Origin of the sequence: Sphingomonas sp. PvP018, assembly GCF_017876865.1 — a bacterium.
Lineage (GTDB): Bacteria > Pseudomonadota > Alphaproteobacteria > Sphingomonadales > Sphingomonadaceae > Sphingomonas > Sphingomonas aerolata.
Genome location: NZ_JAGIOU010000001.1, coordinates 633417 through 864102 on the forward strand (window position 1 = coordinate 633417; position 230686 = coordinate 864102).

Below are 230686 nucleotides of genomic sequence, written 5' to 3' on the forward strand. Positions count from 1 at the left end.
CACGACGTCGACGCCGCCGAACCGCGACACGGTCTCGTCGAACAGCCGGAGGACCGCATCCTCGTCCGCAGTATCCGCCTGGCAGGCGAACGCCTCGCCCCCGCCCGCGACGATCCGCGCGACCACGTCGTCCGCCGCCTCGCGATTGCTGTTGTAATTGACGGCGACGCGCGCGCCGGCCTGCGCGAACAGCAGCGCGGCGGCGCGTCCGAGGCCGGAGCTTGCACCGGTGACGATGGCGGCCTGTCCGGAGAGATCGATGTGCATGGGGCTCGCTTTCGCTAGACTGTCAGGAGTTGCGTCCCCAACGCCCGCCTTGCCAAAGCTATCCGTCTGCCCCCACGGGGCGGCTAGTCGTCCAGCGTGTCCGCAGTCCGCAGCGCGCGGACATAGGCCTGCGCCGCCTGTTGCTCGGCCGCGCTCTTGAACGCGTCACGCGGGTCCGGCGCATCGCCGAGCGTCGCCAGCACGGCCCACAGCGCAAACCGCCGGCCGGTCTCGCGCTCGGTACCGAACGCGATCCGGACGCGCTCTAGACCGTCATCGATCGCGATCGTATCCAGCGTATCGAGATCGGTCGTACCGAAATAATGGGTGAGCATCGCATCGAGATCCATGACGCAGCGCTGCCCGAGCCGGGCGATCGTGGCAAGTCATGTCGAACGGCCGCCCCCTTCGTGCGAAAGAGTTGCGCAACGGTCCACCCCGACCTAGATGCCGGTCGCACACGCCCCTCCGCCATTGCGGCGGCGCGGATGCGGTGCGGAAGAGTGTCCGAGTGGTTTAAGGAACTGGTCTTGAAAACCAGCGTAGGGGTAACTCTACCGTGGGTTCGAATCCCACCTCTTCCGCCAATGCTTCGTTTCAGCTTGCCTCACACGGGTTCCTAACGACGCCCAAGTCCCGTTTCCGGCGTGTTCGCATCCCCGGAGCACCGAACCGGTTCATAAACAGCGCAAGTAAATCGAGTGACTGTCGGGGCACCGGCGAACCCGAAGGTCCAGAATGGCAGCAAACATTCTTACAGACGGTGCTTGAAGATCGTCTGTACCGGCACCCTGGTCTTGGAATGACTTGATTTAGGGTTCGGTCAGGCGCTTAGTGCACATCCGAATGCTTGAGGTGATGCGGGGCTTCAAACAAATGAAGCGGTGGTTGCTCTTGATCCTGGGTGTGGCCTTCAGCCTTCCGGCGCAGGCGCAGCTTGCGGCACCGGTGAAGAATGGCGACTCGACCATCGTCGTCACGGGCAACCGAAGCCGCGAATCCAAGGTGGAGATGAGCGACTGGCGAATGGCGGAAACGCCGCACGTCATCGTGTTCAGCCAGGGCGACGAAACTGCGTTGCGGCGCACCGCGCACAATCTCGAAAAGCTGCACTTCCTGCTCTCGGTCCTGCATGGCCGGGTAGATCAGCCTGACGAGACGATCAAGATCGCCGTGACGATGATCGGCGATGCCGCGGCGTTCGAACAGCTTCGACTGACCGACCTGCGCTGGCAATATGGTCCCTTCCCGCCGGCGTTCGAAAAGACGATCTACTATGATCCGCGCGAGGAAGGGTCGGTGCTCGCAACGACCGAAGAGGGCGTAAACCTGGTTCTTCAACCATCGGTTGGCCGCAAGACGAGCCGCAATTGCACGCGCGGGCGGGACCGAAACCCTCCAATCGTTGATTACTACATAAGCCCCAGGGTGACGGCGACCGGACAGCCGACGTACGATGTGAACCAGATTCTCGAACAGCTTGCGGTGAACGAGATCGCCTTTTGCCAATGGGCCGAATCCCGCGTCTATGCCGCCTTTGCCCAGAACTACCTGATGACCTATTTTCCGGCAGCGTATCCGCGCTGGTATCTTCAGGGGTTCGGAGAATTGTTCGCGACGATGGAAGCCGGCGCCGACTACGTCGAATATGGCCACCTTCCGCCTGGCTACGCGAAGGTCATGCATCACTACGGTCTGTATCCGGTCACGCACATCCTCGATGGGCGCTATCTCTCGGGCAAGGGTAGGGCCTGGACGCCCTATCACGCATGGCGGCTGGTCCACCTCCTGTATTTCTCCGAGGAGTGGAAGCCGCGGCTTCACGATTATCTGAACGCCCTGGCACGGGGTGACGACTTGCAGACCGCCGCGAGCGCTCTTGGCGATCCGAGCCAGTTCCAAAGCGCCGTGACCGCCTACCGAGGCCGCAAATTACAGGCTGAGAAGATGGCCTTTCCGGCCAATCGCGCGCCGGAACCTAGCATCCGACGTCTGACCCGCGCGGAGGCCGGGCTGATCCGTGGCCGGCTTGAACTTGGCGCGCGGATCGAGGTGCCCGACGCCGGCCCCGACCGTGAGAAGGCGCTCGCGCGACGTTCCGCGTGGATCGACCGGCTTCGCGATAATGCGACCCGCTTCCCCGCCCTGACCGAAAACCACTTGCTCCTGGCCGAGGCCGAATGCCGCACCGGCAATCCCGAAGCCTGTCTTGAAGCCACCGAACGGGCGATCGCCCAGTCGCCGACCGAAACACGCGCGCTGGTGTGGAAAGGCACGGCGCTGACGCAACTGGCTATGCGCGCTCCGACGGCCGAACGTCGGCAGCGGCTTGGGGACGCGAGACGTTTCATCGTCAGGGCCAACCGCCTGGACCCGGAGAGCAGCCTTGCGCTGATCGCGTATCACGACAGTTTTGCGACGGCGGGCCAGCAGGCCCCGGATGTCGCGGTGGAGGGGCTGTACAAGATCGTTCAGTCTGCGCCCGCCGCGCCCGGTCCGAGACTGAAGCTCGGTGAGGAGCTGATCGCCCGCGACCTTCGAGAAGAAGCGCGCAGAATGCTGCTGCCGGTCGCCAAAGGGGCGTTCGCAACGCCCGAACAACCCGTCGCCGCCGCTTTGCTGTCGCCAGCGGGGGCGACGGAGCCGGGGCGTTAGCGGCTGCTAAAATCCGGCGTTCGCAGACCGTAGCACGTTGAAACATCGCCGGGGTCCTTATCCGGACCCCGGCGATCACGTCAGTCGGTAACGTTACAGCCGCAGCGAGACCCCTGCGACGAGCTGCCGGCCGAGCAGGTCATACCCCATCACGGTATTGCCGCGCAGCAGACCAATCCGCGAACGGCTATCCGGGATGAGCGGCGGATCGCGGTCGAAGATGTTGTTGGCAGCCAGCCGGAACGTCATCTGCTTGTTGATGTCGAAGCTGAGCGCCACGTCGATCCAGTTGTACGAACCGACACCCGGATATTGATCGCGCCGGGCGCTCGCGTCCTGGGCGGGGATGCCGGTGTCCTCGGGCGCGTAGATATCGAGCGGCATCGCGCCGCGGTGGCGCCAGTTGACCGACAGGCTGGTCGTGCTGTCGGGCGCGGTCCAGGTGGTGCGGAGCTGGTGCTTCCAGCGCGGCATGCTCTCGCCGCAGAGATTGCCGAAATATCCCACGCAGTTGCGCGGTTCGATCGTGGGCGACGATTGCGAGCCGACGCGGGTCATCAGCGTCCCGTTGAAGCTCATGTCGAGCCGGCCGACGCCGCCCAGGCCGACATTATACTGCCCCTGGAAATCCCAGCCATGCGACTGCGACTTGTAGCCATTGGCCGAGCCGCGGGCCACCCAACCTGTCGACGGACTGGTCGCAGGCGAGCTCGAGAGCGTGCCGGTGCCAGGATTGCGGACGATGCCGCGGCAGAAATATTCGTTCCCGGTCGCGAGACACTCGCCGATGATGTTCTGCGGCTGGAGGAAGTCGAGCTGGTCCTTCAGATCGATCAGCCAGCGGTCGATCGACACCGTCAGGCCGGGTATGAAGCGTGGGCGCAGCACGACGCCGAACGTCTTGGTAAAAGCGCTTTCGGGCGTCAGATTGAACCCGCCCTCGCGCACGGTGCACCGATCGTCAGGGCAGATCAGCGAGGCACTGCCATAGAGATTGTCGGCAAGGCCGGTGTTGCGGCATTGCTGCAGCGTCGCCGACGGCGCCAGTCGCGCGCCGTTGGGGTTCGACGGATCGATCCGCGGTGCGCAGGGATCGGCATAGAAGCCCTGGTTCCAAAAGATGTTGGCGGCCCCCTGCGCGGTGCTGACACCCGGTGCGGCCTGGGACTTGTTGTAGGAGGCGCGGAGCGTGATGTCCGCCACCGGCGACCAGAGCCCCTCGACCTTCCAGGTATCGAACTTGCCGGCGAGCCGGTTGTACTGCGACACGCGGTAGCCGGCGTTGACCTGCAGCAGCTCGGCGAAGCGGCGATGTTCGATCAGCGGTGCCTGCACCTCGGCATTGGCTTCGAGGATGCTTTGCGTGAAGCGCTGGTTCTCGCCGCCATTGTTCTGCTGGAAGATCTCGTTGACGATGGTGCGTTCCATTTCCTCGCGATATTCCGCGCCCAGCGCGATCGCGATGCCCTGGTCCGCAAGCGGCGAGGTAATGCCGTATCGGCCCAAATCGCCGCTGACGGTGCCGACGAACTGCAACAGGCGCGGAATGCGCGTGCTGATCCCGCCGGTCGCGCCACCGTAGAGATACTGGTTGAGCGCCGTATCCTGGTTGAACGGCGCGAACGCGTTGAACGGCACGCAGGACGGATCGGTCCCGTTGACGACCGCACGACAGGTCGGCGTGCCGTTGACCCGGACGACGTCGAGCGAACGATTGATGTTCTCGAACCGCGCGAACGGCACGTCGATGGTGTCGAGGCGCGCGCGCGAGATCATGCCCGCGACATCGTAGGACCATACGTCGTCGAAACCGCGCCCGCGCAGCCCCGCGACGATACGATAGCCCTCGTTGGTGAAGCGCTGCCGCACCAGTGGCAGCCCGTCGAAGCGGTAGCGGACGTCGATCGGCGCATATTGTCCGGCGACGCCGGCGTTGGCGCCGCACAGATCCTGTGCCTGCGAGGCCGACAGGAACGCGTTGTCGCAATTCACGCGGAACGGGTCCGAGCCGTACGCACCGAAGTTGAAGGTGCGGTTGAGCTGGGTGTTGTAGGACTTGTCGCGGTAGAACAGCCCGTTGCCGTACAGCTCGATGTCATCGGTGATCTTGGCGGTCAGGAAACCGCCAAGGTTGACGCGGTTGAACGCGCGCTGGACCGCCCAATTGTCATAGGGGTTGGCAGACGAGCCCTGCGGCCCGCTGTTGATCGGAATGAAGGTCCCGTTCCCGTTGGGATTGTTGACCAGGATCTGCCCGGCGCGCGGCCCCGACTGCGGAATGATCGTACCGGCGGGCGTGAAGCTCGCACGCGAACAACCGAGCGGCGAGGTGTTGGTCGGCTGGACCGCCTCGCAGACCGAATAGGAGCGATCGACCAGCTCGATCGGATTGGACTGGCGGTAGTTGATGAACCCGGTGAGGTTCACCCGGTCGTTGAACAAATTGGTGCCCGCCGCCAGGCTGACATCCGAACGACCACCGTCATTGGTCAATCCGCGCTTGGCGGCGAAACCCGCGCGACCTGCCGCCTCGGTGACCGCGTTGCTGCCATTGTCGTGATTGTAGAAGCTGTAGTTCGCGTCGAGCCGGATGCCTTCGAAATTCTTCTTCAGCACGAAGTTGACGACGCCCGACACCGCGTCGGATCCATAGACGGACGAGGCACCACCGGTCAGCACGTCGATCCGCTCGACCAGTGCGTTGGGGATGATGCCGACATCGACCGTGTTGGCGAGGCCCATGCGAAGACCGTCGATCAGCGTCAGCGTGCGCTCATAGCCCAGGCTGCGCAGCTTGATGCGCTGGCGACCTTCGGAATCGCTGAAATTCTGTTCCGAGTTCACCTGCACCTGCGGCAGGCGGTTCAGCACCTCCTCGATCGTCGTCGCGCCCTGTGCCGCGATTTCCGCGGCGGTCGTCGTCACGATCGGCGCGGCGGACCGGTTGTTCGGCCGCGCGATGCGCGTGCCGGTCACGACGATGTCCGACGCTTCCTGCCGTTGGCCGGTGCGTTCGGTATCTGCGGCGAGCTTGGCGGAGGCGACGGGATCGCCGATCGCGGTCTGGCTTTCCTGCGCACCATCGCCCGCGCCTGTATCCGACGCCTGGGCCTGCGCCTGAGCCGGCATCGCAAACAACGCCGCGACGCAACATGTCGTAGTCAGAAACCCTTTGAACAGCACCATTCCATTACCCCCCATGTTGCCGATCGGGTCACAGGGATGGTGATGCATCGTATCGATTGCCGCCGACCCTGTTCGGAAGCGTTCGATGAACAACAGGACGCGCTTTCATCGGGATCTGTCGCCCCGTGACCTTGCTGACCTTGTTCGGCATTACCATCCGAACCCTCGGACAGGCACATGCTGTCACGTCCCAAATATCAAAACAATACCAATAATTTCGGAAATGACACGCGGTATGGATTTTGTGTCGTAACGGTATCAATCGGTATCAATGACAGGACTTTGCGTTCTTCAGGCCGCACCATTCCGCATCGGTTGCGAGTCCGTCCGCCAAGGAACTGTATCCGCTGGGGTCATTGCTATCGGTCGTCGGTCAACGCATCCAAAGCGCAAGCAAGGCGGAGAAACTTGCTTGCGACGCGACGCTCTAGACCCGGCGTGACGTGCTCTTGCCTTCCATCCACTCGCGACCGGCGAAGATCACGTCCAAGACCGGTACAAAGCGGAGCGGCGGCAACAGGACGAGAAGCGACCCGATAAAAGAAATTTGCGAGTGACGATCGCGGTCAATCGGTTAGACCCTGCCGCACAAGGGGGGATCTCTACACCATGAAGCACCGCGCACTGACCGCTATCGCACTCTGCCTCGTCGCCACCGAACTGTCCGCACAGACCACGCCGCCACCGGCCGCCAGGCCCGTCGAACGGACCCAGGCGCCCGAGAATCAGGCGACGGCGCCCACCCCCGCGACGACCCGCGCCGACGCCAACCCGTCGCCCCAGCCCGTCGCCGCAGCCCCGGTCACTGCCGCCGCGCCCGCCAATGCCTCGGCTGCCACATCCAAATCGTCCGCCAAGCCGCCGGTCTGGGACGTCATGCAGCCGCGCGGACTGAAGACGCGCGAGGTCGCCCTGCATGTCGACGAGGGCAGCTGGATGAACGTCGACGTCTCGCCCGACGGCCGGATGATCGCCTTCGACCTGCTCGGCGACCTCTATACGATGCCGATCACGGGCGGCACGCCGCGACGCATCGCCGAGGGGCTGGCGTTCGAGCATCAGCCGCGCTTCTCGCCCGACGGCCGCCGCATCGCCTTCACGTCGGACCGCGGCGGCGGCGACAATATCTGGGTGATGAACGTCGACGGCAGCGACAAGCGCCAGGTGACGAACGAGGATTTCCGCCTGCTCAACCAGCCGAGCTGGAGCCCGGACGGCCGGTTCATCGCCGCCAAGAAGCATTTCACGACCGGCCGCTCGCTCGGCACGGGCGAGATCTGGCTCTATCACGTCTCGGGTGGCGGCGGCGTCCAGCTGGTCAAACGCGCGAGCGAGGTGCTGCAGAAGGAGCTGGGCGAGCCGATCTACGCACCCGATGGCAAGAGCATCTTCTACACGCGCAACATCTCGCCCGGCCCGATCTTCGAATATGCGCAGAATTCGCGCACCGACCTGTTCGATATCGAACGCTATGACGTCGACAGCGGTGAGGTCAGCACCGCGGTATCGGGCGTCGGCGGCTCGGTCCGGCCGACCCCGTCGCGCGACGGCAAGCGGATCGCCTTTGTCCGGCGCGAGAACAATATCACCAAATTATGGGTGAAGGACTTCGCGACCGGGGTCGAACGGATGATCTATGGTCCGCTCGACCGCGACGTGCAGGAGACATGGGCGGTTACGGGCGTCTATCCCGACATGGCCTGGACGCCGGGCGACACGGCGATCGTCTTCTGGGCGGGGGGCAAGCTGCGCCGGGTGGCGCCCGACGGCTCGGGTGCGGCGGTGATCCCGTTCCGCATCGACGATACGCGCGTCATCGTCGACGCGGTCCATCCGCAGGTCGCAGTCGCACCCGACCGGTTCGCGACGAAGATGCCGCGCTGGGCAAGCGTCTCGCCCGATGGCCGCACCGTCGTGTTCGAGACACTCGGCAAGCTGTGGACCAAGCCCGTTGCGGGCGGCACCGCGACGCGGCTGACGCGCGGCGCGGACGAATTCGAGCTGTTCCCGAGCTGGTCGCGCGACGGCCGCCAGATCGTGTTCGTCGGCTGGACGGATGCGGGGCTCGGCCAGATCCGGACGATCGCGGCAGGCGGCGGCTCGCCCCGCACCGTCACGACCGTCGCCGGCCATTATCGCCGCCCGCGCTTCTCGCCCGACGCACGCACGATCGTGTTCGAACAGGGCCCGGGCGGCGGGTTGACCGCAGCGCGGGGCAATCCCGATGCCGGGGCCTACCGCGTCGCCGCCAGCGGCGGTGCGCCGGTGCGGATCGCCAAGGAGGCGAGCGGCCCGCAATTCGGCGCGGCGAACGACCGCGTCTTCCTGATGGCGACCGAGAAGGACAGGCGCCAGCTGATCAGCACCGATCTCAACGGACAGGACCGCCGCGTCCATGCCTCGGGCGAGCTGGTCAACGATTACCAGATCGCACCGCGGGGCGATTACGTCGCCTTCCGTCAGAATTACGAGGCGTTCGTGATGCCGCTGATGCCGGGACGCCAAGCGGTCGAGACCGATGCCAAGGGCGGCCCCCTGCCCGTCACCCGCGTCAGCGGCGACGGCGCGGACTTTATCAACTGGTCGAACGACGGCCGGCAGATCCACTGGAGCGCAGGCCCGACGCTCTACACGGCCGAGACCGCGGCGCTCTTCCGCGCAGTGCCGACGCCGAAGGGCGAGGACGCGCCGAAGTTCGTCGCGCCGCGCACCGGCACCTCGCTGTCGATGGACATCGCCGCCGCCAAGCCTGACGCGACGGTGGCGCTGACCGGCGCACGCGTCGTGACGATGGCGAAGGCCGATGGCGGGATCATCGACGACGCCACCATCCTGATCCGCGGCGACCGCATCGTCGCGGTCGGGCCACGCGGCACGGTCGCCATTCCCGCAGGCGCGAAGACCGTCGACCTAGCGGGCAAGACGGTCATCCCCGGGCTGGTCGACGCGCATGCGCATGGTCCGCAGGGCGAGGACGAGATCGTGCCGCAGCAGAACTGGTCGGCGATGGCGAACCTCGCGCTCGGCACCACGACGATCCACGATCCGTCGTCGCGCTCCGCCGAAATCTTCCCGGCGGCCGAGATGCAGCAGGCCGGCATGCTGCTCGCACCGCGCACCTTCTCGACCGGTGAGATCGTCTATGGCGCCAAGGCACCCGACGTCTATGCGCAGATCGACACCTATGAGGACGCGCTCGCCGTCGTCCGTCGCCTCAAGGCGCAGGGCGCTCGCAGCGTGAAGAACTACAACCAGCCGCGCCGCGAGCAGCGCCAGATGGTCGTCGCGGCAGCGCAGGCCGAAGGCATGGAAGTCGTGCCCGAGGGCGGCTCGCTCTTCACGCTCGACATGAGCCTGGTGCAGGACGGCAATTCCACGGTCGAGCACAACGTCCCGCTTGAGCATTTCTATGCGGATGTGGTCGATCTCTGGTCGCAGACGACGGTCGGCTACACGCCGACGCTCGTGGTCGCCTATGGTGGACCGGCGGGCGATCCCTATTGGCGTGCGCATAGCGACGTTTGGCGGCATCCGCTGCTCGCCCGCCATGCACCGCCGGCATTGCTCGCGGCGCAGAATGCGCGGCGCGAGATCGCGCCCGAGGAGGATTATGTCGATGGCGCAACCGCGCGCGAAGCGCGCAAGCTCGCGGTCAAGGGCGTGCCCGTGGCGATCGGCGCGCATGGCCAGCAGCCGGGGCTTGGCGCGCATTGGGAGCTGTGGAGCTTCGTCCGGGGTGGGTTCAGCCCAATCGAGGCGCTGCGTGCGGGCACGATCGAATCGGCACGATCGCTCGGATACGCCAAGGACGTCGGCTCGCTCGAACCCGGCAAGCTCGCCGATCTGGTCGTGCTGAGCGCCGACCCGACAAGAGACATCCGCAACAGCGACAAGGTCGCGCAGGTGATGCTCGGCGGCCGCCTCTATGATGCGGCAACGCTGAACGAGACGATCACCGGCACGCGCAGGCGCCAGGCCTATTGGTGGGAGGGCGGCAGCGCGGGCGCCGATACGGGCGCACGCATCACCGTCGGCCACGGACACGGGGATGTCGACTGACATCCCCGATCGGAACCGGCGCTGAGGGCGACGGCGATCAGTAGATGTCGCGGCGGTACAGCCCGGCCTCGCTCATCGCCTCGACCCGGTCGTCGCCGAGGATGATCCGGAGTTCGGCATCGACTGCGCCTGCCATCCCGACGAGACTGCCGCAGACATAGATCGCCGCCCCCCGGTCCGCCCAGTCGAGCATCCGGTCGGCTTGTTCCGCGACCAGCGCCTGGACATAGCGCCCGCAGCCCGCATCGCGCGAGAAGGCGCGGTCGATCCGCTCGAGCGTACCCGCGGCCTGCAGCGCATCGAGTTCGGCGGCGAGCGGGCGATCAAACGCGCTGCTGCGTTCGCCATAGAGCAGCCAGGCGGGCGCGCCGCCGGTCCGTGCCCGCTCGCGAAGATGCGCCATCAACCCGGCGAGGCCGGTGCCGTTGCCGATCAGCACGAGCGGGGTCGCCGGATCCATCGGTGTCGCAAACCCCGGATTGGCGCGAAGCCGTATGGCGATAGGATCACCGATCGACGCCACTTCCGTCAGCCACCCCGAGCCGATTCCGAGCCCGCCATCGGCTGCGGGACATTGCCGCACGAGCAGCTCGACGCGGCCCGACTCCGGCAGCGACGCGACCGAATATTCGCGGTGCGCAAGCGGCGGCAGCACCAGCGGATCCCGCCCCCCTGCCTCGAAGGTCGCCGGATCGGGCAGCGTCGCCTTGGTGAGGGCGACCGCGACCCGGCCGTCATCGACGATCCCGCAATCGGCCAGGAACCGCGCGACGCGGGCCGGATCGTGACGCGGCTCGATCTCGGCGATCGCGCCCGGTGCCCAGCGCGTGCCCGCGGGGATGCCGAGCTCGACCCGGTACATCGGCGTGCCCGGGCTGTCGGGATTGAGCCATGTCCGTGCGACCAGCGGCCAGGCGGCATAGTCCGCCGGCTGCCAGTCGGGCTGCGCCGGATCCGCGCCGATCGCGTGAAGCTGTTGCTGCCACTGGCGTTCGCCGTCCGCATCGGCCGCATCGAGCTCGATCCGGTCGAACAGGCGCTGCGCCCCGCTGGCATGCAGCCACGCATCGACGCGCTGACCAAAGGCGCAATAGTCGGGATATTCGTGGTCGCCCAGCGCCAGCACCGCGTAGCGGACGCCGTCGAGATCGGCCGGCGCGGCCATGACGCGGCGCTCGAACGCCCGGGCGGTGTCCGGCGCATCGCCCTCGCCATAGGTCGCCACGACGAACAGGACGGTGCCGGCATCGCGGAGATCCGCCGGCGACACCGTCGCCAGCGGCTGGATCGCAGCATTCGGGAACGCCGCAGCGCTGAGGCGTGCGAGACGCTCGGCAGTGCCGGTCTGCGACGCGTGGACGACCAGCACGCCGGGTCGGTCCGCCCCCCCGTTGTCGGCCGAGGCAGGAACCGCGACCGCCGCCAGCGCCCGCTTGGTCCGCCGGCGGCCGAGATACAGCAGCAGGCCGGTGACCGTGAACAGCGGCATCGTCAAGCTCGTCAGGAACAGCGCGATTCGTCCGGGCAGACCGAAGAATGCCCCCGTGTGGAGCGGATAGATGCTGGTCGCGATCGTCTCGCCAACGCCGCGATCGGCATAGCGCTTCGTCTTGGTCAGCGCGCCGCTCCGCGCATCGAAGCGGAGTTCGTCGGTCATCCGGTCGGACCGCGCGCCGATCGGCACCATCCGCATCGTCACCGGTGCCGCGCCCTGCGGGACCGTGATTGTCACCCGGTCGAAACGCGCGCCCTCACTTCGCTGGAACCCCGCCCAGGCCGGAGCGATCGGTCGCGACTCTTCCGCCACCTCACCCCGGTCGCCGCGACGGCCACCCGGCGCGCGCCCCTCGCGCCCGCCACGTTCCGGCCGCTCGGTCGTACCGGTCAGCATGTACCGCGCGCCCCGCTGATACCAGTCATAGGACCACCAGAGGCCGGTCGCTGCACTCAGCAGATAGAAGACGAGCACCCAGCCGCCGATCACCGCATGAAGCGCACGGTACAGGTTGCGCCCGGTCTTGCGCAGATCGAGCACGAACCAGGCGCGCCAGTCGAGCGGGTGGCGCGGCCAGCGCAGATACAGCCCCGATACCGCGAAGAAGACGAGCGCCAGCGCGGACAGACCGGTCAGCTGGCTGCCGATGCCGTTGCGTCCGCCCGGCAGCGCGAGCCAGCGATGCAGATTCTCGATCGTGCGAAACACCCCCGCGCCCGTGGCGGTGCCGAGCAACCGGCCGGTCCGCGGATCGATATAGCTGCGCTCGCCACCGCGCTGGCCCTTCTTCGCGGCGAAGCGCACCTGCGCTGCGAGTGTGGGATCGCGCGCGATCGTCAAATCCTGCACCCGCTTGCCCCCGCGCTGCGCGGATGCGGCCCGGACCAGAGCATCGGGCGACAGCCTTGCCGCATCGCCCGCCCCACTTGGCAGCGGTGCGAGGGTCACCACCCCCGGGCTGAGCGCCGCCATGATCTCGTCCTCGAACGCCATCGCGGCGCCGGTCACGCCCATCAGTGCGAGCACGAAACCCGCGGTAATCCCCAGGAACCAGTGCATCTGGAACAGCACGCGGCGCAGCGTCATTGCGTGCAGTCTCGAACGATCATCATCTGCCTTCAGCCCCCCAGATCATGGATGCCGCACTATCACGTATTGCTATTAGTTCTCAAGTGCAGCTTTGAGCGGGTGTTGGCGGACGGTCGTCGTCACGCATCGACGCTTGCCCGGAGGTCGCGGATCGGCAAGCATGCACAAAAGGGGAGAGACACATGAAAACCGCGATACTGGTCGCGCTGGCCGCTGCGACCGCGATTCCGGCCGACGCGCAAACGGCGCCACCGGTTGTGACCTATATCCAGGCCGGCACGCTGCTCGATCGGCCAGGCCAGGCGCCGCGCGGCGCGACCACGATCATCGTCCGCGACGGCAAGATCGTCGCGCTGCGTGACGGGTTCGTGGCGCCGGAGGCGGGCGCGACACTCGTCGACCTGCGCACCGCGTTCGTGATGCCGGGCATGGTCGACATGCATGTCCATCTCTGGGGCATCGGCGGCGACCCGATGCGCGCACGGCTCGAGGCGATGACCCGCGACCGGTTCGATGACGAGATGACAGCGGTCGCCAATGCACGGCAGACGCTCGCGGCCGGGTTCACCTCGGTTCGCGACCTTGGCGGCGATCCGCGCGGCATCCGTGCTTTGCGTGACGCGATCGATGCGGGCGCGATCGAAGGGCCGAGCATCACCAATGCCGGCGAGATGATCTCCGTCACCGGCGGGCACGGCGATGGCGGCAACGGCCTCGCCGAGGAATTCGCCGATATGGTCCATGGTCGCGAGGTCAATGTCTGCAACGGGCCCGATGACTGCCGCCGCGCGGTCCGGGCACAGGTCGCGCTCGGTGCCCGCGTCATCAAGTTCGCGGCGACCGGCGGCGTGCTGTCGAACGTCAGCGGCGGCCTTGGCCGGGCGATGACCCCGGACGAGATGCGCGCGATCATCGACACCGCGCACATGCTCGGCCGCAAGGTCGCGGCGCACAGCCACGCGACCGAGGGAACCCGCGCCGCGCTCGAGGCGGGGGTCGATTCGATCGAACACGGCACGTTTCTCGACGACGAGACCATCCGCCTCTTCAGGGCTAAGGGCGCCTATCTGGTGCCGACCGAGATCGCCCCCGTCGCGGCACTCGCTCAGGCACGCGGCGGCGCCCTGCCCGCGGCCACCATCGTCAAGGCCGAGTCCGCCGCCGCAGCCATGGCCGCCAGCCATCGCCGTGCCTATGCGGCCGGCGTCAAGGTCGCCTTCGGTACGGATACCGGCGTGTCGAAGCACGGCGACAATGCGACCGAATTCGCGCTGCTCGTGCAAAATGGCCTTACCCCGGCACAAGCCATCGCCGCGGCGACGAGCGGCGCGGCGGATCTGCTTGGGCGGGACGATATCGGCACGCTCGCGCCCGGCAAGACCGCGGACATCATTGCGGTGCGGGGGTCCCCGCTCGACGACGTGAACCGGCTCACGCAGGTCGATTTCGTCATGCACCGCGGGGTCGTGGCGAAGGCGGTCGCGGCGAAGTGACCGTCACGCCGCGGCGGCCCCTGCAAGTCGAGCGCGCCGCCGCCGTAGCGGGTCAGGCGGTCAGTTGACGCCGCCGGATCTCGCCGAGCAGCGCTTCGGCGGCGGGGTCGCCGACCTCGCCCTCCGTCGCGCGATAAGCCGCGATCACATCCGCATCCGACGCCGCGGCCAGGAGCCCCCGGACCTCCGCGTCGAACGCATCGACCTCACCCGCCGCAGCATCGGCGGCGTCGTCGCTGCTGATCGCCAGTGCGTCGGCAGGCGACGGTTCATGCGCCATGATCGCGTCCTGCTTGAACACGTCAAAGGCGTCTGCGGCCTCGTCACGCTCGACAAAGGCGATCTTGAGCGAGGTGAGCAGATCGAGCGGCGATGCGATATTTTCCATATGTTCACGGTAGGCACGGGCCCGCGAATGGCAAGCGCGATCGCGTCTCAACGGGACAAGTCCGTCGCTCGCTGGCCACGGCGCGACGCGCGTCCCGAAGCGGGGCAGCCTATTGTACGATCAATCTCGTCCGCGTCTCTTGACGATCGGGCAATGGCCTATACGATAGCGGTAACATGAGTGGAGAGGGAAATTGATGTCGCATATCGCCGCGCCGGTCCTGTCGGCGTTGCCTGCGGACTGGCGCAACGCGCTGCTGCTTGGCCGGGTTGATCTCGGCGACGGCCCCACGCCGATATTGGTAAGCCGCGGTGAAGTCTTCGACATGTCCCGTGTCGCACCGACCGTGTCCGCGCTCGTCGCGGGCGGCACGTTCGACACGGCAGCCGGGCAGTCGCTCGGCACCCTCGAATCGCTCGACCTGTCCGCGGCGGTCGATGCGCCTGCGCGCCTGCTGAGCCCGATCGACCTGCAATGCGTCAAGGCCGCCGGCGTGACGTTCGCGGTGTCCGCGATCGAGCGCGTCATCGAGGAGCGCGCCCGGGGAGATGCCTCCAAGGCGGTCGAAGTCCGCGGCCGGCTGGAGGCCCGGATCGGCGGCAGCGTCCGTTCGGTCGTGCCGGGCTCGGCCGAGGCGGCGGCGCTGAAAGAGGCGCTGATCGAGGACGGGATGTGGTCGCAATATCTCGAGGTCGCGATCGGCCCCGATGCGGAGATCTTCACCAAGAGCCCGACGCTCTCGACCGTCGGCTGGGGTGGCCCGATCGGGATCCGGTCCGATTCGACGTGGAACAACCCCGAACCCGAAGTCGTGCTGCTGGTCGATGCAGATGGCGCGATCGTCGGCGCGACGCTCGGTAACGACGTCAATCTGCGCGATTTCGAGGGCCGTTCCGCGCTGCTGCTGAGCAAGGCCAAGGACAATAACGCCTCCTGCTCGATCGGGCCGTTCATCCGCCTGTTCGACGACGGCTTCTCGCTCGACGACGTCCGCGCGAGCGACGTGACGCTCAAGATCGAGGGCGAGGACGGCTATGTGCTCGACGGGCATAGCTCGATGCGCGAGATCAGCCGCGACCCGACCGATCTCGTCACGCAGGCGATGAGCGAACATCATTACCCGGACGGCTTCGTCCTGTTCCTCGGCACACTCTTCGCCCCCACCAAGGACCGCGACGAACCCGGCCGCGGCTTCACGCACAAGATGGGCGACGTCGTCACCATCTCAAACCCGAAGCTCGGCGCGCTGGTCAACCGTGTCACCACCTCGCGCGATGCGCCCGCATGGACGCTGGGCATTGGCGGCCTGATGGCCAATCTCGCGCGTCGCAAACTTCTCGACGCATGACCTACGATCAGACGGAGACTCCCGTGTTGCAGCAGACCAGCGCCGGTGAAGGCCGCGCCATCTATCCCAGTCTCGCCGGCAAGCGGGTCCTCGTGACCGGTGGAGGCTCGGGCATCGGCGCGGGTCTGGTCGAGGCGTTCGTCGCCCAGGGTGCGCGCGTCGCGTTCGTCGACGTCGCCGACGAACCCAGCCAGGCGCTGCTCGAACGCCTCGCGGTCGATGCGGCCCATGTGCCGATCTATCATCGCTGCGACCTGACCGACATCGATCAGCTTAAGGACGTTTTCGGCACGCTTGAGCAGGCGCTCGGCGGGATCGACATCCTGATCAACAATGCGGGCAATGACGACCGGCACGGCGTCGACGAGGTCACGCCCGCTTATTGGGACGAGCGGCTGAACGTCAATCTTCGGCACCAGTTCTTTGCAGCCCAGGCCGTCGTCCCTGCGATGAAGCGCGCCGGCGGCGGTACGATCCTCAACTTCGGGTCGATCAGCTGGCATCTCGCGCTGCCCGATCTGGTCCTGTACCAGACGTGCAAGGCAGCGATCGAGGGCCTGACCCGCGGCCTCGCACGCGACCTCGGCCGCGACGGCATCCGCGTCAACACGATCGTCCCGGGCAACGTCCAGACGCCGCGCCAGGAGAAATGGTACACGCCCGAGGGGGAGGCGGAGATCGTCGCCGCCCAGTGCCTCGACGGCAGGATCCAGCCGATCGACGTCGCAGCACTCGTGCTGTTCCTCGCATCGGACGATGCGCGGATGTGCACCGGGCACGATTATTTCATCGATGCGGGCTGGCGCTGAACCATGGATAGCGAAGCCCGTCTGCTCGCCTCGGTCGGCGCCGAACTGGGCGAAGGCCCGGTCTGGTCGGCGCGCGACAAGGCGCTGTGGTTCGTCGATATCAAGGCGCCCTGCGTCTATCGATATGATCCCGTGTCGCATGCGCTCGATCGCTTCGACGCACCATCGCATGTCGGCTGGATCCTGCCTGCGCAGGACGGCCTGTGGGTCGCCGGGCTTGCCAAGGGCCTCCACCGCTTCGATCCGCGCGACGGCAGCTTCACGCTGATGAACGGCATCGAGCCGGACCTGCCCGACAATCGCCTCAACGACGCAGCGGTCGATCCCGCCGGCAGGATCTGGTTCGGGTCGATGGACAACAGGGAAGTCCACCCGACCGGCCATATCTACCAGTGGCACCGCGGCGCCGTCAGCAGGACTGCCGTACCGCCCGTCGTCATCACCAACGGCCCCGCCATCTCGCCCGACGGGCGCACCGCCTATCTGGTCGATACGCTGGGCCTGTCGATCGCCGCGCATCCGATCGGTCTCGACGGCACGATCGGCGCGGGTCGCCCCTTCCTTAAGTTCGACGCGAGCAAGGGCTATCCCGACGGCGCGATCTGCGATGCCGGCGGTGGCGTGTGGGTCGGCTTTTACGGTGGCTGGGCGGCACGACGGTTCGCGCCCGATGGCACGATGACCGACGAAGTGCGCTTTCCCGTCTCGAACGTCACCAAGATCGCGCTGGGCGGGGACGATGGTCGCACCGCCTTTGCGACGACCGCGCGACAGGGACTGTCAGCCGAGCGCCTCGCCTCGCAACCGCTCGCGGGCGACATCTTCACGTTCCGGACCGACATTGGCGGCATTCCCGTCATGCCGGTCAGCTTGGACCTTTAATCTCTAGACCTTGAACACGCCAACAGAGCGTGCATCATCAGGAAGGACGTCACTAATGAACGGCACGGCTACAGCCAGGGCCACGGGCTCACCCACCGATATGGGGGGCGTCAACAGCGCGCTGATCGCCCTCATCGTCGCGGTGGCGACGATCGGGGGCTTTATGTTCGGATATGATTCGGGCGTGATCAACGGCACGCAAAAGGGGATCGAGGCGGCGTTCGACCTCGGCAGACTGGGCATCGGCATCAATGTCGGCGCGATCCTGGTCGGATCGTCGGTCGGCGCATTCGCGGCGGGCCGGCTGTCCGACGTGATCGGCCGTCGCAACACGATGATGCTGGCCGCGATCCTGTTCATCGTCAGTGCGCTCGCAGCGGGGGCGGCGAACTCGTCGCTGCTGTTCATCATCGCGCGGATCATCGGCGGGTTCGGCGTCGGCGCCGCCAGCGTCACCTCGCCGGTCTATATCTCGGAAGTCGCACCGGCCAATATCCGCGGACGACTGACCAGCATCCAGCAGGTGATGATCATCTCGGGCCTGACCGGCGCGTTCGTCGCGAATTTCGCGCTCGCCCGGTTCGCCGGCGGCTCGACCGCCGAGTTCTGGCTCGGGTATCAGGCCTGGCGCTGGATGTTCTGGCTTCAGGTGATCCCCGCGACGATCTATTTCGTCGCGCTGTTCTTCATCCCGGAAAGCCCGCGCTATCTCGTCGTGAAGGGTCATGACGCCCGCGCCGAGGTGGTGCTGACCCGCCTGTTCGGCGCGGCCGAGGCCCGCCGCAAGGTGGCCGAGATCCGCTCTTCGCTCGCGGTCGATCATCACAAGCCGCGGCTGTCCGATCTGGTCGACAAGACCACCGGCAAGATCCGTCCGATCCTCTGGGCGGGGATCGGTCTGGCGGTGTTCCAGCAGCTCGTCGGCATCAACGTCGTGTTCTATTACGGCGCGACGCTTTGGGAAGCGGTCGGCTTCACCGAGGACAATGCGCTCCAGATCAACATCCTGTCGGGCGTCCTGTCGATCGGTGCCTGCCTCCTGACGATCGCGCTGATCGACCGGATCGGGCGCAAGCCGCTGTTGCTGGTCGGCTCGGCCGGCATGACCGTCACGCTCGGCATCGTCGCCTGGGCCTTCTCGAATGCCGTGCCCGCCGCCTCGGGCGTCGGCGTCACGCTGCCCGGCAATACCGGGCTGATCGCCCTCGTCGCCGCCAATCTCTACGTGATCTTCTTCAACGTCAGTTGGGGGCCGGTGATGTGGGTGATGCTGGGCGAGATGTTCCCGACGCAGATCCGCGGTTCCGCGCTCGCCGTCGCGGGGTTCGCGCAGTGGATCGCCAACGCGCTGATCTCGGTCAGCTTCCCGTCGCTCGTCCTCTCCCCGGGGCTGGCCTTCACCTATCTCGGCTACGCGATCGCCGCGCTCGTCTCGTTCTTCTTCGTCCGCGCCGCGGTCACCGAGACCCGGGGTCGCGAACTCGAAGACATGACCGGCTGAGCCGGACCATGAAAAAGGGCGGGCGGGAGGTGTTCCTCTCGCCCGCCCCATTTCGGCCTATCGGTGGCGCGCTCGGCGCCTAGTGATTGTGCCGCGGCGTCTTCGCGGCAATCCCGCGATACTTGACCGCAAAGTCCAGCACCCCGCCCTGCGCCAGCTGCCCCGTCTTTTCACGGTACAGTTCCTCCCAGGGCGAGTTGCTCGGCGGGATCGGCGGCGCTGGCTCGGTCTTGCGACGGGCGATCTCCTCCGCATCGACCAGCGCGTCGCAGGTCCCCGCGACCAGATCGATCCGGATCATATCCCCGTCACGCAGCCAGGCGAGCCCGCCACCGACCGCACTTTCGGGTGACACGTTGAGGATCGACGGGCTGTCCGACGTGCCCGACTGGCGACCGTCGCCCAGCGTCGGCAACGTCAGGATCCCCTGCTGGATCAGGGCGTCTGGCGGCTGCATGTTGACCACCTCGGCAGATCCGGGCCAGCCGATCGGACCCGACCCGCGGATCACCAGGATGCACCGCTCGTCGATCCCCAGCGCGGGGTCGTTGATGCGGTGGTGATAATCGTCCGATCCGTCGAAGACGACCGCGCGGGCCTCGAACCGGTTCTCGGCTCCCGGCGTCGACAGATAACGCGCGCGGAACGAGTCGGAGATCACCGACGTCTTCATGATCGCATGATCGAACAGATTGCCCTTGAGCACCAGGAACCCGGCATGCTCCATCAGCGGCGCGTCAAGCGTGCGGATCATCTCGCGGTCCCGCGTCACCCGACCGGTCAGATTGTCGCCCAGGCTCTGCCCCGTGATCGTCAGGCAGCTCGTGTCGAGCAGGCCCGACTCGGCCAGTTCATGCATCACCGCAGGCACCCCGCCCGCGCGGTGGAAGCGCTCGCCGAGATACTTGCCCGCCGGCTGCATGTTGACGATCAGCGGCACATCATAGCCGTGCGTCGACCAGTCGCTCATGTCGAGCGCGACCCCGGCATGCTGCGCCATCGCCATGATGTGCGGCTGCGCGTTGCTCGACCCACCGATCGCGCTGACGACGCGGATCGCGTTCAGAAAGGCTTCGCGCGTCAGGATTTTCGACGGGCGCAGATCCTCATAGGCCATGTCGACGATCCGGCGTCCGGTCTCGAACGCCATCTGGCCGCGTTCGCGGTACGGCGCGGGGATCGCGGCGCACCCGGTCAGCGACATGCCGAGCGCCTCGGCGACGGCATTCATCGTCGACGCCGTCCCCATCGTGTTGCAATGTCCGGCCGATGGCGCGCTGTCGGTGGCGCGGGCCAGGAACTCCTCCTCGTCGATCTCGCCCGCGGCCAGCTTGCGCCGACTGCGCCAGATCACCGTGCCCGAGCCGACCAGCTCGCCGTCATGCCATCCGTCGAGCATCGGCCCGCCCGACAGGACGATCGCGGGAATGTCGACGGTCGAGACCGCCATGATCCCCGCGGGGGTCGTCTTGTCGCATCCCGTGGTCAGCACGACCGCGTCGATCGGATAGCCGTACAGCGTCTCGACCAGCGTCATATAGGCAAGATTGCGATCGAGCGCCGCGGTCGGGCGACGGCAATTCTCGAAGATCGGGATCGTCGGGAATTCCATCGGGATCCCGCCCGCCGCGATGATCCCGTCGCGCGTCCGCTTGGCGAGCTCGACATGGATACGGTTGCAGGGCGACAGGTCGCTGCCGGTCTGCGCAATCCCGATAATCGGCTTGCCACAGCGCAGCTCGGCAGGCGTGAGCCCGTAGTTCATGAAGCGTTCGAGATAGAGCGCCGTCATGTCCGAGCGGGCGGGGTCGGCGAACCAGTCGCGCGAACGAAACGGCCGAGCCGGTACGCGATCCAAAGCTTCTCTCCTCCAAGTCAATCCGATAGCGCTACCTTTACCTGCCGAACAGTCAAGCTCGGCGCGACACTTCGCGGCGCAACAGCCGCCGCAACGGGATCACCGTACGACGATTCGAGGTTCGCGCCGATTGTAACACGCGTGCAACATGGCGGATTGACGCTCGATCGTGAAGCTGTTGAAACCGGTACATAATCGTGCGGGTCGGGAGAGCCGGAATGCGACAGGTCACAGGCATGTATGCCATATCGCCACGATCGCCGTCGGGCGAGCCGCGTGTCAGACGCTCCATCCCCGGGCCACGCCGGTCGTCTGGGATCCTGGTGAACCTCGTCCGGTGACACCGCGGCAGATCGATCTGGTCCGCGACAGCTTCGTCCATATCCTGTTCGCGGCGGACGAGGCCTCGACGATCTTTTACGACCGGCTCTTCGCGCTCGCCCCGGAATCCCGCGCGCTGTTCACGAACGACCGCATTGTCCAGGGCAGGCTTTTCATGCAGACGCTAGCCAAGATCGTCACCGGGCTGACCGCGTTCGACGCGATGCGTCCCGAACTGGCCGCGCTCGGACGCCGCCATGTCGCGTATGGCGCCGAGGATCATCACTATGCCCTCGTCGGCGACGCGTTGCGCCATGTCGTCGCGCATTTCGCCGGCGCGGATTTCGATCCCGATACCGACCGGGCCTGGCAGGACGCCTATGATCTGGTCGCGCGGGTGATGATCGAAGCAAGCCACGAGCACCACGTCTAGCCGCTCCAAACGGGCCGCGAAGCACGCGCTGCCGGCATCACCCCAGGCGGTCCGGAGCCACCGGCTCATAGCGCGGCACGACGAGGTGGATGACGGCGAGCGCGACGAGATAGGCGCAGGCCGCGACGATGAAGATCGGCTGATAGCTGCCGACGGTCTCGAGGATGCGACCCGCGAACTTCGCCATCAGCATGCCTCCAATTGCACCCGAAAGCCCCCCCAGCCCTACCACCGACCCCGTCGCCCAGCGCGGCAGCAGGTCGCCCGGCAGCGCATAGAGATTGGCCGAGAACCCCTGGTGCCCGGCACAGGCCACGCCGATCATCAGCACCGCCCACCACATGCTCGGCACCTGGGTCGCGAACGCGATCGGCACCGCACACAGGGCGCAGGCGAACATCGCGGTCTTGCGCGCGCGATTGACGCTGTAGCCGCGTCCGATCAACCGCGACGAGAACCAGCCGCCCGCCACCGACCCGACATCGGCGAGCAGATAGACCGCGATCAACGGCGGGCCGAAGGCGAGCATCGTCACGCCATATTGCCGGTTGAAGAAGTCCGGCAGCCAGAACAGGAACGTCCACCACACCGGGTCGATGAGGAATCGCCCGAGGATATAGGCCCAGGTCTGGCGTTGCCGCAGCAGTGTCCGCCACGCGACGGGCCGACCGGGTTCGACCGGCTCGCTCTCGATATAGGCGAGCTCTTCGGCCGTGACCCTGAGATGCTCGCGGGGGCGGCGATAGAAGCCAAGCCAGACGATCAGCCAGACGAGCGTTAGCAGCCCGGTCAGGATGAATGCCCAGCGCCAGCCCATCGTCACCGCGATGATCGGGACCAGCAACGGCGTGAGGATCGCGCCGACATTCGACCCTGCGTTGAAGATGCCGATCGCGAGCGCCCGCTCGCGCCGCGGAAACCATTCGTTGGTCGCGGCGATCGCGGCGGGGAAGGTCCCGGCCTCGCCGAGCGCGAGCGGAATCCGCGCAAGGATCATCCCGCTGGTCGAGGTGAAGAAGACGTGGCCGACATGGCCGAGCGTCCACAGCGCCACCGCCAGCGCGTAACCGATTCGCGCGCCGAGCCGGTCGATGAGCCGGCCGAAGACCAGATAGCTCAGCCCGTAGGCCGCCTGAAACCAGATGGCGAGGTCAGCATAGCCCGTCTCGCTCCAGCCATAGCGTTGCTGAAGGTCCGGCTTCAGCGTCGGCAGGACCAGCCGGTCGACATAGCTCAGCACCACCGCCGCGAACAGCAGCGCGCAGACGATCCACCGGACCCGGCCCCGCGGTTTCTCGACGTCGGCGGAGGTCGATCCGTCGGCGTTCACCAGTTGCACAGCGTGCCGTCTTCCAGCCGCGCGACCGGAAGATAGGCGCGCCGATAGTCATGGGTTTCGGCCAGCGCCTCGTCGATATCGACGCCAAGGCCCGGCGCCTCCCCCGGATGCATCATGCCCGCGTCGAAGCGATAGGCATGCGGAAAGACCGCGTCGGTCTCGTCCGTGTGCGGCATATGCTCCTGGATCCCGAAATTGGGGACGGAGAGCCCGAAGTGCAGCGCGGCCGCCATCGCCACGGGGGACAGGTCGGTCGCGCCGTGGCACCCGGTCCGGATATGATAGAGGTCGGCAAGCGCGGCGATCCGGCGCAGGTGCGTGATGCCGCCGGCATGCACGACGGTGGCGCGGATATAGTCGATCAGCTGGTGCTCGATCAGGTCCTTCGCGTCCCAGATCGAATTGAACACCTCCCCCACCGCGATCGGCGTCGTCGTGTGGTGCCGGATCAGCTTGAACGCCTCCTGATTCTCCGCGGGCGTCGGATCCTCCATCCAGAACAGGTTATAGGGTTCGAGCGCCTTGCCGAGGCGCGCCGCCTCGATCGGGGTGAGCCGGTGATGGATATCGTGGAGCAGGTGGACGTCCCAGCCCATCGCCTCGCGCGCCGCCTTGAACAGCTCGGGGACGACGCGGAGGTATTTCTCGGTCGACCACACGCTCTCGCTCGGCAGATCCGCATCGGCGGGCTCGTAGCGCGCGCCATGCTTGGCGACGCCATAGGTCGAGGCGAGCCCGGGCACGCCGCATTGCAGCCGGATCGCCTTGTAGCCCTTGGCCTGCTCGGCCTTCGCGACCGCGATCGTGTCGTCGATCGTCGTGCCATTGGCGTGGGCATAGACCATGCACGCGTCGCGCGCGGCGCCGCCGAGCAGTTGATAGACCGGCATTCCCGCCAGCTTGCCCTTGATGTCCCACAGGGCCGTGTCGACCGCGGCGATCGCCGCCATCGTCACCGGGCCGCGCCGCCAATAGGCGCCCTTGTAGAGAAACTGCCAGACGTCCTCGATCCGATGCGCGTCGCGACCGATCAGGCAGGGAACGACATGATCGCTGAGATAGCTCGCGACGCTGAGTTCGCGACCGTTGAGCGTCGCGTCGCCGAGCCCGGTGGTGCCGTCGTCGCACTCGATCTTGAAGGTCACGAAGTTGCGCCCGGGGCATGTCACGATGACGCGGGCATTGACGATCCTGGGCATGACGATCCTTCAGGCGATTTCGAGAATAACGGTCTTGAGGCGCGTCGAGTCGGCACCAACGGAAATGTCGAACAGACCCGGCTCGACCACCTCGCGCATCGTGATGTCGAAGAACCTGAACGCGTCCGGGCCGAGCGTGAACTGGACCGTGCGCCGTTCACCGGGGGCCAGCGTCACGCGTTCGAAGCCCTTCAGCTCGAGGATCGGCCGCGCGACGGACGACACCTGATCACGCACATAGAGCTGGACCACCTCGTCGCCCGCGCGCGCGCCGACATTGGCGATGTCGACCGAGACGGTGACCGTGCCCGCGATCCCGATCTTCGCCGACGACAGGCGCGGCGCACCGATCTCGAACTTGGTGTAGCTGAGCCCGAAGCCGAACGGGAACAGCGGCGCGGTCGTGTCGAACAGATAGCCGCGACGCGCCGAAGGCTTGGCGTCGTAGAAGACCGGCAGCTGCCCCGTCGACCGCGCGACCGTCACCGGAAGCTTCGCACCGGGGTTGATGTCCCCGAACAGCGCCTCCGCGATCGCGGTGCCCCCCTCCTGCCCGACATACCAGCATTCGAGCACAGCATTGGCCTGCGCCGTCACGCTCGGCCAGGATGGCGGGCGGCCGTTGATCGCGACCACGATGACGGGCTTCCCCGTCGCCTTCATCGCCGCGAACAGCGCATTCTGCTCGCCGAGCAGGTCGAGACTGGTGCGATCGCCGAGATGCGTCTTGGCATAGCCCTCCCGGCTCGTCTGCTCGGTGTCGCCGACCGCGAGCAGGATGACGTCCGCGGTGTTGGCGACGGTTACCGCCTCGGCGATCAGGTCCCGGTTGCGCGCGGGATCGGCCAGCAACACTTCGTTGGCGGACCGGTCCTCGCTCTGCGTGATGAAGACGCCCTGCGCGTGCACGACGTCGGCCTTGCCCTTCAACCGCGCACGAACCCCCTCGAGCAGCGACACGGTCGCCTTGGGGATCGACGAATAGCCGCCGAGCCGCGCGACGGCCGCGTTCGGACCAATGACTGCGACGCGCTTCTGCGCCCCCGGGCTGAGCGGCAGGACGCCGTCGTTGACGAGCAGCGCGATCGATCGCCGCGCCGCCTCGAGCGCCAGCGCGCGCGCCTCCGCATTGCCGGTCATCCGCGCCGCCGCCTGCGGATCGACGATCGCCTGTTCGAACATCCCCGACCGCATCTTCAGCGTCAGCATCCGCCGGCACGCGGCATCGACCGCCTCGATCGCCACCCGGCCGGCGCGGACCTGATCGGCGAGCGAGCGATAGGCCTCGCCGTCCGGCAGGTCCGAATCGACCCCCGCCGCCAGCGCGAGGCGTGCCGCTTCAGCCTTGTCCGCGGCGATGTGATGGAGCGATGCGAGTTCGCCGATCGCCGCATAATCACTGACGATCGCGCCGTCGAAGCCCCATTCGCCGCGCAGAACGTCGTTCAACAGCCAGCGATTGGCGTGGCTCGGGACGCCGTCGATCTCGTTATACGACGGCATCACCGCGCCGATCCCGGTCCGCGCGACGACCGCGCGAAATGGCGGGAAGAAATTCTCGCGCAGTTCGCGTTCGGCGATTGGCGCGGGGGCTACATTCTCGCCGCTTTCGGGCTGGCCGTGCCCGGTCATGTGCTTGAGCGTCGCGAACACCTTGCCGGGTGCCAGCGTCTTGCCCTCGCCCTGCAGGCCGATCACCGCCGCGACCCCCATTTCCCCGCACAGATAAGGGTCCTCGCCGAACGTCTCCTCGATCCGGCCCCAGCGCGGGTCGCGGGCGATGTCGACGACCGGTGACAGCGCCAGCACCGTGCCGTGCGCCCGCACCTCGCGCGCGATCACCGCGTTGACCCGGCGGACGAGGTCGCGATCGAACGATCCCGCCAGCGCGATCGCCTGCGGGAAGCTGGTCGCCTCCGGCGCCATGAAGCCGTGCAGCGCCTCCTCGTGGAACAGGATCGGAATGCCCAGCCGCGTGCGTGTCGTCGCCCAGCGCTGCGCCGCGTTGACGAACGCGATCGTATCGGCCGGCGCGCGCCATCGGCCGGTAACGGCGGCGGCCGTGTTGGCCGCTGTGGCGGCCCCGCCCCGGTCGGACGGGCGCGCGATCTGGCCGATGCCGTTGGGATAGGCCGTATCGGCACGCGCCGGGTCGAAGCGCAGCGCGTCGTCCATCACCTGTCGCTTCGTCGTCGACAGCGTGATCAGCTGCGCCACCTTCTCGTCGAGTGTCATCCGCCCCATGAGATCGCGAACCCGCAGGTCGACGGGCGCGCGGGGATCCCGGTAGACGGGCAACTCCTTCGCGGCGCCGGCCAGCCCGGGGGCCAGACCGGACGTCAAAGTTGCGAGCGACGCCGAACCCAGCCAGCGGAGCATGCCGCGGCGACTGGTCGCGATTGTCCTGAAACTCGTGCCGGTCACCCATCGTCTCCTGTCGTCAAACGCGGCATTGCTGTCGATGCCGTCATCGTGATAGCGATAACATGTTCGACAAGCAGACCCGTTGTCAATGCGGGAGGCTGTGCCGGGAGAGGAAAGAATGATGCGAGTGCGTTGGCTTTGCGTGGCGGTCGCGGTTGCGATGGCGAGTACGACCGGGGCGCAGGCAGAGGACGGCTACGACCTCTGGATGCGTTACCGCCCCTTGGCGAAAGACGCGGCGACGGCGCTCGACCGGGATGCCGAATCTGTCGAAGTGCGCGGCCAGTCGGCGACGTTGCGCGTCGCCGCGGACGAGCTTCGCCGCGGTCTCGCGGGGCTGACCGGGCACGCTTTTGTCATGGGTCCGAGCCCGCATCCGATCCTGCTGGCGACCTCGGCGGACGCTGATGTCGGCCGGCTCGACCTGCCGCTGAAAGATCTTGGCGACGACGGCTATATCGTGCGGGAGGTGCGTCTGGGTGGCCGCGACGTCACGCTGGTGACCGCGCGTACCGACCGCGGCGTGCTCTACGGCAGCTTCGCGCTGCTGCGCCACATCCAGACCGGCGGGCGGCTCGACCGGATCGCGCTCGCCTCGACACCGCGGGTCAAGCTGCGCGTACTGAACCACTGGGACAATCTCGATGGCGTGGTCGAGCGCGGCTATGCGGGCCAGTCGATCTGGGACTGGTGGACGCTGCCCGACTTCAAGGATCCCCGCTACACCGACTATGCGCGCGCCAATGCGTCGATCGGCATCAACGGCTCCGTCCTCAACAACGTCAACGCCAAACCCGACAGCCTGTCCGCCAGTTATATCGCCAAGGCGGCCGCACTCGCCGATGTCTTCCGCCCCTATGGCATCAAGGTCTATCTGTCGGCCCGGTTCTCGGCGCCGATCGAGCTTGGCAAGCTGAAGACGGCAGACCCGCTCGACCCCCAGGTTGCGGCCTGGTGGAAGGCGAAGAGCGACGAGATCTACCGCGCGATTCCCGATTTCGGCGGCTTTCTCGTCAAGGCCAATAGCGAGGGGCAGCCGGGGCCGCGCGACTATCACCGCAGCCACGCCGACGGCGCGAACATGCTCGCAGCGGCGGTCGCACCGCATGGCGGCATCGTGATGTGGCGGGCGTTCGTCTATGCCGACACCGATCCTGACGACCGCGCGAAACAGGCCTTTACCGAGTTCAAGCCGCTCGACGGCAAGTTCGCCGCCAACGTCATCGTCCAGGTCAAGAACGGCGCGATCGACTTTCAGCCGCGCGAGCCGTTCCATCCGCTGTTCGGGGCAATGCCCAGGACACCGCTGATGCTGGAATTCCAGATCACCAAGGAATATCTCGGCTTTGCGACGCACCTCGCCTATCTCGGGCCGCTCTTCGCCGAGACGCTGGGCAGCGAGACCTTCGCCGGCGGCAAGCGCGCGACGGTCGCACGGATCGTCGAGGGCGGGACCCAACGCCACGCGCTGACCGGCATGGCGGGGGTCGCCAATATCGGCCGCGACCGCGACTGGGCCGGATCGACCTTCAACCAGGCGAACTGGTTCGCGTTCGGGCGGATGGCCTGGGATCCGACGATCGGTGCACAGCCGGTTGCGCGCGAATGGGCTGCGATGACCTTCGGGACGAACCCCGCGATCATCGCGCCGGTGACGGACATGATGATGGGCTCGCGGGAAGCCGTGGTCGATTATATGACGCCGCTCGGGCTCGCGCACGTCATGGCTACGGGCCATCATTATGGCCCCGGCCCGTGGGTCGCCGACCTGAAGCGTCCGGAATGGAATCCGGTCTATTATCACCGCGCGGACAAGGCCGGGATCGGCTTCGACCGGACGCGCACCGGCAGCAACGCCGTCGCGCAATATGCGCCGGAACTCGCCCGCCGTCTGGCCGATCCAGCGACGACGCCGGAGCGTGACCTGCTGTGGTTCCATCACGTGTCATGGGACCGGCCGATGGCATCGGGACGCAGCCTCTGGGCCGAGATGGTCCATGATTATGACCGCGGCGTCGGCTATGTCGCGGACATGCGCGAGCGCTGGGACGGACTGCGCGGCCAGGTCGATGCCGAACGCTGGGCCAAGACCGCGACCTATCTGGACATCCAGGAGCGCGAGGCGCGGTGGTGGCGCGATGCCAGCCTCGCCTATTGGATGTCGGTGAACGGCCGGTCGCTGCCGGCCGGCGCCGCTGCGCCCGCGCATGATCTCGACTGGTACAAGGCGCAGCACCCCGCCTTTGCCCCGGGCAACCCGCAATGAGCGGCCTTATGGAGAGCGCGATGACGGTAGGATCTTCGGTCGCCAGGCCGACGGCGTGGCTGTTGGCAGCATTGCTCGCGACCGGCGCGGATGCCCAGCGCGCCGCGCCGACTGACCGGTGGACCGGGAGTTGGGGCTCTGCGCAGATGGTCGCGACCGGCGACAATGCGCTGCCGGCCGACCGCGCCGGCGCGATCACGCTCCGACAGGTCGTCCGTCTGTCGGCTGGCGGCACACAGGTCCGCGTGCGGCTGTCCAACGCGTTCGGCACGCAGCCGCTCAGGATCGGCGCGGCGCATATTGCCCGGCCGACCGCTCTCGGCACCGCGCGTATCGCGGGCGGCACGACGCTTCGCTTTGCCGGACAGATGACCGCGGTCGTCCCGGCGGGTGGGGAGATCTACTCGGATCCGGTCGCGCTCGCGCTCGCGCCCGGAGCCGACCTCGCCGTCAGCCTCTATCTGCCCGATCCCGCCACGCCACAGACCGGGCATCCCGGTGCGCGGGCCACCAGCTTCACGATCGCGGGCAATCACGTCGCCGACCCGCTTCTCGCAGGCGCGACCGCGACGCCACACTGGTATGCGCTCGCCGATGTCGAGGTGGCGGGGCCCCGCGTAGCCCAGGTCACCGGCGCGGCACGCCCGACGACGATCGTCACGATCGGCGATTCGATCACCGATGGCTATGGCGTCGCCCCGGAACGCAACACCCGCTGGCCCGACATTCTTGCCGAGCGGCTGCGCGAGGCGCCGGCGACACGCGCGCTCGGCGTCGTCAATGCCGGCATCGGCGGCAACCGGATATTGCTCGACGGGCTCGGTCCCAACCTTGTCGCCCGGTTCGACCGCGACGTGATCGCGCGCAGCGGCGTCGGCTGGGCGATCCTGCTCGAAGGGGTAAACGATCTCGGCGTCTTGACGCGCGACGCGCCGGCAACGCCCGAAGACCATGCGGCGCTCGTTGCGCAGCTGACCGCCGGCTTCCGCCAGCTGGCCGACCGCGCGCATGCGCACGGTATCAGGATCATCGGCGGCACGGTGATGCCGTTCGGCGGCAATGACTATTATCACCCGGACGCCGCGCTCGAGGCCGATCGCCAGGCGGTCAACAGCTTCATCCGCAGCTCGGGCGTGTTCGATGCGGTGATCGACTTCGACCGGGTGATGCGCGATCCGCGCCGTCCCGACCGTCTCGCGCCGGCATTCGACTCAGGCGATCATCTTCATCCGTCCGAAGCGGGCTATCGGGCTATGGGTGCCGCGGTGCCGCTCGCGCTGTTCACCACGCCGCAGCGCTGAGCACGCGCCCGGCCTGACAGTCGCGCCGGTCCCCCGCCTTTGCCGCCGGACCGTGCGACCAGTTCGCCCGTTCCTGCGGTTGGTCCGAACCTGCCCGAACAGGCCCTGCCCCCCATTCCAATGACGGGGCAGGTCTCTCCCTGTCTCAAGTATTAAATAATTATATTTAAGTTATTTTATCGGCTATGGCTTTACTGCCACTGTGTCTAAAATACGCGACACAGAATACAGATTACCGTTGACAGTATTCGTACCCATGGTAGCCCTATCACACACCGCCAATAAGAGCGGTTTCGAAAGGGCTGCGGTCATGCCGCAAAGGGGGAGAGAATGATGAGGGGTTCGTCCATACTCAATGCACTCGTGCGTTCGAGTTCGATTGCCACAGTTGCCGTTTGCCTGCTGAATCCGGCACAGGCCTTCGCGCAAATGGCGCCAGGCACCGAGACAGGGTCGCCTGCGACTGCCGCGCAGCCAGCGCTTCCAGCGACATCCACCGTGCAAGACGCAGGGCAGACCGCGAGCCAGGATCCGCAATCGGCCACCGGGGACGAGATCGTCATCACCGGCATTCGCGCCAGCCTTGGTCGCGCTATCGACATCAAGCGCAACTCGGCAGGCGTCGTCGACGCCATCTCGGCCGAGGATATCGGCAAGTTCCCCGACACCAACCTCGCGGAATCGCTGCAGCGCGTCACCGGCGTCTCGATCAGCCGCGCCAATGGCGAAGGCTCGCAGGTTGCCGTCCGCGGCTTCAGCGGCGGCTTCAACCTCGTCACCCTGAACGGCCGCCAGCTTCCGGCGACCAGCATCGACACGAGCACCGGCAACGCGTTTGCGACCGGTACGGGTCGTTCGTTCGATTTCCAGAACCTCGCATCCGAGGGTGTCGCCACGCTCGAGGTCTACAAGACCGGCCGCGCCAACATCCCGTCGGGCGGCATCGGTGCGGCGATCAACGTCGTCACCCGCCGACCGCTGTCGTCGAACGAGAGCGGCCTTTCGGGGTCGATTGGTGCCAAGGGGCTGTATGACAGCTCGGTCGAGAAGGCTGAGGGCGATCTGAGCAAGATCACGCCAGAGCTGTCCGGCCTCATCAACTACAAGAACCCGAACGAAACCTTCGGCGTCAATGTGTTCGGCAGCTATCAGCTGCGCGAATCCGCTTCGGTTCAGTCCAACCCCAATTACTGGAACATCGTGCCGCTGGCCGATTTCCTCAACACGGCGGGCGCCTATATCCGGCCGACGACGGTGATCACCAATCGCCCGACGACCGAATATGTCCAGATACCGAACGACAGCCGGTACCAGTTCTCCGAGAACCGTCGCGAGCGTCTGAACGGCCAGGCCAACATCCAGTTCAAGCCGTCCGACCGCTTCGAAATCTCGATCGACGGCATGTATGCCCGCAACAAGCTGAGCGAAGAGCGTAGCGAGCAGACCAACTGGTTCCAGCGCCCGTTCACCGAAGTCACCTTCGATGACAACAAGCAGATGCAGAGCGCGGTGATCCTCGCCGAGTCGATCCAGGCGGACAAGGGCTACGAGCAGCAGCGGTTCGCGACCAAGACCGAGCTCTATTCGGTCGGTGGCAATGTGAAGTGGGACTTCACCGACAATCTGCGACTGACGCTCGACGCCAACCATGCCAAGTCGAAGACCAATCCGGATAACGCGAACGGAACCTCGGCGACGACGATCTCGATCGGTGCGCCGGTACGCTCCTCGCACAAGGTTGATTTCACCACCGGCTTCCCGCAGCAGTCCGAGACGATCAACGACTGCACCGCAACCAACGGTGGTCGCGGCGGCAACTGCAACAACACGCTCGACATCGCGGATCTGGGCAGCCAGGTCGCGCGGAAGATCACGTCGACCCAGGAAGCCCGGATCAACCAGTTCGGCGGCGACGTCGCCTGGGACCTGGGCGGGGGCAGCAAGTTCAACGTCGGCGGCAATTATATCGACGCGAACATGCGCTCGACCACGGTCAACACGATCCAGACGCTCGGCGACTGGGGCATCACGGATACCGGCCGCGTCGCAGAACTCGCCGGCGATCTTGTCGACACCTTCTGCCTGACCTGCAAGTTCGACAAATATGATCCGAAGTCGACAGGCTCGTCACTGGTCGCCTTCCGCGCCAACGCGGTCGATCTGCTCAACGTCTTCGAGCCTTATTATGCCGGCCGCGGCAACGCGGTCTCGCCGAGCCCGTCCTCGGACGATACCGTCGGTGAGAAGACCTGGGCGGCCTATGGCCAGATCACCTGGGCCGGCGAACTCGGCGGACGCCGCGCCAATGCGCTGATCGGCGCCCGCTATGAAAAGACACGGGTCAAGTCGATCGGCATCCAGTCGGTGCCGAGCGGCATTCGCTGGTCGCAGGACAATGACTTCGCGGTCGATGGCGGGCCGCCCAGCGGCGCCGTCACGGTCAAGGCGAGCTACGACAATCTGTTGCCATCGCTCGATTTCAACATCGAACCGATCGACAACGTCATGGCGCGCGCCTCGTTCAGCCGCACGCTCGCCCGTCCCGACTATGGCAACCTCTTTGCCTCCGTCAGCGCCGGGGCGCCGAACCGCCCGACCGCGCTCGGTGCGGCCCCTGCGGGCGCAACGCGTCAGGATCCGGCGCTGTTGCCGCTGGTCTCGGACAATTTCGACGTGTCGCTCGAATGGTATTACAAGCCGACGAGCTTCGTGTCGGTCGGCTTCTTCAACAAGGACGTCCGCAACTTCATCGGCAACCAGGTCACCAGCGGCAATCTGTTCGGGCTGCGTGACCCGGGTTCGGGCGCGGCCGGTTCGCGCTCGGGTACCGCGCTGGCCTATCTCCAAGCCAACGGCCTCCCGCTCAGCGACATCAACCTGTTCTCCTACACCGCGTTGCTGACGCAGAATAACGGCAACCAGGCGGCCGCATCCGCCGCCTTCCAGAACAATATCGATCCCGCAACGGGTGGCCTGAGGACGCAGTTCGTCGTCGATCTGGCCAATGCGGTCGATATCGTTGCCGATCCCAACGATCCCCTGTTCGAGTTCGCGATCAGCGGCCCGGTCAACAACCGCGAGGGTAACATCCACGGGTTCGAAGTCGCCTGGACCAACTTCTTCGGCCAGACCGGCTTCGGCTTTGCGGTGTCGTACACCAAGGTCAATGGCGACGTGAACGTCGATCCCTATGCCGATCCCAACGTCAACATCTTCGCCCTGACCGGCCTCGGCGACAGCGCGAACCTGACCGGGATTTATGACAAGAACGGGCTTTCGGCGCGTGTCTCGTACAACTGGCGCGACAAATATCTGTCGGGCACCAACCAGGGCGGCAACCGCAACCCGCTCTTCACCGCAGCCTTCGGGACGCTCGACGCGAGCATCAGCTACGACATCGCGCAGAGCTTCTCGATCTCGCTCGAGGCGGTCAATCTGACGAGCGAGCCGTTCCGCCAATATGCCCGCACCGAGACCAATCTGGTCTATGTGCAGGAACTGAAGCCGCGCTTCTATCTCGGCGCACGCTACCGCTTCTGAGCACAGGCCGGCGTGCGCCTCGGCGCGCGCCGGACACCGCATCGGGCAATGGAGGGGCCGCAGCACCGTGCCGCGGCCTTTTCCTGTTGTCCCTTGCCGCCTGGCTGATAGACCCGGACAAAAAGGGACCGGAGCGGATGAACCCCGTACAGATCAACAATATCGATCATGCCGACCTGCGCGTCAGCCCGCGCGCCGGCGCCGCATTCAATGACGCGGCCAATCAGGCGCTGGTCTTCCCCGCCGAATTTGAGGAACTGCAACGCGAATTCGCAATCGTGTTCCGCCGCCGCGACGAGGGTCTTCAGGCCTATGCGCTGCTGGGGCTCGACCGCGACGAGAATCTCTTTCTCACCGACGACCGCTGGACGAGCCGCTACGTTCCCGCCAGCCACCGGCGCGGTCCCTTCTCCATCGGCATGACCCGGTCCGCACAGGACGATGTCGGCGAGGCGATGTTGCAGGTCGATCTCGACGATCCGCGCGTCGGTGACCCGGCCGGCCTGCCGCTGTTCCTCGAGCATGGCGGCAACACCCCCTATCTCGATCACGTCACCGGCGTGTTGCGGCTGCTGTACGAGGGGATGGAATCCGCGCCCGCCGCCTATGCCGCGCTTGACGAAACCGGCCTGCTCGCGCCGGTCACGCTCACCATCGATGTCAGCGATGAGCGCCGCTACACCGTACCCGACGTGCTCGTCGTCGACCTCGAGCAGCTTGCGGCGCTGAACGGCCCGCCGCTCGAACAATTGCACCGCTCGGGTATCCTGCGGCTCGCGATCCTTGCCGCGTCATCGCTCGGCAATATCCAGCAGCTGATTGCACACAAGCAACAGCGGCTCGCGGCAGTCGGTTGACCCCGGTGCCCGCCATCACCCGCCGGACACGCGTGATCGAAGGGGCGGACGCGCGGACCCTGCCCGTCGCCGATCTGATCGCGGAGGGCCGCCCGACGATCCTGCGCGGTCTTGCCCGCGACGTCCCGCTCGTCGCCGCGGCCCGTCAGGGTCCCGCGGCCGCGGTCGCCTGGCTCAAGCAGTTCGATGGCGGCCAGCCGGTGACGGCCTATATCGGCGACCCCGCCATCGGCGGCCGCTTCGGATACACGGCCGACTGCACCGCGCTCAACTTCACCCGCGAGCGCGGGTCGCTGTCCGCCTATCTCGACCGGCTTCTCGCCAGCATCGACGATGCCGCCGCGCCGAGCATCTATATCGGCTCGACCGACATCGATCAGTATCTCCCCGGCCTCCGGGACCAGGCTGTGCTCCCCTTCGGCGACCCCGAACTCATCGAACATCCGCCGCTGGTCAGCATCTGGATCGGCAACCGGACGACCGCGTCGGCGCACCACGACATGTCGAACAACATCGCGGTCACGTTGGTCGGGCGGCGGCGCTTCACGCTCTTCCCGCCCGATCAGGTCGCCAACCTCTATCCCGGGCCGCTCGAACCGACGCCCGCGGGCCAGGTCGTCTCGATGGTCGATTTCGACGCGCCCGACTTCGCCCGCCATCCCGGCTTTGCCGATGCGCTGGCGGTGGCCGAAGTGGCGGAGATGGAGCCCGGCGACGCGCTGATCTACCCGGCCTTGTGGTGGCACCAGGTCGAGGCGCTCGATCCGTTCAACGCGATGATCAACTATTGGTGGAACCCGACGCCGCGCTTCATGGACACGCCGCAGAACACGTTGCTGCACGGCCTGCTCAGCCTGCGCGACCGGCCCGAGCATGAGAAGCGCGGCTGGCAGGCGCTGTTCGATTATTATGTCTTCGGCGATGCGGCGCGCGCGGGCGCGCATCTGCCGGCAGACGCGCGGGGCGCACTCGCTCCGCTGGATGCGATGGCCGCGCGACGGCTGCGCGCCACGCTGTTGCAACGGCTCAATCGATGAAGGGATATGCGATGGATACCCCGCCGAAAACCCGTGTGATCATCGCCGGCGGCGGCACCGCCGGCTGGCTCGCCGCGGCGCTGCTGACGCGACAGCTCGGAGCGCTGGTCGACGTCACGCTGGTCGAATCGGACGAGATCGGCACCGTCGGCGTCGGCGAAGCGACCATCCCCACGGTCCAGGCCTTTCACGCGCTGCTCGGCCTCGACGAGCGCGCGTTCATGGCCGCCACCGGCGCGACGTTCAAACTCGGCATCGCGTTCGAGGGCTGGGCACGCCCCGACGATCGCTATGTCCATTCGTTCGGCGATGTCGGGCGTTCCACCTGGATGGGCGACTTCCAGCATTTCTGGCTCGAAGCCCGCGCCAACGGTCTTGCCGGCGACTTTGGCGACTATTGCCTCGAGCTCCAGGCCGCGGAGGCGCGCCGCTTCACCATCGGCCAGCAGGGTCCGCAGCTCAACTATGCCTATCATTTCGACGCGGGCCGCTATGCCCGCTTCCTGCGCGAGCGCTGCGAGACCGCGGGGCTGACCCGGATCGAGGGACGGATCGCCGGGATCGATCGCTCGGCCGAGACCGGCCATATCGATGCGGTCGTCCTCGCCGACGGATCGCGCGTCGCAGGCGATCTGTTTCTCGACTGCAGCGGGTTTCGCGGACTGCTGATCGGCGATGCGCTCGGTGTCGGCTATGAAGACTGGAGTCACTGGCTGCCCGCCAACCGGGCACTCGCGGTGCAGACGTCATCGGTCGAGCCCGCCCGGCCCTACACCCGCGCGATCGCGCATGACGCCGGCTGGCAATGGCGGATCCCGCTGCAGCACCGCGTCGGCAACGGCATCGTCTATTCGAGCGAGTATCTCTCCGATGATGCGGCCCAGGATCGTCTGCTGGCGTCCGTCCAGGGTCGCCCGCTGACCGACCCGCGCCTGCTGCGCTTCACGACCGGCCGCCGCCTGCGCGCGTGGGAGGGCAATTGCATCGCGCTGAGCCTCGCCGGCGGGTTCGTCGAACCGCTAGAATCGACCAGCATCCATCTCGTCATGACCGCGCTGACGCGGCTGCTCCGCGCCTTCCCCTTCGACGGGATCAGCCCCGCTGTCGTCGCGCAGTTCAATGCGCAGACGCGGCGCGAGATCGAAGGGGTGCGCGATTTCGTCATCCTCCACTATCATTTGAACCAGCGCAACGAACCGTTCTGGAAGGCCTGTGCCGCAATGCCGATCCCCGACACGCTGGCGGAGCGCATCGCGCTGTTTTCCGACGCAGCGCAGGCCTATCAGTCGCCGGACGACCTGTTCCGCGTCAGTTCCTGGACCCAGGTCATGCTGGGGCAGCGGCTGGAGCCGCGCGACTGGCATCGCCTCGCGCGGATGATGCCGCCCGAACGGCTCGGATCGTCGCTCACGGAGCTGAAGGCGGGGATCGCACAACAGGTCGACCGGCTGCCTGCGCACCAGGCGTTCGTCGATCGCTATTGTGCCCAGGACTCGCCCGGAGTGGCGGCATGAGCCTGAGCAAATCCTGACCCAACGCGTCGCCTTAGGTCAGAGATTGGCCTGTTCGTCGGTCGGCAGCTCCGCGTCCGGGCCATAATAAAGCACGGCGCATTCTGCCTTCAGACACCCGCCCTCGATGACGATGTCCTCGCGATAGGCGTCGTGGATGAAGGCGAGCGTATCGACGTGCTTCGCCTCGAAATACATCGGATGCACGTCGTCGCGGCCCGCGCCATAGACGACGCGCCCGACCTTCGACCAGATCGACGCCATCGTGCACATCCCGCAGGGTTGCAGTGTCGAGTAGAGCGTCGCCCCGCGCAGTTCGAGTTCGCCCGTATCCTCGCAGGCGCGTCGGATCGCCATCATTTCGGCGTGCGCGGTCGCGTCGGGAAGCTCGTGCGTCTGGTTGCGTTCGCCCGCGATGATCTTGCCGTCGAGCACGATCACGCAGCCCAGTGGTGAGGTCGACGGATCCGATCCCTTCGACCGGGCGATCGCGATCGCCTCGCGCATCCAGCGTTCATCATCCTGCATCATGGCGTCACCTCCCGGAATCACCGTGTAACGCACGGAAGCAGGTCTTGTTCGCCCGGTCCGGCAGAGCGAGCCCTAAATCGGCGATCGGCCTTTGCCGCCGGGTCAAATTCTTCGAAACGGCTGGGCGAAATCCGCCGATGCGCGTTGTCATCTCGCGTTGCAGGACGGCCGATAGCCCGTCGTGCAGGACCTTTCGCATCCCGAGGAGCCATTGATGCCGACCACTCTCAAAGCCAAGTTCGACACGCGCCGCGAAGCCGAGATGACGGTGGAACGTCTCGTCCAGGAAATGAACGTCGAGCGGACCGATATCTTCATCACGACTGACGGCGCGGACAACAGCGCTGGCGACGAACGCGCAGGTGCCGACACCGCAGGCGATAATCCCACGCCCGCCTCGCGCGCCGATGCCGCACTCGAAGGCAAGATCATCGTCTCGGTCGATATCGCGGACGCCGGGCGCGCCAGCGACATCAAGGCCGCATTCGCCGAGTTCGACGCCTCCGAGGTGGCAGAGCGCTAAACGCCGTGAGGGCGGGGCGGACGACACGGTGTCCGCCCCGCCCCTGCTACCGTCTTTACTCCCTCCCCGACACCATGGAATCCGACATGACCGACACCACCGCCATCATGGCCCGCCAGCGCGAGATCGCGTCCGAACATCTGCTGTTCAAACTGATGGAATATGTCGAGGCGCAGCACCCGGGGCTGCTCGACTTCATGGAAGCCAGCCTCGACCATCTCGGCGACCCGGCGACCGACGAGACCAAGGATGATGCCGGCGTGCGTCAGATCGCCGCGCGCATGATCACCGGCGCGCGCAAACAGGGCGTCGACGCGGGCTGACACGTCCGACGACAGGCCGACGGCGGGGCTGCAAAACGCCTCGCCGCCCCGCCGCTAGCAGGCGTCCTGTCCGCCCAGCACGTCGAGCGCCATGACATGCGCCAGGTGCGACAGACCCTGCGGCAGGTTGCCGAGAAACATGCCCGTCTTCGGATCGGCCATTTCCGTCATGATCCCGACGCCGCGATCGAGCGCCTCGGAAATGCCCGCAAGCGCCGCCTCCGCCCGATCACGCTGGCCGAGTAGTGCGCGTGCCTCGATCATCCAGAAGGTGCACGCTAGGAAACACCCCTCTTCGGCCCACACGTCGCTGTAACGATAGTGATAGGGCCCCGCCCCCAGTTCGCAGTCGATCGCGTCGAGCGTCTTTTCCAGCCGCTCGCGCCCGTCGAAGCCGAACCGCACCGCCAGCGCGAGCGACGCGTCGAGCTTGTCGCTGCCGGGGTAGAAGACAAACGCCTGTTTGGTCTCGGACCAGCATTCATCCTCGATCCACTGCGCGATCCGGTCGCGTTCGCGCGACCAGCGATCGCGGCACGTGGTCGGCAACTGCCCTTGGTCCGCCAGTTCGACCGCGCGCGCCAGCGCCTGCCAGCAGCTGATCTTCGACATGGTGTAATGCTGCGACTTCTCGAGCTCCCAGATGCCCGCATCCTTCTGCCGCCAAGCGTCCGCACACCGGTCCGCGAGATGCGACAACAGCTCGGCGCTCGACGCGTCGAGGATGTTGCCGCAACTGACGAAGCGGGCCGCGGTCTCGAATATGTCGCCATAGACGCCGTGCTGGTTTTGGTCGGTCGCGGTGTTGCCGACCTGCACGGGTTTCGACCGCCGATATCCCGGCACGTCGATTTCGCTCAGATCGGGGACCAGCGCGCCGTCGAGCGTATAGCAGACGCGCGGCCCGTGTTCGGCCAGCCGCTTCAACAGCCAGGTGAATGCCGCCTTGGCCTCCATCTGCGCCCCCGCGGCGAGAAACGCCTTGATCGTATAGCCGGCGTCGCGGATCCAGGCGTAGCGATAGTCGTAATTCTTCTTGCCGCCGATCCCTTCGGGAACCGAGGTGGTCGCGGCGGCTGCGATCGCACCGGTCGGTGAATAGAGCAGCAACTTCAGCGCGAGGACGCTGCGGATGAACGCGGGGCGCCGTTCGCCGTCATAGTCGATCCGGTGCGACCATTGCCGCCACTCCGCGTCTGAAATATCGATACGCTCGTCGATGTCGGCGATCGTCGGCACGACCAGCGGCTCGTCCTCGCCCGCGACGATCGCGACGACCTCGCGCTGCCCCTGCGCGACCGTCATCACGCCCGTCACCGCCTCGTCGGTGCGTTCCACGACGACGCCATCGCTGTGCAGGAACAGCCCCAGCACGCGGTCGACATGGAAGACCGGATATTCGCCAATCTTCGATTGATAGGGGCTCGCCCCGCTGGCCCTGCGTCCCGGGCGCATCTCGATTCTGAACCGGACCGCACCGTCGAGCCCGTCGATCCGCCGTGCGAGTTCGGTCCAGGGCAACCGGCCCGCCGTACCACTGTTCATCGACTCGGTCAGTCGCGCGCGGCCACCGTCCGTGATGAAAAGCGTCTCGAGCACGTTGCTGCCGGGCAGATAGCAGCGTTCGACGGTGAACGGCTCGGTCGGGGTGATGCTGAACCGTCCCCCCTCCTCCGGATCGAGCAGCCGGTCGAACAGCGGCTGAGAATCGAGATTGGGGACGCACCACCAGTCGATCGACCCGTCCGCCCCCGACAGCGCGACCGACCGCCCGTCGCCGAGCGCGCCATAATCCTCCAGCCGCAGATAGCCGTCCTCGCGCACCCCCTCGCGTACATCGTTGCGCGCGGGTCGGGTGGTGGCGCGCAGCACGTCGCTGGCCAATGCGGCAAGGGTCTTGGCCATGGAGGTATCTGTCCGATCGCGTCTTTGCCCCCCACCAAGCCGGTATTCGACGCTGGGGAAGCCGTGGTCGGACATGAACGTCGCGGCGTGCGCCAATATCCCGCCCCGACGCTAATTTCTTGGCAGCAGCCCGCAACGCGCCGACCGGGTCCGCCCGCCGCTCAGAGCGGGGACACGTCCGGCATGAAGATATAGCCGTTGCCGCGCACCGTCCGGATCAGTTCGGTGCGGTCGTGACGCTGCACTTTGCGCCGCAGCCGGCTAATATTGACGTCGATCGTGCGGCCCTTCGCCGGGCCGTCGCTGCGCCCCAGCGTCGCGATCATGTCGTCGCGCGAATGGATCGTCTGCGGTTGCGCCACGAACAGATGCAGCATCTGGAACTCGCCATCGGTCAGCCGGACATTGGTGCCGTCGGGGGCGGTCAGCGTCCGCATCCGGCAGTTCAGCGCCCAGCCCGCAAAGCCGACCAGATCGTGGCTCTGCACAGGACTTGCGGCGCCAACGGGTCGCTCGGTCGCCGCGGGGTCGGCAGGATCGGATGACGCGCCGACGCCCAGTTGCGCGCGTTGCCGCCGCAGGACCGACCGGATCCGCGCGAGGATCTCGCGCGGGCTCGACGGCTTGGTGACATAATCGTCCGCGCCCAGCTCGAGCGCGACGACCCGGTCGATCTCGCTCGACAGCGCGGATAACATGATCACGCGCGGCGGATCCTGGGTCTGGGTCAGCGCGCGCAGCACCGACAGCCCGTCCTCGCCGGGCATCATCATGTCGAGCACGACGAGATCGCAGGGGCGATGCGCGAGCCGGGTCCGCAGCGCGGCGCCGCTCGCCACGGCTTCGGCGCGCAGGCCGTGATCGACCAGAAACCCCGTCAGCAACTCGCGCAGCCCGGGATCGTCGTCGACGATGACGATCCGCGCGCTGTCATCCGCCCCTCGCGTGCCGGCATTGAGATCAGTGCCGGGCACGGCGACGGAAACGCTGTTGGTCAAAATCATGCGCCTCGCCTGCAGGTCAGTTCTTTCCGGCATATGTCTGGATGTTGCGCAATCCGTCGCGCCGGCAACGACCGGCGGTGGCGTGGCATGATGCGAAATCGCTGAAACATCGCGAACACATACGTGGCATAGTGGCCGGCGATGCACTGCGCCGCTCCCGAACCCGCCGATACGATGCTGCTCGTGGTCGATGACGACCATGCGATCCGGACGCTGCTCGCGCAGAGTCTAGGGATGCACGGGTACCGCGTCGAAACCGCGACCAATGCGCAGGAAATGGACGTCGCGCTCGCACGGCATCCGATCGCGCTGATCCTGCTCGACGTAATGATGCCGGGCGAGGACGGTCTTGCAGCCTGTCGCCGCTTGACCCGCAAGGGCGCACCGCCCGTCGTCATGCTCAGCGCGCTGGGCGACGAACCCGACCGGATTCTTGGGCTCGAGATCGGCGCGAGCCATTATCTGACCAAGCCGTGCAGCCCGCGCGAGATCCTCGCCACGGTCCGCGCGGCGCTGCGCGAACGCAATGGCGCGGCTGCCGAGACCGGACGCAGCTATGGCTTTCTCGGCTGGCGGGTCGATTTCGCCGCGCACGAGCTGCTCGACGGCGACGGCATGCTCGTCGACCTGACCGACGGCGAATTCGCGGTGCTGCGCGCCTTTGTCGAGCGTCCGCGCCGCGTGCTCGCGCGCGACGCGTTGCTGGAGGCGGCGCGGGGCCCGGATACCGACGCGTTCGACCGGGCAATCGACGTCCAGGTCAGCCGGCTGCGGCGCAAGCTGCGTTCGCGTGGGGACGAGATCATCCGGACGATCCGCAACGAGGGCTATTTCTTCGTTCCCCGCGTGATCCGGCTGTGACAACGCCGCCACGCACGGCCGGCGCGACACCCGTCGGCGCCAGGGTCGGGCATCCGCGGCGCTGGCCGCTGTTCCTGCGGATCTTCGCGTTCATCCTGTTCACCGTCCTGCTCGTCCAGCTGCTCAATTTTGCCGCCGTCCTTCTGGTCCCGCCGCCGACGCCGGTGGTCTATTCGACCAGCCGGATCGCCTCGGTCGTGCGCGCCGGACGCGACCCGAGCGGGCTGCTGACGATCGCGGTCGCGACCGCCCCGCCGACCGAGCAGGGCGATGCGCGCGACCGCCATCTCGGCCGGGTGATCGCCGCCGATCTTGGGGTGCCGGCACGCGCGGTGATCGTCGAGGCGCGGCGCTATGGTCCGCCCTTGATGGCGGGCGCGTTTCGGCCGCCCATGCCGATGGGCATGCCCAAGATGCCGCCACAGTCGGTCGTCGACAACACGCTGTTCGGCGCGTTCGTCGTCTGGGTCCATGCCCCCGACGGCCAGTGGCGGACGATCCGCCCGGCACGGCCGGCGTTCGGCTTGTGGCAGGCGCGGCTGATCCTGTGGTTCCTCGTCGCGATGGCGGTCGCGGCACCGGTCGCACTGGTGCTGGCACGACGCATCGCCAGGCCGGTCGCGCTGTTCGCCGCCGCCGCCGACCGGCTCGGTCGCGATCCCCGCGCCGATCCGATCCCGCTGACCGGACCGCCCGAGATCATGGAGGCCGCGACCGCCTTCAACGTCATGCAGGAACGGCTCAATCGCTATGTCGAGGATCGCACGACGCTGATCGCCGCGGTCGCGCACGATCTGCGCACGCCGCTGATGCGTCTCGCGCTCAGGCTCGAAAAGGCGCCGGACGAGATCCGCGAGGCCAGCGAGGAGGATATCCAGGAGATGAGCCAGCGGATTGGCGCGGCGATGGCGTTTGTCCGGGACATGACCCGGCATGTCCGCCGCCAGCGGCTCGACCTGCGCTCGCTCGCGGAAAGCATCACCGACGATTATGCCGACCGCGGCGAGCGGGTGGTGCTGTCGCCCGGTCCGTCGCTCGCGATCGACGGCGATGCCCCCGCGCTCAAGGCGTTGCTTGTCAATCTGGTCGACAATGCCGTCAAATATGCCGGGCATGCCGAGGTCCAACTCTACCGCGACCGCGACACGGTGGTGATCGAGGTCGGCGATCGCGGTCCGGGCCTGTCCGCCGCCGATGCGTCGCATGCCTTCGAGCCGTTCTTCCGGGCGGAGCGGTCGCGCAACCGCGACACGGGTGGCACCGGCCTCGGGCTCGCCAGCGTCCGCGCGGTGGCGCATGCGCATGGCGGCGCCGCGTCGCTGGAAAATCGCCCCGAAGGCGGTCTGATCGTGCGCGTCATTCTGCCGGCATGATCCGGCGCCGAAACAGGAGAAGACCGATGTCGATGCGCGCATGGACGGTGATCGCCGGCGGGATGCTGGCCGCGCTGGCGCCCGCCCCGAATGTCGCTGCGGCGGCGCAGTCGGGCGCCGAGCCTGCGCGATCCCCCCGGCCGCGTCCGCAACAGGGCCGCGGCCAGCTGTTCATCAGCCCGATGGGCGAGCCGTTCCGGTCGACGCAGAAGGCCGGCGCCGCGCAGGCATTATGGTTCCAGGGTGCCGACCGCGACGGCGATGGCAGGATCACGCGCGCGGAGTTTCAGGCGGATGCGACCCGGGTCTTCGCGCATCTCGACCGCGGCCGCGATGGCGAGATCGATCCTGAAGATATCGCCTGGTACGAAAATATCCTCGTTCCCGAAATCCGCGTCCGCGGTGGAGGACGCGGCGGATCGGGGGGACGTCCCGACACCGGGCCCGGCAAGCGTGGCAACGCCGCCAGCCGCCGGACCAGCACCGCCGACGCGACCTTGCGGATCGGCGCCGGCCGCTTCGGTCTGTTCGACCTGCCCGAGCCGGTGACGTCGGCGGATCTGAATTTCAACCGCGGCGTCGACCGGGCGGAGTTCGCCAAGGCCGCCGCCGACCGGTTCGCCGCGCTCGACCGCAATGGCGACGGCGCGATCCGCCGTCGCGAAGTGCCGCGCGCGGGCGGCGACACCTGGCGTAACGGCGACGACCAACTCGGGACTTCACCGCTGACGCCCGCGCGCTGACAGGCCGCATCAGCCGGGTGGCGGCCCGGCCCCCAACGGACCGCCCGGCCCCGGAGGCGCATGGCGAAGCCGCATCAGCGCCTCGAACCCCGCGCGCTGCGGCGTGTCGAGACTGTCGTAGAAGCTGCGTGCTGCGATCAAGCGCGACCGGTCATGCGCTGCGTGCGCGGTCGCCTGCGCTTCGAACCGTTCGAGATGGCGGGCGAAATCCTCGCCACCCGGCATCGGCGAGCCCGGGCGCATGTTCGGCCCATCCCCGCCATCGCGCGGCGGCGGAGGCGGCCCCCAGGCGGACAGGAACGTAACGAGTGCGCCACGCTGATCGGGCCGCAGATGCAGCAGCAGCGCGATATCGTCAGCCTCCCGGGCCTGCATCGCGTCGACATTTGCGGGCCCACGCTCCGGCCCACGCGGGCGCTCGGCACTGGCAGTGCAAGTCGCGCCGAGCAGCAGCATCGCCGCCAGCCAGCGTGCCGACCGCGGTTTCGTCATAATCATCGTCATCGTACTTTCCCCGTTCCGGCGCCGGTATCAGCCGAGCATTCCGGATATGATCCAGCGCCGGCTCAGCGCGGATTTGGTGATCGTCGCCCCGCATCCACGGCAGGCGGCGCGCTGGATCGACGCGCCGGCTACATCGCGGTGCCGCGACCGGGGCAGATGACGCCCGACGCTGCAATCGGTAGTGCGCGGTGATGGCATCGACATGGCTGGCTCTCCGATTCATTCCGTCGGACCGGATATCGCAACACCGTTTGTCCCGAATATTTCCGCGAGCTGCCCCCCGGACGACAGACGCGAAAAAGCCCCGCCATCACGATGGATGGCGGGGGCGTTTCGCGGTCGTACCAGTCCTCGTTCCTAGAACTTCACGTTCGTGCTGACGAAGAAGGCACGGCCATAGGGGTCGTAGGTCGACGGATAGGTGTTCGCCTGTTGCTGATTGTCGCCCAGGATCGGCGGCTGCTTGTCGAACAGGTTGTTCACCCCCACCGACCAGGTGAAGCCGTCCTTGATCCGGAACGCCGCGGTCAGGTCGAAATAATCATAGGCCTTGATCCGCTCGACCGCATAGGTCGTCGCGCTGTCGTCATCCTTCACCGCCGACAGGTGGCGATACAGCACCGATACCGTCATCGGCCCGGTCGAATAGGTCGCCCGCGTCGACAGCCGCCATTTCGCATAGGGATTGCCGCAGGTCTGGCCGAACTTGCCCGCACAGTCGATCGTCAGGTCGGGGATCGCCGCCAGCGGGTTATAGTCGAACGCGATCAGCCGCGTACCGCTGAAGCGCAGGTCGAGCCGGCTGGTGTCGCTGCCGAACGCCCCGAAGCCGAGCGGCAGGCCGTAGCGCGCCTCGAAATCGACCCCGCGCGTCGTCACGCCCCCCGTATTGGCCAGCGTGTTGGCCGCATCGGTGATCGCAAAGCTGTTCGCGTCGCGCGGCAACGACCCGCAATAGCTCGCGTCATACGGCGTGTAGCCATTGTCCGCGTCGCCGTAACAGGCGCGGATCAGGTTGGTGGTGCCGACCGTCGAGATATAGTTCGCGATCTTGATCTTGTAGTAATCCGCGGTGAACGAGAAGCCGGGCAGGAAACGCGGCTGGAGCACGATGCCCGCGGTATAGGTGTCGGACGTTTCCTCGCGCAGCGCGGGGTTGCCGCCGTTCACCGTCTGGATCTGCGTGCTGCCGCCGTCATAGGCGGTGCCGATCACCGACGCCGCGACGCCGTTCGACAGGCAGCTCGCATTCAGATTGGTGTTCGTCAGCGCCACCGCGGTCGTGCACGGATCGGTCGCGGCGGGAAAGTCCTGCGACGCGCCGCTGAACAGGTCCGACACGGTCGGCGCGCGCACTGCCCTCGAATATTGGCCGCGCAGTGCGATGTCGTCGATGAGCGACCAGACCGCGCCACCCGAATAGGTGTTCACCGATTTCGCCGCGGTCGAATAATAGGAATAGCGATAGGCGCCGTTGACCTCGAGCTTCTTCACGAAGGGAAGGTCCGCGAGCAACGGCACCGCAACCTCGGTATAGACTTCCTTGACGTTATACCCGCCGCCCAGGCCTTCGCCCGCGTTGAAGCCGACCACGTCGCCCGACGACAGCGAGAAATCGGGATTGTAGCTGCCCTGCTCGCGGCGATATTCGGTCCCGAACACGATCCCGACCGGGCCCGCCCCCAGATCAAACAACTCGCGGTTCGAGATCGACGCGCTGGCGACCTGCTCGCTGATCGTGCTCGAATTCTGCACCGGAATGGTGATGAACGCGGCGGCCGCGTCGCTGATGTTGCCCGCCCCGAAGATGTTCAGCGGGACGCAGCCATTGCTCGTATCCGAACACACCAGATTGCCGCCGGTGTCATAGGTCGTCCGCAGCGCCTGGAGCACGCGGCTGCGCGAGACGTTGCCGGTCTGGCTCTCGATCGATTTGGTCCGCGAATAGCTGTAATAGGCGTCGTAGTTCCAGCCACCGCCGATATCGCCCTTCGCGCCCAGCACGGTGCGATAGGCGGTGTTGTCGAGGCTCGACACGCGATTGCCGACCTCGCTCAGCCGTCGGTAGATGGTCGAGGTGACAAAGCCGTCGCCATCCGTATCGAGCCCCTGGAGCAGCGTGCGCGATCCTGCGGAGAGAAACGAGGAATCGGCGTCGAGCGAGACCGACCCGGTGAACGGCGTCGGCGCGAGCTGGTTCTTCACGCGGTTGTTGATGAACTGGCCCTCGGCATAGACGGTCAGCGCATCGCTGACGTCGTAATGCGTTTGCGCGCTCATCAGGAACCGCTCCTGCGGGACCTGCAGATAGTTGGACGGCGCGTAATTATAGGCGTCGGTCGCGGCGCTATAGGCCGAAAAGCTCCCATCGGGTTCGAACTTGCGGTTCACCCCGCCGATCGCGAACCGCGTGCCCTCGATCGAGCCCGACCCGCCTGCGATCAGGCCACCCTCGCCGTCATCGACCTGCGCCTGTCGCGAATAGTCGCGCGCCGACTGAAGGATGCCGTTGCGCTTGGTATAATCGAAATAGACCGTCGCATTGCCGCGCCCGTCCTCGAAATTCCCCCCGAGCAGCAAATTGCCGTTGAACGTGCCGCCATCACCCGCTTCGTTGATGCGGTAATTCGCATAAATTTCCGCGCCGCTGAAATCCTTCTTCATGACGAAGTTGATCACGCCCGAGATCGCGTCGGAGCCATAGACCGCGGACCGGCCACCGCTGACGATGTCGACGCGTTCGATCAGCCCGGCGGGGATGGTGTTCAGATCGACGACCTGGTTCGAGTCATAGGCGACGTAGCGACGGTTATCGACGAGGACGAGCGTTCGCGTCGAACCCAGCCCGCGCAGATCCGCGGTCGCCACCCCGCCCCCGGGATTGTTCGACGCCCCCGTCGTGCTCGGCACCAGCTGCGGCAGGTCCTTCAGGACATTCTCGACATTGGGCTGGCCCGACAGTGCGAAGTCCTGCGCGCTGACCACCGCGATCGGTGACGCCTGCTGCAACTGGAGACCGCCCAGCCGCGATCCGGTGACGACGATCGTCTCGCCATCGGCCGGCGCGGCGTCGTCCGGCACGGCCTGCGTTGCGGCCGGGTCGACGGTCTGCGCGACGGCCGGTGCGCTCAAGCCAAGCAGAAGCGTGGACGCCAGAAGGCGTTTGCGAAAGTCCAGACGCATGGTGATACTCCCTGAGCCGCAACACTTTGGGTTGCGCGGCATTTTTTGCGATGACGGATATGGTCGGTCCGGCAAAGCTGCAGGGATTTGACGGGGTCGACAACGGCTAAGTCGTCATCGAACCGTCATGCGTTCGACCTGTTGTTACGCAGCCACGGTTTGTTACAAACCATGTCGCAAGCAAGACTGTATCGTGTCTTTGATCGCAGCGCGGACATCAGCCACGCATCATGCCGCCGGTTGGCGGAACACGACGGTCACGCTTCGCACGCGCTGATCCACAGCTCGGCTCTGTACTCGAACGCCAAACCGCAACGCTTCGATCGCCACGGTAAAGCCGGTGGCCGACGACCCGCGGATACCGGCTGGGGGCGGCACGGTCGCGCGGCTCATTGGAACGTCGACCCGGCGGCCATCGCCTTGCTCGGGCTCAGCCCCTGCTGCTCGAGGAACTGGTTCAGCGCCGCGACCAGATCCTGCGCGGCGCCGTTGGTCAGCGCGACCCGCCCGACGACGACCCGCTCGACCGATGGCGCGTCGCGCGTGTGATCGCACCGCGCGCTCTCCAGCGTCAGCACGATTACCCCCGACAGATTGGCGAGGCCGGCGAGCCCCGTGGCAAAGACTTCGGGGGCAAACGGATTGTCGACGAGCGGCGGCAGCGTCGGCGCGCTGATCGGCGCGGATGACGGGACGGATTTGATGGCGACACGCATGGCGATGGTCCTCGCAGGATGAACGGGCGAGCCGATTGGCCCGCACGGCGCTCTAGCCAGCGACCATGTCCCGAACATTTCCCGCCACTTGCTCCATGTGTCAGCCGGGCCCGGCGACCGCGCGGTCACGGTCGTTGATGACCCAGTGTTGCAATCCGGCCGGCGCGCGCCATCCGCCGGAAACATCGCCCGCCCAGGCGCCCGGTCTCACCCGGAGACCTCCCCATGATGTTCGAATTTGGCGCCAGTACGATGGCCCTGGCCTTGGCCGGCACGCTCGGCGGCACGGCGGTCGCAGCGCCCGTCCAGCATGCGAAGCCCCCCGCCCCGACGCCACCGGCCGATCCCGCAGTCCGGACGATCCGCACCTTGCGCGTCGAGGGCGCGCAGCGGATCGAGCCCGAAACCGTGCTGAGCTACACCAAGCTGCGCGCCGGCATCCCCTACACGGCGGAGACGCTCGATCAGGCGCTAAAGGATCTCCAGGCCAGCGACCTGTTCGCCGATTATTCGATCGCCGGGGTCGAGGACGGCAATATCGTCGTCCGCATCCGCGAGAACCCGATCATCAACCGCATCGTCGTCGAGGGCAACAAGGCGCTCAAGAGCGACAAGATCACCAAGGAGATCAGGCTCGCACCGCGGCAGATCTTCACGCGCAGCGCGGTGCGGCAGGATGTCGCGCGGATCGTCGAGCTCTATCGCCGGCAGGGCCGCTTCGCCGCGATGGTCGATCCCAAGATGGTCAGCCTCGACCAGAACCGCGTCGACATCGTCTTCGAAATCAGCGAGGGCCCGAAATCAAAGGTCCGCCAGATCAACATCCTCGGCAACAGCGTGTTTTCGGACGCGCAGCTGCGCGGGCAGATGGCGACCAAACAGGCACGGCTCAGCCGCATGCTGTCGTCCGCAACCAGCTACGACCAGGATCGCCTGAGCTACGACCAGCAGAAGCTGCGGCAATTCTACCTGACGCAGGGCTATGCCGATTTCCGCGTGACGTCCGCAGTCGCCGAACTCACCCCGGACAAGAAGGACTTCATCATCACCTATGTGGTGGAGGAGGGCAAACGCTACATATTCGGTGACGTCACCGTCGACAGCCAGATCCGCGACTTCGACAGCAGCAAGCTCGCCGCCACGCTGCCGCTCAAGAAAGGCGCCTGGTACAACGCCAAGCAGGTCGAGGACGCGGTCGACAGCCTGAGCCAGACCGCAGGCCTGTTCGGCTACGCTTTCACCGAGGTGAATCCCGAGTTCCAGAAGGACGCCGAAACGCTGACGATGGGGATCAACCTCAACATCGCCGAAGCCAAGCGCACCTATGTCGAACGCGTCGAGATCAAAGGCAACTCACAGACCAAGGACAAGGTCGTGCGGCGCGAGATCCGCCTGGCGGAGGGCGACGCGTTCAACAGCTTCCAGGTCAAACGCTCGGAGGACCGGATCAATTCGCTCGGCTATTTTCAGGACAAGACGGAGATCAAGCAGAAGCCCGGCTCCGCGCCCGATCGCGTCATCCTCGAAACCAACCTCGAGGAAAAATCGAGCGGCGAGCTTCAGCTCTCGGCCGGCTATTCCAGCCTGGAGAATTTCATCGCGTCCGCCACGATCACCCAGCGCAACTTCCGCGGCATGGGACAGGAGCTACGGGCCGGAGTCAGCTATTCGAGCTATTCGAAATCGGTCAATCTCGGCTTCACCGAACCCTATCTCTTCGACACCAACATCGCACTGGGCGGCGACATATTCCGGCGGGATTACAGCTCGTACAGCACCACCGGCGACACCGACAGCACGACCTATGAACAGATCTCGACCGGGTTCCAGATCCGCGCGGCGGTGCCGCTGACCGAATATTGGTCGGCCACCGCCCGCTACGGCCTGTCCTATGATCAGGTCACGCTCGACGCGGACACCTATTACACCAACGGCGCGTGCGATCCCGCGGTCGCCGGCCAGTATCTGTGCGACGCGGTCGGCAATCGCTGGACCTCGTCGATCGGCTATTCGCTGGTGTTCGACAGCACGAACAGCCGCACCCGCCCGTCCAAGGGCAGCAAATTCAGCGTCAGCCAGGATTTCGCCGGCCTCGGCGGCGACACACGGTATCTCCGCAGCACCGCCAACTACTCGAAATATGTCGATCTCGGCTCGCGCTTCATCCTCACCGCGCATGCCGAGGGCGGCTATATCAGGGGGCTCGGGCAGCAGGTGCGACTGACCGACCGCTTCTATCTGGGCGACCCGCAGATGCGCGGCTTCGATATCCGCGGCGTCGGGCCGCGCGTGACGCGGACCTATTACGACACCAGCACGATCCCCGCGACGATCTCGACCGACAGCAGTTCGAACACGCAGACCGCGCTGGGCGGCACCGCCTATTACCAGGCCCGCCTCGAGGTCGAGCTGCCGCTTGGCTCGGGCGCGCGCGAACTCGGCCTGCGCCCCTCCGTCTACATGGATGTCGGCGCGGTGTTCGGCGGCAGGACGCCGACGCTGACCGACAGCTGTGCCGCCACGAACGCGACCTCGATCGCGTGCGTCGCCGCGACGCGTCAATACACCGACAGCTCCGGCAACCTGCTCTACCTCGATTCCGCCGGTGCAAGCACGACGACCAACACCGGCACGCCCTACAGCTATTCGCTCGGCGCCTATCGCGAGACCTATACGGGCAATAGCGCCAGCCCGCGGCTGTCGGTCGGCATCGGCGTCAACTGGGCCTCCCCGTTCGGCCCGCTGCGGATCGATCTCGCCAAGGCACTGCTCAAGGCCGATGGCGACGACAGCAAGCTGATTACCTTCAATATCGGCGGCCAGTTCTAGTGTGCACGGCGTCCTCCTGCGAAACGCCCTGCGCGTGGGGAAGCCGCCCGGTTGAGCTTGCCGCGGAGCTGCCCTAGACCCGTCACGCCACCGGCTCGCGTCCGCACGTCGCGGCGACGATCCGGGGCATGATGGAGAGCGTCCCCCATGTGTTTTGACCCCGCCCCGAAGCGCAAACCCGCGAACTTCCCGACGGCGGTGACACGATGATCCTCCTGCTGCTGGCCGCGCAGGCCGCGACGCTCGGCGCGACCAATTACGGGCTCGACGCACCGATGCCGACGCCCAGGACGACGCCCGCCTTTGCCGACGAATTCAACGGGCGAACGATCGATCGCCGCAAATGGCGGTTCGACACCTCGCGCAATGCCGAGGGCTGGGCCAATCACGAGCGCCAATATTATGCCAAGGACCGGCCCCGGAATGCGCGGATCGAAAAGGGCTCGCTGATCATCGAGGCGCGTCGCGAGACGCTGTCCAAGGCACGCTTCCCCGACTGGGGCGGCCAGAGCTACAGCTCGGCGAAGCTCGTCTCGCGGGTGCCACGCGGCTATGGCTTCTACGAAGTCCGTGCGATGCTGCCCTGCGGTCGCGGCAGCTGGCCCGCGGTCTGGCTGCTGCCAAGCGGCGGCCGCTGGCCCGACGAGGGCGAGATCGACATCGTCGAGCTGGTCGGATGGGACCCGAACGTCGTCCATGCGACGGTGCACAGCGGTGCGTTCAACCACACCAAGGGCACGCAGCGCGGCGCGCAGAAGCGCGTGGCGACCGCCTGCACCCGCTATCATCGCTATCAGCTCGACTGGCGCGCCGATGTCATCACGGTCGGCGTCGACGGCCGCGCGGTCATGCGCGTCGCCAATGACCAGCCCGGCGGCAAGGCGGCCTGGCCGTTCACCCGGCCCTATGACCTGATCCTCAACCTTGCGGTCGGCGGCGACTGGGGCGGGCAGAAGGGGATCGACGACACCGCCTTCCCGCAGCGCATGGCGGTCGACTATGTCCGCTACTGGCGCCCTGCCCCAAACCGGTCGCGCCGCTGATCGCCGTCGGCCTCAGCGCCGCCCCCGCGCGGCGAGCAGGATCATCCCCCCGCCCAGCGTCAGCACCGCGAGCACGACCAGCACCGCATCGAAATCGCGCGGCGTCGCCAGCGCCCAGGTGATCACCGGCCCGAGCAGCCCGGGCAGGGTGTTGGCAAGGTTGAGCAGCCCAAGGTCGCGTCCCCGGTGCCGCGCGCTCGGCAACAGCTGCATCGCAAAGCCCGCGTGCAGCGCCAGAAAGACGGAGGTCCCGCCGGTATAGACGCAGAACGCCGCCGCACCGCTGGTGAAGTCGCGCGCCGCCATCATCGCGATCAGCCCCGCCGCCGCGACCAGCGCCGCCGCGAATAGGAACGGCTTGGTCCGCCCGGTCCGATCGGCAAGCCGGCCGACGAGCACCGCGATCGGCAGCGGCACGCTATAGGCAACGATCATCACCGTCCCCATCCGCGCCGCGAGCACCGACTCCGGCACCGACGGCGCGACGCTCTCGAAATAATAGAGAAGATAGACGAACAGCGCGCTGCCCGCGATCTGCACGAGCAGCCGCGCGGTCCAGGCGAGCAGCAGATCGCGCCGCAGCATCGACCGCAATACCGGCGGTGGCGCCCCCGCCTGCCGCGTCCCGCGCACGACGACGAGCGGAAGCGTGCACGCAGCGACGGTGACCGCGATCACCGCGAACCGCGCCGGCTCGCCGAACCGGCTCGCCCCGACCAGCGCGGCGGACAGCGTCGCCGCGACCGGATTGGCCATCGCCAGCAGCCCGCCCGCGACCCCCTTGCGGCCATCGGGCACCTCTTCAGCGATGATCGCCATCAGCGGCGCGATCACCGCGTTCAGCGCGACCTGGAACAGGATGATCCCCGCCACCAGCAACGCAGGCGTGGTCGCGGCGGCGAGCCCCGCATAGGACGCCATCGTCGCGACGACGCCCCCCGCCATGATCCCGCGGCGCCCCCCGCCCCGGCTCACCGACCGGTCACCCAGCCAGCCAAAGCCGATATTCGCCACGCTCGCCGCGATCGCTCCCGCGATCACCGTCACCGTCAGAAGATCGAGACGACCGTCGCCCGCCACCTGCTCGACCTTGATCGGCAGCAGCAGCGTCAGCAGCGGCAGATAGCCGACGACCGCCCCCGCATAGGCAAGCGCACAGACGAAGAGGAAAGCTGCCGGTCGCGGCTCGGGTGACGGCGACCGGCCATGCGGGGAGAAGGGAACGGTACGCGGCACGATGGCGCCCTTGTGACCCGCTCGCCGCCGTCGGGCAACTCCCGAACACCCGCCCGCCGCCGCCGCCCCCTCCGCCGCCGCGGCTCGTCTACGCCCCGGTCAGGGTTTCATCATCATCGGCTCGAGCGTCGTCGTCAGCAGCTGCGACCGATCTGCGGCATCATGCGCCAGCGCGACGCGGTAGCGGCCCCCGGCAATCCGCCACCCCGGCAGCGCGGTGTCGTACTGCGCGACGACCCGCGGCTCCGCGGTCAGCGTCACGCGCCGCGACTCGCCCGGTTTGAGCGTCAGCCGCGTGAACCCCGCCAGCCGCATCGGCGTCGCCGTCCCCGCCCCGTCCGCTGCCGCCTGCGCGACATAGATCTGCGGGACGTCCGCGCCCGCGCGACGCCCGGTATTGACGACGTCGAAGGTCACGCTGAGACGCCGGCCACCGGTCACCACCGGGTTGCGATAGGCGAAGCTGGTGAAGCTCAGCCCGTGACCGAAGGCGAACAGCGGCCGCTGGTGCTGCTTCTCATACCAGCGATAGCCGACGTCCGCGCCCTCGACATAGTCGACCGGAAAGCTTTCGAGCTGGATCGCGGCGGCGTTCGCCGGATTGGCGGCCGCCTGCGCCTCGACCGACGTCAGCCGGTCGAGACCGACCGGTGCCGGGCGTGGCGCCTGGGTCGCGGCGGCGGGGAAGGTGATCGGCAGCCGGCCCGACGGCGACACCCGGCGGGTCAGGATGTTCGCGATCGCCTCGCCGCCGCGCTGTCCCGGATACCAGGCCTGCAGCACCGCCGGCACCGCATCGATCCAGGGCATCAGCACCGGCCCGCCGGTTTCGAGCACTGCGACCGTCCGCGGCTGCGCCTTCGCCACCGCCGCGATCAGCGCGTCCTGATTGTCGGGCAGCGACAGCGTCGCCACGTCCTGCGCCTCGGTCGTCCACTGCGTCGCAAAGACGATCGCCATGTCCGCGTCACGGGCGGCGCGCGCCGCCGCATCTGTATCCTTGCCGTCGACAAAGGTCACCACCGCACCCGGCAACGCCGCGGCGATCGCCCTGAGCGGCGACGAGGCATGATAGGTATAGCGCGCGAACGACATCGCCGCGCCCGAGGTCAGCGGGATCTCGATCGGCGCGCCGCCGACCGAACGGACCTGGCTCGATCCCCCGCCCGACAGCACGCCGACGTCCGCTCGCCCGCCGATCAGCACGATGCGTTTGGCGGTACGCGCGATCGGCAGCATGTCGCGGTCGTTCTTGAGCAGCACGATCCCCGATTCCGCCGCGTCCTGCGCAACGGTGGCATGACGCGCATAGGGGATCGGCGCCTCTGCGGCGGGCATCGGCGTGTCATAGGCGCCGGTTTCGATCAGGCCGGTCAGATAGCGCACGATCATGTCGTCGAGCCTGGCCCGCGATACGCTGCCGTCGGCCACCGCGGCCTTGAGCGGCGCGCCGAAGTAGATCGCCTTGTCGAGTTCCTGTCCCGATTGCTGGTCGAGCCCCGCATTGGCCGCCTTCGCGGTCGAATGCACCGCACCCCAGTCGCTCATCACCCAGCCGCGATAGCCCCAGTCGCGCTTGAGCACGTCGGTCATCAGATGCTTGTTCTCGCACGCCCAGTCGCCATTGACCTTGTTGTACGCGCACATCACCGAGCCCGGTTTCCCGCGCTCGATCGCGATCTGGAACGCGAGCAGGTCGCTCATCCGCAGATCGGCCTCGCCGATCCGCGCGTCGACGACCATGCGACCGGTCTCCTGCGCGTTGAGCGCGAGGTGCTTGACCGTCGAGACGATATGGTTCGACTGGACCCCGGCGATATGCGCGCCCGCCATCGACCCTGCCAGCAGCGGATCCTCGCCGAGATATTCGAAGTTGCGGCCGTTCCACGGATCACGCGTCAGGTTGACGCCCCCCGCCAGCAGCACGTTGAACCGCTTCGCCCGCGCCTCCGCGCCGATCATCGCCCCGCCTGCGCGTGCGATTTCGGGGTCGAAGCTCGCCGCGGTGGCAAGCCCCGACGGCAGCGCGGTTGCGACGTCACCCTTGCGCTGTTCGACCTGGTTGGCGACGCCGAGCGACGCGTCGCTCTCGCGGACCAGCGGCACGCCCAGCCGCGCGATGCCGTCGATATGACCCGCCGACGGGATCAGCGTGTCCGTCGTCTTGCCTGCCGCCATCGGCGGGAACAGCCCGTGTGCCAGCTTGATCTTCTCGTCGATTGTCATCCGCGCGACGATCGCCTCGGCCCGCCGTCGCGCATCGGGTCCGGCGTCCGGCGTCGCCGTCGCTGGCGCCTTGGGCGGAGCGACCTTCGCAGGCGTCTCGCGCGCCTCGACCATGGCGGCGATTCCCATAAGCGACACGCCCAGCATCAGCGCTCGATACCCCGTCGACATCCTCATTCCCTTCCGGTTTTCCGCCTCCCCCTGCGCACTGCGACACGCGTCCGGCCGGGCTGTGGCACCATTGTCACTGTTCACAGCATATTTAGTGAACGTTCACAACCAGCAGCCCAAATCCTTGACACGAATCGCGAAAAGGGAAAGTGAACGTTCACACGGAAGGCGCACTCATAGCGTCGGCTACAGGGAGGATTACCATGCGTGGCTTCACGGCTCGCTCGCTTTCGCGTCTTGTCATCGGCACATCGGCACTGGCGCTGGCCGCCATTCCCGGCGTCGCTCTGGCGCAGGATGCCGCAGCCACGGTCGGCAATCCCGGCCCGTCCGACATCGATCCGCAGGCTGCACCCGCCACGCCCGCCGATCCGAACGCGGTCACCGACGACATCGTCGTGACCGGCATCCGCGCGTCGCTGCGCGAGGCGATCGACATCAAGCGCAACGGCCAGGGCGTGGTCGACGCGATCTCGTCCGAGGATATCGGCAAGTTCCCCGATACCAACCTCGCGGAATCGCTCCAGCGCATCACCGGCGTCTCGATCGACCGCTCGAACGGCGAAGGCTCGACCGTCACGGTCCGCGGCTTCGGTCCTGAGTACAACCTCGTCACGCTCAACGGTCGCCAGATGCCGACCTCGACGCTCGGCGACGGCGCCAGCGCACCCGCCTCGCGCTCGTTCGACTTCGCCAACCTCGCCTCCGAAGGCGTCGCCGCGGTCGAGGTCTACAAGACCGGTCGCGCTGCGGTCCCGTCGGGTGGTATCGGCTCGTCGATCAACATCCGCACCCCGCGTCCGATCGACAAGCCCGGCACGCGCGGCAGCATCGCGGTCAAGGGCGTGCTCGACAGCTCGCGCAACGGCAAGGATCCGATCACTCCCGAAGTGTCGGGCATCCTGTCCACCACCTTTGCCGACGACCGCATCGGCGTCCTGCTCAGCGGCGCGTATCAGCGGCGCAAGGCGAGCAACAATTCGGCGGGCGTCGGCTTCCGCGACGGCTTTCTCGGCGCGGAGAACAACTGGGGCACGCTCGCCCAGCCCGGCACGCCCGGCGGTGCTAACATCACCAACCGTCCCGGCCCGACCGACGTCTATGAAATCCCGCAAAGCGCCAATTACGATGTCGTCGACATCGATCGCGAGCGCATCAACGGCCAGCTCGTGCTGCAGGCCAAGCCGACCGACACGCTGACCGCCACGCTCGACTTCACCTATTCGAGCAACAAGGTCGAAGTCCGCAACAGCAGCGTCGGCATCTGGTTCAACTTCGGCGACACGCGCAGCGCCTGGACCGATGGTCCCGCGGCTGGCCCCGTCTTCTATTCGGAGAATTTCGCGCCCGGCAAGGATCTGTCGTACAGCAGCTCGCTGACCGCGAACAAGTCCGAGAACAAGTCGCTCGGCGGCAACCTGACCTGGGAAGCGCCCGGCAACGTCACGATGTCGCTCGACGCGCATCATTCGACCGCGGTGTCGAAGCCGACGAACGATTACGGCAGCAGCACGTCGATCGGTGGCGCAATCTTCGGCGTCCAGTCGCAGACGATCAATTTCGAGAAGGACCTGCCGGTCATCTCGTACCAGATGTATCCCGGCATCGACCCGCTGAACGCGTCGCTGATCACGCCGACCGGCAACGCGTTCCGCAACGCCTATTTCAAGAACGAGATCAACCAGCTCCAGCTGAAGGGTCATTACGACCACGACGGCGATTTCCTGAGCAGCATCGACTGGGGCTTTTCCTATGTCGATAACAAGGTGCGCTCGGCTTACGGCTTCATCCAGAACGAGACCTGGGGCGGTGTCGACCCGCGCGGTGCGTCGTTCGGCGCGGCCGCCGTGCCCGACGATTTCTTCAACCTCACCAGCCTGCCCGACAAGTTCAAGGGCGTCGCCGGATCGAACGATCCCGCGCTGCCGCCGTCGATCTACACGTTCAACTTCGAGCAGATGGCCGAACTGCTGCGCTCGCAATATGCGATCTGCAGCGCACCGCAGACGGGTGTCGCGGCGGAAGGCACCTGTCTTGCCAATTACACCAACGATCGCCGCATTCGCGAACGCACGATCTCGCCCTATATTCAGTTCAACGGCAAGTTCGACATGTTCTCGATGCCGGCGCACCTCATCGGCGGCGTCCGCTATGACGAGACGCAGGTGAACTCGTCGGCGCTGGTGCCGATCCCGAACGGTACGCGCTGGACGGGCGCGAACGAATTCGCGCTCACCTACGGCGCCAATTCGTTCACCTCGCTGAAGGGCCGCTATCACAACTGGTTGCCCGCGGTCGATTTCGACATCGAACCGCTCCGCAACGTCAAGCTGCGCGCGTCGTACAGCCACACGATCACGCGCGCCGATTACGGCAGCCTGCAGGGTGGCCTTAACATCGATTCCAACCCGCGCATCGGCGGCGGCACGGGCAGCCAGGGCAATCCGAACCTCGTCCCCTTCAAGTCGAAGAACATCGATCTGTCGGCGGAATGGTATTACGGTGCCGAAAGCTACATCTCGGTCGGCTATTTCAACAAGGACGTGAAGAACTTCATCGGCACGACCCAGGTCAACACGTCCGCGTTCAACCTGCGCAACCCGGGCTCGGGCCCCCGCTATCGTCAGGCGGTCGCAGCACTTGGAACGACGGACAATCTCCAGGTTCGCGACTACATCCTGCGCAACTTCCCCGCCTCGTCGCAGGTCACGGGCACCAGCGATTCCGGTCTGCTGAACGGCAACATCTTCGGCCTGCCCGAGGACGATCTGTTCAACTTCCAGCTGAGCCAGCCGTTCAACAGCGACCAGACCGCCAATATCGACGGGTGGGAATTCGCGCTGCAGCACAGGCTCTGGAACACCGGGCTCGGCGTCATCCTGAACTACACGATCGTCAATGGCGACGCGAAATATGACAACACGCTCGATCCGAACATCGGCCAGTTCGCGCTGACCGGGCTCAGCGACAGCGCCAACGCGGTCGCCTATTACGACAAGAACGGCATCCAGGCGCGTGTGGCCTATAACTGGCGCGGCGAATTCTATGCCGGCGGCGCCTTCGATCCGCTCTATGTCGAATCCTATGGGCAGGTCGACGCCAGTGCGAGCTATCAGGTCACCACGGGGCTGGCCGTGTTCGGCGAAGTCATCAACCTCACCGGCCAGGGCCGTCGCGGTCATCGCCGGTCGGACAATTTCGCCACCTTCGCGCAGCCGGGCTATGCCCGCTACGCAGCCGGCCTGCGGTTCAACTTCTGATCCGCGGCGCCGCCGACCTACGGAACGACCACTCCCCCGCGGGGGGTGGTCTTTTCGGCGCCGTGGCGGCACAGAATGACAGTGTCGGACATGCAAACTGACGGGCTGGACATGGATCGCGCGATCACCTCGATCGTGATCGTCGGCGGTGGCACCGCCGGATGGCTCGCCGCGTGCCTCATCGCCGCCCGTGCGGACCGCGATGCGGAGCATCCGCTTCAGGTTACCCTGATCGAATCGCCCGACGTCGCGACGATCGGCGTGGGCGAAGGCACATGGCCGACGATGCGCCGCACGCTCGAACGGATCGGCATCTCGGAAACCGAATTCCTCCTCGTCTGCGATGCCGCGTTCAAACAGGGGTCGCGCTTCGACGGCTGGCGCACCGGCGCGGCCGACGACCGCTATCTCCACCCCTTCACGACACCCGCCGAGGCAGCCCCGCGCGATCTCGCCTCGGCCTGGTCCGACAGCGGTCTGGCCTTTGCCGAAGCGCTCTGCGCGCAACATGCCGTCTGCAGCCAGGACCTTGCCCCGCGTCAGCGCGCGATGCCCGATTATGCGGGCACGCTGAACTACGCCTATCATCTCGACGCCGGCAAGTTCGCGGCCCTGCTCGCCCGCCACGCGACCGAACGGCTCGGGGTTCGCCACCTGCGCGACCATGTCGTCGGCGTCGATGGCGCGGCCGATGGCGACATCGCCGCGGTCCGCACCCGCGTATCGGGCCGGATCGAGGGCGACGTGTTCCTCGACTGCACGGGTCATGCCGCACTTCTGATCGGCGAGCATTACGGCGTCGGCACGATCGACCGCGGACGCGAACTCTTCAACGACCGTGCACTCGCGGTCCAGCTGCCGGTCGCCGCCGACAGCGTGATCGCGTCGCAGACCAATGCCACCGCGCACGCCGCGGGCTGGATCTGGGATATCGGCCTGCCCGCGCGACGCGGCATCGGCTGCGTCTATTCGTCCGCGCATCTCGACGATGACGCGGCCGCCGACACGCTCACCCGCTATCTGCGCGCGACGGCGCCCGACGCACCGCTTCCCGACTTTCGCCCCCTGCGGTTCCAGTCGCGCCACCGCGACCGTTTCTGGCATCGCAACTGCCTTGCGATCGGTCTGTCCGCCGGCTTCCTCGAACCGCTCGAGGCATCCGCGATCGTGCTGGTCGAGCTCTCGGTCGACGCGCTGCTCGACAATTTCCCGGCCACGCGCCGCACGATGGATCTCCACGCCGCGCGCTTCAACACGTTGTTCCGCTATCGCTGGGACCGGATCGTCGAGTTCCTCAAGCTGCACTATGTCCTCAGCCAGCGCGACGAGTCCTATTGGCGTGATCACCGCGATCCCGGCTCGATCCCGCCGCGTCTCGCCGAGCTGCTCCAGCTATGGGCCGACCAGCCCCCGTCGCACGCCGATTTCCCGATGGTCGACGAGATCTTTCCCGCGGCGAGCTATCAATACGTGCTCTACGGCATGGGCTTTCCCGCGCCGCGCCGCACGCCGGTCCGGACGGGCGCGCGCGGGGCCGCCGACATGCTCGTGCAGCAGGTCGACCGGCACGGACGCATGCTCGCCGCCGCCCTGCCGACCAATCGCGCCTATCTCGATGCCGTGCGGCATGCGATGGCAGGCGCTACCATGGAAACGAGAGCCTGATGCCCGACCACGCGATCCTGACGCCCGAAGAGCACCGCGACCTGCGGATCCGCACCGACCGGTCAGATGCGCTCGGCGACGCCGTCATGGCGTGCATCACCGTCCCCAGCGAATTCCGTCGCGTCCAGACCCATTATCCGATCCTCTTCCAGCGCAACCAGACCCGCGACGGCTTCACCGCGCTCGCGATGTTCGGCTTCGAAGCGGGCGAAAACCTGTTTCTCGACGGCGGCCGCTGGGATGCCCGCTATCGCCCGCTGGCGATCGACAGCCAGCCCTTCCTCGTCGGACGTGGGCCGGAGGGGTCGTCGCTGCGCCAGGTGCATATCGACATGGCGAGCCCGCGGATCGGCGCCGGCGAGGGCATGCGCGTGTTCGACGATACCGGTCGTCCGACGCCGTTTCTCGAACGCATCGCCGATCAGCTGCGCGCGCTCGACGAGGATTATGTCGCTGCGACCGCGTTCTTCGCGGCGCTCCAGCGCCACGACCTGCTCGAACCGCTGACGCTCGACGTCACGCTCGAGGACGGATCGAAGAACCGGCTGGTCGGCTATCACGTCATCGACGAGGATCGCCTGGAAGCGCTCGATCCCGCGTCCGTCGCCGAGCTCCACGCCGAAGGCCATCTGATGCCGATCTTCATGGCGCTCGCCTCGCTCGGCCAGATCGGGGATCTCGTCGCGCGCAAGAACCGACATCTCGCGCATGGCTGACGCCGGCACCGCGGGGATCTTCGCCGCCCTGCCGCGGATCCGCGAAGTCGACATCAGCGGGCCGGCGGCGCTCGACACGCTGCTGCGCGAGGCGACGACGCCGTTCATCGTCCGCGGGCTCGTCGCCGACTGGCCGATGGTCGAGGCCGGTCGCCAGTCGGGACGCGCGGCGCGCGATTATATCGAGCGCCATGCCCGGCCCACGCCCTTTGCCGTCTCGGTCGGTGCGTCGCAGAGTGGCGGCCGGCTGTTCTACGGCGACATGCAGGGCATGAACTTCCAGATGATGCGCGCGCCGCTGCCCGAGATCTTCGCGCGGATGACCGAGAATGAGGGGGTCGACGGCGCGCCGTCCATCTATCTCGCCTCGATCGACATGCAGAATTTCTTCACCGGGCTGCACGAGGCCAATCACGTCGACCTCGGCGACCGCACACCGCTCTCGAGCATCTGGATGGGGACTCCGACGCGGATCGCGGCGCATAACGACGCGCCTGACAACCTCGCCTGCGTCGCGGTCGGTCGTCGCCGCTTCACGCTGTTTCCGCGCGACCAGTTCCGCAATCTCTATCTCGGCCCGGTCGACAATACCCCCGCGGGCCGCGCGGTGAGCATGGTCGACTTCCACGACCCCGACTTCACCGCCTATCCCGGCTTTCGCGATGCGCTGGCGCAGGCGCAGGTCGCCGAACTTGATGCCGGCGACGCGCTCTACATTCCGGCCCTGTGGTGGCACCATGTCGAGGGGCTTTCGGACTTCAACGTGCTGGTCAATTACTGGTGGCGCGACACGCCGCGCTGGCTCGGCCAGCCGCAGGACGCGCTCAACCACGCATTGCTCGCGATCCGCGACCTGCCCGAGGACGAGAAACGTCACTGGCGCGCCATGTTCGATCACTATGTCTTCTCCGACGACCCCGCGGTCGCGGCGCATATCCCCGAAGCCGAGCGCGGCGTCCTCGCCCCGCTCACCCCCGACAGCGCAGGCAAGCTGCGCGCCTTCCTCCTGAGAGCACTCAGCCGATGACCACGCTCCCGATCCACCGCGTCGTCATCGCCGGCGGCGGCACCGCCGGCTGGATGGCCGCCGCCGCGATCGCGCGGACGATGGGCCGCACGGTCGCGGTGACGCTGGTCGAATCCGAGGCGATCGGCACCGTCGGCGTCGGCGAATCGACGATCCCGCCGATCGTGACGTTCAACCGCCTGCTCGGGATCAACGAAGCCGAGTTCATGCGAGAGACGCAGGCGACGTTCAAGCTCGGCATCCTGTTCGACAACTGGAAGGATTGCGGCGACACCTATTTCCATTCGTTCGGCACGACCGGCAAGGATCACTGGTCCGCAGGCTTCCAGCATTTCTGGCTGCACGGGCTGACACGCGGGCATCATCAGCCGTTCGACGATTACTGCCTCGAACTGCGCGCCGCACTGCAGGGCAAGTTCGCACATCTGCCCGATGGCCGGATGAACTATGCCTATCAGCTCGACTCCAGTCTCTACGCCCGCTTCCTGCGCAAGATGGCGGAGGCCGACGGCACGACCCGGATCGAGGGCCGGATCGCGCAGGTCGAGCTGAACGGCGAAAGCGGCGACATCGCCGCGCTGACGCTCGACTCCGGCGCACGGATCGAGGGCGACCTGTTCCTCGACTGCACCGGCTTTCGCGCGCTGCTGATCGAACAGGCGCTCCATGCCGGGTTCGACGACTGGACGCATTTCCTCCCGTGCGATTCCGCGATCGCGGTCCAGACCGAAAGCGTCCGGCCGGCCCTGCCCTATACCCGCGCGATCGCGCATGACGCCGGATGGCAGTGGCGCATCCCGCTGCAGCACCGCACCGGCAACGGTATCGTCTATTGCAGCCGCTATCTCGATCACGATGCCGCGCTCGAGCGTCTGCTCGGCACCGTCGAGGGACCGACCCTGACCGAGCCGAACAGGATCCGCTTCGTCACCGGCGCGCGACGCCAGCAATGGCACCGCAACTGCGTCGCGATCGGCCTGTCCGGCGGGTTCATGGAGCCGCTCGAATCGACGAGCATCCACCTGATCCAGCGCGCCATCCTCCGTCTCCTGCGGATGTTCCCATCGGCTGGGATCAGCCCGCGCGACGTCGCCGAATTCAACGAACAGCAGCATACCGACATGCTGCAGATCCGCGATTTCCTGATCCTCCACTACAAGGCGACCGACCGCCGCGACAGCGCCTTCTGGCGGCAATGCGCGTCGATGCCGGTGCCCGACTCGCTCGCGCACAAGATCGCACTGTTTCGAGAAACCGGCCGCGTCTTCCGCAAGAATGACGAGCTGTTCGCCGAGAACAGCTGGGTCCAGGTGATGCTCGGCCAGGGCATCGTGCCGGAGAGCTATCACCCGATCGCGACCAAGATGCGCGACGACGAACTCGTCCGGCTGCTCGGCGGGCTGCGCGACACGACCAACGCGACCGTCGATGCGCTGCCCGACCATGCCGCCTATGTCGCGCACTACTGCAGCACGGCGCCATCTGCCTCGGCGGGATCCCCGCATCTTGGCTAGGCGCCGTCAGGCCGTGACGATCAAGCATGTTGCAGCGGACGCCGGCGTCTCGCTGCAGACGGTCAGTCGCGTCGTCAACAAGGAGACCGGCGTCCGCCCACAAATGGCGGAGCGCGTGCAGGCGTCGATCGACCGGCTCGGCTATGTCCCCTCGATCGCCGCGCAGCGGATGGGCGGTTCGCGCTCCTATCTGATCCTCGCGCTCAACGACCGCGAACGCACGATCGCCGACTGGCGCGCGCGGCAAGGGACCGACTGGGTCGACCAGATGCTGCTCGGCGGGATGCTGACCTGCGCCGAACATGGCTATCGCCTGATCGTCGAGCTGGTCGATACGCATAGCGATCATATCGAACGCGAGCTGCTGGGCGCGATCGCCGCGCTGCAGCCCGACGGGGTGATCCTCACCCCGCCGCATTCGGGCAATCCGCTGATCATCGATCTGCTCGAGGCGCAGGACATCCGGTTCGTGCGGATCGGCTCGATCAGCGAAGGGCCCGGCGTGCGCCTGATGATGGACGACGCGCGCGCGGCGCGGATCGCGACCGAGCATCTCGTCGCGCTCGGCCACCGGCGGATCGGCTTCATCGCCGGGCCTGCCGAATATGAACTCAGCGGCTGGCGCGTCGATGGCTGGCGCGCGGCGATGGCGGATGCGGGGCTCGACAGCACCGATCTGCTCGCATCGGGGGATTTCAGCCATGCCTCGGGCCGGGCCGCCGCCCGGACGCTGCTCGCATTGCCCGAGCCGCCGACCGCGATCATCGGCAGCAATGACCAGATGACGCTCGCGACGCTCGAACTGGCGCGCGAAACCGGGTTGCGCGTGCCCGAGGATCTGTCGCTGATCAGCTTCGACGACACGCCGATCATCCGCCTCGCCCACCCGCCACTGACCGCGATCGTCCAGCCGATCGCCGAGGCGTCGGCGCGCGCGGTCAGCCTCATCATCGCAGGGCTGGCGGGCGATCCCCCGCCGGACGCACCGATCACCGTCGCGGCGGAACTGACGGTGCGCCGTTCGACCGCGCGCCCACCCGCCACCGCCTGACCGGTCTGCTCGCGCCGGCGGGTCCGGGCCCTTGCGACGCACGGCCAACTCCCCCACAGGCGGCGCGGGGACGAACGGAGACCGTCATTTTCAATCTCATTTTCGCGACGCCCTGCCTGGTCGTCCTTGCCCGCTGGCTCTGGCCGCTGTCGATGTCGCTCTGGCTCAAGGCCGGCGTGGCGCTGCTCCTGCTGTTCGCCTCGCAGTTCCATTTCTGGAACCGGCTGTCCTCGGGATCGATCTTCGCGCCCGAATTTCCGCGCGGCGTTGTCATCCTCTTCAACTGGGCGTTCGCGGCGATCGTGCTGCTCGCGATGCTCCAGCTCCTGCTCGACATCGGCACGCTCGCGACCGCGATCCTGCGTCGCAGCACCACCGCCGCGCCAGACGGGCTGCGCTACGCGATTGCGGTGCTCGCGGCGCTGATCTCCGCGATCGGCGTCTCGAACGCGCTGCGCGTGCCGCCGGTCAAGGACGTCGCCGTCACGATCGCCGGACTGCCGCCGCGGTTCGAGGGGTATCGCATCCTCCAGCTCACCGATCTGCACATCAGCCGGCTGTTCCCCGCGCGCTGGGCCGAGGCGGTGGTCACCCGCGCCAATGCGGCGGGCACCGACCTGATCGTCGTCACCGGCGATTTCATCGACGGATCGGTCGCGATGCGCCGCGCCGACGTCGCCCCGCTGCGTGCGCTCCGCGCCCCCGACGGCGTCTATGCGATCCCGGGCAATCACGAATATTTCTTCGATTACGCCGCCTGGATGCGGCACCTCGACGGACTCGGCTTCCGCATGCTCCCCAACAGCCACGCCGTGCTGTCCCGCGGCGACGCGCGGCTGGTGCTCGCCGGGCTCACCGACCTGTCCGCCCCCTCGGTCGGCCAGCCCGGTCCCGATCTCGACAGCGCGTTGCGGGGCGCGCCGGCCGGTGCGCCGGTAGTGCTGCTCGATCACCAGCCGCGCAATGCGCGCAACGCCGCAGCGCACGGCGTCGCGCTCCAGCTGTCGGGGCATACGCATGGTGGCGTCGCGCCCGGCTTCGACCGCCTGTTCGCGCGCGCCAATGGCGGGTTCGTGTCCGGCCGCTACGACGTCGCGGGGATGACGCTCTATGTCGGCAACGGCACCGGGCTGTGGCCAGGCTTCGCGGTCCGGCTCGGCCGCCCGTCGGAGATGACGCGCTTCACGCTGCACGCCGCCGGGTCGGACCTCAATCCGCGGGCACCAGCGTCTTCAGGTCGACCGTGATGTCGGCCAGCAGCGTCGGCTCGACCCGCGCCGACGCAACCACCAGCGCGCGCCCCTGCACATAATCCCGCGTCTTGTTGACGCAGTCGAGCGCGACCACGCGGCCCCCCTTCAGATACACCACCGAGAAGCTGCGGCTCGCCGGGTCGCCGCGCAGCAGCGCGAGATCATGCCCCGTCGACAGCCCGACGCTCTGCAGCTTCAGGTCATACTGATTAGACCAGAACCACGGAACTGCGCCATAAGCCTCCTCCACGCCGGTCAGCGCCTTGGCGACGATCGCCGCCTGGTCGTTCGCATTCTGCACCGATTCCACGCGGATCACCTCCCCGCCGGCAAAGCGACTGGCGTGCGCCGCGCAATCCCCGACCGCAAAGACATCCGTCAGGCTCGTGCGACACTGCGCGTCGACTATCACCCCGTTACCCCCCGCCGAACCGGCGCCTGCCGCGATCAGCGGCGCGACCGCCGGCACGATGCCGATCCCGACGATGACCATTTCGCACGGCAGCACCGTACCGTCCGCCAGCCGCACGCCCGACGCAGCCCCGTCGACGCCCTCGATCGCCGCCACCGTCACACCGGTCCGCAGATCGACGCCGTGCGCGCGGTGCTCGGCCTCGTAGAATCGCGACAGCGCCGCCCCCGCCACCCGCGCGAGCACCCGGTCCTGCGCCTCGAGCACCGTCACCTGCTTGCCGAGCTTGGTCAGCACCGCCGCCGCCTCCAGCCCGATATAGCCGCCGCCGACGACCACGACCCGCGTGACACTCGGCAGCTCGGCGATCATCCGGTCGACATCCTCGCGGTTGCGCACCCCGTGCACCCCGGCAAGATCATGCCCGTCGCACCCCAGACGCCGCGGCGCTCCCCCCGCGGCCCAGACGAGCGTGCCATAGTGCAGACTCGCCTCGTCAGTGCTCCCGGTCGCCTGCGCGTCAACATGGCTGACGCAATGCGCGGCCGCATCGACTCGGGTCACGCGACGCCCGGGGATCAGCGTGATCCCGCGCTCCCCCCAGAAGCTGGCCGGCCGCAACAGAATGCGATCAAACGCCTTTTCGCCAGCCAGATAGTCCTTCGACAGCGGCGGCCGCTCATAGGGGGGCGACGTCTCGTCGCCGATCAGCCCGATCGTCCCCGCATAGCCGCGTTGCCGCAGCGCGATCGCGACCTGTGCACCGGCATGGCCGGCCCCGACGATCAGGACGTCATGATGATTGCGAGCGGACATGCGGCGATCCCTTTGAATGGACGGTCTCGTTGCCCGTCCCGACGCCGGTCGACAAGGGCGCGACGATGGTCGTAATGGCCAATTGTCGCGATCGACCGGATAGAGGCCTGGAACCAGGCGCCGCCGGACGCGCTCAACCCGCGAGTCAGGAACTGTGCAAACCACCCCCTTCCCCCAGGCCCGCTCCGGCGACGGCATGCCCCACGCGGTCCCGCGCGGTTGCGCGATCATCGTCATGGGCGTCAGCGGCAGCGGCAAGTCGACGCTCGGCCAGCGCCTCGCCGATCAGACCGGCCACCGCTTCCTCGAGGGCGATGGCTTCCACAGCGCGGAAGCAGTCGCCAAGATGCGCGCCGGCCATCCACTCGACGACGCCGACCGATGGCCCTGGCTCGACCGCGTCGGTCACGCGATCGGCGATGCGGTCGCGGCGGACGGCTTTGCGGTCGCCGCCTGCTCCGCGCTCAAGCGGGTCTATCGCGAGCGGCTCGGCGCTGCGGCGGGCGTCCCGCTGCTGTTCGTGCTGCTCGACACCGATCCGGCGGAACTCGCTCGACGGCTCGGCGCGCGCGCAGGGCATTACATGCCGGCCAGCCTGCTCGACAGCCAGCGCGCGACGCTAGAGCGTCCGGGACCCGACGAAGCCGCGATCACGCTCGATGCGCAGGCCACGCCCGACACGCTGGTACGCGACGTCTGGGCCTGGATCGATGACCGCGCCAGCGCGGATGGCGCTAACGGCACGGATCGGCGATAAGATCGACCAAGGTCGTAATGGCCACGCGGCAACTGGTGGCCGAACAGGGTGGCCGACAGCGCTTGCAGGATGGGGGATCTGATCGTGACGATAGGACGACGCGAATTTGTCATCGGCGCAACCGCGCTGGCCGCGGTGCCCGCGATCACGCAGGCGGCCGCCCCGACGCGCAAGCTCGGCTATGCGATCGTCGGGCTGGGCTATTACGGGCTCGACGTCATCATCCCCGAATTCGCCAAATGCGCGCACAGCCGGCTCGCCGCGGTGGTCAGCGGTGACCCCGCCAAGGCGCGCCGCGTCGCGGCCGCGCACGGCCTGTCCGACCGGTCGGTCTACAGCTATTCGACCTTCGATCGGATCCGCGACAATCCCGATATCGATATCGTCTATATCTGCCTGCCCAACGCGATGCATGCCGAATACACGATCCGGGCCGCGCGTGCCGGCAAGCATGTGCTGTGCGAAAAACCGATGGCGGTCTCGGTCGCCGAATGCGAGGCGATGATCGCGGCGTGCAAGGCGGCGGATCGCAAGCTGATGATCGGCTATCGCTGCCATTTCGAACCCTGCAATGTCGAGGCGATGCGACTCGCGCGCGCCGGGACGATGGGCAGGACGCGCTATGTCCGGTCCGAACATGGCTTCGTCCAGCGTGATCCGTCGAAGTGGCGGCTGAACAAGGCGCTGGCGGGCGGGGGCTCGCTCATGGACATGGGCATCTACAGCCTCCAGGCCGCACGCTACATGACCGGCGAGGAGCCCGTCGCGGTGACCGCGCGCGAGTCCACCGATCGCACCGATCCGCGGTTTCGCGAGGTCGAGGACATGATCGACTGGACGCTCGAATTCCCGTCCGGCGCGATCGCCAGCTGCCAGTCGATGTACAGCGCGAACCAGAACCACATCCTGTTGATGGGCGAACGCGGCCGGATCGAGCTCGAACCCGCGACCCGCTATGCCGACAACCGGATGTGGACGGGCGCCGACGGGCGCGAGCGCGATGTCACGCCAGCGGCATCCGGCCGAACCCAGTTCGCGGGTCAGCTCGATCATCTCGTCACCTGCATCCGCACCGGCCGCGAACCGATCGTGTCCGGCGCGGAAGGCCTGCGTGACCTCCGTATCGTCGAGGCGATCTACCGCTCGGCGCGCGAAGGGCGGACGATCCGGCTGGCATCGGACACCAAGGCGTGATGCGCGTCCTGCTCGCGCTGGCAACGCTCGCGGTCGCCACGGTCGCCCCGGCGCAGGACGCGGCACGCGATTTCGCCGCGGCGACCGATATCCCCCGCGCGGTCGCGGCGCTCGAAGCGACGATGAAACCGGGTCAGGGCTTCGCGATGCAGACGCTCGTCAGCGGCGGCGGCAGCGTCGTCGCGCTCGAATATTGGAAAGCCGAAGGCCGTCCTGCGGTGCATCCCGACGACAATGAATATGCGACCGTCGTCGCGGGATCGGGGACGTTGCTTTCGGGTGGACGCCTGGTCGATCCGCATGTCGTCAACCCCGGCCTCACCGACGGCGCGCGGATCGAGGGCGGCACGACCCGCGCGCTCCGCCCCGGCGACGTCCTGCTGATCCCCGCCGGCGTTCCGCACGGCTTCGGTGTCGGGCCCGAAGGGCTGGTCCTGCTCGGTACCAAGATCACGCCGCGCCGACCGGCTGCCCCTGCGCGATAAGATGCGTCTGCCAATCGCGACGTCCCGATCGGGCGTCTCGATCCGTAACCTGATCTGCCGGATCTTATGACTGCGCCGGATGTCGGACCCGCTGCGAGCGCACGCATGCTACAACCGCGAATGCGCGTATTTGTGAGGAGCTATAGGGTTGGTCTGGCGCGCGTATAAACTCAGCAAATCGCAAGATCAGCGCCCGGATTCGACGTCGCGAACAGAATTCCCGGTCAATTGAGCGCTTTAATAATATTTGCGGGTGTCATTTTCTGCCAATAGCGCGTAGTCGCGCGAATGGAGGGGGAAAATTTTTCAACAATCAAGGATCCCGTGTGACCGAAACCATCAATACCGTCGAACTGGCGGCAGAACTGACGGCAGCCTGGCTGGCGAACCCCAACACCCGCACCGCTGCCGAAGACGTTCCTGCGTTTCTCCTGTCGATGCACACCGCCGTGACCAAGCTCACGACCGGCGCAGAGATGACGGGCGATACCGCCGAGGCGACGACCTATGAGCCCGCCGTGACGGCGCGCAAGTCGCTTGCATCGCCTGACCACATTGTCTCGATGATCGACGGCAAGAAGTACAAGACACTGCGTCGCCACCTGACGACGCATGGCATGACGCCGGAGCAGTATCGCGAACGCTTCAACCTGAAGGCCGACTATCCGATGGTCGCTGCGACCTATTCGGAAGCACGCCGTGCGATGGCGAAGTCGATCGGTCTCGGCCGCAAGGCTGGCTCGAAGGTCGAAGCCGCTGCGGAAGACGCAGGCAAGACTTCGCGCAAGACCGGCAAGGCCGCGCTCGATGCCGCCAAGCGTACGCTCGGCAGCGACGATTGATGCGCCACGGGGAGGGCTGATCGCCCTCCCCGACCGTTAAAGGCATTCTGATCGCTCTGCCGGTCGCGCCCTGAATCACGCTATAATGCCGTCTGGCCCGATCCGGGTTTCGCGCGTTACACAGATCGATGACCGAACCGATCTCTCCCGCCATTCCGGCTGCCACGTTGGTGATCTTTCGCGATCGCCCGTCGCTCGCCCCCGAACTGCTGATGGTCGAGCGCGCGGGATCGATGGCGTTTGCCGGCGGTGCACTTGTCTTCCCCGGTGGCCGGGTCGACCCTGCCGACCGCACGCTCGCACAGCACCTCATCCAGCAGCCCGCCGATCAAACCGTACTCGAAGAGGTCGCCGCCCGTATCGCCGCAATCCGCGAGACGATCGAGGAGGTCGGGCTCGCCATCGGTCTTCATCCCGCACCGTCCGCCGATACGCTCGCGACACTGCGCGCGGCGCTGCATGCCGGACGGGAACTGGGGCCGATGCTCGACGAGCTGGGGCTCCGCTGTGATCCGCACTTGCTCACCTATTTCGCGCGGTGGCGACCCGCGCATCATCTGACCCGCATCTTCGACACACGCTTCTATCTCGCGCGTCTGCCTGCCGACGCCGCCCCCGCCCGCGTCGACGAGACGGAGAATGTCCGCCTGCTCTGGGCGACCGCTGCAGAGATCCTCGCGCATGCCGATGCCGGGCGCGCACAGGTGATCTTCCCCACCCGCCGCAACCTCGAACGCCTCGCGCTGTTCGCCGGCTTCGACGACGCGGTCGACGACACACGACGCAGACCGGTCCGCATCGTGACGCCGTGGATCGAGCCGCGCGACGGGATCGACCATTTCTGCATCCCCGACGATCTCGGCTATCCAGTGACCAGCGAGCCCATCACGCGTGTGGCGCACGGCTGATGCGTGCGGTGCGACGAACGCTGGGCTGGATCGTCGCACTGGCGGTGATCACGGGCCTCGGCCTTATACTCTGGTCGACGCTGCGCGGTCGGCCGCAGGATCTGCCCTGGACCCCGCTCGACCTCGGCCAGCCGATCGGCCTGATGACCGGGCGGAAGCTCAACGCGCTGACCCAGTCCTATCCCGCCTGTCGCGCCGCGCTCGAGCGTGCCGGTGTCCGCTACACCGCGCTGCCGCCTCGCAGCGGTGAAGGCCGGTGCGGCTATAGCGACGGCGTCCGGTTCACATCCGGCGGCGCACGGCGGATCGACTTCGCGCCCGCGGGTCTTGGCGTCGCCTGCCCCGTCGCCGCGGCGCTCGCGATCTGGGAATGGAATGTCGTCCAGCCTGCGGCCGAACGGCATTTCGGCACCAAGGTCACGAGCATCGACCATTTCGGCAGCTATAGCTGTCGCCGCATCTACGGCCGCGATGCCGGCACGTGGAGCGAGCATTCGACCGCCGACGCGGTCGACATTGCCGGCTTTCGGCTGGGCAATGGCACGCGGATTACCGTAGCCCGCGACTGGAAAGGCGATGCCGCCAAGGCCGCCTTCCTCCGGGAGGTACGCGACGGCGCCTGCCAGCTGTTCGCGACGACGCTCTCGCCCGATTACAACGCCGCACATGCCGACCACTTCCATCTCGATCAGGCGGATCGCGGCGCGATGGGCTGGCGCGCCTGCCGCTGAGCCGTCAGGTGGCGAGCGACGTCCCGCTGTCGACCTTCTCCACCCAATAGGGAAAGAAGACCGGCTCCCGGCTCGACCAGCCCGACGCGGTCGCCGCGGCTTCGCTGATCGATTGGAGCAGCTTGCGGCGCAGTTCGGGGTGGAGATGCGGCAACGCCGCCGCCGCGCAGAAGGCGGACGGCAGCCACGGTCGGACATCCGCGCCGGCAAGCCGCTCGTACAGGAACCGGAACGCGGAAAAGCTCGTCAGCCGCCCCTGCCCCAGATCGAACGCGGCCAGCGTCACCAGTTTTCCCAGAAACCGGTCCGCCCCGCCGAGCCCCGCATCCTCGGGCAGAAGTTCGCGAAGATCGTCAAGACCAAGATAGAGCCGCGCCTGTGCACGGATGCTGGCCTCCTCGACCACGTCGCGCGACCAGCGCGTCATCGCATCCTCGCGATCGAGGCCGACATCGAGCGAACGCCGGATATAACGCTGCGTCGCGCTGGAAAAGCCTGCGAATTCCTTCATCTCGGCGAGCGTCGTGATGCCCTTTGCCGGTTTCATCCGTGAAGCCATATCGTCACCCCGCCTTGCTGCAAGTAACAGGCGTTCCCATGCATTTGGGGCAGAGGAGGGTCCCTAACGCATCGTCACGTCACGGTTATAAGCGACCATGAAATCTGTTGCGCTGCAACACGCAATGCGACCAGTCGAAGCCAGGCATCAAACTTTTCGCTAGGGGCGGTATTTACGCAACAATCGAACCCGGGCCATTGGAGCGCCGCCCGCGCCCGGCATCGGCCAGGCGCGAGCACACCCCACGATAGATCAGCTGTTCTTTTCGGCCAGCTTGCGTTCTGCTTCGGCATCATAGCCTGACGACGGCGCCGGACCCTGATTGTGCACCGGCTGCGTCGAGGCGGGCGGATCGCTCGCATCCATCGACTCATCGAGCGCATTGTCGAGACGCGCATCGTTGCTCGACGGGTTCTTCTGCAGCCGCTTGCCGATCGACTTGTCCTGACCGGCCTCCTGGCGCGGGTCGCGGCCGTCGGTCCGGCCGGTGGCCGCATCGCCATCCTGCCCATCCGGTGCCACCGACAGGCTGTCGAGCGCGCGTTTGTCGATATCGGTCATGTCGAGACTCCTGTGAAAATCGTTACGGACGCAAACGGTTCAGCACGCCCGGTGTTCCTGCTCCTGCGACGAGCGACTCGCGTTGCGGGCCGGTCACGCGGTTTCGTCGTCGAGCGCGCGGACCCGGACGGTCTGCGTCCAGAGCGTCGCCTGCCCGAACACCGTCATGAACGCGATGTCGGTGGCGTCGCGCCCGATGCACACACGCGCGATATCGCCGCACGATGCCATCCCCGTCGGATCGACCAGCCGCCACGCGCCATCGAGCCAGAGCTCGGCGACCGCGTGGAAATCGGGCGGATCGACCCCAGGTGCATAGGCCGAAACACAGCGCGCCGGGATCCCCCCCGCGCGGGCGAGCGCGACCAGCAGATGCGCATAGTCGCGGCACACGCCCGACCGCGACGCGAAGGTGTCGAGCGCGGTCGTCTCGCCCGAACTCGATCCCATCCGGTAATCGAGCGCGTTGCCGACCCACGCACTCAGCGCCGCCGCCAGCGCGCCGCCGTCGAGCCCGGGAAACTCGCGTGCAACGAACCCCTCGAACCGGTCCGACTGGCAATAGCGGCTCGGCATCAGATAGGCGGTGACGTCGCCGGGCAGCAGCCGGGGCGGCGTCGTGCCATAAGCGCCGAGCGCGACGACCGGGCGCTCGACCTTCACCACCGCGCGGTAGACCGCGGTGAGGCGGCCATGTCCCCGCGCCCAGCAGCGCTGGCCGATGCCGTCCTCGCCCGGGACCGCGCGGATCGGGCTGTCTGACCAGATCGTCAGCGATTGTTCCTCGATCCGCTGGTCGGGCATCGCCGCCGCCTCGATCTGCAGCAACACGTCGGCGTCGCCGGCAATTCCATAATCCAGATGAACGTCGATCGAGAGACGCATTGCGGTCTTAAATCCTGGCCAGGATGCAAAAACGGCCCGGCGGTTTCCCGCCGGACCGTCACTCAGAGAAGGTGCGAAGCGCTTAGTTGCGGCTGCTGCCGAACAGGCGAAGCACGAACATGAACATGTTGATGAAGTCGAGATACAGGCTCAGCGCCGACATGATCACGACCTTGCCGACCATGTCCGTACCCGCGACCTGCATGTACAGGCTCTTGGTACGCTGCGTGTCATAGGCCGTCAGACCTGCGAACAGGAGCACGCCGACGCCGCTGATGACCAGCTGCATGACACCCGACTGGAGGAAGATGTTGATGATGCTCGCCACCAGCAGACCGACCACGCCGATGATCAGGAACGTCCCGAACGCCGACAGATCGCGCTTCGTGGTATAGCCGTACAGGCTCAGCCCGGCGAAGCCGGCAGCCGTCGCGAAGAACGCGCTGGCGATCGACGTGCCACTATAGACCAGGAAGATCGTCGACAGCGACAGACCCATCAGGATCGCAAAGCCCCAGAACAGCATCTGCAGCGTCGCGGTGCTCATCCGGTTCTGGCCAAAGCTCATGCCGAACACGATCGCGAGCGGCGCGAACATGATGACATACTTCAGCGGACCGCCGCCCATGAACACCTGTGCGGCAGGCGACGATGCACCGCCCCAGGCGAACAGCAGCGCAACGATGCCGGTCAGCAGCACGCCCGAGCCCATATAGTTATAGACCGACAGCATGTACGAACGGAGACCCGCATCATACGCTGCCGAACCGGTGGTGGTGGCCGTCGCTCCGAACGGCGCGGCACGAGGCCGGGGATCAGACCAATTAGCCATTGAAATTACAACTCCTCTATCCGGCCACATGCCGGTTGCGTGCAACATCGGTGCTGGAAGGACGATTTTCAAGCGGAGACGTTCCCAATTCGGGGTGATCGGCGCTATCAATCCCGCCGATGCTACGCCTGTTTCTCGCGCTCCGCCCGCCCCTCCGCATCCGCGAGATGCTGTTCGACCTGATGGACGGGATCGGCGGTGCGCGCTGGCAGGATGACGAACAGCTCCACGTCACGACCCGCTTCCTTGGCGAGGTCGATCCGCGTCTGGCCGACGACATCGTGACCGAGATCGACCGGCTCCGCCTGTCGGTGACGCCGGCGGCGCCAACGGTGGCGCTGCATGCGGTGGGCCAGTTCGCGAGCCGCGGGCGGACCGACACACTCTGGGCGGGCGTCACCCCGCACGCCGCGCTCACCGCGCTGCACCGCAAGGTCGATCAGGCGGTGGTCCGCGCCGGGCTTCCCCCCGACCGCCGCGCCTATCTGCCGCACGTCACGCTCGCGCGGCTGCCGCGGTCGCTCGGCACGTCGCCGGAGATCGAAGACTGGATCGCCCGCCATGCCGGGCTCGCCAGCGCGCCGTTTGCGATGACCCATCTGACGCTGTACCAGAGCCACCTCGGCCGCGACGGTGCCTGGTACGAACCGCTGCTGCGCTGGCCGCTCGAACCCGACGCCGGAACCGCCGGCGACTTTGGCGGGTTCGCATCGGATCAATAGGGAGAGACGGACATGCGGATTGCAACATTTGCGCTGGTCGGTGCAGCGGCGCTCGGGCTGGCGGCCTGCGATCAGAAGGGGCTCGAGACCGGCACGCCGGTCGCAGGCGGGCAGAGCGCGCGCGCGATGCTGATGAACGCCGCCGGAGTCGATGTCGGCCGCGCGACCGCGACCGACGTCGCCGGCGGACTGCGCTTCACCGTCGATGCCAAGGCGCTGCCGCCGGGCACGCACGGCGTCCACATCCACACGACCGGCCGCTGCGACGCCCCCGACTTCACGACCGCCGGGGGCCATTGGAACCCGACGTCGATGAAGCACGGGTCGATGAACCCTCAGGGGCCGCATGAGGGCGATCTGCCCAATCTGATCACCGGCACCGACGGCCGCGGCACGGTCGGCGTCACGATCCCGGGTGCGACGATGGCCGGGCTGCTCGATGCCGACGGTTCGGCGTTCGTGGTCCATGCGGGTCCCGACGATCTGATGACCGACCCCGCCGGCAACAGCGGCGGCCGCATCGCCTGCGGCGTGTTCCAGCCGAGCTGAACCACTTAGCCTAGCCATGGCATCCTCGGCGAGGGGCCATGGCTAGGCGACCTCCCCCGCCGCCCGGGCCCGCGCCTCGCGCGAAGCCTCGGCGGCCGGGACCAGCCGGTACGCCGCCACCGCCGTGGCCAGCGTGATCGGCACGCTGACCAGCAGCGACAGCATCCCGACCGACAGGCTCCCACTGAGCGTCGACACGCGACCCGCCAGATATGGCCCGAGCGCCAGCCCGATCAGCGTCGTGCCGATGAAGAAGGTCGCGGTCGCCGTTCCCCGCATCCGCGGCAGCACCAGATCCTGCGTCGTCGCCGCGGCCGCGCCGAGCGCACAGCTCGCGGTGATCTGCGCGAGGAAGATCCCGGCATAGAAGGGCAGCGGCACCGATGCGTTGAAGGCGAGGCACAGGAACGGCACCGGCACGACCGCGCCGAAGATCACCACCCAGAGCCGCCCCGCCGGGTTCGTCCGCCGCAACCGGTCGGAGACCACTCCGCCCATCGTCAGCCCGAGAAACCCGGCAAGTGCGCCCAGCCCGCCGAGCAGGAACCCCGCGCTCGACGGCGTCGCGCCGAGCACGCGCAGCGCATAGGGCGCCGCCCAAAAGCTCGCCGCATAGCTCAGGAACGCGTTCAGGCCATAGGCGACGACCGTGCACAGGAACGCCGGCGTCCCGATGATCAGCGCGAAGGTCGGCGGATCGCGGCGGCGCAGCGCACAAGCCCAGGAGAACACGGCATAGACGCCGGTCCCGATCGCCACCCATTGCGGCCAGGGCTCGCCCGCTGCCACCAGCCCGACCACCGCCAGCGTGACGATCGCCAGCCCGGCGAGGTTGACGACGAACGCCCCGACCCCGCCCATCGCCGCACCGACCAGAGTCAGCGGCGGCACGATCGTCAGCAGCTCGCCGGCAAAGGCGCGGAACGGTGCGGGGTGCGGCGCCGGTTCGGGAAGCCCCTCGACATGCCCGCGGATCGGTTCCCTCAGCGTCGCGATCCAGATCGCGAGCAGCAGACCCGGCACGCCGACCGCCATGAACGCCGCCTGCCACCCGACCAGCCCGAACGGCCCGCCCCCCGGATAGGCCCGGTTCCAGCCCTGCACGATCGCCCCGCCAATGAACAGCGAGCAGCCGCCACCGACATAAAGCCCGGCCGAATAGATCGACAACGCGGTCGCACGCAGCCTTTTGGGGAAATAATCGGAGATCAGCGAATAGGCCGACGGGCTGGCGGTCGCCTCGCCGATACCGACGCCGATCCGCGCCGCCGCGAGATGCCCGCCGGTCCGCGACAGGCCGGACACCGCCGTCATCACCGACCAGAGCGTCAGGCCGATCGTCATCAGCCGGACGCGGTGCCAATTGTCCGCAAGCCGCCCGAGCGGAATGCCGAACAGCGCATAGAAGACCCCGAAGGCGGTCCCGTAGAGAAACCCGAGATCCTGGTCCTTCAGTCCCAGATCGCGCTTTATGTCCTCGGCAAGGATCGAGATGATCTGCCGGTCGACGAAGTTGAGCACATAGACCAGGAACAGGATCGACAGCACATACCAGCCATAGCGGGTCGCCCCCGCCTGCCCGTCCGGCTCCGCAGGCGGCGGCGCTTCTTGGAACTTCGATTGATCCGCGACCTGCGCCATGACCCCTCCGACTGTCGTTTTCGAGCAATCGGTATCAGAGGTTTCTTCGTATCAACAGCGGTTTCACGCGGTCGCGGTATGTCAGCCCGATGTCGCCTGACGCCGCCGGGTCGCGCCCTGCTCCAGCCGCCGCAACAGCGACTCGATCGAGGGCGGTGACGGCGATGCAGCCGGCGCCGGCGTATCGACCAGACGCGGCTCATGCCGCGCCGCACCGTTTACCGCACCAGCTGACGGTGGAACCGGCGATGGCGCTGACCAGGCCACGGAAACCCGCGGCGCGACCGGCTCGCTGACCATGATCGGGACCGTCGCGGCCTCCACCGGCTCGTCGATCGCGACGGATGCGTCGGCTAATTCTTCGACCCGCTCCTCGTCTTCGACCGGAGCGGCTGGCGCGACCGGCGCCGCCTCGGCCTGCACCAGCGGCGTGACCGGCCGGATCGGCGCCATCGGCACCGGCAGGATCGCATGCGGGTCGAACGCCGCGAGCGGCTGGTCGAGGTCCGCGGGGATCGACCGCTCGAGCGTCACCGGGTTCGCCGCGGTCACCTCCATCATCGGCGTGCCGAGATCGGCCGCGGTCATCGGCCGGCGTGGCGGCGCGTCGGGATGCGCATCGGCCCGGCGGACGACTGGCACGCCGTCGTCGCGACGACGCGGTGGACGCACCAGCAGCCCCCCCGGCCCCACCAGCAGGAACAGCGCCGACCAGGTCACCGCCGCGCCGATGAACGCGGTGGCCAGCGCGAGGACGACGCGCGCGGTCGTCCCCAGCGGAGGCTGTGCGGCGGGGATCAGCGCGGCGACGCCGGTCCGCCAGACCAGTTCCTCGAGCATCGTCCCCGGCATCGCGACGAAGCCAATGATCGCGGCGACCGCGACGAGCAATGCTGCGGCGACGGGAAGGTGGCGGATCGGGGACTGTCGATGGAATTCGGTCATGCCATGGTCCGTCATTCGGCCTGTATCAGCCGATGGTAAAGCGGTTCGTAACGCAAAATGTTTGACGACCAGTTACGGTCGCGCTCGACGAACGCCCGCGCGCGCTGGCGGCGCGACGGCCAGTCCGCGCGATCGTCGAACATCCCCGCCAGTGCCGCCGCGATCGCTGGCGGATCGTCGGGTGGGAACAGCGTGCCCGTATCCCCGTCGCGAATCAACTCGCGGTGTCCGCCCACGTCCGACGCGGCCACCATCCGCCCCTGCGCCATCGCCTCGAGCGGCTTGAGCGGCGTCACCAGATCGGTCAGCCGCATCCGCTTGCGCGGATAGGCGAGGATGTCGATCAGCCCGTAATAGCGCTCGACCTCGGCATGCGGCACCCGGCCGACGAAATGGATCGCGTCCGCGACCGGCGAGGCCGCGGCCTGCGCCGCCAGCGCATCCGCCATCGGCCCGCCCCCGACCATCAGCAGCCGTGCGTCCGGCCGGGCCGCGACCAGCGCGGGCATCGCCGCGATCAGGTCGTCCAGCCCTTCGTAATCATAGAAGCTGCCGATGAAGCCGACCACGTCCCTGCCGTCGAGCCCCAGCGTCGCCGCCAGCGCGTCGTCGCGCGGCGGGACCGCCCCGAACAGCGTCAGGTCGACGCCGTTTGGCGACACCATGATCTTGCCCCCGTCGATCCCCCGCGCGATCAGGTCGTCGCGCAGCCCCTCGCAGATGACCGCGACGCCGTCCGCGCGGCCGACCGCCCAGGTCTCGAGCGCGCGCGTCGTCCGATAGGCGAGCGATCCCTCGGTCCCGGTGCCGTTGCCGACCGCGGCATCCTCCCAGAACGCCCGGATCTCGTAGACCAGCGGCAGTTTGCGCCGCCGCGCGACGATCAGCCCCGCCAGCGCATCGAGCACCGGCGAATGCGCGTGCAGGATATCGGGGCGAAAGGCATCGACCGCCGCCTCGATCCGCCGGGCAAAGGCGCGGATCCCGGCGATCTCGCCCAGCGGTCCCGACCGGCGCGTCGCCGGCGTCCGGTGGAAGGTCAGCCCGTCGACCGATTCCACCGCGGCGGCGGCCGGCCCATGACGCTGCCCGGTCACCGCCGCGACCGTCCAGCCGCGCGCCTCCTGCGCCTTGAGGATCGCCCGCGTGCGAAAGGTATAGCCGCTCTGCAGGGGCAGGCCGTGGTCGAGGATATGAAGAATGCGCATCGTGAGTAGCGTGTTGCCATGACAGCGCTTAACGGCGCGTCAACCGCCATGGCCTATGCCGCGGCGACGGACACGAGCGGCAACGGGACCGCGCAGACACGGAAAGGCGGGCCGATGATCGACAATTTCGCGCTGGGCCTGACGCACGGCCTGATGATGCTCGCCGCGATCCTGCTGCTCCGCCGCCCCGATCTCAATTCCGAGCCGGAAGCCGGCAACGATCGCGAGGGTGACGGCACGCCTGCCGGTAACCGCCCGGCGGCACGCGGTACCGGACGCCGCCCGCGTGCGTGATCTCGCCTTCATCGCCTTTCTGGCTGCAATCTTCGCGCTGGGGTTCCGGCGTCCGTTCCTGCTCGTCCTCGCCTATGTCTATATCGACATCGTCTCACCGCAGCGGCTGACCTATCTGCTGCTCAACACCGTCCCGATCTCGCTGATCGCGGTCGCGCTGGCGGTCGGCGGCTGGCTGATCGCGGACGACAAGCGCGACACGCGGGTCGCGCCGCGCCAGCTGCTGATCGTCGTGCTGCTGCTCTATTGCTGGGCGACCACGCTCGCCGCCGACTTCCCGATCGAGGCGAAGGACAAATGGGACTGGGTCTGGAAGGCGCTCGCCTTTGCCGCCTTCCTGCCGCTGACACTGCGCACCCGGCTCCGGATCGAGGCGCTGCTGCTGTTCATGATCCTGTCGGCGGCCTCGATCATCATCGTCGGCGGGATCAAGACGATCGCCAGCGGCGGCGGCGGTTACGGCCAGCTGAACCTGATGGTCGACAATAATTCGGGGCTTTACGAAGGCAGCACGATCAGCGCGGTCGCGGTCGCGATCATCCCGATCATTATCTGGTTCATGCGCTACGGGACGATCTTCAAACCCGACTGGCGCGTCCGCGGCTTCTGCGTCGCGCTCGTCTTCGCCTGCCTGCTGATCCCGGTCGGCACCTCGACGCGCACCGGGCTGCTCTGCATCGCGCTGCTCGCGGTCCTGTCGCTGCGCGTCGTCAGGCGCAAGGCGCTGTATCTGGCGGGGCTCGGCGCACTCGGGCTGATCGCGATCCCCTTCCTGCCCTCGACCTTCACCGACCGCATGAACACGATCAAGACCTACCAGGCCGACGAATCCGCCTCGACCCGGATCGCGGTGTGGCAGTGGACGATCGACTATGCGAAATCGCACCCGTTCGGCGGCGGGTTCGAGGCGTATCGCGGCAACCGCATCCGCTACGACCTCGCCGGCACCGGCGCTGCGACGCCGGGCCGTGTCGAGGAAGACAAGGCGCGCGCCTATCACAGCGCCTATTTCGAGATGCTCGGCGAACAGGGCTATTTCGGGCTCGCGCTGTGGCTGGTCCTCAATCTCGGCGGCCTGGTCCGGATGGAGATACTGCGCCGGCGCTACCGTGATCCGGAAGGGCAGTTCGCCTGGGCCGGCCCGCTCGCCGCCGCATTGCAGACCGGGCATCTCGTCTATCTGCTCGGCGCGGCGTTCATCGCGATCGCGTTCCAGCCGTTCATCTACATGCTGATCGGCGCGCAGATCGGGCTCGACACCTATCTCGGGCGCAAGCGCCGTGACGCGAGCTTCCGCCCGATGCGACGCCCCGCCCCCGGCCCCCTGCCGGCATGACGGAACTCCGGGCACTGACCGGCGCGCGCGGCGTCGCCGCCTGGTTCGTCGTGCTGTTCCATCTCCGCGCCGCGCTCGGCGTGTCCGACGGCGTGGAGCGGTTTCTCGCCAAGGGCTATCTCGCGGTCGACTTCTTCTTTCTGCTCTCGGGCTTCGTGATCTGGCTGAGCTATGCCGACCGGATCGCCGTGCAGCGCTGGCGCGCCATCCCCGGCTTCCTGCGCCGCCGGGTCGCGCGGATCTGGCCGCTCCACCTCGTCATGCTCGGTTTCGCGCTGCTCATCGTCGCCGCGCTCGCGCTGACCGGACGCCCCCCCGACCCGCGCTTCCCGCTCGACCGCTTGCCGGTGCATATCCTCCTGCTTCAGAACTGGCCGATGACGCGCGACTGGTTCGGCGTCACTGCGCTCGACTGGAATGATCCCGCCTGGTCGATCTCGAGCGAGATGTTCGCCTATCTCGTCTTCCCGCTGCTCCCGCTCGTCATCGACTGGCGACGCGTCCCGACACCCGGCCTGATCACGGCGATCGCCGTCGCGCTGGGCCTTCTCGCTTACGTGATGCGATCGAACGGCATGGCGACGCTCGGCCAGGCGATCCCCTGGTTCGGCGTCCTGCGCTGCGTCACCGAGTTCGCAGCCGGCACCGCGGTCGCAGCCCTGTGGCTGCGCCACCGCGAGCAGCCCCGGCGCGCACTCGTCGCAGCCTTGTGCGTCAGCGGCCTGGGCTTTGCGAGCTTCGCAACCGGCCTTCTGACCGAGATCGTCGCGATACCGGCCGCGCTCTCGGCGCTCCTGCTCGCGCTCGCGCTGACCGCGAACCGGCCCCGCAACCCGCTCGCCTCATGGCCGCTGCACAGTCTCGGCGAGATCAGCTTTTCGACCTATCTCAGCCATTCATTACTCTGGACCGCGTTCAAGATGGCGTTCGTCGCCAGCGCAGTCGCGGTGCCGCCGCTCCTGATCGGCGCGCTTCTCATCGCGATCCTGCTCGCCTCCCTCGCGCTGTACCACGGCGTCGAGCGGCCCGCGCAGGCCTGGATCAACCGCTTTGGACAAACACCAAAAAGGGGCCAGCAACCGCGCTGACCCCCCAGTATCTATTCGTGTCTGGCCGTCGGCCGTCAGTCGACCGGCTCGTCCGCCAGTTCTTCCTCAAGCGCGGCGATGATCGCCTTGTTGAACGCGGGGATGTCGTCGGGCTTGCGGCTGGTGATCAGATTGTCGTCGACCACGACCTCCTCGTCGACCACCTCCGCGCCGGCATTCTCCAGATCGGTGCGGATCGACGGAAAGCTCGTCAGCCGGCGCCCGTCGATCACATCCGCCTCGGCCAGCAGCCAGGGCGCATGGCAGATCGCGGCGACGATCTTGCCGTCCTCCATGAACTCGGTGATGATCTCGATCGCGCGCTCCTGGACGCGCATCGCGTCCGGGTTGGCGACGCCGCCGGGCAGCACCAGCGCGTCGTAATCGTCGGTATCGACCTCGTCGAGCGTCAGTTCGGGGGTGATCGTCTCCGCCTTGTTGATGTCGCCCTTCATGCCCTGGATCGGGTCGGTCTTGATCGACGCGAGCGTCACCTTCGCGCCCACCGCCTCGAGCGCCTTCTTGGGTTCGAACAGCTCGACGGTCTCGAAACCGTCGGTGGCGAGGATCAGAATGCGTGCCTGGGAAAGATCGGCCATGTCATGTCTCCAGTGAAATCCCGTGCCCCCTCAACCCCGCGCCGCGCGGGTCGTTCCGGAACGATGCGCCCGCCCGAACATTTCGAATGACGGCCGGAAGGAACGACGCATTGCCCAGCAGACTCGTATATTCAGATGACAGCAAGCCCGGCATTTCCCGCCGCAAGATGCGCGCCGGCTGGGGCTATTGGGACGCATCAGGCACCCGCATCACTGACCGCGACGAGATCGACCGGCTCAACGCGGTCGGCCTGCCCCCTGCCTACAGCAACGCCTGGTTCTGCCCGAAGCCCAATGGTCATATTCAGGCGGTCGGCTGGGACGAGAAGGGTCGCAAGCAATATCGCTATCACGCCGGCTTCCGCGAGGCGCAGGACGCCGCGAAATACGAGCGCTGCGCCGATTTCGGCCTCGCGCTGCCCAAGCTGCGCAAGGCGGTAGAGGCCGATCTGCGCAAACGCTCGCTCAGCCGCGACCGTGCAGTTGCCGCGGTCCTCCGCCTGCTCGACGGCGGGCATATCCGCATCGGGAACGAGGCCTATGCCGCCGCGAACGAGAGTTTCGGCGCGACGACGCTCCGCAAGCGCCACGGCGCGGTGAAGGGCGCCACGCTCCGGCTCGAATATAAGGGCAAGTCGGGCAAGATGCGGACGCTCCGGATCACCGATCGCTCGCTCAGCAGCTTCGTGAAGAAATGCCAGGATCTCGACGAACAGCATCTCTTCGCCTGGCTCGACGATGACGGCGTCGCGCATCCCGTCACGTCGAGCGACGTCAACGCCTATATCCAGGCGGTCACCGGGACCGACTTCACCGCCAAGCACTTCCGCACCTGGGCAGCCAGCGTCGCCGCGTTCGAGGCGCTCGCCTCGGCCGAGCGCGATCTCAGCCTCAAGGCGATGCTCGAGCCGGTCGTCGCGCGGCTCGGCAACACGCATGCCATCGCACGCAAGAGCTATGTCCACCCGGCCCTGATCGACCTCGTCAAACAGGGCCAGTCGACCTTCCGCAAGGCGCTCCGCCTCCCGCGCGCCAAGCGCTATCTCAGCCGGGAGGAATGCGGCCTGATCGCCTTCCTCGAAGCCGGCACCCCCGCGACGATCGCCGTCGCGGCCTGACGAGTATCCAGATGTCCAATACGAACAGCGTCGCCAAAGCCCCCATCTTCGACGCGAGCGATGTCGGCAGCCAGGCACAGGGCTTCGTCACCGCCAGTCTTGCCTGGGTCCAGGCCTATTGGCTGCAGATCCTGATCGCGTTCGGCGCCGGCGCGCTGATCGTCCTCGCGCTCCACACCGCGCGACGTTTCGGCAGCCGGCTATGCGAACGCCCGCGCGCGCTCAACGGCTGGGGGATCGTCGTCGGCAAGGCGGTCTCGCGGACCAGCAACTTCTTCATCGTTATGCTCGCCGCGAAGCTCGTCGACGGCTATTCCGCCGCGCCGGGCGAGGTCGCGACCACGGTCAACTTCCTCTTCACCGTCGCTGCGGTGTTCCAGGTCGCGGTCTGGGTGCGCGAGATCATCCTCGGCGCGATCGAGCACCGCACCCAGTCCGAACATTATTCGGGTGAGGCGCTGCTGTCGGCGATGGGGCTGATCCGCCTGCTCGTCACCTTCGTCGTGTTCGCGGTCGCGATGGTCGTCGTGCTCGACAATCTCGGCGTCAACGTGACCGGCCTCGTCGCAGGCCTCGGCGTCGGCGGCATCGCGATCGGTCTGGCCGCGCAGGGCATCTTTGCCGACCTGTTCGCCGCGCTCGCGATCATCTTCGACCGCCCGTTCCGCCGCGGCGACTCGATCAGCTACGACACCGCCTCGGGCAGCGTCGAGGCGATCGGCCTGAAATCGACCCGCATCCGCGGCATCGACGGCGAGGAGCGGGTCATCTCAAACAAGAATCTCCTCAACAAGGAGATCCTCAACAACACGCAGCGCAACCATCGCCGCGCGAAATTCATCATCGGCGTCACCTATTTTACCCCCGCCGAAATCTGCGCGCGCATCCCCGACATGCTGAAGGACGTGGTCGAGGCGCAGGGCAAGATCTTCGTCCGTGCAGGCTTCACCGGCTTCGGCGCATCGAGCCTGGATTTCGAGGTCCAGTTCGACAGCGACGGCCCGGATTACGCCAGCTTCTACAACGGCCGCACCGCCGTCGGCATCGCGATCCTCCAGCGGTTCAACGACGAGAAGATAGAGATCGCCTTCCCCACCCAGGTCAACCTCACCGCCGCCCCGGACGGGTCGATGGTGATGCCATTCCCGGAGGTGCAACAGTCGCGCGCGGATTCACCGCCCGCCTGACGCCGTCGCCAGGCGTGAAGGTACTCGCCACACCAACCCATTACACCTCCCCGGCGAAGGCCGGGGCCCAGTTGGTGTGGCCGCAGTAACGAAACGCACCCGTCGTCAATCCCGTCCCCCAACTGGGCCCCGGCCTCCGCCGGGGAGGACGAAGGGAGCGCGGCAGGTTCCAAACAAGGGGGACGACGCCCCCCTCCGTCATCCCCGCGAAGGCGGGGATCCATATACTCAACGGGTCGCGATAACCCTCACCGCCAGCCAATATGGATCCCCGCCTACGCGGGGATGACGATTAAATAGGGATAGGCCTACCCCCCCCTCAGATCCCACCCTCATCCAGCGACAGCAACGTCGCATTCCCGCCCGCCGACGTCGTATCCACCGACACCGCCCGCTCCGCACAGAAGCGGTAGAGATAGCGCGGCCCGCCCGCCTTGGGCCCGGTCCCCGACAGCCCCTCGCCGCCGAACGGCTGCGAGCCCACCACCGCACCGATCATCGACCGGTTGATGTACAGGTTCCCCACCGCCGCCTCGGCCTCGATCACCTCGGCGGCGCGCGCGATCCGGCTGTGCAGCCCCATCGTCAGGCCGTACCCCTTGGCGTTGACCCGCGCGATCGTCTCGCTCAGCTTGCCCGCCTCCCACGTCGCGACGTGGAGGATCGGCCCGAACCACTCCTCGTTCAGATCCTCGATCGCGCCGATCCGCACCAAAGTCGGCGGCACGAACAGGCCATCTGCGGGCACGTCGAGCGTCTTTACGGTCTTCGAGGCCACCCGCGCGCGATACGCCATCAGCCGGTCATAGGCGGCCTGGTCGATCACCGGACCGACATCGGTCGCCGGATCGCCCGCACGGCCGATCCTCAGCGTGTCCATCGCGCCCGACAGCATCTCGATCACGCCGTCCGCGATATCCTCCTGCACCAGCAGCAGCCGCAGCGCCGAGCAACGCTGCCCCGCCGAACGGAAGGACGAGGCGATCACGTCCGCCACGACCTGCTCGGGCAGCGCGGTCGAATCGACGATCATCGCGTTGATCCCGCCCGTCTCCGCGATCAGCGGCACGATCGGCCGGCTGTCGTCCTCGAGCAGCGCGCGTGCGATCTTGCGCGCGGTCGCGGTCGAGCCGGTGAACGCGACGCCCTGAATGCGGGCGTCCGCGGTCAGCGCCGCGCCGACCTCCGGCCCGCCCGTGACCAGGACCAGCACGTCCGCCGGCACGCCCGCCTCATGCGCGAGTTCGACTGCCCGCGCGGCGATCCGCGGCGTCTGAGGCGCGGGCTTGGCCACCACCGCATTGCCCGTGACGAGCGCCGCAACCGTCTGCCCCAGGAAGATCGCCAGCGGGAAGTTCCACGGCGCGATCGTCGCCCAGACGCCGCGCCCCTCGATATGCAGCATGTTGCGCTCGCCCGTCGGCCCCGGCAGCTCGATCAGCTGCAGCTTGGCGCGCGCCTGCTGCGCATAATAACGACAGAAATCCACCGCCTCGCGCACCTCGCCGATCGCGTCGGGGATCGTCTTGAACGCCTCCTGCACACAGATCGCCATCAACTCGTCACGGTGCGTCTCGAGCAGGTCGGCCAGCCGGTCGAGACACGCCGCGCGCGCCTCGACCGGCGACCGCGACCAGCCCGGAAACGCCGCATGCGCGCGGGTGATCGCGGCCGTAACCAGATCCCCGCCCAACCCTTCTGCTCCCCCCCGGCGAAGGCCGGGGTCCAGTTGGGAAGGCTGCCGTGACGACGCGCCGTCCTCAGCCACATCACCGCTCCCAGCTGGGCCCCGGCCGTCCCCGGGGTGGTGCCCTGACGAAGCAACCGGCGCATTCACCACCTTAACAGTCGCCGCCAGCGTATCCACGTCACTCAAATCGAGCCCCGCCGAATTCCGGTGCCCGCCCGCCCCGAACAGGTCGACCGGCAACGGTATGCTCGGATGACGCTTGCCCCCGACCGCGGCGATCTTCGCCACCGGATCCGCGAGGATCTCCCCCTCGGTCAGTCGCTCATCCGCCAGCTGATGCACGAAGCTCGAATTCGCGCCATTCTCCAGCAGACGCCGGACGAGATACGCGAGCAGGTCGCGGTGCCCACCGACCGGCGCATAGACGCGGCAATGATAGCCATTCTCCTGCACCAGCCGCTCGTACAGCCCGTCGCCCATGCCGTGCAGCCGCTGGAACTCGAAATCGCGGCTGTTGCCCGCCCATTCCATGATCGTCGCGACCGTCAGCGCATTGTGGCTCGCGAACGCCGGCCGGATATTCTCCGCCGCCAGCATGTCCTTGGCGACCGCCAGATACGACACGTCGGTCGCCGCCTTGCGCGTGAACAGCGGATAGTCCGCCAGCCCCTCGACCTGCGTCCGCTTGATCTCGCTGTCCCAGTACGCGCCCTTGACCAGCCGCACGTTCATGATCCGGTCGAGCCCGTTCGCCCATGCGATCACCGGCCGCGCGCGCTTGCCATACGCCTGCACCGCCATCCCGAACCCGTCCCAGCCCTTCAGCGACGGCAGCCCGGCGACCGTGCCGATGATGTCGAGGCTCATCTCGAGCCGCTCGGACTCCTCCGCATCGACGGTCAGCGCGATCCCCTTCGACGCCGCCTGCACCGCCAGCGCCTCGAGCATCTCGGTCAGCGCGGGCACGCACTCGCTCCACCGCGCGACCTCGTAGCGCGGGTGAAGTGCGGACAGCTTGACCGAGATCGAATGCCCCGCCGCGGGATCGCGCCCGACCGCATCGACCGCACCGACATAGGCCTGGAAATAGCGCTGTGCGTCGGCATGCGTCCGCGCCGCTTCGCCGAGCATGTCGAAGCTCGCGGTGAAGCCCTTGTTCTCGGGCCGCCGCATCCGCTTCATCGCCTCGTCGATGGTGCGGCCCATCACGAAGATCTCGCCCATCATCTTCATCGCGGCACCGACCGCCTGGCGCACGAACGGCTCGCCCGCGCGGCTGATCAGCCGGCGCAACGGCCCGGTCGCACCCTCGCCGACCAGCACGCGGCCGACCACCAGCCCCCAGGTCGCCGAATTGACGAGCTTCGAATTCGACTTGCCCGCATGCGCGCGCCAGTCGGCATCGCCCAGTTTGTCCGCGATCAGCAGGTCCGCGGTCTCGGGATCGGGCACGCGCAGGAACGCCTCGGCGAGGCTGAGCAACGCGACCCCTTCCGACGAATTCAGCCGATATTCCTGGAGGAACTGGTTCACCCAGCCCTTGCTCTGCGCTGCGCGAAGGTCGGCGAGCAGGCCCAGCGCATGACCCATCACCCGCTCGCGCGAATCCGAATCGAGCGCGGCACGCTCCAGCAGCGGTTTTAGAACATCGGGTTCGCTTGCGCGGTACAGCTTTGCCATGGTGTTACGGGCATTGGACGTTACGGCAGTCGACATTTTCCAGCTTCCGGTTGGGTGAGGCTTGCGGTCGGCCAGCCTGTACGCCTAGAGACTTCGCTGCGCTTAGCGCCAAACAGGCTAGGAGGGGAATGCCGTGGCGACGATCACCACCGCCGAGATGCAGAACCGCGTCGGCACCGAGACGCTGTCCGACTGGGTCGAGGTCACGCAAGGCATGATCGACAAGTTCGCCGACGCCACCGGCGACCATCAGTTCATCCATGTCGACCCCGCCCGCGCGGCGCATACTCCGTTCGGCGGGACGATCGCGCACGGCTTCCTCACGCTCTCGCTGATGCCGCTCCTGTCGTCGAAGATCCCCGACGCACCGACCATCGAGGGCGCGAAGATGGGCGTCAATTACGGCGGCAACTCGGTCCGCTTCCTCACGCCCGTCCGCTCGGGATCGAAGGTCCGCGGCCGCTTCAAGCTGCTGTCGTTCGACGAGAAGCGCCCCGGCCAGTGGCAGCAGACCAACAGCTTCGCGGTCGAGATCGAGGGCCAGGACAAGCCCGCCCTGATCGCCGAATGGATCAGCCAGGTTTTCGTTTGATACCGCTCCCCGCCCGCTCGCGGGAGGGGACTTCAGAAAAAAGGATAGCATCATGCGTTCAGCCGTCATCGTCTCCACCGCCCGCACCCCGATCGGCCGCGCCTATCGCGGTGCGTTCAACAACACCCCCGCGCCGACGCTCGCCTCGCATTCGATCAAGGCCGCGGTCGAACGCGCCGGGATCGACGGGGGCGACGTCGACGACGTCGTCTTCGGCTGCGCGCTGCAGCAGGGGCATCAGGCGGGCAATATCGCGCGCACCTCGCTGCTCCGCGCCGGGCTGCCGACCACGGTCAGCGGCATGTCGCTCGACCGTCAGTGCGCCAGCGGGTTGATGGCGATCGCCACTGCCGCCAAGCAGATCATCACCGACCAGATGGACATCACCATCGGCGGCGGGGTCGAGAGCATCAGCCTCGTCCAGACGCCGCAAATGCGCGTCGCACCCGATCCCGAACTGCTCGCGATGCACCGCGACGTCTATATGCCGATGCTCCAGACCGCCGAGGTCGTCGCCAAGCGCTACGGCATCACGCGCGACGCGATGGACGCCTATGCACTCCAGTCGCAGCAGCGCACCGCCGCCGCGCAGGCTGCGGGCTATTACGACGCCGAGATCGTCCCCGTCACCGCGAACATGGCGATCGTCAACAAGGAAACGAAGGACGTCACCTACAAGGAGGTGACGATCGCCCGCGACGAGGGCAACCGCGCCGACACCACGCTCGAGGGTCTCCAGTCGCTGAAACCCGTGATGGGCCCCGACATGACGATCACCGCGGGCAATGCCAGCCAGCTGTCCGACGGGTCGTCCGCCTCGGTGCTGATGGAGGAAAAGATCGCCTCGCAGCGCGGGCTGCAGCCGCTCGGTCGCTATATCGGCATGGCGGTCGGCGGCACCGAACCCGACGAGATGGGGATCGGCCCGGTCGTCGCGATCCCCAAGCTGCTCAAGCGCTTCGGCCTCAAGATGGACGATATCGGCCTGTGGGAGCTGAACGAGGCGTTCGCGGTCCAGGTCCTCTATTGCCGCGACACGCTCGGCATTCCCGACGAGCTGCTCAACGTCAGCGGCGGCGCGATCTCGATCGGCCATCCCTACGGCATGACCGGCGCACGCGCGACCGGCCATGCGCTGATCGAGGGCAAGCGCCGCGGCGCAAAGCATGTCGTCGTGACGATGTGCGTCGGCGGCGGCATGGGCGCGGCGGGCCTGTTCGAAGTCCTGTGATGCTCGTGGGGCGGCGGTGGCAACCATCCTCCGCCCCGCCCGTTCTCTGTGGCAATCCAAGCCAATAGGAGAACGACGATGGCCGACAAGGATACCCCGCAGGAAGTCGCGAACACCTTCCTCGACAAGCTGAAGTCCAGCCCGTTCGTGATGATCGGCCTCGACGACGGCCAGCATTCCGAGCCGATGACCGCACAGCTCGACGACGATCAGCCCAACGTGCTGTTCTTCTTCGCCGGTCGCGACAACCGCATCGCCAAGGGCGGCGCGGCGATGGCGCAGTTCGTCGGCAAGGGGCATGATTTCTTCGCGTGCATGGCCGGCACCGTCTCGCAGATGAACGACCGCACGCAGATCGACAAGCTGTGGAACAACCAGGTCGAGGCCTGGTTTCCGGGCGGCAAGGAAGACCCCAACCTCACGCTGCTGCGCTTCGACATCAACAGTGCGGAACTCTGGGAAACCGACATTTCGCTGACCGGACGCGTCAAGATGCTGTTCGGCGGCACGATCACGTCGAGCGAATCGAGCAGCCACGCAGTCGTCGACTCGGTCGGATGACCCAGATACCGATCGCGACCGCCGGTTTCAGGACCGGCGGTCGCGATCGACCCTTATACTGGCGGATTCTTATCCGTTCGCGGTGATGAACTCTTCGACCACCGGCGCGATCGTGTTGCGCCAGCGCGATCCGTTGAAGATCCCGTAATGGCCGGCCCCCTCGGCGATCAGATAGCGCTTCTTTGCCTCCGGAAGAGCGGTCGCCAGCGACAGCGCCGCCTTCGTCTGCCCCAGCCCCGAAATATCGTCGCGCTCGCCCTCGATCGCCAACAGGCCGATATCGGTGATCGCCGCCGGATCGACCGGCCGTCCGCGGTGCGTCAGCAACCCGCGCGGCAGCGCGTGGGTCTGGAACACCACGTCGATCGTCTGAAGATAGAATTCGGCGGTCATGTCGCAGACCGAGCGATATTCCTCGTAGAACCCCTTGCTCGCCATCGCGCTCTCGCCGTCGCCCTGGACGAGATGCTTATACATCTCCCAGTGCGAGACCATGTGGTTGCCGAGGTTCATCGACATGAACCCGGCCAGCTGCAGGAAGCCCGGATAGACCTTGCGCCCCGCGCCCGGGTAATTCGCCGGCACCGTCGCGATGACATTCTGTTCGAACCACGTATGCGGACGCTCGGTCGCGAGCGTGTTGACCGCGGTCGGCGCCTCGCGCGTATCGACCGGCCCGCCCATCAGCGTCAGCGTCTTCGGCCGGCACGGGTTGCCGTCCGCGCTCATCAGCGCCGCCGCGGCATAGCAGGGCACCGATGGCTGGCAGACCGCCAGCATATGCGTGCCGCCCTGCCCCTCGTTCGCGCCGATCGCCTCGAGGAACGCGATCACATAATCGATATAATCGTCGAGATCGAACCGTCCGGCGGACAGCGGCACGCTGCGCGCGTCGCGCCAGTCGGTGATGTACACATCGGCGAACGGCAGCATCCGCTCGACCGTGCCGCGCAGCAGAGTCGCATAATGCCCCGACATGGGCGCGACGATCAGCAGCTTGGGTCCGCCCTCGACGCCCTCCCGCACGAACCGCTTGAGCTGGCCGAAATCCTTGCGCAGCACGATCTCCTCGCGGACCGCGACTTCGCGTCCGTCGATGATCGTGTGGTCGAGGCCGAACGCCGGCTTTCCGCGAGTCGCATTGACGTGCGCGAACACCTCCAGCGCCGATCCGACGACCGCACCGCCGCCCAAATAGGCGAATGGGTTTGCTGGATTGTTCAGCATTCCCGCCCCGAAACTGGCCATTCTGCTGGCACCTGCCATCATCGACCGCTGAAATTCATAGGCATCGTAGAGCATTCGGTATCCTCTACCCCAAAAGGGGTTAACATTTCCGTAACGCAATTATGCTGCCGCGCAACAGAGCATTGCCGGGACGCAGGCGCGAGCGTGTCCCAATCCCGTGCGCGTCCTGCTTGTCCAACGTCCCGGCCGTCATGCGGTTGCCGTTGAGCGTGACCCTCGCCACTGCTAGGCGATCCGCCATGGCCAAGCCGATACTCGACGAAAAGACGCCCCGCCGGATCGGCGACCTTGCAATGGTGTGGCGACACGCCGCGAACTACCCGCGCCAGATCACCTTTGCGGGACTCGCGCTGGTAACCACCTCGGCTGCGACGATCGGCATACCCTACGGGTTCAAGCGCGTGATCGACCGCGGCTTCGGCCCGGGCGCGAGCGGATCGGTCGGGACCTCGTTCCATTATCTGCTCATGATCGTCGTCGTGCTCGCGGTCGCGACCGCGGTGCGCTTCTATTATGTGTCGTGGCTCGGCGAACGAGTCGTCGCGGACATCCGCACCACGGTCCAGCGTCACCTGCTCACCCTGACGCCGCGCTTCTTCGAGGAAAATCGCCCGTCGGAGATCGCCTCGCGGCTGACCTCGGACACCGCGCTGATCGACCAGGTCGTCGGCAGCACCGTCTCGATCGCGCTGCGCAACACCTTCACCGGGGTCGGCGGGCTGATCTACCTGTTCGCGATCTCGCCCAAGCTCGCTGGCCTGCTGATGATCGGCATCCCCCTGATCGTCCTGCCGATCGCGCTGCTCGGCAAACGCGTCCGCAACTATTCGCGCACCTCGCAGGACCGCGTTGCCGATGTCGGCTCGATCGCCACCGAGACGCTCGGCGCGATGAAGGTCGTGCAGGCGTTCGGGCAGGAAGACCGCGAGGCGACCCGCTTCGGCGACGCGGTGCGCGCGACCTTCGCCGCGGCGCGTGCGCGGATCCTGTTGCGCGCGATCATGACCGCGATCGTCATCGGCCTGCTGTTCGGCTCGATCACGCTGGTGCTGTGGGAAGGCGCGGTCGACGTCGCCGCCGGGCGGATCAGCGGCGGCGCGATCGCCGCCTTCGTCCTCACCGGCGGGATCGTCGCGGGCGCGTTCGGAGCGCTAACCGAGGTGTACGGCGATCTGCTGCGCGGCGCGGGTGCCGCCGGGCGGCTGTCCGAACTGCTCCGCGAGACGCCCGAGATCGCACCGCCCGCCACGCCCGTCGCGCTGCCACAGCCGTCGCGCGGTGCACTCGCCTTCGAGGGCGTCCAGTTCCATTACCCGACCCGCCGCGACGTCGCCGCGCTCAACGGCTTCTCGCTCGACATCAAACCAGGCGAGACGGTCGCGGTCGTCGGCCCCTCGGGCGCGGGCAAGACCACCTTGTTCCAGCTCGTCCAGCGCTTCTACGATCCCGATGCGGGTCGCGTGACGCTCGACGGCGTGGACCTGCGCGACGCCGATCCCGCCGCGGTCCGCGCCCGGATCGCGATGGTGCCGCAGGAAACGGTGATCTTCGGTGCGTCGGCGCGTGACAATCTCCGCTATGGCGACTGGACCGCGACCGACGACCAGCTCTGGGCCGCCGCCGAGGCCGCCAACGCCGCCGAATTCCTCCGCAAGCTCCCCGAAGGACTCGACACCTTCCTCGGCGAAGGCGGCGCGCGGCTGTCGGGCGGCCAGCGCCAGCGCGTGACGATCGCGCGCGCGCTGCTCCGCGACGCCCCGATCCTGCTGCTCGACGAGGCGACCAGTGCGCTCGACGCGGAGAGCGAACGGCTCGTTCAGGAGGCTTTGGAACGGCTGATGGCGAACCGCACCACGCTCGTCATCGCGCACCGCCTCGCAACCGTCCGCGCCGCCGAACGGATCATCGTGATGAACGACGGCCAGATCGTCGAGGAGGGCTCGCACGGGGCGCTGATGACCAACAGCGGCCTCTATGCGCGGCTGGCGAGCCTGCAGTTCAACGACGCGGCCTAGCCCTTCGGCGGTTTCGCCCGCCTGGGCTTGGGCAACCGCAGCTCCGCGGCCGAGATCCGCACGATCTCGGCCATCCAGTCGGCATCGTCCCAGCGATCCGCGTCGATCACCAGACAGGGTTTCGCCCCCGGATAGGGCGATGCTTCCTCGATCGCCGCGCCGTCGCTGCCCGCGAACGCGCGCCCGCCGGGAGTCGGCTTGAGGAACAGCCGGTCGTCGCAGATCAGCGCCACCATCCGCCCTTCGCAATAGACGCCATATTCGCCGAACATCGGCCGTGCGGCGACCTCGCCCGCCGCGGCGATCTGCTCGACGATGAACGCGACGATGCTCGGATCGGAGGCCATTGCGCGATCCTGACAGATCCGCCCCGCCTTGACGAGACGCGGCGTTTCGCTTGCGGGGCGGCGCCGGTCGGGGCAGAACCGCGGCAAAACGGGAGATGGACATGCGCGACTTCGACATCGTCATCTATGGCGCGACCGGCTTCACCGGCCGGCTGGTCGCCGAATATCTGGTCCAGGCCTATCCGACCGGCCTGACCTGGGCGATGGCCGGGCGGTCGCGCACCAAGCTCGAGGAGGTTCGCGACCTGATCGGCGCGCCCGCCGACACGCCGCTCATCACCGCCGACTCGGCCGATCCGGCGAGCCTGCGCGCGATGGTCGAGCGTGCCACCGTCGTGATCTCGACCGTCGGGCCCTACCAGCTCTACGGCTCCGACCTCGTCGCCGCCTGCGCCGCATCGGGCACGGCCTATGTCGACCTGTGCGGCGAGCCCGCCTGGATGCGGCACATGATCGACGCGCACGAGGGGGAGGCCACGCGCACCGGCGCGCGGATCGTCTTCTCCTGCGGCTTCGACAGCATCCCGTTCGATCTCGGCGTGCTCACGCTCCAGGAGGCGGCCAAGGCGCGCTACGGCAGTCCTGCGCCGCGCGTGAAGGGCCGCGTCCGAACGATGAAGGGCACCTTCTCCGGCGGCACCGCGGCCAGCCTCAAGGCGACGCTTGCCGCCGCCGCGCGCGATCCCGGCCTCGTCAAGCTGCTGACCAGCCCGTTCGCGCTTACCCCGGGCTTCACCGGGCCGCATCAGCCGACCGGGCTGCTCCCCGAATATGACTCGACGCTCCAGACCTGGGTCGCGCCGTTCGTGATGGCGCCGATCAACACCAAGAACGTCCACCGCACCAATTTCCTGCTCGGCAAGGCCTATGGCGCGGACTTTGTCTATGACGAGATGATGGTCGCGGGGCTCGGCGACATGGGCAAGGCCGCGGCCGAGGCGATCGCGAAGTTCAATCCCTTCGCCGGCGACAAGGGCCCGAAGCCCGGCGAAGGCCCCTCCAAGGCCGAACGCGACGAAGGCCATTACGACCTGCTGTTCGCAGGGATCATGCCCGATGGCAGCCGCATCGACACCGTCGTCACCGGTGATCGCGACCCGGGCTATGGATCGACCAGCAAGATGATCGCGGAGGCGGCGATCTGCCTCGTGCGCGATGTCGCGGGCGATGGCGGCATCTGGACGCCGGGCGCGCTGATGGGCGCCAGACTGCGCGACCGGCTGATCGCGCATGCCGGGCTGACCTTCGTCGCCAGCTGAGCGATCACGGCGTAAACATTTGATATAAGGGTGATCGCGCCCTATCTGAACGGGGGATTACAAAGGACTCCCGCCTCGATGCTCGTCGGTCATTCCCTGTCGGACCCGAACGGTCTGCTACTGACGATGGACCAGACCGTCGAGGACCTGCTGCAGCGGCCGCTGCGCGAACTGGTCGGGCGGTCCTATGCCGACGTGACCCACCCGGACGACCGCGTCCGCAACATCGATCGGGTCACCATGCTCGCCCCCGGCGCAGGCCCGGTCTGCATCCGCAAGCGCTATCTCCAGCCCGGCGGTGCCGCGGTGTGGGTCGACGTCCATGTCTCGCGGCTCGACCGTGGGCTTGAGGCCGGCCGGCTCGTCGGCACGCTCTACCTCCCGCAAGCCAAGGCGCTCACCGCGGTGCCCGACGTCGTCATGCCCGAACGGCTCTGGCAGGTCGCGCTGAAGGTCGACCGAAGCCTGCACCGACGACGCGAACAGCTGGGCGACGACCTGTTCGGCGACCATGCCTGGCTCGTGCTGGTGCAGATCTATCTCGCCGAGGCCGAGGGTCGGGTGATCGATGCGGCGACGCTGGGCGCGCTGTCGCTGCTCGATCTGCCGCGCACGCACCGCTGGATCGGCGCGCTCGCCGAAAAGGGCCTGGTCGAACGCCCCGACTGCAGCGCGGGCGTGATCCAGCTCACCGCCACGGGCCTCGCCAGGACCGAAACCCTGCTCGCCACCTACTCCGACTTGGCGTAACAGCGGCGGCGCCATCTTCGATCCGGACCGTCCTGCCCATGCCTGCCGACCCCTTACCCGCCGCCAATTCTCTGGCGAGCCATCCCGAGTCCCTCGGACCGGTCCGCGTCGCCGCGCTCTATCGCTTCACGCCCTTTGCCGACATCGCCGCGATCAAGCCGCCGCTCGCCGCGCTGTGCTGTGCGCAAGGCGTGAAGGGCACGCTGCTGCTCGCAGCCGAGGGGATCAACGGCACGATCGCGGGGACCGACGCGGCGATCGACACCGTCCTCGCGCATATCCGCGCGCTGCCCGGCTGTGCCACGCTCGACGTCAAGGATTCGCGCGCCGCGACGATGCCGTTCCACCGCATGAAGGTCCGCCTCAAGCGCGAGATCGTGACGATGGGCGAACCCGATATCGATCCGCTCGGTGATGTCGGCCGCTATGTCGAGCCCGGCGAGTGGAACGCGCTGATCGCCGATCCGGGCACGATCGTGATCGACACGCGCAACGATTATGAGGTCGCGGTCGGCAGCTTTGCAGGCGCGATCGACCCGAAGACGCGCAGCTTCCGCGACTTCCCCGCCTGGTTCCGCGAGCACCGCAACCAACTCGTCGGCGACGGCCCGCCGCCGAAGATCGCGATGTTCTGCACCGGCGGGATCCGTTGCGAGAAGTCGACCGCGTTCCTGAAAGCGGAAGGGTTAGACGAGGTCTATCACCTGAAGGGCGGCATCCTCAAATATCTCGAAACCGTGCCCGAGGCGGAGAGCCTGTGGGAAGGCGAATGCTTCGTCTTCGATCAGCGCGTCGCGGTCGGCCACGGCCTCGCCCCCGGCACGCACGGCCTGTGCCATGCCTGCCGCATGCCCGTCAGCCCCGCCGACCGCGCCTCGCCGCTCTACGTTGAGGGCATCAGCTGCCCCGCCTGCCACGACGCCCGCGACGCGACCCAGCGCGCCGGCTATGCCGAACGCGAACGCCAGATGCGCCTCGCCGAAGCCCGCGGCCAGACGCACGTCGGCGCGGTCCTCCCGCAGACGCACGCGGATGACGAGGGCCACACTCCGTCATCCTGATAAAGTCCGGACGCACACCCCTTCCCGTCATCCTGACGAAAGTCAGGATCCAGAGCCACGAAGGTGCCGCCCGTTACTCTGGATCCTGACTTTAGTCAGGATGACGACGTTCAGGCGGCGGATCCCAACCCGTGCGAACCCTCGGCAAACCGCGCTGCGAGCGCCGCATTCCCCTGCGACATCGCCAGCGACGCCACGCTGTTCCCCGCCGCATCGACCACCGCCGGGTCCGCACCCTGTTCGATCAGCAGGTCGATGATCGCCCCCTGATTGAACAACGCCGCCATCATCAGCGCGGTCTGCCCGACGCCGTTGCGCCGGTTCACGTCCGCCCCCGCCTCGATCAGCAACCGCGCGATCGGCGTATAGCCCTTGAAGCACACCCCCATCAGCGCGGTATTGGCGGTGCTCGCCGGATCGCCATCGGCCCGCGCGCCCGCGTCGAGCAGCAGCCGCGTCGTCGATTCCTGCGCATTGTAGCTCGCCAGCACGAGGGGGGTGTACCCCCGCGCATCGGTCACCTCGATATCGACCCCCGCCTGCAGCAGCGCGGGGATCATCTCGTCCCGCCCCATCCGCGCGGCATCGAACATCAGTTCGACCAGCCGCTCGATCGGCGGCAATGGCGGCAGCTCGCGTACGTCAGTCATCATTCGCCTCGATGATATGCGGGACGAAGCGCGCCAGGTTGCGCGTCACCACCGTCTCATCCTCCCGAACGCCGATCCCCGCGGCTTCGTTGCCGACGATCCACGCCCCGATCACCGGATGCCGCCCGTCGAACACCGGCGGCGGCGCATAGGCCTGGAGGATCGCCCCTTCGGCACCATAGCCCTGGTCGAGAATGGCGGGCGTGCCGCCCTCCCCGCCGACGATCTCGACATTGGCGCCCTCGCGCGAAAATAGCGGCTTGCGGACATGGCGCGGCCCCAGGATCGTCGCCGCCGGATCGCCGTCGAAATACGCCGGCAGCAGATTCGGATGCCCGGGATGCCGCTCCCACAGCAGCGGCAGGATGCCCTTGTTCGACAGGATCGATTTCCACGCCGGCTCGATCCAGCGCACGTCCGCGCGTGACAGGTTCGGCGCATAGGGCTCGCGCAGCATGAACTCCCATGGATAGAGCTTGAACGCCGCCTGCACTTCGAAGCCTTCGGGGTCGACGAACCGGCCATCGGCGGCGAGGCCGATATCCTTCATCTCGACGAACTTGGGCTCGATCCCGACCTGGCTCGCCAGATCCTCGAAGAACCGCACCGTCTGCCGGTCCTCGATCGCGGTCGCATCGGCTGCGAAATGGACGAAGCCACCACTCGGGAACAGCGCGCGGAAGCGTTCGCGCAGCTTGTCGAACAGGCTGTTGAACTGGTCGGTCCCCGCCGGCATCGCCCCGCTCGCGAGCAGGTCCTCGAGCCACATCCACTGGAATGTCGCGCATTCGAACACCGATGTCGGCGTATCGGCATTATATTCGTAGAGCTTGGCCGGCCCCGTCCCGTCATAGGCGAAGTCGAACCGGCCATAGAGCGACGGCTGGCGCGTCCGCCACGTCTCCGCGACGTAATTCCACTGCTCGCGCGGGATGGCGAGCCGCTCCATCAGCTGCTGGTCGCGCACCACCTCGTCGACCAGGTCGACGCACATCGCGTGCATCTGTTCGGCCGCGGGTTCGAGATCCTCCTCGATCTCCGCCAGCGTGAAGGCATAGGCGGCGCTCTCGTCCCAATAGGGTTCGATTGCGTCGCCGACCGCCGTGCCGTGATAGACGAACCCGATCGCGTCGGCCCGTTCGCGCCAGTCGCCGCGCGGGTCGACCGCGATCCGGCGCATCAGTTGTCCTGCGTCTTGCTGTCGTCGCGCTGCTCGATCCGCAGCGTCTGCCCGAGCTGATCGGTCTTGGGCGCGGTCAGCCGGGCGAGCACGTCGTCCGCGGACGACTGACCCGGCAGGATCCCCGCCTGACGCAGCTTCTCGTCGAGATCCGCGCCGGTGCGCCGATCCTCCAGCTCGCCGGCCGCCTTGATCCGCTCGCCGCGTATCGCCTGCCGCTCGCGGATCCGCGCGAGGCTGTCCGCCGCGGAACCCAGCTTGTTGCCCGCGCCGATGCTGCCCGATGCGACCGTCGCCTGCGCCTTCTGCACCGACTCGTTGACCTTGACGACCTCGACCTCGCGGCGGAGCTGCTCGATCTTGCGGTCGGTCTGCGCGACCGCGGTGTGGATCTGCTCCTCGGCGGCGCGCATGTCCTCGACCTGCGGGCTCTTCAGCGCGATGTCCTGTTCGAGATCGGCGATCCGCTGCGCGACCTGCCGTGCAAGGTCCATATTGCCCTTCTCGACCGCGATCCGCGCCGAGGCCTCGTATTTCGCGGCCTGCGCGCGGAAGCTCTCGACCTCGGTCTCGAGGATCCGGCGGCGGGCGACCAGCCCGGCCAGGTCGTCGCGCGCTTTCCCTTGCGCCTTGTCCGCGTCGCGGATCTCCTGGTCGAGGATCCGCAGGGCGTTCGCGTCGACGACCGCCGCGCCGGCTTCATGCGCGCCCGCCCGGCCGAGGGTGAAAATCTTGCTCCAGATGGCCATGCCAGTCTCTCCGTATGATGCTTTGGGTCAGGCGGCGGGGATCTGCGCGTTGCGCAGGTCGGTGGCCGCATCGATCGCGTTCTCGGCCAGCGTGCGCAGCTCGATCACTATCGTGTCGAGCCGGCTCGACGTCGCGAGTTCGCCGAACAGTTCATAATAATCGCACCCCTCGACGCTGCCGATCCCGAAGTTCGACAGCGGCACCAGCTTCTGCGTCTTCAGCAAGAACGCGTTGAACGCCGCCTGATCCTCCTGCTCGTCGCACGGCCAGAGCAGGGTCGAGGCCGAGATCTGCGCCTCGCTGACATTGACGAACAGTTCGAGGTCGCCATGCTCGTGCATCGTGACGAGCAGGATCGGATCGGCCCCCTCGACGATACGGACGCTCAACTCCCCCGTTTTCGCAGGCTCGGACGTATCGAGCGCGGCCTTGAGGCTGCGGACGGTCCAGATGTCGGTCAATGCGAGAACTCCCGTGCTTGTCGCGTGCCCGCACACATAGGCGTCGGCGAAGGGCGCGCCAATGGCGCTTTGCGAGCATCGCCGCTTTCGCCTATGCACAGGCCGAACCATAACGTGAGGATTGCATGTTCGATCGCCTGTTCGGCCGCAAGCAACCGCTTGAAGGCTCCGGACTTCCCGTCATCCGCAACGTCACGCTCGGCCGCACGGTGACCGTCGACCCGCTCGCCTGGCGCCGGTTCGGGTCGGAGCTGCTGTTCCCGTTCGACCGCGACACGCTGGTGATCGTCGCGCAGGGTCTGGTCGACCTCAACGAGGGCGGGTTCGTCCACCGGTTCTACACCGATGACGACATCATGTTCCAGGCGGTCTCGAACGACCGCGCTGGGCAGGACGTCACCGACGTCACGATTTTCGCGCCCTGGGAGAGCGCCTACCCCTCCTCCGCCGCCGAACGCCCCGCCTGGAAGTCCCGGCTCAAGGCGCGCAGCTTCACCGCCGAGGGGCTCCCCGACTATGACCGCGTCTGGTTCGGCCCCGAGGCGAGCGAACAGGAACCGGTGACCTTCTGGGAGGATCTCCACGACGACCGCGACGGCATCGTCGATCGTCGCATCTTCCAGACCTGCATGCTGTTCGGCCGCGACCTGCCGGGCGACGACGGCCGCGAACTGCTGCTCGCGATCGACCAGGAGAATGAGGCGGGCGAGGTCTCGTTCGAGATCATGCTCGGCGTCGCACTGGAACTCGGCGAGTTCCGCGCCTAGCATCGTCGCATCAGCGTTCCGGGGGATTCAGATGATCGACTATTACAGCTTCGGCGCCAGCGCGGCGGCCTTCCTGATCGCGTTCGTCGCGGCCGGGCTCTTCACCATCGCGTTCAAGATCATCTTCCAGGCGACCACGCCCTATAACGAGAAGGCGCTGATCCGCGACGGCAATACCGCCGCGGCGATCACGCTGGGCGCGGCGTTGCTCGGCTATGTCCTCCCGCTCGCCTCCGCGCTGACGCACACCGTCACGCTGGTCGAGTTCGCGGTGTGGGCGGTGCTCGCAGGCGTGATCCAGATCGTCGCCGCGCTCGTCGTCCGCCGCCTCGTGATGCGCGACATTCACGACCGGATCGTGCGGGGCGATATCGCCGCCGCCACCTATATGGGCAGCATCTCGCTCTGCGTCGGCATCCTCAATGCCGCGTGCATGACGAACTGAGAGGCAAAGACATGAAGCGTTCCAGCTCGATCGTCCTCACCGGCCTGATCGCGGGCTCGGGCATCTCGCTGACCGCCTGCGATGGCGATGTCGGCGGCAAGCCCGTCGACGCTCAGAGCTATGCCTCGGTCGCCGAATGCCGCTCGGCGGGGGCGATCCCGGCCGCGCAGTGCGACACCGCCTATGAACAGGCCAAGACCGACGCCGCCAAGACCGCACCACGGTTCGAGGACAAGCAGACCTGCGAGGAGCAGTTCGGCGCCGCGCAGTGCGAACCCCGCAACAATGGCAGCGGTGGCAGCTTCTTCACGCCGTTGCTGACCGGGTTCATCATCGGCCAGGCGCTCAACGGCGGCTATGGCTATCGCGGCGCGCCGATGTACCGCGACCGTCAGGGCAATTATTATGGCGGCGCCGGCGGCCGCATCAGCCGCGATTACGTCACCGGCCGCACCCGCGTCGGCTCGGACGCCTTCACCCCCACCACGGCGCGCGCGCCCGCGCGGGTCCAGACCCGCAGCTCGGTAATCTCGCGCGGCGGGTTCGGCGGCGGCTTCGGCGGCCGCGGCGGGTTCGGCGGCTGACCCCTGATCCTCCCCCGCCAGGGGGAGGACAGGATCTCAGGCGTCCCGCGGCACGCGCAGCATCGCCAGCGCCGCGACGCCCATCACCCCCGCCGCGATCAGCATCGCCCAGACCGGGTCGCCCGGAAACACCGTCCGCATCACCTGCCCCATCACCGACGATACGATCAGCTGCGGCAGCACGATGAAGATGTTGAACAGCCCCATGTAGACGCCCAGCTTGGCCTGCGGCAGCGCGTTGGACAGCATCGCATAGGGCATCGTCAGGATCGACGACCAGGCGATCCCGATCAGCACCATCGACCCGATCAGCGCATGGGGATCGCGCAGCAACAGGAACGACCCGAACCCCGCCGCCCCGCTCAGCAACCCCAGGATATGCGCATTGCGCCGCCCGATCCGGCCCGCGAGCCACGGCATCACGAACGCCCACACCGTCGCCACGCCATTATACACCGCGAACAGCACCCCGACCCAGTTCGCGCCGTCATTATACGCCGCACTCGCTGTGTCGGTCGTCCCGAACGCGCGCTGCGTGACGATCGGCGTGGTGTAGATCCACATGATGAATAGCGCCGACCAGGTAAAGAACTGGACCAGCGCGAGCCGCTTCATCGTTTGCGGCATGGTCGCAAGATCGCCGACGATCTGGCTGAGAACATTGGACTCGCGACCCGACCGGACCAGCGCGGCGCTGATCAGCAGCGCGATACCGAACGCGATCAGCCCGGCGCCGAGCAGATAGACCGGCTTGTCGAGCCCGAACCGCGCCACCGCCGCGATCACGATCGCCCCGAGCGCGATCCACACCGGCGCCAGCCGCGCGCCCGATCCGGCCGGTGCCGCTATCGCCGGCGCCGCCTCGACCACGCCACCATCCTGCTCGAACGCCGCCATCTCGTCGGGCGAATATTCCTTCGTCGTCAGCACCGTCCACAGCACCGCGCAGAACAAGGCCGCCGCACCGAGATAGAAGCCATAGCGCACCGATGGCGGGATCCCGCCGCCCGCCGCGGTATTGGCGACGTGGAAGACGTCGGTCAGGATCAGCGGCGCCAGGCTGCCGATCACCGCGCCCGCGCCGATGAAGCCGGTCTGGAACGCATAGCCCGCGGTCCGCTGCCGGCTGCCCAGCATGTCGCCGACGAACGCACGGAACGGCTCCATCGCGACGTTGAGCGATCCGTCGAGCATCCACAGCAACGCCGCCGCGACCCACAGCACGGGCGCGTTCGGCATCCCCAGCAACGCGATCGTCGCCAGCACCGCACCGCCCAGGAAATAGGGTCGCCGGCGCCCGAGCCGCCCCCATGTCCGGTCACTGTAATGCCCGATCACCGGCTGGACGAGCAGCCCGGTCAGCGGCGCGGCGATCCACAGAAAGGCAAGATCGTCGACGCTGGTGCCGAGCGACTGGAAGATCCGGCTGACATTCGCATTCTGCAGCGCGAAACCGATCTGGATCCCGAAGAACCCGAACGAGATGTTCCACAGACCCCAGAAACCCTGACGCGGCTTCTCGCGCGTCACGCCGCGGCCTCGCCCGACGAACGCCGTACGACGAGTTGCGTCGGCAGCACGATGCTCGTCACCGGGCGATCGTCGATCCGCGCGAGCAGCATCTCGACCAGCCGCCGGCCGCCCAGCACCGTGTCCTGCGCCACCGTCGTCAGCGGCGGGTTGGCCAGACTCGCGGCAGGAATGTCGTCGAACCCGACGATCGCGACGTCGTCGGGCACGATCCGCCCCGCCCCCGCCAGCACCCGCATCGCCGACAGCGCGATCAGGTCGCTCGCCGCGACGATCGCGTCGAACGCCACCCCGCGCGCGAGCAACGCCTGCGCCGCGCGCGTGCCGTCTTCCTCGGTCGTGATCGCATCGACCTGCAAGTGCGGATCGGCATCCAGGCCATGTTCCGCGAGCGCCGCGAGATAGCCGCGGTGGCGGTCGTAGAATTCCGGATAATGATCGGTCGCATCGCCCAGGAACGCGATCCGCGTCCGCCCCTGCGCGATCAGATGCCGCGTCGCCTCCGCACCGCCCGCGACATTGTCGCACCCCACGGTCAGCCCGGGCTGGTCGTGCCGCACCGATCCCCAGCGGATGAAATGCGTCCCCTGCGCCACAAGGTGATCCAGCCGCGCGCGATAATCCGCATAATCGCCATAGCCGAGCAGGATCAGCCCGTCGGCACGGTGGCTGTCTTCGTAATCGGTATGCCAGTCGGACGAGAAATTCTGGAACGAGACGAGCAGGTCATAGCCGTGATCGGCACACGCCCCCATCATCGCGCCCAGCATGCCCAGGAAGAACGGATTGACCTCGGTCTCGTCGGGCGTCGGATCGCGGAACAGCAGCAGCGCGATCGTCCGCGTCTTGCCGCTGCGCAGGTTCGAGGCACTGCGGTCGACGGTATAGTTGAGCTGCTTGGCGATCGCCTCGATCCGCTGCCGCGTCGCCGGGCTGACCGTCGGGCTTCCCCGCAGCGCGCGCGACACGGTCGGCTGCGATACGCCCGCGGCCTGCGCGATGTCGAACGACGTGGATTTGCGCTGGGCACTCAAGACAAGGATCCTCTCGGGGGCGCTCGGACGGCGTCGCCGTCGCAATCATCACTCCAGTTTCGGCACAACGTCAACGCATTGGCCCCCGCGATCCGTGGCAAATCGGCAACACGGCCGGAACGGCCGCACTGAATACGTATGTCGATTGATTGGCTTTCGTGAGGCGGAATTCCATTGGAACGCCACACACGGCCCACGGCGCGAAAGATGCAGCGGGGCTTTCAGGGGAGTTGAACATGACGACGTCCAAGCGTTTCCCGGCATCTGCCGCGCATCACCTTTTCACCCTATCGGCCAGCGGCACCGCGCTCGCCGTGGCGCTCTTCGCCGCGTCGGTCGCCGACGCGCAGGTCGCGACCGATCCCGCCCCGGCCTCCGCCGACAACACCGTGTCGAGCGCACCCTCGACGCCCGCCCCGACCGTCGCGACGCAGGACGCCACCGCCCCGAGCAGCGGCCCCGCAGCCGAGTCGAGCGACGACATCGTCGTCACCGGTTTCCGCGCCAGCCTGCGCTCGTCGATCGCGGTCAAGCGCAACCTCGACGTCGTCGCCGAGATCGTCTCGGCCGAGGATATCGGCCGCTTGCCCGACGTCTCGATCGCCGAGTCGCTCGCCCGCCTGCCCGGCGTCACCTCGCAGCGTACCGGCGGCCAGGCCTCCGCGATCAACATCCGCGGGCTCAGCCAGGATCTCGTCTCCGCCACGCTCAACGGACGCGAACAGGTCGCGACCTCGGGCAACCGCGTCATCGAATTCGACCAGTATCCGTCCGAACTCATCAACCAGGCCGCGGTCTACAAGAGCCCCAAGGCCTCGCAGATCGAGGGCGGCGTCGCCGGCAAGGTCGAGCTCAGCACCGCGCGCCCGCTCAGCATCCCCGGCAAGACGCTCGTCAGCGTCAACGTCCGCGGCGTCTATAACGACCGCGCCGGCCAGAACCCCGACGCCAGCGAATTCGGCTATCGCGGCAGCGCCTCGATCCAGACCAAGCTGCTCGACGACACGCTCGGCCTCGCGGTCGGCTATGCGCGTCTGAAGCAGGCGAACGTCGCGACGCGCTTCGTCGGCTATGATTACACCGCGACCGGCCAGAACGGCAGCCCGGCGATCCGCGACCTCGACGGCAACGGCCGCGCCGACGCGATCGGCTATGGCTTCGAGGCGGTCCAGTCGGGCGGCAACGAGACCCGCGACGGCGTGCTCGGCAGCGTCCAGTATGAGCCGACCGACACGTTCCGCGTCCTGCTGGACGGCTATTATTCGCGCTTCAAGTCGGACGTGTTCCGCCGCGGCATCCGGGTTGAGAACCTGCAGCAGACCAGCAGCAACCTGACCGACCCGACCGTCATCGGCAACACGATCGTCGGCGGCACCACGTCGGGGATCCGGACGCGCACCATTCAGCAGAACGAGAACCGGCTCGATCGACTCTACACCTTCGGCGGCAACGTCGCCAAGGACATCGGTCAGCTCACGCTGAGTGTCGACGGCTCCTATTCGCGTGCCTCGAGCTTCTTCAACGACTCGGGTCTCGACGATAACGGCAACACGACGACGACGCCGACCACGCTGAGCTACAAGCTCGACGGGCTGAACGTCGGCTCGTTCGCCACCAGCGCAGACTACACCAATCCGGCGCAGAACAATTTTGAGGGGTTCTACATCACCCCGACCAAGGACACCGATCGCCTCTACGCCTTTGCCGGGACCGCGCTCTACAAGATCGACGGCTCGTTCCTGAAGTCGCTCGAACTCGGCGGCCGCTATGGCAATCGCCGGGCGGAGCGGGTGAAGACGACGTTTGACGGATTCACCTTCGCTGCGCCGGTGACGGTCGATTCGAGCAATTCGTCGATTGCCGGGTTCAAGGGCAAGTTCGCGTCCTTCCCCGACTTCCTCGTCGCCGACATCGGCAGCATCCTCGATGCGCAGCTGGGCCCCGATCGTGTCGTAGGCCAGCCCGCCAGCCAGCCCTTCACGCGCGATCAGAGCTTCACGATCGACGAGAAGACCTATGCGGGCTATGCCCAGCTCAACTTCGACACGATCGCCGGGTCGCTGCCGTTCAAGGGCAATATCGGCCTGCGCGTCGTGCACACCGACCAGTCGTCGTCGTCGACCATCGCATTCGTCGACGATCCCGCAACGGCGGTGAACGAGGGGCTGAACCGTTACGACAATACGCGTGGTCGCAAGTTCACCGACTGGCTGCCCCAGGCGAACTTCATCCTCGGCCTGACCGAGAACGACCAGGCCCGCCTGTCGCTCTCGCGCCAGATCTCCCGCCCGCGCTTCTTCGATTTCCGCAACGCGGTATCGACCAATCTCGTGGCGATCGGCGGCACCACGGCGCGGCTCGACGGCAGCGGCGGCAACCCCGCGCTCCAGCCGTTCCGCGCCAACCAGTTCGACGCCACCTATGAGCATTATTTCGGCAACAGCGGCTCGTTCGTCCTCGGCGCCTTCTACAAGGACATTCGCAGCTTCGTGATCGGCGGCGTCATCCCCAATTACGACTTCGCCGCGAACGGCATCTCCGCACCGCCGCTCACCGGAACGCCGTATACCAGCGTCGTCACGACCGGCAATCTGTTCGCACCGATCAACGGCAATGGCGGCTATGTCTATGGTTTCGAAGGCGCCATCACCAAGACGTTCGACTTCCTGCCGGCGCCGTTCGACGGCCTCGGCGCGGTGCTCAACATCTCGTACAACCAGTCCGACGTCAGCATCACCAACGCGATCAGCGGCAACACGCTCTCGCTGTCGCTGCCGGGTCTGTCGAAGATCGTCTCCAACCCGACGCTCTTCTACGAGAAGAACGGCTTCCAGACGCGCGTCTCGATGCGCTACCGCTCGAAGTTCGTCGCACCGCAGTTCGGCCTCAGCGAGCAGATCGTCACCAATGCCGCCGAGACCGTGTTCGACGCGCAGATGAGCTATGAATTTCCGCAGGGCAGCCCGCTCGCCGGGATGACGCTGCTCGCGCAGGCGAACAACCTGACCGACCAGCCGACCCGCTCCTATTTCGGCCAGACCGCACAGACGGGCACGCTGCAATATTTCGGCCGTCAGTTCTATCTGGGTGCGAGCTTCCGCTTCTAACGACCTGTAATACCGCCGTTCGCCCGGGGTCCTCCCGGCGGACGGCGACCTGGCGCCGGTGGCGCCGTCACCGAGTTCCGGTGCGAAAAGGACATCCGATGATCAAGAGCGTCGCCACCATCCTGGCAGGGTTGCTCGCGCTCTCGCCCGCCATCGCAGACCCCGGCCCTGCACCGAAGGCCGCACCGGCCACCGACTATCGCGCGCGACTGCCGCAGGACGAGGTCATCTATTTCGTCCTCCCCGACCGGTTCGAGAATGCCGATCCCGCCAACGACCGCGGCGGCCTGACCGGCGATCGCCGCGTCACCGGCTTCGACCCGACCGCCAAGGGCTTCTACCATGGCGGCGACCTCAAGGGCCTGACCAGCCGGCTCGGCTATCTCCAGTCGCTCGGCGCGACCGCGATCTGGCTCGGCCCGATCTTCAAGAACAAGCCCGTCCAGGGCGCGCCCGGCCGGGAGTCGGCTGGCTATCACGGCTACTGGATCACCGACTTCACGCAGGTCGATCCGCATCTCGGCACCAATGCCGACATGACCGCGCTCGTCACCGCGGCGCATGCGCGCGGGATGAAGGTCTATATGGACATCATCATCAACCACACTGCCGACGTGATCCAGTACCGCGAGTGCACCGAGGGCACCCCCTGCGCCTATCGCGACCGCGCCAACTACCCCTATCAGCGCAAGCTCGGCCTGCGCGGCAAGGCGATCAATTCCGGTTTCGCTGGCGACGCCGTCCGCACGCCTGAGAACTTCGCGCGGCTGACCGACCCCGGCTTCGCCTACACGCCCTATGTCCCTGCGAAGGAACGGACCGTGAAGGTCCCCGCCTGGCTCAACGACCCGATCTACTACCACAACCGCGGCGACTCGACCTTCACCGACGAGAGCTCGACGATGGGTGACTTCTCCGGCCTCGACGATCTCGCGACCGAGAATCCGCGCGTCGTATCGGGCATGATCGACATCTTCGGCGGCTGGATCGACCGGTTCAAGGTCGACGGCTTCCGCATCGACACCGCGCGCCACGTGAACCCCGAATTCTGGCAGGCCTTCACGCCCGCGATGCTCGACCGCGCCAGGGCGAACGGCATCCCTAATTTCCACATCTTCGGCGAGGTCGCCTATGGAACGATGGATCCGGGCTATCTCGCGCGGTTCACCCGCGTCGACAAGCTGCCCGCGGTGCTCGACTTCGGCTTCCGCTGGGGCGTGACCGACGTCGTCGCGGGCAATAAGGGCACCAACGAACTCGCCGCCTTGTTCGACGGCGACGCACTCTACGAACACGGCGCCGACACCGCGATGATCCTGCCGACCTTCCTCGGCAACCACGATCAGGGCCGCTTCGCGCGCGACGTCCGCCGCCTCAACCCGACTGCGAGCGAGGCCGAGGTGCTCGCCCGCGTCAAGCTCGGCCATGCGATGCTGCTGACGATGCGCGGCGTGCCGACCATCTATTCGGGTGACGAACAGGGCTTTGCCGGCGACGGCGACGATCAGGACGCGCGCGAGGACATGTTCGCCTCGAAGGTCGCGGTCTATAACGACAACCGCCTCGTCGGCACCGACGCGACCACCGCGACCCCCAGTTTCGGTACGACCCACCCGCTGTTCCGCCAGATCGCCCAGCTCGCCCGCCTCCGCGTCGCGCACCCGGCGCTGACCCGCGGCCGCACGCTCGTCCGCGCGCGGGGCGACACGCCCGGCCTGTTCGCGGTCTCGCGCTTCGATCCCGTGACCGGCGCCGAGATGCTCCTTGCGTACAACACCAGCGCAAAGCCGCTGACCAGCGCGATCCAGGTCGAGACTCGCTCGACCCGCTTCGATACGCTCGCGGGCGCTTGCGCCGCGCGCGCGACCGCCCCCGGCAGCGTCACGCTGACCATCCCCGCCTTTGGCTATGCGGTCTGCGCCGCGGAGACCCGCTGATGCCCGACGATACGAGCCTGCCCGTGCACCGACCCTGGTGGAAGGGCGCGGTCATCTACCAGATCTATCCGCGCAGCTTTGCGGATTCGAACGGCGACGGCATCGGCGACCTGCCCGGCATCACCCGCCATCTCGACTATGTCGCGAACCTCGGCGTCGATGCGGTCTGGCTCTCACCCTTCTTCACGTCGCCGATGAAGGACTTCGGCTATGACGTTGCGAACTACCGCGATGTCGACCCGATCTTCGGAACGCTCGCCGATTTCGACACGCTGATCGCGCGCGCCCATGCGCTCGGGCTGAAGATCATCATCGACCAGGTCTACAGCCACACCTCGGACGAGCATCCCTGGTTCGTCGAGAGCCGCTCGTCGCGCACCAACCCCAAGGCCAATTGGTATGTCTGGGCCGACGCCAAGCCCGACGGCAGCCCGCCGTCCAACTGGCAGTCGGTCTTTGGCGGCCCCGCCTGGACCTGGGACGCGCGCCGTCGCCAATATTATCTGCACAATTTCCTGAAGGAGCAGCCCCAGCTCCACCTTCACGATGCGGACGTTCAGGACGAGATCGTCGACACCGCCAAATTCTGGCTCGACCGCGGCGTCGACGGCTTCCGGCTCGACGCGATCAACTTCGCGATGCACGACCCCGCGCTGACCGACAATCCGCCGGTCACCGACAACAGCCTGAAGACGCGCCCCTTCGACTATCAGGCGCATGTCCACAACCAGAGCCATCCCGACATCCCCGCCTTTCTCGAACGGCTGCGGCGACTGATTGACGGGTATGGCGACCGCTTCACCGTGGCCGAGGTCGGCGGCGCGGACAGCGACCGCGAGATGAAGCTGTTCACTCGCGGCCAGACCCGGCTGAACAGCGCCTATGGCTTCGACTTCCTCTACGCGTCGGACCTTCGTCCCAGCACCGTTGCCGACGCGATCACGCTCTGGCCGTCGGACGCGGAGATGGGCTGGCCGAGCTGGGCGTTCGAGAATCACGACGCCCCCCGCGCCGTCTCGCGCTGGATCGGCCCCGATGACCGCGACGCCTTCGCGCGGATGAAGATCGCGCTGCTCGTCTGCCTGCGCGGCAATATCTTTCTCTATTATGGCGAGGAACTGGGCCTGACCCAGGTCGAGGTGCCGTTCGACCAGCTCCAGGATCCCGAGGCGATCGCCAACTGGCCGCTGACGCTGTCGCGCGACGGCGCCCGCACGCCGATGCCGTGGCGGGCCGATGCGCCACATGCGGGCTTCACCGATGCGTCGCCGTGGCTCCCGGTCGGCAACGACCATCCCGAGCTCGCGGTCGACCGGCAGGAGGGCGATCCCGACTCGCTCCTCGCGCTCACCCGCCGCCTGCTCGCGCTGCGCCGCGAAATCCCCGCACTCGCGATCGGCGATCTGGTCCTGACCGAGGTCACCGACACGCTGCTCGCCTTCGAACGCCGTGACGGCGACCAGATCCTGCTCTGCGTCTTCAACATGGCCGCGACGGCGGTCGCGTGGAGCCCCGCTACCCCCGAACACTGGCGCGTCCGCGACAGCATCAACGACGCAACGATAGGACGACTGGGCGGCTATGCCGCGCTGATCGTCGAAAGGACCGGATCATGAAGACCCTCTCGCTCACGCTGGCGACCCTGCTCGCGACCACCGCACCCGTGATCGCGCAGGATCAGCCCGCCCCCGCCGTTACCACCCCGGCCGTCACGACGAACGAGACGATCAAGCCGCAGCCCGTCCCGACGATCCCCTCGGCGATCGCGACCTCGCCCGACGGCAGCATCGCGGTCACCGTCGCGACCGACGGCGAAGGCCATGCGACCTACAGCGTCACGCGCAAGGGCACGCTGATCGTCAAGCCGTCGCGGCTCGGCTTCCTCTTCACCGACGCGCCCAAGTTCGACCGGCATCTGAAGATCGAGACCGTCACCCGCGACAAGGCGGATTCGACCTGGACCCAGCCCTGGGGCGAGTGGAAGACGATCCGCGACAACCACACCGAGATGCGCGTCCGCTTGCGCGAGACCGACCGGTTGCAGCGCGCGATCGACGTCGTGTTCCGGCTTCAGGACGACGGCATCGGCTTCCGCTACGTCTTCCCCGACCAGCCCAATTTCAAGACGATCAACATCGCCGAGGAGCTGACGCAGTTCGCCTTCGCCGAGGACGCGACCGCCTGGTGGAAGCCCGGCTTCGAATGGAATCGCGAGGAATATCTCTACAACCGCACGCCGCTCGCCGATGTCGGCACCGCCGCGACACCGATCACGTTGAAGCTCGCAGGCGGCACGCATGTCGCGCTGCACGAGGCGGCGCTGGTCGACTATGCCGGCATGAACGTCGCCAAGGTCGAGGGCAACACGCTGAAGGCGGTGCTGACCCCCGGCGCCGGCGCGCCCAAGGTGACGCGGACCGGCCCGTTCGCGACGCCGTGGCGCACGCTGATCCTCTCGGACGACGCACCCGGCCTCTACATGAGCCATATCGAGCTCAATCTGAACGAGCCGAACAAGCTGGGCGACGTCAGCTGGGTGAAGCCCGGCAAGTTCGTCGGCGTCTGGTGGAACATGATCACCGGCAAGTGGAGCTGGGCGACCGGCCCCAATCACGGCGCCACCACCGCGCATGTGAAGACCTATATCGACTTCGCCAGCGCCAACAAAATCCCCGGCGTCCTCGTCGAGGGCTGGAATGTCGGCTGGGACGGCGACTGGTTCGGCGACGGCACCGCGATGCAGTTCGACACGCCGACCCCCGATTTCGACGCCGGCTATCTCGCGAAATACGCCAAGTCGAAGGGCGTCTACCTGATCGGCCATAACGAGACCGGCGGCTCGGCCAGCCATTATGACGGCCAGCTCGACCGCGCCTTCGCCTTTGCGCGCGATCACGGCATCCCCGCGATCAAGACCGGCTATGTCACCGACGCGGGCCAGATCGAGCGCGTCGATCCCGACGGGTCGCAGCACCGCGAATGGCATGAGGGCCAGTGGATGGTGAACCACTATACCCGCGTCGTCACCACCGCCGCCAAGTACAAGGTGTCGATCGACAGCCACGAGCCCGTCAAGGACACCGGCCTGCGCCGCACCTATCCCAACTGGATCGCGCGCGAGGGGTCGCGCGGGATGGAATATAACAGCTGGGCCGGCAAGAACCCGCCCGAGCACGAGGCGAACCTTGCCTTCACGCGCATGCTCGAGGGGCCGATGGACTTCACCCCCGGCGTGCTCAGCCTCAAGGGCACCGACGACAGCGATCTGCTGTCGACCATCGCCAAGCAGCTCGCGCTCTACGTCGTGCTCTATTCGCCCGTCGTGATGGCGGCGGACACGCCGGAGAACTACGCGAAATATCCCGCCGCGTTCCAGTTCATCAAGGACGTGCCGACCGACTGGTCCGACACTCGCGTGCTCAACGGCGAGGTCGGCGATTTCGTCACCTTCGCGCGCAAGGACCGCAAGTCGAACGACTGGTATGTCGGCAGCGTCACCGACGAGAATGCCCGGACGCTCACCGTCGCGCTCGACTTCCTCGACGCCGGCCGGACCTACACCGCGCAGATCTACCGCGACGGCCCCGGCGCCGACTACAAGACGACCGCACGCCACGCGATCACGATCGAGACGAAGCGCGTCCGCAAGGGCGACACGCTGACGCTCGCGCTCGCGCCCGGCGGCGGTCAGGCGATCCGCTTCAAGGCGCGCTGAGCCGGCAGGACTGGCGCTGCGGTGTCGCAGCGCCGGTCCCCTTACCCGTCAGCGCCGCGGTGGCGAGAGCGGCCCGCCAATCTCGATCGCCTTCTGATAGCCCGGCACCGCCTTCAGCCGCTCGAAATACGCGCTCACCTCCGGCTGGTCCCTGAGCAGCCCCGCGCTCTCCGCGGTCGCGAGCAAATACGACATCTGGATATCCGCCAGCGTCAGCTTCGCCCCCATCAGATACGGTCCCTCGCCAACCGCGTCGGCGATATACGCAAACGTCTTGGCGACCTCGGGCTCGGAGAATTTGCCGAGGCCTTCGGGCAGTCCGCCCATCATCTTGCCGATCACCGTCATCATGATCGGGAACGCCGCCGAACTCTCGACATAGTGCAGCCATTCGTCATGGATCGCCGCCTCGGGCGTGCCCTCGGGCGGGCTGAGCCGCGCGCCCCCGTACTTGCGATCGAGATAGGACAGGATCGACGCGCTCTCGGCGAGCGTCAGGTCATCGTCCTGCACGATCGGCGCCTTGCCCAGCGGATGCACCGCCTTCAGCGACGCAGGCGCACGGAAGCTCGCATCCCGCTCGTACCGGACCAGCTCATAGGGTAGCTGCAGCTCCTCCAGCAGCCACAAGATACGGAAAGACCGGGAGAAATTCAGGTGATGGACGGTCAGCATGGCGGGTCCTCGGGTCGTGGTGATTTTCGGATCGGCATGCGGAACGGGTCAGGCGGTTGGAAGGTTTCGCTGCCATGACCGGAATGCTCCGGAGACGGAGTCGATCATGCCGAACACCAGCCCCGAGTTAACCTGCGACGTCGCGATCATCGGCGCGGGCACCGCCGGTCTCGCGGCCGAGCGCAACGCGCGACGCAACGGCGCGCGCACGCTGCTGATCGACGAGACCTTTTCGGGCACCACCTGCGCCAGCGTCGGCTGCATGCCCTCCAAGCTGCTGATCGCCGCCGCCCATGCCGCGCACGCGGTCCGCCAGGCATCGGTCTTCGGCATCGCCGCCGAGCCGCGGATCGACGGGGCCGCGGTGATGGCGCGCGTCCAGCGTGAACGCGACGCGTTCGTCGCGGGCGTCTGCGACTCGCTCGACGCGCTCCCCGACGGCGTGAAGGTCGAGGCCCGCGCGCACTTCGTCGACGCGACCACGCTCCGCCTCGACGACGGCCGCACCGTCGCGGCGAAGGCAATCGTGATCGCCACCGGCTCCTACCCGAACATCCCCGACAGTTTCGACGCGGTGCGCGACCGCGTGCTGACCAACGAGACGATCTTCGAGCTGTCGACGCTGCCCGGCTCGGTCGGCGTGATCGGCGCCGGCCCGATCGGCCTCGAACTCGCCCAGGCGCTCGTCCGGCTCGGCGTCGAGACGATGGTGTTCGACCAGTCGCCCGGCCTCGCCGCGCTGAAGGACGAGAAGGTCTCGGCGGTGCTGCACGGTATCCTCGACAAGGAGCTGCCGATCCACCTCGAAATGGAACTGAAGGCGGAACCCGACAGCGGCGGCGTCCGCCTGTCCTGGTCGGGCGAGCAATCGGGATCCCGCCGTTTCGACTATTTGCTCGTCGCGACCGGCCGCCCGCCGCGGCTCAAGGGCCTCGGGCTCGAGACCACCGGGATCACGCTCGACGATCACGGCACGCCGCTCTTCGACAGGACGACGATGCAGTGCGGCGACGCGCCGATCTTCATCGCGGGCGACGCGGATCACGACCGCACCGTGCTCGGCGAAGCCTCCGCCGAGGGGATGATCGCCGGCCGCAACGCCGCGCAGTTCCCCGACGTCACCCCCGGCCCGCGGATGGTCCCGCTCGCGATCATGTTCACCGACCCGACCGTCGCGGTGATCGGCGACATCACCCCCGACGAGCAGGACGGCATCGTCATCGGCGAAGCCTCCTACGAGGATCAGGGTCGCGCGAAGGTCATGGCGCGCAACGCCGGGCTGATCCGCTTCTATGCGGAGGCGGGCACCGGCCGGCTCACCGGCGCGACGATGGCCGCCCCCGGGGTCGAGCACAGCGCGCACCTGATCGCCTGGGCGATCCAGCAGGGCCGCACCGCGACCGACCTGCTCGACATGCCCTTCTATCACCCGACGCTCGAGGAGGGGCTCAAACCCGCGCTCCGCGCGATCTGCAAGGCAGTCAGCGCGCCCGTCCCCGCCGACCGCGACGACGGCTTCACCGCGGGTGCCTGAGCCTCACTCGTCGAGGTCGAGATAGGCGACGACGTCGTTCTCGGTCGCGATGTACAGCCCCGCCTGAACCTCCTCGCTCTGCTGCGCGGCAATCGCCAGCGCCTCGCCGAGCGGGCCGTAGAACAAGGTCGTAGCCGCCCCGCCCTCGAGCGCATCGTCGAGATGATACAGACGAACGCCGACGGCGGAGGAGATGGTACGCATCACGCGTCCCTGCCGCGCTGCGCCGCGCGGTGCAACCGCTGCGCGTTACAGGCCGGTCAGGACGCGATCCGCTCGAGCGCCTGCGCCTCGATCTTCTCCAGCTCCTCCAGCGTCTGCGCGATCGCCGCCTGCTGCTGCTGGAGGTCGTCGATCCGCTGGCGACAGCGTTCGGCGAGCGCGCGCATCTGTTCGACATGCTGCGGATCCGCATCATACAGGACGAGAAACTCCTCGATGTCGCGCAGCGAGAATCCCAGCCGCTTGCCACGCAGGATCAGCTGCATCCGCGCGACGTCGCGCCGCGTATAGACCCGCGTCGTGCCGATCCGGCACGGCTCGATCAGCCCCTTGTCCTCATAGAAACGCAGCGTCCGCGCGCTGACCCCCAGCGCCTGCGACACGTCCTGAATCCCGGTAAGATCGTCCTGCCGCTCGTTCACGGTGTCGCTCCCCTCTCCCCCGACGCCGCCCCGGCCGGCATCGCGCGTGCCAGCCTGGCCTCTTCCTCCGCGACAAGTTCCTTTTTGGATAGCTTGCCGATCAACGTCTTGGGCAGAGTGTCGCGGATTTCGACCTCGCGGGGAAGCTCGATCTTGCTGATCTTGTCGCGCAGAAAATCACGCAATTCCACGGGGGTTGCGACCGCACCTTCGACCAGCGTGACGAACGCCTTGGGCGCCTGGCCGCGATAGGTGTCGGCGACCCCGATCACCACCACCTCGGCGACCGCGGGATGCTCGTACAGCGCCTCCTCGATCACACGCGGATAGACATTGTAGCCGCCGCACAGGATCAGGTCCTTGATCCGGTCGACGATGAACAGATAGCCGTCCGCGTCGAGATGCCCGACGTCGCCGGTGCGCAGCGCCCCGTCCGCGAACAGCGCCGCGCTCGCTTCCGGCTTGTGCCAATATCCCTGCGTAACCTGCGGGCCACGCGCGCAAATCTCGCCATTCTCACCGACCGGCAGCAGCCGGGTCGGGTCCTCGCGGTCGCGGATCTCGATGATCGTGCCGGGAAAGGGCAGCCCCGCCGATCCCGGCTTGTTCAGCCCCTCGATCGGATTGCAGGTGATGATCGGCGACGCCTCCGACAGGCCGTACCCTTCGACCAGCTTCGACCCTGTCGCCGCCTCGAATGCGGTGCGCACCTCGGCGGGCAGCGGCGCACCGCCCGAGATGCACGCATGGATCGACGACAGGTCGATCGGCTGCGTCTCCGCCGCCTTGGTGATCGCCGCATAGATGGTCGGCACCGCGGGGAAATAGGTCGGTTTGGTCCGCACGATCGTCTTGAGCAGCTGCTGCAGCTCGAACCGCGGCAACAGGATCATCTGCGCGCCCGCACGGATCGAATAGGTCAGCACCGTCGTCAGCGCGAAGACGTGGAACAGCGGCAGCGCCCCCATCACCCGGTCCTGCTCGGGCGTCTCGCCGCCGACGAACGTCATCATCGCATCCGCGTTCGACACCAGATTGGCGTGGCTCAGCATTGCCGCCTTGGGCTCGCCGGTCGTCCCCCCGGTATATTGCAGCACCGCGACCTCGTCCGGCGTCACCGCGACCGGCGCGGGCGCGCCCTTCGCACGCACCAGCGACTCGAAGCTGCGATGCCGCGCGTCGTTCGGCGCGCGGGCGATCTCGGCGCGCTTGAAGATGCGGTAGGCGATCGACTTCAGCGTCGGCAGCGCGCCCGCAATCGGGCAGGTGATGACATGCCGCAGCCCCGTCTCGCCCGCGACCTTCAGCACGCGCGCATGGATCTCGGTAATGTCGCAGGTCGCGATGATCTCCGCGCCCGAATCCTTCAGCAGGTGGCACAGCTCGCGTTCGACATAGAGCGGGTTGACGTTGACGACGATCCCGCCGGCCTTCAGCACCGCGAAGAACAGCACCGGATAATAAGGCGTGTTCGGCAGGCACAGCGCGACCCGCGTCCCCTTCACCACGCCCAGATCCTGCAGGCCCCGCGCCGCATGCGTGACCGCGTCGCCAAGCTCGGCATAGGTCATCGTCGACCCGAGGAAATCCAGCACCGTCCGCGACCCGAATCGGCGAACCGCCGTGTCGAGCATGTCGCCCAGCAAACGCGCTTCGCCTTCTAGCGGTACGCCGATCGCACGGCCGTCGGTGTCCAGCATCTCTCTCTCCTTTTCGGCGTGCGCTCTCGACTGATATTGTAGGCCGCATCACCTTGACGTATAGGAGAGGTATCGCACCTTAAGGGTAGCCCGCAAGTCTTAAGCGGACCGATTGCAATTGGAGAGGATCATCGTGACCAACGTCGTCATCGCCGGGTACGCCCGCTCGCCGTTCCACCTTGCCGGCAAGGGCGACCTCGCCCGCGTCCGCCCCGACGATCTCGCCGCGCAGACGATCCGCGGTCTGCTCGACAAGACCGGCGTCGATCCCGCCGCGATCGAGGACATCATCCTCGGCTGCGCCTTCCCCGAGGGCGAGCAGGGCCTGAACGTCGCGCGGATGATCGGCCTGCTCGCCGACCTGCCGCTGTCGGTCGGCGGCATGACGGTCAACCGCTTCTGCGGCTCGTCGATGAGCGCGATCCACATCGCGGTCGGCCAGATCAACATCGGCGCTGGCGACGCGTTCATCTGCGCCGGTCTCGAATCGATGAGCCGCGTGCCGATGGGCGGCTACAACCCGCTCCCCAACCCCGATCTCTTCAAGAAGAACGCCGGCGCGTACATGGGCATGGGTGAGACCGCCGAGAACGTCGCGCGCGATTACCAGATCACGCGCGCCGAACAGGATGCGTTCGCGGTGAAGAGCCAGGACAAGGCCGCCGCCGCGCGCGCCGATGGCCGCCTCTCCGACGAGATCGTGACGATCCAGACCAAGGCCGGCCCGGTCAGCCAGGACGGCACGATCCGCGCGGGCACGACGACCGAAGCGCTCGCAGGTCTGAAGCCCGCATTCAGCGCTGACGGCTCGGTCACCGCCGGCACCTCCTCGCCGCTGACCGACGGCGCCTCCGCCGTCCTCGTCACCTCGGAAGACTTCGCGACGAAGCACGGCCTGACCATCCTCGCGCGGATCAAGTCGGTCGCGGTCTCGGGTAACGAGCCCTCGACGATGGGCCTCGGCCCGATCTACGCCTCGCAAAAGGCGATGGAGCGCGCCGGCATCACCGTCGCCGACCTCGACGTGGTCGAGATCAACGAGGCGTTCGCCAGCCAGGCGATCGCCTGCATCCGCGACCTCGGGCTCAAGGATGAGACGATCAACCTCGATGGCGGCGCGATCGCGATCGGCCATCCGCTCGGCGCGACCGGCGCGCGCATCGTCGGCAAGGCCGCGGCCCTGCTCGCCCGCGAAGGTGGCCGCTATGCACTCGCCACCCAGTGCATCGGCGGCGGTCAGGGCATCGCAACGGTGCTGGAGCGCGCATGATGGTCGATCGGATTAAAAAGGTCTGCGTCATCGGCGCAGGCGTCATGGGCGCAGGGATTGCCGCGCAAGTCGCCAACGCCGGCATCCCGGTGCTGCTGCTCGATATCGTCCCCCGCGAGGGTGACGACCGCGATGCCGTGGCCAAGGGCGCCGTCGCGAAGATGCTCAAGACCGACCCCGCCCCCTTCATGTCGAAGCGCGCGGCCAAGCTGGTCGAGACGGGCAACATCGACGATCATCTCGACCGCGTCGCGGAATGCGACTGGATCGTCGAGGCGATCGTCGAACGGCTCGACATCAAGCAGGCGCTCTATGCGAAGCTCGAGGCGCTCAAGCGTCCGGGCACCGCGGTCTCGTCGAACACCTCGACGATCCCGCTCGGCCATCTCGTCGACGGCCGCTCGGACCAGTTCAAGGCCGACTTCCTCATCACCCATTTCTTCAACCCGCCGCGCTACATGCGGCTGGTGGAGATCGTTCGCGGCGAGCATACCGACGTCGCGGTCGCCGAGAAGGTCGAGGATTTCGTCGATCGCTTCATGGGCAAGCGCATCGTCCGCGCGAAGGACACGCCGGGCTTCATCGCCAACCGCATCGGCACCTACTGGCTGGCGATCGCGATCAACGCGGCGATGGACCAGGGGCTGACCGTCGAGGAGGCCGACCAGATCGGCGGCCGTCCGATGGGCGTGCCCAAGACCGGGATCTTCGGGCTCGTCGATCTCGTCGGCGTCGACCTGATGCCGCTGCTGTCGAAGAGCCTCTCGTCGACGCTCCCCGCGGGCGATCCCTATTTCGATACGGTCCGCGACATGCCGCTCGTCGACAGGATGATCGCGGAAGGGTTTACCGGCCGCAAGGGCAAGGGCGGCTTCTACCGCTTCGACAAGGCGACGCGCACCAAGCTGTCGCTCGACCTCGCGACCGGCGACTATCGCCCCGAGGCCAAGCCCGCCGAACTGCCCGGCAAGACCGGCAAGGATCTCGCCGCGCTGATCGCCGAACCCGGCAGGATCGGCACCTATGCCTGGACGATCCTCGGCAACACGCTGTCCTACGCCGCCATGCTCGTCGGCGAGGCGGCGGACGATATCGTCGCGATCGATGACGCGATGAAGCTTGGGTACAACTGGAAATACGGGCCGTTCGAGCTGATCGACCGGATGGGCCCGGGCCTGCTCGCCCAGCGTCTCGCTGCCGAGGGCCGCGACGTGCCTGCGATCCTGACGACCGCGGGCGACCGCCCCTTCTACCGCGTTGAAAACGGCAACCGCCAGTATCTGACCACCGCCGGCGCCTATGTCGACGTGCCGCGCGCCGACGGCGTCGAACTGCTTGAGGACATCAAGCTGCGGTCGCAGCCCGTCCTGACCAACGCTTCGGCGTCGCTCTGGGACGTCGGCGACGGTGTCGCCGCGCTCGAATTCCACACCAAGATGAACGCGCTCGACGATCAGGTCATCGCGCTCATCGAGGAAGCGGTCCCTGTCGTGCGCGAGCGCTTCAAGGCGCTGGTCGTCTATAACGAGGGCAGCAACTTCTCGGCCGGCGCCAATCTGGGTGCGGCAATGTTCGCGGTCGGTGCGGGCCTCTGGGACATGGTCGAGGCGAGCGTTGCGCGCGGGCAGCAGGCGTACAAGGCGCTCAAATACGCCCCCTTCCCCGTCGTCAGCGCGCCCGCCGGGCTCGCACTCGGCGGCGGCTGCGAGATGCTGCTCCATTCGGACGCGGTCCAGGCGCATGCCGAGACCTATGCCGGCCTCGTCGAATGCGGCGTCGGTCTCGTCCCCGGCTGGGGCGGCAATGGCGAGATGCTCGATCGCTGGACAAAGTCGCGCACGCTCCCCAACGGCCCGATGCCCGCGCTGACCAAGGTGTTCCAGGCGGTCTCCACCGCGCAGGTCGCCAAGTCGGCGGCGGAGGCGAAGGAGATGATGATCCTGCGCAAGGACGACGGCATCACGATGAACCGCGATCGCCTGCTCGCCGACGCCAAGGCGAAGGCACTGTCGCTGGTTGAGGGCTATGTCGCTCCCGAGCCGCCGACCTTCCGTCTGGCGGGCGCGAGCGGTCGTACCGGTCTGTCGATGGCGGTGTCCGACTTCCACAAGAAGGGCATGGCGACCGACTATGACGTGGTGGTCGCCGACCGCCTCGCCGAGGTGCTGACCGGCGGCGAGGCCGACCTCGTCGACACCGTCACCGAGGCGCAGCTCCTCGACCTCGAACGCGCCGCCTTCATGGCGAGCGTCAAAGACCAGCGCACCCAGGCGCGCGTCGTCCACATGCTCCAGACGGGTAAGCCACTGCGCAACTGAGACAGTTCCCCCGCGCGAGCGGGGGAACACCCGCGCATGACCAATTTTTCACCTGCCCGGATCAGTAAGAACACTTGACTATTGTTTGTACAAATCTAGGCGGGTCGACGACATGCCGTATACGGCAGCGGACTCGCGAATAGGTCGCGGTGCTCGCAAATACACTGGGTGACCGTACAGATGCGGCGCCCCGACACTAGGAGAGGATAGACGATGTCCCTGATGATGATCGCCGCGCTGCTCGCCGGCGCGCCCGCGACCGCCGACACCGTGGTAGGCCGCTGGCGGACCGAGACGCACAACGCCATCGTCGAGATCGCGCGCTGCGGCCCCTCGATCTGCGGCAGGATCCTGACCTCCGACGCGCTGCGCGCCAACCCGTCGATGAAGGACGCCAACAACAGTAACACCGCGCTGCGCAGCCGCCCGATCCAGGGCATGCAGATGCTCAGCGGCTTCAAGTCCGACAAGGACGGCGTCTGGAGCAGCGGCCAGGTCTACAATGCCGAGGACGGCAAGACCTATAGCGGCAAGATCACCCCGGTCGGCGCGAACCAGTTGAAGCTGCGCGGCTGCGTCTTCTTCCCGCTCTGCAAGACCCAGACCTGGACGCGCGTCCGCTGAGCCCAGGTCCCTTTCATCTCCCCAAAAGTTAGCGTTCAGGAATTTTGTAAATGTCGTTTCGTACCAAGGCCCCGTTGCTGGCCGTGACCGCGCTCGTCTCCGCTTTCGGATGCGCCAGCACCGCCTATGCCGACGCCTTCTATCTCCAGGCGCAGTCGGCGCGCGGCGCGGGCCGTGCGTTTTCGGGTGAAGCCGCCGATACGGGCGCTGCGTCGCTCTGGTGGAACCCCGCCGCGATCGCCGGCATCCGCGACGGCAGCGCGACGCTCAGCGCCAGCGCGATCATCCCGCGCGGCGACGTGATCGACACCGGCTCGCAGATCTGCCGTCCGGGCGGCCAGCCCTGCACCGCGATCAGCGGCCAGTCGAACTCGAGCGACCCGGTCAACAAGGGCGTCGTCCCCTCGGGTGCGGTCGCCTATCCGCTGACCGATCGGATCGCGGTCGGCCTCGTCGTCACCTCGCCGTTCAGCTTCACGACCAACTATGACGCCGACAGCTGGGCCCGCTACAGCGCGGACAAGACCCGCCTGCGCACGATCGACATCCAGCCCTCGATCGGCGTCGAGCTGACCGACTGGCTCCGCGTCGGCGGTGCGCTCAACGTCGAATATACCGACGCGATCCTCAGCAACGCGCTCCCTAACGTCTCCGCGGCACAGCCCGACGGCCGCCAGGAACTCAGCGGCGACGGCTGGGATCTCGGCTGGACCGCGGGCGTCCAGCTCCACAACGACTTCGCCACCGTCGGCGTCACCTACAAATCGAGCATCCGTCACAAGCTGAAGGGCGACCTCGTCGTCACCGGCCTGCTCGGCCCGCTTGCCGGCGGCAACACCGAGGTCTCGGGCGCGACCGCCGAGTTCAACACCCCCGGCCAGGTCATCGTCGCGGGCCGCGTCCGCGCCACCGACCAGCTGACGCTCAACGCACAGGTCATCGCGTTCAACTGGAGCAAGTTCGACACGATCGATCTCGGCGCACCGCTCAACACGTCGATCCCGGAGAACTACCGCGACAGCTGGAGCCTCGCGGGCGGTCTCGACTATGACGTCACGCCCAAGCTGACGTTACGCGGCGGTGTCCAGCGCACCAAGACGCCGACCCAGGACGGCCAGCGCGACGCGCGCGTCCCCGACGCCGATCGCTGGACCTATGCCGCCGGCGCCTCCTATCAGCTGACGCCGCGCATCGCGGTCGACGCCGCCGCGCAATATGTCGACTTCGAGAACACGACGATCGACCGCGCCACTTTGGTCGCGGGCAGCATCATCCGCACCAACGGCGCGCTGCGCGACGCCAGCGCGATCGTCACCTCGCTCGGCGCCCGCGTCTCGTTCTGACGCCAACCGCCCCTCCCCATCTCGGGGAGGGGCACCCTATCCCTTCATCCGGATCGTCAGCCCGGACACCGCGAGATCGACCGTCTCGACCGCAGCCGCGACCCGCTGGTTCAGCATCCCGGCCAGATCGCGGAACCGCCGCGCCATCGCATTGTCGGGCACGATCCCCATCCCGACCTCGTTGGTGACCAGCACCAGCCGACCCGCGACGCGACCGATCGCATCCAGCAGCGCGGCGATCGCCGTCTCCGCATCGGCCTCCGCCAGCATCAGGTTCGACGCCCATAAGGTCAGGCAGTCGACCAGTATCACCCCGTCCGGCGCATCCGCCTCGGCGATCGCCGCCGCCAGCGCGATCGGCGCCTCGACCGTCCGCCACCGTTCGTCCCGCTCGGAGCGATGCCGCGCGATCCGGTCGGTCATCTCGCCGTCGAACGCCTGCGCGGTCGCGATATAGACCAGCGCGGCCCCACCAGCCGCCTCTGCTAAAGCCTGCGCATGGCGGCTCTTGCCCGAGCGCGCACCGCCGGTCACCAGCACCGTCTTTCCAAACCCCTGCACGACCGTCTCCTCCATCGCCTCTTGCGCTATCCCCGGCGAATGGCGAAGGCCAGCAGCAACGCCGCGGCATCGCCGGCGCAGGGGACGCATGTGCACGCGCTGATGGAACATGGCGGCCGGATCGACAGCGCGCAGGCGCTGTATCCGCACGCGCCGCGTCCCTGGCTCGACCTGTCGACCGGGATCAACCCGTGCGCGTGGGAGCCGCCCGCCGATCTCGCGGTCGACCTGCGCAGCCTCCCCTCGCCCGCCGCACTCGCCACGCTCGAGGCCGTCGCCGCGCGCCATTTCGGCGCCGATCCCGCCCGCGTCGTCGCGCTGCCCGGCACCGAGATCGGCCTCCGCCTGCTCGGTGATCTCGGCCTGTCCGCCCCCGCCCGCCATGTCGGCCCCAGCTACGCGACGCACGAAGCGGTCTTCCCCGCGCGTATCTCGATCGACAGCCTGACCGACGAAGCGGCACATGGCGGCACCATCCTGCTCGCCAACCCGAACAACCCCGACGGCCGCCTGGTCAGTCCGGACGCGCTCAGGCCAGTGATCAACGCGCTGGGCGAGAATGCAGGCTGGCTCGTCGTCGACGAGGCGTTCGCCGACACGCTGCCCGACGCCGGCCTGTCTTCGCATCTGTCCGCAGCAGATCCCGTCATCCTCTTCCGATCATTCGGCAAATTCTTCGGACTCGCCGGCGTGCGGCTCGGCTTCATGATCGCACCGCCTAGCATCGTCGCGCGGGTCCGCGACCATCTGGGCAGCTGGCCCGTCTCCGCGACCGCGCTCGCGATCGGCACCGCCGCCTATGCCGACCGCGACTGGATCGAGACCTCGCGCACACAGCTCGTCACCCGCGCAGCCGCGCTCGACGCGGTGCTTCTCCGCCACGGACTCACCACAACGGGCGCCTGCCCGCTCTTCCGCCTCATCGTAACAGACGACGCCAAGTCCCTGTTCGAGCGCCTGAATATGGCGGGCATCCTGACCCGCCCCTTTACCTATGACCCCCGCTGGCTGCGTCTCGGCGTCCCCGCCGACGCAGCCGCACTGGCGCGTCTCGACACGGCGCTCGCGCATGGCTGACCCCGTCGCGCTCATCGCCCTCGCGCTCGACGCCGCGTTCGGCTGGCCGAAGCGGCTCTACCGCCGGATCGGTCATCCCGTCGGCGCGATCGCCGCGATCATCGGTTTGCTCGAAAAGGCGCTCAACCGTCCGTCATGGCCGGACGCGACGCGCCGCATCACCGGGGTCGCAACGCTCGCGATCACGCTCGCGGTGACGGGCGGGATCGCCTGGGGCGCGACCTGGCTGCTCGCGACCTATCTCGGCGGCTATGCCTGGATCGGCATCGGCCTCCTCGCCGCCCCCGGTCTCGCGCAGCGCAGCCTCAACGATCACGTCGCCCCGATCGCCGCCGCGCTCGGCAAGGGTGACGTGCAAGGCGCGCGGATCGCGGTCGGCCGGATCGTCGGTCGCGACACCGACCGGCTCGACTCCGCCGGCATCGCCCGCGCCGGAATCGAAAGCCTTGCCGAAAGCTTCTGCGACGGCATCGTCGCTCCGCTCTTCTGGCTGCTTATCGGCGGGCTTCCCGGGCTGTGGATCTACAAGGCGATCAACACCGCCGACAGCCTGATCGGCCACCGCGAACCCCGTTGGCGCGCGTTCGGCTGGGCGTCCGCACGGATCGACGATCTCGCCAACTTGATCCCCGCGCGGATCAGCGGCGCCCTGCTGTGCCTCGCCGGTCCCGGCGGCTGGCGCGTGATGCGGCGCGACGCGCGCAAGCACGCCTCGCCCAATGCCGGCTGGCCCGAGGCAGCGATGGCGGGTGTGCTTGACCTGCGGCTTGCCGGGCCGGTCAGCTATGACGGCGTCACCCAGCTGAAGCCCTGGATCGGCAGCGGCCGCCCCGCCGCCACCGCCGCCGACATCGCCCGCGCGCTTCAGGTCTATCGCCGCGCCTGCCTGCTGCTCTGGATCGTCACGGGGGCGCTGCTGTGGGTGCGGTGATGCTCCAGGGCACCGGCTCCGACGTCGGCAAGTCGGTGCTCGTCGCCGGCCTCTGTCGCGCGCTCGCCAATCGCGGGCTCTCCGTCCGGCCCTTCAAGCCGCAGAACATGTCGAACAACGCCGCCGTCACCGCCGATGGCGGCGAGATCGGCCGCGCGCAGGCGACCCAGGCGATCGCCGCGCGCACCGCTGCGACCACCGACATGAACCCCGTCCTGCTCAAACCGCAGGGCGACCGCAGCTCGCAGCTCGTCGTCCACGGCAAGGTCCGCGGCATCCTGCGCGCGAGCCGCTGGCGCGAGGGGCGCGCGGGGCTGATGGACGACGTGCTCGCCAGCTATCACCGGCTCCGCGCGCAGGCGGACATCGTCGTCGTCGAGGGCGCGGGCAGCCCCGCCGAGATCAACCTGCGCGCCGCCGACATCGCAAACATGGGCTTTGCGCGCGCCGCGGGCGTCCCCGTCATCCTGATCGGCGACATCGACCGGGGCGGCGTCATCGCCTCGCTCGTCGGCACGCGCGCGGTGATCGATCCCGCCGACGCCGCGATGATCCACGGCTTCCTCGTCAACAAGTTTCGCGGCGACCCCGCGCTGTTCGACGACGGCTATCGCGCGATCGAGGCGCGGTCGGGCTGGCGCGGCTATGGCGTCATCCCCTGGCTCCCCGAAGCCGCCCGCCTGCCGAGCGAGGATGCGGTCATCCTCGAACGCCGCCCCGGTCACGGCCGGCAGGACGGCCAGGTCGTCATCGCCTGTCCGATCACCCCGCGCATCGCCAATTTCGACGATCTCGATCCGCTGCGGCTCGACCCCGGTGTCACGTTGGTCATGGTCCCGCCCGGCGAACCGATCCCCGACGCCGACATGATCATCCTCGCGGGATCCAAGGCGACGATCCCCGACCTCGCCTTTCTCCGCGCGCAGGGCTGGGACATCGACATCCATGCGCACCGCCGCCGCGGCCGCCCCGTGCTCGGGCTTTGCGGCGGCTATCAGATGCTCGGTCGCAGCATCGCCGATCCGGATGGGCTGGAGGGGCCCGCCGGTATCGCCCCCGGGCTCGGCCTGCTCGAGGTCGCGACGATCCTGTCCCCCGCCAAGACGCTCGAACGCGTCGCCGGCACCGCGATCGGCGCACGGTTCGACGGCTATGAGATCCACATCGGCGAGACCACCGGCCCCGACACCGCGCGCGCGCTCACGACCCGCGACGATGGCCGCCGCGACGGCGCGGTCAGCCCCGACGGGCTCGTCTCCGGCAGCTATGTCCACGGCCTGCTCGGCCTCGCGGACCAGCGCCGCGCCTGGCTAAGCCGGCTCGGGGTGGACGCGGTCGGTCCCGACCATTGCGCGTCGATCGACGCCGCGCTCGATGCGATCGGCGAAACGCTCGAACGCCATCTCGATATCGATGCGCTGATCGCGCTGTCGAAGCTCGCGGGCTCAGACGCGGCCGGCAATGGCGATCGCGACTAGCATCCCGGTCTCGACGAATTCGATCCCCGCACCGTGGCAATCCCCCGATACGCCGCCGACCCGCCGGATGAGCCACCAGCCAAATAGCGCGATCAGTGCAGGGGCCCCTGCAACGGCATGCACAGGCACCCCTAAACACCCTGTTACGCACCCCCAAAAGACCAGATCGTGCACCCTGATCTTCCCTGCCACCATCCCTCCCAGCCCGCCCTCCCGGAGCAGCGGCACCCACCGCGCCCAGCACAACGGCCCAATCCGCGCGAGCATCGGGACGACGATCACGACCGCCCATCCCTGCGCGGAGACAGCATGCAATAAGACAAGTTTTGCAAGCAGTTGCAGGGCGATCATCACAGCACCGAAGCTGCCGATATGCGGATCGGCCATCACCGCGATCAGCCTGTCGCGATTGCCATGCGCGGCACCCAGCCCGTCCGCCAGATCCGCCAGCCCATCCAGGTGCAAAGCCCCTGTAATCGCTACCCAAATTGTCAGCGCAGCGAGCGCACCGGTCCACGGATCGACCAGCGCGCCGACCCACCCCGCCGCCGCGACGACCACCCCGATGCACGCCCCGACGACCGGATACCACCGGATCGCGGCAGCAAAATCGTCAGCGTCCGCAACGACTTGCGGCATCGGCACGCGCGTCAGGAAGCCGAAGGCGACGATCAGCCGCTTCACGAGACCGGATCCGTGTGCAGCGCCACGATCTGCGCCGTCCGGTCCGGCCAGATCCGCAATGTAATCAACGCCGCATAGGGCAAATCGAACGCCCAGAGCTCGCGCAACCCGAACCCGCACAGTGATTTCAGTGCCGCACGGATCGCCCCGCCATGTGTCACGATCAACGAGGTTTCAGGTGTAAGATCTTCTATCGCGTCGATAATTCGCGCGACCAAATCGCTCCACCGTTCCCCACCCGGTGGCGGTGCACCATCCGGATCGTCCCAGAACCGCTGCAAAGCCGCCGGGTCGATCTCCGCGGCAGCCAGCCCATCCCAATCCCCAAAATCCAGCTCCCGCCACCGCGCATCGGTCGTCGGAGCCAGCCCCCGCTCCCGCCCGATCGCATCCGCAATAGCCTGCGATCGCATGAGATCAGAACAGACCAGCCCTTTGAAATATAGTGAGTTTACCCGCGCCACACAGGCTGCCATCCCCTCCGCCGTGACCGGACTATCGGTCCGCCCCAGCATCCGCCCGGTCAGTTCAGGCGCGCCATGGCGCAGCAGGTGGAGCAGGAACGCCCCACTCACGCCACCGACACCCCCGCCTCGGCAAACGTCGCCATCCCATCATGCGCCGCCAACGCCGAACGGATCACCCCGACCGCAACCGCCGCCCCGCTTCCCTCCCCCAACCGCATCCCAAGCCGCAGTAAAGGCTCGAGATTCAGCGCGCCGAGCAGTAGCTCATGCCCCGGCTCAGCCGAACAATGCCCGGCAATGCAATGCTCTGTGATGCCAGGATACGCCGCCGCAATCGGTGCGATCGCCGCCGACGAAATGAATCCGTCCAGCACCACCGGCACCCCCGCCAGCCGCGCCGCCACCACCGCGCCAGCGATCGCGACGATTTCACGCCCCCCCACCCGCCGCAATGTCTCGAACGGTGTCCGAGGGGAATCATCATGCCGCGCAATCCCCGCCTCGACGACCTTGGTTTTCCGCGCGATTCCCGCCACATCAACCCCCGTCCCCGGGCCAACCCAGTCCGCGGCGGTTCCGCCGTAACTGCGCAGACACAGCGCTGCGGCCGACGTAGAATTCCCGATTCCCATCTCCCCCACGACAAGCATGTCGAGCCCCGGCACGACGACGTCGGCGCCAATGTTGAGTGCGACGAGACACGCGGTTTCGTCCATCGCCGATGCCGTCGTGAAATCCGCCGTAGGGGTTTCCAGATCGATGTCGGCGATGATCAGCTCGAGCCCGACGGCATCCGCCAGCGCATTGATGGCCGCGCCCCCATGGCGGAAATTCTCGACCATCTGTGCGGTCACGGAAACCGGGAAAGCGCTGACCCCGTGCACCGCAACGCCGTGATTTCCGGCGAAAATCGCCGCCCTCGCGCGCTCGAACCGCGGCCGCTCGCGCCCCTGCCAGCCCGCCATGAAGACTGCGAGGTCCTCAAGTCGGCCGAGAGCTCCTGGCGGCTTGGTCAAGTGTGTTTGCCGCAGCGATGCGGCCCCTCGCGCGGCTTCGTCTGCCGCAGGAAGAGCCCCGAGCGCCGCCTCGAACGCCGCGACCGTCGGGAACAGCGTCACTGCGCGACATAGCCGGCGGGGGGCGTCCGGGTGATGAAATGCCCCTTGATCCCCGCAGGCCACTGCCGAAACGGCACCTGCCCCTCCGCACTCTCCGCATGCAGCACGGCGTAATCGAGGATCGCCCGCGCCGCATCCTCGTCGGGCGTGAAGCGCCCCAGCACATAGCCGATCTTCGCGGGCCCGCGAACGTGAATGGTGCAGAAATCCTGACAGGCGAACAGGCACGGCATCGCCTGGACCGCAATCCCGGCATAGCGCGGATCGCTTGCCTGGACCGTCTGCAACGCCGCGACGAGTCTCGCACCGCCGCGCATGCCCTCGGCATCGTCCTTCGCATCGGTGGACGCGCGGCAGGTGCTGCAGGCGACGACGGCCGCACCGTCTTCGGCGGGAACCAGTAGATTCGGCATTGAAACCCCATGACATACGCGCCCGCGGCACAGGCCGCAGGCTGGTTATGTCGTCGCGCGGGTTTACCCCCGTCCGCTCGGCGCACCCTGGCCGGACGAAAGACGACTGCGACGGGCAGGTCTCCTGGCTCACGGGTCACAGCCCTTCGCGCCGCCTTCTCGGGACCGGGATCCCAATGGCATGATGGCACGATGGCTCGCCGCTTACAGTTGCAGGGGCAGCCGGGGTTCTCCCGTTCCCTTTTCATCCCCGTCGCCGGGGAACCTGTCGCGGTCAGAGGGATAGGCCGGGCGAGCGGCCCGGGTCAATCGCCCTGCGCGCTGTCACGCGTCAGCGGTACCACGACCGGTACGCCCTCGATCGATCCGAACCACGCCCGAACACCATAGGTCTCAAGCAGCCGCGCCGGCGTCAGCACTGCCGACGGCGCGCCGTCGGCGACGAGCCGGCCCGCGTCTAGCACGAGGATGCGATCGCAATAGCGTGCGGCGAGCCCCAGATCATGCAGGACGGCGATCACCAGGACACCCCGCGCGGCCTGCGCCCGCAGGATCTCCATGACTGCGATCTGATGCGCGGGATCGAGCGACGCGAGTGGCTCGTCGACGATCAGCGCCGGCGCCTCCACCGCGAGCGCCCTTGCCAGCAGGACGCGGGCCCGCTCGCCCCCCGAAATCTCGGTCGCGACACGTGCCGCAAGCATGGTCACGTCCGCCGCTGCCATCGCACGGGCAATCGCATCACGATCCTGCTGAGAAATGCGCGACAGCGGTGCGAGATGGGGCAAGCGGCCCAGCGCGACGAGACGTTCGACGCTCAGCGGCCAATGAAGACTTTGACCCTGCGGCAGATACGCGACCGTCTGCGCAATCTCGGGTCGCGAGCGCTCCGCCAGCGGAACCCCGTCGAGCAGGATCTCCCCAGTAGCGGGAACCAGCCCGAGCAGCGCCTGAACCAGCGTCGATTTGCCCGCCCCATTGGGGCCGACGATCCCGATGAGCGCGCCGCCCTTTGCTGCGAAGCTGACATCGTCGACCACGACCCGCCGTGCACGGCGGACGTTGAGGCGGTCCGCGGAGAGGGCTACCACAGCCGCCGCTCGCGCATGAGGTGGACGAGGAACACCGGCACGCCGAGAAACGCGGTGACGACCCCCAGCTTGAGTTCGTTCGACGTCGGGATCACCCGGACCAACACGTCCGCAAAGGTCAGCAATGCGGCCCCGCCCAATGCGGAGGGGAGCAGGATCGCCGATGGCGAACGATCGGTCATCGGCCGGACGAGATGCGGGACGATCAGGCCAACGAACCCGATCGCGCCCGATACCGCGACCGCCCCGCCGACCCCGATCGCCACCCCGACCAGCATCCGAAGGCGCGTCCTCCGCAGGTCGACGCCGAGCGCGCGTGCGCCATCCTCGCCAAGCGTCAGCGCGTCGAGCGCATGGCCGTCCCAGGCGACCAGCACCATGCCGATCGCGATACAGGGCAGCGCCAGCGCGACATGGCTGAACGACCGGTCTTCGAGCGACCCGAGCAGCCAGGTCATGATCTCCATCGCTGCAAACGGGTTCGGGGACAGGTTGAGTGCCAGACTGACCCCCGCGACCGCCAGCGTGCCAACCGCAACCCCCGCGAGGATCAGTGACAAGGCGCTTTGCGACCCCGCCGACAGCAAGAACAGCAACCCCAGCGCCGCGAACGCCCCGGCGATCGCCACGATCGGCAGCATCGCCGGATGAAGCTCCGCCAGCCCGAAATACAGCGCGATCACCGCGCCCAGCGATGCGCCGTTCGACGCGCCCAGCACCGATGGCTCGGCCAGTGGATTGCGCAGGAACCCCTGCAGCGCAGCACCCGAAAGCCCCAGCATCGCGCCGACCGCGAGCCCGAGAATCGCGCGCGGCAGACGAAGTTCGAACAGGATCGCGCGTTCGATCGGATCGCCCTGCCCGCTGAGCGCCCGCACGACATGCGCCAGCGGGATCGCCGCACTTCCCACCGCGACCGACGCAGCGCCGGCCAGCACCGCAAGCAGCGCGAGGCCACCGACCAATCGCGCACGCGTCACGCGTTCCATAGTGCCAAATCCCACCGCATCGATTTCCGCCTAGCGCATAAGCGGCCGCTGCGGCAGGGTTTTGCGCATGCGCGGCCGCCGTCTCCTGACCATCCTCATCATCGCTGCCGCTGGCGCATCTACGACGGCGGCAGCGCCTCGACCGCCGGCGCGTATCGTTTCGCTCAACCTGTGTGCTGACCAGTATCTTCTGGCGCTGGCCGACCCCGCGCAAATTGTCGCGCTAACCCGGTTCGCGCGTGATCCGGACATGTCCGCTGCCGCCGACGCCGCGCGTACGATGCCAGTCAGCCGCGGCAGCGCAGAAGACGTGCTGATGCTGCACCCCGATTTGGTGATCGCCTCGCCGTTCCGACGCCAGACGGTCGCCGCAGTTCTCGCCGGCCGGAACGTCGCGACGCTCGATCTGCCCCCCGCTGACAGCTATGCCGCGATCGTGACGCAAGTCCGGCAGGTCGCCGCAGCCATCGGGCACCCCGATCGCGGCGAAACGCTGATCCGCCGGATGGACACCGCGCTCGCACGATTGCCGCGCGCGCCGGGAGGTGGTCGTACGGCGGCCTATTATCAGCGTCGGGGTTTCCTGACGGGTACCGGCACGCTCGTCGACGAACTGGTGCAGCGTCTCGGGCTTGCCAATCTCGCGACCCGGCTTGGCAAGCCGGCACTCTCGCAACTGTCGCTCGAACAAATGGCGCTGGCACGCCCGGACTATCTCATCGTCGAGAGCGCCACCGACCGCGTGACCGATCAGGGCATCGAAATGCTGCATCATCCGATTCTCGACGGGATTCCCCGTCTGCGCATCCCCGAGGCGTGGACCGTCTGCGGAGGGCCTGCCTATGTCCTGGCAGCGCAAAGCCTTGCGGCCCAGTTGCGCACGCACCGGCCAACTGGTCCTCGCCGCGACCGTTAGAACTCGACGCCGGCCTGGGCCTTGACCCCGCCCCGGAACGGATGCTTGACCTGCCCCATCTCGGTGACGAGATCCGCTGCGGCAATTAACGCCTCGGGCGCGTTGCGCCCCGTCGCCACCACATGCGTCATCGCGGGTCGCGCTGCGAACCCCGCAAGTACTTCGTCGAGCGGCAGATAGTCGTAGCGCAGGACGATGTTGATCTCGTCGGCGATGACCATGGCATAGCTCGGGTCGGCGATCATCCGGCAGACCTCGTCCCACCCCTCGCGCGCCACCGCGATATCACGGGCACGATCCTGCGTATCCCAGGTAAAGCCCTCGCCCATCGGCTTGAATTCGACCAGATCGGGAAAGGCGTCGAAGATGACCTTCTCACCGGTCGTCATCGCACCCTTGACGAACTGTACGATCCCAACCTTTCGCCCGTGTCCCATCATCCGCACCGCCATGCCGAGCGCCGCGGTGGTCTTACCCTTGCCCGGCCCGGTGTGGACCATGAGCAGGCCCTTTTCGATCGTCTTGGCCGCGACGATCTTGTCCTGGACGACCTTCTTCTTGGCCATCCGCGCCGTGTGCTCCGCCTCGCTCCGCATCAGAATGCTGCCTTCACGCCGGCATAGGCACCGCGACCCTGACCGACATAGCTGAACACCTCCTCGTACCGCTCGTCGAACAGGTTTTCGACCCGACCGAAGACCGATAGCCGGGGCGTCAGCTTGTACGCCGTGTTCAGGTTGACGAGGACATATTCCTGGAGCGAAACGCGGACAGGGACATAGCTCGGATCGGTATAGGCGTCGTCCTGCTGCCTGCCGTTATACCTGACGGTGAGCGTTGCCGAGGCGCGCTGGTCGCGGCTGAACGCGGTCATGTTGACGCTGCCGATATGGTTGGGGCGCCGGATCTCCACGCCCCCGTCCTCGCGCGCCTTCAGATAGGTATAGGCGAGGTCGAAGCGCAGCTGCGGAATTGGCTGGGCTGTAGCAAACACCTCGACGCCATGCTGCGTCGATCGCGTATTGCGGTTGCCGGGCGTCGCGACGAAGTCGGGGGCAGGATAGGTGGTAAAGATCTCGTTCGTCAGCCGACTGTCGAAATAGGTCGCGCCGATCGTCGCACGATCCCCCCCGAAAGCCTGTTCGACCCCGGCTTCCCACCCCTTTGACTTTTCCGGCTTGAGGTTGGGGTTGCCGATATAACGACCGTCCGAATAGCCGAAGAGATCGAAGTAGCCGGGGTTCTTCACGCCCGTCCCGTAGGCGCCGCGCACCCGCGTTCCGGTCGCAAAGCGATAGCTCGCCTGCGCGCGGTAGGTGGTGGTGTCGTCGAACCGGTTATTCTCGTCGCGCCGCACCGATCCGCCGATCGCTAGCGCGTCGTCGATCACGACGTCATACTGTCCGACGATCCCGACATTGTCGGTGTGCCGCCGCCCTGTGAAGACGAACTCCGAAGGGACCGGACTAAGCGTCTGAAATTCCTCACGCTCGACATCGACTGCGGCGGTCAGCCGATGCCGGATGCGATCGGTGCCGAACCGGAAGGCGCTTTCGAACGATCCCTTGTACCGGCGTCCCTTGTTGCCGAAGCTCAAGGCATCGTCGACCAGCGCCCGGCGTGTCGTATCGGCAAACTGGCCGCTGAGCGCATTCGTCCAGCGGCCATCCGCCAGCGCGAGTTCGGCGCGAACCAGCCCGTAATATGCCTCGACCGTGCTGCGCGCGCCTGGCGTATCGACGATCGTGCCGAACTGCGGGCCGCTCAATGCCGTGTCGTTGCTGTCGGCATCGGTATAGCTATAGCGCCCGACGCCCGTGACCTTCAGCGTGTCGGTCGGCGACCAGCTGAGCTTGCCCGTCGCGCCGACGCTCTTCGCGCCGATGTCGCGAGATCCGCCCCGTGCGGTCGGCGTGCCGTCGGTGAGGTAGGTCGAGCTCGACAGCGCGTAATCGAGATTGCCCGCCACGCCCGCGACCCGGGCGCCTCCCGAAAACGTGCCGAACGATCCCCCTTCGGCCCGCAGTGATACGCCCGGGGCCTCCGCGCCGCTCAGCGTGAGATACTGGATGACGCCGCCGATCGCGTCAGACCCGTACAGCGCCGATTGCTGGCCGCGCAGCACCTCGACCCGGGCCGCTTCGTCGGCGATCAGCGTGCCGAAGTCATATTCGCCCTGATAGGGATCGGACACTTCGATCCCGTCGATCAGCACGAGCACGTGATTGCCCTCCGACCCACGGATCCGGACCTGCGTCGTCCCCCCGACCGCGCCGGTCCGGCTGACCGCCAGTCCGGGGACGTCGCGTAGCACGTCGGACACGATCCGGGTCTGCCGCTGGTCGAGCGTGGCGGCGTCCAGCACCGTCACCGACGCCCCGAGCTGATCGGCGGGAACCGCGTCCCCCGATCGCGATGCGGTAACCACCAGCTCGGCGTCACCCGCTGCCGCCTCGCCCGTGCCCGCAGTAACCGGATCAGGCTCGGCCGCGGCCGGCGATGCAAAGGCCGTGGCGGTGGCGAGCGCCACAAGCGAAACGAAAACTCTGGTCATGAAACGATACCCCCGGCGTCACGAGCAACCGGCCGGGGCCTGCCGTCCGATGCTACGGACAGCCGGCGCAACGCTTGGGGTGTACACCGAACCGCACCCGCCCACGCGCACCGATGCGGCCCCCGCCGCATGGTTCGTCGCTCAGACGGAGTACCGTGCCGCGGTCATCCCCTGGACCATGGCAAGAGCGACCGAGCGCCGGCAGGTCTCCTGGCTCGCGGGTCGACGCCCGATACGCGACCTTCCCGGGCCCTGCGCTTGCGCTCAGGCCTAGTGGTCGTCCCCCCGTGATGAAGGGACATGCGCACCGCGCTCACCGCTTACAGTTGCAGGGACAGCCGCGGCATAAGGAGGATCGCCTCCCGCACCGCATTCCCTTTGAAGCCCCGAGGGGCACCGACGCGATCTGCGACCCCGGCCTTCACCGGTTTCGCAGGGCGACGGTAGCGCAGAAATTTCCTGCCGCCAATGGGCCTAGAGTCGCGCGAGGATCGCCCGCGCCTGGCGCAGGTGCGGCGCATCGATCATCCGCCCATCGAGCTGCAGCGCGCCCGCCTCGGGAGCTGCTGCAAACGCTGCGACGACGGCATGCGCGCGTGCAACGCTCGCCGCATCCGGCGTGAACGCGGCGTTGATCGTGGCGACCTGCGACGGGTGAATCGCCATCATGCCGGTGAAGCCGTCGCGGCTGCCACGCGCGGCATAGGCTGCCAACCCGTCAATGTCCGCGATTGCGGGATAGACCGTCTCGATCGCCGCGACGTCCGCCGCATGCGCGCCCAACAGCAGCAGCGACCGGACGAGCTTATAGGGTTCGGTATAGGACCCGTCGTCCTCCCGACTGGTCGCTGCGCCGATCGCCGCGGGCAGGTCCTCGGCGCCCCAAGTCAGGCCACATAACCGGTCGTTGACCCGCGCATATTCGCCCAGGGTGAAGATCGCGGCAGGCACTTCGGTCGCGATCGGCAGGATCGGCGGACAGTCATCGCCATAAGCCTCGACCAATGCGAGGACGGTCGCGGGTCCAGTCGCCTTGGGCAGCATGATTGCATCGGCACCCCTCGCGGCAGCGAGATCGTCGTCCAGCCACCCCGAGTCGATTGGATTGATCCGCACCATCCACACGACGTCGGTATGGTCCTGCAACGCGGCCCGGACCGCCTCGCGGGCAACAGCCTTACGGGAGAGCGCTACCGAATCCTCAAGATCGAGGATGATGGCATCCGCCCCGCTCGCCGCAGCCTTCGCAAAACGCTCGGGCCGGTCTGCAGGCACAAACAGCAGCGAGCGTAACCTCATGCCGGCGTCCGCAGCAGCAGTGCCGAGCGGAGGCACTGACAGACGATCTCGTCACGCTGGTTGATCAGCTGGTGCATGAATGTGACGATCCCGGCGTTCGGGCGCGACCGGCTGGGCTTGAGCTCGGCGACCTCGGTCTCGGCGCGCATCGTGTCGCCGATGAAGACGGGTTTTGGATGCACGAGCTTGTCGTAACCGAGATTGGCGACGAGCGTCCCGAGCGTCGTGTCCCCCACCGACAGGCCGACCATCAGCGCGAAGGTGAAGGTGCCGTTGACGAGGATCTGGCCAAATTCGCTCGCCTTCGCCGCTTCGGCATCGAGGTGCAGCGGCTGCGGGTTGTGCGTCATCGTCGAAAACAGGAGGTTGTCCGTCTCCGTGACGGTGCGGCGGATCTCATGGATGATCCGGTCGCCAACCGCCCATTGGTCGAAATAGCGGCCGGCCATCAGTCATCCTTCTCGATACGCGCGAGCACCATGCCATCGCTCACCTGCCCGCCTTCGATCGCGGCTAGTTCGGCGACCGTCCCGTCGAACGGCGAGATGAGCGAATGCTCCATCTTCATCGCCTCCAGCGTCACGAGCTTCTGCCCCTTTGCGACATGGTCCCCGATAGCCACGTCGACCGCGATGATCCGTCCCGGCATCGGTGACAAGATCGCGCCATCCGCTGCCGCCCCCATCGCCGCGCCAGACGCACGCCAGGGCCGCAACTGCCAGGTCTGCCCGGCATCGGAAACGAGGGCGGCATCGACTGGTTCATGGACGCCGCGACCGTCGAGATCGATCGTCACGACGTCGTCGTTGAGCAGGAACCGCGCCGTCTTCAAAGGTACCGCGTTGAGGCGAAAGCCCGCCATCGGTTCGACGCGTACGAGCGTGCGCGCGGCCTCGATCAGCGCTTCCTCGCTGGGCTGCGCCGGGGGCATCAGCGCCGCGCCTTCGCGGGCGATCAGCCCGGTATCGAGCGTTCCCGCGACAAATTCCGGATGGTCGAGCGCCTGGACGAGAAACCCCGCATTCGACCGGACCGGCCAGACGACCGCCTTGTCCAGCGCCTCCGCCAACGTCTCGCGCGCGGCTTCACGCGTGTCGCCCCAGGCAATCACCTTGGCGATCATCGGGTCGTAATAGGGCGAAATGTCCGCCCCCTGTTCGACACCCGTATCGACCCGCGTCGCATCACCCAGATCGAACGCCTCGAGCCGCCCGATCGACGGCAGGAACCCCTTGGCGGGATCCTCCGCATAGAGCCGCGCCTCGATCGCCCAGCCGCGGATCGCAAGATCATGCTGCTGCAGCGGCAACGCCTCGCCGCTGGCAATCCGCAGCTGCCACTCGACAAGGTCCTGTCCCGTGATTTCCTCGGTGACGGGATGCTCGACCTGCAACCGGGTGTTCATTTCCATGAACCAGATCCGATCGGCGCGCAGGCCTTCGCTCGCATCGGCGATGAACTCGATCGTACCCGCGCCGACATAGTTCACGGCCTGTGCCGCGCGCACCGCCGCCGCGCAGATCGCCGCGCGCGTCGCATCATCCATGCCGGGGGCCGGGGCCTCCTCGATCACCTTCTGATGCCGGCGCTGCAACGAACAGTCGCGTTCGAACAAATGGACGACGTTGCCTTGCCGATCGCCGAACACCTGCACCTCGATATGCCGCGGCGAGAGGATATATTTCTCGATCAGCACGTCGGTATTGCCGAACGACGCAGAGGCTTCGCGCTGGCACGACGCGAGCGCGTCGGCAAAGTCGGCGGACGCATCGACGCGGCGCATACCCTTGCCGCCGCCGCCCGCAACGGCCTTGATCAGGACCGGGTAGCCAATGGCATCCGCCTCGCGCTGGAGCCGATCGGGCGACTGGTCTTCCCCCAGATAGCCCGGTGTCACCGGGACCCCGGCCGCCATCATCCGCTGCTTCGCGGCATCCTTCAGCCCCATCGCGCGGATGCTGTCGGGATCGGGGCCTACCCACAGGATCCCTGCGTCGAGCACGGCCTGCGCGAAGTCCGCATTCTCGGACAGGAACCCGTACCCCGGATGAATAGCCTCAGCGCCGGTGGCGCGCGCGGCGGCGATGATCCGTTCGCCGACCAGATAGCTGTCGCGCGCCGGGCTCGCACCGATATGCACCGCCTCGTCCGCGTGCCGGACATGCAGCGCGCCCGCATCGGCATCGGAATAGACCGCGATCGTGCGGATTCCCAACGCCCGAGCTGTGCGGATGATGCGGCAGGCGATCTCGCCACGATTGGCGATGAGCAGTGATTCGATCATTGCGCGGGGCATCCGGTGGTCCGCTTCGACCAGGTGATGTTGAGGATCTTCCACCGGCCCGCTTCGCGCACCATGTCGAAATGGTCGGTCCCGCAATGCGCGACCCGGCCGTCGATGGTGAAGACATAGGGCGACCATACCATCGCGATATCGCCATCGATATCCACGGCGGAATCCGTCAGGCGTTCCGCATATCGCTCCGGCCCGGGCTTCAGACCGGCGGCGAAGTCGGACCAGGCGGTCCGGCGGATGATGCGCGTGCCGTCGGCCTTTTCTTCCACGACCGTAGCCCCCCCCTCGGGGCGCACCTGTGCGAGCAGTGCCTGGCCATCGCGGGTGGCCAGCGCGGCCAACATCGCGTCGATCGGCACCATGACGCCGGCCTCCTCCGTCACCACGGCTGGCGGCAGGCCGGTGCCCTTGACGATCGGCTGGACCGGCGTGACCTGACCCGCGGCCAGCAGAAACGATAGCAGGATCATCGGCTTACATCCTGAACACACCGAACGCGGGGCGTTCGGCGATGGGAGCGTTGAGCGTCGCGGCGAGCGCGAGGCCGAGCACGTCGCGGGTCTGCGCAGGATCGATGATCCCGTCGTCCCACAGCCGCGCGGTCGCGTACCAGGGATTCCCCTCGTCCTCATATTTCTGACGAACCGGCGCCTTGAACGCTTCCGCCTCCTCCGCCGTCCAGTCGTCCGCGTCGCGGTGAACGGTGGCGAGGACCGAGGCCGCCTGTTCGCCGCCCATCACACTGATCCGGCTGTTCGGCCAGCTGAACAGGAAGCGCGGCGAATAGGCGCGTCCGCACATGCCGTAATTGCCGGCGCCGAAACTGCCGCCGATAAGCACCGTGATCTTCGGCACGGTCGCGGTCGCGACTGCCGTCACGAGCTTTGCACCATGTTTGGCAATGCCTTCCGCCTCGTACTTCCCGCCGACCATGAAGCCCGAGATGTTCTGGAGAAACAGGAGCGGCACCTTGCGCTGGCAGGCGAGCTCGATGAAATGCGCGCCCTTCTGTGCGCTTTCGCTGAACAGGACACCGTTGTTGGCGAGGATCGCGACAGGGAGCCCGTGGATATGCGCGAACCCGCAGACCAGAGACGTACCATAAAGCGCCTTGAACGCATGGAATTCGCTGCCATCGACAAGCCGTGCGATTACTTCGTGTACGTCATAAGGTGCGCGGACGTCGGACGGCACGACACCGTAAAGCCCCTCGGCGTCGTGTTTTGGAGGGCGCGCGGGTTGCCGGTTCACCGTGACAGGGACCTGTGGCGGCAAAGTCGAGACGATGTCGCGAACGATCGTCAGCGCGTGGTCGTCCGATTCCGCGACATGATCGACGACGCCCGACCGTCGTCCATGCGTGTCCGCGCCGCCGAGGTCCTCCGCGGAAATCACCTCGCCCGTCGCCGCCCTGACCAGCGGCGGCCCGGCAAGGAAGATCGTGCCCTGCCCGCGGACGATGATCGTCTCGTCGGACATTGCCGGGACATAGGCGCCGCCCGCGGTGCAGCTCCCCATCACACACGCGATCTGCGGTATCCCCAACGCCGACATCTGCGCCTGGTTGTAGAAGATCCGGCCGAAATGCTCACGATCGGGAAACACCTCTGCCTGATGGGGCAGGTTCGCCCCGCCACTATCGACGAGATAGATGCAGGGCAGGCGATTTTCCTGTGCGATTTCCTGCGCTCGCAGGTGTTTCTTGACGGTCAGTGGGAAATAGGTCCCCCCCTTCACCGTCGCATCGTTGCACAGGATCATGCACTGCCGACCGGCGACGCGGCCGATCCCCGCAATCACCCCCGCGCCGGGCACCGCATCGTCATACAGCCCATTTGCGACGAGCTGACCGATCTCTAGGAACGGCGAGCCCGGATCGAGCAAGCGCCCGACCCGGTCGCGTGGAAGCAGCTTGCCACGCGCAACGTGCCGGTCGCGCGACCGAGCGTCCCCGCCGAGCGCGACGCGCGCAACGTCGTCACGCAGGCGCTGGGCGAGTGCGCGGTTGTGCGCCGCATTCGCCTGGAACGTCTCGGCGTCGACCGACAGCTTCGTATCGAGGACGGGACCGCTCACCGTTCACCTCGCCGCGACCTGATCCGCACGCTCATTGCATCACCTTGGGCGCGGCACCGATCAGCTCGCGTCCGATCAGCATCCGGCGGATCTCGTTCGTTCCCGCGCCGATGTCGAGCAGCTTGGCGTCGCGCATGAAGCGCTCGACCGGCCAGTCCTTGGTATAACCCGCGCCACCCAGGGCCTGGATCGATTCCAGCGAGACCTTCACCGCGCTCTCGCTCGCCAGCAGGATCGCGCCCGCCGCGTCGAACCGCGTCGTCTTGCCCGCATCGCACGACCGCGCGACGGCATAGACATAGGCACGTGCGGAACTCAACGCGACATACATGTCCGCGACCTTCGCCTGGATCAGCTGGAACTGGCCGATCGCGGTCCCGAACTGGCTGCGTTCGCGGACATAGGGGATGACTACGTCGAGACAGGCCTGCATGATGCCGAGCTGAATGCCCGCGAGCACCGCGCGCTCATAGTCGAGGCCCGACATCAGCACACCGACGCCGCCATTCTCCGGTCCCATCACCGCGTCGAACGGCACGTGGCAATCGGTGAAGACAAGCTCGGCGGTCGGGGATCCCCGCATGCCCATCTTGTCGATCTTCTGCCCGATCGCGAATCCCGGCATGTCCTTCTCGATCAGGAAGGCGGTGATCCCCTTCGATCCCTCCCCCGTCTTCGCATAGACGACGAGCGTATCCGCATAGGCCGCGTTGGTGATCCAGAACTTGGTGCCGTTCAGGACATAGCCGCTCTCGGTCTTCACCGCCTTCAGCTTCATCGACACGACGTCGGATCCCGCCCCGGCCTCGGACATCGCCAAGCTTCCGACATGCTCGCCCGACACCAGCTTTGGCAGATATTTCGCCTTTTGCTCGGCATTGCCCCAGCGACGGATCTGATTGACGCACAGATTGGAATGCGCGCCATAGCTCAAGCCGATCGACGCCGATGCGCGCGATACTTCTTCGACCGCAACGACATGCTCGAGATAGCCGAGCCCGAGCCCGCCATACTCTTCCTCGACGGTGATGCCGTGAAGCCCCAACTCGCCCATTGCCGGCCAGAGCTCGCGGGGAAACCAGTCGTCCGCATCGATCTTCGAGGCCAGCGGAGCGATCTTCTCCTTCGCAAAACGCTGCGTCGTGTCGCGGATCATGTCCGCGGCTTCGCCCAGCGCGAAGTCGAAATCTGGCGTCACGAAACTCTCCTTACCATTCTATCCCCGTGGCTTGCCGGGCTATTCTCATTACCGTTCGCGCCTGGCGCTCAGCGGGGGTCGGGGACCGCAGCTGTCGCACCAATCGTCGTGATCACGCCGTCTACGACCGTGATCGGCCAGACCGCAAGCGCTTGCCCCGCGCATGGGCCGCCGACACAGCGGCCATCGTCGATCCTGAACAGTGCGGAATGCCACCCACAGACGATCAGCTCGCCATTCGGGCTCAGATAGTCGTCGAGAGCGCGCGCTAGTGGCAGTCCGGCGTGCGGGCAGCGATCGACATAGCCGACGACCCCGTCACCGCGCCGAACCGCAAAACCGTGGAACCGCCCCGCGCGCATCTGCACGACATAGCCTCGCGACTGGCCGGGTGCGATTGCCTCGATCGACCCGAGCGCGATACCGGCCGGCGTGGCGAACAGCCGCACCGACGACGGCGCATCGCTCACGGCACTGTCGTCGCCCGGCTGGCCCTGCATGTCCGTCATCACGTCTTCACGCGTCGACCGTGATCACCCCACGCCGGATCTGGTCGAGTTCGATCGATTCGTACAGCGCCTGGAAGTTGCCGTTGCCGAACCCCTCATTGCCCTTGCGCTGGATGACCTCGAAAAAGATCGGCCCGAACAGCGGCTCGGTGAAGATCTGGAGCAGCAGCCCCTCCTCACCGACATTGCCGTCGAGCAGGATCCGGTTACGCCGCAGCCGCTCGAGATCTTCGCCATGGTTCGGCACACGCTTGTCGACCAGTTCGTAATAAGTCTCGATCGTGTCCTGCAACCGGACGCCGCGAACCCGCAGTTTCTCGACGGTCGCATAGATATCATCGGTGGTCAGCGCGAGATGCTGGATGCCTTCGCCATTATAATCGCGGATGAACTCCTCGATCTGGCTGTGATCGTCCTGGCTCTCGTTCAGCGGAATCCGGATCGCGCGATCGGGCGCGATCATCGCCTGGCTGAACAGGCCCGTCGCCTTGCCCTTGATGTCGAAATATTTTTGCTCTTCGAACCCGAAAATCTGGCCGTAAAAGGTCGACCAGGTCCGCATCTGGCCGCGTTTTACGTTGTGCGTGAGATGGTCGAGCAGATCGAGACCGACCGAATTATCCGCCTCGGCCTCCGCCGCGCCCGGGATTTGATCCCAGGCATCGTACAGGCTGCCAGCGCCGCCATGACGGTCAACAAGATAGAGCAGCGATCCGCCGATCCCCTCCAGCGCGTAGCTCTCGTCGCCCAGCGCACCGAGCGACGCATCGGCCGCCTTCGCGCCCCGTGCCAGCGCAGCGTCGAAGGCCGCCTTGGCGTCCGCAACACGGAACGCCATGCCGTTCGCCGAAGGACCATGGTCGGCGCGGAACGTCGCGGCCTGCCCCGTCGGTTCAGCGTTGAGCAAAAGGTTAATGCGACCCTGTTTGTAGCGGGTCACTGCCTTGGTCGGATGCCGGGACGCGGGCACGAAACCCAATTGCTCGAACTGTTTGCCCATCGCCGCCGGATCGGGCGATGTGAACTCGCAGAACTCGAAACCATCCAACCCCATCGGGTTGACGTCCATATGCTCCATGATGCGACAGCCTCTCACAGCTTTTATAGTATCGTTGGATACCAACTGCGCGTTTACGCAGATCGTGTCAACTGATACTATCCCGGGCCATGACCGCTTCATCCGACCGCCCACTGCTGCTCGACGACTTCATCCCGTTCCGGCTGTCGTTCACGTCGAACCTCGTCAGCGACACGATCGCGCGCAGCTATGAATCGCTGTTCGGTCTCTCGATCCCCGAATGGCGGCTGGTCGCCGTCATCGCCGAAACCGGCGGCATCACGCAGGCGGAAATCGGGCACCGCACGCGCATGGACAAGGTTACGGTAAGCCGCGCGGCGATTGCGCTGGTCGAACGCGGGCTTCTCGAACGGCGCGCCAATGCCAGCGACCGTCGCTCGCACCTGTTGATGCTCAGCGATGCCGGGCGCACGCTTTACGCTGCGGTCGCACCCAAGGCACGCGATCTGGAGGCGCGGATCTTTGCACAGTTCGACCCGGCCGAAGTCGCCGCGTTCACGGCGATGCTCCGCCGGATCGACGCGGTGACCAGCGCGCTCGATCAGCCGGCCCAGGGCGGTGACGGTGTCCACAGCGTCCGCAAATAGTCGAGCAGCGCGACAACCGACGACGGCACTGCGCCGCGCGGGTGTAGCGCAAAGATCCCGACATCCGCGCTCCCCTCGATTGCCGGCAGGACACGAACGAGCCGCCCCGCCGCCAGATCGCTGCTGACATCCCACAGCGACCGCAGCGCGATCCCCACGCCCGACAGCGCGAATTCTCTCACGACCTCGCTCGAATTCGTGCGCACGTGGCTCGCGGCATCGATCGTGAAATCGCCGTCAGGCCCCGTCAGCCGCCACGGCATTTGGCCGCGCGCCGCAAGCAGCCGATGGTCACCCAGCGCCGCCGCGCTGTCGGGAATGCGCGCCGTTTCGAGATAAGCGGGTGCGGCACACAGGACCCGGCGGCTGTCGCCCAGCCGGTGCGCGTCAAAACCCGGCTCGACCGTCGGCGCGATCCGGATCGCGAGGTCGATACCTTCGCCGAGCAGGTCCGAAAAACCGTCTGACAGATTTAGTTCGAGCGCGATGTCGGGATGCGCATCGAGAAAGGGCTTGAGCCGAGGTGCGATATGCAAGCGCCCGAACGACGTCGGCGCGCTGACGCGGAGCGGACCGCTCGGCCCGGCGGCCCGGTCGCCGACCCGCCCCTCGGCCTCCCGGATCGCGGCAAGGATCGCGACCATGTCCGCGTGATACCGCTCGCCTCGCGCCGTCGGCTCGAGCCGCCGTGTCGTACGATTGAGCAGCCGCACTCCGAGCCGCGTCTCTAGCCGGACGATCCGTTTCGATACCATCGCCGGAGAGATGCCGCGCAAGCGGGCAGCTCCGCTCAGGCTTCCGGCCGCGACGACGTCGACAAACAAGGCGGCATCCGGATCCATTCGTTCCCCCGGTGATCGACAGCTTCAACACTTGATCGTCTACCGAACAGCCTGGCGTTCGTATAGGATGATCGTCAGATAGGGAGAGAGCGATGACCGCGACGTCAGACGGCATGATCGACAAGGCGGGGCTGCGTGTAGCCGCACCGCTGGCACGGTTCCTCGATGACCAGGCGCTGCCCGGCACGGAGGTCGACCCGTCCGCCTTCTGGTCCGGAATGGCCGACATCTACGCCCGCTTCGCACCTGAAAATCGCGAGCTGCTTGCCCACCGCGACGCGCTGCAAGCGAAGATCGACGACTGGTACGGCACGCTTGGCGGCCGCCCCGTCGATCCGGATGCACAGGCGCGCTTCCTACGCGAGATCGGTTATCTCGTTGAGGAGCCTGCGCCGTTCGTCGCGACCTCGACCCGCATCGATGACGAGGTGGCACGGCTGGCAGGCCCGCAACTCGTCGTGCCCATTCTCAATGCCCGGTTCGTCCTCAACGCCGCAAACGCACGCTGGGGCAGCCTGTACGACGCGCTCTACGGCACCGACGTGATCCCCGGAACGCCGTCGGGTCGGGGTTATGATCCGGACCGCGGTGCACAGGTAATCGCCTGGGCCAAGGCGTTCCTCGATTCCAGCGTGCCGCTTGCGTCGGGCTCATGGACCGATTGGGACGGCAGCTCGCCCGTGCTGGCACAACCGGATCAGCTCCGCGGCCATGCCGGCAGCACGATCCTGTTGCGCCACAATGGCCTGCACATCGAACTTGTCATCGATCGCGACCATCCGATCGGCGCGTCCGACCCCGCCGGCCTTGCCGATGTCCGGCTCGAATCCGCGCTCACGACGATCGTCGACCTCGAGGATTCGGTCGCCGCGGTCGATGCCGACGACAAGGTCGCGGCCTATGCCAATTGGCTGGGCCTGATGAAGGGTGATCTGGAGGCGCAGTTCGACAAGGGAGGTCAGACGCTGACCCGGTCGCTGGAGGACGACCGGCGCTACACCGCGCAGGACGGATCGGAGATCGTCCTGCCGGGACGAAGCCTGTTGTTCGTTCGCAATGTCGGCCATCTGATGACCACGCCCGCGATCCATCTGCCCGATGGGACGGAGGCGCCCGAGGGCATTCTCGACGGGATCGTGACCGCGATGATCGCGCTGCACGATCTGAACGGCACCGGTCGCTTCCGAAACAGCCGCCAGGGTTCGATCTACATCGTCAAGCCGAAGATGCACGGCTCCGACGAAGCGGGCTTCACCAATCGGCTGTTCGACGCGGTCGAGGATCTGCTCGGCCTCGACCGCCACACGATCAAGGTCGGCGTGATGGACGAGGAACGCCGCACTTCGGCCAATCTGGCCGCCTGTATCGCCGCGGTGAAGGACCGCATCGTGTTCATCAACACGGGGTTCCTCGATCGCACGGGTGACGAGATGCACACCGCGATGCGCGCCGGACCGATGATCCGTAAGAGCGAGATGAAGGCGAGCGCCTGGATCGCCGCCTATGAGGATCGCAATGTCCAGATCGGCCTCGCCTGTGGCCTCAGCGGTCGCGCGCAGATCGGCAAGGGCATGTGGGCCGCGCCCGATCGAATGGCCGACATGCTCGAACAGAAGATCGCGCACCCGATGACCGGCGCCAACACCGCCTGGGTCCCCTCACCCACCGCGGCGACGCTTCACGCGACGCATTACCACCGCGTCGACGTCTTCGCGCGACAGGCGGCGCGACAGAGCGAGCCCGTCACGCCGATCGAGAAGCTCCTGACGATCCCGCTCGCACACGGCCATAACTGGTCCCCCGACGAGATCCGCGACGAGCTCGAGAACAATGCGCAGGGCATTCTCGGCTATGTCGTGCGCTGGATCGATCAGGGCGTCGGCTGCTCGAAGGTGCCTGACATTCATGACATCGGCCTGATGGAAGATCGCGCGACCCTGCGGATCAGCTCGCAACATATGGCGAACTGGATGCTCCACGGCATCGCGACGCCCGCCGAGGTCGATGCCGCCTTTGTGAAGATGGCGGCCAAGGTCGACGCGCAGAACGCTTCCGATCCGCACTATCGGCCGATGGCCGGGCATGAAGCGACCAGTCTTGCCTATCGCGCCGCCCGCGCGCTTGTCTTTGAAGGCCTTGATCAGCCCAACGGCTATACCGAACCCCTTCTTCACCGCTTCCGACAGGATGCAAAAGCAGCGCAAACTGGTAACAGTTGACACCATATTGGCCGGGGGCCATCGTCCTTCTCGAAACCCCCGGCCCCCGCGGCACGTCGAACAGGGGTGCGCGAGGAGAGTGTTACGATGGCCAATGACCCGGCCGACACCGGCTATATTTCAGGTTTCGGCAACCATGTCGCGACCGAGGCCGTCGCAGGCGCGCTGCCCGTCGGCCACAATGCGCCGCAACGACCACCCTTCGGGCTGTACACCGAACAGCTGTCAGGCACGGCCTTCACCGCACCGCGTCACGAGAACCGGCGGAGCTGGCTGTACCGCATGCGCCCCACCGCCGAACATCCGCCCTATGTCCGGTATGACGGCGCCGCCCGCTTCGCCGCGGGCGCGCAGGACGGGCCACTGGCGCCCAACCGGCTGCGCTGGGACCCGAGCGCGCCGCCGCCAGCGGGAACCGACCTGATCGACGGCATGACGACGATGCTTGCCACCCGCGATCCTGCGGATCTGGAGGGCGTCGCGGTCCACCTCTATGCCGCCAACCGCGACATGACTGCGCGGGTGTTTGTCGACGCCGATGGCGAACTGCTCTTCATCCCCCAAGCGGGCCGCCTCGAACTTCTGACGGAGCTCGGGCGGATCATGGTCGCGCCCGGCCAGATCGCGCTGATCCCTCGCGGTGTCCGGTTCCGGGCGCTGCTACCTGATGGACAGGCAACGGGCTATGTCGCGGAAAACCACGGCGCCCTGTTTCGTCTTCCCGATCTTGGTCCGATCGGCGCGAACGGGCTGGCCAATCCGCGCGATTTCGAAACGCCGGTCGCCTGGTTCGAGGATCGCGACACGCGGTTCGAGGTGATCCAGAAATTCATGGGCTCGCTGTGGTGCACGACGCTCGAGCACAGTCCGCTCGATGTCGTGGCGTGGCACGGCAACTTGGCGCCGTGGCGCTATGATCTCGCCCGGTTCAACACGATCAACACGGTGAGCTTCGACCATCCCGATCCGTCGATCTTCACCGTTCTGACCTCGCCCTCCGACGTACCCGGCCGCGCCAATGCCGATTTCGTCGTCTTCCCGCCGCGCTGGATGGTCGCCGAGGACACGTTCCGCCCGCCCTGGTTCCACCGCAACGTCATGTCGGAGGCGATGGGTCTGATCCACGGCGCCTATGACGCCAAGGCGGCCGGCTTCACGCCCGGCGGTCTGAGCCTGCACAATCTGATGGCAGGCCACGGTCCCGATCTCGATAGCTGGACCGCCGCTACGAACGCCGATCTCAAGCCGCACAAGATCGACGGGACCATGGCCTTCATGGTGGAGAGTTGCTGGCCCTACCGACCGACGCCGCATGCGCTGGCGCATGCCCAGCTCGACTATGACGCGGTCTGGGCCGATTTCCCCAAGGCGGTGCTGCCGGCATGATCCTGCACGGCTATTGGCGGTCGACAACCTCGTACCGTGTGCGGATCGGGCTGAACCTGAAGCAGTGCGCTTATGAGCAACGCACGCACGACCTCAGGACCGGCGAGCAGCGTGACGCGGCCTATCTCGCGCTCAACCCGCAAGGGCTGGTACCTGCGCTCGAGATCGGCGACGGCACGATCCTGACGCAGTCGCCGGCCATCCTCGAATGGCTCGATGCGAGCTATCCCGCGCCGCCGCTATTGCCCGCCGACCCTGCCAAGGCCGCGATCGTGCGCAGCATTGCGGCGGCGATCGGTTGCGACATTCATCCGGTCAACAATCTGCGGATCCTCGACGCGCTCAGGACCGATTTCGCCGCGACGCCTGGTCAGGTATCGGCCTGGATCACGCGGTGGATGACCGCGGGATTCGACGCGATCGAACCGCATATCGCTCGCCACGGCGACGGCTATGCCTTTGGCGCCACGCCGACGCTGGCCGACTGCTATCTCGTGCCGCAGGTCTATGCCGCCGAACGCTTCGCCATCGATCTTGCCCGCTACCCACGTCTGGCCGCCGCGGCCGCGAATGCAGCGACCCTGCCGGCCTTCGCCGCTGCGCACCCCGACATGCAGCCCGACCGTGACCCGCTATAGTATTGATATAGATTAGCACAAACCCGGTCCGAGTAGCGGACATAAAAGCCGAATTGATGCGTTTCTCACCGAATCGACGCGACTTAGATCGTGATCGCTGGTGAAGGGGCCGGAATGCGAATCGCAATTATTGCGCATCTCAAATATGCCATCCGCGAGCCTTTTGCCGGTGGCCTCGAGATGCATACGCACCTGTTGGCGACCGCGTTACGCCGACGTGGACATGCGGTCACAGTATTCGCATCGATGAAATCCGATCCGGCAATGGGGCTCGAGGCGATCTGCGACGAAACCTCGCTTCTCGAAACCGGCACCGCCGAAGCGCAGGACGTGACGTTCTTCCGCGAACACCATGCCTATTTGCGGCTGATGAGCATGCTGCGGAACCGGCGGTTCGACGTCATCCACAACAACTCTCTCCACTATCTTCCCGTCTCGATGGCAGAAACGCTCGACACGCCGATGGTCACGACGCTGCACACGCCCCCGTTCTGCTGGCTGGAAAGCGGCATCCGCCTCTGCAAGTCACCATCGATGCGCTTCGTTGCCGTATCTGATACGATCCGTGGTCTGTGGAGCCACGTGACGCCGATCGACCGGACGATCCCGAACGGTATCGACCTTGCGAGCTTCCCCTTCCAACCTGCCGCAAGTCCCGACCGCTATCTCGTCTGGTATGGGCGGATCGTCGCCGAAAAGGGCCTTCATCTGGCGATCGACGCGGCGAGGCTGGCAGGCTATCCGCTCCGCATCGCCGGACCGATCTCCGATCCGGACTATTATGCGGCCGAGATCCTGCCGCGGCTCGGCGCCGACGTCACGCATGTCGGGCATCTCGAGCATGCGGCACTCGGCGCGCTCGTCGGCGGCGCGAGTGCGTTCCTCTGTACGCCCCGCTGGGAAGAACCGTTCGGGCTGGTGGTCGCCGAAGCCCTCGCGTCCGGGACGCCCGTCGCCGCCTTTGCGCGCGGCGCGATTCCGGCGCTCCTCGACGAGTCCTGTGGCACGCTCGCACGCGCGGACGATGTCGCATCGCTCGCGGATGCCGCGCGGCGGGCGGTGCTGCTCGACCGCCGTGCCTGCCGCCTGCGGGCGGAGGCGATCTGCGACGCCGACGTCATGATCGACCGCTATGAGGATTTGTACGAAGAGATGATCCAGCCGACGCGCCACGCCGCACGGGGCCGCGCGTCTGACTATCCGATCACATTGGCGGGGGCGGCATGACGGACGCCCGCTTCTGCGTATGCGTGCCCGCGCGTGACGAGGCAGACCGTCTGCCAATTCTGCTCGACGCCCTCGCGCGACAGGACGTGGATGGACCGATCCGCGTCTCGATCTTGATCAACAACACCGTCGATGACAGCGTCGCCGCGGTGGCCCGGGCACAGGCAGCCTGGGGCGAGCGACTGCATCTCGCCGTGGCCTGCCACGATATTCCGCCCGAGCGCGCGCATGCCGGCACCGCGCGACGCCTGGCGATGGACGCCGGCTTGGCACGCATCGATCCGGATCGCGGCGTTCTAATTTCCACCGATGCCGATACCCGGCCGCCGTCCGACTGGATCTCGGCGATGCTGCGCGCGATCGACGCGGGGCTCGATATCGTCGGCGGCCGGATCGTCGTCGACGATGCCGAACCGCTCGCGGCGGACATGAACGCGATGCAGGTCAAGCTCGACCGCTACTGGGCCTGTGTTCGCGCGATCGAGGACGACATTGATCCGTGCCGCTGGGATCCGGCACCCCGTCACGGCGACCATACCGGCGCGAGCCTGGCGATTCTTGCTCCGCTCTACCGTACGGCAGGCGGCGTTCCGGCAATCCCTGCAGGGGAAGACCGTGCACTGGTCGAGGCGGCGGTCGCGGCAGGTGGTCGCCTTGGCCATCCGATGAGCGTGTGGACCCGTGTGTCCGCGCGCACCATCGGTCGCGCGACCGGGGGCATGGCGGACCATATGCAGGCGCTGTCCGATCGGGTGGCGCGCGGCGAGTCCACTTTTCTGCCGTCGTTCGATCAGTGGCGCGCACGCGCGGCGTGGCGACGGATGCGACGCGACCAGCCGGGCGGTGATGCAGGAGTCGCGCGCGATGAACCCCTGCTCCCGCCAATGCGCTGCGACATGCCGCTGGGGCTCGACCGATGAGTGGCCCGACTGGACGGCCAGCCGCCGCGACGCCGTCCCTCGACCTCGTCGAGACGCTCGCGTCCTGCGGCGAGCGTTATGATGCCGCCCCCATGTTTCCCGCGGACAGCATGGCCGCACTGGTCCGCCACGGCCTGCACCGGCGGTTCGTCCCGCGGGCGCTCGGTGGGCAGGCCAATGGTGCACCGGATGAACTGCTCGATGCGTTGCGGACGGTCGGACGCGGCGACCTCAGCGTCGGGCGGCTGTTCGAAGGCCATGTCAACGCGCTCGCGCTGTTCGACTGGTATGCCTCGGCGGATCAACTTGCCTGGCTCGATACCGAACTCGACCGCGGCGCCTGGTTCGGCGTCTGGGCGACCGAACCCCCGCCCGGCGTCGCGGTGGTCGGCAGTCCTGACGGCCCTGTGCTCGATGGGGCCAAGCACTTCGCAAGCGGAGCCGGCGGTATCGATTACGCAATCGTCACCGCGCGTCCGGCAACGGGCCAGCGTCCGGTCGTCGTCATCCCGGCCAATGATCCCCTGCGTACCGACGCGTCCCGCTGGCGCGTACGCGGCATGCGTGCGAGCATGAGCGGTCGCTATGAATGTTCGGGCTATCCCGCCGGCGTCATGCAGACCCTGGGCGCACCAGGCGACTATGACCGCGAACCCCGGTTCACCGCGGGCGCATGGCGGTTCCTGGCGGTCCAGCTTGGCGGCATGGAGGGGCTGCTGACCGAGACCCGGCGCGCCTTGTCCGACGCCGCGCGCGGCGACCCCGTCCAGCGTGCGCGCTTCGCCGAGGCGGTAGTTGCCGCGCGCACCGCCTACCTCTGGGTCCGTGAGGCTGCGGGACGTGCCGCGCGTGAGGAGGCGGACGCCATCGTCTTCGTCCAGATGACGCGCGGTGTCGTCGAGCGTGCCGCGCTTGACGTCATGGAAGCCGCCGCCCGTCTGCTCGGTACGCGCAGCGCGTTTGATGGTGAGCGTGCGGACAAGATCAGCCGCGACCTTAGCCTCTATCTGCGTCAGGCAGGCCCTGATTATGCGCGCGATCAGGCGGCGCTCGCCTGGCTCGACCGCGACGTCTGGGGCGCCGGTGACCGCTTGTGGTGACCCCCGCGACTGCACTGAGCCGAAGTCCCTGGCGCAGCGCGCGGTGGCTGGTGCTCGCGCCGCACGCCGATGATGAAACGCTCGGCACAGGGGCATTGATCGTCGATACGGCGGCGCGCAATCGCCTTGCCGGGGTGATGATCCTGACCGACGGATCGGGTTCGCATCCCTGCCCGACGCCGGCGGATCGTAGCGCGCTTATCCGGCGACGGCGCAGTGAGGCACGACATGCCGTCGCGCTGTTGACCGGCGAACGGCGGATCGTCCCGCGGTTTCTCGACTGGCACGATGCAAACCCGCACCGCCCCGGAAGCGCCGCGTTCCGTCGGTCCGTGCGGCAACTCGCGGCCCTGTTGCGCCGGCACGCGGTCAACGCGATTGCGACCACCGCGGCAGGCGAGCCGCATTGCGATCATGCCGCGTGCTTCACGCTTGCGGTGCATGCTGCGTACGCGGCGCGCAGGCCGGTCGCGATCTTCGAATATGCCGTCTGGGGCGAACGCCCCGCGGGCAAGCGCGTCGTCCGCACCGCGGCGATGCCGACCGGCCGGCGCAGCGCCGCGCTTCGCGCGCACCGCAGCCAGTTGACCGGATTGATGGGCGACGGCTTTCGCCTGCCGCGCGCGCAGCAGCGCATGCCGGGCACCGATCTCCTCTATCTAGCGAACCGATATGCGACCCGACCATAGCCTCGACGCGCGCTATTTCGACGACGTCTTCACCGGCGACGACGATCCCTGGTCGCTCGCCTCGAGCCCGTATGAAGCCGCAAAGTTCGACGCGACGATCGGCGCTATCGACGATCGGCGCTATCGTTCGGCCCTCGAGATCGGCTGCGCCCACGGCGTGCTGACCGCTCGGCTCGCGCCTTTGTGCGATACCCTGACCTCGATCGACATCAGCCTGCGTGCAGTCGAGCTTGCCCGGTCGCGCTGCGCCGCACTGTCCAATGTCACGATCACGCGCTGTAGCTTCCCGGCCGAGTCACCCGAAGGCGCGTTCGATCTCGTCGTGCTGTCGGAGGTCGTCTATTACTGGGACGATGCGGATATCGAGCGCGCAGCCGCCGCGATCCGCGCCAGCGCTACGCCCGATTGCCGGATAATGCTCGTGCACTGGACGGGCGATACCGACTATCCACAGACCGGCGACGCAGCCGTCACCAAGCTGCGCGACCGGCTCGACGGGATCGCGGTCGAGCATGGCGAGCGAACCGACGCGTACCGCCTCGACCTGTGGTCCCTGCGATGACGCCGCTCTCCGTCCTGACCCTCGTCAAGGACCGCGAACCCCATCTGATCCAGCTGATCGAGGGCCTGAAACGGAGCGCGGTCGCCCCCGCCGAACTGATCGTCGTCGACATGAGCAGCACCCCGGTCGCGCAGCCGGAGGCGCCCTTCCCCGTCTACGTCCATCGGCTGCAGACCGGCACCCTCGCGCTTGCCGCCGCGCGCAACCTTGCAGCACGGCACGCGACATCCGCACATCTGCTGTTTCTCGACGTCGACTGTATCCCGATGGCGCAGTGCCTTGGCAGGATGGGTGCGGTACTCGATGAGGACGATGCGTTGCTCTGCGCGGATATCCGCTATCTCGGACCCGACGACGCGCGTTCGACGTGGAACGAAGAGGTCCTGCTGGCGACCGGGCGGCCACATCCGGTGCGCAGTTTTCCCGCAACGGGCACGCGGCGCGAAACCAATCCCGGCCTGTTCTGGTCGCTGGCGTTCGCGATCCGCCGGTCGCGGTTCGAGGAACTGGGCGGCTTCGACGAGGCTTTCGTCGGCTATGGCGCGGAAGACACCGATTTCGGCTTTCGTGCCGAACGTGCACAAACCCCGCTGATCTTCGTCGGCGGTGCGATCGCCTGTCACCAATATCACGACAGCTATGATCCGCCCGTCCAGCATCTCGACGACATCGTCCGCAACGCGACGATATTCAAAGCGCGTTGGGGCTGGTGGCCGATGCAGGGATGGCTTGACGCCTTTGTCGCGATGGGGCTGATCGACTATCGCGATGATGGCATCCGCATCCTGCGCCGTCCGAACGCCGCAGACCTGATCGCCGCGCATGTGGTCTAATCCTAGACGGCAGCACCAATCGGCAATGTGACCGAAGCGCAAAGCCCGCCGCCCGCGGCATCGTCGAGGACCAGCACGCCGCCATACAGCGCTGCGAGTTCGCGCGCGATCGCCAGGCCGAACCCATGGCCGTCCTCACGTTCGTCGAGCCGCACGCCAGCGTCGGTCGCCCGCTGGCGGTCCGCCAGCGCGATGCCCGGTCCATCGTCGACGACGCTGAGCCGGATCATGCCCTGATCGACCCTTGCGGCGACATGCACCGTCGTTCGCGCATGCCGTGCGGCATTGTCGATCAGATTGCCCGCCAGCTCGTCAAGATCCGCGGCATCGACCGCGACGTGCAGCGCCGGGTCGATCGCCGCATCGATCACGATGCTGCGCTCCATCCTCAGCCGCCGGATCGTCGACACCAGATCGGCGATCGCGGGGGCGAGTGCGGTGCTGCTCGCATGACCGCCGGCGATGTTGCGTGCCCGGGCAAGATGATGCCGGATCGTCGCGTCGATCCGGGCGAGCTGCGCCGCCTGGGCGGGATCGTCACGCACCGTGAGTGCAAGCGTCGCGACGGGGGTCTTCAGCGCGTGCGCCAGATTGGCCGCCGACGCGCGCGCGGTTGCGAGCGCCGCCGCGTTGTCCCGCGCCAGTGCGTTAAGTTCGATCGCGAGCGGACGAAGCTCGTCGGGCTGCGCTTCGGACACACCCGTGGCCCCCCTGCGCATCGCGGCGACACCGTCGCGCAATGCGCGCAGCGGTCGCAATCCGATCCGCACCTGCACCAGCGTCGCGATACCCAGCAGGATGCCAAGGATGCCGAGCGTCGCAAGCAACGGCACCACCGCCGCCCGGATCGGTCGGGCGACGACATCGCGCGGTGCCGCCGCGGTCAGCACCACCGGCCCCGCGTCGGTCGCGATCGAAATCCGCCGAGCGTGGACCCCGTCGCGTCCCTCCAGCGGCTGCGGACGCTCCTCGCCTTCCCCGCGCAGCGCGTCTCGCAGTGCCGGGCCACGCGTCCGCAGCGCCGGAAACTCGGCGGAACCTACGGTCTGTACCGGGCCGCTGATCTGCCATTGCCAGCCGGGGCCGGCATCGAGCAGGCCGCGAAGCCGCGTCAGTCTCGCCCGGTCGATCCGCCCATCGCCATCGACCGCACCGGCAAGCAGCGACAATTCGGCATCGAGCCGCTGGTCGAGCCCCTGGGTGACGAACCGCTGAAGCACGCCGACGATCGCCGCGCCCGCGACCGCAAGCGCGACGAGCGTGGCGAGTAGTGAAAGGCCGAGCATCCGCCCATGGATCGACCGCGGGATCAGCCTCATCGGGGTGTCGGCGTGGCGAGCCGGTAGCCCCGGCCACGCACGGTATCGATCAGCGACGCACCGATCTTCTTTCTCAGTCGACCCACGATCACCTCGAGGCTGTTCGAATCGACGTCCGCATCGCCCTCATAGACACGCTCCATCAGCGCCAGCCGCTCGATCACCGCGTCCTTCGACAGCATCAGCGCCGAGAGCACCCTCCATTCGAGCGCAGTCAGTTTGACCGGCAATCCGTCGAGCTCGAACTGGCCGGTCTGCGTCTCGAAGGCGAGCGGGCCGCATTCGAGCCGTGTGGCGCCATGCCCCGCCGCCCGGCGCACCAGCGCGCGCAGCCGCATGACGAGCTCCTCGACGCGGAATGGCTTGGTCATGAAGTCGTCGGCCCCCGCCTTGAACCCCGCGACCTTGTCCGACCATCCGTCACGCGCGGTGAGGATCAGCACGGGCAGGTCACGCCCGGCCGCACGCCAGTCCCGCAGGATCGTGACGCCGTCCCGCCCGGGCAGGCCGAGATCCAGCACGGCGGCGTCATAGGCCTCGGTGTCGCCCAGATGCCCTGCATCGACGCCGTTTGCGGCAAGATCGACCGCGCAGTTCTCGCCTCGCAAGGCCTTGGCGAGCGCGGGGCCGAGATCGGGATCGTCCTCGACGAGCAATATACGCATGACGACCTCGCTAGCTGTGAACGCTAAACCCAAACTGAACGGGGAAGTTCAGCGGGGCGTGGGGATGCGGTGCCTAGAAGCCGGTCATCGACACGAAGAGGAGACGATGAATGCCCCGTTTGATGGACACACTGAACCGCGGAACGCGGATGAAGCTCGCCGCTGCCGCCCTGCTTGCAGTCGGCGTCGCAGGCGGCGCCGGCGCCGTATCGCTGACGCGGCCCGGCATCGAGATGGCACCCACCACGCCGACCGCGATCGCCCGACTGTCTGGTACGAGCGGTGTGGTGACGGTGAAGGGCCGTGTGGTCGAGATCTTCGGTGACCGCTTCGTCCTCCAGGACGCAACCGGACGGACGATGATCGATGCCGGTCGCAACGGCGATGGCGTCACTGCCGGTGCGACGATGACGGTACAGGGTCGCTACGACAATGGGCAGCTGCGCGCGTCCTATCTGGTCGATCCGAATGGGCGGATCATCGCCGCCGGCCCCGCGGGCGGGCCGCCGCCGCATGGCCCCGGTGGTCCTCGCGGCCCCGGTGGTCCCGGCCACGATGGTCCGCCGCCCCCGCCACCGGGCGGCGCGAACTTGGCCCCTCCCGGGGCAATGGCGCCGTCCACCGTCCCAGGCTGTGTCCCATCCGTAACCGGTGTCACGCCGCCACCGGCACCCGTCGGCACACCCGTCGCGCAAACGCTACTCCGCGCACCGGCTGCCGCGGTAAATCGCTAGGATGGTTGCGATCCGCCACAACTGTGGCGGATCGAGTCCTCAGGCCAATCGCGAATGACCGGCACCCTCCGTACCGCTTCCGCCGTCAGGCCGAAGCGGTACGGTGTTCGTCTTTCGAAGGCCGCAGGGCACGCGCCATGCCGAGGATCAGGACGACGGGTCGGAGCATGAACATCGGCGCGACCGACAGCGTGCCGACCATGAAGACCGCCGCGATCGAGCCGCCACCCAGAAACCGCACGACGCGTTCGCCGCTGACCGGCGCCCCGCACCGCAGGAACGCCAGCGTCAGCGCGGCGGCGGCGGCGATCCGCAACAGCCGGATCGTCCCGGGTGCGGTGATCCCGAGATCCCGGCGATAGCGAAACGCGGAGGCCGCGAGCAGCATCCAGCCCGCCAGTGTGACGATGATCGTTTCAAGCATGAACCACTCCACGGGCAGGACGTCGTACCGGAGCCGCCGGACGAAGATGCGCGACACGCCATGCTGCCATCCCCAGCACGGTGGCGATCGCGAGCATGGTCAGGTCGAACCCGGCAAATACCGGATCGTCGCCGCGCAATGAGGCCGGCAGACCGCGCGCGGTCGTGACGGCATTGATGACCGGAATTGCGACAAAGGCGATGGCGCCGATCGCGAAGCCCTCGATCCAGGCGCGCCGCGGCGATCGGGCCAGCTGCATGACTGCGACCGCGCCCCAGGCCCAGAACATCGCGGCGACTTCGCCATCCGCGCGCCCGGCCGCATCGGCAGGAATCACCCGGTTCGCCAGGAGATACGCTGCCATCCCGACCGGCAGCCCGGCAATCACCGCGATGTTCAATCGCTCGACGAGCGTCAGCCCCGGGAACGGCGCCGCGCCCGGCCGCCGCCGCTTGGTCGTCCAGAGCAACAGGCCCGTACCGACCATGGCGGCGCCGGTTAGGCCGAGCAGGCAATAGGCCCAGCGCAGCCCGGTACCCGCATAGCTCGCAACGTGCAGACCGAGCATCACCCCCGCAGTCATCAGCGCGGGCCCGGTGCCGCCCGATCGCTCGAGCATTTGCCCGGTGCTTCCCGAATAGGTCACCGATGGCAGCCGCGCATTGATCGACACGCTGGCATGTCGATAGACGGTCACCGTTGCCGCACGATCATTCGGATGGCGCACCACGACCCGGGTCGCAGGTGCGCCGAGTACTGCTTCGGCCTTCTCGATCATCGGCCCGATCGGCAGCAGCGGTGCGGCAATGCCGGTCGCGGCGTGCTCGGTCGGAATGCCGAATGCGACCGCCCCGTAATCGAGCGGCGTCTTGTAGTTCACCATCGCCGGCCACGGCATGTACATCGCCACCAGCGTGATCAGCCCGGTATAGGTGATCATCGCATGATAGGGCAGCGCGAGCACGGCCGAGACATTATGCGCATCGAGCCAGCTTCGCTGTCCCTTGTTCCAGCGCAGCGTGAAGAAATCGGCAAAGATCCGCTTGTGCGTGATCACCCCCGACACGATCGCCGCCAGCATCACCATCGCACACAGTCCGGCCAGCCAGCGCCCCCAGGGATAGGGCAGCTGAAGCTGGAAGTGGAACCGATAGAAATGCTCGCCGCCGCGTGTTTCGCGGGCACGGACCGGCTCCCCGCTGCGAGGATCGAGCGTGAGTTCGGCGGGACGTGGCGGTGCCGTCGACGTCGGACTCCGCTGCTCGAACACGCGCGTCACCGCCGAGCGGGCATCGGGAAGGTAGAGGAACCACTGGACGTCGTCCCCCGCGCCGATCCGCTGCAGATAGGTCATCGCGCCTTGCGCGGCCTGCGCAGGCGACACCGTGCTCGCGCGGATTTCGGGTTGCATCCACTGGGTGATTTCGGGCCGGAAATAGCTTGCCGTCCCCGTCAGGAACATCGCGAACAACAGCCATCCCGCGAGCAGTCCCAGCCACCCATGGATCCACGCCATGCTCTGCCGCAGCGGCAACGCAGCCGTCATGGGCGGACGCCGAGCAAGGCCAGTGCCAGACCGATCGCCACGCTGCCGCCCCAGATGCCGAGCATGACGCGCATCACGCGGGGCTCGTGAAAGCTCCAGAGCACGGCGATTGCGTAGACCAGGAACGAGAGGATCATTCCCCAGCTGGTCGCCTCGGCACGGTCCACTGGCAGCAGCCGCGCGATCAGCGTGGCAACCGCGGAGGCCAGGACATAGCCACCGACCAGCGCGGTCCCGATCCGGGCAATCATCGGCACGACCGCAGGACGCAACCGACGCCGCGGCGACGTTGCCGTTCGCCTTAGGTCCGGCGTGCGCTGCGGGGTGGCCTGCATGCTCATGCCCTACAGAAGTTTGCGAGTGGTTATCAATAGCAAAGTTGTTGCACGATATCCGGTCAGGTCCGAGAGTAGCAGGTGACGGGGGAAATCCGCCGCGGCGATGCGATCCATGGATATAAACGCGCGGTCTATCGCTGAACGGGGCAAGGGTGTGCGCATGCAGGACGCCGCCCGATGAAAGGTCCGCGCATGGAAGCTGCCAACGTCTTCAAGAAGCTTGAGATCGAACTCAAGCCCGATCCTTCGCGAACGGTGATCCGCCCGTTCAGCTTCAGCTACCCCGAGGCATTTGCGGCCGACCGTCCATCGCGGGCGCAAAAGGTGGCGCAGCGGGTGATGGCACTCGACCCCGCGCTGCGCAAACGCATGGTCGAACTGCTCGCAAAACCGATGGAGGAGCGGCATCGCAATGCCGATGAAGTCTTCCGCCGCCGCTTTGCCGAAGTTCGGGACAAGCTTGATATCGGCGACATCGACGCCGACGAGGCGCTGCTGCTCGGCGCCTATTTCAGTCAGGAATATGCATTCGAGTCGGCGGCCCTGTTCAACCCGAGCATCGCGCGGATCGACGACGAACCCGCATCGGCCACGGGCGGCGTCAAATTCGTGCTGTCGTTGCGCGGCATCGGCGAAGGACATATTTCCTCGGTCACGTTCCGGACTGGCGAATGGGGCCCCGACGATCGCCTCGTGATCGATCCGGCAAGCCCGCATGGTGTGCCGCCACGAATCGACCGCAACCAGGATGGCTGGGTCCGGCTCTTATGCGACGACAGCCAAGATGCGTCGGAAACGGTCATCTTTCCCGTGCTGCCCAGCCAGCGCCAGGGTGTCGAGGATTTGCGCCTCGTCAATTTTACCGATCATGACGGCGTTCGCAGCATCATCGGGACCTATACCGCGTTCGACGGACGCAAGGTTCAGCAGGAAATGCTCCGCGGCGTCGACATGCGGACCTTCGAAATGCGCCCCCTCGCCGGCGCCATGACCGGCTACAAGGGCATGGCGCTGTTCCCGCGCCGGATCGATGGCCAGTTCGTGATGCTCGGACGGCAGGACAGCGAGACGATCTGGCTGCTCCGCTCGGACGATCTTTACACCTGGGAGCGCGGGACGCCGATCATGGCACCGAAATATCCGTGGGAATTCGTGCAGCTTGGCAATTGCGGATCCCCGATCGAGATCGACGAGGGCTGGCTGGTCTTCACCCACGGCGTCGGCATGGTCCGCGGCTATTGCATCGGCGCATGCCTGCTCGACAAGGCGGACCCCAGCCGCGTGCTGGCGCGCACGCCCTCCCCGCTCCTGTTCCCGAGCGCGGAGCAGCGTGGCGGCTATGTGCCGAACGTCACCTATAGCTGCGGCGGGCTGTTGCAGGGTCGCCGGATCCTGCTGCCCTATGCGATCGGCGACGAATATACCGCGTTCGCCACCGCACAGGTCGATGATATCCTGTCGGTCATGGCACCCGCCTGACGCATAGGCAGGTTCGGGCGCGGCCGCCGAGCGCCGCGCCCGATCTCGTCAGAAGCTGATGTTGAAGCGCGCGTAATAATAGCCGCCGTTGATGCCGTAGGGACTGAACGTCAGCGGCCCGTCGAGAACATTGGCGTCGTTGACCAGCGAGTTGGTCGACCCCGGCACCAGCCCGACGGTCGGCGGCCGCTTGTTGAACAGGTTGTTGGCACCGACCGACAGCTTGAGTGCGGCGGTGAGATCGTAGTTGAGTTCGACGTCGCCGATGAACGCCGACCCGACCGTCTGCTTGTAATATGCGCCGCCATCCGGGGTCAGATACGCCGTCGTCTTGCCGTAGACGGTCCCGCGCAGCGTCGCACCGAACTTGTCGAGCGCATAGACGATCGAACCGATCACCTTGGTCTTGGGCGACGCCGTCTCGAGATAGCTGATCGCCTCCTGGTCAAAGAGCGGGATGCCGCCGAGCGTCGCAGGCGCCGCATTCAGTCTGAGCGCCTTGGTCTCGTTATAATTACCCGACAGCATCCAGTTCACTTTGCCATAGTCCGCAAGATCGGTGACGTAGCTCGCCACCAGATCGATGCCGCGGGTCCGCGTGTCCGCGCCGTTGGTGAAGATGTTGATCCCGGTCTGATTGACGGTCGGGTCGAGGATGTTGCCATTCGCCCGAATGGCCGCGGTCACGATCGGGAAGTTCGTCGCACCACCGCTGCCGTACAGAGAGCCGGTCCCGAGAATGCGGTCGCGGATCTTGACCTGATAGGCGTCGATCGTGATCGTCAGGCGCGGTGCCGGGCGCAGCACGGTCCCCAGGCTGAAATTGGTCGATTTCTCCGGCTTGAGATTGGCAAACCCCAAGAGCTTGGCCGCGGCGGAATTGGCCGGCAGCTGCACGAACGCGGACGTCGGCGAGACATTGGTCGCGGAATAATAGGACTCCGCGAGCGTCGGCGCCCGGAACCCGGTCGAGACCGTGCCGCGCAGCGCGAACGAATCCGAAAAGTCGTACCGGCTCGTCCCCTTGTAGATGAACTTGCTGCCGAAGTCGGAATAATGTTCATAGCGCCCGGCGACATCGACCTTCAGCCCGTCGATCGGCATCATCGCGACATCGACATAGGCCGCCTGGCTGTTGCGGCCGTTCACGCCCGCATCGGATGGCCGGAACCCGGGATAGGATTGCCCGCCCTCCTTGTAGATCGATGCGGCATCGCCCGAGCCGATCTCGTACACGTTCTTCCGATACTCCGCGCCGAATGCGAGGTTTAGCGGGGCCGCCATGCCCACCGCGATCTCGCGCGTGACATCGGCGTTCGCGGTGAACGCAGTCGCCTTGAAGAAGCCATTATAGAAGCTCGTCGGCGTAAATCCGGTATCCGCGTAGAGCGAGGCGTTGGCGGAATCGACGGTGTAGATCAGGTTCTTGTCCTGCCCGAAACTGGTCGACAGGTCGTAGTTGAAGCCGCTCAGCAGCCCGCGAACCCCGCCGGTAAACGCCATGTCGTCCTCGCGGATCTTCTCGCGCGGGGAAAAGCCGTTGACCGGGCTGTCGCCGTCAGGATCGAAATAGGTCGTGACCCCGCCGACCGTCCGCGAGACCCGCGTCGGGACACGCAAATTCTCGTACGCGCTGGCGATGCGCTTCGAATAGGTGCCGAAACTATACACCTCCGCCGCGCCGAAGTCGTAGGCGCTGTTAAATTGCAGGTTGGTGAGGCGGGATTGCGCATCGCCGTTGATCCGGTTGACGTACGGGAAGCCCGAAATATTCGGGTAGAGCTGCTGTTGCAGGGGACTTAGCGCCGGCGACGTCGTGCCGGTCAGCAACTTGCCATCACCGTCCGTCACCCGCCGGTCGAGACCGCCGACCTGCGTGAAGTCGTGATAGCGGTGAAAGGCCGTCACATTGAGGAACCCGTCCTCGCCGATCTTCGTCGCGAGATGCAGCGTCCCGGCATAGGTCCGCCCGCCCGTCTGGTAATTCTCGCCCGCGGTCGCATAGCCATCGCCGCCCGTATCGCCGTCCTTCAGGATGATGTTGATAACCCCGGCGATCGCATCCGAGCCATATTGCGCCGCCGCGCCGTCTTCCAGAACCTCGATCCGCTTGATCGACGAGGGGGAGATCAGGTCCAGATCCGCGGTCGCCGCACCCTGATAGGGCCCGCCGAGCACTGCGAGGTTGGCGGTCCCATGCCGGCGCTTGCCGTTGACGAGCACCAGTGTGTGGTTGGGGCTCAGCCCGCGCAGCCGGGCGGACAGCGTCAGGTTCGCGGTGTCGCCGCCAAATGCCTGCGCGGTGAAGGACGGGACCAGCTGCGTCAGGATCTGGTTCAGATTGGGCTGGCCGACATGGCTCATCATATCGGCATCAAGCACCTTGATCGGCGCCGCGCTTTCGGCAGCAGTAATGCCGGTCGCACGCGTCCCCGTCACGATGATGTCGTCGGGGATGTCGTCGGACGCATCACTTGTCGGCGGGCTGGCCGATCCTACCGTGGCGGAGTTTTTCGTCTGGGCAAGCTCTTGGGCACTGGCCGAAACATGCCCCCCAGCAGCAAGGGCAACGATCAAGGCGTGACGCGAGATATGATGAGCAATCTTCATTAGGCTACCCCCGAATGGTGAGCGCCTTTTCGGATCCTTCCCCCAAGTCCATCGACGATTTACGTCGTTTGCTCACGCAATACTGGCCGTGCCGAAATCAATCCTTTGTCATGGGCCCGGGATGTTGCCGGGATCCGTTGCGCATGCTCGGGTCTCCAAATTTTGAATGCAACCGATTCAGGGTAACGAGATCGTATCCGCACGCGTTTTCGGACCGAAAATTCGGACTTGTTACATTTCTGCAACGATCCGGTCATACCGCTCCTAGGGTCAATTCCGCGATTCCGCCGCGTCACTTGCCGCCGGGACGCGTTGAGGCCTCGACCTTCACCATTTTTCGAGACCCGGAGACGCCCGATGCCCAAGACCCTGATCGCCGACCTGTTCGTCGAGACGCTCGAACTTGCCGGCGTCGAGCGCATCTATGGCGTGGTCGGCGACAGCCTGAACGGTCTCACCGAAGCGCTCAGGCGGCGCGGAACGATTGAATGGGTGCACGTCCGCAACGAGGAAGCGGCGGCCTTTGCGGCCGGCGCCGAAGCGCAACTCACCGGCAAGCTCGCGGTCTGCGCTGGCTCCTGCGGGCCGGGCAACCTGCATCTGATCAACGGGCTGTACGACTGCAACCGGACCCGCGTGCCCGTGCTGGCGATTGCGGCGCAGATACCGAGCGCGGAAATCGGCTCCAATTATTTCCAGGAAACCCGTCCCGAGGCGCTGTTCCGCGAATGTAGCGTCTATTGCGAGACGATCTCCGATGCCGATCAGATGCCGCGCACGCTCGACACAGCGATCCGTGCCGCAGTCGGCCATCGTGGCGTCGCAGTCGTCGCGATGCCGGGTGATGTCGCATTGCGAACGACCACGGGCGTTATCGCCCGATCCCGCACCGCGTTGCTGCCCGAAGCTGCCACGATCATCCCCGATCAGGACTCGCTCGCCCGCCTTGCCGCGCTGCTGAACGACGCCGGCAAGGTGACCATCCTCGCGGGTCGCGGCTGTCGGGGGGCGCATGCGCAACTCGTCGCGCTTGCCGGCGTGCTCCAGGCACCGGTCGTCCATGCACTCGGCGGCAAGGAATTCGTCGAATATGACAATCCCTATGATGTCGGCATGACCGGGCTGATCGGCTTCTCGTCGGGCTATGACGCGATGATGGCTTGCGACACGCTGCTCATGCTTGGGACCGACTTCCCCTATCGCCAATTCTATCCGGAAAAGGCGAAGGTGGCGCAGATCGACCTGCGGCCCGAAAATCTCGGGCGCCGCACCGCGATCGATCTCGGACTGGTCGGCGACGTCGGCGCGACGATCGACCATCTGCTGCCGCTGCTGACACGCGAGCGCGGCGGCGCCTTCCTGCGCGACGCACGCGAGGATTACGCCAAGTCGCGCAAAGGCCTGGACGAGCTCGCGACCGGCACCCCGGGCAGCGGCGTGATCCACCCGCAGCATGTCGCGCGCGTCGTCAGCGACCTGGCAAGCGACGACGCCGTCTTTGCATGTGATGTCGGCACCCCGACCGTCTGGGCAGCGCGCTACCTCGAGATGAACGGCCGCCGCCGACTGATCGGGTCGTTCAACCATGGCTCGATGGCAAACGCCCTGCCCCAGGCGATCGGCGCGCAGGCCGCCTATCCCGGCCGTCAGATCGTCAGCCTGTCGGGCGATGGCGGCCTTGCGATGCTGATGGGCGAATTGCTGACCGTTCGGCAGCTCGGTTTGCCGGTGAAGATCATCGTCTTCAACAACGGCACGCTCGGCTTTGTCGAAATGGAGATGAAGGCGGCGGGGATGATCGAGACCGGCGTCGCGCTCGACAATCCCGATTTCGCCGCGATGGCGCGTGCGATCGGTCTGCACGGTGTCCGCGTTACCGACCCTGGCGAAGTCGAGGCGGGCGTCCGCGAGGTGCTTGCGCATCCGGGCCCTGCGCTGCTCGATGCCGTCACGGCGCGCACCGAACTGTCGATGCCGCCCAAGATCACGCTCGAACAGATGAAGGGCTTCACGCTCTATATGGCGAAAGCGGTGATGAACGGTCGTGGGGATTCGATCGTCGAGCTCGGCAAGACCAATGCCGGACTGTTCAAGACGCTGTTCTGAAACAGGTCCGGGGTGCGGCGGCTGCCGCACCCCGGGACTGCTCGATACTTGGGTTCAGCCGTGCAGCGAGCGGCGGAACGTCTCGGGCAGGAAGACCAGACCGACCAGCGCGGTGACCGCACAGGCCAGGATCGGGTACCAGAGCCCGTAATAGATGTCCCCGGTTGCCGCGACCATCGCGAAGGCCGCGGTCGGCAGGAAGCCGCCGAACCAGCCATTGCCGATATGATAGGGCAGCGACATCGACGTGTAGCGGATTCGCGTCGGGAACAATTCGACCAGCAGCGCGGCGATCGGGCCATAGACCATCGTCACGTACAGCACGAGCAGGACCAAAATCGCGACGACCATCGGCTTGTTAATCTGCGCCGGGTCCGCCTTTTCGGGATAGCCGACCGCGGTCAGTGCGGTCTTCACCTCGGCCCCGAACGCCTTGATCGCTGCAGTACGATCGGGCCCCGTCACGATCGCCGGATTGACGACCGGAATGGTCGCGCCGCCGATGTGGATCTGTGCGACCGTGCCCGCCGGTGCGACGACGTTGGTGTAGGAAATGCCCGCCTTGGCCAGATACGACTTGGCGATGTCGCACGAGCTGCTGTCGAACTTATTCTTGCCGACCGGATCGAACTGCACCGAGCATTCGTCGGGGTTGGCGACGACGCTGACCGGCGACGACAGCTGCGCGGCATAGAGCGCGGGATTGGCCGCCTTCGACAGCGCGTGGAACAGCGGCATATAGGTCAGTGCGGCGAGCGCACAGCCGGTCAGGATGATCCATTTCCGCCCGACCTTGTCCGATAGCCAGCCGAAGAAGATGAACGCCGGCGTCGCGATCAGCAGCGCGATTGCGATCAGGATGTTCGTCGTCGGCCCGTCGACGCGCAGATTTTTCTCGAGGAAGAACAGCGCGTAGAACTGGCTGGTGTAGAACACCACGCCCTGCCCCACGACCGCACCGAACAGCGCGATCAGCACGATCTTGAGGTTGCCCCATTTGGCAAACGCCTCGGTCAGCGGTGCCTTGGAGGTCTTGCCCTCCTCCTTCATCTTCTGGAACACCGGGCTCTCTTCGAGCTGCATCCGGATCCAGAGCGACACCGCGAGCAGCGCGATCGAGACGATGAACGGGATACGCCAGCCCCAGGCCGCGAACGCCTCCTCGCCGACGAGCGTGCGCACGCCGATGACGATCAGCAGGGCGGCGAACAGACCAAGCGACGCCGTGGTCTGGATGAAGCTGGTGAACAGCCCACGCTTCTTGTCGGGCGCATGCTCGGCGACATAGGTCGCAGCACCGCCATATTCGCCGCCGAGCGCGAGGCCCTGCAGCAGCCGCAGCACGACCAGCGCGATCGGCGCGGCGACGCCGACCGAGGCATAGCTCGGGAGCAGACCGACGAGGAAGGTCGACAGGCCCATGATCGCCATGGTCACGAGGAAGGTGTTCTTGCGCCCGACGACATCGCCGATCCGCCCGAACACCAGCGCACCGAACGGCCGCACTGCGAACCCGGCCGCGAACGCCGCGAGCGCGAAGATGAAACCGGTCGTCTCGTTGACGCCCGAGAAGAACTGCGCGGTGATGATCGTCGCGAGCAGCCCGTACAGATAAAAGTCATACCATTCGAACACCGCGCCGAGCGACGACGCGATAATGATCAGTGGCTGGCTCTGCTTCACGTGACCAAGGGGCGATGCGTCCCCTGTTGTCGTTGCCATGGCGGTATCCTCTCAAGTGGAGCGGTGGTGATTTTGGAACGTCGGGCGATCAGAACCCGTATTTGAAGGCGAATTCCATGCGGTCGAGCGCACCGGTGTCACCCGAAACCAGTTCGCGGACGGCGTGGCGATATTCGACGCCGATGTCGAAGCCCTTGCCAGGCGACCAGAACAGGTTGGCAGCACCGCCATAGGACTTGGCATTGGCCAGCCCCGTGACGATCACGCCGGCCGGATAATCGGCCGATTGGTAGCTGCCCATCAGCGTCGAGTGGATCGCATCGGTCCAGCCGATACGCAGTGCCGCGAAGCCCGCGAAATTGTCGATCCGCTCGAGCTGCGTCGCGGTGCCGCCGTAGATCGCATCGGGGACATATCCCAATCCCAGATACCGGCCGATGCCCTGCCCGTAGGTCGCCATGAAGCGCAGGTCGTGACGCTTGCCGATCGGGATCTTGCCGGACCCGGAAACGCCCCAGCCAAAGGCGGTATCGCCGCGGCCCAGCGTATCGGTGCGCAATTCGCGCGCGATGCCGGCCAGTGCGAAATCGCCCAGTGTCGACTTCCAGTTCAGCCGTGCCACCACGTCAGGCAGGCGGTCGTCATCCGTGTCGACCAGCGCCGCATTGGCGGGCAGCGCCGTTTCCGTTTCGGGATTCTCGACCGCGACCTGCAACGTCAGCCCGGTTCGCAAGGGGATGGAGTAGCGGATCAGCGCCTGACGGTTGAACACCGTGCCGTCCAGCGGGCCGACGAAATCGGTCGTTTCGGGCAGCACCGCGATGTTCTGGAAGGTGGACCATTCCTGCCCGACCAGCAGATTGCCATATTCGATGAAGCCACGGCGGAAAGTGGGCGTGTAGGGGTTGGTCGCGCGCTGGGCACCGACCGGCGCCGTCGCGAGCGCGAAATCGAACTCCACCAGCGTCTTTATGTCGGTACCGTTCATCGGAGTTGCCGTGCTGAACTGCAGGCGGGTCTGGCGCGCCGAGAGCAACAGGTCCTGGCTGGAGAACCCGCCGCCGACCGGGATCTGCTGCGGCAGGAAGAACTCCTTGCCCAGCCCCCCGACCGCGACCTCGCCACCGCTGTAGCGGCTGGCGATGGCGTTGAGGCGAACGAAACCGCCCAGCTTGACCGTCGTGTTCCCCATGCGAAAACCGTCGGTCGGTGCCGAATTTGTCGCGACAGGCTTGGCCTGGGCCACATTGGTCGCGCCGGGCGATCCGCCGGGCGATGCGGCCGGCGCCGTCACCTGCGACGCAGCGACGGCGGTCTGTGGGGGCACAGTCGGGGCCGCGGCGGCGGTTGCACGCGCTGCGGTCAACTCACCGCGAAGGTCCTGGACCGCTGCTTCGAGCGCCTTGAGCCGTGCTTCGAGTTCCGCCTCGCGCGCGGTCTGGCCAAAGGCGGCGCCCGGCGTCAGCCCGGCAAGGGCCGTGCCCAGCAGCAACGTCGTGAATACCGATCGTCTCATCCCAACCTCCTGGTTGCTCCACCGGTCTGACGCGTAGATGCAAGCAACACGACGATGGCGGATCGCCCGGGCGGGATCATCCCTGACTTTGGTTGGGGGTGCCGCGTGCCGCGCGACCGTCTAGAACGGCGGCAAAAGGAGAGTGTGATGACCGAGGCCAGCTATCCCGTTCCCGCAGCATGGGCCAAGGACGCACGGATCGATGCCGCCGCCTATGACCGGATGTATGCCGAGGCCGCGACTGATCCCGATGCCTTCTGGGCGAAAGAGGCGCAGCGGCTCGACTGGATCGTTCCCCCGACCAAGATCAAGGACACGTCGTTCGACGAGGCCGATTTCCGCATCCGCTGGTTCGAGGACGGTCAGCTCAACGTCGCCGCCAATTGCGTCGATCGCCACGCCGATACACGCCCCGATGCGACCGCGATCCTGTGGGAAGGCGACGACCCCGCCGACTCGCGCACGATCAGCTACGCCGAGCTGCGCGACGAAGTGTCCCGGCTCGCCAATGCGCTGAAGGCACGCGGCGTCGCGAAGGGGGACCGCGTCACGATCTATCTGCCGATGATCCCCGAAGCCGCGTTCGCGATGCTCGCCTGTGCGCGGATCGGCGCGATCCATTCGGTTGTGTTCGGCGGCTTCTCCCCCGACAGCCTGTGCAACCGGATCCACGATTGCGACAGCCGCGTCGTCATCACCGCGGACGAAGGGCTGCGCGGCGGCAAGACGATTCCGCTGAAGGCCAATGTCGATGCCGCGCTCGATCAGGGCGATCTCGGCGTCGAGACCGTCATCGTCGTCCGCCGCACCGGCGGCGACATCGCGATGACAGAGGGTCGCGATTGCTGGTATCACGAGTGCGTTGCGAACCAGTCGACCGACTGCGCGCCCGAGCCAATGAACGCCGAGGATCCGCTGTTCATCCTCTACACCAGCGGATCGACCGGCCAGCCCAAGGGCGTGCTCCACACCACCGGCGGCTATCTCGTCTGGGCGTCGATGACGCATGAATATGTGTTCGACTACCGCGAAGGCGACGTGTTCTGGTGCGCCGCCGATGTCGGCTGGGTCACGGGGCACACCTATTCGCTGTACGGCGCGCTCGCCAACGGCGCGACGACGGTCATGTTCGAGGGCGTCCCCAATTACCCCGACCACAGCCGCTTCTGGCAGATCGTCGACAAATATCAGGTCAGCACGCTCTACACCGCACCCACGGCGCTGCGCGCGCTGATGCGCGAAGGCGACGACTGGGTCACGCGGACCAGCCGCAAGTCGCTCCGGCTGCTCGGGTCGGTCGGCGAGCCGATCAACCCGGAGGCGTGGAACTGGTATCACAATGTCGTCGGTGAAGGCCGCTGCCCGATCGTCGACACCTGGTGGCAGACCGAGACCGGCGGGCACATGATCAGCCCGCTCCCCGGCGCGACCGCGCTCAAGCCCGGCAGCGCAACCAAGCCGCTGTTTGGCGTGGTGCCCGAACTGGTCGATGCCGACGGCAAGGTGCTCGACGGCGCGGTCGAGGGCAATCTCGTGATCGCCGACAGCTGGCCCGGGCAGATGCGGACCGTGTGGAACGACCATGCGCGCTTCTTCCAGACCTATTTCTCGACCTATCCAGGCAAGTATTTCACCGGTGACGGCTGCCGCCGCGACGCGGATGGCTATTACTGGATCACCGGCCGCGTCGACGACGTCATCAACGTCAGCGGCCACCGCATGGGCACTGCCGAGGTCGAGAGCGCGCTGGTCGCGCATTCGAAGGTTGCCGAAGCCGCGGTCGTCGGCATGCCGCACGACGTGAAGGGCCAGGGCATCTATGCCTATGTCATGCTCAACGCGAATGCCGAACCGAGCGAGGAGCTGCGCAAAGAACTCGTCCAATGGGTCCGCCGCGAGATCGGTCCGATCGCGACGCCCGACGTCCTGCAGTTCGCCCGTGGCCTGCCCAAGACGCGCTCGGGCAAGATCATGCGCCGAATCCTGCGCAAGATCGCCGAGAACCAGCTCGACGGCCTTGGCGATACCTCGACGCTCGCCGACCCGACGGTCGTCGACGCGCTGATCACGGGTCGCGAAAAGGCCACCGCCGCCTTCGCATGACCGCGCGCACGATCCTGATCGCCGACGACCACCCGCTGTTTCGCCAGGCGTTGAAGCTGGCGGTCGGTCGCGCGGCCGCCGATGCGGTGATCCTCGAGGCGGGGCAGCTCGGCGAGGCGATCGAGGCGGCGCGCGGCGCCGCCCGCCTCGATCTCATCCTGCTCGATCTGCGGATGCCGGGGTCGGAGGGCTTTGCGGGTGTCGCCCTGCTGCATGCCGAGCGCCCCGACACGCCGATCGTCGTCATCTCGTCCGCCGACGAGGCGGAGGCCGCGCCGCGCGCGCGCGCCTATGGCGCGGTCGGCTTCGTGTCGAAGACCGCCGATCTCGCCACGCTCGAAAATGCGGTCGCACGCGCGCTGGCGGGCGACCGCGACGCCCCCGTCGCCGCCCTGCCGGCCGACGACATTTCCAATCGCGTCGCCAGCCTGACCCCTACCGAATTGAAGGTATTGCTCGGCGTTCTCGCGGGGCGCCTCAACAAGCAGATCGCGTTCGACCTCGGCGTTTCGGAGGCGACCGTAAAGGGCCACATGACCGCGATCCTGCGCAAGCTCGGCGTCCAGAACCGCACCCAGGCGGTGCTTGCCGCGCGCGCGCTCGACATTCGCTTCGCCGACTAGCCGACCGCCTCCCACTCGCGAGACCAGCCGCACGGCAATCGACGTCTTGCGGCACCCCCTTGCGCGGTCTAGGCGACCATCAATGGCTTCGACGTCCTACCTGTCCGCGTCGAACCGATCGCGCCAGCCGCTCTGGCGGCGCGCGCGTTCATTCCTGCTGGCGATCGCCGCGCATGTCGTCGTCATTCTCCTGCTGCTGCGGCTCGCGCCAACGCCGACCAAGCCCGAGCCGACGCCACCGCCCAGCAGCTTCCGCCTGTTACCCGACCGCGAGACGAAACCCGAGACCCCGCAACGCCCGGTGATCGAAAAGGCGAAGAAGGTCGCCGGCGGCGCCTCGCCCAGATCGCCCCGCCCGCCATCGACCGCGCCGGCGTCGGACCCGCGCCCCGTCACCCCTGCCCCGGCCTTCCCCAAGATGCTGGCGGGCGGCATGGAGTTGTTCGATTCGGCGGACATATCCAAGATCCCGTCGCACCCAGGCGATCGACAGGCGGGCGGCTCTGACACCGATGGCGCGGGCGCCGGCAAGGACAGCGGCTCTGCCTACGGCCCGGGCGAAGGTCCGAGTGGCGAGCGGCTCTACAATGCCGAATGGTATACCGAACCGAGCCATGCCGAACTTGCAGGCTATGTTCCCAATGGCGCACCCCCGGGCAGCTGGGCACTGATCGCCTGCCGGACTGCGGAGAATTACAGGGTCGAGAATTGCCGGTCGCTCGGCGAATCCCCGGTCGGCTCGGGGCTGGCCCGCGCAATGCGGCAGGCCGCATGGCAGTTCCGCGTGCTGCCGCCTCGGGTCGGCGGCAAGAAGATGATCGGCGCCTGGGTCCGCATCAAGATCGACTTCACCAGCGCACCGAACAAATAGGCGCGCTGGTCAGCACCTCAAACCGCAGCCGCGGCCGCCGATGCCTGTTCGAGGAATGCCCATAGCTCGCCTGGCACCACCGGCTTGTTCAGGACGGTGATCCCGGCACAGCGCGGATCGTCCGCCGCGCTGCGGTCCGCGGTCACCAGCGCGATCGCGGGCGCCGGCGCCATCGCCGACAATCGTTCGGCAACGTCCAGTCCGTCCTGCGCCACCTCGAGATGGAAATCGATCAGTGCGACGTCGGGCTCCTCGTCCGCCGCCAGCGTCATCGCCTCCTCGATCGTCGCCGCCAGCAGCGGAACGCAGCGCCGCGACCGGAGCGCCGCGTCGAGCGCGGCGAGAATGGCGGCATCATTGTCGAGGCACAGCACGCGCAGGCCCGGCGGCAGGTCGCGCAGGACCGGGGCCGTCCTGGCACGATCGGGCAGCGTCGCATGCGCCGCCAGCGGAACGCGAACGGCGAAGGTCGATCCCGCACCCGGCTGCGACCGCAATTCGATCCGCAGGTCGAGCAGTTGCGCGATCCGCTGGACGATCGCCAGCCCCAGCCCGACGCCGCCGCCCGCGCTGCCCTTGCTCTCCACCCGCTCGAACTCGGCGAAGATCCGTTCACGGTCACCCGCCGCAATGCCCGGCCCGCTATCCCGCACCTCGACCAGGACGTCACCGCCGCGCCGCCGCGCGCCGATCCAGATCCGCCCCGACGGGGTATAACGCACCGCATTCGACAGGAAGTTCTGCAGGATCGAGCGCAGCAGCGATCGGTCGGTGGCGACGATGTGCGTCCCCGGGTGCGAGGCGAGGATCAACGCGCGTTCGCCGGCAAGCGGCCGGAACTCGGCGGCCAGTTCCTCGATCAGGTCCCCGAGCACGAACTGCTCGATCTTCGGCACGACCCCGCCCGCGTCAAGCCGCGACACGTCGAGCAAGGCCCGCAGCAGCGTATCCGCCGACCCGATCGCGCCATCGATCGCGCGGACCAGGTCGGCCTGGTGCGGCGCCTTGCCCTCGTCGAGTGCCGCGCAGAAGAGCCGGGCGGCATGAAGCGGCTGGAGCAGGTCATGGCTTGCCGCCGCGAGGAACCGGGTCTTGTCGCGCGTCGCGGTCTCGGCATGCCGCCGCGCCTCGTCGAGCATCGTATTCGTCTGAGCCAGATCATGCGTCCGCGCCTCGACCCGCGCCTCCAATTCCGCCTGCGCGGTCTTCTCCGCGGTGATGTCGGTGAAGCTCTGGACATAGCCCCCGCCCGGCATGGCCTGACCCACTGTCTTGATCCACCGCCCGGACGGTCGAAGCCGCTCGAAACTGTGCGGAAGGCCGCGTTCGAGATGTGCGAGCCTGCGCGACACATGCGCTTCAACGCCACCCGGCCCGCATTCGCCGCGCTCGGCATTGTAGCGGATCAGGTCGGCGATCGGCCGCCCGGCGATCACATAGTCTTCGGGATAGTCGAACATCTCGACATAGCGCGGATTCCACGCGACGAGCCTCAGATTGGCGTCGATCACGCTGACGCCCGGGTCGATCGTCTCCAGCGTTGCCGACAGCAGCGACCGCGAGAAGCGCAGGCTGCGCCCCCGCTGGTCGAGCAGCCGGACGACATCGCCGACCTCCATGGCGGATCCCGCCAGGCTCGACGTCACGATCAGCCGCGCCGAGGGTGCGCCGATCACGCCCGCGATCAGCCGTTCCGCCTGACGGGCGGCGCGTCCGTCGATCGGCGCGCCCGGATCGCGTGACAGCGGGTCCAGCCCCTCTGCGGCTTCGGCATCGCCGACGAAGCGCGCAACCAGGATCTTGAGTTCGCCAAAGGTCGTGACGTGATCCAGCACACTGTGCCGCCCCCCGAAGACCCGCCGCCGCGCCGCGTACAGGTGCAGCCCCGCCATCAGCGCGATATTCACGCCCAGGCTCCAGACCGTGCCGTTGACCAGCGGCGATCCGAGCGCGACCCGCATCAGCGCATCGGGGTCGAGCAGTCCGCCGCTCGCTTTCGCAAGACTGGCGCCGAAACCACCCAATACCGATGGCATCAACAGGCAATAGGCCCAGACGACGACGCCGCCGATCAACCCACCCCGTGCCGCCCGGGTATCGGCAAAGCCCCAGCCGACGGTGGCGATAAGCGCGGGCGCGAACTGCGCGACGCCGGCAAACGCGATCAGCCCGATCGATGCGAGCGACAGCTCGTCGCCGATGCTCGTGCCGTACCACAAAGCCGCGGCGACGATCGCGGCGATGATCACGCGTCGGACACGTAGCAGCCGCCGCCCCAGATCGCCCTCCCCGCCATCGGTCTGCCGCCGCAGCAGCAATGGGGCCAGCAGGTCGTTGGTCGCCATCGTCGACAGCGCGATCGTCTCGGCAACGACCATCGCGGTCGCGGCGGAAAACCCGCCGATGAACGCGAGCAGCGCCATCGGGTCATTGTCGCGCGCCAGCGGGACCGCAAGCACATAGAGGTCGGGTCGCGTATCGGCGGGCAGCACCGCCAGCCCCGCTAGCACGAGCGGCAGGACCATCACCGAGATCACCGCGAGATAGGCGATGAACGGCCAGCGCGCGCGCCGCACTGCCGCCGGGCCGCTCGCTTCGAGGATCCCGACATAGAATTGACGTGGCAGGCAGAGGATCGCGCAGGCGGATAGCAGCGTGCGGACAAAGAAATCGGAGGTCAGCGCGTCGGGCGCGAAACCCTCGACGAACCCGGTCAGCGGCAGCGTGATCCGCGCGGCCGGCATCGTCGCAAGCAGCGTCAGCGCGAATCCGCCGAGCGCCACGAAGCAGAGCAGCTTGATCAGCGACTCCGCCGCGATCGCCGCGACCACGCCGGTATTGCCCCCCGCCACTTCATAGCGTCGCGCGCCGAAGCTGATCGCGAACGTCGCCAGCAGCAGCGCGACGAGCGGCCCGACCAGCACCGATCCGCCGATCCCGACCAGCGCGCCGAAGCTGAGCGTCACCGAGCGCAGCTGCAGCGCGATATAGGGGATCGACGCGACCAGCGCCGTCCCCGCGACGATCGCCGCGGTACTCCGGCTGCGACCATAGCGGGCCGAGATGAAGTCGGCGATCGAGCTCGACCCTTCGTCGCGCGCCAGCCGGACGAGCTTGGTCAGGAATCCCGGCGCGAGCAGGAACACCAGCGCCGGGCCGAGGTAGATCGACAGATAATCCCAGCCGCGCGTCGCCGCGGTGCCGACGCCGCCGAAGAACGTCCAGCTGCTGCAATAGACGGCCAGTGACAAGGGATAGGCGATCCGCGCCATGCGCGGCGAAAGCCCGCGCCGATCGACGACCCAGGCGATCCCGAACAACGCGGTGCCATAGGCAAGCATCGCGGCGATGACGACGGCGCTGTTGATCGGCTAGCTCCCTTGTTCCCGGATGCCGATACCGTGCAGTCCGGGCCGTTCCAGGGCAAGGCCTGCACGGTCTGCGCTTCGGTACCACAGCTCATGGCGAAACCACGCGGCCCGCGTTACAGGGCCCCATGCTCCGCATCACCGAACTCAAGCTGCCGCTCAACCATGCCGACGAGGCGATCCCCGCCGCGGTCTGCAAGCGGCTGCGCATCACCCCCCGCGAACTGATCCGCTACACCGTCGCGCGGCGTGCGCACGACGCGCGCGACAAGATGGACATCCAGCTCGTCTATTCGATCGACGTCACCGCGAAGAACGAGGCGACGATCCTCGCGCGGTTCCGCAAGGACCGCCACGTCAACACGACCCCCGATACCGGCTACCGCCATGTCGCCAAGGCACCCGAGACGCCGGGCGCGCGTCGCCCGGTCGTCGTGGGGACAGGGCCGTGCGGCCTGTTCGCCGGCCTCATCCTCGCGCAGATGGGGTTCCGCCCGATCATCCTCGACCGCGGCAAGCTGGTTCGCGAACGCACCAAGGACATTTGGGGCCTGTGGCGCCGCAGCGTCCTCAACCCCGAGTCCAACGTCCAGTTCGGCGAGGGCGGCGCGGGCACCTTCTCCGACGGCAAGCTGTGGAGCCAGATCAAGGATCCCCGCCATCTCGGCCGCAAGGTCATCACCGAGTTCGTCAAGGCCGGCGCCCCGCCCGAGATCCTGACCGAGGCACATCCGCATATCGGCACGTTCCGGCTGGTGACGATGGTCGAGGCGATGCGCGCGACGATCGAGTCGCTCGGCGGCGAATATCGCTTCGAGCACCGCGTCGACGATCTCGACATCGCGGTCGATGCGGACGGCACGCGGCGCATCCGCGGGCTTCACCTGCATACCGGCGACTATCTCGAGGCGGATCATGTCGTGCTCGCGGTGGGGCACAGCGCGCGCGACACCTTCCACATGCTGCACGATCGCGGCGTATTCCTGGAGGCGAAGCCCTTCTCGATCGGCGTGCGCATCGAACATCCGCAATCCTGGATCGACGAGGCGCGGTTCGGCCCCTGTGCCGGCCACCCCGATCTCGGCGCCGCCGCGTACAGCCTGTCGCATCACTGCACGAACGGGCGCACCGTCTACAGCTTCTGCATGTGCCCGGGCGGTACCGTCGTCGCGGCGACGTCCGAGGAAGGCCGCGTCGCCACCAACGGCATGAGCCAATATTCGCGAAACGAGCGCAACGCCAATTCGGGACTCGTCGTCGGCATCGATCCTGCGCGTGACTATCCCGGCAATCCACTGGCGGGCATCGAGTTGCAGCGCCATTGGGAGTCGCGCGCCTATGTCGCGGGTGGTTCGGACTATAAGGCCCCCGCGCAGCGCCTCGGCGATTTCCTCGCCGGCCGCCCGTCGAGCGCGCTCGGCTCGGTCATCCCGTCCTACCGCCCCGGCGTCCACCTCACCGATCTCGCCGAATGCCTCCCTGAGTTCGCGGTCACCGCGATGCGCGAGGCGCTGCCGGTATTTGGTCGCGACATTCCCGGCTATGATCACCCCGACGCGGTCCTGACCGGCGTCGAGACGCGTACCTCGTCTCCCGTCCGGATCACGCGCGGCGACGATTTTCAGAGCCTGAACACGATCGGCCTGTTCCCCGCCGGCGAGGGCGCGGGCTATGCGGGCGGGATCCTGTCGGCCGGCGTCGACGGCATCAAGGTCGCCGAGGCGGTCGGGCTGAGTCTCGTCGGCGCCACGCCGGGGGCTTAACCACTATCTAACACCCGGGTGGTACCTGCAGGCTTCCTGTCACGACGCGCGATCCACCCCATGCTCAAGAGAACAGTGCTCGGTTTCGCCGCGATCGCCGCCAGCACCTCGTGCGTTCCCCCGTCGACGCGCGTGGCTGCACCGACGACCGGCGTCCCGGTCCGCGACGCAGCAGAAGCGCGCAGCCTGCTCGCCGGGCTCGCGCTCGAGGCGCCCGCCGAACCGCTCGACCGCGCCTTTGCCGGCTCTGCCGCCTCGACCGACGACACCCCGCGCACCCTCGCCGCCGCGCCCGCCTTTCCCGGCGCCGCGCAGAGTGACGACGACCGCCAGCGCGCCATCGCCTGCCTGACCGCCGCGGTCTATTATGAGGCACGCTCCGAACCGACCGATGGCCAGCGCGCGGTCGCACAGGTCGTGCTCAACCGCGTGCGCGATCGCGCCTTTCCGCACAGCGTCTGCGGCGTCGTCTATCAGGGGTCGACCCGGCGCACCGGCTGCCAGTTCAGCTTCACCTGCGACGGCTCGATGAACCACCCCCGCGACGGTGCCGCCTGGGCAAGGGCCGCATCGGTCGCGCGCGCGGCGTTCGACGGCAGCGTCTTCGCCCCGGTCGGCGCCTCGACCTCCTACCACGCCGCTTCGATCCTGCCCTGGTGGGCGCCAAGCCTCAGCCGGGTCGGCGCAGTCGGTGCGCACATCTTCTATCGCTGGCGCGGCGCGATGGAGCGCGCGCTCAGCTTCCGCCAGACCTATGCGGGCGTCGAACCAACCCGCGTTGCGACACCCGATACGATCCTCGCCGCGTCCCCGTCCGCCTCTACCGAACCCGGTACGGCGGGAGCCGGCGTTACCGTCCATCGCGGCCGGACCATGCCGGGGGTGGAGACTGCGATGTCGCCACCGCCGGAGTCGTCCGCCGCCACACCACGCGTCCATCTGGCGTCGGGCGTCCGCATCCATATCGGTTCGGCACATGCCGGCCCGGTCCTTGGCGGAGGCGCCCCGCTGCCGGTCGTCTCGATTTCCGAGGAAAGCGATCCGACCTGATCGCCCTTTGGGGGGTGCCACAGCGCGACGGGCGCGGTATCGCCCGTGCCATGCTGCTCCACCTGCCCTGCCCCATGACCCGCTTCGGACCCCGATGCTGACCGCCAGCGAATTGCGCGATCGGCTCGTGACCGTGCTGACCCGCGACCATCTTGGCGACCGGCGTCGCTGGCGTATGGCGGTCGGCGAGGTCCGGGTCTATTCGACCGACACGCACGCGCATTGCAACTGGTCGGTCACGCCCTCGGGCAGCGCCGAGGACATCGACCGGATCGAGACACTCGTCGACCGGTTCCGCGAGGAATTCCCGATCATCCGCTGATCGACGCGCCGTTCGACCGACAAGCTCGGCTATCCCGGCACGGACAGCGTCTTCGTTGCACCGCACCATGCAGAAGCTGTATTTCGTCCGGTTCATACGGGACAGCGGCCATGCAGACATTACGGCGATCGTTCGGATTACAGGTTCTGATCGGGATGATCGCCGGGCTCGCGCTCGGCTTCGTCGCGCGCGGGACCGGCGCGGGATCGGGCCTCGCGGAAACGCTGCGCATCGTCGGCGAGATCTTCGTTCAGTTGCTAAAGACGCTTGTCGTCCCGCTCGTCTTCACGGCGATCATCGCGTCGATCGCCGCGCTGCGCGATCTCGACAATGCACGCCGGCTGGTCATCAGCACGCTCGCCTGGTTCGCGATCACCGCGCTGATCGCGGTGTCGATCGGAATCGTCCTTGCGCTGGTGATCCAGCCCGGCGTGACCGCGGGGGTCAGTGCCGCCAGCGCGGTCGCGCCGACGACCGCCGGGTCGTGGCTCGACTTTCTGCGCGGGCTCGTCCCCGCCAATATCCTCGGGCTCGAGGCGTCGACCAAGCTGACCGACGACACCGCGCGGACCGCGCTGTCGTTCAACGTCCTGCAGATCATCGTCATCGCGATCACGATCGGAATCGCCGCGGTCCGGATCGGTGATGCGGGCGCGCCGTTCCTTGCCTTCAACGCATCGGCGCTCGCGCTTTTCCGCCGCATCCTGCGCTGGGTCATACGGTTGACGCCGATCGGTACGGGGGCGCTGCTCGGCAACGCGATCGTGCGCTATGGCTGGCAGTCGCTCTCGGCGCTCGGCGCGTTCAGCATCGCGGTCTATGCCGGGCTCGCGATCGTACTGTTCGTGGTCTACCCGCTGCTCCTGCTCGCCAACGGGCTCAGCCCGCGGCGGTTCTTCGCCGCCGCCTGGCCCGCGATCCAGCTCGGCTTCGTGTCGCGCTCGTCGATCGCCGCGCTGCCGGTGACCGAAGATGTCGTCGAACGCGGCCTCGGCGTCCCCCGCACCTATGCCGCCTTCGCCGTCCCGCTCGCCGCCACGACCAAGATGGACGGGTGCGCCGCGATCTACCCCGCGGTCTCGGCGATCTTCGTCGCGCAATATTACGGCATCCCGCTGCATGCCGCCGACTATGTGCTGATCGTGCTCGTGTCCGTGCTCGGCTCCTCCGCCACCGCAGGGCTGACGGGCGCGGTCGTAATGCTGACGCTCACGCTGTCGACGCTCGGCCTCCCGCTCGAGGGCGCCGGCCTGCTGCTCGCGATCGACCCGATCCTCGACATGGGCCGCACCGCGGTCAACGTCGCCGGGCAGGCGCTCGTCCCGACGATCGTCGCCAAGCGGCAGGGCTTGCTCGATCCGGCACTGCAAGACGCCGGGACGGCGCAGGCCGCGGCGGCATAACTGCGTGCTGTCACAAACGTGACAACAAGACTTAGGTGCGCGCAAGAGTTTGACAGCGCGACGCTGTAGCTGCCCCCTCGCCCCGGGCGATTCTTTGTCATGTTGTGTACCGATCCGTCATCAAACGCGGAACGAGGATGCAGCATGACCTTCCAGACCGACCTTACCCAGATCGACCAGCTGATCGCCGCACGGAACGGCACCTGGGACGGGATTTCCGCCGAATCGGTCGCCCGGATGCGCGCACAGAACCGCTTCCGCTCGGGTCTCGACATCGCCCGCTACACCGCGGGGATCATGCGCCGCGACATGGCTGCCTATGACGCCGATCCATCAAACTACACGCAATCGCTCGGCTGCTGGCACGGATTCATCGCGCAGCAGAAGATGATCAGCATCAAGAAGCATTTCGGCACGACGGACCGGCGCTACCTATACCTCTCGGGCTGGATGGTCGCCGCGCTCCGCAGCGAATTCGGTCCCCTTCCCGACCAGTCGATGCACGAGAAGACGAGCGTCCCTGCGCTGATCGAGGAACTCTACACCTTCCTGCGTCAGGCCGATGCGCGCGAGCTTGGCATGCTGTTCCGCGACGTCGATACGGCACGCGCGGCGGGCAACGCGATCGAGGAGAAGCGCCTGCTCAACGCGATCGAGAACCACCAGACGCACGTCGTCCCCGTCATCGCCGATATCGACGCAGGCTTCGGCAATGCCGAGGCGACATACCTGCTCGCGCGCAAGATGATCGAGGCGGGGGCCTGCGCACTCCAGATCGAGAACCAGGTCAGCGACGAGAAGCAGTGCGGGCATCAGGACGGCAAGGTCACCGTCCCGCACGAGGACTTTCTCGCCAAGGTCCGTGCCTGCCGCTACGCCTTCCTCGAGCTCGGCGTCGAGGACGGCATCATCGTCACGCGCACCGACTCGCTCGGCGCTGGCCTCACCAAGCAGATCGCGGTCAGCAAGACGTCCGGCGATCTCGGTGACCAGTACAACTCGTATCTCGATTGCGAGGAGATCGACCCCGCGACCGCGCAGAATGGCGACGTGATCCTCAACCGCGACGGCAAGCTGCTCCGCCCGAAGCGCCTGCCATCCAACCTGTTCCAGTTCCGCGCCGGCAGCGGCGAGGATCGCTGCGTGATGGACTGTATCGCAAGCCTGCAGAACGGCGCCGACCTGCTCTGGATCGAGACCGAGAAGCCGCACATCGAGCAGATTGCCGGCATGGTCGACCGCATCCGTGAGGTCGTGCCAAATGCGAAGCTCGTCTACAACAACTCGCCCAGCTTCAACTGGACGTTGAACTTCCGCCAGCAGGTGTTCGATGCGTGGAGCGAAGCCGGCCGCGACGTGTCGGCCTATGACCGGACGCGCCTGATGAGTGTCGACTATGACGGCACGCCGCTCGGCGACGAGGCGGACGAGCGCATCCGCACCTTCCAGGCGGATTCGGCAAAGCGCGCCGGCATCTTCCATCACCTGATCACGCTGCCGACCTATCACACCGCGGCACTCTCGACCGACAATCTCGCCAAGGAGTATTTCGGCGATGCAGGGATGCTCGGCTATGTGAAGGGCGTCCAGCGCAAGGAAATCCGCGAGGGCATCGCCTGTGTGAAGCACCAGAACATGTCGGGCTCCGACCTGGGCGACGATCACAAGGAGTATTTCGCGGGCGAGGCGGCGCTGAAGGCCGGCGGCGTCCACAACACGATGAACCAGTTCGCGGCCTGACGCCCACGCCGGAGCGCAAGCTCCGGCGCGGACCCGCGTCAGGCCCGGCCGGCGGGGCCAAAAGCCCCGTCCGACGCCGCGGCTTTGCCGCGGCGCTGGCGTGTTCCAACGCCAGTAACGACGCTCATGCCTACCCAAAGACACCTCCCCGGCGAAGGCCGGGGCCCAGTTGGGGGACGGTTATGGCAGGCGTCGCCCTTCGTTACTCCCACCTCTCCAACTGGACCCCGGCCTCCGCCGGGGAGGCGCTATTGAGGGCGCCGCAGAGGCACGCGGTATCGGCCAACCCAAAGCTCACCCCTTCGCAGCCACGCCACCACAAAAACCCGCCCCCAAGACAACCCATGGCAACACCGCCACGCTGTCCCCCGGCTGCGCGCCGTGGCATGAGCCCCAGATGCAAGACCGCGCCCTGCTCCGCGTCACCGCGCTCGAAAAGTCGGTCCCAGGCGGCCGCCAGCTCTTCGGCGGGCTCGACCTGACCGCACGTGCCGGCCAGCTGATCGCGATCGTCGGCGAAAGCGGCGTCGGCAAATCGACGCTGCTCAACATCCTGGCCGGTCTCGATGCGCCAGACGCGGGGCATGTCGCGATCGAGGACACGATCCTCGACACGCTCGACGAGGCCGCGCTGACGCGGCTGCGCGCGACGCGGATCGGGTTCGTGTTCCAGGCCTTTCATGTCCTGCCCTATCTGACCCTGCGCCAGAACGTCGCGCTTCCGCTCGCGCTCGTGTCGACCGACCGTCGCGCGATCGCCGACCAGGCACAGGCGATGCTCGCGCGGGTCGGGCTCGGCACCCGCGGCGACGGCTATGCCCGCGACCTGTCGGGCGGCGAATTGCAGCGCGTCGCGATCGCGCGCGCGCTCGTCCACCGTCCCGCGCTGATCCTCGCGGACGAACCGACCGGCAATCTCGACCCCGACACCGCCGCGAAGATCCTGACGCTGTTTTCCGACGCGGTTCGCGAACAGGGCGTTGCCGCGATCATCGTCACCCATTCGGCGGCGGCCGCCGCGATCGCCGACGATGTTCTGACGCTGACCGCAAACGGGCTGGAACGCACGCGATGAGCATCCTGTCGGCGCGGCTCGCGCTGGGCTGGATGATCGGTGGCGAGTGGCGCGCCCATCCCGCGCGGCTTGCCCTGACCGCGATCGCGATCGCCATCGGTGTCGCGCTCGGCTTCGCGGTCCACCTCGTCAACGGATCGGCGCTGTCGTCGTTCGAAGGCGCATTGCGCACCGTCAAGGGCAGCGCGGATCTTCAGGTCAACGCGACCAGCCCGCTCGGCTTCGACGAGGCGCTCTATCCCAGAGTCGCGACCGCGGCCGGAGTCGCGGACGCGAGCCCGGTCGTGATCCTGCGCGCGACGATCGGGAGGCGGCCAGTCACCCTGCTCGGTCTCGACGTGATCCGCGCGGCACAGGTCACGCCGTCGTTGGTCGGCGTCGCCCCCGCCGGCATCGACCGGCGGGGCGACGCGGCGTTCGACGACGCGGCGCTCTATCTGTCCGCTGCGGCGATGCGCAACGTGAATGCCCGTCCCGGCGCGATGCTCGTCGTCACCGCGAACGGACGAACCGCGACGATGCGCGTCGCCGGCCGGTTGCCGGGCGTAGCCGAGGGCGAGGCGATCGGCGTGATCGACATCGCCGCGGCGCAGTGGCGCTTCGACCGGCTCGGCCGCCTCGACCGGATCGACGTGAAACAGCAGGACGGCGCCGCCCCTCCACGCCTCGCCACCATCCTCCCGCGCGATGCGACGATCGGCAGCGACGCCAGCGATGCGACCCGCAGCGACGCGCTGTCACGCGCGTATCGCGTCAATCTCGACATGCTCGCGCTGGTCGCATTGCTGACCGGCGGGTTCCTCGTCTTTTCCGCGCAGTCGCTGTCGGTGGCACGCCGGTTGCGGGCCTTTGCGCTCGTCCGCACGCTGGGCCTGCCGCGCAACGGGATCGTCGCAACCGTCGCGCTGGAGGGGCTGGCGATCGGCGTGATCGGCGCCGCGCTCGGTCTGCTGCTCGGCTATGCGCTGGCCTATGCCGCGCTCGCCCGGTTCGGCGCGGACCTTGGCGCAGGCTATTTCGCCGATGGCCGCGTCCGGCTGGCCTTCGCGCCCGCGGCCGCGATCGGCTTCTTCGCGCTTGGCCTGCTGGCCGCGGTCGCGGGCAGCGTGCTGCCGGCGCGGATCGCGGCGCGTGCCGCCCCCGCCGCGGCGCTGCGCAACGCCGGCGACGTCATCGACCCCCGGACCCCCATGCCCGTCCGCCCCGCCGCCATCCTGATGCTGCTCGGCGGTGGCGCGGCGCTGCTCCCCGCGATCGGCGGCCTGCCGCTGTTCGGGTTTGCGAGCATGGCGCTGATCCTGGCAGGCGGCATCGCCGGCATGCCCTGGCTCGCGCGCACGCTGCTCGCGCCGCTCAGCCGCGGTGCCGGGCGGTCCGTCCCCGTCGACCTCGCCATCCGCCACCTCCACGGTGCCCCCGCCCAGGCCGCCACCGCGCTGTGCGGGATCGTCGCGAGCACCGCGCTGATGATCGCGATGGCGGTGATGGTCACCAGCTTTCGCGGCGCGGTCGACGAATGGCTGGGTCAGGTCCTCTCGGACGATCTCTATCTTCGGGTCGAGGGTGGCACCGGGCTCGATCCCGCGGCGCAGGCTCGGTTGCGCACAGTGCCCGGCATCACAGCGATCGCGTATAGCCGGCAGATCCCGCTGACGCTCGCGCCGGACCGGCCGCCCGTCTCGTTGATCGCGCGCCCGGTTGTGACCGATGGCCCCGACCCCAGCCTCGTGCTGCTCGAAAGCGGACGCGCCCGCCCCGCCGGCACCGCGCCGATCTGGATCTCGGAGCCCGCCGCGCGGCTCTATGGCTGGTCGGTCGGCGGCAGTGTCACGCTGCCGATCGCCGGCCGGTACGTCGTCGCAGGGATCTGGCGCGACTATGCCCGCCAGCAGGGCGCGATCATCGTCCGCGACACCGACTATACGCGCGCCACCGGCGACCGCACGCGGACCGAGGCGGCGATCACGCTCGCCCGCGGCGCGGATCCCCGCACCGTCGAGCGCGCGCTGACCGCGGCGGCGCCCCCGGCCCTGACCAGCCTCGTCTCGATCGCGCGCCCGGCCACGCTGCGCCGCTATGCCCTCGAACTCTTCGATCGCAGTTTCGCCGTCACCTATCTGCTCGAGGGGGTCGCGATCCTTGTCGGGCTGGCCGGCGTCGCCGCGACCATGTCCGCGCAGACGATCGCCCGCACACGCGAATTCGGGATGCTCCGCCATATCGGCGTCGCAAAGCGGCAGATCGTCGCGATGCTGGCGACCGAGGGGGCGTTGCTCGGGCTCGTCGGTGGCATCGCCGGGATCACGCTTGGTGGGGTGATGGCGCAGGTGCTTGTCCATGTGATCAATCCGCAGTCGTTCAACTGGACGATGGCGACGCGCATACCCTGGGGTAGCGTCGGCGGAGTCGCGCTTGCGCTGATCGTTGCGGCGGCGGGTACCGCGGTGCTTGCCGGCCGGCGCGCGATCGCCGCCGATGCGGTCCGCATGGTCAGGGAGGACTGGTGATGCGCCCCGTGTTGACGTTCGCAGCGCTGGCGCTGACCGCCGCGACGCCGGCCGCGACCGGCTATCCCGTCGTCCGTCCCGGCGCCTCCTTCACCTTCCCGCGCGAACACGGTGCGCACCCGGCATTCCGCACCGAATGGTGGTATGTCACCGGTCTGCTGAAGACGCAGGAGGGTCGCAATCTCGGCTTCCAGATCACCTTCTTCCGGACCACCCCGGGCACCGACGCGGCGAACCCCAGCCGCTTTGCCCCCAAGCAGATCCTGTTCGCGCACGCAGCGCTCTCCGACCCGAAGCTCGGCCATCTGCTGCACGGGGAGCGGGCGGCACGGGCGGGGTTCGGTCTGGCCCAGGCGCGCATCGGCGATACCGACGTCACGCTCAAGGACTGGCATATCCGCAGGCGACCCGACGGCCGGTTCACGACCAGCGTCACCACGGGCGACTTCACGCTGACGCTGACGCTGACACCGCGCCAGCCGCCCCTGCTCCAGGGGAAAACCGGTTACAGCCAGAAGGGCCCGAAGCCCGAACAGGCGAGCTATTACTACTCGATCCCGCATCTCGCGGTGGCGGGGCAGCTGGTGCGGAACGGCACACCGCAACGCGTCACCGGACAGGCGTGGCTCGACCGGGAATGGTCCTCCGACTATCTCGGCGGCGGCGCGGTCGGCTGGGACTGGACCGGGCTCAATCTCGACGATGGGGGGGCGCTGATGGCGTTCCGCATACGTGGCCGCGACGGCAAGCCGCTCTGGGCGGGTGGATCGCTGCGCCGCGCGGATGGGCGCGTCGTCCGGTTCGCGCCCGCCGACGTCCGGTTCGATCCGCTCCGCCAGTGGCGCTCGCCGCGCACGGGGGCGCTCTACCCCGTGACGCAACGCCTCACCGTCCGCCTCCCCGAAGGGGTCCGCCGCTTCCGCCTCGATCCGCTGTTCGCCGATCAGGAGCTCGACGCGCGGCGCAGCGGCATGCCCGTCTACTGGGAAGGTGCGGTCCGCACCGCGGGCGGCAGCGGCTATCTCGAGCTCACCGGCTATGCCGATCCGCTGCAGATGTGACGCCTGCCGGATACCCAGGCTTTGGCATGGCCAAGCTTTGCGGCTATTCCCCACCACTACCGACGCGATAGGGATTACGCGAACCGGAGGGACTGGATGAGACTGAACCGCACGCATATCGGCCTGGCGCTTGCTGCGATCGTCGCGGGCTGCTCGTCGCCCTCGAGCACAAGCAAGGACGGATCGGTCGAGTTGCTCAACGTCAGCTACGATCCGACCCGCGAACTTTACAAGGCGGTGAACACCGCGTTCGCCGCCAAGTGGAAGCAGGACACCGGCCAGACGGTGCGGTTCAACATGAGCCATGGCGGATCGGGCAAGCAGTCGCGCGCGGTGATCGACGGCCTGGGCGCCGACGTCGTCACGCTGGCGCTCGCCTATGACGTCGATGCGATTGCCGAGCGTGCGAAGCTGCTGCCCGCCACTTGGGAAACGCGGCTGCCCGACAACAGCGCGCCCTATACGTCGACGATCGTGTTCCTGGTCCGCAAGGGCAATCCCAAGCAGATTCGCGACTGGCGCGATCTGGTCAAACCCGGCGTCCAGGTGATCACGCCCAACCCGAAGACCAGCGGCGGTGCACGCTGGAATTTCCTCGCGGCCTGGGCCTATGGGAAGAAGGCCGGGGGCGGATCCGACGCCGCCGCGCAGGCCTATGTCACGCAGCTCTACGGCCATGTCCCGGTCCTTGATTCGGGCGCACGCGGCGCCACCACCACCTTCGTCGAGCGCGGACTCGGCGACGTGCTGATCGCCTGGGAGAACGAGGCGTTCCTGTCGGAGAAGGAACTTGGCACCGGCAAGTTCGACATCGTCGTGCCGTCGATCTCGGTGCTCGCCGAACCGTCGGTCGCGGTCGTCGACGCCAATGCCAAGGCGCACGGTACCGAGAAGGTCGCTGAGGCCTATCTCCGGTTCCTCTACACGCCCGAGGGCCAGGACATCGTCGCCAAGAATTATTATCGCCCCCGCGATCCTGCGGTGCTGGCGCGCTATGCGACGCTGTTCCCGAAGATCGAGATGCGCACCATCCGCGATTTCGGCGGATGGAAGGTCGCGCAGGCCCGCTTCTTTGCGGACGGCGGCGTGTTCGACCGGATCTATTCGGGTCCGAAGCGCTGATCGGGAATGCGATCGTCCGGATCCCCACCAATGGCTGACGTCGCGCGCCTCGGCGCCAGGCCCGGCCGCGCTCGCCGCGCGCGACGGTCGGTCATTCCCGGGTTCGGGCTGACGATGGGGCTGACGATCGTCTGGCTATGCCTGATCGTGCTCATCCCGCTGTCGACGATCTTCCTGCGCGCGGCGGGGCTTGGCTGGGACGGGTTCGTCGCGGTCGGGCTCTCGGCGCGCGCGCTGTCAGCCTACAAGCTCAGCTTCGGTACCGCGCTGCTCGCCGCGTCGGTCAACGCGGTGTTCGGCCTGCTGATCGCCTGGATCCTCGCGCGCTATGAGTTTCCGGGCAAGAAGTTCGTCGACGCCGCGGTCGACCTGCCCTTTGCGCTGCCGACCGCGGTCGCGGGCATCGCGCTGGTGTCGCTCTATGCCGAAAACGGCTGGATCGGGTCGCTGCTGACACCGCTCGGCATCCGCGTCGCCTACACCCCGCTCGGCGTCGTCGTCGCGCTCATCTTCATCGGCCTGCCGTTCATCGTGCGCTCGGTCCAGCCCGTGCTCGCCGATCTCGGCGCCGATGTCGAGGAAGCCGCAGCGACACTCGGGGCAACCCGGTGGCAGACGTTCAGCCGGGTGATCCTGCCCGCAATCGCACCCGCGCTGCTGACCGGCTTCGCGCTCGCCTTTGCGCGCGGCGTCGGCGAATATGGCTCGGTCATCTTCATCGCGGGCAACATGCCGTACAAGTCGGAGATTGCCCCGTTGCTGATCGTCACCCAGCTCGAACAGTTCGACTATCCCGGCGCGACCGCGATCGCGTGCGTCATGCTGGTCGCCTCCTTCTCGATGCTGCTGCTGGTCAATCTGCTCCAGGCGTGGCGTGCGAAGCGGAGCGCGAAATGACCTGCGCCGCATCCAGCGAAAGCCCCGTTGCCCGGCGTATCCTGATCGGCATCGGTCTCCTCTTCCTCGCGCTCTTCCTCGCGCTGCCGCTCGTCGTCGTGTTCGTTCAGGCCTTTGCCAAGGGCTGGCCGATGTTCGTCGACGCGATCGCCCAGCCCGATGCGCGCGCGGCGATCCAGCTGACCCTGCTGGTCGCGGCGATCTCGGTGCCGCTTAATTGCGTGTTCGGCGTCGTCGCGTCCTGGGCGATCACCAAGTTCGACTTCCGCGGCAAGAGCCTGCTGATCTCGCTCATCGACCTGCCCTTCTCGGTGTCGCCCGTCGTCGCCGGCCTCATCTTCGTGCTGATGTTCGGCGCTCAGGGCTGGTTCGGGCCGTGGCTGATCGCGCACAACTGGAAGGTCATCTTCGCGGTGCCGGGCATCGTCCTCGCCACCGTGTTCGTCACCTTCCCGTTCGTCGCGCGCGAGATCATCCCGCTGATGGCCGAGCAGGGCCGCGACGACGAGGAGGCCGCAGTGTCGCTCGGCGCGTCGGGGTGGCAGACCTTCTGGCATGTCACCCTGCCCAATATCCGCTGGGGCCTGCTCTACGGCGTGCTGCTCTGCAACGCGCGCGCGATGGGGGAGTTCGGCGCGGTCTCGGTGGTGTCGGGTCATATCCGCGGCCTGACCAACACCATGCCGCTCCACGTCGAGATCCTGTACAACGAATATGACTTCGTCGGCGCGTTTGCGGTGGCATCGCTGCTCGCGTCGCTCGCGCTCGTCACGCTCGTGCTGAAGAGCCTGCTCGAATGGCGGTTCGGCTATCACCAGGCAAGGAGTGCGCATTGAGTATCGTCATCGACGCCGTATCGAAGCGGTTCGGCCAGTTCGCCGCGCTGAACGACGTCAGCCTCGAAGCACGTCCGGGCGAGTTCCTCGCGCTGCTGGGGCCGTCAGGCTCGGGCAAGACGACGCTGCTCCGCATGATCGCGGGGCTCGATTTCCCCGATAAAGGCCGTGTCCTGTTCGACGGCGCCGACATGACCGGGACGCCTGCGGCCGAACGCCAGATCGGCTTCGTGTTCCAGAACTACGCGCTGTTCCGTCACATGACGGTCGCCGACAACATCGCGTTCGGCCTGACCGTCCGTGCCCGCCGCGATCGCCCGGCCAAGGCAGATATCCGTGCGCGCGTCGCCGAGTTGCTCGACCTGATCCAGCTGCCCGATCTGGGCCATCGCTATCCAGCACAACTCTCGGGCGGTCAGCGCCAGCGTGTCGCGCTGGCGCGGGCGCTCGCGGTCGAGCCCCGCCTGCTGCTGCTCGACGAACCCTTTGGCGCGCTCGATGCCAAGGTCCGCAAGGACCTGCGCCGCTGGCTGCGCGAGCTGCACGACCGGCTTGGCCTGACCTCGGTGTTCGTCACGCATGACCAGGAGGAGGCGCTCGAGCTTGCCGACCGCGTCGTCATCATGAACCGCGGTGTCATCGAACAGATCGGGACCCCGCGCGAGGTCTATGACATGCCCGCCACGCCGTTCGTCTCCGAATTCGTCGGCGAGACCAACCGCATCCCGGTGACGGTCGCCGATGGCCGCGTCCTGCATCGAGGGCAGGCGCTCGACGTTTCTCCGAAGGCGCTCGCCGACGGACCGGCCGAACTGCATTTCCGCCCGCACGAGGCGCTATTGGGGGATGACGCTCCCGGTGCGCTGCCAATCGTCGTCGGCGCCGTGCACAAGCGGGGTGGTACGTGGCGCGTCGAGGCGCATGTCGACGACATCGCCGTCGAGATCGACACGAGCGGTCCCTTGCCCGAGCGTGGCGCTCGTGCAGGGCTTCGCTTCGACGAAGTTCAGATTTTTCCGGCTGCATAGCCATAAAGCCGGGCCGACTGGTTTCGGTCGCCCGGGCTCTTGAACAGTAAAGGTGGTGCGGGTGGCCGGGGTCGAACCGGCACTCCTTTCGGAACAGGATTTTGAGTCCAGCGCGTCTACCAATTCCACCACACCCGCACGGCCGCCCTGCAGGCTTCAAGCCCCGGGCAGCGGCGGTTTCGCTAGACCATGCGATCCACGCCCGCAAGCACGAACCCGCCTCTCCATCGCCGAACGCGCGCATAAAAAAAGGCCCGCCGTTTCCGGCGGGCCCTGAGGTGGGGGTACGGGATCAGAACCTGACGGTGGCACCAACCGCCAGATTGCGACCAAGCGAGTCGTAGCGCTGCGGGATCGTGTTGGTCCGTGCGAGCGCGACATTGTAGGAATCGGGGACGATCGGCGCGCTCTTGTCGAGCAGGTTGTTCGCGATCAGGCGCAGCGAGAATGCCTTGTCGATCGCAAAGTTGAGCGCGAGATCGAAATAGCTCTTCGGCGAGACGCGGAAATAGCTGTTCCGCTCGCGCTCGGGCGTGCCGCCGATCGCCGGATCACCCGAATTGTCCGCATTCGTCAGCGAACCGACATAGCGCCAGTTGAACGACGCGCTGAACCCCTTGTCGACCGTCGTATAGGTCGCGCGCAGGCCGTGCGACCATTTCGGGATCAGCTGACCGCAGCCATTGCCGTAATAGCCTGCGCAGTTGCGAGTCGGCTGGACCGGCGAGTCCTGACCACCTGCAAAAGTCGTCAGCGAGCCGTTGAAGTTCCAGTCGATCTTGCCGACGCTGGCAAGATCGAGTGTGTACTGCGCCTGGAAGTCATAGCCGCGGGCGATCGACTTGTAGAAGTTGGTCGTGCCCTGGCGGATGAAGCCGGTCGTCGGGTTGCTGGCCGCGTTCGAGTAGAGCGTGCCAGTGCCGGGATTGCGGACGATGCCCTGACAGAAGAACGCATCGCCGTTCGAACGCTGACAGCCATCGGTATAATAGCTGAAGTCGTTATAGCCGAGCGAGTCGTCGATCTTGATCTTGTAGCGATCGACCGAGAACACCAGCCCAGGCACGAAACGCGGCTTCACGATCAGGCCATAGGTCTGGGTATAAGCCGTTTCGGGATCGGCTTCGAAACCGCCCGAGCGAACCGTACACCCGGTCGCCCCCGTAGATGCATCCCCCGGACAGATCAGCGTCGGGCTGCCGTACAGCGCGTCGGACAGGCCGGTCGCGCGGCAGACCTCACGCGAGGCGACGGGCGTGCCATAGGTCACGCCGCCAGCGGCGTTGGTCGTCACGGTCGGTGCGCAGAAATCGTTGAACGTGCCCGATCCGCCACGGGCGAAATCGACGTTGGTCGCCTGCCGGATCTCGGTCACGGTCGGCGCGCGCTGTGCCTTGTTGAACGAGGCACGGAACGTCAGGTCGCTGACCGGGGCGTAGATGCCCTCGATCTTCCACGTGTTGAAGCTGCTCGAATTGCTGCTGTACTTCGAAACGCGATAGCCACCATTGGCCTGCAGCAGTTCCGCGAACGGCTTGTGCTCGATCAGCGGCGCCTGGACCTCGATATTGGCCTCCCAGACGTCCTGCTTGAGATAGGTGTCATTGCCACCAAGCCCGGCGCGGTAGACGCTGTCGGCGGTCGATTTCAGCGTATCCTTGCGATATTCGGTGCCGAGCGCGATTGCGACGCCCTGCTCGGCGAACGGCGAGGTGACGCCGTACTTGCCGAGATCGCCGGTGATGTTCCCCTGCACGTCATACAGCGTACCGATCGTGGTCGACGTGCCGCGGTCGTAGAGATAGTCGATCAGCGCCGGATTGGTGTTGCCCGCGCTGAACGCGTCGAACGGCACGCAGGCGGCGTCCGTGGTCCCTGCGCAGGTCGGTGCTGCGAGCGTCCCCCCCACGTTCAGCGAATTCCGCAGATTGGCCGCGTTGACGAAGCTCGGCGTGTAGTCCTGCTTGTTGCGCGCATAGACGCCGCCGATGTCATAGGTCCATGCATCGCCGGCCTTGCCGCGCAGACCGCCGGTCAGGCGCAGACCGGTGTTCAGATAGCTGTCCGGCTGGTCGTTGCCCTCGCCGAGGCGATAGCGGATGTCGATCGGCGCAAACGCCGCGGTACCCGCTGCCGCACCGCAGATCGTGCTGGCCTGTGAAGCCGACAGGAACGGATTGTTGCAGTTCACCTGGACGTTGCCGCCCGCGATCGCCGGGTAGTTGTTGTACGACTTGTCGCGGAACCAGATGCCCGATGCATAGACTTCGGCGTCCGGCGCGACATCGAGGCTGACGAAGCCACCCGCGTTCACGCGCTCGGACGGGCGCTGATAGGCGTAGTTGCTGAAATAGTTCGACGCATTGCCCGCACCGGTGCCGAACGGCACGAATGTGCGCGTGCCATTGGGGTTGTTGACATACTGCCCCGTCGCGACGCCCTTGCTGTCCAGTGGCGAAATCAGGCCGCTGGTCGAGCTGCTCGGCGTCAGGCCGCACGAGATCGGCGCGTTGAGGCTCGTCTGCGTGAGGTAGCAGCCCGAGTTCGACCGCTCGGACAGCAGGACCTCGTCGGTATGCTTGTAGTTGACGAAGCCGTTGATCCGCAGCGCACCGTCGAAGAACTTCTTGCCCGCGGTCAGCGTGACGTCGGCACGGCCGCCATCGTTGGTCAGGCCGCGCGGGCTGTTGAAGCCGGCTGCGCGTGCCAGCGGCGAGACGACCGTGTCCTTGTTGTTGTGGTTGTAGAAATTATAGTTGCCGTCGAGCTGGATGCCTTCGAAATCCTTTTTCAGGACGAAGTTGACGACGCCGGCCACCGCATCGGACCCGTAGACCGACGACGCACCACCGGTCAGGACGTCGACGCGCTCGAGCAACGACGGCGGGATGATGCCCACGTCCTGCCCGTTCTGCGTGCCGAGGCGCTTGCCGTCGATCAGCACAAGCGTCCGCTCGAACCCGAGGCTGCGCAGCTTGATCCGCTGCCGGCCGTCCGAATCATTATAGGTCTGCTGGCTGTCGGGCGCGACCTGCGGGAGGCGGTTGAGCACGTCCTCGACATTGACCGCAGCCTGGGCGCGGATGTCCTGCGACGTGACCGAGGTGATCGGTGCGGCGGAGGTCATGTTCGGACGCTGGATGCGCGATCCGGTCACGACGATGTCGCCTCCGCCAGCGCGGTCTTCGGCAGGCGGCGCGTCGACGGCGCTGGTCGCGGTCGCCGCATCCGCCTCGACCTTGGCCTCCGCGGGCGTGGTAGCCTCGGCCTGTGCCGGCGTGACCTGTCCAATCGCCGGGGTCGCGGACACCATCAGTGCCCCCGCAAGCGCCATATAAGACGCCGAATTACGCACGTTCATACTAAAAACCCTTGTTTGGGCCAGCGTTGTCGCCTGCCCCCGTCTCCTTCGTAAGGTTTTGGTCATAATCGGGTCTCAGTCAATACCTTAGTAAGACCACTGTGTAACGTTTCGGACCGGATGTTGTAAAATGGCCATACGACTGGTCGACCGTCGTGACTTGCGATACGACTGGGCGCCAGGGTGACAACAGGGGGCTGCTGATGAAGACGAGACGATCGTTGCTGACCGCGTTTGGTGGTATTGGAGCGGCTCTGCCCTTTGTTGCGCCGATCGCCCGCGCGCGCGCCGCAACCGGCGGCCCTGCGCCCGCACTGATCGTGTCGACCTGGGATTTCGGTGATGCAGCCAACGCCGCAGCCTTTGCCCGCAGACGCGCCGGCGGATCGCTGATCGATTCGGTCGAGGCCGGCGCGATGGTCCCCGAAGCCGATCCGGACAATCACAGCGTCGGCTATTCGGGCTATCCTGACCGCGACGGCCATGTCACGCTCGATGCGGTCATCATGGATGATGCAGGCGGCGTCGGCGCAGTCGCAGCGCTCGAGAACACGATGCACGCGATCTCCGTCGCGCGGCGGGTGATGGAGCGGACACCGCACACCATGCTCGTCGGCGAAGGCGCGACGCGGTTCGCGCGGGACCAGGGCTTTAAGCAACAGTTGCTGCTGACGCCCGAGGCGGAAAAGGCGTGGCGCGACTGGCTGAAGACGGAGCATTATCGTCCCGAGGCCAATAGCGAGAACCGCATTACGCGGACGCCCGGTGGCGCGCTCGACCATGACACGATCGGCCTGCTGATGCGCGATCCGACGGGGCGGATGGCCGGCGCCTGCACCACATCCGGCATGGCGTTCAAGATGCGCGGCCGGGTCGGCGATTCGCCGCAGGTCGGATCGGGACTCTATGTCGAGGCCGGCGTCGGCGGCGCGACCTCGACCGGGCTGGGCGAGGAGGTCACGCGTGTCGCAGGGTCGGCGCGCGTCGTCGCATCGATGCGCGCGGGCGCGTCGCCGCAACAGGCCTGCGAAGAGGTGGTCCGCCATATCGCGCGACTGCGCGGCGACGCGATACGCGGGGTGCAGGTCGGCTTTCTTGCGCTCGATACAAAGGGCGCGGTCGGGGCCTTCTGCCTGTTGCCGGGCTTTACCTACGCCGTCACCGACGCGCGCGGCAGCACCACGGTGCTGAAAGCGCGCGCGTTGTTCGCGAGCTGACCGCATGATGCGCGACGCCATGACGCTCGAAGTCTGTGTCGAGGATCTCGACGGCATCGATGCCGCGGTGGAGGGCGGCGCCGACCGGATTGAGCTGTGCGCCGCGCTCGCGGTCGGTGGCTTGACGCCGCCTGCGTCGCTGATCCGCGCGGCGGCGCAGGGCCCCCTCCCCGCGCACCTGCTCGTACGCCCGCGTGAGGGCGGTTTCGCGTACACCCCGCGTGAAATCGCGCTGATCGCCGACGATATCGTCACCGCTGCGCACGCCGGTCTCGCGGGCATCGTGATCGGCGCAACCCTGGCCGACCACCGGCTCGACGCGGCAACTCTGGCCAAGCTGATCGCGCACGCACGGACGCTTGGCAGCGAGCGCGGCAGACCGCTGTCGCTGACGCTGCACCGCGCCTTCGATGTGTGCTCCGATCTTGGCGCCGCGCTCGACACCGCGATCGAACTCGGCTTCGACCGGGTTCTCACCTCGGGTGGGACGCCCAAGGCAATCGACGGGGTCGAGGCAGTGGCCGACCTGCATCGCCAAGCCGCCGGACGCATCATCATCCTCGCGGGCAGCGGCGTGTCCCCGCAATCACTGCCCGCGCTGCTGCGCACCGGCATCACCGAAGTCCACGCCTCGTGCCGTCAGCCGATCGCCGGCGGGGCCGACCCGGTGGACGTGCGATTCGGTTTCGCCGCGCCGAACCGCACCGCGACCAGTACGGACCGCATCCGCCAGCTGTCGCATATGCTTACGCAGAAACACACGCTTGAATAAGACCAATCTATAACTTACGCTTGGCGTAATCCAACGACGAAGGCCGCCATACGGTCACCGTGCAAGATCCTGAGAGCGAGCTGTCATGACCAACGCCCCCCCCGCCCCCTTGGCGGCACGCGACCCGGAAGCCACGCTGATGTTCAGCGAAGCGGCGGAATCGGGCGCCGCAGTCGCCCGGCTGCTCGCGGCCAATGCCGACGCCTTCGCGACACTCGGCGCAAAGCTGCGGGCCGCACCGCCCGCGGTCGTCGTGACCTGCGCGCGCGGATCGTCCGATCATGCCGCGGTTTACGGCAAATACCTGATCTGGACGAAGACCGGCATCCCGGTCGCGGCCGCCGCACCCTCGGTCGTGTCGTTGTACGACGCAGAGCTTTCCGCGCAGACGACCCTGTGCATCGCCATCTCGCAAAGCGGCCGCAGCCCCGATCTGCTCGCGACGGTCGCCTCGATGAAGGCAGGCGGCGCGCATGTCGTCGCGCTGGTCAATGACGAGACCTCGCCGCTCGCCGCCGCCGCCGACACGCTGATCGCGCTCAAGGCCGGTCCCGAGCGCTCGGTCGCTGCGACCAAATCCTATATCTGCGCGCTCGCGGCGCTGGCGGCACTCACCGCGGAATGGGCCGACGATGATGCGTTGCGCGACGCGGTGGCGGCACTTCCCGCCGATCTGGAGCGTGCCTGGGCGCTCGACTGGTCCAGCGCGATCGAGCCGTTGCGCACTGCTACCAACCTCTTCGTCATCGCGCGCGGACCGGGCTTCGGCATCGCCAACGAGGCGGCGCTGAAGATGAAGGAAACCTGCGCGCTTCACGCCGAAAGCTTCAGCTCGGCCGAGGTGCGCCACGGTCCGATGCAGCTCGTCGAGGACGGTTTCCCCTTGCTCGCGCTCGCGACCTCCGACGCGGCCGGCGACGGCGTGCGCGACGCCGCGGCCGAGTTTGCGGGGCGCGGCGCCTGCGTCCTGCTGGCCGATGCCGCGCGCGACGCGCAGGCCGGCGACGCGACGCTGCCCGCGCTCACCGCGCATCCGGCGATCGAGCCGGTCCTGATGATCCAGAGCTTCTACAAGCTGGTCAACGCCCTTTCCGTGGCGCGCGGGTTCGATCCCGACGCGCCCTCGCATCTTGCCAAGGTGACGCGCACACTATGACGACTTTCCGGTTTTCCAACGGCCATATCGTCACGCCGGCCGCTGTCTTCACCGACGCGACGATGGTCGTCGAAGACGGCCGGATCGTCAGCCTCGACGCGGCGCCCGTCGCGGACACCGTGGCGGAGACGATCGACCTCGACGGGGGCTGGATCATGCCCGGCTTCGTCGACACGCAGGTCAATGGCGGCGGCGGCGTGTTGTTCAACGATGCCACCACGGTCGAGGGGATCGCCGCCATCGGTGCGGCGCATGCCCGCTACGGCACGACCGCCTTCATGGTGACGCTGATCAGCGACACGCCCGACGTGATCGCGCGTGCGCTCGATGCGGTCGACGCCGCGATCGATGCCGGCGTGCCGGGCGTGGTCGGCATTCATGTCGAGGGCCCGGTCATCAGTGCGGCCCGCAAGGGCATCCATGATGCGTCGCGCTTCCAGGATCTCGACGACGATCTGATGGAATTGATGACGCGTCCCCGCCGCGGCCGCGTCATGCTGACGCTCGCGCCCGAACGCGTCACCGCCGATCAGGTCGCCGCGCTCACCGCCGCCGGAGTGCTGGTCAGCATCGGTCACAGCGATGCAAGCTATGCAACCGCCGCCGCGGGCATCGCTGCGGGCATCACCGGCGTCACCCATCTGTTCAACGCGATGTCGCCGCTGATCCACCGCGCGCCCGGCGTGGTCGGCGCAGCGCTCGACGACCAGTCGGTCTATTGCGGGATCATCGTCGACGGCTTTCACGTCGATGACGCCGCGTTGCGGATCGCATTGCGCAGCCGCCCGCATGACCGGTTCATGCTCGTCTCCGACGCGATGCCCTGTGTCGGCGCGGCGGATAAGTCCTTCACGATCCAGGGGCGGCCGATCCATGTCGAGGATGGCCGCTGCGTCGGCGCGGACGGCACGCTGGCGGGATCGGATCTCGACATGACTGGTGCTGTTCGCAATGCGGTCGCGCGGCTCGACCTTGCGCCCGAAGTCGCCGCCGCGATGGCATCGACCTATCCGGCTGCGTTTCTCGGCCTGTCGGACACGCGCGGGGCGCTTGCGCCCGGGCAGCGTGCCGACTGGGTGCGGCTGACGCACGATCTCCACCCCCTGGGCACCTGGTTTGGCGGCGTTCCGTCCGCCTGACCGCGCCCCACTTTACCCCCCTTACGGCACCAAGGACGATCCCATGGCTCCCATCCTCCTGAGCGCGCCGATGCAGGGTTGGGCGCTGCCCATCGACCAGGTTCCCGACGCGGTCTTCGCCGACCGCATGCTGGGGGACGGCGTCGCGATCGATCCGACCGGCGACGGGCTCTACGCGCCCTGTGACGCGACCGTGCTGACGCTGCTCGACAGCGGCCATGCGATCACGCTGCGTACCGCGGAAGGCGCGGAGATCCTGATCCATATCGGGCTCGATACCGTCGCGCTCGGCGGTCGCGGTTTCTCGCCGTGCGTCGCGGTCGGCGACAGGGTCGTCACGGGTGCGCCGCTGATCCGCTTCGATCTCGACCTGCTCGTCCGCGAGGCACGCGCCGTCGTCACGCCGATCATCGTCGTAAACCCCGACCGGTTCGCCATCACGCAGTGCACGACAGACCGGGAGGTCGCGCTCGGCGACCCGCTGATGACGATTGAACCGGTCGCCGGCATCCGGCCCGACGCCGCCACAGGTGGCGCGGCCGCGGGCGACATCCTGACGCGGACGATCACCGTGCCGCTCGCCCACGGGATCCACGCGCGCCCCGCCGCGCGGCTCGGGGCGCTCGCGAAACGCTATACCGCCGACGTCACGGTCACGCGCGATGCGAACACGTCCAGCATCCTCAGCCCGATCGGGCTGCTCGCGCTTGGGGTGCGGTACAATGACCCGATCACGCTGGGTGCGCGGGGCCCCGACGCCGCCGACGCGCTCGACGCGATCGCGGCGCTGATCCTCAGCGGCATGGACGAGGCCGCTCCGGCACCCGCCCCGACCCCGGCAGCAGCCAGCCCGGCGCGTGCGGCGATCGACGGCGCACTGCTCGGCGTGACCGCTGCACCGGGCCTCGCGGTTGGCAAGGCGCGCTGGTTCCGCCATGCCGAGATCGCGGTCCCCGAACAGGGCCAGGGCATCGCCGTCGAGAATGAGCGGTTCGCGAGCGCGATCACGACGCTCGCCGCGCGACTCGCCGAGCAGACCCGCCATAGCGCGGGCGCGCAGAAGGCGATCGTCGAGGCGCATGCGGCGATGCTCGACGATCCCGTGCTGCGCAACGGAACGCAGGCGCAGATCGCCGCGGGCAGAAGCGCGGGCCACGCCTGGCGCGCCACGATCCGTCCGCTTGCCGACGCGTTGCGAGCCGGCACCGATGCACGGCTCGCCGAGCGCGCGGACGATATGCTCGACCTCGAACGCCAGCTGCTGGCGGTCCTCGAAGGCGTCGAGACGACCGTCCCGGTCTTTCCGCCTGAGACGATCCTGCTCGCCGACGACCTGCTGCCCTCCGACATTCTGGCGCTCGACCGCGCGACGGTTATCGGCCTGTGCGTCGCGCGCGGTGGGCCGACGTCGCATGTCGCCATCCTCGCCGCGACGATCGGCCTGCCCGCTCTGGTCGCGGTCGGCCCCGCGCTTGCTCCGCTGGCGGACGGCACGCCCGTCATCCTCGAGGCGAGCGAAGGGCTCATGCGTGTCGATCCCGACGCGGACACGCTTGTCGCCGCGCAGGTCCGCCTCGCCCAGGCCGAGATGCGCCACGCCGACATGCTCGCGCGCGCCGGCGAGCTCTGCCGCATGGGCGACGGGACGCGGATCGAGGCGTTCGCCAATCTCGGATCGATCGGCGATGCCCAGCTCGCGCGCGACAACGGGGCAGAAGGCTCCGGCCTTCTCCGCACCGAATTCCTGTTCCTCGAACGCGAATCCGCACCGAGCGTCGCCGAGCAGACCGCCGATTACCAGGCGATCGCGGATGCGCTCGACGGTCGCCCGCTGATCGTCCGGCTGCTCGATATCGGCGGCGACAAGCCGGCCCCCTATCTGCCGATGGATGCCGAGGAAAATCCCGCACTGGGCCTGCGCGGCATCCGCGTCGGGCTCGCCTATCCGCAGATGCTCGAGGATCAGGTCCGCGCGATCCTGTCGGTACGCCCCACGGGTCAGTGCCGGATCATGGTGCCGATGATCGCCAGCCTCGACGAGCTGCGCGCAGTCCGTGCCGCGGTCGACCGGATCGCCGCCGAGCTCGACCTGCCCGATCGCGTCCCGGTCGGCGTCATGATCGAGACCCCCGCCGCGGCGGTGACCGCGGACCTGATCGCCAGCGAAGCCGACTTCCTGTCGGTCGGCACCAATGATCTGACCCAATATACGCTGGCGATGGACCGCGGAAATCCGGCGGTCGCGCCGGGTATCGACGGTCTCCACCCCGCCGTCCTCCGCCTCATCGCGCAGACCTGCAAGGGTGGCGCGGTCCATGGGCGCTGGACCGGCGTCTGCGGGGGACTGGCCTCCGAACCGCTTGCCGTGCCGATCCTGATCGGCCTCGGCGTCACCGAACTCTCCTGCGCGCCGGCGATCATTCCGGAGATCAAGGCGCTGGTCGCCACGCTCGGCATGGAGGCCTGCCGCGCGCACGCGACCGCGTGCCTCGCCTGCACCTCCGCCGCCCAAGTCCGAACGCTCGCCCGGGAGTTTGCCGCATGAAGTCGATACTCGAAGCCCTGCAGCCGCTCGGCCGTGCGCTCATGCTGCCGATCGCGGTGCTGCCGATCGCCGGCCTGTTGCTGCGTCTCGGCCAGCCCGACCTGCTCGACATCGCGTTCCTGAGCGCCGCCGGTGACGCGATCTTCTCGCATCTCGGGCTGTTGTTCGCGATCGGTGTCGCGACCGGCTTCGCCCGCGACGGCAATGGCGCGGCCTGTCTGGCGGGTGTCGTGTGCTTCCTCGTCGCGACCGAAGCGGGCAAGGTGTTCCTATCCGTCCCCGCCGACGTCGTCGCGGGGATAGCGACCCCGACGCTCGAGATTGTCGCCGCAGCCTGGAAGGCCAAGGCGATCGCGCGGCTCGACGTGCCGATCGGGATCCTGTCCGGGCTCGCCGGCGGGCTGCTCTACAACCGGTACTCGGCAATCAAATTGCCGGAATATCTCGCCTTTTTCGGCGGACGTCGGTTCGTTCCGATCGTCAGCGGCGTTGCCGGGCTGGTTTTCGCGGTCATCTTCGGCGCGGGCTTCGGTATCCTGAACGCGGGCGTCGATCAGCTCAGCCTGGCGGTCAGCGGCAGCGGTGCGATCGGCCTGTTCCTGTTCGGCTTGTTCAACCGGCTGTTGCTCGTCACCGGGCTGCATCATCTGGTCAACAACATCGTCTGGTTCGTCGCGGGCGACTATCACGGCACGACGGGCGATCTGCGGCGCTTCTTCGCGGGCGATCCCGATGCCGGAGCGTTCATGGCTGGGTTCTTCCCGGTCATGATGTTCGGTCTCCCCGCCGCCTGTCTCGCCATGTATCACGCCGCGCTTCCCGAACGCCGCAAGGCGGTCGGCGGCATGTTGTTCAGCCTCGCGCTGACCTCCGCGCTGACCGGTGTAACCGAGCCGATCGAGTTCAGCTTCATGTTCCTCGCGCCGCTTCTCTATGCGGTCCATGCGGTGCTGACCGGCCTGTCGATGGCGTTGATGAACGCGCTGGGCGTGAAGCTCGGCTTCGGCTTCTCGGCGGGGCTGCTTGATTATGTTCTCAACTATGGCAAGGCGACACGGCCGCTGCTGCTGCTGCCCGTCGGTGCGGTCTATTTCGCGCTCTATTACGGGCTGTTCCGCTTCTTCATCCGCAAGTTCGACCTCGCCACGCCGGGCCGGGAAGCAGAGGCGAGCGTTGTCGCCGCGGCCCCCGTCGCGGGCGGCCGTGGTGCGGCATTCGCGCAGGCGCTCGGCGGCGGTGCGAACCTGACCACCGTCAGCGCCTGCACCACGCGGTTGCGTCTGATCGTCGTCGATCAGTCCGCGGTCGACGACGCCGCTCTGAAGGCGCTCGGTGCACGTGGTATCCTGCGCCCGTCAAACGCCGCGCTGCAGGTCGTGCTCGGCCCGATTGCGGATGTGGTCGCGGTCGAGATCCGAGATGCGCTCGCCCTGGGCGGTCCGGCAGTTGTCGCCAGCGCTGCGCCCGCCGCGACTGCCGCACCCGTTCCAGACACCCCTGCGGTGCGGCTGTCGGATACGGCCTTTGCCGCACTCGGTGGCGAGGGCAATGTCGTCGCTGCGAGCCGCCACCCCGGTCGGGTGCGGATCGAACTGGCCGACGCTGCGGCGATCGACGAACCGCGCCTCGCACGGCTCGGGCTCCGCGCCACCGCACGCCCCGCTGCCGGTCAGTTGCACCTGCTCGGGACCGACGCGACGCTCGCGACGTTGATCCACACGCCCGCCTGACGTCCATTCCGCCCGACCCTTCGGCATCGGCCGAGGGACGGGCGGCACGGCACGGCCCTTGTTATCGTGCGCGCGGCTCCAGCGTCACGCCGCCGACGAGCCCGGACGCGCCGCCCGGCGCCGCCTCGACCAGCACCGCGATCGTCCGCACGCCGCCGCCCGGCGGCACCGCCGCCTCGAACGGTCCGACCGATGCGGCGTCCTTGACCGCGACCCGCGTGCCGTCGACCCATAGCTCCGCACGCCCGGCGATCGCCGCAAAGCGGATCACGCCCCCCTCCTGCGCAACCCGCCGCCACGGCGTGACCGTCGTGCGGTAGATCCGCCAGCGGCCCGCGCGATCCGAATCGACCGGGGTCCCGCTGCGCACGAACGCCCAGCTGTTATTGTCGCCATCGACCGGTGCCAGCGCCGGATCGGGCCGCGTCGCCATCGCCAGCGAACGACGCCACTCGCGGATCGCCATCGCAGCTAGCGTCACGGCAACTTGCGCAGGCGGCGCGAGACCCGCGCGATCGATCGTCAGCCGCGCCGGCTTCAGGCCCGGCGCGGTCGCGGTCATCACGATCCGCCCCCGCCCCTCGCCCGCCTGGACGATGACCTGCGCGAGGCCGTTGAACAGTGATCGGGCATTGCCCTTCTCGCTCTCATGGCTGTTCGGATCGCCATTGCCGATCCCGATGATCGCCGCCCCCTCGACCGCGAACCGCGTCGGCAGGTTGGCGGTCGGCACATGGCGTCCTGCCGCATCGACCGCGTCGATCGTCACCGGCTGCGCATCCTCACCATCACCCGCCATCACCGTCCGCGCCGGCGTCAGCCGCAGCGCGACCGGCGGACCGGCGGTCTCATGCGCCGCGCGTGCCACCGGCGAACCGCCGCGCCGCGCGACCACTTCGATCCGCCCGGGGGCATAGGGCACGACGAACTCATTCCCCATGATCCGGTCGACCGCGGCCTCGCCGACGACCCGGCCGTTCAGCCGGACCTCGACGCGCTCGGCATTGCTCATCACCAGCAGCGTGACCGGCTGGCCTTCCCGCCCCGGCCAGGTCCAGTGCGGGGTGATGCTCACCACCGGCGCGGCATCGACCCAGTGCGCGCGGTGGATGTCGAACGCGGTCTTGGGAAAACCGCACAGGTCGAGAATGCCGAAAAAGCTCGAGATCGTCGGCCATTCATGCGGGGTCGGTTCGCCGTGATAATCGAACCCCGTCCACACGAACCCACCCGCGACGAACGGCCGCTCGACGATCTTCTTCCAAGTGCCGCGATGCGTATCCCCCCAGCTCGCCGCCTCGACGTCATAGGACGATTGGACATGCCGCGCCGGATCGCTGGCAAAGGCCCCACGCGTCTCATAGGCGCTCGTATCCTCCGAACTCGTGATCGGCTTGGTCGGGTTGAGCTGGTGGAAGCGATCATAATCGCCCTGATAGTAATTGAACCCCGTCACATCGATTTCGCTCGAGACGTTGACGGGATCGAAGAAGGCGCCGTTCATCGCCGCGGTCACCGGCCGGCTGTCGTCGAGCGCATGCGTCGCATGGACCATCCGCCGGAGCATCTCGACGCCGGCCTCCGTCCCCTGCATCGGCTCCTCGTTGAACACTGACCACAGGATCACGCTCGGATGATTGCGATCGCGCCGCACCATCCATTCGAGCTGCGCCATATAGTCGGGCGCGGGATTGAACTGGCGGTTCTCGTCCATCACGACGAACCCCATCTCATCGCACAGGTCGAGCAGTTCCGCCGCCGGGGCATTGTGTGAACAGCGGATCGCGTTGCACCCCATCGCCTTCAGCCGTTCGAGCCGCCAGCGGACCAGCGCGTCGGGAATCGCGGTGCCGACGCCCGCATGATCCTGATGCAGGCACACGCCCTTCAGCTTCACCGGCTGAGCGTTCAGGAAGAAGCCCCGGTCCGCATCGAAGCGGATCGTCCGGAACCCCACGCGTGTCCGCCGCTCGTCAATGACGCTGCCGTCGCGCATCACGCGCGTCAGAACGGTATAAAGCGTCGGGGTCTCGATCGACCACAAGCGGGGCGCCGTCACCGGCATCGTCAGCGTCGCCACCACCGGATCGAGCGGCGCGACGCTCGCCGCCGCGCGCGCCGTCGTGACCGGCTTGCCGTCCGGGTCGAGCAGGATCGTCTCGATCGTCACGCCGACCGCAGCCCGCGCGATGCTGCCGATCGTCACCGCGACCGGCACGTGCCAGCCCCCCGCCGGGTCGCGTCGCGGATCGCAGTGCACACCGTCGGTGACGATCGCGACCGGCGCCCGCCGGATCAGCCATACATGCCGGTACAGGCCGGCGCCTTCATACCACCAGCCTTCCATCGCGGTGGCGTCGACGCGCACGACGATCATGTTCAGGTCCTCGCCGAACCGCGCGAAAGGGGTCAGGTCGATCTCTACGCTGTTATAGGCGGACCAGTTGTGCGCGACGACGCTGCCATTGACCCAGATCGTCGCGTTGCTCGCGATCCCGTCGAACCGCAGCGCGATCGTCTTGCCACGATCGTCCGCCTCCAGCCGCAACGTCCGCCGGTACCAGCCGATCCCGCGCCGGCGATAGCCCTGCGAGATATTCGCGTCGCGCTCGAACGGCTGCGCGGACGCCCAGTCGTGCGGCAACCGGACCGGCGCCCAGTCCGAATCGTCGAACGCCATCGCCGCGGCGCCAAGCGCGTTGCCCGCCTTCACGCTCAGATAGGTCGCATTATGCCCCTCGGGCGCGGGCGTCGCGACATCGCCTTCATGAAACACCCAGCCGCGTTCGATCCGGGTGCAGGACAGGTCCTGAACATGCATCGCAGGCGGCAGCGTCCGCGACGGCGCGGGCATCGGCAATGCGCCGGCCTCGCCTGCCTGCCGACCCGGGCCAGCCCCGGCAGCGGCAAAGGCGTCGGTCGGGCGGACGACGACGCCGACACCGGCGCCCGCCGTGCCGATGAGGAGCTGGCGTCGGTTCATGGCAGTCTTTCGGTTTAACGGATCAGATGTCGGCCAGTTCGGCGACGAAGTCATAGGCGTCGCCGCGGTAATAGGAGCGCGTGAATTCAGCCGCGCGTCCGTCGCGCAGGAAGCCGCGGCGTTCGATCAGCAGCCCGGCATGACCGGCATCGACCCCCAGCATCCGCGCATGCTCGCCCCCGAACGGCACCGCCCGCAGCCGCTGCAATGCGCGCACCGGTCGGCTCCCCGCCGCTTCGAGCGCGGCATAGAGCGAGTCCGTCACGCCATCGACCGAGGTCAGGCAATAGCCCGCGATGGTCGAGAATTCGAGCGCCATCGCCTCCTCGTCGGCATAGCGGATGCGGTTGAAGCGGAACACCGGCGCCCCCGGCGACAGGCCGAGCGCCATCGCCTCTTCGGGGTTCACCTGGCCCGCCGATCGCGAGATCCAGGTGCTGCTCGATGTCCGGCCGCGTGCCGCCATGTCCTCGCTGAACGACGACAGTTTCGAGAAGCTCTTTTCGACGCGGCCGGCGACGAACGTGCCCGCACCCCGACGCCGGGTCAGCAGCCCTTCCTCGACGAGCCCGCCGATCGCCTTGCGCACGGTGATGCGCGAGACGTCATATTCGATCGCCAGATCGCGTTCGGCGGGGATCGCATTGCCCTGGACGAGCAGCTTCTCGCCGATCGCGTTGCGGATCAGATCCTGCAACTGAAGATAGAGCGGCGACGGATTGCCCTTGCGAAAGCGTCCGATATCATCGGAAAACGCCATGTACCCCCCTTTGACTGGCAGCCCGAAGCGCGCCACACCCTGTCCTGGCGCGGGAGGATAGCCAAAGCACAGCCGCGCGGCAACCAGACCGGCGCCAAGGATTATATTGGTATTTCCGTTCAAAACGGGTCGATGCTGCCAGATCGATTGAAACACTGGCAAACTTTGCAAAAGCTCGGGACCTGCTTTCGGGACGCCGGCCAATCAACGGCTTGTGTCTGGACCTATATTGGTTACATTCCCCCACCAGCGGCCGTGAGGAGCCGGTTACCGGGAGCAGAAATCATGCGGTCAAACGCACCCCCCCGTTTCGGATGCGCGCTCATCGCGACCGGCATGATGCTCGGCACCACCGGTTTGGCCGATGCGCAGGACCGCCTGCCGCTGGTTCCGCAACCCGCAGCGATGACGCGCGGGACCGGCGCCGTGACGATCGCGGCGGGCAGCACGGTGTCCGCCGATCCCGGCGATGCCGGCACCACCGCCGCCGCCCGTCTGCTCCTCGCCCATGTGAAGACCGAACGTGGCCTGACGCTGGCGACCGGCGCGCGCGGCATGATCCGCATCGACCGCGATCCGACGATCAAGGGTGCGGAAGCCTATCGCCTGACCGTCGATGCGTCCGGCGTGCGGATCGCGGCGTCGGGCGATGCCGGCCTCGTCTACGGCGCGATGACGCTGGCGCAGCTGATCAGCCCCGATCGCGCCTTCGGCCAGCCCGTCCGGATCCCCGCGGTGACGATCGACGACGCCCCCCGCTTCGGCTGGCGCGGGCTGATGATCGACACCGCGCGGCATTTCCAGTCGCTGCCCTCGCTCTATGCGATCGTCGACCAGATGGCGTCGGTGAAGCTCAACACGCTCCATCTCCACCTCACCGACGATCAGGGCTGGCGGTTCGAGGTCAAGGCCTATCCCCGGCTGACATCGGTCGGCAGCGTCCGGACGTCACCCTCGACCGGCGAGGCGCCCGGCACGCAGGTCGGCGGCTTCTACACGCAGGACGAGCTGCGCAAGCTCGTCACCTATGCGACGGAGCGCGGCATCGTCATCGTCCCCGAGATCGACCTGCCCGGCCACGCCCAGGCGCTCGTCGCCGCGTATCCGGACCTCGGCGTCCTTGGCGACACGCCGAAGGTCAGCAGCGACTGGGGCGTGAATCCCTATCTCTTCAATCCCGGCCCCAAGGGCATCGCCTTCGTCAAGACCGTGCTCGACGAGATCATGGCGGTCTTCCCCGGCACCTATGTCCATCTCGGCGGCGACGAGGCGGTCAAGGATCAGTGGGAACGTAGCCCCGAAGTCCAGGCGCAGATGGTAAAGCTCGGAATCAAGGACGAGAACGGGCTGCAGAGCTGGATGATCGACCAGTTCGGCGAATATCTCGCCAGCAAGGGCCGCCGCCTGATCGGCTGGGACGAAATCCTCGAAGGCGGCCTCCCCGCCTCCGCATCGGTGATGTCGTGGCGCGGCGAGAAGGGCGCGGTCGAGGCCGCGAACCAGAACCACGACGTCGTCCTCTCACCCGCACCGACGCTCTACCTCAACAGCCTGCAAAGCGATCGCAGCGACGAACCGCCGGGCCGGATCGAGATCCAGTCTCTCGAGACCGTCTATAAATACGAGCCGATGCCCGCGGGGATCCCCGCCGAAAAGGCGCATCACGTGCTCGGTGCACAGGGCAATCTGTGGAGTGAGTACATCGTCACGCCCTATCAGATGCAGCATCTGATCTTCCCGCGCGCCGCCGCGCTCGCGGAAATCACCTGGTCGGGCAAGGACAAGCGCGACTTCGGCAGTTTTCTCGAGCGGGTTCAGCCGCAGATCGGCCGCTGGCGCACCTCCGGCATGCAGGTCGCGGACAGCGCGTTCGCAGTCGGCTATACGCTCGCTGGCACACGCGGCGATGCGCTGCGCACCAAAAGCGCCAAAATCTCGCTGGCGACGCAGGCGCCCTATGGCACGATCCGCTACACGCTCGACGGCAAGGCCCCCGGCCCGCGGTCGCCCGCCTATACGGCACCGCTGTCGATCAAAGCCGGGGTCAAGATCCGCGCCGCCGCGTTTGACGCCGCCGGTCAGCAGATCGCCGAGCCACGCCTGTTCGATACCGGCCGTCAGGCACTGCTGACGCGCACTGCCTCCGACATGGTCGCCTGTCCAAAAGGATCGCTCGCGCTACGCGTGCCGCTGACGCCCGAGGCGCAGGCAAATGCACCGGTCTACAATATCGACCTGTTCGACCTGTGCACCGCCTATCCCGCCGCGCCGATGGATGCCGCAAAGGGCTTCACGATCGATATCGCCCGCCTGCCGCGTCATTATGCGCTCGCGCATGAAGATACGAAGCTTCGCCGGCATTATAACGTCACCCCGCACGGCGAGCTGATCGTGCTCGTCGGCTGCACCGTGGCGGGTGCCAAGCCGGTCGTCGCCGGCACCTTCCCGCTCCCCGATCCGGCAACCGCCGCCACCCGGTTCAGCGTCAAGGGCCGCCTGCCCGCGCTGACCGGCGACCGCGACATCTGCCTGCAATTCACCTCCCCCACGTCCGATCCCTATTATGCGGTCGAGCGGATGCAACTTACGGAGACACGCTGATGCGTCGCTGGTTCCTTCTCCCTCTCCTCGCACTCGCCTCGCCCGCGATCTCGGCCCCGAAGACGGTGGTCACGCTCGACCGTGACTGGCAGGTCCGGATCGATCCGACCGACACGGCCGCGGTCGCCGCGCACAAGCGCGAGGCGAAATGGCTCGCGGCCACGGTGCCGGGATCGGTCCAGCAGGACCTGATCGCCGCGCGCCGCGTCCCCGATCCCTACAAGGGCATGAACGAGGCGGCGATCCAGTGGGCCGGGCTGACCCGGTGGCAGTTCCGCCGCGTGCTCGAAGTCACGCCGGCGATGCTCGCGCGCGACCATCTCGATCTCGTATTCGACGGTCTCGACACCTTTGCGACCGTCGCCGTCAACGGCACGCCGCTGCTCAAGACCGACAACGCTCACCGTCGCTGGCGCGTGGACGCGAAATCGGCGCTGAAGGCGGGCCGCAACGAGGTGGTGGTGACGATCGCCTCGCCGATCCGCACGCTGCAGCCGATGGTGCTCGCCGAAAAGCATCCGCTTCCCGGCGAATATGACAGCGCGTTCGGCGACGAGCCCAAGGGCAAGCAGACCTCGCCCTATATTCGCAAACCCAAATATCATTACAGCTGGGACTGGGGTCCCCGCATCGTCAACATCGGCATCTGGCGCCCGGTCCGTCTCGAGATCTGGGACGAGGCGCGGATCGAGACGTTCCGGGTCGAGCAGGAGGATCTGAGCGACGCCGAGGCGCGGATCGCGGCGAAGCTCGACATCGTCGCCGACACGCCTGGTCGCACGACCGTGCACGCCGTTGTCACGGGTCCCGACGGCAAGACCGTCACGGTCGACCGTAGCGTCACGCTCGCCGCCGGCAGCAACAGCGTCTCGCTGCCGCTGACGATCGCCGCGCCGCAGCGTTGGCAGCCGATCGGCTATGGCGCGCAGCCGCTCTACACCGTCACCGCCTCGCTCGCCGGCGCGCAAGCGACCGCAGAGGACAGTGTCACGCGGCGGATCGGCCTGCGCACGGTCGAACTGATCCGCAAGGACGGCAGCTTCGGCTTCAAGGTCAACGGCACGCCGATCTTCGCCAAGGGCGCGAACCTGATCCCGTTCGACATGTTCCCGTCGCGCGTCACCCCCGCCTATATGCAGACGATCCTGAAGGGCGCAGCGGACGCCAACATGAACATGATCCGCGTCTGGGGCGGCGGCTATTATCTCGACGACGCCTTTTACGACATGGCCGACCGCATGGGGCTGATGGTGTGGCAGGACTTCATGTTCGGCGGCAGCGTCACGCCGCCCGATGCAGCATTCCGCGAGAATGTCCGGATTGAGGCCGAGCAGCAGGTCGCCCGGATCGGCTCGCATCCCTCGGTCGTGATCTGGGCCGGCGGCAACGAAGTGCTGTCGGGCTGGGAGAACTGGTCCGATCGCAAGGCGTTCAAGAAGGCGGTCGGCGCCGACGAGCAGGAGCGGATCGGCGCGGGCATGGCGGTGCTGTTCGACCGCGTGCTGCGCCAGGCGGTGACGAAATATTCGCCCGGCACGCCTTATTGGCCGGGCTCCCCCTCGACCGATTATGAGGGCCCGACCGACACCGACAAGGACGGTGATCGCCATTTCTGGGATGTCTGGTCCGGATCGAAACCGGTCGAACGCTATCTCGACAGCTGCCCGCGCTTCATGTCGGAATATGGCTTCCAGGCGATGCCGGACCTCGCGACGATCCGCGCCTTCGCGGGCAAGGGACCGCTTGCCGCCGACAGTCCGGTGATGAAGGCGCATCAGAAGTTCCTCGCCGGCGAGGGCAATGAGCGCCTGCTGATGTATCTGCGCGATCGCCTGCGCCCGGCGAAGGATTTCGCCGATCTCGTCTATCTGACGCAGGTCAACCAGGCCGAGGCGATCCGCATCGCCGCGCTGCATCACCGTGCGTGCCGCCCGGTGACGATGGGGTCGCTCTACTGGCAGCTGAACGACGTCTGGCCCTCGATCAGCTGGGCGAGCATCGATCATGACGGCCAGTGGAAGCTGCTCAACTATGCCGCGCGGCGCTTCTTCGCACCCCAGGCGATCGCCGCGGAACACAAGGATGGCGCGACGCGGATCTCGCTGATCTCCGACGCGACCACGCCGATCGCCGCGCGCTGGCGGGTGCGCGCGATGGACATGGCGGGCACCGTGCTGAACGACACCACCACGCCCGCGACGCTGCCGCCGCTCTCGTCGACGCTCGCCGCGACGCTGCCCGATGCGACGCTGTTCGGCAGCGCCGCGCCGGGGGCCAGCTATGCGGTCGCCGAGCTGATCGTCGGCGACACGGTCGTCAGCCGGGCGATCATCGAACGCGCGTTGCCCAAGGACATGGCCTATCCCGATCCGGGCCTGAGCGTCACCTGGTCGGGCTCGACCGCGACGATCACCGCCAGCCACTTCGCCCGCGCGGTCATGCTCGATTTCGGGGACGTGGCGGCGCAGCCCGCCGATGACGGGTTCGACCTTCTGCCGGGCGAGACGCGGACCGTCGCCGTTGCGTCGGACGCGTCGCCTGCCACACTGCGCAAAGCGCTCACCTTGAGGACCCTTGCCCGATGATCTGGCTCCTGCTCGCCTCCGCCGATCCCGTCGCCACCGCGGTCGCTACCATGTCGATGGAAGAAAAGGCCGCACAGCTGCAGAGCACCGCGCCCGCCGATCCGAAGCTCGGCCTGCCCGCCTATGACTGGTGGAACGAGGGACTGCACGGTCTCGCGCGCAATGGTCATGCGACCGTGTTCCCGCAGGCGATCGGCATGGCTGCGACCTGGGATCCGGCACTCGTCCGCAAGATCGGCGACGTCGTCGCGACCGAGGCACGCGCGCGCTTCAATGCGAAGCCCGCCAATGCCGATCGCCGCATCTATGAGGGGCTGACGATCTGGTCGCCCAACATCAACATCTTCCGCGATCCGCGCTGGGGGCGCGGGCAGGAAACCTATGGCGAGGACCCGTATCTGACCGGGCGGCTCGGCGTCGCGTTCATCGGCGGCCTCCAGGGCCCCGACCCGCTCCACCCCAAGGTCGTCGCCACGCCGAAGCATTTCGCGGTGCATAGCGGCCCCGAGGCCGGGCGCGACAGCTTCGACGTCGACCCCAGCCCGCAGGATCTGGAAGCAACCTACCTGCCCGCCTTCCGTCAGGCGGTGACCGAGGGCAAGGCGCTCTCGCTGATGTGCGCGTACAACTCGATCCACGGCGTGCCCGCCTGCGCATCGTCGCCGCTGATGGTCGACCGGCTGCGGCGTGACTGGGGCTTTACCGGCTTCACCGTCTCGGATTGCGACGCGGTCGGCAATATCAGCACCTATCACCACTACCGGCTCGACACACCCGGCGCCGCGGCAGCGGCGATCAGGGGCGGCACTGATCTCAATTGCGGCACCGCCTATGCCGGCCTCCCCGCCGCGGTGCGCCAGGGCTTGGTGAGCGAGGCGGAGGTCGACACCGCGCTGACGCGCGCCTTCCGCGCCCGCCGTGCACTGGGCATCGCGTTCGGCGGCGACAGCCCGTGGAGCAAGATCGGCACCGATCAGGTCGACACCCCCGCGCACCGTGCGCTCGCGCTCGAAGCGGCGCGCAAGTCGATCGTGCTGCTCAAGAACGATGCCAGCCGCCTGCCGCTCAAGACCGGCAGCCGGATCGCGGTGATCGGCACCAATGCCGACGATATCGGCGTGCTTCAGGGCAATTACCACGGCACCGCGGTCGCCCCGGTCACCCCGCTCGACGGCATCCGCAAGCAGTTCGGCGCCGCCAATGTCCGCTATGCCCAGGGTTCGGTGCTCGCCGACGGCGCGCCGGTGGTGGTTCCCGAGACCGTCTTTCCCCAGGGTCTGAAAGCGGAGTATTTCGCCGGTACCGGGACGACCGGCGGCACGCCCGTCCTGACGCGCACCGAACGCCGCATCGATGCGGACCTCAACCGCGTCAGTCCGGCGCCCGGGCTTGGCCGCAGCTTTGGCGTCCGCTGGTCGGGTGTCTTCACCCCGCCCGCCGCGGGTGACTATACGCTGGTGATCGACGTCCCGGCGTGCTGGAAGGACTGTTCGGTCCATGACGTCGCACGACTCTGGATCGGCGACCGCCAGCTCACGGCGGGCGAGGTCAAGAAGGGCCGCGTCGAGATCCCGGTCTCCAGCGACGGCAAGCCCGCCGCCTTCCGCCTCGAACTCGATCACCGCAGCGACGACGAGGGCATCCGCCTGCTCTGGACGCCGCCCGCCGCGCCGATGCTCGCCGCCGCCGTCGCCGCCGCAAACGCGTCGGACGTCGTCGTCGCGGTGATGGGCCTGTCGCCCGATCTCGAGGGCGAGGCGCTGTCGGTCAGCGTCCCCGGATTCGTCGGTGGCGACCGCACCGACATCGGGCTTCCGCTCGCGCAACAGGCGCTGCTGAAAGCACTGCGCGCGACCGGCAAACCCGTCATCCTCGTCCTGACCAGCGGCAGCGCGGTGGCGGTCGATCCGTCGCTCGCCGACGCGATCCTGACCGCCTGGTATCCGGGCCAGGCCGGCGGCACCGCGATCGCCGAGACGCTGGCGGGGCTCAACAACCCCTCGGGTCGCCTCCCCGTCACCGTCTACAAGTCCGCGAGCGACCTGCCCGCCTTCATCGACTATACGATGAAGGAGCGCACCTACCGCTACTTCACCGGCAAGCCGCTCTGGGGCTTCGGGCACGGGCTGAGCTATACCAGCTTCGGCTATGCCGCGGCAAAGCCCGGCCTCACCGTCGCCGCCGGCCAGCCGCTCACGCTCGCGGCGAAGGTCTCGAACACTGGCGCGCGCGCGGGCGAAGAGGTGGTTCAGGCCTATCTCGTCCCGACCGCGACTACCGGCGGCGGAGCGACCACCGCGGTGCTCCAGCGCCAGCTCGTCGGCTTCGACCGCGTCGCGCTCAAGCCCGGCCAGTCGCGCACCGTCTCATTCGCGCTCGATCCCCGCTCGATGAGCAGCGTCGCGCGTGACGGCACGCGGACGATCCAGCCCGGCGCCTATCGCCTCTATGTCGGCGGCGGCCAGCCCGGCGACGGCGAGGGGCAATGGACCGACCTGACGATCACCGGTGCGCCGGTGGGGCTGCCCAAATGATCGATCGCCGTTCGTTGATCGCCGGCGGGCTCGCGCTCGTCGGCACCCCTGCTTTTGCCGCCCGCCCGAACCTGCCCTCCAAGCGCCCCGCCGTCGCCGACCGTCTGTTTAAGAGCCGGGCAGTGGAACGCGAGATCGCCCGCGTCTCGGCCCGGATCGCCGATCCGAAGCTGCGCTGGATGTTCGGCAACTGCTATCCCAACACGCTCGACACGACCGTGCGGATGTCGACCATCGGCGGCGCGCCCGATGCCTTCGTCATCACCGGCGACATTCCCTGCCTGTGGCTGCGCGACAGCTCGGCGCAGCTCCGCCCCTATCTTCACCTCGTGCGCAACGATCCCGCACTGCGCACCGTGTTCCGCGGGCTGATCGCCCGCCAGTCGCGGTCGATCCTGCTCGATCCCTATGCCAACGCATTTCTCGAGGATCCCGCCGGCAAGACCGAGCTGAGCTGGGCGCTGCACGACCAGACCGAGATGAAACCGGGTGTCGCCGAGCGCAAATGGGAGATCGACTCGCTCTGCTACCCGATGCGTCTCGCTTATGGCTATTGGCAGGCGACGCGCGACGCGACCCCGTTCGACGCGACCTGGGCGGAGGCAGCACGCGCCAGCCTGCGCACCTATCGCGAGCAGCAGCGCAAGGACGGTCGCGGACCCTATAGCTTCCTGCGCGCCTCGAACCGTAATACCGAGACGATGGCGCTCGATGGCTGGGGCAATCCCGCCAGGCCGAACGGCCTGATCCAGTGCGGTTTTCGTCCGTCCGACGATGCCTGCCTCTATCCCTATCTGATCCCCGCCAATCATTTCGCGGTGACGACGCTGCGCGAACTGGCTGTCGTCGCGAAGGAGGCGCGCAACGATACCGCGCTCGCCGCCGATGCCACCGCGCTCGCGGCCGAGGTCGAGACCGCGCTCAACGCGCATGGCAAGATGCGGCTGCGCGACGGCCGCGAGGTGTGGGCCTATGAGGTCGACGGGTTCGGCAACGCGGTCTTCATGGACGACGCCAACGTGCCGTCGCTGTCCGCGCTCGCCTATATGGGCTGCGTTCCCGCCACCGACCCGCTCTGGCGCCGCACCTCGGACGCGGCCTGGAGCGACGCCAATCCCTATTTCTTCAAGGGCACCAAGGCGGAGGGGATCGGAGGCCCGCATGTCGGGCTCGGCCAGATCTGGCCGATGTCGCTGATCATCCGCGCGCTTGCCGGCGCCGACGACGCGACCGTCCGCAGCTGCCTCAGAATGCTGCGCGATACGGATGCCGACACCGGCTTCATGCACGAGGCGTTCGACAAGGACGATCCGGCCAAGTTCACGCGCAGCTGGTTCGCCTGGACGAACGGACTGTTCGGGGAACTGCTCGTCCATCTTGCCGATACCCGCCCCGCGCTGCTGGCGGCGCCGTTATGAGGCTCACGCGACGTGCGTTGCTCGGCTCGACCGGTGCGTTGGCGCTGAGCGGCGCGATGCCGGCCTTTGCCGGCCGGTCGCGCGCGGTGCCCGATCTGTGGATCGGCACCGGCGGCGACGGCCATACCTATCCCGGCGCGACCGTGCCGTTCGGCATGGTCCAGGTCAGTCCCGACACGGATACGGAGAACTGGGCGAACTGCTCGGGCTATCATCGCGGTGACCCGTCAATCATGGGCTTTTCGCACACCCATCTGTCGGGCACCGGCATCGCCGACATGATGGACGTGCTCGTCGTGCCTGCCCGCGGCCCGGTCAAGCTGCGCCCCGGCGCACCCGACAAGCCCGGCGAAGGCTATCGCCAGACCTATGCACAGGAGAGTGCCGAGCCCGGCTATTATGCCTGCACGCTCGGCAACGGCGTTCGCTCCGAACTCACCGCCGAAGCGCGCGTCGGCTGGCAGCGGCACCGCTTTCCCGCCGGCCCCGGGCATCTCCTGATCGATCTCGGCAACTACCGCGACAGCCGCCCGGGCGAAGGCCCGCTGATCGACGACAGCCGGATCGAACTCGAATCCGACGGCATCCTGATCGGCAGCCGCCGCACCTTCCGCTGGGCCAAGGGGCGCCGCATCCACTTCGCGATGCAGGTATCGCGCAAGCCCGACCGGATCACGCTCCATGCGGGCGACCAGGTCGTCAACGGCGCGATCGCGACCGCCGACCGCGTGCGCGCGGTATTGCACTACGACGATGCGGGCTCCGCCCCGATCGTCGTGCGGACCGCGGTCTCCGCGGTCGACATGGCGGGCGCACGGACCAACCTCGCCGCCTCGGCCTCGCGCGACTTCGATGCCGCGCGGCGCCAGGCCATCGGCGACTGGGCCGACGCGCTCAAGACCGTGAAGATCAACGGTGGCAGCGACGACCAGCGCGTCGTCATGGCCACCGCGCTCTATCATTCTATGCTCGCGCCGACGCTGTTTTCGGATGTCGACGACCGCTATGTCGGGCTCGACCGGCTGGTCCACAGCGTGCCCAAGGGCGAACAGGCCTACAGCACCTATTCGACCTGGGACACCTACCGGACGCTCCACCCGCTCCTGACCCTGGTCGCGCCCGATCGCGCGCGGTCGCTCGTCCGCGACCTGGTCCGCCAGACACAGCAGAGTGCCTATGGCCCGCCCTGCTGGCCGCTCCAGGGGGTCGAGACCGGCACGATGATCGGCTGGCATTCGGTCGCGATCATGGCGGAGGCCGCGGCAAAGGGCATCGACGCGGACTATGCCGCCGCCTGGCCAGCGATCCGCACGCGCGCGTTCGACGCCAAGGCGCCCGACCTCGTCAACAGCCGCGCGCGAGGCACCTATATCGTGCGCGGCTATCTGCCCGCCGATCAGGTCGACGAGTCGGTCAGCCGGACGCAGGAATATGCCTATGACGACTGGGCGATGGCCGCCCTCGCCGCGAAGGCCGGGGCGACCGACGACGCCGCCCGTCTGCGCGAACGCAGCCGGAACTATCGCAACGTGCTCGACCCGGCGATCGGCCTGGCACGGCCCAAGCTCGCCGATGGCAGCTGGCTGACGCCCTATGACCCGATCCAGCTCGGCCACATCAAGCGCTACCATGATTTCACCGAAGCCAATGGCTGGCAGACGACCTTCCTCAACCAGCATGACCTCTACGGCCAGATCGCGCATTTCGGTGGCGATGCGAAATTCGCCGCGCGCCTCGACGCGCTGTTCGCTGCGCCGTCGACGCTGCCCAGGGACGCGCCGCCCGACATATCGGGGCTGATCGGCCAATATGCGCACGGCAACGAACCTGATCAGCACGTGCCCTATCTCTACGCCTATGTCGGCCAGCCCTGGAAGACGCAGGCGCTGGTCCGCAGGATCCTGACGACGATGTACAAGCGCGCGCCCGACGGGATCATCGGCAACGATGATTGCGGGCAGATGAGCGCATGGTTCGTGATGTCCGCGCTCGGCCTCTATCCGGTCGATCCGGTCGCGGCGGTCTATGTGTTCGGCTCGCCGCTCTTCACCCGCGCCGAACTCAAGGTCGGGGGCAAGCGCAAGGTCGTGATCGAGGCGCCGGGCAACCGCATCGATACGCCCTATGTCACCGCGGTCACCTGGAACGGCAAGCCCTGGACGAAGAGCTGGATCGGGCATGCCGATTTCGTCGCCGGCGGTACGCTGCGCTTCACCATGTCCGCCACGCCCAACCCCGCTTTCGGCGCGAAGATGGCGGATCGCCCGCCCTCCTTTGGCGCCCCGGCTGCCTGACCCCTTTTCGGAGACGATGATGACCGAAGTTTCCCGCCGCCTCCTGCTCGCCTCGGGCTTGGCCGCAACCGCGACGCCCGCCCTCGCGGCGACCCGCGCGGCTGCCCCCAAGCCATGGGGTGCGACGCCGTCGAAGCGCCAGCTCGCCTGGCATGCGCGCGAGCAATATGCCTTTGTCCATTTCTCGATCAACACCTTCACCGATCGCGAATGGGGCTATGGCGACGAGGATCCCAAGCTCTTCGATCCGACCGATTTCGACCCCGACCAGATCGTCGCGGCGGCCAAGGCAGGCGGCATGCGCGGCATCATCCTGACCGCCAAGCATCATGACGGCTTCTGCCTGTGGCCGACGATGCTGACCGAGCATTGCATCCGCAACAGCCCGTACGAGAACGGCAAGGGGGATGTCGTCGGCGAGATGGAGCGCGCGACCAGGCGGGCCGGGCTCGATTTCGGCCTGTACCTCTCGCCCTGGGATCGCAATCACGCGGAATATGGCCGGCCGGCCTATGTCGAGTATTTTCGCAAGCAGGTGGTCGAGCTCTGCACGCGCTATGGCACCCTGTTCGAATTCTGGTTCGACGGCGCCAATGGCGGCGACGGCTATTATGGCGGCGCCCGCGACACGCGGAAGATCGATGCGCCGAAATATTACAACTGGCCGTCGATCGTCGCGCTGGTCCATCAGCATCAGCCGATGGCCTGCACCTTCGATCCGCTCGGCGCCGACGTGCGCTGGGTCGGCAATGAGGACGGCGTCGCGGGTGATCCCTGCTGGCCGACCATGCCGAACCATCCCTATGTCCAGAGCGAGGGCAATTCGGGCGTGCGCGGTGCGCCGCTCTGGTGGCCGGCCGAGACCGACGTCTCGATCCGCCCGGGCTGGTTCTATCACGCGGACGAGGATGCGAAGGTCAAGACGCCCGCACGGCTGGTCAAGCTGTACGACGAGTCGGTCGGTCGCGGCACCAACCTCAACCTCAACCTGCCACCCGACCGGCGCGGCCGCCTCGCCGATATCGACGTCGCCGTGCTGACATCCTTCGGCACCGCGCAGGCCGCCACCTTCGCGCGCGACCTCGCCCAGGGTGCGGTCGCGACCGCCAGCCAGAGCCGCGGCGCAGGCTTTTCGCCGGCAAACGTCCTCGACGGTCGCGCCGACACCTATTGGTCGACCGCCGACGGGATCACGACACCCAGCCTCGTGCTCGACCTTCCGCCCGGCCGAACCTTCGACCTCATCCGCCTGCGCGAATATCTCCCGCTCGGGCTGCGCGTGACGCGGTTTGCGGTCGACGCCGAAGTGGACGGCCGGTGGCGTGAACTGGCGCAGCACGCCTGCATCGGCGCGCAGCGGATCATCCGCCTGCCCGCACCGGTCACGGCCCGCCGCCTGCGTCTGCGTATCCTCGAGGCCCCCGCCTGCCCCGCGATCCGCGAGATCGCGCTTTTCCGCCAGGTCGCGCCCGCCGCGGTCGCCACCGTCGTCGCATCGGACCCGAGCATCGTCGCCACGACGCGCTGGTCGATCGCCGCCGCCTCCGCCCCCGGCGCGCAGGCACTGCTCGACAACGACACCGCGACGAGCTGGGCGCTGCCCGCCCCCAAAGCCGGCAGCCCCGCCTCGGTGACGATCGACCTCGGCGCGACCGAGATGCTTGCCGGGTTCAGCCTGACGCCGTCGCGCGCGGTGATGGCAGACACCGCGCCGCCAAAGGGCTACCGGATCGAGACGAGCACCGACGGCACCAACTGGCAAGAGGCCGGCAAGGGCGAACTGCCCAACATCGCCTATGCGCTCGCGACTCAGCGGATCGCCTTTGCGACCCCGGTCACCGCCCGTCTGCTCCGCCTCAGCTTTGCCGAGACCGCGATTCCTGCCCGTCGCCTCGCAATCGCCGGGATCGGCGCGTTCCGGCCGCGCAGCGGGTGACGCAATGATACGGTCTGTCCCACGCGTGCAATAAATCGCGGGCATACCTCAGGTCGGATCCGGTGCCGCGACGGCGCCGGTCCGGCCGGGGACACGCCATGACAGCGATCGAAACCAGTGCAACGCCGGTGACCACAATCGCAGGGGTCGCCATGGACGGTGCCGAGGCCGCGCCGGTGATACGATCCGCCTGGCTTGCACCAGGATTCTACCTCGCATTCCTGTTCGGTGCGCTGTTCCTGTTCGCGATCGGCCTGCTTCTGCTCTGGCGGTCGGCGAAAAAACTCCGGCGATTCCGGGCACCTGCTGGAAACGGACTCGGTTCGGCGTGGTCTGGGCAACATCCGTCGCCCACGACCTGATCCCCTAACATGAAGCAGGCCGATTCCTTGCCGCCTGCATGGACCCGGTCTGGTGGATCGCACGTTGAGCCCCCGAACTTCGTCCTCGACAGCAAGGATCCGCAATGAGCGACATCGAACAGCGCAACCCCGGCAACGGTGGTGAGACGCATCAGCAGGCAGGCGGCGACGTCCCCGTCCTGACCACCAATCACGGCGTGCCCGTGTCCGACAACCAGAACAGCCTGAAATCCGGCGCGCGTGGTCCCACGCTGCTCGAGGATTTCGTGCTGCGCGAGAAGATCTTCCACTTCGATCATGAGCGGATTCCCGAGCGTATTGTCCACGCACGCGGATCGGGTGCGCACGGCTATTTCGAGGCCACCGATGACATTTCCGACCTGACCAAGGCAGCAGTGTTCAAGAAGGGCACGAGGACCGAGCTCTTCACGCGCTTCTCAACGGTCGCTGGCGGCGCCGGTTCGGTCGACACCCCGCGTGACGTGCGCGGCTTCGCGGTCAAGTTCTATACGACCGAAGGGAACTGGGATCTCGTTGGCAACAACATCCCGGTGTTCTTCATCCAGGACGCGATCAAGTTTCCGGACCTGATCCATTCGGTGAAGATGGAGGCCGATCGTGCCTATCCGCAGGCGGGTTCGGCGCACGACACCTTCTGGGACTGGGCGTCGCTGACCCCGGAATCGACGCACATGCAGATGTGGGCGATGTCTGACCGCACCCTGCCGCGTTCGCTGCGGATGATGGAAGGCTTCGGCGTCCACACGTTCCAGCTCGTGAACGAGGAAGGCAAGTCGAGCTTCGTTAAGTTCCACTGGAAGCCCAAGCTCGGTCTCCAGTCGACGATCTGGGACGAGACGCTCAAGCTCCAGGCCGCGGACAACGACTATCATCGTCGCGACCTGTGGGAAGCGATCGACACCGGCGACTTCCCCGAATGGGAGCTCGGCATTCAGGTGTTCGACAAGGCGTTCGCCGAGGCGCAGCCTTATGACGTGCTCGATTCGACCAAGCTGATCCCCGAGGAGGACGTTCCCGTGCGGATCATCGGCCGAATGGTGCTCGACCGCAATGTCGACAACTTCTTCGCCGAGACCGAGCAGGTGGCGTTCCTGCCGACGAACATCGTCCCCGGGATCGATTTTTCGAACGATCCGCTGCTTCAGGGCCGGCTGTTCAGCTATCTCGACACGCAGAAGTCGCGCCTCGGCACGACCAACTTCCATCAGATCCCGGTCAACGCACCGCGCAGCCCAGCCGGCAATTTCCAGCGTGACGGCATGATGCAGACCAAGGTGCCCAAGGGGCGTGCCAATTACGAGCCGAACAGCCTGTCGGTTGTCGGCGAAGACGGTGGCCCGCGCGAATCGCCGAACGGCTTCGTGACGACCACGAACCCGACCGGTGCGGACGAGCAGGGCGAGAAGCTGCGGATGCGCGCCGAACTGTTCGGTGACCATTACAGCCAGGCACGGCTGTTCTGGGTGTCGGCGACCGACAATGAGAAGGCGCATATCGCGTCGGCCTTCACCTTCGAGCTGTCGAAGGTCGGTCTCGCGCATGTCCAGGAGCGCACCGTCGCCAACCTGCGCAACGTGAACGAGGAACTGGCGACGCGCGTTGCCGATGGTCTCGGCATCCCCCTGCCGGCTGCCAATCCGGCGTTCCGTGCGCCGGTCGACATGCCACCGAGCCCGGCACTGTCGATCCAGAAGAACATGAAGGAGACGCTCGAGGGCCGTCAGGTCGGGATCCTGATCGCCGACGGGTCGGATGGCGCGGAGATCGACGCGGTCGTCGCGGCGGTCGAGGGTGCAGGCGGCAAGCCGGTGCTCGTCGCCCCCAAGGTCGGCGGCGCCAAGCTCGCCGATGGCAGCATGAAGAAGGCACAGGGCCAGCTTGCCGGCAGCCCGTCGCAAATCTTCGACGCGGTGGCGGTCGTCCTGTCCGCCGACGGGTGCAAGATGCTCCTGAAGGAAGGCGCGGCGGTCCAGTGGGTCATGGATGCGTTCGGTCATCTGAAGGCAATCGGCGCCAGCGATGCGGCCAAACCGCTTCTCGACAAGGCCGGCGTAGAGCCCGATGCGGGTGTGGTGGCGCTGGCCGACATCGCGACCGCAGGTGCCAAGCGCTATTGGGATCGTGAGCCCGGCGTCCGCACGCTCGCCTGATCGTCGGAAGAATGAGACCACGCCATTCGCGCGCGGTCTCATTCGTTGCATAGAAGAACGGCCGCCCCGCACATCATGTGCGGGGCGGCCGTTTCGCGTCTGGCCCAGTTGTACGCCTGGACGGTCTAGGAACGAACGAGTTCGGCGATCTCGAACGCGTGCGATCGCCAGCCGCGCTGGATCGCCGCCTCCTCGGCCGCGACGCGCTTCTTCTTTACCTCGGCCAATGACTTACTGTGCCCCCAGAAGACTTCGGTCTTGCCGTTGGCGAGCACCGCGACGATCCGCCAGTAATGCGTGAACGCCGTCGCCGTGGGCCCGATCGTCTTCACATAGCCATCGGGCAGCGTCGCGGTGAGATAATGCTTTCGGGCCAAGTGCGCGTCAGTCTGCCGCTGGCGCGGCCGCGGCGTCCGTCCGGGCCGCGAGCATGTACCCGAAGACGACGAAGACCAGCCCGCCGACGGTGTTTCCCGCGGTGACAACGACGAGATTGTGCACCGTGCCCGCCAGATCGATCACCGGATGCGGCGCCATGAGGCCAAGCGTGAGTGCGGTCATGTTGGCGACCGAATGCTCGAAGCCGGCAGCAACGAACGCCAGCAGGATCCAGGCCATCGCGATGCACTTGGCCGTATCGCCCTTCATCCGCGCCGCCGTCCAGATCGCGAGACAGACAAGCCAGTTGCACAGGATTGCCCGCGCGAACAACGCGATCCCATCCGCCTCGACCTTGTGCTGGACATAGGCGTTGAACATCGTGTCGGCATTGGCGAACACGGCCCCGCCCCCGCCGATTGCGAAGATTGCCGATAACAGGACGCCACCGACCAGATTGCCCACCCAGACGACGCTCGCCAGCGTGATCGCCTCGCCATAGCTGATGGTCCGCTTCGCCAGGCCGAAGCCGAGATACATGACATAGCCGGTGAACAGCTCGGCGCCGGCGAATACCGTCAGGATCAGGCCGATCCCGAACGTCGCGCCCATCACCAGTGGCCGGACGCCGGGAGGAAGCCCCGCCGCCGCGCTGATCGCCAGGATCATCGCGATCCCGATATAGGTTCCCGCCAGGATCGCGCCCGCAAAGAAGCCAACCGGCGAGCGACGCCACGCCGCGGCCTTGGCCGCCGCGAGCGTCGCATAGGTGTCGATCGTCGGCGCGTATCCCGCGCTCATGCCATAGCGGCCTGGCTCTGGCCGACGACCCCAGCGCGCGCCACGCCGCGCTCCGCACCGACATCCCCGCCGGCCCGCCGCACCGTGACCGGAACCGACTTGTAGGACGGGGTGAAGCTCTGCGGATCATGATCCTCGAGCGCGATCAGCGGCTGCGTCTCGGGATAATAGGACGCGATGCACCCGTCGGGCAGCGCATAGCGGACCAGGGTCAGCTTCTGCACGACGCGGTCGGGATGCGCATATTGCAACGCGGTGGCGACATCGACGACATCGCCCTCCGCATAGCCGAGCCGCGCCATGTCACGCTCGTTCATGAACAGGATGTCGCGACGGCCAAAGACCCCTCGATACCGGTCGTCGAGGCTGTAGACGGTCGTGTTATACTGATCATGCGCCCGCAATGTCGTCAGACGAAGCACGTCCGGCGCGTTCGCGGTCTCGTCTTCCTCGATCCCCTCGGCGACGATGAAGTTCGCCTTGCCGCTGCTCGTCTTCCAGATCCGCATCGCGGCGGAATTGGGCAGATGGAACCCGCCGGGCTTGCGGATGCGCGCGTTGTAATCGGCGAAATCGGGGAACACCGCCTCGATCTTGTCGCGGATCAGGTCGTAATTGGCGACATAGGCGTCCCAGTCGATGTCGCCCTTGCCCTTGAGCGTCGCCTTGGCGATCTCGCCGACGATCCAGATCTCCGACTTCACATTCTCGCCCGGCGGCATCAGGAAGCCGCGCGACGCGTGGACCATCGACATCGAATCCTCGACGGTGACCGACTGTGGGCCACCGGCCTGCGTGTCGAGCTCGGTCCGCCCCAGGCATGGCAGAATATAGGTATCCTTCGCCATCAACAGCATGGTGCGGTTGAGCTTGGTGGTGATGTGCACCGCCAGATCGAGATTGCGGAACCCTTCGGCGCACGCCTGCGGATCGGACGACGCGATGGCGAGGTTGCCGCCTAGGCAGACGATCGCCTTGGCCTTGCCGTCGCGCATCGCCGCGATGCTCTCGACCACCGAATGACCATGCTCGCGCGGCGGCTCGAAGTTGAAGACCTTCTTCATCTGGTCGAGCAACAGCGGCATCGGGCGTTCGGTGATGCCGACCGTCCGGTCGCCCTGTACGTTGCTATGCCCGCGCAGAGGACAGATCCCGGCGCCGGGGCGGCCCATATTGCCGCGCAGCAGCAACAGGTTCGCAAGCTGCTGGACGTTGCTGGTACCGGTGCGGTGCTGGGTGATTCCCATGCCGTAACAGGCGATCGTCGCCTTGGACGACGCATAGATCCGCGCAACGTCCTCGAGATCCGCCCGGCGCAAGCCGCTGGCCTGTTCGATATCGGCCCAGTCGGTCCGCGCGAGATCGGCAATATAGGGTTCGAGCCCGTCGGTATGCTCGGCGATGAACGCATGGTCGAGCGCGGGTTCGCCGCCGCTGGCGCGCGCTGCCTCGTCGAGCGCGACGAGCGCCTTGGCGATACCCTTCAGTGCCGCGGCATCGCCGCCGACCTTCACCTGCAGATAGGAGCTGGCGATCTGGGTCGCCGACATCGTCGCCATCTCGACCACCGACTGCGGCGATTCGAAGCGTTCGAGCGAGCGTTCCTTCAGCGGATTGAACACGATGATCTTGCCACCGCGGCGCGACACCTCGCGCAGCGTCGCCATCATTCGCGGATGGTTGGTCCCCGGATTATGGCCGATCGACAGGATCAGGTCGGCATGGTCGAAATCTTCGAGACTGACCGTACCCTTGCCGATCCCGATCGACTTGGGGAGGCCGACCGACGTCGCCTCGTGGCACATGTTCGAACAGTCAGGAAAATTGTTGGTCCCGTACAGCCGGACGAACAGCTGATAGAGGAATGCCGCCTCGTTCGAGCAGCGGCCCGAGGTATAGAATTCGGCCTGATTCGGATCCGGCACCGCGGCAAGACCCGCACCGATCGCAGACATCGCCTCCGCCCAGGTCACGACCTCATAATGGTCGGTCGCAGCGTTGTAGCGGAGCGGTTCGGTGACGCGACCCTGATCCTCGATCCAGTGATCGCTCTGCTTCCAGATCTCGGCGACGCTGTGCTTGGCGAAGAAGTCGGCACCGATCAGCTTGGCCGTGGATTCCCATGCCACCGCCTTGGCGCCATTTTCGCAGAATTCGAACGACGAGGTATGCTTGGGATCCGGCCATGCGCAGCTCGGACAGTCGAACCCGTCGGGCTGGTTGGATTTGAGCAGCGTCTGCCCGCCGCGCACCACGATCTGCTGGGCCTTCAGCGACGTCGCGACCGCCTTGAGCGCACCCCAGCCACCGGCCGGGCCGGTATAGTCGACAATCCCGTCGGGACGCTTGTTACGCATACTCAAATCTCCAAATCGGGCGTGTCACCGCGGAAATTGCCCGGGTCCATGCAGCCTTAACGTTTGGAGTCGCGATACCGCGCCGCAGCATAAGTGCCAAAACAGGAAAATCGCAGCCGGTGATCGCCTTTATAGGTCAGTACGGCTTTCATTTGACTCACAATAAGGTTCGACCATTGCTCGCACGTCCACGCGCGCCTTCAGCCGTGCCGCGAGCAGCGCGGTACCGCTGATCTTCCGCTGCACGAACAGCATGTCGGCCGACGGGATATGCCAGGTCGACCGGTCGCGTGCGATCGCCGCTCCCTCGTCCCGCAGCACCGAGACGAAGCTGCGATCGCCGAAGTCGAACGGCCCCGTCTGGTTCATCTCTGCCAGGATCACGTCGATCATGCGGTCGATCTGCGGCCGATGCCCCACGACCGCGGCCTCGCCCAGAAAGCCCGCCTGCACGGCGGCGTCGCGGACCGCGTCGCGCTGTCCGGCGAGCCCCGCTGCCAGCAGCCGGCGATACCCGTCCGCCACGACCTGCGGCACCGCGCGCGCGGCCCCGAAGTCGAGCAGGACGATCCGTCCCGTCTCGGCCTGCCAGCGATAATTCGCGAAATTGGGATCAGTCTGCATCAGCCGCCAGTCGAGCAGTTCGTGCAGCGTGAGCCTGATCAGCCGCTCCATGGCCGTATCCCGTATATCCTGGGGTGCGGTCTCGAGACTCTCGATCGGCGCACAGTCGATATACTCCATCGCCAGCACGCGCGGCGTCGACAATGTCGGCTCGAGTTCCGGAACCAGCAGCCCCGCATCGTCGCCCACCAGCGCGCGATAGCGTTCCAGCATCTCGCCCTCGCGGATATAATCCGCCTCGTCGTGCAATTGCTGTTTGGCGTCGCCGAGGAGCCGCGTGATGTCGAGTTCCTTGGGCAACAGCCCCGACACGCGCAGCAGCGTCGCGACATTGTCGACATCCGCGTCGATGCTGTCCTTCACGCCCGGATATTGCACCTTGATCGCCAGCACGCGTCCGTCGGGGAGCCGTGCCCGGTGCACCTGGCCGATCGATGCGGCCGCGACCGGATGCGCCTGGAAATGGGCGAAGCGGCGGCGCCAGTCTTTCCCCCATTCGGCCGTGAGCACGCGGTCGAGCTGCGCAGGCGGCATGTGGTGCGCATCGTTGCGCAGCCTGGCGAGGATCGTCGCCAGCTCGGGCGGCAGCATGTCGCCCGCGTCCATCGACACCATCTGGCCGAGCTTCATCGCCGCACCGCGCAGATGCGAAAGCTGGTCCGCGACCCGCACCGCGTTGGCGGGGGTCAGCAGCAGGTCCGACATGCGCGGATGCTCGCCGCTCGCGAGCCGCCGGGCCCCCTCGGCGACCACCCCGCCCGCGACGCCGCCGGCCAGCCGCCCGAACACGCCGAGCCGCGACAGCCGGCCCCGCGGGATCGACCGCCCGCCACGCGATTGCGATCCCGCGTCGAAGCCGGACTCGTTATCAGCGTGTCGATTTCGTTCAGCGCCCAGCTCCGTACCGGGCATGACAGGATCTTCGCTCGTCGGTCTATCCTCGGTCTGGAGAGCCCCTTGCACGAGACCGCTTCTTAGATGGTAAGCTGGGGTGGAGGATCAACCATCGGACCGCCATCCATGACGCCACCTGTTTTCAATAACATCACCCGCCGCACATTGCTCTCCGGCATGGCGACCGCGACGCTCGCCACCGGTCTGCGCGCCGCACCGCCATCGCCGCGCGACGCCCGCGTGCTCGTCGGCACCTATGCGCGAGAGGGCGGCAAGGGCCTGTACACGCTGTCGCATGACCGGGCGCGCGATCGCTGGCAGGTCGAGCCGCCGGTCGCCGGGATCGAGGACGCGTCGTTTGCGGTGCGGGCACCCCGCACCGGGCTTTGGTATGTCCTGCGCGAGCAGGCGAAAGGATCGGTAACCGGCTTTGCGCCCGGCTGGAAAGCGCGCGGCACGATGCCATCGGGTGGCGCCGATCCCTGCCATGCCGCGTTCGACGACGCGTCCGGCTGCCTCGCCATTGCCAATTATTCGAGCGGCAGCGTCGGCTTCTACCGCATCGATCCCGCGACCGGTGCGCCGGGCGAACCGACGATCTTCCGCCATGAGGGGACCGGTCCAGACAAGAGCCGTCAGGAGGGGCCGCATGCGCATTGGGTCGGGTTCAGCCCCGATCGGCACTGGCTGCATTCGGTCGACCTCGGCGCCGACACGATCTTCGCCTATCGGATCGATCCGGGAGCGCGCAGCCTTTCCGCGCCGGTCCAGGCCTGGCGCGCGCCGCCGGGAACGGGACCGCGCCACCTCGTCTGGCATCCGCGCCTGCCACGCGCCTATGTCGTCGCCGAGCTC

At 67.2% G+C, this 230686-nt stretch carries 180 protein-coding genes, 2 tRNA genes and 2 riboswitches (2 of these 184 only partly in view); of the genes, 108 read left to right on the forward strand and 74 right to left on the reverse strand.

Going from position 1 to position 230686, the window contains the following annotated elements; genetic code table 11:
- Together J3A66_RS02665 and J3A66_RS02670 are read right to left on the reverse strand one after the other, a co-directional pair.
- A protein-coding gene (locus tag J3A66_RS02665; protein ID WP_056408014.1) for a glucose 1-dehydrogenase crosses the window boundary here: on the reverse strand, positions 1-267 show its start. It extends 531 nt beyond the left edge of the window; the window shows 267 of its 798 coding nt (coding positions 1-267); the start codon lies at positions 265-267; the stop codon falls past the left edge of the window.
- A gap of 83 nt (positions 268-350) precedes the next feature.
- Positions 351-617, reverse strand: a complete 267-nt coding sequence (locus J3A66_RS02670) for a hypothetical protein (protein WP_031394846.1) — start codon at positions 615-617, stop codon at positions 351-353.
- Positions 618-764: 147 nt separating this feature from the next.
- On the opposite strand from J3A66_RS02670, the gene J3A66_RS02675 reads away from it, so the two are divergent.
- Together J3A66_RS02675 and J3A66_RS02680 are read left to right on the forward strand one after the other, a co-directional pair.
- A tRNA-Ser gene (locus tag J3A66_RS02675) sits at positions 765-854 on the forward strand.
- Between the two features lie 259 nt (positions 855-1113).
- On the forward strand, positions 1114-2922 hold the full coding sequence (locus tag J3A66_RS02680; protein ID WP_209566931.1) for a hypothetical protein: 1809 nt from the start codon (positions 1114-1116) through the stop codon (positions 2920-2922).
- A 93-nt stretch (positions 2923-3015) separates the two neighbouring features.
- On the opposite strand, the gene J3A66_RS02685 is transcribed toward J3A66_RS02680, so the two are convergent.
- A complete protein-coding gene (locus J3A66_RS02685; protein ID WP_245336682.1) occupies positions 3016-6108 on the reverse strand; it encodes a TonB-dependent receptor plug domain-containing protein in 3093 nt (1030 codons plus the stop codon).
- Positions 6109-6717: 609 nt separating this feature from the next.
- Here J3A66_RS02685 and J3A66_RS02690 point away from each other — a divergent pair.
- Positions 6718-10167: an amidohydrolase family protein gene (locus J3A66_RS02690; RefSeq protein ID WP_209566934.1), complete on the forward strand. Its 3450-nt coding sequence runs from the start codon at positions 6718-6720 to the stop codon at positions 10165-10167.
- A gap of 37 nt (positions 10168-10204) precedes the next feature.
- Here J3A66_RS02690 and J3A66_RS02695 read toward each other — a convergent pair whose 3' ends face one another.
- Positions 10205-12748, reverse strand: coding sequence for a sulfite reductase flavoprotein subunit alpha (locus J3A66_RS02695; protein ID WP_209566944.1), 2544 nt, complete (start codon positions 12746-12748; stop codon positions 10205-10207).
- Between the two features lie 185 nt (positions 12749-12933).
- On the opposite strand from J3A66_RS02695, the gene J3A66_RS02700 reads away from it, so the two are divergent.
- Positions 12934-14244: an amidohydrolase family protein gene (locus J3A66_RS02700; RefSeq protein WP_209566947.1), complete on the forward strand. Its 1311-nt coding sequence runs from the start codon at positions 12934-12936 to the stop codon at positions 14242-14244.
- A gap of 52 nt (positions 14245-14296) precedes the next feature.
- On the opposite strand, the gene J3A66_RS02705 is transcribed toward J3A66_RS02700, so the two are convergent.
- The gene (locus J3A66_RS02705; protein ID WP_209566948.1) at positions 14297-14632 is read right to left on the reverse strand and encodes a hypothetical protein; all 336 of its coding nucleotides are present in this window, start codon (positions 14630-14632) and stop codon (positions 14297-14299) included.
- 196 nt (positions 14633-14828) lie between these two features.
- On the opposite strand from J3A66_RS02705, the gene J3A66_RS02710 reads away from it, so the two are divergent.
- Genes J3A66_RS02710 through J3A66_RS02725 form a run of 4 tightly spaced genes read left to right on the forward strand, consistent with a single transcriptional unit; the run spans position 14829 to position 19172 of the window.
- A complete protein-coding gene (locus J3A66_RS02710; RefSeq protein WP_209566950.1) occupies positions 14829-15980 on the forward strand; it encodes a fumarylacetoacetate hydrolase family protein in 1152 nt (383 codons plus the stop codon).
- A complete protein-coding gene (locus J3A66_RS02715) occupies positions 15977-16789 on the forward strand; it encodes an SDR family oxidoreductase (RefSeq protein ID WP_192070323.1) in 813 nt (270 codons plus the stop codon). Before J3A66_RS02710 ends, J3A66_RS02715 begins: the two co-directional genes overlap by 4 nt.
- Positions 16790-16792: 3 nt before the next feature.
- Positions 16793-17671: an SMP-30/gluconolactonase/LRE family protein gene (locus tag J3A66_RS02720; RefSeq protein WP_209566952.1), complete on the forward strand. Its 879-nt coding sequence runs from the start codon at positions 16793-16795 to the stop codon at positions 17669-17671.
- A 55-nt stretch (positions 17672-17726) separates the two neighbouring features.
- Entirely contained in the window at positions 17727-19172 is a 1446-nt protein-coding gene (locus tag J3A66_RS02725; RefSeq protein ID WP_209566954.1) for a sugar porter family MFS transporter, read from the forward strand.
- A gap of 79 nt (positions 19173-19251) precedes the next feature.
- Here J3A66_RS02725 and J3A66_RS02730 read toward each other — a convergent pair whose 3' ends face one another.
- Positions 19252-21030, reverse strand: coding sequence for an IlvD/Edd family dehydratase (locus J3A66_RS02730; RefSeq protein ID WP_056675738.1), 1779 nt, complete (start codon positions 21028-21030; stop codon positions 19252-19254).
- 337 nt (positions 21031-21367) lie between these two features.
- Between J3A66_RS02730 and J3A66_RS02735 the strand changes: the two genes are divergently transcribed.
- Positions 21368-21784, forward strand: a complete 417-nt coding sequence (locus J3A66_RS02735) for a globin domain-containing protein (RefSeq protein ID WP_209566956.1) — start codon at positions 21368-21370, stop codon at positions 21782-21784.
- A 37-nt stretch (positions 21785-21821) separates the two neighbouring features.
- Here J3A66_RS02735 and J3A66_RS02740 read toward each other — a convergent pair whose 3' ends face one another.
- Genes J3A66_RS02740 through J3A66_RS02750 form a run of 3 tightly spaced genes read right to left on the reverse strand, consistent with a single transcriptional unit; the run spans position 21822 to position 26701 of the window.
- Positions 21822-23123 (reverse strand): MFS transporter, encoded by a 1302-nt coding sequence (locus J3A66_RS02740; RefSeq protein WP_348633975.1) that lies wholly within the window; start codon positions 23121-23123, stop codon positions 21822-21824.
- A complete protein-coding gene (gene manD, locus J3A66_RS02745) occupies positions 23111-24322 on the reverse strand; it encodes a D-mannonate dehydratase ManD (RefSeq protein WP_209566958.1) in 1212 nt (403 codons plus the stop codon). Before manD ends, J3A66_RS02740 begins: the two co-directional genes overlap by 13 nt.
- A 9-nt stretch (positions 24323-24331) precedes the next feature.
- On the reverse strand, positions 24332-26701 hold the full coding sequence (locus J3A66_RS02750) for a glycoside hydrolase family 3 N-terminal domain-containing protein (RefSeq protein WP_209570359.1): 2370 nt from the start codon (positions 26699-26701) through the stop codon (positions 24332-24334).
- A gap of 166 nt (positions 26702-26867) precedes the next feature.
- Between J3A66_RS02750 and J3A66_RS02755 the strand changes: the two genes are divergently transcribed.
- From J3A66_RS02755 to J3A66_RS02780, 6 genes are all read left to right on the forward strand, one after another.
- Complete coding sequence (locus J3A66_RS02755) at positions 26868-29012, forward strand: alpha-glucuronidase family glycosyl hydrolase (RefSeq protein WP_245336923.1); 2145 nt, start codon at positions 26868-26870, stop codon at positions 29010-29012.
- Between the two features lie 20 nt (positions 29013-29032).
- A complete protein-coding gene (locus J3A66_RS02760) occupies positions 29033-30313 on the forward strand; it encodes an SGNH/GDSL hydrolase family protein (RefSeq protein ID WP_209566959.1) in 1281 nt (426 codons plus the stop codon).
- A gap of 498 nt (positions 30314-30811) precedes the next feature.
- Entirely contained in the window at positions 30812-33853 is a 3042-nt protein-coding gene (locus tag J3A66_RS02765; protein ID WP_348633976.1) for a TonB-dependent receptor, read from the forward strand.
- A gap of 137 nt (positions 33854-33990) precedes the next feature.
- Entirely contained in the window at positions 33991-34710 is a 720-nt protein-coding gene (locus J3A66_RS02770) for a SapC family protein (RefSeq protein WP_192097272.1), read from the forward strand.
- Between the two features lie 5 nt (positions 34711-34715).
- On the forward strand, positions 34716-35747 hold the full coding sequence (locus J3A66_RS02775) for a cupin-like domain-containing protein (RefSeq protein ID WP_209566963.1): 1032 nt from the start codon (positions 34716-34718) through the stop codon (positions 35745-35747).
- 11 nt (positions 35748-35758) lie between these two features.
- Positions 35759-37261 (forward strand): tryptophan halogenase family protein, encoded by a 1503-nt coding sequence (locus J3A66_RS02780; RefSeq protein WP_209566965.1) that lies wholly within the window; start codon positions 35759-35761, stop codon positions 37259-37261.
- A 36-nt stretch (positions 37262-37297) separates the two neighbouring features.
- Here the strand turns inward: J3A66_RS02780 and J3A66_RS02785 are convergent, their stop codons facing one another.
- On the reverse strand, positions 37298-37789 hold the full coding sequence (locus J3A66_RS02785; RefSeq protein ID WP_056407967.1) for a nucleoside deaminase: 492 nt from the start codon (positions 37787-37789) through the stop codon (positions 37298-37300).
- A 214-nt stretch (positions 37790-38003) separates the two neighbouring features.
- Here J3A66_RS02785 and J3A66_RS02790 point away from each other — a divergent pair, with 214 nt between their 5' ends.
- Both J3A66_RS02790 and J3A66_RS02795 read left to right on the forward strand, forming a co-directional pair.
- Positions 38004-38312, forward strand: coding sequence for a hypothetical protein (locus tag J3A66_RS02790; protein WP_209566967.1), 309 nt, complete (start codon positions 38004-38006; stop codon positions 38310-38312).
- Positions 38313-38398: 86 nt separating this feature from the next.
- A complete protein-coding gene (locus J3A66_RS02795; RefSeq protein WP_037528414.1) occupies positions 38399-38635 on the forward strand; it encodes a hypothetical protein in 237 nt (78 codons plus the stop codon).
- Between the two features lie 54 nt (positions 38636-38689).
- On the opposite strand, the gene J3A66_RS02800 is transcribed toward J3A66_RS02795, so the two are convergent.
- Together J3A66_RS02800 and J3A66_RS02805 are read right to left on the reverse strand one after the other, a co-directional pair.
- Positions 38690-40540 (reverse strand): glycoside hydrolase family 15 protein, encoded by a 1851-nt coding sequence (locus J3A66_RS02800; protein ID WP_209566969.1) that lies wholly within the window; start codon positions 40538-40540, stop codon positions 38690-38692.
- A 161-nt stretch (positions 40541-40701) separates the two neighbouring features.
- Complete coding sequence (locus tag J3A66_RS02805) at positions 40702-41544, reverse strand: response regulator (RefSeq protein ID WP_209566971.1); 843 nt, start codon at positions 41542-41544, stop codon at positions 40702-40704.
- Positions 41545-41685: 141 nt separating this feature from the next.
- Here J3A66_RS02805 and J3A66_RS02810 point away from each other — a divergent pair, with 141 nt between their 5' ends.
- From J3A66_RS02810 to J3A66_RS02820, 3 genes are read left to right on the forward strand one after another with little or no spacing between them, the layout of a single operon-like run.
- Positions 41686-42405: a response regulator gene (locus J3A66_RS02810; protein ID WP_031441087.1), complete on the forward strand. Its 720-nt coding sequence runs from the start codon at positions 41686-41688 to the stop codon at positions 42403-42405.
- Positions 42402-43778 carry an ATP-binding protein gene (locus tag J3A66_RS02815; protein ID WP_209566973.1) on the forward strand — a complete coding sequence of 459 codons (1377 nt, stop codon included), beginning with the start codon at positions 42402-42404 and terminating at the stop codon, positions 43776-43778. The genes J3A66_RS02810 and J3A66_RS02815 overlap by 4 nt, the downstream gene beginning before the upstream one ends.
- 26 nt (positions 43779-43804) lie before the next feature.
- Positions 43805-44521, forward strand: coding sequence for an EF-hand domain-containing protein (locus J3A66_RS02820; protein ID WP_245336683.1), 717 nt, complete (start codon positions 43805-43807; stop codon positions 44519-44521).
- A 9-nt stretch (positions 44522-44530) separates the two neighbouring features.
- Here the strand turns inward: J3A66_RS02820 and J3A66_RS02825 are convergent, their stop codons facing one another.
- The 3 genes from J3A66_RS02825 to J3A66_RS02835 form a co-directional block, all read right to left on the reverse strand.
- The gene (locus tag J3A66_RS02825) at positions 44531-45025 is read right to left on the reverse strand and encodes a Spy/CpxP family protein refolding chaperone (RefSeq protein ID WP_209566975.1); all 495 of its coding nucleotides are present in this window, start codon (positions 45023-45025) and stop codon (positions 44531-44533) included.
- A 357-nt stretch (positions 45026-45382) separates the two neighbouring features.
- A complete protein-coding gene (locus J3A66_RS02830) occupies positions 45383-48208 on the reverse strand; it encodes a TonB-dependent receptor (RefSeq protein WP_209566977.1) in 2826 nt (941 codons plus the stop codon).
- A 389-nt stretch (positions 48209-48597) separates the two neighbouring features.
- Positions 48598-48924 (reverse strand): hypothetical protein, encoded by a 327-nt coding sequence (locus tag J3A66_RS02835; RefSeq protein WP_056675771.1) that lies wholly within the window; start codon positions 48922-48924, stop codon positions 48598-48600.
- 225 nt (positions 48925-49149) lie between these two features.
- Between J3A66_RS02835 and bamA the strand changes: the two genes are divergently transcribed.
- On the forward strand, positions 49150-51753 hold the full coding sequence (bamA, locus tag J3A66_RS02840; RefSeq protein WP_209566978.1) for an outer membrane protein assembly factor BamA: 2604 nt from the start codon (positions 49150-49152) through the stop codon (positions 51751-51753).
- Between the two features lie 206 nt (positions 51754-51959).
- Positions 51960-52796 (forward strand): glycoside hydrolase family 16 protein, encoded by an 837-nt coding sequence (locus J3A66_RS02845; RefSeq protein WP_209566980.1) that lies wholly within the window; start codon positions 51960-51962, stop codon positions 52794-52796.
- A 12-nt stretch (positions 52797-52808) separates the two neighbouring features.
- Here J3A66_RS02845 and J3A66_RS02850 read toward each other — a convergent pair whose 3' ends face one another.
- Together J3A66_RS02850 and J3A66_RS02855 are read right to left on the reverse strand one after the other, a co-directional pair.
- Complete coding sequence (locus J3A66_RS02850) at positions 52809-54032, reverse strand: MFS transporter (RefSeq protein WP_209566982.1); 1224 nt, start codon at positions 54030-54032, stop codon at positions 52809-52811.
- 99 nt (positions 54033-54131) lie between these two features.
- Positions 54132-56429: a beta-glucosidase gene (locus J3A66_RS02855; RefSeq protein WP_245336684.1), complete on the reverse strand. Its 2298-nt coding sequence runs from the start codon at positions 56427-56429 to the stop codon at positions 54132-54134.
- A gap of 203 nt (positions 56430-56632) precedes the next feature.
- On the opposite strand from J3A66_RS02855, the gene J3A66_RS02860 reads away from it, so the two are divergent.
- The 7 genes from J3A66_RS02860 to J3A66_RS02890 all read left to right on the forward strand — a co-directional run bounded on the left by J3A66_RS02860 (position 56633) and on the right by J3A66_RS02890 (position 66909).
- Complete coding sequence (locus J3A66_RS02860) at positions 56633-59689, forward strand: TonB-dependent receptor (protein WP_056675784.1); 3057 nt, start codon at positions 56633-56635, stop codon at positions 59687-59689.
- A gap of 111 nt (positions 59690-59800) precedes the next feature.
- Entirely contained in the window at positions 59801-61354 is a 1554-nt protein-coding gene (locus tag J3A66_RS02865) for a tryptophan halogenase family protein (RefSeq protein WP_209570363.1), read from the forward strand.
- Positions 61354-62070, forward strand: a complete 717-nt coding sequence (locus tag J3A66_RS02870) for a SapC family protein (protein WP_209566984.1) — start codon at positions 61354-61356, stop codon at positions 62068-62070. Before J3A66_RS02865 ends, J3A66_RS02870 begins: the two co-directional genes overlap by 1 nt.
- Positions 62063-63097, forward strand: coding sequence for a cupin-like domain-containing protein (locus tag J3A66_RS02875; RefSeq protein WP_209566986.1), 1035 nt, complete (start codon positions 62063-62065; stop codon positions 63095-63097). Before J3A66_RS02870 ends, J3A66_RS02875 begins: the two co-directional genes overlap by 8 nt.
- Positions 63094-64611, forward strand: coding sequence for a tryptophan halogenase family protein (locus tag J3A66_RS02880; protein ID WP_209566988.1), 1518 nt, complete (start codon positions 63094-63096; stop codon positions 64609-64611). The genes J3A66_RS02875 and J3A66_RS02880 overlap by 4 nt, the downstream gene beginning before the upstream one ends.
- Positions 64604-65662: a LacI family DNA-binding transcriptional regulator gene (locus tag J3A66_RS02885; protein ID WP_245336685.1), complete on the forward strand. Its 1059-nt coding sequence runs from the start codon at positions 64604-64606 to the stop codon at positions 65660-65662. The genes J3A66_RS02880 and J3A66_RS02885 overlap by 8 nt, the downstream gene beginning before the upstream one ends.
- A gap of 152 nt (positions 65663-65814) precedes the next feature.
- The gene (locus J3A66_RS02890; RefSeq protein ID WP_209566991.1) at positions 65815-66909 is read left to right on the forward strand and encodes a metallophosphoesterase; all 1095 of its coding nucleotides are present in this window, start codon (positions 65815-65817) and stop codon (positions 66907-66909) included.
- On the opposite strand, the gene J3A66_RS02895 is transcribed toward J3A66_RS02890, so the two are convergent.
- Positions 66872-68143, reverse strand: a complete 1272-nt coding sequence (locus J3A66_RS02895) for an FAD-dependent oxidoreductase (RefSeq protein WP_209566993.1) — start codon at positions 68141-68143, stop codon at positions 66872-66874. The two genes, J3A66_RS02890 and J3A66_RS02895, sit on opposite strands and share 38 nt — an antisense overlap.
- Positions 68144-68339: 196 nt before the next feature.
- Between J3A66_RS02895 and J3A66_RS02900 the strand changes: the two genes are divergently transcribed.
- The 6 genes from J3A66_RS02900 to J3A66_RS02925 all read left to right on the forward strand — a co-directional run bounded on the left by J3A66_RS02900 (position 68340) and on the right by J3A66_RS02925 (position 73060).
- Positions 68340-68900 (forward strand): gluconokinase, encoded by a 561-nt coding sequence (locus tag J3A66_RS02900; protein ID WP_245336686.1) that lies wholly within the window; start codon positions 68340-68342, stop codon positions 68898-68900.
- A gap of 84 nt (positions 68901-68984) precedes the next feature.
- On the forward strand, positions 68985-70094 hold the full coding sequence (locus tag J3A66_RS02905; RefSeq protein WP_348633977.1) for a Gfo/Idh/MocA family oxidoreductase: 1110 nt from the start codon (positions 68985-68987) through the stop codon (positions 70092-70094).
- Complete coding sequence (locus J3A66_RS02910) at positions 70094-70579, forward strand: cupin domain-containing protein (protein WP_209570365.1); 486 nt, start codon at positions 70094-70096, stop codon at positions 70577-70579. The genes J3A66_RS02905 and J3A66_RS02910 overlap by 1 nt, the downstream gene beginning before the upstream one ends.
- Before the next feature lie 326 nt (positions 70580-70905).
- A complete protein-coding gene (locus J3A66_RS02915) occupies positions 70906-71421 on the forward strand; it encodes a MucR family transcriptional regulator (protein ID WP_031393951.1) in 516 nt (171 codons plus the stop codon).
- Positions 71422-71549: 128 nt separating this feature from the next.
- Positions 71550-72329 carry an NUDIX domain-containing protein gene (locus J3A66_RS02920; RefSeq protein WP_209567004.1) on the forward strand — a complete coding sequence of 260 codons (780 nt, stop codon included), beginning with the start codon at positions 71550-71552 and terminating at the stop codon, positions 72327-72329.
- Positions 72329-73060: an extensin family protein gene (locus J3A66_RS02925; protein ID WP_107933306.1), complete on the forward strand. Its 732-nt coding sequence runs from the start codon at positions 72329-72331 to the stop codon at positions 73058-73060. Before J3A66_RS02920 ends, J3A66_RS02925 begins: the two co-directional genes overlap by 1 nt.
- Before the next feature lie 4 nt (positions 73061-73064).
- On the opposite strand, the gene J3A66_RS02930 is transcribed toward J3A66_RS02925, so the two are convergent.
- The 4 genes from J3A66_RS02930 to J3A66_RS02945 form a co-directional block, all read right to left on the reverse strand.
- Entirely contained in the window at positions 73065-73607 is a 543-nt protein-coding gene (locus J3A66_RS02930) for a hypothetical protein (protein ID WP_236559025.1), read from the reverse strand.
- Positions 73608-73871: 264 nt separating this feature from the next.
- Positions 73872-74180 (reverse strand): hypothetical protein, encoded by a 309-nt coding sequence (locus J3A66_RS02935; RefSeq protein ID WP_107933303.1) that lies wholly within the window; start codon positions 74178-74180, stop codon positions 73872-73874.
- A gap of 93 nt (positions 74181-74273) precedes the next feature.
- A complete protein-coding gene (locus J3A66_RS02940) occupies positions 74274-75065 on the reverse strand; it encodes a transglutaminase family protein (RefSeq protein WP_107933301.1) in 792 nt (263 codons plus the stop codon).
- 82 nt (positions 75066-75147) lie between these two features.
- Positions 75148-75897, reverse strand: coding sequence for a Bax inhibitor-1/YccA family protein (locus J3A66_RS02945; protein ID WP_031440668.1), 750 nt, complete (start codon positions 75895-75897; stop codon positions 75148-75150).
- Between the two features lie 119 nt (positions 75898-76016).
- On the opposite strand from J3A66_RS02945, the gene thpR reads away from it, so the two are divergent.
- Both thpR and J3A66_RS02955 read left to right on the forward strand, forming a co-directional pair.
- Positions 76017-76619: an RNA 2',3'-cyclic phosphodiesterase gene (gene thpR, locus J3A66_RS02950; RefSeq protein ID WP_209567006.1), complete on the forward strand. Its 603-nt coding sequence runs from the start codon at positions 76017-76019 to the stop codon at positions 76617-76619.
- Positions 76620-76631: 12 nt separating this feature from the next.
- Complete coding sequence (locus J3A66_RS02955; RefSeq protein WP_166747999.1) at positions 76632-77168, forward strand: superoxide dismutase family protein; 537 nt, start codon at positions 76632-76634, stop codon at positions 77166-77168.
- A gap of 42 nt (positions 77169-77210) precedes the next feature.
- On the opposite strand, the gene J3A66_RS02960 is transcribed toward J3A66_RS02955, so the two are convergent.
- The 3 genes from J3A66_RS02960 to J3A66_RS02970 all read right to left on the reverse strand — a co-directional run bounded on the left by J3A66_RS02960 (position 77211) and on the right by J3A66_RS02970 (position 80962).
- On the reverse strand, positions 77211-78809 hold the full coding sequence (locus J3A66_RS02960; RefSeq protein ID WP_209567009.1) for an MFS transporter: 1599 nt from the start codon (positions 78807-78809) through the stop codon (positions 77211-77213).
- An 81-nt stretch (positions 78810-78890) separates the two neighbouring features.
- The gene (locus J3A66_RS02965; protein WP_209567011.1) at positions 78891-79754 is read right to left on the reverse strand and encodes a hypothetical protein; all 864 of its coding nucleotides are present in this window, start codon (positions 79752-79754) and stop codon (positions 78891-78893) included.
- Between the two features lie 11 nt (positions 79755-79765).
- Positions 79766-80962, reverse strand: a complete 1197-nt coding sequence (locus J3A66_RS02970) for a TIGR04063 family PEP-CTERM/XrtA system glycosyltransferase (RefSeq protein WP_209567014.1) — start codon at positions 80960-80962, stop codon at positions 79766-79768.
- Between the two features lie 18 nt (positions 80963-80980).
- Between J3A66_RS02970 and J3A66_RS02975 the strand changes: the two genes are divergently transcribed.
- From J3A66_RS02975 to J3A66_RS02985, 3 genes are read left to right on the forward strand one after another with little or no spacing between them, the layout of a single operon-like run.
- A complete protein-coding gene (locus J3A66_RS02975) occupies positions 80981-81256 on the forward strand; it encodes a hypothetical protein (RefSeq protein ID WP_209570579.1) in 276 nt (91 codons plus the stop codon).
- Positions 81249-82592, forward strand: coding sequence for a putative O-glycosylation ligase, exosortase A system-associated (locus J3A66_RS02980; RefSeq protein WP_209567016.1), 1344 nt, complete (start codon positions 81249-81251; stop codon positions 82590-82592). Before J3A66_RS02975 ends, J3A66_RS02980 begins: the two co-directional genes overlap by 8 nt.
- Positions 82589-83680: an acyltransferase gene (locus J3A66_RS02985; RefSeq protein ID WP_209567017.1), complete on the forward strand. Its 1092-nt coding sequence runs from the start codon at positions 82589-82591 to the stop codon at positions 83678-83680. Before J3A66_RS02980 ends, J3A66_RS02985 begins: the two co-directional genes overlap by 4 nt.
- Before the next feature lie 35 nt (positions 83681-83715).
- Here J3A66_RS02985 and J3A66_RS02990 read toward each other — a convergent pair whose 3' ends face one another.
- A complete protein-coding gene (locus J3A66_RS02990; protein WP_107933286.1) occupies positions 83716-84279 on the reverse strand; it encodes a type 1 glutamine amidotransferase domain-containing protein in 564 nt (187 codons plus the stop codon).
- A gap of 86 nt (positions 84280-84365) precedes the next feature.
- Here J3A66_RS02990 and J3A66_RS02995 point away from each other — a divergent pair, with 86 nt between their 5' ends.
- Both J3A66_RS02995 and J3A66_RS03000 read left to right on the forward strand, forming a co-directional pair.
- Positions 84366-85397, forward strand: a complete 1032-nt coding sequence (locus J3A66_RS02995; protein WP_245336687.1) for a DNA topoisomerase IB — start codon at positions 84366-84368, stop codon at positions 85395-85397.
- Between the two features lie 11 nt (positions 85398-85408).
- A complete protein-coding gene (locus J3A66_RS03000; RefSeq protein WP_209567028.1) occupies positions 85409-86584 on the forward strand; it encodes a mechanosensitive ion channel domain-containing protein in 1176 nt (391 codons plus the stop codon).
- 319 nt (positions 86585-86903) lie between these two features.
- Here the strand turns inward: J3A66_RS03000 and putA are convergent, their stop codons facing one another.
- On the reverse strand, positions 86904-89990 hold the full coding sequence (gene putA, locus J3A66_RS03005; protein ID WP_209567030.1) for a bifunctional proline dehydrogenase/L-glutamate gamma-semialdehyde dehydrogenase PutA: 3087 nt from the start codon (positions 89988-89990) through the stop codon (positions 86904-86906).
- Between the two features lie 97 nt (positions 89991-90087).
- Here putA and J3A66_RS03010 point away from each other — a divergent pair, with 97 nt between their 5' ends.
- From J3A66_RS03010 to J3A66_RS03020, 3 genes are all read left to right on the forward strand, one after another.
- Complete coding sequence (locus J3A66_RS03010) at positions 90088-90546, forward strand: MaoC family dehydratase (RefSeq protein WP_348633978.1); 459 nt, start codon at positions 90088-90090, stop codon at positions 90544-90546.
- Positions 90547-90598: 52 nt separating this feature from the next.
- Positions 90599-91777, forward strand: coding sequence for an acetyl-CoA C-acyltransferase (locus tag J3A66_RS03015; RefSeq protein WP_209567032.1), 1179 nt, complete (start codon positions 90599-90601; stop codon positions 91775-91777).
- A gap of 78 nt (positions 91778-91855) precedes the next feature.
- Complete coding sequence (locus J3A66_RS03020; RefSeq protein WP_031394543.1) at positions 91856-92338, forward strand: pyridoxamine 5'-phosphate oxidase family protein; 483 nt, start codon at positions 91856-91858, stop codon at positions 92336-92338.
- Positions 92339-92407: 69 nt separating this feature from the next.
- On the opposite strand, the gene phaZ is transcribed toward J3A66_RS03020, so the two are convergent.
- Positions 92408-93640 carry a polyhydroxyalkanoate depolymerase gene (gene phaZ, locus J3A66_RS03025; protein ID WP_209567034.1) on the reverse strand — a complete coding sequence of 411 codons (1233 nt, stop codon included), beginning with the start codon at positions 93638-93640 and terminating at the stop codon, positions 92408-92410.
- A gap of 185 nt (positions 93641-93825) precedes the next feature.
- Between phaZ and J3A66_RS03030 the strand changes: the two genes are divergently transcribed.
- Positions 93826-95601 (forward strand): ABC transporter transmembrane domain-containing protein, encoded by a 1776-nt coding sequence (locus tag J3A66_RS03030; RefSeq protein WP_209567036.1) that lies wholly within the window; start codon positions 93826-93828, stop codon positions 95599-95601.
- On the opposite strand, the gene J3A66_RS03035 is transcribed toward J3A66_RS03030, so the two are convergent.
- On the reverse strand, positions 95598-95948 hold the full coding sequence (locus J3A66_RS03035) for a TfoX/Sxy family protein (RefSeq protein ID WP_209567038.1): 351 nt from the start codon (positions 95946-95948) through the stop codon (positions 95598-95600). The two genes, J3A66_RS03030 and J3A66_RS03035, sit on opposite strands and share 4 nt — an antisense overlap.
- 101 nt (positions 95949-96049) lie before the next feature.
- On the opposite strand from J3A66_RS03035, the gene J3A66_RS03040 reads away from it, so the two are divergent.
- From J3A66_RS03040 to J3A66_RS03050, 3 genes are all read left to right on the forward strand, one after another.
- Positions 96050-97207 (forward strand): saccharopine dehydrogenase NADP-binding domain-containing protein, encoded by a 1158-nt coding sequence (locus J3A66_RS03040; protein WP_209567040.1) that lies wholly within the window; start codon positions 96050-96052, stop codon positions 97205-97207.
- Between the two features lie 78 nt (positions 97208-97285).
- Positions 97286-97957, forward strand: a complete 672-nt coding sequence (locus J3A66_RS03045) for a PAS domain-containing protein (RefSeq protein WP_209567043.1) — start codon at positions 97286-97288, stop codon at positions 97955-97957.
- A gap of 38 nt (positions 97958-97995) precedes the next feature.
- Complete coding sequence (locus J3A66_RS03050) at positions 97996-99018, forward strand: rhodanese-related sulfurtransferase (protein ID WP_209567045.1); 1023 nt, start codon at positions 97996-97998, stop codon at positions 99016-99018.
- A 110-nt stretch (positions 99019-99128) separates the two neighbouring features.
- Here J3A66_RS03050 and J3A66_RS03055 read toward each other — a convergent pair whose 3' ends face one another.
- From J3A66_RS03055 to J3A66_RS03070, 4 genes are read right to left on the reverse strand one after another with little or no spacing between them, the layout of a single operon-like run.
- Positions 99129-99668 (reverse strand): ankyrin repeat domain-containing protein, encoded by a 540-nt coding sequence (locus tag J3A66_RS03055; protein ID WP_209567047.1) that lies wholly within the window; start codon positions 99666-99668, stop codon positions 99129-99131.
- Positions 99661-100848: a glutathionylspermidine synthase family protein gene (locus tag J3A66_RS03060; protein WP_209567049.1), complete on the reverse strand. Its 1188-nt coding sequence runs from the start codon at positions 100846-100848 to the stop codon at positions 99661-99663. Before J3A66_RS03060 ends, J3A66_RS03055 begins: the two co-directional genes overlap by 8 nt.
- Positions 100848-101597, reverse strand: coding sequence for a PspA/IM30 family protein (locus J3A66_RS03065; RefSeq protein ID WP_031440688.1), 750 nt, complete (start codon positions 101595-101597; stop codon positions 100848-100850). The genes J3A66_RS03060 and J3A66_RS03065 overlap by 1 nt, the downstream gene beginning before the upstream one ends.
- Before the next feature lie 27 nt (positions 101598-101624).
- The gene (locus J3A66_RS03070) at positions 101625-102059 is read right to left on the reverse strand and encodes a YjfI family protein (RefSeq protein WP_209567051.1); all 435 of its coding nucleotides are present in this window, start codon (positions 102057-102059) and stop codon (positions 101625-101627) included.
- Between the two features lie 125 nt (positions 102060-102184).
- On the opposite strand from J3A66_RS03070, the gene J3A66_RS03075 reads away from it, so the two are divergent.
- Genes J3A66_RS03075 through J3A66_RS03085 form a run of 3 tightly spaced genes read left to right on the forward strand, consistent with a single transcriptional unit; the run spans position 102185 to position 103855 of the window.
- Positions 102185-102826, forward strand: a complete 642-nt coding sequence (locus J3A66_RS03075) for a DUF2491 family protein (protein ID WP_159510957.1) — start codon at positions 102185-102187, stop codon at positions 102824-102826.
- A 31-nt stretch (positions 102827-102857) separates the two neighbouring features.
- Entirely contained in the window at positions 102858-103271 is a 414-nt protein-coding gene (locus tag J3A66_RS03080; protein WP_031440686.1) for a DUF350 domain-containing protein, read from the forward strand.
- A gap of 11 nt (positions 103272-103282) precedes the next feature.
- A complete protein-coding gene (locus J3A66_RS03085; RefSeq protein WP_037529576.1) occupies positions 103283-103855 on the forward strand; it encodes a DUF1190 domain-containing protein in 573 nt (190 codons plus the stop codon).
- 36 nt (positions 103856-103891) lie between these two features.
- Here the strand turns inward: J3A66_RS03085 and J3A66_RS03090 are convergent, their stop codons facing one another.
- Both J3A66_RS03090 and J3A66_RS03095 read right to left on the reverse strand, forming a co-directional pair.
- Positions 103892-105385 (reverse strand): MFS transporter, encoded by a 1494-nt coding sequence (locus tag J3A66_RS03090; protein ID WP_209567053.1) that lies wholly within the window; start codon positions 105383-105385, stop codon positions 103892-103894.
- Entirely contained in the window at positions 105382-106419 is a 1038-nt protein-coding gene (locus J3A66_RS03095; protein ID WP_209567055.1) for a LacI family DNA-binding transcriptional regulator, read from the reverse strand. Before J3A66_RS03095 ends, J3A66_RS03090 begins: the two co-directional genes overlap by 4 nt.
- Positions 106420-106655: 236 nt before the next feature.
- On the opposite strand from J3A66_RS03095, the gene J3A66_RS03100 reads away from it, so the two are divergent.
- The 4 genes from J3A66_RS03100 (at position 106656) to J3A66_RS03115 (ending at position 115178) form a co-directional block, all read left to right on the forward strand.
- Positions 106656-109526, forward strand: a complete 2871-nt coding sequence (locus J3A66_RS03100) for a TonB-dependent receptor (protein ID WP_209567057.1) — start codon at positions 106656-106658, stop codon at positions 109524-109526.
- Positions 109527-109624: 98 nt separating this feature from the next.
- Positions 109625-111463, forward strand: coding sequence for an alpha-amylase family glycosyl hydrolase (locus tag J3A66_RS03105; RefSeq protein WP_209567059.1), 1839 nt, complete (start codon positions 109625-109627; stop codon positions 111461-111463).
- Positions 111463-113079: an alpha-glucosidase gene (locus J3A66_RS03110; RefSeq protein ID WP_209567061.1), complete on the forward strand. Its 1617-nt coding sequence runs from the start codon at positions 111463-111465 to the stop codon at positions 113077-113079. Before J3A66_RS03105 ends, J3A66_RS03110 begins: the two co-directional genes overlap by 1 nt.
- Positions 113076-115178: a glycoside hydrolase family 97 protein gene (locus J3A66_RS03115; RefSeq protein WP_209567064.1), complete on the forward strand. Its 2103-nt coding sequence runs from the start codon at positions 113076-113078 to the stop codon at positions 115176-115178. Before J3A66_RS03110 ends, J3A66_RS03115 begins: the two co-directional genes overlap by 4 nt.
- A 48-nt stretch (positions 115179-115226) precedes the next feature.
- Here J3A66_RS03115 and J3A66_RS03120 read toward each other — a convergent pair whose 3' ends face one another.
- Positions 115227-115853 carry a glutathione S-transferase gene (locus J3A66_RS03120; protein ID WP_209567065.1) on the reverse strand — a complete coding sequence of 209 codons (627 nt, stop codon included), beginning with the start codon at positions 115851-115853 and terminating at the stop codon, positions 115227-115229.
- Between the two features lie 106 nt (positions 115854-115959).
- Here J3A66_RS03120 and J3A66_RS03125 point away from each other — a divergent pair, with 106 nt between their 5' ends.
- Positions 115960-117387 (forward strand): dihydrolipoyl dehydrogenase, encoded by a 1428-nt coding sequence (locus J3A66_RS03125; protein WP_209567075.1) that lies wholly within the window; start codon positions 115960-115962, stop codon positions 117385-117387.
- 3 nt (positions 117388-117390) lie between these two features.
- On the opposite strand, the gene J3A66_RS03130 is transcribed toward J3A66_RS03125, so the two are convergent.
- From J3A66_RS03130 to J3A66_RS03140, 3 genes are read right to left on the reverse strand one after another with little or no spacing between them, the layout of a single operon-like run.
- Complete coding sequence (locus tag J3A66_RS03130) at positions 117391-117591, reverse strand: hypothetical protein (RefSeq protein ID WP_056407824.1); 201 nt, start codon at positions 117589-117591, stop codon at positions 117391-117393.
- Between the two features lie 56 nt (positions 117592-117647).
- A complete protein-coding gene (locus J3A66_RS03135) occupies positions 117648-118031 on the reverse strand; it encodes a MerR family DNA-binding transcriptional regulator (RefSeq protein WP_031440676.1) in 384 nt (127 codons plus the stop codon).
- Positions 118028-119731 (reverse strand): long-chain fatty acid--CoA ligase, encoded by a 1704-nt coding sequence (locus tag J3A66_RS03140; protein ID WP_245336688.1) that lies wholly within the window; start codon positions 119729-119731, stop codon positions 118028-118030. Before J3A66_RS03140 ends, J3A66_RS03135 begins: the two co-directional genes overlap by 4 nt.
- A 133-nt stretch (positions 119732-119864) precedes the next feature.
- Here J3A66_RS03140 and J3A66_RS03145 point away from each other — a divergent pair, with 133 nt between their 5' ends.
- From J3A66_RS03145 to J3A66_RS03160, 4 genes are all read left to right on the forward strand, one after another.
- Positions 119865-121001 (forward strand): thiolase family protein, encoded by a 1137-nt coding sequence (locus J3A66_RS03145; protein WP_209567077.1) that lies wholly within the window; start codon positions 119865-119867, stop codon positions 120999-121001.
- Positions 121001-123319 carry a 3-hydroxyacyl-CoA dehydrogenase/enoyl-CoA hydratase family protein gene (locus J3A66_RS03150; protein ID WP_209567079.1) on the forward strand — a complete coding sequence of 773 codons (2319 nt, stop codon included), beginning with the start codon at positions 121001-121003 and terminating at the stop codon, positions 123317-123319. Before J3A66_RS03145 ends, J3A66_RS03150 begins: the two co-directional genes overlap by 1 nt.
- A gap of 213 nt (positions 123320-123532) precedes the next feature.
- The gene (locus J3A66_RS03155) at positions 123533-123943 is read left to right on the forward strand and encodes a DUF2147 domain-containing protein (RefSeq protein ID WP_209567081.1); all 411 of its coding nucleotides are present in this window, start codon (positions 123533-123535) and stop codon (positions 123941-123943) included.
- Between the two features lie 50 nt (positions 123944-123993).
- Positions 123994-125286, forward strand: coding sequence for a porin (locus tag J3A66_RS03160; RefSeq protein ID WP_209567083.1), 1293 nt, complete (start codon positions 123994-123996; stop codon positions 125284-125286).
- A gap of 36 nt (positions 125287-125322) precedes the next feature.
- On the opposite strand, the gene cobU is transcribed toward J3A66_RS03160, so the two are convergent.
- Positions 125323-125862: a bifunctional adenosylcobinamide kinase/adenosylcobinamide-phosphate guanylyltransferase gene (cobU, locus tag J3A66_RS03165; RefSeq protein ID WP_209567085.1), complete on the reverse strand. Its 540-nt coding sequence runs from the start codon at positions 125860-125862 to the stop codon at positions 125323-125325.
- 87 nt (positions 125863-125949) lie between these two features.
- On the opposite strand from cobU, the gene J3A66_RS03170 reads away from it, so the two are divergent.
- From J3A66_RS03170 to J3A66_RS03180, 3 genes are read left to right on the forward strand one after another with little or no spacing between them, the layout of a single operon-like run.
- Positions 125950-126924: a threonine-phosphate decarboxylase gene (locus J3A66_RS03170; protein ID WP_209570368.1), complete on the forward strand. Its 975-nt coding sequence runs from the start codon at positions 125950-125952 to the stop codon at positions 126922-126924.
- The gene (gene cbiB / locus J3A66_RS03175) at positions 126917-127855 is read left to right on the forward strand and encodes an adenosylcobinamide-phosphate synthase CbiB (RefSeq protein ID WP_209567086.1); all 939 of its coding nucleotides are present in this window, start codon (positions 126917-126919) and stop codon (positions 127853-127855) included. Before J3A66_RS03170 ends, cbiB begins: the two co-directional genes overlap by 8 nt.
- Entirely contained in the window at positions 127843-129333 is a 1491-nt protein-coding gene (locus J3A66_RS03180; RefSeq protein WP_209567088.1) for a cobyric acid synthase, read from the forward strand. The genes cbiB and J3A66_RS03180 overlap by 13 nt, the downstream gene beginning before the upstream one ends.
- Here J3A66_RS03180 and cobS read toward each other — a convergent pair.
- From cobS to J3A66_RS03210, 6 genes are all read right to left on the reverse strand, one after another.
- On the reverse strand, positions 129301-130017 hold the full coding sequence (cobS, locus tag J3A66_RS03185) for an adenosylcobinamide-GDP ribazoletransferase (protein ID WP_209567090.1): 717 nt from the start codon (positions 130015-130017) through the stop codon (positions 129301-129303). The two genes, J3A66_RS03180 and cobS, sit on opposite strands and share 33 nt — an antisense overlap.
- The gene (locus J3A66_RS03190) at positions 130014-130592 is read right to left on the reverse strand and encodes a histidine phosphatase family protein (protein WP_209567091.1); all 579 of its coding nucleotides are present in this window, start codon (positions 130590-130592) and stop codon (positions 130014-130016) included. The genes cobS and J3A66_RS03190 overlap by 4 nt, the downstream gene beginning before the upstream one ends.
- Positions 130589-131602, reverse strand: coding sequence for a nicotinate-nucleotide--dimethylbenzimidazole phosphoribosyltransferase (cobT, locus tag J3A66_RS03195; RefSeq protein WP_209567093.1), 1014 nt, complete (start codon positions 131600-131602; stop codon positions 130589-130591). Before cobT ends, J3A66_RS03190 begins: the two co-directional genes overlap by 4 nt.
- Positions 131599-132015, reverse strand: a complete 417-nt coding sequence (locus J3A66_RS03200) for a DUF1636 domain-containing protein (protein WP_209567096.1) — start codon at positions 132013-132015, stop codon at positions 131599-131601. The genes cobT and J3A66_RS03200 overlap by 4 nt, the downstream gene beginning before the upstream one ends.
- Before the next feature lie 96 nt (positions 132016-132111).
- Positions 132112-132299, reverse strand: a riboswitch (cobalamin riboswitch).
- 21 nt (positions 132300-132320) lie between these two features.
- Positions 132321-133106, reverse strand: a complete 786-nt coding sequence (locus J3A66_RS03205) for an ABC transporter ATP-binding protein (protein ID WP_209567097.1) — start codon at positions 133104-133106, stop codon at positions 132321-132323.
- On the reverse strand, positions 133100-134095 hold the full coding sequence (locus tag J3A66_RS03210; RefSeq protein WP_209567100.1) for an iron ABC transporter permease: 996 nt from the start codon (positions 134093-134095) through the stop codon (positions 133100-133102). Before J3A66_RS03210 ends, J3A66_RS03205 begins: the two co-directional genes overlap by 7 nt.
- Before the next feature lie 67 nt (positions 134096-134162).
- On the opposite strand from J3A66_RS03210, the gene J3A66_RS03215 reads away from it, so the two are divergent.
- Positions 134163-135011, forward strand: a complete 849-nt coding sequence (locus tag J3A66_RS03215; RefSeq protein ID WP_209567102.1) for an ABC transporter substrate-binding protein — start codon at positions 134163-134165, stop codon at positions 135009-135011.
- On the opposite strand, the gene cobO is transcribed toward J3A66_RS03215, so the two are convergent.
- The 10 genes from cobO to hppD all read right to left on the reverse strand — a co-directional run bounded on the left by cobO (position 135008) and on the right by hppD (position 146021).
- Positions 135008-135613 (reverse strand): cob(I)yrinic acid a,c-diamide adenosyltransferase, encoded by a 606-nt coding sequence (gene cobO / locus J3A66_RS03220; protein WP_209570369.1) that lies wholly within the window; start codon positions 135611-135613, stop codon positions 135008-135010. The two genes, J3A66_RS03215 and cobO, sit on opposite strands and share 4 nt — an antisense overlap.
- Positions 135607-137565: a TonB-dependent receptor gene (locus J3A66_RS03225; protein WP_209567103.1), complete on the reverse strand. Its 1959-nt coding sequence runs from the start codon at positions 137563-137565 to the stop codon at positions 135607-135609. The genes cobO and J3A66_RS03225 overlap by 7 nt, the downstream gene beginning before the upstream one ends.
- Before the next feature lie 182 nt (positions 137566-137747).
- Positions 137748-137981, reverse strand: a riboswitch (cobalamin riboswitch).
- Positions 137982-138039: 58 nt separating this feature from the next.
- Positions 138040-138864, reverse strand: coding sequence for a CoA ester lyase (locus tag J3A66_RS03230; protein ID WP_209567105.1), 825 nt, complete (start codon positions 138862-138864; stop codon positions 138040-138042).
- Positions 138861-139313, reverse strand: coding sequence for a MaoC family dehydratase (locus tag J3A66_RS03235; RefSeq protein ID WP_209567107.1), 453 nt, complete (start codon positions 139311-139313; stop codon positions 138861-138863). The genes J3A66_RS03230 and J3A66_RS03235 overlap by 4 nt, the downstream gene beginning before the upstream one ends.
- Positions 139313-141148: a biotin carboxylase N-terminal domain-containing protein gene (locus J3A66_RS03240; RefSeq protein ID WP_209567109.1), complete on the reverse strand. Its 1836-nt coding sequence runs from the start codon at positions 141146-141148 to the stop codon at positions 139313-139315. Before J3A66_RS03240 ends, J3A66_RS03235 begins: the two co-directional genes overlap by 1 nt.
- Positions 141145-141630, reverse strand: a complete 486-nt coding sequence (locus J3A66_RS03245) for a hypothetical protein (protein WP_209567111.1) — start codon at positions 141628-141630, stop codon at positions 141145-141147. Before J3A66_RS03245 ends, J3A66_RS03240 begins: the two co-directional genes overlap by 4 nt.
- A 4-nt stretch (positions 141631-141634) precedes the next feature.
- Complete coding sequence (locus J3A66_RS03250; RefSeq protein WP_209567113.1) at positions 141635-143236, reverse strand: carboxyl transferase domain-containing protein; 1602 nt, start codon at positions 143234-143236, stop codon at positions 141635-141637.
- Positions 143237-143267: 31 nt separating this feature from the next.
- Positions 143268-144434, reverse strand: coding sequence for an isovaleryl-CoA dehydrogenase (locus J3A66_RS03255; protein ID WP_348633979.1), 1167 nt, complete (start codon positions 144432-144434; stop codon positions 143268-143270).
- A 68-nt stretch (positions 144435-144502) separates the two neighbouring features.
- A complete protein-coding gene (locus J3A66_RS03260; protein ID WP_209570371.1) occupies positions 144503-144904 on the reverse strand; it encodes a Rieske (2Fe-2S) protein in 402 nt (133 codons plus the stop codon).
- A 46-nt stretch (positions 144905-144950) separates the two neighbouring features.
- Complete coding sequence (hppD, locus tag J3A66_RS03265) at positions 144951-146021, reverse strand: 4-hydroxyphenylpyruvate dioxygenase (RefSeq protein WP_209567116.1); 1071 nt, start codon at positions 146019-146021, stop codon at positions 144951-144953.
- Between the two features lie 89 nt (positions 146022-146110).
- Between hppD and J3A66_RS03270 the strand changes: the two genes are divergently transcribed.
- Positions 146111-146608, forward strand: coding sequence for a MarR family winged helix-turn-helix transcriptional regulator (locus J3A66_RS03270; protein WP_031439069.1), 498 nt, complete (start codon positions 146111-146113; stop codon positions 146606-146608).
- On the opposite strand, the gene J3A66_RS03275 is transcribed toward J3A66_RS03270, so the two are convergent.
- The gene (locus J3A66_RS03275; protein WP_031439070.1) at positions 146563-147450 is read right to left on the reverse strand and encodes a LysR family transcriptional regulator; all 888 of its coding nucleotides are present in this window, start codon (positions 147448-147450) and stop codon (positions 146563-146565) included. The two genes, J3A66_RS03270 and J3A66_RS03275, sit on opposite strands and share 46 nt — an antisense overlap.
- Positions 147451-147542: 92 nt before the next feature.
- Here J3A66_RS03275 and J3A66_RS03280 point away from each other — a divergent pair, with 92 nt between their 5' ends.
- From J3A66_RS03280 to J3A66_RS03320, 9 genes are all read left to right on the forward strand, one after another.
- Complete coding sequence (locus J3A66_RS03280) at positions 147543-149669, forward strand: malate synthase G (protein WP_245336692.1); 2127 nt, start codon at positions 147543-147545, stop codon at positions 149667-149669.
- Between the two features lie 87 nt (positions 149670-149756).
- On the forward strand, positions 149757-151055 hold the full coding sequence (gene hmgA / locus J3A66_RS03285; protein WP_209567118.1) for a homogentisate 1,2-dioxygenase: 1299 nt from the start codon (positions 149757-149759) through the stop codon (positions 151053-151055).
- Entirely contained in the window at positions 151052-151693 is a 642-nt protein-coding gene (maiA, locus tag J3A66_RS03290) for a maleylacetoacetate isomerase (protein ID WP_209567120.1), read from the forward strand. Before hmgA ends, maiA begins: the two co-directional genes overlap by 4 nt.
- Before the next feature lie 180 nt (positions 151694-151873).
- Positions 151874-152920, forward strand: a complete 1047-nt coding sequence (locus J3A66_RS03295; RefSeq protein WP_245336937.1) for a glycosyltransferase — start codon at positions 151874-151876, stop codon at positions 152918-152920.
- Entirely contained in the window at positions 152917-153840 is a 924-nt protein-coding gene (locus J3A66_RS03300) for a glycosyltransferase (protein ID WP_209567122.1), read from the forward strand. The genes J3A66_RS03295 and J3A66_RS03300 overlap by 4 nt, the downstream gene beginning before the upstream one ends.
- On the forward strand, positions 153837-154940 hold the full coding sequence (locus J3A66_RS03305; protein ID WP_209567124.1) for an acyl-CoA dehydrogenase family protein: 1104 nt from the start codon (positions 153837-153839) through the stop codon (positions 154938-154940). The genes J3A66_RS03300 and J3A66_RS03305 overlap by 4 nt, the downstream gene beginning before the upstream one ends.
- Positions 154937-155629 (forward strand): PIG-L family deacetylase, encoded by a 693-nt coding sequence (locus J3A66_RS03310; RefSeq protein ID WP_342211158.1) that lies wholly within the window; start codon positions 154937-154939, stop codon positions 155627-155629. Before J3A66_RS03305 ends, J3A66_RS03310 begins: the two co-directional genes overlap by 4 nt.
- A complete protein-coding gene (locus J3A66_RS03315) occupies positions 155613-156191 on the forward strand; it encodes an SAM-dependent methyltransferase (protein ID WP_209567126.1) in 579 nt (192 codons plus the stop codon). The genes J3A66_RS03310 and J3A66_RS03315 overlap by 17 nt, the downstream gene beginning before the upstream one ends.
- A complete protein-coding gene (locus tag J3A66_RS03320) occupies positions 156188-157024 on the forward strand; it encodes a glycosyltransferase (protein WP_209567128.1) in 837 nt (278 codons plus the stop codon). The genes J3A66_RS03315 and J3A66_RS03320 overlap by 4 nt, the downstream gene beginning before the upstream one ends.
- 2 nt (positions 157025-157026) lie before the next feature.
- Here the strand turns inward: J3A66_RS03320 and J3A66_RS03325 are convergent, their stop codons facing one another.
- Together J3A66_RS03325 and J3A66_RS03330 are read right to left on the reverse strand one after the other, a co-directional pair.
- Complete coding sequence (locus J3A66_RS03325) at positions 157027-158343, reverse strand: sensor histidine kinase (protein ID WP_245336693.1); 1317 nt, start codon at positions 158341-158343, stop codon at positions 157027-157029.
- On the reverse strand, positions 158340-159008 hold the full coding sequence (locus tag J3A66_RS03330) for a response regulator transcription factor (RefSeq protein WP_056675974.1): 669 nt from the start codon (positions 159006-159008) through the stop codon (positions 158340-158342). The genes J3A66_RS03325 and J3A66_RS03330 overlap by 4 nt, the downstream gene beginning before the upstream one ends.
- A gap of 110 nt (positions 159009-159118) precedes the next feature.
- Between J3A66_RS03330 and J3A66_RS03335 the strand changes: the two genes are divergently transcribed.
- A complete protein-coding gene (locus J3A66_RS03335) occupies positions 159119-159742 on the forward strand; it encodes a hypothetical protein (RefSeq protein ID WP_209567129.1) in 624 nt (207 codons plus the stop codon).
- An 85-nt stretch (positions 159743-159827) separates the two neighbouring features.
- Here the strand turns inward: J3A66_RS03335 and J3A66_RS03340 are convergent, their stop codons facing one another.
- From J3A66_RS03340 to J3A66_RS03350, 3 genes are read right to left on the reverse strand one after another with little or no spacing between them, the layout of a single operon-like run.
- Positions 159828-160166: a hypothetical protein gene (locus J3A66_RS03340; RefSeq protein WP_209567132.1), complete on the reverse strand. Its 339-nt coding sequence runs from the start codon at positions 160164-160166 to the stop codon at positions 159828-159830.
- Positions 160159-161712: a PepSY-associated TM helix domain-containing protein gene (locus J3A66_RS03345; RefSeq protein WP_209567134.1), complete on the reverse strand. Its 1554-nt coding sequence runs from the start codon at positions 161710-161712 to the stop codon at positions 160159-160161. Before J3A66_RS03345 ends, J3A66_RS03340 begins: the two co-directional genes overlap by 8 nt.
- Entirely contained in the window at positions 161709-162047 is a 339-nt protein-coding gene (locus J3A66_RS03350) for a hypothetical protein (RefSeq protein WP_209567136.1), read from the reverse strand. Before J3A66_RS03350 ends, J3A66_RS03345 begins: the two co-directional genes overlap by 4 nt.
- A gap of 195 nt (positions 162048-162242) precedes the next feature.
- Here J3A66_RS03350 and J3A66_RS03355 point away from each other — a divergent pair, with 195 nt between their 5' ends.
- Positions 162243-163529, forward strand: a complete 1287-nt coding sequence (locus J3A66_RS03355; protein ID WP_209570374.1) for a glycoside hydrolase family 130 protein — start codon at positions 162243-162245, stop codon at positions 163527-163529.
- A 48-nt stretch (positions 163530-163577) separates the two neighbouring features.
- On the opposite strand, the gene J3A66_RS03360 is transcribed toward J3A66_RS03355, so the two are convergent.
- Positions 163578-166139, reverse strand: coding sequence for a TonB-dependent receptor (locus tag J3A66_RS03360; RefSeq protein ID WP_209567138.1), 2562 nt, complete (start codon positions 166137-166139; stop codon positions 163578-163580).
- Positions 166140-166496: 357 nt separating this feature from the next.
- On the opposite strand from J3A66_RS03360, the gene poxB reads away from it, so the two are divergent.
- Positions 166497-168245, forward strand: coding sequence for a ubiquinone-dependent pyruvate dehydrogenase (gene poxB / locus J3A66_RS03365; RefSeq protein WP_209567140.1), 1749 nt, complete (start codon positions 166497-166499; stop codon positions 168243-168245).
- A 54-nt stretch (positions 168246-168299) separates the two neighbouring features.
- Here the strand turns inward: poxB and J3A66_RS03370 are convergent, their stop codons facing one another.
- The gene (locus tag J3A66_RS03370) at positions 168300-169967 is read right to left on the reverse strand and encodes an MFS transporter (RefSeq protein WP_209567143.1); all 1668 of its coding nucleotides are present in this window, start codon (positions 169965-169967) and stop codon (positions 168300-168302) included.
- Positions 169968-170016: 49 nt separating this feature from the next.
- On the reverse strand, positions 170017-171444 hold the full coding sequence (locus J3A66_RS03375; protein ID WP_152555342.1) for a DcaP family trimeric outer membrane transporter: 1428 nt from the start codon (positions 171442-171444) through the stop codon (positions 170017-170019).
- A gap of 147 nt (positions 171445-171591) precedes the next feature.
- On the opposite strand from J3A66_RS03375, the gene acs reads away from it, so the two are divergent.
- From acs to J3A66_RS03390, 3 genes are all read left to right on the forward strand, one after another.
- Positions 171592-173547 (forward strand): acetate--CoA ligase, encoded by a 1956-nt coding sequence (acs, locus tag J3A66_RS03380; RefSeq protein ID WP_209567145.1) that lies wholly within the window; start codon positions 171592-171594, stop codon positions 173545-173547.
- Positions 173544-174170 (forward strand): response regulator transcription factor, encoded by a 627-nt coding sequence (locus tag J3A66_RS03385; RefSeq protein ID WP_209567147.1) that lies wholly within the window; start codon positions 173544-173546, stop codon positions 174168-174170. The genes acs and J3A66_RS03385 overlap by 4 nt, the downstream gene beginning before the upstream one ends.
- An 82-nt stretch (positions 174171-174252) precedes the next feature.
- Entirely contained in the window at positions 174253-175041 is a 789-nt protein-coding gene (locus J3A66_RS03390; RefSeq protein ID WP_056407757.1) for a hypothetical protein, read from the forward strand.
- A 17-nt stretch (positions 175042-175058) separates the two neighbouring features.
- Here the strand turns inward: J3A66_RS03390 and J3A66_RS03395 are convergent, their stop codons facing one another.
- Positions 175059-178382: a PAS-domain containing protein gene (locus J3A66_RS03395; protein ID WP_209567149.1), complete on the reverse strand. Its 3324-nt coding sequence runs from the start codon at positions 178380-178382 to the stop codon at positions 175059-175061.
- A gap of 155 nt (positions 178383-178537) precedes the next feature.
- Between J3A66_RS03395 and J3A66_RS03400 the strand changes: the two genes are divergently transcribed.
- From J3A66_RS03400 to J3A66_RS03455, 12 genes are all read left to right on the forward strand, one after another.
- Complete coding sequence (locus tag J3A66_RS03400; protein WP_209567151.1) at positions 178538-180172, forward strand: NAD(P)/FAD-dependent oxidoreductase; 1635 nt, start codon at positions 178538-178540, stop codon at positions 180170-180172.
- Positions 180173-180232: 60 nt separating this feature from the next.
- Positions 180233-181222 carry a cell wall hydrolase gene (locus J3A66_RS03405; protein WP_209567153.1) on the forward strand — a complete coding sequence of 330 codons (990 nt, stop codon included), beginning with the start codon at positions 180233-180235 and terminating at the stop codon, positions 181220-181222.
- 94 nt (positions 181223-181316) lie between these two features.
- Positions 181317-181544 carry a hypothetical protein gene (locus J3A66_RS03410; protein ID WP_051916613.1) on the forward strand — a complete coding sequence of 76 codons (228 nt, stop codon included), beginning with the start codon at positions 181317-181319 and terminating at the stop codon, positions 181542-181544.
- A gap of 110 nt (positions 181545-181654) precedes the next feature.
- Complete coding sequence (locus J3A66_RS03415; protein WP_209567155.1) at positions 181655-182947, forward strand: dicarboxylate/amino acid:cation symporter; 1293 nt, start codon at positions 181655-181657, stop codon at positions 182945-182947.
- Positions 182948-183091: 144 nt separating this feature from the next.
- On the forward strand, positions 183092-184687 hold the full coding sequence (locus J3A66_RS03420; RefSeq protein ID WP_031439483.1) for an isocitrate lyase: 1596 nt from the start codon (positions 183092-183094) through the stop codon (positions 184685-184687).
- A gap of 397 nt (positions 184688-185084) precedes the next feature.
- On the forward strand, positions 185085-185762 hold the full coding sequence (locus tag J3A66_RS03425; RefSeq protein WP_031439484.1) for an ABC transporter ATP-binding protein: 678 nt from the start codon (positions 185085-185087) through the stop codon (positions 185760-185762).
- Positions 185759-188269 carry an FtsX-like permease family protein gene (locus J3A66_RS03430; RefSeq protein ID WP_209567157.1) on the forward strand — a complete coding sequence of 837 codons (2511 nt, stop codon included), beginning with the start codon at positions 185759-185761 and terminating at the stop codon, positions 188267-188269. The genes J3A66_RS03425 and J3A66_RS03430 overlap by 4 nt, the downstream gene beginning before the upstream one ends.
- Positions 188269-189330, forward strand: coding sequence for a lipocalin-like domain-containing protein (locus J3A66_RS03435; protein ID WP_209567159.1), 1062 nt, complete (start codon positions 188269-188271; stop codon positions 189328-189330). The genes J3A66_RS03430 and J3A66_RS03435 overlap by 1 nt, the downstream gene beginning before the upstream one ends.
- A gap of 96 nt (positions 189331-189426) precedes the next feature.
- Positions 189427-190452 (forward strand): sulfate ABC transporter substrate-binding protein, encoded by a 1026-nt coding sequence (locus tag J3A66_RS03440; RefSeq protein WP_209567161.1) that lies wholly within the window; start codon positions 189427-189429, stop codon positions 190450-190452.
- A gap of 30 nt (positions 190453-190482) precedes the next feature.
- On the forward strand, positions 190483-191349 hold the full coding sequence (cysT, locus tag J3A66_RS03445) for a sulfate ABC transporter permease subunit CysT (RefSeq protein WP_209567163.1): 867 nt from the start codon (positions 190483-190485) through the stop codon (positions 191347-191349).
- On the forward strand, positions 191346-192185 hold the full coding sequence (gene cysW / locus J3A66_RS03450; protein WP_209567165.1) for a sulfate ABC transporter permease subunit CysW: 840 nt from the start codon (positions 191346-191348) through the stop codon (positions 192183-192185). The genes cysT and cysW overlap by 4 nt, the downstream gene beginning before the upstream one ends.
- Positions 192182-193213 carry a sulfate/molybdate ABC transporter ATP-binding protein gene (locus J3A66_RS03455; RefSeq protein WP_245336694.1) on the forward strand — a complete coding sequence of 344 codons (1032 nt, stop codon included), beginning with the start codon at positions 192182-192184 and terminating at the stop codon, positions 193211-193213. The genes cysW and J3A66_RS03455 overlap by 4 nt, the downstream gene beginning before the upstream one ends.
- A gap of 53 nt (positions 193214-193266) precedes the next feature.
- On the opposite strand, the gene J3A66_RS03460 is transcribed toward J3A66_RS03455, so the two are convergent.
- Positions 193267-193351, reverse strand: a tRNA-Leu gene (locus J3A66_RS03460).
- Positions 193352-193505: 154 nt separating this feature from the next.
- Positions 193506-196574 (reverse strand): TonB-dependent receptor, encoded by a 3069-nt coding sequence (locus tag J3A66_RS03465; protein ID WP_209567168.1) that lies wholly within the window; start codon positions 196572-196574, stop codon positions 193506-193508.
- A 203-nt stretch (positions 196575-196777) separates the two neighbouring features.
- Between J3A66_RS03465 and J3A66_RS03470 the strand changes: the two genes are divergently transcribed.
- The 6 genes from J3A66_RS03470 (at position 196778) to nagE (ending at position 205133) form a co-directional block, all read left to right on the forward strand.
- Entirely contained in the window at positions 196778-197791 is a 1014-nt protein-coding gene (locus J3A66_RS03470; RefSeq protein ID WP_209567170.1) for a N(4)-(beta-N-acetylglucosaminyl)-L-asparaginase, read from the forward strand.
- A gap of 4 nt (positions 197792-197795) precedes the next feature.
- On the forward strand, positions 197796-198563 hold the full coding sequence (locus tag J3A66_RS03475) for a copper homeostasis protein CutC (protein WP_245336695.1): 768 nt from the start codon (positions 197796-197798) through the stop codon (positions 198561-198563).
- 85 nt (positions 198564-198648) lie between these two features.
- Entirely contained in the window at positions 198649-199719 is a 1071-nt protein-coding gene (locus J3A66_RS03480) for an SIS domain-containing protein (RefSeq protein ID WP_209567171.1), read from the forward strand.
- Positions 199716-200858 (forward strand): N-acetylglucosamine-6-phosphate deacetylase, encoded by a 1143-nt coding sequence (gene nagA, locus J3A66_RS03485; protein WP_209567173.1) that lies wholly within the window; start codon positions 199716-199718, stop codon positions 200856-200858. The genes J3A66_RS03480 and nagA overlap by 4 nt, the downstream gene beginning before the upstream one ends.
- Positions 200859-200901: 43 nt before the next feature.
- On the forward strand, positions 200902-203403 hold the full coding sequence (gene ptsP, locus J3A66_RS03490; protein WP_209567175.1) for a phosphoenolpyruvate--protein phosphotransferase: 2502 nt from the start codon (positions 200902-200904) through the stop codon (positions 203401-203403).
- Positions 203400-205133 (forward strand): N-acetylglucosamine-specific PTS transporter subunit IIBC, encoded by a 1734-nt coding sequence (gene nagE, locus J3A66_RS03495; RefSeq protein WP_209567177.1) that lies wholly within the window; start codon positions 203400-203402, stop codon positions 205131-205133. The genes ptsP and nagE overlap by 4 nt, the downstream gene beginning before the upstream one ends.
- 61 nt (positions 205134-205194) lie before the next feature.
- Here the strand turns inward: nagE and galA are convergent, their stop codons facing one another.
- A complete protein-coding gene (gene galA / locus J3A66_RS03500) occupies positions 205195-208116 on the reverse strand; it encodes a beta-galactosidase GalA (RefSeq protein WP_209567179.1) in 2922 nt (973 codons plus the stop codon).
- Between the two features lie 22 nt (positions 208117-208138).
- Positions 208139-208876 (reverse strand): GntR family transcriptional regulator, encoded by a 738-nt coding sequence (locus J3A66_RS03505; protein WP_031396151.1) that lies wholly within the window; start codon positions 208874-208876, stop codon positions 208139-208141.
- Between the two features lie 285 nt (positions 208877-209161).
- Here J3A66_RS03505 and J3A66_RS03510 point away from each other — a divergent pair, with 285 nt between their 5' ends.
- From J3A66_RS03510 to J3A66_RS03545, 8 genes are all read left to right on the forward strand, one after another.
- Positions 209162-211477, forward strand: a complete 2316-nt coding sequence (locus tag J3A66_RS03510) for a family 20 glycosylhydrolase (protein ID WP_209567181.1) — start codon at positions 209162-209164, stop codon at positions 211475-211477.
- Complete coding sequence (locus tag J3A66_RS03515; RefSeq protein WP_209567183.1) at positions 211477-214062, forward strand: glycoside hydrolase family 2 protein; 2586 nt, start codon at positions 211477-211479, stop codon at positions 214060-214062. Before J3A66_RS03510 ends, J3A66_RS03515 begins: the two co-directional genes overlap by 1 nt.
- A complete protein-coding gene (locus J3A66_RS03520) occupies positions 214059-216596 on the forward strand; it encodes a glycoside hydrolase family 3 C-terminal domain-containing protein (protein ID WP_209567185.1) in 2538 nt (845 codons plus the stop codon). Before J3A66_RS03515 ends, J3A66_RS03520 begins: the two co-directional genes overlap by 4 nt.
- Positions 216593-218014, forward strand: a complete 1422-nt coding sequence (locus J3A66_RS03525; RefSeq protein ID WP_209567187.1) for a glycoside hydrolase family 125 protein — start codon at positions 216593-216595, stop codon at positions 218012-218014. Before J3A66_RS03520 ends, J3A66_RS03525 begins: the two co-directional genes overlap by 4 nt.
- On the forward strand, positions 218011-220308 hold the full coding sequence (locus tag J3A66_RS03530) for a GH92 family glycosyl hydrolase (RefSeq protein WP_209567188.1): 2298 nt from the start codon (positions 218011-218013) through the stop codon (positions 220306-220308). The genes J3A66_RS03525 and J3A66_RS03530 overlap by 4 nt, the downstream gene beginning before the upstream one ends.
- Positions 220309-220327: 19 nt before the next feature.
- Positions 220328-222244 (forward strand): alpha-L-fucosidase, encoded by a 1917-nt coding sequence (locus tag J3A66_RS03535; RefSeq protein WP_209567190.1) that lies wholly within the window; start codon positions 220328-220330, stop codon positions 222242-222244.
- A 98-nt stretch (positions 222245-222342) separates the two neighbouring features.
- On the forward strand, positions 222343-222606 hold the full coding sequence (locus J3A66_RS03540; RefSeq protein WP_209567192.1) for a hypothetical protein: 264 nt from the start codon (positions 222343-222345) through the stop codon (positions 222604-222606).
- Positions 222607-222710: 104 nt separating this feature from the next.
- A complete protein-coding gene (locus tag J3A66_RS03545) occupies positions 222711-224777 on the forward strand; it encodes a catalase (RefSeq protein ID WP_209567194.1) in 2067 nt (688 codons plus the stop codon).
- Between the two features lie 125 nt (positions 224778-224902).
- Here the strand turns inward: J3A66_RS03545 and J3A66_RS03550 are convergent, their stop codons facing one another.
- The 4 genes from J3A66_RS03550 to J3A66_RS03565 form a co-directional block, all read right to left on the reverse strand.
- On the reverse strand, positions 224903-225154 hold the full coding sequence (locus J3A66_RS03550; protein ID WP_209567196.1) for a hypothetical protein: 252 nt from the start codon (positions 225152-225154) through the stop codon (positions 224903-224905).
- Between the two features lie 7 nt (positions 225155-225161).
- Positions 225162-225956 (reverse strand): formate/nitrite transporter family protein, encoded by a 795-nt coding sequence (locus J3A66_RS03555; protein WP_209567198.1) that lies wholly within the window; start codon positions 225954-225956, stop codon positions 225162-225164.
- The gene (locus J3A66_RS03560; RefSeq protein WP_107933113.1) at positions 225953-228313 is read right to left on the reverse strand and encodes an FdhF/YdeP family oxidoreductase; all 2361 of its coding nucleotides are present in this window, start codon (positions 228311-228313) and stop codon (positions 225953-225955) included. The genes J3A66_RS03555 and J3A66_RS03560 overlap by 4 nt, the downstream gene beginning before the upstream one ends.
- Positions 228314-228442: 129 nt before the next feature.
- Positions 228443-229849 carry an AarF/ABC1/UbiB kinase family protein gene (locus J3A66_RS03565; protein WP_209567200.1) on the reverse strand — a complete coding sequence of 469 codons (1407 nt, stop codon included), beginning with the start codon at positions 229847-229849 and terminating at the stop codon, positions 228443-228445.
- Positions 229850-229957: 108 nt separating this feature from the next.
- Between J3A66_RS03565 and J3A66_RS03570 the strand changes: the two genes are divergently transcribed.
- Positions 229958-230686, forward strand: partial view of a lactonase family protein gene (locus J3A66_RS03570; RefSeq protein ID WP_245336696.1) — the 5' portion only. The gene runs 399 nt beyond the window's last position; only the first 729 of its 1128 coding nucleotides appear in the window; its start codon is at positions 229958-229960; its stop codon lies off the right edge, out of view.

Bases quoted from the DNA above. Each gene is read 5' to 3' on its own strand.
- J3A66_RS02670 (WP_031394846.1), bottom strand. From the start codon at position 617: ATGGATCTCGATGCGATGCTCACCCATTATTTCGGTACGACCGATCTC.
- J3A66_RS02680 (WP_209566931.1), top strand. From the start codon at position 1,114: ATGCTTGAGGTGATGCGGGGCTTCAAACAAATGAAGCGGTGGTTGCTC.
- J3A66_RS02685 (WP_245336682.1), bottom strand. From the start codon at position 6,108: ATGGTGCTGTTCAAAGGGTTTCTGACTACGACATGTTGCGTCGCGGCG.
- J3A66_RS02690 (WP_209566934.1), top strand. From the start codon at position 6,718: ATGAAGCACCGCGCACTGACCGCTATCGCACTCTGCCTCGTCGCCACC.
- J3A66_RS02695 (WP_209566944.1), bottom strand. From the start codon at position 12,748: ATGACGCTGCGCCGCGTGCTGTTCCAGATGCACTGGTTCCTGGGGATT.
- J3A66_RS02700 (WP_209566947.1), top strand. From the start codon at position 12,934: ATGAAAACCGCGATACTGGTCGCGCTGGCCGCTGCGACCGCGATTCCG.
- J3A66_RS02705 (WP_209566948.1), bottom strand. From the start codon at position 14,632: ATGGAAAATATCGCATCGCCGCTCGATCTGCTCACCTCGCTCAAGATC.
- J3A66_RS02710 (WP_209566950.1), top strand. From the start codon at position 14,829: ATGTCGCATATCGCCGCGCCGGTCCTGTCGGCGTTGCCTGCGGACTGG.
- J3A66_RS02715 (WP_192070323.1), top strand. From the start codon at position 15,977: ATGACCTACGATCAGACGGAGACTCCCGTGTTGCAGCAGACCAGCGCC.
- J3A66_RS02720 (WP_209566952.1), top strand. From the start codon at position 16,793: ATGGATAGCGAAGCCCGTCTGCTCGCCTCGGTCGGCGCCGAACTGGGC.
- J3A66_RS02725 (WP_209566954.1), top strand. From the start codon at position 17,727: ATGAACGGCACGGCTACAGCCAGGGCCACGGGCTCACCCACCGATATG.
- manD (WP_209566958.1), bottom strand. From the start codon at position 24,322: ATGCCCAGGATCGTCAATGCCCGCGTCATCGTGACATGCCCCGGGCGC.
- J3A66_RS02750 (WP_209570359.1), bottom strand. From the start codon at position 26,701: ATGCTCCGCTGGCTGGGTTCGGCGTCGCTCGCAACTTTGACGTCCGGT.
- J3A66_RS02755 (WP_245336923.1), top strand. From the start codon at position 26,868: ATGCGAGTGCGTTGGCTTTGCGTGGCGGTCGCGGTTGCGATGGCGAGT.
- J3A66_RS02760 (WP_209566959.1), top strand. From the start codon at position 29,033: ATGACGGTAGGATCTTCGGTCGCCAGGCCGACGGCGTGGCTGTTGGCA.
- J3A66_RS02770 (WP_192097272.1), top strand. From the start codon at position 33,991: ATGAACCCCGTACAGATCAACAATATCGATCATGCCGACCTGCGCGTC.
- J3A66_RS02780 (WP_209566965.1), top strand. From the start codon at position 35,759: ATGGATACCCCGCCGAAAACCCGTGTGATCATCGCCGGCGGCGGCACC.
- J3A66_RS02785 (WP_056407967.1), bottom strand. From the start codon at position 37,789: ATGATGCAGGATGATGAACGCTGGATGCGCGAGGCGATCGCGATCGCC.
- J3A66_RS02790 (WP_209566967.1), top strand. From the start codon at position 38,004: ATGCCGACCACTCTCAAAGCCAAGTTCGACACGCGCCGCGAAGCCGAG.
- J3A66_RS02795 (WP_037528414.1), top strand. From the start codon at position 38,399: ATGACCGACACCACCGCCATCATGGCCCGCCAGCGCGAGATCGCGTCC.
- J3A66_RS02800 (WP_209566969.1), bottom strand. From the start codon at position 40,540: ATGGCCAAGACCCTTGCCGCATTGGCCAGCGACGTGCTGCGCGCCACC.
- J3A66_RS02805 (WP_209566971.1), bottom strand. From the start codon at position 41,544: ATGATTTTGACCAACAGCGTTTCCGTCGCCGTGCCCGGCACTGATCTC.
- J3A66_RS02810 (WP_031441087.1), top strand. From the start codon at position 41,686: ATGCACTGCGCCGCTCCCGAACCCGCCGATACGATGCTGCTCGTGGTC.
- J3A66_RS02820 (WP_245336683.1), top strand. From the start codon at position 43,805: ATGTCGATGCGCGCATGGACGGTGATCGCCGGCGGGATGCTGGCCGCG.
- J3A66_RS02825 (WP_209566975.1), bottom strand. From the start codon at position 45,025: ATGACGATGATTATGACGAAACCGCGGTCGGCACGCTGGCTGGCGGCG.
- J3A66_RS02830 (WP_209566977.1), bottom strand. From the start codon at position 48,208: ATGCGTCTGGACTTTCGCAAACGCCTTCTGGCGTCCACGCTTCTGCTT.
- J3A66_RS02835 (WP_056675771.1), bottom strand. From the start codon at position 48,924: ATGCGTGTCGCCATCAAATCCGTCCCGTCATCCGCGCCGATCAGCGCG.
- bamA (WP_209566978.1), top strand. From the start codon at position 49,150: ATGATGTTCGAATTTGGCGCCAGTACGATGGCCCTGGCCTTGGCCGGC.
- J3A66_RS02845 (WP_209566980.1), top strand. From the start codon at position 51,960: ATGATCCTCCTGCTGCTGGCCGCGCAGGCCGCGACGCTCGGCGCGACC.
- J3A66_RS02855 (WP_245336684.1), bottom strand. From the start codon at position 56,429: ATGTCGACGGGGTATCGAGCGCTGATGCTGGGCGTGTCGCTTATGGGA.
- J3A66_RS02860 (WP_056675784.1), top strand. From the start codon at position 56,633: ATGCGTGGCTTCACGGCTCGCTCGCTTTCGCGTCTTGTCATCGGCACA.
- J3A66_RS02865 (WP_209570363.1), top strand. From the start codon at position 59,801: ATGGATCGCGCGATCACCTCGATCGTGATCGTCGGCGGTGGCACCGCC.
- J3A66_RS02870 (WP_209566984.1), top strand. From the start codon at position 61,354: ATGCCCGACCACGCGATCCTGACGCCCGAAGAGCACCGCGACCTGCGG.
- J3A66_RS02875 (WP_209566986.1), top strand. From the start codon at position 62,063: ATGGCTGACGCCGGCACCGCGGGGATCTTCGCCGCCCTGCCGCGGATC.
- J3A66_RS02880 (WP_209566988.1), top strand. From the start codon at position 63,094: ATGACCACGCTCCCGATCCACCGCGTCGTCATCGCCGGCGGCGGCACC.
- J3A66_RS02890 (WP_209566991.1), top strand. From the start codon at position 65,815: ATGTCGCTCTGGCTCAAGGCCGGCGTGGCGCTGCTCCTGCTGTTCGCC.
- J3A66_RS02895 (WP_209566993.1), bottom strand. From the start codon at position 68,143: ATGTCCGCTCGCAATCATCATGACGTCCTGATCGTCGGGGCCGGCCAT.
- J3A66_RS02900 (WP_245336686.1), top strand. From the start codon at position 68,340: ATGCCCCACGCGGTCCCGCGCGGTTGCGCGATCATCGTCATGGGCGTC.
- J3A66_RS02910 (WP_209570365.1), top strand. From the start codon at position 70,094: ATGCGCGTCCTGCTCGCGCTGGCAACGCTCGCGGTCGCCACGGTCGCC.
- J3A66_RS02920 (WP_209567004.1), top strand. From the start codon at position 71,550: ATGACCGAACCGATCTCTCCCGCCATTCCGGCTGCCACGTTGGTGATC.
- J3A66_RS02925 (WP_107933306.1), top strand. From the start codon at position 72,329: ATGCGTGCGGTGCGACGAACGCTGGGCTGGATCGTCGCACTGGCGGTG.
- J3A66_RS02930 (WP_236559025.1), bottom strand. From the start codon at position 73,607: ATGAAACCGGCAAAGGGCATCACGACGCTCGCCGAGATGAAGGAATTC.
- J3A66_RS02935 (WP_107933303.1), bottom strand. From the start codon at position 74,180: ATGACCGATATCGACAAACGCGCGCTCGACAGCCTGTCGGTGGCACCG.
- J3A66_RS02940 (WP_107933301.1), bottom strand. From the start codon at position 75,065: ATGCGTCTCTCGATCGACGTTCATCTGGATTATGGAATTGCCGGCGAC.
- J3A66_RS02945 (WP_031440668.1), bottom strand. From the start codon at position 75,897: ATGGCTAATTGGTCTGATCCCCGGCCTCGTGCCGCGCCGTTCGGAGCG.
- thpR (WP_209567006.1), top strand. From the start codon at position 76,017: ATGCTACGCCTGTTTCTCGCGCTCCGCCCGCCCCTCCGCATCCGCGAG.
- J3A66_RS02955 (WP_166747999.1), top strand. From the start codon at position 76,632: ATGCGGATTGCAACATTTGCGCTGGTCGGTGCAGCGGCGCTCGGGCTG.
- J3A66_RS02960 (WP_209567009.1), bottom strand. From the start codon at position 78,809: ATGGCGCAGGTCGCGGATCAATCGAAGTTCCAAGAAGCGCCGCCGCCT.
- J3A66_RS02965 (WP_209567011.1), bottom strand. From the start codon at position 79,754: ATGACCGAATTCCATCGACAGTCCCCGATCCGCCACCTTCCCGTCGCC.
- J3A66_RS02970 (WP_209567014.1), bottom strand. From the start codon at position 80,962: ATGCGCATTCTTCATATCCTCGACCACGGCCTGCCCCTGCAGAGCGGC.
- J3A66_RS02975 (WP_209570579.1), top strand. From the start codon at position 80,981: ATGACAGCGCTTAACGGCGCGTCAACCGCCATGGCCTATGCCGCGGCG.
- J3A66_RS02985 (WP_209567017.1), top strand. From the start codon at position 82,589: ATGACGGAACTCCGGGCACTGACCGGCGCGCGCGGCGTCGCCGCCTGG.
- J3A66_RS02990 (WP_107933286.1), bottom strand. From the start codon at position 84,279: ATGGCCGATCTTTCCCAGGCACGCATTCTGATCCTCGCCACCGACGGT.
- J3A66_RS02995 (WP_245336687.1), top strand. From the start codon at position 84,366: ATGACGGCCGGAAGGAACGACGCATTGCCCAGCAGACTCGTATATTCA.
- J3A66_RS03000 (WP_209567028.1), top strand. From the start codon at position 85,409: ATGTCCAATACGAACAGCGTCGCCAAAGCCCCCATCTTCGACGCGAGC.
- putA (WP_209567030.1), bottom strand. From the start codon at position 89,990: ATGTCGACTGCCGTAACGTCCAATGCCCGTAACACCATGGCAAAGCTG.
- J3A66_RS03015 (WP_209567032.1), top strand. From the start codon at position 90,599: ATGCGTTCAGCCGTCATCGTCTCCACCGCCCGCACCCCGATCGGCCGC.
- J3A66_RS03020 (WP_031394543.1), top strand. From the start codon at position 91,856: ATGGCCGACAAGGATACCCCGCAGGAAGTCGCGAACACCTTCCTCGAC.
- phaZ (WP_209567034.1), bottom strand. From the start codon at position 93,640: ATGCTCTACGATGCCTATGAATTTCAGCGGTCGATGATGGCAGGTGCC.
- J3A66_RS03030 (WP_209567036.1), top strand. From the start codon at position 93,826: ATGGCCAAGCCGATACTCGACGAAAAGACGCCCCGCCGGATCGGCGAC.
- J3A66_RS03035 (WP_209567038.1), bottom strand. From the start codon at position 95,948: ATGGCCTCCGATCCGAGCATCGTCGCGTTCATCGTCGAGCAGATCGCC.
- J3A66_RS03040 (WP_209567040.1), top strand. From the start codon at position 96,050: ATGCGCGACTTCGACATCGTCATCTATGGCGCGACCGGCTTCACCGGC.
- J3A66_RS03045 (WP_209567043.1), top strand. From the start codon at position 97,286: ATGCTCGTCGGTCATTCCCTGTCGGACCCGAACGGTCTGCTACTGACG.
- J3A66_RS03050 (WP_209567045.1), top strand. From the start codon at position 97,996: ATGCCTGCCGACCCCTTACCCGCCGCCAATTCTCTGGCGAGCCATCCC.
- J3A66_RS03055 (WP_209567047.1), bottom strand. From the start codon at position 99,668: ATGACTGACGTACGCGAGCTGCCGCCATTGCCGCCGATCGAGCGGCTG.
- J3A66_RS03060 (WP_209567049.1), bottom strand. From the start codon at position 100,848: ATGCGCCGGATCGCGGTCGACCCGCGCGGCGACTGGCGCGAACGGGCC.
- J3A66_RS03065 (WP_031440688.1), bottom strand. From the start codon at position 101,597: ATGGCCATCTGGAGCAAGATTTTCACCCTCGGCCGGGCGGGCGCGCAT.
- J3A66_RS03075 (WP_159510957.1), top strand. From the start codon at position 102,185: ATGTTCGATCGCCTGTTCGGCCGCAAGCAACCGCTTGAAGGCTCCGGA.
- J3A66_RS03080 (WP_031440686.1), top strand. From the start codon at position 102,858: ATGATCGACTATTACAGCTTCGGCGCCAGCGCGGCGGCCTTCCTGATC.
- J3A66_RS03085 (WP_037529576.1), top strand. From the start codon at position 103,283: ATGAAGCGTTCCAGCTCGATCGTCCTCACCGGCCTGATCGCGGGCTCG.
- J3A66_RS03100 (WP_209567057.1), top strand. From the start codon at position 106,656: ATGACGACGTCCAAGCGTTTCCCGGCATCTGCCGCGCATCACCTTTTC.
- J3A66_RS03105 (WP_209567059.1), top strand. From the start codon at position 109,625: ATGATCAAGAGCGTCGCCACCATCCTGGCAGGGTTGCTCGCGCTCTCG.
- J3A66_RS03110 (WP_209567061.1), top strand. From the start codon at position 111,463: ATGCCCGACGATACGAGCCTGCCCGTGCACCGACCCTGGTGGAAGGGC.
- J3A66_RS03115 (WP_209567064.1), top strand. From the start codon at position 113,076: ATGAAGACCCTCTCGCTCACGCTGGCGACCCTGCTCGCGACCACCGCA.
- J3A66_RS03120 (WP_209567065.1), bottom strand. From the start codon at position 115,853: ATGCTGACCGTCCATCACCTGAATTTCTCCCGGTCTTTCCGTATCTTG.
- J3A66_RS03125 (WP_209567075.1), top strand. From the start codon at position 115,960: ATGCCGAACACCAGCCCCGAGTTAACCTGCGACGTCGCGATCATCGGC.
- J3A66_RS03130 (WP_056407824.1), bottom strand. From the start codon at position 117,591: ATGCGTACCATCTCCTCCGCCGTCGGCGTTCGTCTGTATCATCTCGAC.
- J3A66_RS03140 (WP_245336688.1), bottom strand. From the start codon at position 119,731: ATGCTGGACACCGACGGCCGTGCGATCGGCGTACCGCTAGAAGGCGAA.
- J3A66_RS03150 (WP_209567079.1), top strand. From the start codon at position 121,001: ATGGTCGATCGGATTAAAAAGGTCTGCGTCATCGGCGCAGGCGTCATG.
- J3A66_RS03155 (WP_209567081.1), top strand. From the start codon at position 123,533: ATGTCCCTGATGATGATCGCCGCGCTGCTCGCCGGCGCGCCCGCGACC.
- J3A66_RS03160 (WP_209567083.1), top strand. From the start codon at position 123,994: ATGTCGTTTCGTACCAAGGCCCCGTTGCTGGCCGTGACCGCGCTCGTC.
- cobU (WP_209567085.1), bottom strand. From the start codon at position 125,862: ATGGAGGAGACGGTCGTGCAGGGGTTTGGAAAGACGGTGCTGGTGACC.
- J3A66_RS03170 (WP_209570368.1), top strand. From the start codon at position 125,950: ATGGAACATGGCGGCCGGATCGACAGCGCGCAGGCGCTGTATCCGCAC.
- cbiB (WP_209567086.1), top strand. From the start codon at position 126,917: ATGGCTGACCCCGTCGCGCTCATCGCCCTCGCGCTCGACGCCGCGTTC.
- J3A66_RS03200 (WP_209567096.1), bottom strand. From the start codon at position 132,015: ATGCCGAATCTACTGGTTCCCGCCGAAGACGGTGCGGCCGTCGTCGCC.
- J3A66_RS03210 (WP_209567100.1), bottom strand. From the start codon at position 134,095: ATGGAACGCGTGACGCGTGCGCGATTGGTCGGTGGCCTCGCGCTGCTT.
- J3A66_RS03215 (WP_209567102.1), top strand. From the start codon at position 134,163: ATGCGCGGCCGCCGTCTCCTGACCATCCTCATCATCGCTGCCGCTGGC.
- J3A66_RS03225 (WP_209567103.1), bottom strand. From the start codon at position 137,565: ATGACCAGAGTTTTCGTTTCGCTTGTGGCGCTCGCCACCGCCACGGCC.
- J3A66_RS03230 (WP_209567105.1), bottom strand. From the start codon at position 138,864: ATGAGGTTACGCTCGCTGCTGTTTGTGCCTGCAGACCGGCCCGAGCGT.
- J3A66_RS03235 (WP_209567107.1), bottom strand. From the start codon at position 139,313: ATGGCCGGCCGCTATTTCGACCAATGGGCGGTTGGCGACCGGATCATC.
- J3A66_RS03240 (WP_209567109.1), bottom strand. From the start codon at position 141,148: ATGATCGAATCACTGCTCATCGCCAATCGTGGCGAGATCGCCTGCCGC.
- J3A66_RS03245 (WP_209567111.1), bottom strand. From the start codon at position 141,630: ATGATCCTGCTATCGTTTCTGCTGGCCGCGGGTCAGGTCACGCCGGTC.
- hppD (WP_209567116.1), bottom strand. From the start codon at position 146,021: ATGGAGCATATGGACGTCAACCCGATGGGGTTGGATGGTTTCGAGTTC.
- J3A66_RS03270 (WP_031439069.1), top strand. From the start codon at position 146,111: ATGACCGCTTCATCCGACCGCCCACTGCTGCTCGACGACTTCATCCCG.
- J3A66_RS03275 (WP_031439070.1), bottom strand. From the start codon at position 147,450: ATGGATCCGGATGCCGCCTTGTTTGTCGACGTCGTCGCGGCCGGAAGC.
- J3A66_RS03280 (WP_245336692.1), top strand. From the start codon at position 147,543: ATGACCGCGACGTCAGACGGCATGATCGACAAGGCGGGGCTGCGTGTA.
- hmgA (WP_209567118.1), top strand. From the start codon at position 149,757: ATGGCCAATGACCCGGCCGACACCGGCTATATTTCAGGTTTCGGCAAC.
- maiA (WP_209567120.1), top strand. From the start codon at position 151,052: ATGATCCTGCACGGCTATTGGCGGTCGACAACCTCGTACCGTGTGCGG.
- J3A66_RS03295 (WP_245336937.1), top strand. From the start codon at position 151,874: ATGCATACGCACCTGTTGGCGACCGCGTTACGCCGACGTGGACATGCG.
- J3A66_RS03300 (WP_209567122.1), top strand. From the start codon at position 152,917: ATGACGGACGCCCGCTTCTGCGTATGCGTGCCCGCGCGTGACGAGGCA.
- J3A66_RS03305 (WP_209567124.1), top strand. From the start codon at position 153,837: ATGAGTGGCCCGACTGGACGGCCAGCCGCCGCGACGCCGTCCCTCGAC.
- J3A66_RS03315 (WP_209567126.1), top strand. From the start codon at position 155,613: ATGCGACCCGACCATAGCCTCGACGCGCGCTATTTCGACGACGTCTTC.
- J3A66_RS03320 (WP_209567128.1), top strand. From the start codon at position 156,188: ATGACGCCGCTCTCCGTCCTGACCCTCGTCAAGGACCGCGAACCCCAT.
- J3A66_RS03325 (WP_245336693.1), bottom strand. From the start codon at position 158,343: ATGAGGCTGATCCCGCGGTCGATCCATGGGCGGATGCTCGGCCTTTCA.
- J3A66_RS03330 (WP_056675974.1), bottom strand. From the start codon at position 159,008: ATGCGTATATTGCTCGTCGAGGACGATCCCGATCTCGGCCCCGCGCTC.
- J3A66_RS03335 (WP_209567129.1), top strand. From the start codon at position 159,119: ATGCCCCGTTTGATGGACACACTGAACCGCGGAACGCGGATGAAGCTC.
- J3A66_RS03340 (WP_209567132.1), bottom strand. From the start codon at position 160,166: ATGCTTGAAACGATCATCGTCACACTGGCGGGCTGGATGCTGCTCGCG.
- J3A66_RS03345 (WP_209567134.1), bottom strand. From the start codon at position 161,712: ATGACGGCTGCGTTGCCGCTGCGGCAGAGCATGGCGTGGATCCATGGG.
- J3A66_RS03350 (WP_209567136.1), bottom strand. From the start codon at position 162,047: ATGCAGGCCACCCCGCAGCGCACGCCGGACCTAAGGCGAACGGCAACG.
- J3A66_RS03355 (WP_209570374.1), top strand. From the start codon at position 162,243: ATGGAAGCTGCCAACGTCTTCAAGAAGCTTGAGATCGAACTCAAGCCC.
- J3A66_RS03360 (WP_209567138.1), bottom strand. From the start codon at position 166,139: ATGAAGATTGCTCATCATATCTCGCGTCACGCCTTGATCGTTGCCCTT.
- poxB (WP_209567140.1), top strand. From the start codon at position 166,497: ATGCCCAAGACCCTGATCGCCGACCTGTTCGTCGAGACGCTCGAACTT.
- J3A66_RS03370 (WP_209567143.1), bottom strand. From the start codon at position 169,967: ATGGCAACGACAACAGGGGACGCATCGCCCCTTGGTCACGTGAAGCAG.
- J3A66_RS03375 (WP_152555342.1), bottom strand. From the start codon at position 171,444: ATGAGACGATCGGTATTCACGACGTTGCTGCTGGGCACGGCCCTTGCC.
- acs (WP_209567145.1), top strand. From the start codon at position 171,592: ATGACCGAGGCCAGCTATCCCGTTCCCGCAGCATGGGCCAAGGACGCA.
- J3A66_RS03385 (WP_209567147.1), top strand. From the start codon at position 173,544: ATGACCGCGCGCACGATCCTGATCGCCGACGACCACCCGCTGTTTCGC.
- J3A66_RS03390 (WP_056407757.1), top strand. From the start codon at position 174,253: ATGGCTTCGACGTCCTACCTGTCCGCGTCGAACCGATCGCGCCAGCCG.
- J3A66_RS03395 (WP_209567149.1), bottom strand. From the start codon at position 178,382: ATGCTTGCCTATGGCACCGCGTTGTTCGGGATCGCCTGGGTCGTCGAT.
- J3A66_RS03400 (WP_209567151.1), top strand. From the start codon at position 178,538: ATGCTCCGCATCACCGAACTCAAGCTGCCGCTCAACCATGCCGACGAG.
- J3A66_RS03405 (WP_209567153.1), top strand. From the start codon at position 180,233: ATGCTCAAGAGAACAGTGCTCGGTTTCGCCGCGATCGCCGCCAGCACC.
- J3A66_RS03410 (WP_051916613.1), top strand. From the start codon at position 181,317: ATGCTGACCGCCAGCGAATTGCGCGATCGGCTCGTGACCGTGCTGACC.
- J3A66_RS03415 (WP_209567155.1), top strand. From the start codon at position 181,655: ATGCAGACATTACGGCGATCGTTCGGATTACAGGTTCTGATCGGGATG.
- J3A66_RS03420 (WP_031439483.1), top strand. From the start codon at position 183,092: ATGACCTTCCAGACCGACCTTACCCAGATCGACCAGCTGATCGCCGCA.
- J3A66_RS03425 (WP_031439484.1), top strand. From the start codon at position 185,085: ATGCAAGACCGCGCCCTGCTCCGCGTCACCGCGCTCGAAAAGTCGGTC.
- J3A66_RS03430 (WP_209567157.1), top strand. From the start codon at position 185,759: ATGAGCATCCTGTCGGCGCGGCTCGCGCTGGGCTGGATGATCGGTGGC.
- J3A66_RS03435 (WP_209567159.1), top strand. From the start codon at position 188,269: ATGCGCCCCGTGTTGACGTTCGCAGCGCTGGCGCTGACCGCCGCGACG.
- J3A66_RS03440 (WP_209567161.1), top strand. From the start codon at position 189,427: ATGAGACTGAACCGCACGCATATCGGCCTGGCGCTTGCTGCGATCGTC.
- cysT (WP_209567163.1), top strand. From the start codon at position 190,483: ATGGCTGACGTCGCGCGCCTCGGCGCCAGGCCCGGCCGCGCTCGCCGC.
- cysW (WP_209567165.1), top strand. From the start codon at position 191,346: ATGACCTGCGCCGCATCCAGCGAAAGCCCCGTTGCCCGGCGTATCCTG.
- J3A66_RS03465 (WP_209567168.1), bottom strand. From the start codon at position 196,574: ATGAACGTGCGTAATTCGGCGTCTTATATGGCGCTTGCGGGGGCACTG.
- J3A66_RS03470 (WP_209567170.1), top strand. From the start codon at position 196,778: ATGAAGACGAGACGATCGTTGCTGACCGCGTTTGGTGGTATTGGAGCG.
- J3A66_RS03475 (WP_245336695.1), top strand. From the start codon at position 197,796: ATGATGCGCGACGCCATGACGCTCGAAGTCTGTGTCGAGGATCTCGAC.
- J3A66_RS03480 (WP_209567171.1), top strand. From the start codon at position 198,649: ATGACCAACGCCCCCCCCGCCCCCTTGGCGGCACGCGACCCGGAAGCC.
- nagA (WP_209567173.1), top strand. From the start codon at position 199,716: ATGACGACTTTCCGGTTTTCCAACGGCCATATCGTCACGCCGGCCGCT.
- ptsP (WP_209567175.1), top strand. From the start codon at position 200,902: ATGGCTCCCATCCTCCTGAGCGCGCCGATGCAGGGTTGGGCGCTGCCC.
- nagE (WP_209567177.1), top strand. From the start codon at position 203,400: ATGAAGTCGATACTCGAAGCCCTGCAGCCGCTCGGCCGTGCGCTCATG.
- galA (WP_209567179.1), bottom strand. From the start codon at position 208,116: ATGAACCGACGCCAGCTCCTCATCGGCACGGCGGGCGCCGGTGTCGGC.
- J3A66_RS03505 (WP_031396151.1), bottom strand. From the start codon at position 208,876: ATGGCGTTTTCCGATGATATCGGACGCTTTCGCAAGGGCAATCCGTCG.
- J3A66_RS03510 (WP_209567181.1), top strand. From the start codon at position 209,162: ATGCGGTCAAACGCACCCCCCCGTTTCGGATGCGCGCTCATCGCGACC.
- J3A66_RS03515 (WP_209567183.1), top strand. From the start codon at position 211,477: ATGCGTCGCTGGTTCCTTCTCCCTCTCCTCGCACTCGCCTCGCCCGCG.
- J3A66_RS03520 (WP_209567185.1), top strand. From the start codon at position 214,059: ATGATCTGGCTCCTGCTCGCCTCCGCCGATCCCGTCGCCACCGCGGTC.
- J3A66_RS03525 (WP_209567187.1), top strand. From the start codon at position 216,593: ATGATCGATCGCCGTTCGTTGATCGCCGGCGGGCTCGCGCTCGTCGGC.
- J3A66_RS03530 (WP_209567188.1), top strand. From the start codon at position 218,011: ATGAGGCTCACGCGACGTGCGTTGCTCGGCTCGACCGGTGCGTTGGCG.
- J3A66_RS03535 (WP_209567190.1), top strand. From the start codon at position 220,328: ATGACCGAAGTTTCCCGCCGCCTCCTGCTCGCCTCGGGCTTGGCCGCA.
- J3A66_RS03540 (WP_209567192.1), top strand. From the start codon at position 222,343: ATGACAGCGATCGAAACCAGTGCAACGCCGGTGACCACAATCGCAGGG.
- J3A66_RS03545 (WP_209567194.1), top strand. From the start codon at position 222,711: ATGAGCGACATCGAACAGCGCAACCCCGGCAACGGTGGTGAGACGCAT.
- J3A66_RS03555 (WP_209567198.1), bottom strand. From the start codon at position 225,956: ATGAGCGCGGGATACGCGCCGACGATCGACACCTATGCGACGCTCGCG.
- J3A66_RS03560 (WP_107933113.1), bottom strand. From the start codon at position 228,313: ATGCGTAACAAGCGTCCCGACGGGATTGTCGACTATACCGGCCCGGCC.
- J3A66_RS03565 (WP_209567200.1), bottom strand. From the start codon at position 229,849: ATGCCCGGTACGGAGCTGGGCGCTGAACGAAATCGACACGCTGATAAC.